This is a genomic window from Delftia sp. 60, assembly GCF_002754395.1.
Classification (GTDB): Bacteria; Pseudomonadota; Gammaproteobacteria; order Burkholderiales; family Burkholderiaceae_C; genus Comamonas; species Comamonas acidovorans.
In genome coordinates this window covers 5,429,426-5,654,245 of record NZ_PEFD01000001.1, presented here as the reverse complement: position 1 = coordinate 5,654,245, position 224,820 = coordinate 5,429,426, and the positions used below count along the sequence as shown (strand labels likewise).

The 224,820-nt window shown below is 66.0% G+C and carries 202 protein-coding genes, 4 tRNA genes and 9 pseudogenes (2 of these 215 only partly in view); 126 read left to right on the top strand and 89 right to left on the bottom strand.

The annotated features are described in order from the left end of the window. Together CLV01_RS25475 and CLV01_RS25470 are read right to left on the bottom strand one after the other, a co-directional pair. Positions 1 to 323, bottom strand: partial view of a sensor histidine kinase gene (locus CLV01_RS25475; RefSeq protein ID WP_099732933.1) — the 5' end (the start) only. It extends 1,747 nt beyond the left edge of the window; the window shows 323 of its 2,070 coding nt (coding positions 1-323); its start codon is at positions 321 to 323; the stop codon falls past the left edge of the window. Beyond that, positions 311 to 2,337 (bottom strand): annotated as a pseudogene (locus CLV01_RS25470) (ATP-binding protein). Before CLV01_RS25470 ends, CLV01_RS25475 begins: the two are co-directional and overlap by 13 nt. Positions 2,338 to 2,457: 120 nt before the next feature. Here CLV01_RS25470 and CLV01_RS25465 point away from each other — a divergent pair. The 3 genes from CLV01_RS25465 (at position 2,458) to CLV01_RS25455 (ending at position 6,143) form a co-directional block, all read left to right on the top strand. Further along, positions 2,458 to 3,159 (top strand): response regulator transcription factor, encoded by a 702-nt coding sequence (locus CLV01_RS25465; RefSeq protein WP_013800907.1) that lies wholly within the window; start codon positions 2,458 to 2,460, stop codon positions 3,157 to 3,159. A gap of 171 nt (positions 3,160 to 3,330) precedes the next feature. Continuing rightward, positions 3,331 to 5,073: an IPTL-CTERM sorting domain-containing protein gene (locus CLV01_RS25460; protein ID WP_099732935.1), complete on the top strand. Its 1,743-nt coding sequence runs from the start codon at positions 3,331 to 3,333 to the stop codon at positions 5,071 to 5,073. 122 nt (positions 5,074 to 5,195) lie between these two features. Continuing rightward, entirely contained in the window at positions 5,196 to 6,143 is a 948-nt protein-coding gene (locus CLV01_RS25455) for a bestrophin family protein (RefSeq protein WP_012207174.1), read from the top strand. 89 nt (positions 6,144 to 6,232) lie between these two features. On the opposite strand, the gene CLV01_RS25450 is transcribed toward CLV01_RS25455, so the two are convergent. From CLV01_RS25450 to CLV01_RS25440, 3 genes are all read right to left on the bottom strand, one after another. Continuing rightward, positions 6,233 to 7,348, bottom strand: coding sequence for an acyl-CoA dehydrogenase family protein (locus tag CLV01_RS25450; protein WP_071956683.1), 1,116 nt, complete (start codon positions 7,346 to 7,348; stop codon positions 6,233 to 6,235). 69 nt (positions 7,349 to 7,417) lie between these two features. Continuing rightward, positions 7,418 to 8,599 carry an acyl-CoA dehydrogenase family protein gene (locus tag CLV01_RS25445; RefSeq protein WP_012207172.1) on the bottom strand — a complete coding sequence of 394 codons (1,182 nt, stop codon included), beginning with the start codon at positions 8,597 to 8,599 and terminating at the stop codon, positions 7,418 to 7,420. A gap of 153 nt (positions 8,600 to 8,752) precedes the next feature. After that, positions 8,753 to 9,433: a YceH family protein gene (locus CLV01_RS25440; RefSeq protein ID WP_099732936.1), complete on the bottom strand. Its 681-nt coding sequence runs from the start codon at positions 9,431 to 9,433 to the stop codon at positions 8,753 to 8,755. Positions 9,434 to 9,531: 98 nt separating this feature from the next. Here CLV01_RS25440 and purN point away from each other — a divergent pair, with 98 nt between their 5' ends. Next, positions 9,532 to 10,110 (top strand): phosphoribosylglycinamide formyltransferase, encoded by a 579-nt coding sequence (gene purN, locus CLV01_RS25435; protein ID WP_012207170.1) that lies wholly within the window; start codon positions 9,532 to 9,534, stop codon positions 10,108 to 10,110. 7 nt (positions 10,111 to 10,117) lie between these two features. On the opposite strand, the gene CLV01_RS25430 is transcribed toward purN, so the two are convergent. Then, positions 10,118 to 10,390, bottom strand: coding sequence for a DUF1653 domain-containing protein (locus tag CLV01_RS25430; protein ID WP_012207169.1), 273 nt, complete (start codon positions 10,388 to 10,390; stop codon positions 10,118 to 10,120). A 92-nt stretch (positions 10,391 to 10,482) separates the two neighbouring features. On the opposite strand from CLV01_RS25430, the pseudogene CLV01_RS25425 reads away from it, so the two are divergent. Beyond that, positions 10,483 to 11,810: pseudogene (locus CLV01_RS25425) on the top strand (RsmB/NOP family class I SAM-dependent RNA methyltransferase). Positions 11,811 to 11,925: 115 nt separating this feature from the next. Further along, positions 11,926 to 13,149: a DesA family fatty acid desaturase gene (locus CLV01_RS25420; protein ID WP_043825050.1), complete on the top strand. Its 1,224-nt coding sequence runs from the start codon at positions 11,926 to 11,928 to the stop codon at positions 13,147 to 13,149. Here the strand turns inward: CLV01_RS25420 and CLV01_RS25415 are convergent. Beyond that, positions 13,124 to 13,492 carry a hypothetical protein gene (locus CLV01_RS25415; RefSeq protein ID WP_099732937.1) on the bottom strand — a complete coding sequence of 123 codons (369 nt, stop codon included), beginning with the start codon at positions 13,490 to 13,492 and terminating at the stop codon, positions 13,124 to 13,126. The genes CLV01_RS25420 and CLV01_RS25415 overlap by 26 nt on opposite strands. A gap of 212 nt (positions 13,493 to 13,704) precedes the next feature. Between CLV01_RS25415 and CLV01_RS25410 the strand changes: the two genes are divergently transcribed. Further along, positions 13,705 to 15,189 (top strand): aminotransferase-like domain-containing protein, encoded by a 1,485-nt coding sequence (locus tag CLV01_RS25410; RefSeq protein ID WP_099732938.1) that lies wholly within the window; start codon positions 13,705 to 13,707, stop codon positions 15,187 to 15,189. Between the two features lie 130 nt (positions 15,190 to 15,319). On the opposite strand, the gene rpmG is transcribed toward CLV01_RS25410, so the two are convergent. The 3 genes from rpmG to trxB form a co-directional block, all read right to left on the bottom strand. Further along, positions 15,320 to 15,490 (bottom strand): 50S ribosomal protein L33, encoded by a 171-nt coding sequence (rpmG, locus tag CLV01_RS25405; protein ID WP_012207164.1) that lies wholly within the window; start codon positions 15,488 to 15,490, stop codon positions 15,320 to 15,322. A 20-nt stretch (positions 15,491 to 15,510) separates the two neighbouring features. After that, on the bottom strand, positions 15,511 to 15,744 hold the full coding sequence (gene rpmB, locus CLV01_RS25400; RefSeq protein ID WP_012207163.1) for a 50S ribosomal protein L28: 234 nt from the start codon (positions 15,742 to 15,744) through the stop codon (positions 15,511 to 15,513). A 267-nt stretch (positions 15,745 to 16,011) separates the two neighbouring features. Further along, positions 16,012 to 16,965, bottom strand: a complete 954-nt coding sequence (trxB, locus tag CLV01_RS25395) for a thioredoxin-disulfide reductase (protein ID WP_034396780.1) — start codon at positions 16,963 to 16,965, stop codon at positions 16,012 to 16,014. 261 nt (positions 16,966 to 17,226) lie between these two features. Here trxB and CLV01_RS25390 point away from each other — a divergent pair, with 261 nt between their 5' ends. The 3 genes from CLV01_RS25390 (at position 17,227) to CLV01_RS25380 (ending at position 21,951) form a co-directional block, all read left to right on the top strand. Continuing rightward, on the top strand, positions 17,227 to 19,590 hold the full coding sequence (locus CLV01_RS25390) for a DNA translocase FtsK (protein ID WP_099732939.1): 2,364 nt from the start codon (positions 17,227 to 17,229) through the stop codon (positions 19,588 to 19,590). Between the two features lie 30 nt (positions 19,591 to 19,620). After that, on the top strand, positions 19,621 to 20,256 hold the full coding sequence (lolA, locus tag CLV01_RS25385; RefSeq protein WP_043825056.1) for an outer membrane lipoprotein chaperone LolA: 636 nt from the start codon (positions 19,621 to 19,623) through the stop codon (positions 20,254 to 20,256). Positions 20,257 to 20,424: 168 nt separating this feature from the next. Then, a complete protein-coding gene (locus CLV01_RS25380) occupies positions 20,425 to 21,951 on the top strand; it encodes a methyl-accepting chemotaxis protein (protein ID WP_099732940.1) in 1,527 nt (508 codons plus the stop codon). Here CLV01_RS25380 and brnQ read toward each other — a convergent pair. Further along, positions 21,938 to 23,251, bottom strand: a complete 1,314-nt coding sequence (brnQ, locus tag CLV01_RS25375; RefSeq protein ID WP_013800919.1) for a branched-chain amino acid transport system II carrier protein — start codon at positions 23,249 to 23,251, stop codon at positions 21,938 to 21,940. The genes CLV01_RS25380 and brnQ overlap by 14 nt on opposite strands. A 442-nt stretch (positions 23,252 to 23,693) precedes the next feature. On the opposite strand from brnQ, the gene CLV01_RS25365 reads away from it, so the two are divergent. Next, entirely contained in the window at positions 23,694 to 24,998 is a 1,305-nt protein-coding gene (locus CLV01_RS25365) for a replication-associated recombination protein A (protein ID WP_012207157.1), read from the top strand. A gap of 32 nt (positions 24,999 to 25,030) precedes the next feature. Here CLV01_RS25365 and CLV01_RS25360 read toward each other — a convergent pair whose 3' ends face one another. Then, positions 25,031 to 25,480 carry a winged helix-turn-helix transcriptional regulator gene (locus tag CLV01_RS25360; RefSeq protein ID WP_099732941.1) on the bottom strand — a complete coding sequence of 150 codons (450 nt, stop codon included), beginning with the start codon at positions 25,478 to 25,480 and terminating at the stop codon, positions 25,031 to 25,033. A gap of 90 nt (positions 25,481 to 25,570) precedes the next feature. On the opposite strand from CLV01_RS25360, the gene CLV01_RS25355 reads away from it, so the two are divergent. Together CLV01_RS25355 and CLV01_RS25350 are read left to right on the top strand one after the other, a co-directional pair. After that, complete coding sequence (locus tag CLV01_RS25355; protein WP_034396773.1) at positions 25,571 to 26,299, top strand: SDR family oxidoreductase; 729 nt, start codon at positions 25,571 to 25,573, stop codon at positions 26,297 to 26,299. An 80-nt stretch (positions 26,300 to 26,379) separates the two neighbouring features. After that, on the top strand, positions 26,380 to 26,985 hold the full coding sequence (locus tag CLV01_RS25350) for a 2-hydroxychromene-2-carboxylate isomerase (RefSeq protein WP_099732942.1): 606 nt from the start codon (positions 26,380 to 26,382) through the stop codon (positions 26,983 to 26,985). 8 nt (positions 26,986 to 26,993) lie between these two features. Here the strand turns inward: CLV01_RS25350 and CLV01_RS25345 are convergent, their stop codons facing one another. After that, a complete protein-coding gene (locus CLV01_RS25345; RefSeq protein ID WP_013800923.1) occupies positions 26,994 to 27,341 on the bottom strand; it encodes a GFA family protein in 348 nt (115 codons plus the stop codon). Between the two features lie 304 nt (positions 27,342 to 27,645). On the opposite strand from CLV01_RS25345, the gene CLV01_RS25340 reads away from it, so the two are divergent. The 7 genes and pseudogenes from CLV01_RS25340 to CLV01_RS25310 all read left to right on the top strand — a co-directional run bounded on the left by CLV01_RS25340 (position 27,646) and on the right by CLV01_RS25310 (position 33,664). Then, positions 27,646 to 28,575 (top strand): branched-chain amino acid ABC transporter permease, encoded by a 930-nt coding sequence (locus tag CLV01_RS25340; RefSeq protein WP_012207152.1) that lies wholly within the window; start codon positions 27,646 to 27,648, stop codon positions 28,573 to 28,575. Positions 28,576 to 28,585: 10 nt separating this feature from the next. After that, a complete protein-coding gene (locus tag CLV01_RS25335; RefSeq protein WP_013800924.1) occupies positions 28,586 to 29,665 on the top strand; it encodes an ABC transporter permease subunit in 1,080 nt (359 codons plus the stop codon). Positions 29,666 to 29,682: 17 nt separating this feature from the next. Further along, positions 29,683 to 30,477 carry an ABC transporter ATP-binding protein gene (locus CLV01_RS25330; RefSeq protein WP_012207150.1) on the top strand — a complete coding sequence of 265 codons (795 nt, stop codon included), beginning with the start codon at positions 29,683 to 29,685 and terminating at the stop codon, positions 30,475 to 30,477. A 3-nt stretch (positions 30,478 to 30,480) separates the two neighbouring features. Next, entirely contained in the window at positions 30,481 to 31,227 is a 747-nt protein-coding gene (locus CLV01_RS25325; protein ID WP_012207149.1) for an ABC transporter ATP-binding protein, read from the top strand. 252 nt (positions 31,228 to 31,479) lie between these two features. Next, positions 31,480 to 31,841 (top strand): annotated as a pseudogene (locus tag CLV01_RS25320) (DMT family protein). Between the two features lie 142 nt (positions 31,842 to 31,983). Beyond that, positions 31,984 to 32,631 carry a DUF47 domain-containing protein gene (locus CLV01_RS25315; protein ID WP_013800926.1) on the top strand — a complete coding sequence of 216 codons (648 nt, stop codon included), beginning with the start codon at positions 31,984 to 31,986 and terminating at the stop codon, positions 32,629 to 32,631. Positions 32,632 to 32,653: 22 nt separating this feature from the next. Continuing rightward, positions 32,654 to 33,664 carry an inorganic phosphate transporter gene (locus tag CLV01_RS25310; protein ID WP_012207146.1) on the top strand — a complete coding sequence of 337 codons (1,011 nt, stop codon included), beginning with the start codon at positions 32,654 to 32,656 and terminating at the stop codon, positions 33,662 to 33,664. 89 nt (positions 33,665 to 33,753) lie between these two features. Here CLV01_RS25310 and CLV01_RS25305 read toward each other — a convergent pair whose 3' ends face one another. Together CLV01_RS25305 and CLV01_RS25300 are read right to left on the bottom strand one after the other, a co-directional pair. Then, the gene (locus tag CLV01_RS25305; RefSeq protein WP_099732943.1) at positions 33,754 to 34,260 is read right to left on the bottom strand and encodes a TM2 domain-containing protein; all 507 of its coding nucleotides are present in this window, start codon (positions 34,258 to 34,260) and stop codon (positions 33,754 to 33,756) included. A gap of 7 nt (positions 34,261 to 34,267) precedes the next feature. After that, positions 34,268 to 34,792 (bottom strand): GNAT family N-acetyltransferase, encoded by a 525-nt coding sequence (locus tag CLV01_RS25300; RefSeq protein WP_013800927.1) that lies wholly within the window; start codon positions 34,790 to 34,792, stop codon positions 34,268 to 34,270. Between the two features lie 146 nt (positions 34,793 to 34,938). Between CLV01_RS25300 and rpsP the strand changes: the two genes are divergently transcribed. The 6 genes and pseudogenes from rpsP to CLV01_RS25270 all read left to right on the top strand — a co-directional run bounded on the left by rpsP (position 34,939) and on the right by CLV01_RS25270 (position 39,042). Further along, positions 34,939 to 35,193 (top strand): 30S ribosomal protein S16, encoded by a 255-nt coding sequence (gene rpsP, locus CLV01_RS25295; RefSeq protein ID WP_012207143.1) that lies wholly within the window; start codon positions 34,939 to 34,941, stop codon positions 35,191 to 35,193. A 132-nt stretch (positions 35,194 to 35,325) separates the two neighbouring features. Then, a pseudogene (gene rimM, locus CLV01_RS25290) lies at positions 35,326 to 35,894 on the top strand (ribosome maturation factor RimM). A gap of 12 nt (positions 35,895 to 35,906) precedes the next feature. Beyond that, entirely contained in the window at positions 35,907 to 36,677 is a 771-nt protein-coding gene (gene trmD / locus CLV01_RS25285) for a tRNA (guanosine(37)-N1)-methyltransferase TrmD (protein ID WP_063328174.1), read from the top strand. A 110-nt stretch (positions 36,678 to 36,787) separates the two neighbouring features. Continuing rightward, positions 36,788 to 37,168 (top strand): 50S ribosomal protein L19, encoded by a 381-nt coding sequence (gene rplS / locus CLV01_RS25280; protein ID WP_013800930.1) that lies wholly within the window; start codon positions 36,788 to 36,790, stop codon positions 37,166 to 37,168. A gap of 87 nt (positions 37,169 to 37,255) precedes the next feature. Further along, complete coding sequence (locus tag CLV01_RS25275) at positions 37,256 to 37,984, top strand: CoA pyrophosphatase (RefSeq protein WP_043825071.1); 729 nt, start codon at positions 37,256 to 37,258, stop codon at positions 37,982 to 37,984. 68 nt (positions 37,985 to 38,052) lie between these two features. Then, entirely contained in the window at positions 38,053 to 39,042 is a 990-nt protein-coding gene (locus CLV01_RS25270) for a CobD/CbiB family protein (RefSeq protein WP_034398910.1), read from the top strand. Between the two features lie 88 nt (positions 39,043 to 39,130). Here CLV01_RS25270 and rsgA read toward each other — a convergent pair whose 3' ends face one another. From rsgA to CLV01_RS25255, 3 genes are read right to left on the bottom strand one after another with little or no spacing between them, the layout of a single operon-like run. Next, positions 39,131 to 40,099, bottom strand: coding sequence for a ribosome small subunit-dependent GTPase A (gene rsgA, locus CLV01_RS25265; RefSeq protein WP_013800931.1), 969 nt, complete (start codon positions 40,097 to 40,099; stop codon positions 39,131 to 39,133). Positions 40,100 to 40,117: 18 nt separating this feature from the next. Next, on the bottom strand, positions 40,118 to 40,450 hold the full coding sequence (locus CLV01_RS25260) for a 4a-hydroxytetrahydrobiopterin dehydratase (RefSeq protein ID WP_034396758.1): 333 nt from the start codon (positions 40,448 to 40,450) through the stop codon (positions 40,118 to 40,120). 16 nt (positions 40,451 to 40,466) lie between these two features. Beyond that, positions 40,467 to 41,768, bottom strand: coding sequence for a M48 family metallopeptidase (locus tag CLV01_RS25255; protein WP_043782752.1), 1,302 nt, complete (start codon positions 41,766 to 41,768; stop codon positions 40,467 to 40,469). 30 nt (positions 41,769 to 41,798) lie between these two features. Here CLV01_RS25255 and orn point away from each other — a divergent pair, with 30 nt between their 5' ends. From orn to CLV01_RS25240, 3 genes are all read left to right on the top strand, one after another. Beyond that, the gene (orn, locus tag CLV01_RS25250) at positions 41,799 to 42,413 is read left to right on the top strand and encodes an oligoribonuclease (protein ID WP_043825074.1); all 615 of its coding nucleotides are present in this window, start codon (positions 41,799 to 41,801) and stop codon (positions 42,411 to 42,413) included. Between the two features lie 324 nt (positions 42,414 to 42,737). After that, the gene (locus CLV01_RS25245) at positions 42,738 to 44,798 is read left to right on the top strand and encodes a DEAD/DEAH box helicase (protein ID WP_099732944.1); all 2,061 of its coding nucleotides are present in this window, start codon (positions 42,738 to 42,740) and stop codon (positions 44,796 to 44,798) included. Positions 44,799 to 44,949: 151 nt separating this feature from the next. Further along, positions 44,950 to 46,419: a sensor domain-containing diguanylate cyclase gene (locus tag CLV01_RS25240; protein WP_330873353.1), complete on the top strand. Its 1,470-nt coding sequence runs from the start codon at positions 44,950 to 44,952 to the stop codon at positions 46,417 to 46,419. A gap of 22 nt (positions 46,420 to 46,441) precedes the next feature. On the opposite strand, the pseudogene CLV01_RS25235 reads toward CLV01_RS25240, so the two are convergent. Further along, positions 46,442 to 47,673 (bottom strand): annotated as a pseudogene (locus tag CLV01_RS25235) (multidrug effflux MFS transporter). Between the two features lie 126 nt (positions 47,674 to 47,799). Here CLV01_RS25235 and CLV01_RS29340 point away from each other — a divergent pair. Both CLV01_RS29340 and CLV01_RS25230 read left to right on the top strand, forming a co-directional pair. Further along, positions 47,800 to 47,943 carry a hypothetical protein gene (locus tag CLV01_RS29340; protein WP_218968199.1) on the top strand — a complete coding sequence of 48 codons (144 nt, stop codon included), beginning with the start codon at positions 47,800 to 47,802 and terminating at the stop codon, positions 47,941 to 47,943. Further along, the gene (locus CLV01_RS25230; RefSeq protein ID WP_043825080.1) at positions 47,940 to 48,938 is read left to right on the top strand and encodes a TRAP transporter substrate-binding protein; all 999 of its coding nucleotides are present in this window, start codon (positions 47,940 to 47,942) and stop codon (positions 48,936 to 48,938) included. Before CLV01_RS29340 ends, CLV01_RS25230 begins: the two co-directional genes overlap by 4 nt. 36 nt (positions 48,939 to 48,974) lie before the next feature. Here the strand turns inward: CLV01_RS25230 and CLV01_RS25225 are convergent. The 4 genes from CLV01_RS25225 to CLV01_RS25210 form a co-directional block, all read right to left on the bottom strand. Beyond that, positions 48,975 to 49,050, bottom strand: a tRNA-Lys gene (locus CLV01_RS25225). 46 nt (positions 49,051 to 49,096) lie between these two features. Further along, positions 49,097 to 49,172 (bottom strand) — tRNA-Lys (locus tag CLV01_RS25220). Positions 49,173 to 49,227: 55 nt separating this feature from the next. After that, positions 49,228 to 49,303, bottom strand: a tRNA-Lys gene (locus tag CLV01_RS25215). Positions 49,304 to 49,488: 185 nt separating this feature from the next. Continuing rightward, positions 49,489 to 50,466, bottom strand: a complete 978-nt coding sequence (locus CLV01_RS25210; protein ID WP_013800939.1) for a GMP reductase — start codon at positions 50,464 to 50,466, stop codon at positions 49,489 to 49,491. Positions 50,467 to 50,829: 363 nt separating this feature from the next. Between CLV01_RS25210 and CLV01_RS25205 the strand changes: the two genes are divergently transcribed. Continuing rightward, complete coding sequence (locus tag CLV01_RS25205) at positions 50,830 to 53,298, top strand: UvrD-helicase domain-containing protein (RefSeq protein ID WP_099732946.1); 2,469 nt, start codon at positions 50,830 to 50,832, stop codon at positions 53,296 to 53,298. A gap of 24 nt (positions 53,299 to 53,322) precedes the next feature. Here the strand turns inward: CLV01_RS25205 and CLV01_RS25200 are convergent, their stop codons facing one another. The 5 genes from CLV01_RS25200 to CLV01_RS25180 form a co-directional block, all read right to left on the bottom strand. Then, positions 53,323 to 53,955, bottom strand: coding sequence for a hypothetical protein (locus tag CLV01_RS25200; RefSeq protein WP_013800941.1), 633 nt, complete (start codon positions 53,953 to 53,955; stop codon positions 53,323 to 53,325). Positions 53,956 to 54,230: 275 nt separating this feature from the next. Continuing rightward, complete coding sequence (locus tag CLV01_RS25195; protein WP_099732947.1) at positions 54,231 to 56,183, bottom strand: PhoX family protein; 1,953 nt, start codon at positions 56,181 to 56,183, stop codon at positions 54,231 to 54,233. Positions 56,184 to 56,489: 306 nt separating this feature from the next. Continuing rightward, positions 56,490 to 57,323, bottom strand: a complete 834-nt coding sequence (locus CLV01_RS25190; protein ID WP_012207126.1) for a BPSS1780 family membrane protein — start codon at positions 57,321 to 57,323, stop codon at positions 56,490 to 56,492. A 146-nt stretch (positions 57,324 to 57,469) separates the two neighbouring features. Then, positions 57,470 to 58,426 (bottom strand): homoserine kinase, encoded by a 957-nt coding sequence (locus CLV01_RS25185; RefSeq protein ID WP_065345615.1) that lies wholly within the window; start codon positions 58,424 to 58,426, stop codon positions 57,470 to 57,472. Between the two features lie 125 nt (positions 58,427 to 58,551). Next, a complete protein-coding gene (locus tag CLV01_RS25180) occupies positions 58,552 to 58,923 on the bottom strand; it encodes a hypothetical protein (RefSeq protein ID WP_043825094.1) in 372 nt (123 codons plus the stop codon). A 72-nt stretch (positions 58,924 to 58,995) separates the two neighbouring features. Between CLV01_RS25180 and polA the strand changes: the two genes are divergently transcribed. The 3 genes from polA (at position 58,996) to CLV01_RS25165 (ending at position 63,973) form a co-directional block, all read left to right on the top strand. Beyond that, a complete protein-coding gene (gene polA, locus CLV01_RS25175; RefSeq protein ID WP_099732948.1) occupies positions 58,996 to 61,839 on the top strand; it encodes a DNA polymerase I in 2,844 nt (947 codons plus the stop codon). Between the two features lie 57 nt (positions 61,840 to 61,896). Next, complete coding sequence (locus tag CLV01_RS25170) at positions 61,897 to 62,793, top strand: dienelactone hydrolase family protein (protein ID WP_099732949.1); 897 nt, start codon at positions 61,897 to 61,899, stop codon at positions 62,791 to 62,793. 346 nt (positions 62,794 to 63,139) lie between these two features. Further along, entirely contained in the window at positions 63,140 to 63,973 is an 834-nt protein-coding gene (locus tag CLV01_RS25165) for a ZIP family metal transporter (protein ID WP_099732950.1), read from the top strand. Positions 63,974 to 64,001: 28 nt separating this feature from the next. Here CLV01_RS25165 and CLV01_RS25160 read toward each other — a convergent pair whose 3' ends face one another. Together CLV01_RS25160 and CLV01_RS25155 are read right to left on the bottom strand one after the other, a co-directional pair. Further along, complete coding sequence (locus CLV01_RS25160; protein WP_099732951.1) at positions 64,002 to 64,664, bottom strand: response regulator; 663 nt, start codon at positions 64,662 to 64,664, stop codon at positions 64,002 to 64,004. Next, positions 64,661 to 66,073 carry a cache domain-containing protein gene (locus tag CLV01_RS25155; RefSeq protein ID WP_012207119.1) on the bottom strand — a complete coding sequence of 471 codons (1,413 nt, stop codon included), beginning with the start codon at positions 66,071 to 66,073 and terminating at the stop codon, positions 64,661 to 64,663. The genes CLV01_RS25160 and CLV01_RS25155 overlap by 4 nt, the downstream gene beginning before the upstream one ends. A 647-nt stretch (positions 66,074 to 66,720) precedes the next feature. Here CLV01_RS25155 and CLV01_RS25150 point away from each other — a divergent pair. Both CLV01_RS25150 and CLV01_RS25145 read left to right on the top strand, forming a co-directional pair. Next, positions 66,721 to 67,191, top strand: coding sequence for a Rid family detoxifying hydrolase (locus CLV01_RS25150; protein WP_012207118.1), 471 nt, complete (start codon positions 66,721 to 66,723; stop codon positions 67,189 to 67,191). A 27-nt stretch (positions 67,192 to 67,218) separates the two neighbouring features. Then, positions 67,219 to 68,703 carry an aminotransferase class V-fold PLP-dependent enzyme gene (locus tag CLV01_RS25145; protein ID WP_088163943.1) on the top strand — a complete coding sequence of 495 codons (1,485 nt, stop codon included), beginning with the start codon at positions 67,219 to 67,221 and terminating at the stop codon, positions 68,701 to 68,703. Between the two features lie 158 nt (positions 68,704 to 68,861). Here the strand turns inward: CLV01_RS25145 and CLV01_RS25140 are convergent, their stop codons facing one another. After that, on the bottom strand, positions 68,862 to 69,623 hold the full coding sequence (locus CLV01_RS25140) for a LytR/AlgR family response regulator transcription factor (protein WP_034398907.1): 762 nt from the start codon (positions 69,621 to 69,623) through the stop codon (positions 68,862 to 68,864). Beyond that, a complete protein-coding gene (locus CLV01_RS25135) occupies positions 69,604 to 70,659 on the bottom strand; it encodes a sensor histidine kinase (RefSeq protein WP_099735330.1) in 1,056 nt (351 codons plus the stop codon). Before CLV01_RS25135 ends, CLV01_RS25140 begins: the two co-directional genes overlap by 20 nt. A 246-nt stretch (positions 70,660 to 70,905) precedes the next feature. Here CLV01_RS25135 and argH point away from each other — a divergent pair, with 246 nt between their 5' ends. From argH to CLV01_RS25120, 3 genes are read left to right on the top strand one after another with little or no spacing between them, the layout of a single operon-like run. Then, positions 70,906 to 72,387: an argininosuccinate lyase gene (gene argH / locus CLV01_RS25130; RefSeq protein WP_012207114.1), complete on the top strand. Its 1,482-nt coding sequence runs from the start codon at positions 70,906 to 70,908 to the stop codon at positions 72,385 to 72,387. A 25-nt stretch (positions 72,388 to 72,412) separates the two neighbouring features. Next, positions 72,413 to 73,411 (top strand): Bug family tripartite tricarboxylate transporter substrate binding protein, encoded by a 999-nt coding sequence (locus CLV01_RS25125; protein WP_099732953.1) that lies wholly within the window; start codon positions 72,413 to 72,415, stop codon positions 73,409 to 73,411. A gap of 21 nt (positions 73,412 to 73,432) precedes the next feature. Then, complete coding sequence (locus CLV01_RS25120; protein ID WP_099732954.1) at positions 73,433 to 74,923, top strand: rhomboid family intramembrane serine protease; 1,491 nt, start codon at positions 73,433 to 73,435, stop codon at positions 74,921 to 74,923. Here the strand turns inward: CLV01_RS25120 and CLV01_RS25115 are convergent, their stop codons facing one another. Next, positions 74,924 to 76,249 (bottom strand): tetratricopeptide repeat protein, encoded by a 1,326-nt coding sequence (locus CLV01_RS25115; protein ID WP_099732955.1) that lies wholly within the window; start codon positions 76,247 to 76,249, stop codon positions 74,924 to 74,926. It lies immediately after the preceding gene. A gap of 420 nt (positions 76,250 to 76,669) precedes the next feature. Between CLV01_RS25115 and CLV01_RS25110 the strand changes: the two are divergent. The 14 genes and pseudogenes from CLV01_RS25110 (at position 76,670) to pbpC (ending at position 97,158) form a co-directional block, all read left to right on the top strand. Next, positions 76,670 to 82,731 (top strand): annotated as a pseudogene (locus tag CLV01_RS25110) (alpha-2-macroglobulin family protein). A gap of 88 nt (positions 82,732 to 82,819) precedes the next feature. Next, positions 82,820 to 83,347 (top strand): DUF2867 domain-containing protein, encoded by a 528-nt coding sequence (locus CLV01_RS25105; protein ID WP_013800955.1) that lies wholly within the window; start codon positions 82,820 to 82,822, stop codon positions 83,345 to 83,347. A gap of 39 nt (positions 83,348 to 83,386) precedes the next feature. Continuing rightward, positions 83,387 to 83,683 (top strand): hypothetical protein, encoded by a 297-nt coding sequence (locus CLV01_RS25100; RefSeq protein WP_099735056.1) that lies wholly within the window; start codon positions 83,387 to 83,389, stop codon positions 83,681 to 83,683. 186 nt (positions 83,684 to 83,869) lie between these two features. Continuing rightward, positions 83,870 to 85,966 (top strand): BCCT family transporter, encoded by a 2,097-nt coding sequence (locus CLV01_RS25095; protein WP_099732957.1) that lies wholly within the window; start codon positions 83,870 to 83,872, stop codon positions 85,964 to 85,966. Positions 85,967 to 86,061: 95 nt separating this feature from the next. Beyond that, the gene (locus tag CLV01_RS25090; protein ID WP_099735057.1) at positions 86,062 to 87,006 is read left to right on the top strand and encodes a helix-turn-helix domain-containing protein; all 945 of its coding nucleotides are present in this window, start codon (positions 86,062 to 86,064) and stop codon (positions 87,004 to 87,006) included. A gap of 131 nt (positions 87,007 to 87,137) precedes the next feature. Then, positions 87,138 to 88,538 carry an amidase gene (locus CLV01_RS25085; RefSeq protein ID WP_099732958.1) on the top strand — a complete coding sequence of 467 codons (1,401 nt, stop codon included), beginning with the start codon at positions 87,138 to 87,140 and terminating at the stop codon, positions 88,536 to 88,538. A gap of 85 nt (positions 88,539 to 88,623) precedes the next feature. Next, entirely contained in the window at positions 88,624 to 89,691 is a 1,068-nt protein-coding gene (locus CLV01_RS25080) for an ABC transporter ATP-binding protein (RefSeq protein ID WP_065345628.1), read from the top strand. Between the two features lie 91 nt (positions 89,692 to 89,782). Then, positions 89,783 to 91,078 (top strand): ABC transporter substrate-binding protein, encoded by a 1,296-nt coding sequence (locus tag CLV01_RS25075; protein ID WP_099732959.1) that lies wholly within the window; start codon positions 89,783 to 89,785, stop codon positions 91,076 to 91,078. Between the two features lie 21 nt (positions 91,079 to 91,099). Next, complete coding sequence (locus CLV01_RS25070; RefSeq protein WP_099732960.1) at positions 91,100 to 91,996, top strand: carbohydrate ABC transporter permease; 897 nt, start codon at positions 91,100 to 91,102, stop codon at positions 91,994 to 91,996. Continuing rightward, positions 91,993 to 92,841, top strand: coding sequence for a carbohydrate ABC transporter permease (locus CLV01_RS25065; RefSeq protein ID WP_012207102.1), 849 nt, complete (start codon positions 91,993 to 91,995; stop codon positions 92,839 to 92,841). Before CLV01_RS25070 ends, CLV01_RS25065 begins: the two co-directional genes overlap by 4 nt. Before the next feature lie 48 nt (positions 92,842 to 92,889). Beyond that, positions 92,890 to 93,279 carry a VOC family protein gene (locus CLV01_RS25060; protein WP_012207101.1) on the top strand — a complete coding sequence of 130 codons (390 nt, stop codon included), beginning with the start codon at positions 92,890 to 92,892 and terminating at the stop codon, positions 93,277 to 93,279. Next, positions 93,276 to 94,145: an endonuclease/exonuclease/phosphatase family protein gene (locus tag CLV01_RS25055; protein WP_099732961.1), complete on the top strand. Its 870-nt coding sequence runs from the start codon at positions 93,276 to 93,278 to the stop codon at positions 94,143 to 94,145. The genes CLV01_RS25060 and CLV01_RS25055 overlap by 4 nt, the downstream gene beginning before the upstream one ends. 94 nt (positions 94,146 to 94,239) lie before the next feature. Beyond that, on the top strand, positions 94,240 to 94,800 hold the full coding sequence (locus CLV01_RS25050) for an HdeD family acid-resistance protein (RefSeq protein ID WP_012207099.1): 561 nt from the start codon (positions 94,240 to 94,242) through the stop codon (positions 94,798 to 94,800). A 33-nt stretch (positions 94,801 to 94,833) separates the two neighbouring features. After that, a complete protein-coding gene (gene pbpC, locus CLV01_RS25045) occupies positions 94,834 to 97,158 on the top strand; it encodes a penicillin-binding protein 1C (protein ID WP_099732962.1) in 2,325 nt (774 codons plus the stop codon). A 17-nt stretch (positions 97,159 to 97,175) separates the two neighbouring features. Here pbpC and CLV01_RS25040 read toward each other — a convergent pair whose 3' ends face one another. After that, entirely contained in the window at positions 97,176 to 97,859 is a 684-nt protein-coding gene (locus CLV01_RS25040) for a TetR/AcrR family transcriptional regulator (RefSeq protein WP_099732963.1), read from the bottom strand. A 128-nt stretch (positions 97,860 to 97,987) separates the two neighbouring features. Here CLV01_RS25040 and CLV01_RS25035 point away from each other — a divergent pair, with 128 nt between their 5' ends. Together CLV01_RS25035 and CLV01_RS25030 are read left to right on the top strand one after the other, a co-directional pair. Beyond that, positions 97,988 to 98,932: a tripartite tricarboxylate transporter substrate binding protein gene (locus CLV01_RS25035; protein WP_012207096.1), complete on the top strand. Its 945-nt coding sequence runs from the start codon at positions 97,988 to 97,990 to the stop codon at positions 98,930 to 98,932. Between the two features lie 25 nt (positions 98,933 to 98,957). Further along, a complete protein-coding gene (locus CLV01_RS25030) occupies positions 98,958 to 99,509 on the top strand; it encodes a cupin domain-containing protein (RefSeq protein WP_099732964.1) in 552 nt (183 codons plus the stop codon). 1 nt (position 99,510) lies between these two features. On the opposite strand, the gene CLV01_RS25025 is transcribed toward CLV01_RS25030, so the two are convergent. Continuing rightward, positions 99,511 to 100,512, bottom strand: coding sequence for a bifunctional helix-turn-helix transcriptional regulator/GNAT family N-acetyltransferase (locus tag CLV01_RS25025; protein WP_099732965.1), 1,002 nt, complete (start codon positions 100,510 to 100,512; stop codon positions 99,511 to 99,513). A gap of 155 nt (positions 100,513 to 100,667) precedes the next feature. Then, on the bottom strand, positions 100,668 to 102,326 hold the full coding sequence (locus CLV01_RS25020) for an L-lactate permease (protein ID WP_013800968.1): 1,659 nt from the start codon (positions 102,324 to 102,326) through the stop codon (positions 100,668 to 100,670). A 219-nt stretch (positions 102,327 to 102,545) separates the two neighbouring features. On the opposite strand from CLV01_RS25020, the gene CLV01_RS25015 reads away from it, so the two are divergent. Continuing rightward, positions 102,546 to 103,721 (top strand): alpha-hydroxy acid oxidase, encoded by a 1,176-nt coding sequence (locus CLV01_RS25015; RefSeq protein ID WP_013800969.1) that lies wholly within the window; start codon positions 102,546 to 102,548, stop codon positions 103,719 to 103,721. A gap of 63 nt (positions 103,722 to 103,784) precedes the next feature. On the opposite strand, the gene CLV01_RS25010 is transcribed toward CLV01_RS25015, so the two are convergent. Continuing rightward, entirely contained in the window at positions 103,785 to 105,485 is a 1,701-nt protein-coding gene (locus tag CLV01_RS25010; RefSeq protein WP_063328147.1) for a 2-isopropylmalate synthase, read from the bottom strand. 297 nt (positions 105,486 to 105,782) lie between these two features. Here CLV01_RS25010 and CLV01_RS25005 point away from each other — a divergent pair, with 297 nt between their 5' ends. Continuing rightward, positions 105,783 to 106,652 carry an AraC family transcriptional regulator gene (locus CLV01_RS25005; protein WP_099735058.1) on the top strand — a complete coding sequence of 290 codons (870 nt, stop codon included), beginning with the start codon at positions 105,783 to 105,785 and terminating at the stop codon, positions 106,650 to 106,652. Positions 106,653 to 106,667: 15 nt separating this feature from the next. Here the strand turns inward: CLV01_RS25005 and CLV01_RS25000 are convergent, their stop codons facing one another. After that, on the bottom strand, positions 106,668 to 107,216 hold the full coding sequence (locus CLV01_RS25000) for a DUF3455 domain-containing protein (RefSeq protein ID WP_099732966.1): 549 nt from the start codon (positions 107,214 to 107,216) through the stop codon (positions 106,668 to 106,670). 312 nt (positions 107,217 to 107,528) lie between these two features. Between CLV01_RS25000 and CLV01_RS24995 the strand changes: the two genes are divergently transcribed. The 5 genes from CLV01_RS24995 to CLV01_RS24975 all read left to right on the top strand — a co-directional run bounded on the left by CLV01_RS24995 (position 107,529) and on the right by CLV01_RS24975 (position 113,265). After that, positions 107,529 to 108,113 carry an RNA polymerase sigma factor gene (locus CLV01_RS24995; RefSeq protein ID WP_013800973.1) on the top strand — a complete coding sequence of 195 codons (585 nt, stop codon included), beginning with the start codon at positions 107,529 to 107,531 and terminating at the stop codon, positions 108,111 to 108,113. A 37-nt stretch (positions 108,114 to 108,150) separates the two neighbouring features. Further along, positions 108,151 to 108,978, top strand: a complete 828-nt coding sequence (locus CLV01_RS24990; protein ID WP_043821459.1) for an anti-sigma factor — start codon at positions 108,151 to 108,153, stop codon at positions 108,976 to 108,978. Between the two features lie 232 nt (positions 108,979 to 109,210). After that, entirely contained in the window at positions 109,211 to 110,149 is a 939-nt protein-coding gene (locus CLV01_RS24985) for a DMT family transporter (RefSeq protein WP_099732967.1), read from the top strand. 42 nt (positions 110,150 to 110,191) lie between these two features. Beyond that, positions 110,192 to 111,514, top strand: a complete 1,323-nt coding sequence (dinB, locus tag CLV01_RS24980; protein ID WP_099732968.1) for a DNA polymerase IV — start codon at positions 110,192 to 110,194, stop codon at positions 111,512 to 111,514. A 191-nt stretch (positions 111,515 to 111,705) separates the two neighbouring features. Further along, positions 111,706 to 113,265 (top strand): methyl-accepting chemotaxis protein, encoded by a 1,560-nt coding sequence (locus CLV01_RS24975; RefSeq protein ID WP_013800977.1) that lies wholly within the window; start codon positions 111,706 to 111,708, stop codon positions 113,263 to 113,265. A gap of 23 nt (positions 113,266 to 113,288) precedes the next feature. Here CLV01_RS24975 and queF read toward each other — a convergent pair whose 3' ends face one another. From queF to CLV01_RS24955, 4 genes are all read right to left on the bottom strand, one after another. Next, a complete protein-coding gene (queF, locus tag CLV01_RS24970) occupies positions 113,289 to 114,137 on the bottom strand; it encodes an NADPH-dependent 7-cyano-7-deazaguanine reductase QueF (RefSeq protein ID WP_071956640.1) in 849 nt (282 codons plus the stop codon). A gap of 156 nt (positions 114,138 to 114,293) precedes the next feature. Next, a complete protein-coding gene (locus tag CLV01_RS24965) occupies positions 114,294 to 115,178 on the bottom strand; it encodes a 2OG-Fe(II) oxygenase (protein WP_012207082.1) in 885 nt (294 codons plus the stop codon). A 78-nt stretch (positions 115,179 to 115,256) separates the two neighbouring features. Beyond that, positions 115,257 to 116,042, bottom strand: coding sequence for a peroxide stress protein YaaA (gene yaaA, locus CLV01_RS24960; RefSeq protein WP_099732969.1), 786 nt, complete (start codon positions 116,040 to 116,042; stop codon positions 115,257 to 115,259). A gap of 118 nt (positions 116,043 to 116,160) precedes the next feature. Next, a complete protein-coding gene (locus tag CLV01_RS24955) occupies positions 116,161 to 119,286 on the bottom strand; it encodes an Rne/Rng family ribonuclease (protein WP_099732970.1) in 3,126 nt (1,041 codons plus the stop codon). A 535-nt stretch (positions 119,287 to 119,821) separates the two neighbouring features. Here CLV01_RS24955 and CLV01_RS24945 point away from each other — a divergent pair. From CLV01_RS24945 to CLV01_RS24930, 4 genes are read left to right on the top strand one after another with little or no spacing between them, the layout of a single operon-like run. Further along, positions 119,822 to 120,883: an RluA family pseudouridine synthase gene (locus CLV01_RS24945; RefSeq protein ID WP_034396692.1), complete on the top strand. Its 1,062-nt coding sequence runs from the start codon at positions 119,822 to 119,824 to the stop codon at positions 120,881 to 120,883. A 24-nt stretch (positions 120,884 to 120,907) separates the two neighbouring features. Beyond that, positions 120,908 to 121,594, top strand: a complete 687-nt coding sequence (locus tag CLV01_RS24940) for an HAD family hydrolase (RefSeq protein ID WP_012207078.1) — start codon at positions 120,908 to 120,910, stop codon at positions 121,592 to 121,594. A gap of 49 nt (positions 121,595 to 121,643) precedes the next feature. Next, the gene (locus CLV01_RS24935; protein WP_013800985.1) at positions 121,644 to 122,012 is read left to right on the top strand and encodes a Rieske (2Fe-2S) protein; all 369 of its coding nucleotides are present in this window, start codon (positions 121,644 to 121,646) and stop codon (positions 122,010 to 122,012) included. A gap of 1 nt (position 122,013) precedes the next feature. Beyond that, on the top strand, positions 122,014 to 123,060 hold the full coding sequence (locus CLV01_RS24930; protein WP_012207076.1) for a S49 family peptidase: 1,047 nt from the start codon (positions 122,014 to 122,016) through the stop codon (positions 123,058 to 123,060). A gap of 85 nt (positions 123,061 to 123,145) precedes the next feature. On the opposite strand, the gene CLV01_RS24925 is transcribed toward CLV01_RS24930, so the two are convergent. Together CLV01_RS24925 and CLV01_RS24920 are read right to left on the bottom strand one after the other, a co-directional pair. After that, the gene (locus CLV01_RS24925) at positions 123,146 to 123,937 is read right to left on the bottom strand and encodes an SAM-dependent methyltransferase (protein WP_013800987.1); all 792 of its coding nucleotides are present in this window, start codon (positions 123,935 to 123,937) and stop codon (positions 123,146 to 123,148) included. After that, positions 123,934 to 124,554, bottom strand: coding sequence for a Maf family nucleotide pyrophosphatase (locus tag CLV01_RS24920; protein ID WP_099732971.1), 621 nt, complete (start codon positions 124,552 to 124,554; stop codon positions 123,934 to 123,936). Before CLV01_RS24920 ends, CLV01_RS24925 begins: the two co-directional genes overlap by 4 nt. Positions 124,555 to 124,579: 25 nt before the next feature. Between CLV01_RS24920 and CLV01_RS24915 the strand changes: the two genes are divergently transcribed. The 25 genes and pseudogenes from CLV01_RS24915 (at position 124,580) to purT (ending at position 147,248) form a co-directional block, all read left to right on the top strand. After that, complete coding sequence (locus CLV01_RS24915; protein WP_034396686.1) at positions 124,580 to 125,137, top strand: YceD family protein; 558 nt, start codon at positions 124,580 to 124,582, stop codon at positions 125,135 to 125,137. Positions 125,138 to 125,274: 137 nt separating this feature from the next. Continuing rightward, entirely contained in the window at positions 125,275 to 125,457 is a 183-nt protein-coding gene (gene rpmF / locus CLV01_RS24910; RefSeq protein WP_012207072.1) for a 50S ribosomal protein L32, read from the top strand. Positions 125,458 to 125,570: 113 nt separating this feature from the next. After that, positions 125,571 to 126,611: a phosphate acyltransferase PlsX gene (gene plsX / locus CLV01_RS24905; RefSeq protein ID WP_099732972.1), complete on the top strand. Its 1,041-nt coding sequence runs from the start codon at positions 125,571 to 125,573 to the stop codon at positions 126,609 to 126,611. A 5-nt stretch (positions 126,612 to 126,616) separates the two neighbouring features. Next, positions 126,617 to 127,594: a beta-ketoacyl-ACP synthase III gene (locus CLV01_RS24900; RefSeq protein ID WP_012207070.1), complete on the top strand. Its 978-nt coding sequence runs from the start codon at positions 126,617 to 126,619 to the stop codon at positions 127,592 to 127,594. A 56-nt stretch (positions 127,595 to 127,650) separates the two neighbouring features. After that, a complete protein-coding gene (gene fabD, locus CLV01_RS24895) occupies positions 127,651 to 128,595 on the top strand; it encodes an ACP S-malonyltransferase (protein WP_099735059.1) in 945 nt (314 codons plus the stop codon). After that, positions 128,592 to 129,338, top strand: coding sequence for a 3-oxoacyl-ACP reductase FabG (fabG, locus tag CLV01_RS24890; RefSeq protein WP_013800993.1), 747 nt, complete (start codon positions 128,592 to 128,594; stop codon positions 129,336 to 129,338). Before fabD ends, fabG begins: the two co-directional genes overlap by 4 nt. A gap of 149 nt (positions 129,339 to 129,487) precedes the next feature. Further along, complete coding sequence (gene acpP / locus CLV01_RS24885; RefSeq protein WP_003058049.1) at positions 129,488 to 129,727, top strand: acyl carrier protein; 240 nt, start codon at positions 129,488 to 129,490, stop codon at positions 129,725 to 129,727. Positions 129,728 to 129,766: 39 nt separating this feature from the next. Then, positions 129,767 to 131,010 (top strand): annotated as a pseudogene (gene fabF, locus CLV01_RS24880) (beta-ketoacyl-ACP synthase II). Between the two features lie 85 nt (positions 131,011 to 131,095). Then, positions 131,096 to 131,617, top strand: coding sequence for a hypothetical protein (locus tag CLV01_RS28985; protein WP_143290002.1), 522 nt, complete (start codon positions 131,096 to 131,098; stop codon positions 131,615 to 131,617). 38 nt (positions 131,618 to 131,655) lie between these two features. Then, complete coding sequence (gene rpoE / locus CLV01_RS24875) at positions 131,656 to 132,285, top strand: RNA polymerase sigma factor RpoE (RefSeq protein WP_043783676.1); 630 nt, start codon at positions 131,656 to 131,658, stop codon at positions 132,283 to 132,285. Positions 132,286 to 132,362: 77 nt separating this feature from the next. Then, a complete protein-coding gene (locus CLV01_RS24870) occupies positions 132,363 to 133,079 on the top strand; it encodes a sigma-E factor negative regulatory protein (protein WP_013800997.1) in 717 nt (238 codons plus the stop codon). Between the two features lie 304 nt (positions 133,080 to 133,383). Next, positions 133,384 to 134,856: a DegQ family serine endoprotease gene (locus tag CLV01_RS24865; protein ID WP_063328587.1), complete on the top strand. Its 1,473-nt coding sequence runs from the start codon at positions 133,384 to 133,386 to the stop codon at positions 134,854 to 134,856. A 428-nt stretch (positions 134,857 to 135,284) separates the two neighbouring features. After that, positions 135,285 to 137,093, top strand: a complete 1,809-nt coding sequence (gene lepA / locus CLV01_RS24860; protein ID WP_012207063.1) for a translation elongation factor 4 — start codon at positions 135,285 to 135,287, stop codon at positions 137,091 to 137,093. Beyond that, a complete protein-coding gene (gene lepB, locus CLV01_RS24855) occupies positions 137,093 to 138,070 on the top strand; it encodes a signal peptidase I (RefSeq protein ID WP_012207062.1) in 978 nt (325 codons plus the stop codon). Before lepA ends, lepB begins: the two co-directional genes overlap by 1 nt. 80 nt (positions 138,071 to 138,150) lie before the next feature. Next, the gene (locus CLV01_RS24850; protein WP_012207061.1) at positions 138,151 to 138,513 is read left to right on the top strand and encodes a DUF4845 domain-containing protein; all 363 of its coding nucleotides are present in this window, start codon (positions 138,151 to 138,153) and stop codon (positions 138,511 to 138,513) included. Further along, the gene (gene rnc / locus CLV01_RS24845; RefSeq protein ID WP_012207060.1) at positions 138,514 to 139,197 is read left to right on the top strand and encodes a ribonuclease III; all 684 of its coding nucleotides are present in this window, start codon (positions 138,514 to 138,516) and stop codon (positions 139,195 to 139,197) included. After that, positions 139,194 to 140,228: a GTPase Era gene (gene era, locus CLV01_RS24840; protein ID WP_012207059.1), complete on the top strand. Its 1,035-nt coding sequence runs from the start codon at positions 139,194 to 139,196 to the stop codon at positions 140,226 to 140,228. The genes rnc and era overlap by 4 nt, the downstream gene beginning before the upstream one ends. Before the next feature lie 27 nt (positions 140,229 to 140,255). Further along, positions 140,256 to 141,026, top strand: coding sequence for a DNA repair protein RecO (gene recO / locus CLV01_RS24835; RefSeq protein ID WP_012207058.1), 771 nt, complete (start codon positions 140,256 to 140,258; stop codon positions 141,024 to 141,026). Further along, positions 141,023 to 141,796: a pyridoxine 5'-phosphate synthase gene (locus CLV01_RS24830; protein WP_043821481.1), complete on the top strand. Its 774-nt coding sequence runs from the start codon at positions 141,023 to 141,025 to the stop codon at positions 141,794 to 141,796. The genes recO and CLV01_RS24830 overlap by 4 nt, the downstream gene beginning before the upstream one ends. 20 nt (positions 141,797 to 141,816) lie before the next feature. Then, positions 141,817 to 142,212, top strand: coding sequence for a holo-ACP synthase (gene acpS / locus CLV01_RS24825; RefSeq protein WP_013801000.1), 396 nt, complete (start codon positions 141,817 to 141,819; stop codon positions 142,210 to 142,212). Positions 142,213 to 142,271: 59 nt separating this feature from the next. Continuing rightward, positions 142,272 to 143,363, top strand: a complete 1,092-nt coding sequence (gene nagZ / locus CLV01_RS24820) for a beta-N-acetylhexosaminidase (protein ID WP_099732973.1) — start codon at positions 142,272 to 142,274, stop codon at positions 143,361 to 143,363. Positions 143,364 to 143,474: 111 nt separating this feature from the next. Then, positions 143,475 to 144,572: a 6-phosphofructokinase gene (locus CLV01_RS24815; RefSeq protein ID WP_063328133.1), complete on the top strand. Its 1,098-nt coding sequence runs from the start codon at positions 143,475 to 143,477 to the stop codon at positions 144,570 to 144,572. Positions 144,573 to 144,579: 7 nt separating this feature from the next. Then, positions 144,580 to 145,239, top strand: coding sequence for a DUF1294 domain-containing protein (locus tag CLV01_RS24810; RefSeq protein WP_099735060.1), 660 nt, complete (start codon positions 144,580 to 144,582; stop codon positions 145,237 to 145,239). Between the two features lie 18 nt (positions 145,240 to 145,257). After that, positions 145,258 to 145,920 (top strand): HD domain-containing protein, encoded by a 663-nt coding sequence (locus CLV01_RS24805; RefSeq protein ID WP_099732974.1) that lies wholly within the window; start codon positions 145,258 to 145,260, stop codon positions 145,918 to 145,920. A gap of 110 nt (positions 145,921 to 146,030) precedes the next feature. After that, a complete protein-coding gene (gene purT, locus CLV01_RS24800; protein WP_063328131.1) occupies positions 146,031 to 147,248 on the top strand; it encodes a formate-dependent phosphoribosylglycinamide formyltransferase in 1,218 nt (405 codons plus the stop codon). A gap of 67 nt (positions 147,249 to 147,315) precedes the next feature. On the opposite strand, the gene CLV01_RS24795 is transcribed toward purT, so the two are convergent. The 5 genes from CLV01_RS24795 to CLV01_RS24775 all read right to left on the bottom strand — a co-directional run bounded on the left by CLV01_RS24795 (position 147,316) and on the right by CLV01_RS24775 (position 152,874). Then, positions 147,316 to 147,984: a mechanosensitive ion channel family protein gene (locus CLV01_RS24795; protein ID WP_170962006.1), complete on the bottom strand. Its 669-nt coding sequence runs from the start codon at positions 147,982 to 147,984 to the stop codon at positions 147,316 to 147,318. Positions 147,985 to 148,092: 108 nt separating this feature from the next. Next, positions 148,093 to 149,175, bottom strand: a complete 1,083-nt coding sequence (locus CLV01_RS24790; protein ID WP_012207049.1) for a GGDEF domain-containing response regulator — start codon at positions 149,173 to 149,175, stop codon at positions 148,093 to 148,095. 110 nt (positions 149,176 to 149,285) lie between these two features. Continuing rightward, the gene (locus CLV01_RS24785) at positions 149,286 to 150,302 is read right to left on the bottom strand and encodes a hypothetical protein (protein ID WP_099732975.1); all 1,017 of its coding nucleotides are present in this window, start codon (positions 150,300 to 150,302) and stop codon (positions 149,286 to 149,288) included. 92 nt (positions 150,303 to 150,394) lie between these two features. Then, positions 150,395 to 151,954 carry a lysine--tRNA ligase gene (lysS, locus tag CLV01_RS24780; protein WP_099732976.1) on the bottom strand — a complete coding sequence of 520 codons (1,560 nt, stop codon included), beginning with the start codon at positions 151,952 to 151,954 and terminating at the stop codon, positions 150,395 to 150,397. A gap of 245 nt (positions 151,955 to 152,199) precedes the next feature. Further along, the gene (locus CLV01_RS24775; RefSeq protein WP_099732977.1) at positions 152,200 to 152,874 is read right to left on the bottom strand and encodes an LON peptidase substrate-binding domain-containing protein; all 675 of its coding nucleotides are present in this window, start codon (positions 152,872 to 152,874) and stop codon (positions 152,200 to 152,202) included. Positions 152,875 to 152,964: 90 nt separating this feature from the next. Here CLV01_RS24775 and CLV01_RS24770 point away from each other — a divergent pair, with 90 nt between their 5' ends. Continuing rightward, positions 152,965 to 153,522 carry a YggT family protein gene (locus tag CLV01_RS24770; RefSeq protein WP_013801011.1) on the top strand — a complete coding sequence of 186 codons (558 nt, stop codon included), beginning with the start codon at positions 152,965 to 152,967 and terminating at the stop codon, positions 153,520 to 153,522. Positions 153,523 to 153,608: 86 nt separating this feature from the next. On the opposite strand, the gene accD is transcribed toward CLV01_RS24770, so the two are convergent. From accD to CLV01_RS24710, 13 genes and pseudogenes are all read right to left on the bottom strand, one after another. Beyond that, positions 153,609 to 154,484: an acetyl-CoA carboxylase, carboxyltransferase subunit beta gene (accD, locus tag CLV01_RS24765; protein ID WP_013801012.1), complete on the bottom strand. Its 876-nt coding sequence runs from the start codon at positions 154,482 to 154,484 to the stop codon at positions 153,609 to 153,611. Positions 154,485 to 154,549: 65 nt separating this feature from the next. Beyond that, the gene (gene trpA, locus CLV01_RS24760) at positions 154,550 to 155,359 is read right to left on the bottom strand and encodes a tryptophan synthase subunit alpha (protein WP_013801013.1); all 810 of its coding nucleotides are present in this window, start codon (positions 155,357 to 155,359) and stop codon (positions 154,550 to 154,552) included. Continuing rightward, on the bottom strand, positions 155,356 to 156,612 hold the full coding sequence (gene trpB, locus CLV01_RS24755; protein WP_012207042.1) for a tryptophan synthase subunit beta: 1,257 nt from the start codon (positions 156,610 to 156,612) through the stop codon (positions 155,356 to 155,358). The genes trpA and trpB overlap by 4 nt, the downstream gene beginning before the upstream one ends. After that, positions 156,590 to 157,311, bottom strand: a pseudogene (locus CLV01_RS24750) (phosphoribosylanthranilate isomerase). Before CLV01_RS24750 ends, trpB begins: the two are co-directional and overlap by 23 nt. Positions 157,312 to 157,343: 32 nt before the next feature. Then, positions 157,344 to 158,192: a tRNA pseudouridine(38-40) synthase TruA gene (gene truA, locus CLV01_RS24745; protein ID WP_034396664.1), complete on the bottom strand. Its 849-nt coding sequence runs from the start codon at positions 158,190 to 158,192 to the stop codon at positions 157,344 to 157,346. A gap of 112 nt (positions 158,193 to 158,304) precedes the next feature. Further along, the gene (locus CLV01_RS24740; RefSeq protein WP_180288451.1) at positions 158,305 to 161,205 is read right to left on the bottom strand and encodes a FimV/HubP family polar landmark protein; all 2,901 of its coding nucleotides are present in this window, start codon (positions 161,203 to 161,205) and stop codon (positions 158,305 to 158,307) included. A gap of 366 nt (positions 161,206 to 161,571) precedes the next feature. After that, positions 161,572 to 162,684, bottom strand: a complete 1,113-nt coding sequence (asd, locus tag CLV01_RS24735; RefSeq protein WP_012207038.1) for an aspartate-semialdehyde dehydrogenase — start codon at positions 162,682 to 162,684, stop codon at positions 161,572 to 161,574. A 99-nt stretch (positions 162,685 to 162,783) separates the two neighbouring features. Then, entirely contained in the window at positions 162,784 to 162,996 is a 213-nt protein-coding gene (locus CLV01_RS28980; RefSeq protein WP_143290003.1) for a hypothetical protein, read from the bottom strand. A gap of 76 nt (positions 162,997 to 163,072) precedes the next feature. Next, a complete protein-coding gene (gene leuB / locus CLV01_RS24730; RefSeq protein ID WP_012207037.1) occupies positions 163,073 to 164,143 on the bottom strand; it encodes a 3-isopropylmalate dehydrogenase in 1,071 nt (356 codons plus the stop codon). Between the two features lie 96 nt (positions 164,144 to 164,239). Further along, positions 164,240 to 164,893, bottom strand: coding sequence for a 3-isopropylmalate dehydratase small subunit (gene leuD / locus CLV01_RS24725; RefSeq protein WP_012207036.1), 654 nt, complete (start codon positions 164,891 to 164,893; stop codon positions 164,240 to 164,242). A gap of 20 nt (positions 164,894 to 164,913) precedes the next feature. After that, positions 164,914 to 165,039 carry an entericidin A/B family lipoprotein gene (locus tag CLV01_RS24720; protein ID WP_012207035.1) on the bottom strand — a complete coding sequence of 42 codons (126 nt, stop codon included), beginning with the start codon at positions 165,037 to 165,039 and terminating at the stop codon, positions 164,914 to 164,916. A 31-nt stretch (positions 165,040 to 165,070) separates the two neighbouring features. Further along, entirely contained in the window at positions 165,071 to 166,492 is a 1,422-nt protein-coding gene (gene leuC / locus CLV01_RS24715; protein ID WP_034396655.1) for a 3-isopropylmalate dehydratase large subunit, read from the bottom strand. Positions 166,493 to 166,555: 63 nt separating this feature from the next. Next, positions 166,556 to 167,500 carry a LysR substrate-binding domain-containing protein gene (locus CLV01_RS24710; protein ID WP_012207033.1) on the bottom strand — a complete coding sequence of 315 codons (945 nt, stop codon included), beginning with the start codon at positions 167,498 to 167,500 and terminating at the stop codon, positions 166,556 to 166,558. Between the two features lie 241 nt (positions 167,501 to 167,741). On the opposite strand from CLV01_RS24710, the gene CLV01_RS24705 reads away from it, so the two are divergent. Further along, positions 167,742 to 169,004, top strand: a complete 1,263-nt coding sequence (locus tag CLV01_RS24705; protein WP_180288450.1) for a tetratricopeptide repeat protein — start codon at positions 167,742 to 167,744, stop codon at positions 169,002 to 169,004. A gap of 69 nt (positions 169,005 to 169,073) precedes the next feature. Here CLV01_RS24705 and dnaJ read toward each other — a convergent pair whose 3' ends face one another. The 3 genes from dnaJ to grpE all read right to left on the bottom strand — a co-directional run bounded on the left by dnaJ (position 169,074) and on the right by grpE (position 172,926). Next, positions 169,074 to 170,216, bottom strand: coding sequence for a molecular chaperone DnaJ (gene dnaJ, locus CLV01_RS24700; RefSeq protein WP_013801020.1), 1,143 nt, complete (start codon positions 170,214 to 170,216; stop codon positions 169,074 to 169,076). Between the two features lie 100 nt (positions 170,217 to 170,316). After that, positions 170,317 to 172,302, bottom strand: coding sequence for a molecular chaperone DnaK (gene dnaK, locus CLV01_RS24695; RefSeq protein WP_257221599.1), 1,986 nt, complete (start codon positions 172,300 to 172,302; stop codon positions 170,317 to 170,319). A 78-nt stretch (positions 172,303 to 172,380) separates the two neighbouring features. Continuing rightward, on the bottom strand, positions 172,381 to 172,926 hold the full coding sequence (gene grpE, locus CLV01_RS24690; protein WP_013801022.1) for a nucleotide exchange factor GrpE: 546 nt from the start codon (positions 172,924 to 172,926) through the stop codon (positions 172,381 to 172,383). Positions 172,927 to 173,233: 307 nt separating this feature from the next. On the opposite strand from grpE, the gene rpsF reads away from it, so the two are divergent. The 5 genes from rpsF to dnaB all read left to right on the top strand — a co-directional run bounded on the left by rpsF (position 173,234) and on the right by dnaB (position 176,243). Continuing rightward, positions 173,234 to 173,596 (top strand): 30S ribosomal protein S6, encoded by a 363-nt coding sequence (gene rpsF / locus CLV01_RS24685; protein WP_012207028.1) that lies wholly within the window; start codon positions 173,234 to 173,236, stop codon positions 173,594 to 173,596. A gap of 26 nt (positions 173,597 to 173,622) precedes the next feature. Further along, positions 173,623 to 173,913 (top strand): primosomal replication protein N, encoded by a 291-nt coding sequence (gene priB, locus CLV01_RS24680; RefSeq protein ID WP_012207027.1) that lies wholly within the window; start codon positions 173,623 to 173,625, stop codon positions 173,911 to 173,913. 18 nt (positions 173,914 to 173,931) lie between these two features. Next, complete coding sequence (gene rpsR / locus CLV01_RS24675; RefSeq protein ID WP_012207026.1) at positions 173,932 to 174,213, top strand: 30S ribosomal protein S18; 282 nt, start codon at positions 173,932 to 173,934, stop codon at positions 174,211 to 174,213. Positions 174,214 to 174,224: 11 nt separating this feature from the next. Next, on the top strand, positions 174,225 to 174,677 hold the full coding sequence (gene rplI / locus CLV01_RS24670; RefSeq protein ID WP_013801023.1) for a 50S ribosomal protein L9: 453 nt from the start codon (positions 174,225 to 174,227) through the stop codon (positions 174,675 to 174,677). A 132-nt stretch (positions 174,678 to 174,809) separates the two neighbouring features. Beyond that, positions 174,810 to 176,243 carry a replicative DNA helicase gene (gene dnaB / locus CLV01_RS24665; protein ID WP_012207024.1) on the top strand — a complete coding sequence of 478 codons (1,434 nt, stop codon included), beginning with the start codon at positions 174,810 to 174,812 and terminating at the stop codon, positions 176,241 to 176,243. Between the two features lie 73 nt (positions 176,244 to 176,316). Here dnaB and CLV01_RS24660 read toward each other — a convergent pair whose 3' ends face one another. From CLV01_RS24660 to CLV01_RS24645, 4 genes are all read right to left on the bottom strand, one after another. After that, a complete protein-coding gene (locus CLV01_RS24660; protein WP_099732980.1) occupies positions 176,317 to 176,715 on the bottom strand; it encodes a hypothetical protein in 399 nt (132 codons plus the stop codon). Between the two features lie 3 nt (positions 176,716 to 176,718). Next, on the bottom strand, positions 176,719 to 178,530 hold the full coding sequence (locus CLV01_RS24655; RefSeq protein ID WP_099732981.1) for a PhoH family protein: 1,812 nt from the start codon (positions 178,528 to 178,530) through the stop codon (positions 176,719 to 176,721). Between the two features lie 176 nt (positions 178,531 to 178,706). Then, on the bottom strand, positions 178,707 to 179,192 hold the full coding sequence (locus tag CLV01_RS24650; protein ID WP_013801026.1) for a peroxiredoxin: 486 nt from the start codon (positions 179,190 to 179,192) through the stop codon (positions 178,707 to 178,709). Positions 179,193 to 179,330: 138 nt separating this feature from the next. Continuing rightward, positions 179,331 to 179,699, bottom strand: coding sequence for an Mth938-like domain-containing protein (locus CLV01_RS24645; RefSeq protein ID WP_012207020.1), 369 nt, complete (start codon positions 179,697 to 179,699; stop codon positions 179,331 to 179,333). A 170-nt stretch (positions 179,700 to 179,869) separates the two neighbouring features. Here CLV01_RS24645 and CLV01_RS24640 point away from each other — a divergent pair, with 170 nt between their 5' ends. The 7 genes from CLV01_RS24640 to CLV01_RS24610 all read left to right on the top strand — a co-directional run bounded on the left by CLV01_RS24640 (position 179,870) and on the right by CLV01_RS24610 (position 186,608). Continuing rightward, positions 179,870 to 181,105 carry a pyridoxal phosphate-dependent aminotransferase gene (locus CLV01_RS24640; protein WP_012207019.1) on the top strand — a complete coding sequence of 412 codons (1,236 nt, stop codon included), beginning with the start codon at positions 179,870 to 179,872 and terminating at the stop codon, positions 181,103 to 181,105. A 108-nt stretch (positions 181,106 to 181,213) separates the two neighbouring features. Next, on the top strand, positions 181,214 to 182,563 hold the full coding sequence (locus CLV01_RS24635; RefSeq protein ID WP_012207018.1) for a homoserine dehydrogenase: 1,350 nt from the start codon (positions 181,214 to 181,216) through the stop codon (positions 182,561 to 182,563). 140 nt (positions 182,564 to 182,703) lie between these two features. Continuing rightward, positions 182,704 to 184,131: a threonine synthase gene (gene thrC / locus CLV01_RS24630; RefSeq protein ID WP_071956625.1), complete on the top strand. Its 1,428-nt coding sequence runs from the start codon at positions 182,704 to 182,706 to the stop codon at positions 184,129 to 184,131. A 46-nt stretch (positions 184,132 to 184,177) separates the two neighbouring features. Then, positions 184,178 to 184,738 (top strand): molybdopterin-guanine dinucleotide biosynthesis protein B, encoded by a 561-nt coding sequence (mobB, locus tag CLV01_RS24625; RefSeq protein WP_034396637.1) that lies wholly within the window; start codon positions 184,178 to 184,180, stop codon positions 184,736 to 184,738. 9 nt (positions 184,739 to 184,747) lie between these two features. Next, positions 184,748 to 185,983, top strand: a complete 1,236-nt coding sequence (locus CLV01_RS24620; RefSeq protein WP_099732982.1) for a molybdopterin molybdotransferase MoeA — start codon at positions 184,748 to 184,750, stop codon at positions 185,981 to 185,983. Then, positions 185,980 to 186,249, top strand: coding sequence for a molybdopterin converting factor subunit 1 (moaD, locus tag CLV01_RS24615; protein WP_099732983.1), 270 nt, complete (start codon positions 185,980 to 185,982; stop codon positions 186,247 to 186,249). Before CLV01_RS24620 ends, moaD begins: the two co-directional genes overlap by 4 nt. A 5-nt stretch (positions 186,250 to 186,254) precedes the next feature. Further along, positions 186,255 to 186,608, top strand: coding sequence for a recombinase family protein (locus tag CLV01_RS24610; protein WP_016447744.1), 354 nt, complete (start codon positions 186,255 to 186,257; stop codon positions 186,606 to 186,608). Here CLV01_RS24610 and dapA read toward each other — a convergent pair. The 3 genes from dapA to CLV01_RS24595 form a co-directional block, all read right to left on the bottom strand. Beyond that, entirely contained in the window at positions 186,554 to 187,489 is a 936-nt protein-coding gene (gene dapA, locus CLV01_RS24605; protein ID WP_099732984.1) for a 4-hydroxy-tetrahydrodipicolinate synthase, read from the bottom strand. The genes CLV01_RS24610 and dapA overlap by 55 nt on opposite strands. Before the next feature lie 284 nt (positions 187,490 to 187,773). Continuing rightward, positions 187,774 to 188,118, bottom strand: coding sequence for a hypothetical protein (locus CLV01_RS24600; protein ID WP_099732985.1), 345 nt, complete (start codon positions 188,116 to 188,118; stop codon positions 187,774 to 187,776). 8 nt (positions 188,119 to 188,126) lie between these two features. Continuing rightward, positions 188,127 to 188,381: a hypothetical protein gene (locus CLV01_RS24595; RefSeq protein WP_012207010.1), complete on the bottom strand. Its 255-nt coding sequence runs from the start codon at positions 188,379 to 188,381 to the stop codon at positions 188,127 to 188,129. Positions 188,382 to 188,487: 106 nt separating this feature from the next. On the opposite strand from CLV01_RS24595, the gene CLV01_RS24590 reads away from it, so the two are divergent. Next, positions 188,488 to 188,949 (top strand): molybdenum cofactor biosynthesis protein MoaE, encoded by a 462-nt coding sequence (locus tag CLV01_RS24590; RefSeq protein ID WP_034396618.1) that lies wholly within the window; start codon positions 188,488 to 188,490, stop codon positions 188,947 to 188,949. A gap of 12 nt (positions 188,950 to 188,961) precedes the next feature. Here CLV01_RS24590 and CLV01_RS24585 read toward each other — a convergent pair whose 3' ends face one another. After that, the gene (locus CLV01_RS24585) at positions 188,962 to 189,852 is read right to left on the bottom strand and encodes a DMT family transporter (RefSeq protein WP_257221497.1); all 891 of its coding nucleotides are present in this window, start codon (positions 189,850 to 189,852) and stop codon (positions 188,962 to 188,964) included. Positions 189,853 to 189,956: 104 nt separating this feature from the next. On the opposite strand from CLV01_RS24585, the gene CLV01_RS24580 reads away from it, so the two are divergent. The 6 genes from CLV01_RS24580 (at position 189,957) to CLV01_RS24555 (ending at position 197,658) form a co-directional block, all read left to right on the top strand. Beyond that, a complete protein-coding gene (locus CLV01_RS24580) occupies positions 189,957 to 190,865 on the top strand; it encodes an AraC family transcriptional regulator (protein ID WP_013801038.1) in 909 nt (302 codons plus the stop codon). A gap of 133 nt (positions 190,866 to 190,998) precedes the next feature. Then, a complete protein-coding gene (clpB, locus tag CLV01_RS24575; protein WP_099732986.1) occupies positions 190,999 to 193,611 on the top strand; it encodes an ATP-dependent chaperone ClpB in 2,613 nt (870 codons plus the stop codon). A gap of 30 nt (positions 193,612 to 193,641) precedes the next feature. Further along, positions 193,642 to 193,995 (top strand): hypothetical protein, encoded by a 354-nt coding sequence (locus tag CLV01_RS24570; protein WP_099732987.1) that lies wholly within the window; start codon positions 193,642 to 193,644, stop codon positions 193,993 to 193,995. Between the two features lie 130 nt (positions 193,996 to 194,125). Further along, positions 194,126 to 195,622 (top strand): aldehyde dehydrogenase family protein, encoded by a 1,497-nt coding sequence (locus tag CLV01_RS24565; RefSeq protein WP_099732988.1) that lies wholly within the window; start codon positions 194,126 to 194,128, stop codon positions 195,620 to 195,622. Positions 195,623 to 195,879: 257 nt separating this feature from the next. After that, on the top strand, positions 195,880 to 196,401 hold the full coding sequence (locus CLV01_RS24560; protein ID WP_012207003.1) for a GNAT family N-acetyltransferase: 522 nt from the start codon (positions 195,880 to 195,882) through the stop codon (positions 196,399 to 196,401). Between the two features lie 45 nt (positions 196,402 to 196,446). Then, positions 196,447 to 197,658, top strand: coding sequence for a N5-glutamine methyltransferase family protein (locus tag CLV01_RS24555; protein WP_099732989.1), 1,212 nt, complete (start codon positions 196,447 to 196,449; stop codon positions 197,656 to 197,658). Positions 197,659 to 197,686: 28 nt separating this feature from the next. Here CLV01_RS24555 and CLV01_RS24550 read toward each other — a convergent pair whose 3' ends face one another. Next, a complete protein-coding gene (locus CLV01_RS24550) occupies positions 197,687 to 198,229 on the bottom strand; it encodes a hypothetical protein (RefSeq protein WP_099732990.1) in 543 nt (180 codons plus the stop codon). A gap of 226 nt (positions 198,230 to 198,455) precedes the next feature. Between CLV01_RS24550 and CLV01_RS24545 the strand changes: the two genes are divergently transcribed. Beyond that, positions 198,456 to 199,445, top strand: a complete 990-nt coding sequence (locus tag CLV01_RS24545) for a tRNA dihydrouridine synthase (protein WP_099732991.1) — start codon at positions 198,456 to 198,458, stop codon at positions 199,443 to 199,445. 13 nt (positions 199,446 to 199,458) lie between these two features. Here the strand turns inward: CLV01_RS24545 and CLV01_RS24540 are convergent, their stop codons facing one another. The 15 genes from CLV01_RS24540 to CLV01_RS24470 form a co-directional block, all read right to left on the bottom strand. After that, complete coding sequence (locus CLV01_RS24540; protein ID WP_099732992.1) at positions 199,459 to 201,273, bottom strand: phospholipase D family protein; 1,815 nt, start codon at positions 201,271 to 201,273, stop codon at positions 199,459 to 199,461. Positions 201,274 to 201,356: 83 nt separating this feature from the next. Further along, positions 201,357 to 202,466: a bifunctional diaminohydroxyphosphoribosylaminopyrimidine deaminase/5-amino-6-(5-phosphoribosylamino)uracil reductase RibD gene (gene ribD / locus CLV01_RS24535; RefSeq protein WP_099732993.1), complete on the bottom strand. Its 1,110-nt coding sequence runs from the start codon at positions 202,464 to 202,466 to the stop codon at positions 201,357 to 201,359. A 64-nt stretch (positions 202,467 to 202,530) separates the two neighbouring features. After that, positions 202,531 to 202,977 (bottom strand): type IV pilin protein, encoded by a 447-nt coding sequence (locus tag CLV01_RS24530; protein WP_373681077.1) that lies wholly within the window; start codon positions 202,975 to 202,977, stop codon positions 202,531 to 202,533. Continuing rightward, positions 202,974 to 206,540, bottom strand: a complete 3,567-nt coding sequence (locus CLV01_RS24525; RefSeq protein WP_099732994.1) for a pilus assembly protein — start codon at positions 206,538 to 206,540, stop codon at positions 202,974 to 202,976. The genes CLV01_RS24530 and CLV01_RS24525 overlap by 4 nt, the downstream gene beginning before the upstream one ends. 72 nt (positions 206,541 to 206,612) lie before the next feature. After that, positions 206,613 to 207,347: a pilus assembly PilX family protein gene (locus tag CLV01_RS24520; protein ID WP_012206995.1), complete on the bottom strand. Its 735-nt coding sequence runs from the start codon at positions 207,345 to 207,347 to the stop codon at positions 206,613 to 206,615. Between the two features lie 19 nt (positions 207,348 to 207,366). Next, on the bottom strand, positions 207,367 to 208,281 hold the full coding sequence (locus tag CLV01_RS24515) for a PilW family protein (protein ID WP_099735063.1): 915 nt from the start codon (positions 208,279 to 208,281) through the stop codon (positions 207,367 to 207,369). Positions 208,282 to 208,301: 20 nt separating this feature from the next. Then, positions 208,302 to 208,991 (bottom strand): type IV pilus modification protein PilV, encoded by a 690-nt coding sequence (pilV, locus tag CLV01_RS24510; RefSeq protein WP_043782677.1) that lies wholly within the window; start codon positions 208,989 to 208,991, stop codon positions 208,302 to 208,304. Positions 208,992 to 209,011: 20 nt separating this feature from the next. Continuing rightward, positions 209,012 to 209,578: a GspH/FimT family pseudopilin gene (locus CLV01_RS24505; protein ID WP_099732995.1), complete on the bottom strand. Its 567-nt coding sequence runs from the start codon at positions 209,576 to 209,578 to the stop codon at positions 209,012 to 209,014. Between the two features lie 116 nt (positions 209,579 to 209,694). Continuing rightward, on the bottom strand, positions 209,695 to 210,114 hold the full coding sequence (locus CLV01_RS24500) for a type IV pilin protein (protein WP_099735064.1): 420 nt from the start codon (positions 210,112 to 210,114) through the stop codon (positions 209,695 to 209,697). Positions 210,115 to 210,122: 8 nt separating this feature from the next. After that, the gene (locus CLV01_RS24495) at positions 210,123 to 212,471 is read right to left on the bottom strand and encodes a pilus assembly protein (RefSeq protein ID WP_257221496.1); all 2,349 of its coding nucleotides are present in this window, start codon (positions 212,469 to 212,471) and stop codon (positions 210,123 to 210,125) included. Between the two features lie 63 nt (positions 212,472 to 212,534). Continuing rightward, entirely contained in the window at positions 212,535 to 213,299 is a 765-nt protein-coding gene (locus tag CLV01_RS24490; protein ID WP_099732997.1) for a pilus assembly PilX family protein, read from the bottom strand. Beyond that, complete coding sequence (locus CLV01_RS24485) at positions 213,296 to 214,171, bottom strand: PilW family protein (RefSeq protein WP_099732998.1); 876 nt, start codon at positions 214,169 to 214,171, stop codon at positions 213,296 to 213,298. The genes CLV01_RS24490 and CLV01_RS24485 overlap by 4 nt, the downstream gene beginning before the upstream one ends. Further along, the gene (pilV, locus tag CLV01_RS24480; protein WP_099732999.1) at positions 214,168 to 214,788 is read right to left on the bottom strand and encodes a type IV pilus modification protein PilV; all 621 of its coding nucleotides are present in this window, start codon (positions 214,786 to 214,788) and stop codon (positions 214,168 to 214,170) included. The genes CLV01_RS24485 and pilV (CLV01_RS24480) overlap by 4 nt, the downstream gene beginning before the upstream one ends. Continuing rightward, the gene (locus CLV01_RS24475; RefSeq protein WP_099733000.1) at positions 214,779 to 215,342 is read right to left on the bottom strand and encodes a GspH/FimT family pseudopilin; all 564 of its coding nucleotides are present in this window, start codon (positions 215,340 to 215,342) and stop codon (positions 214,779 to 214,781) included. Before CLV01_RS24475 ends, pilV (CLV01_RS24480) begins: the two co-directional genes overlap by 10 nt. Before the next feature lie 248 nt (positions 215,343 to 215,590). Continuing rightward, positions 215,591 to 215,905 carry a hypothetical protein gene (locus tag CLV01_RS24470; protein ID WP_099733001.1) on the bottom strand — a complete coding sequence of 105 codons (315 nt, stop codon included), beginning with the start codon at positions 215,903 to 215,905 and terminating at the stop codon, positions 215,591 to 215,593. A gap of 239 nt (positions 215,906 to 216,144) precedes the next feature. Between CLV01_RS24470 and rpsO the strand changes: the two genes are divergently transcribed. The 12 genes and pseudogenes from rpsO to nuoF all read left to right on the top strand — a co-directional run. Beyond that, positions 216,145 to 216,411, top strand: a complete 267-nt coding sequence (gene rpsO / locus CLV01_RS24465; RefSeq protein ID WP_012206984.1) for a 30S ribosomal protein S15 — start codon at positions 216,145 to 216,147, stop codon at positions 216,409 to 216,411. Positions 216,412 to 216,618: 207 nt separating this feature from the next. Next, entirely contained in the window at positions 216,619 to 218,886 is a 2,268-nt protein-coding gene (pnp, locus tag CLV01_RS24460) for a polyribonucleotide nucleotidyltransferase (protein ID WP_099733002.1), read from the top strand. A 118-nt stretch (positions 218,887 to 219,004) separates the two neighbouring features. Next, positions 219,005 to 220,006 (top strand): NAD(P)H-quinone oxidoreductase, encoded by a 1,002-nt coding sequence (locus tag CLV01_RS24455; RefSeq protein ID WP_012206982.1) that lies wholly within the window; start codon positions 219,005 to 219,007, stop codon positions 220,004 to 220,006. Between the two features lie 2 nt (positions 220,007 to 220,008). After that, positions 220,009 to 220,754, top strand: a pseudogene (gene tpiA, locus CLV01_RS24450) (triose-phosphate isomerase). A gap of 58 nt (positions 220,755 to 220,812) precedes the next feature. Beyond that, positions 220,813 to 221,205 (top strand): preprotein translocase subunit SecG, encoded by a 393-nt coding sequence (secG, locus tag CLV01_RS24445; RefSeq protein ID WP_012206980.1) that lies wholly within the window; start codon positions 220,813 to 220,815, stop codon positions 221,203 to 221,205. 117 nt (positions 221,206 to 221,322) lie between these two features. After that, a tRNA-Leu gene (locus CLV01_RS24440) sits at positions 221,323 to 221,407 on the top strand. A gap of 73 nt (positions 221,408 to 221,480) precedes the next feature. Beyond that, on the top strand, positions 221,481 to 221,840 hold the full coding sequence (locus CLV01_RS24435; protein ID WP_012206979.1) for an NADH-quinone oxidoreductase subunit A: 360 nt from the start codon (positions 221,481 to 221,483) through the stop codon (positions 221,838 to 221,840). Positions 221,841 to 221,863: 23 nt separating this feature from the next. After that, a complete protein-coding gene (locus CLV01_RS24430) occupies positions 221,864 to 222,343 on the top strand; it encodes a NuoB/complex I 20 kDa subunit family protein (RefSeq protein ID WP_012206978.1) in 480 nt (159 codons plus the stop codon). A 10-nt stretch (positions 222,344 to 222,353) separates the two neighbouring features. Then, positions 222,354 to 222,962 carry an NADH-quinone oxidoreductase subunit C gene (locus tag CLV01_RS24425; protein WP_043783660.1) on the top strand — a complete coding sequence of 203 codons (609 nt, stop codon included), beginning with the start codon at positions 222,354 to 222,356 and terminating at the stop codon, positions 222,960 to 222,962. A 32-nt stretch (positions 222,963 to 222,994) separates the two neighbouring features. Then, entirely contained in the window at positions 222,995 to 224,248 is a 1,254-nt protein-coding gene (locus tag CLV01_RS24420; RefSeq protein ID WP_013801061.1) for an NADH-quinone oxidoreductase subunit D, read from the top strand. Then, positions 224,245 to 224,736: an NADH-quinone oxidoreductase subunit NuoE gene (nuoE, locus tag CLV01_RS24415; RefSeq protein ID WP_012206975.1), complete on the top strand. Its 492-nt coding sequence runs from the start codon at positions 224,245 to 224,247 to the stop codon at positions 224,734 to 224,736. The genes CLV01_RS24420 and nuoE overlap by 4 nt, the downstream gene beginning before the upstream one ends. Further along, a protein-coding gene (nuoF, locus tag CLV01_RS24410; RefSeq protein WP_034396578.1) for an NADH-quinone oxidoreductase subunit NuoF crosses the window boundary here: on the top strand, positions 224,733 to 224,820 show its 5' portion. 1,271 nt of this gene lie beyond the right edge of the window; 88 of the gene's 1,359 nt are visible here — the first part of the coding sequence; its start codon is at positions 224,733 to 224,735; the stop codon falls past the right edge of the window. The genes nuoE and nuoF overlap by 4 nt, the downstream gene beginning before the upstream one ends.

Sequence of the window (224,820 nt, the reverse complement as noted above, 5' to 3'; positions counted from 1 at the left end):
TGCTCGGGGTCTGCCTTGCCGGCGGCGATGTGAGGCGCCTGCACCTTGAGCCAATACACATCGCGCGTATAGCCCTTGTTCAGCGGTGTATCGAGCAGGGTGAAGGCCGTATCGGGCAGGGCTGCCACCTGATCGATGGTGAAGTTGCCCTGGGCATCGACGAGCGCCAGCATGGGCAGGTCCGTGCCCAGCTGCAGGCGCTTTGCCGGCAGGGACTGCCAGGCGGGGCTGAGAATGAAGCAGACCACCAGCACCAGCGAAAACACCAGCCAGCCCGGCAGCGCCAGCCGGTTCAGGATACGCAGCAGGTTCAGGATACGCATGGCGAGGCGGGCTGTGTTGCAGCTGCGGCAAGGCCGCTGTCTTCGGGAATGCTGCTGGGCAGCGTCAGCGTGAAGCAGGTGCCGCCGCCCGCAGCTGGCGTGACCTGCACATCGCCGCCATGCATCTGGGCCACGCGCCGGGCCACCCACAACCCCAGGCCGAAGCCTCGGGTCTGGTCCGAACGCTCTCCGCGCTCGTGCAGCTCGAAGATGCGCTGCGCCAACTCGGGCGCCAGGCCAGGGCCCTCGTCGCTGACGGTGAGTTCCAGCCTGCCCTGTGCGTCCAGACGGGCGCATACGGCGATTTCTCCGGCCTGGGCGTATTTCACGGCGTTGTCCACGAGGTTGGACAAGGCGATGCGCACCAGGGTGGGATCGCACTCCCAGGAGGAGGGGACGCCCGCAGTCTCCAGCTTCAGATGGTGGCGGCGCGACCAGTGCACGAGCTGCACGGCATCGTCGATCAGGTCCATCACGGGCACCCGGTCGAGCTGCAGCCGGAATGCAGGCGCGTCCAGTCGGTCGCTGACCAGGCAGTTGTCCACCAGGGCCGTGAGGCGCCTGCAGGCGCGGCGGATCTGGGCTGCGCGTTCCAGCTGGGAATCGAGGTCGGTGGACGGAAAAGTCAGTTGCTCGGTGGCCGCGCTGTCCACCACGGCCAGCGGCGTGCGGAACTCATGGTTGACCATGTTGAAGAACTGGCGCTGCTCCAGCCGCAGCGTGCGCTCGCCATGCAAGGCGGCCTGCAGCGCGTTTTGCGCATGCAGCAGCTCCGCCGTGCGCATGCGCACCCGTCCTTCCAGCGCATGTTCCGACCGGGCCAGCGACTCCACCAGCTGTGCCTGCCTGCCCATGGAGTTCTGGAATTTCTCGACCAGGCTGGCACCCACGGCAATGATGATGAGGATATACAGCAGCAGCGATTCCAGCTGCCAGTACATGCCTGCCTCGATGTCGGAAGACACCAGTCCCGTATAGGCCGCAGCCACGTGGATGCCCATGACCGTGTGCAGCGTGTAGGGAATCAGCACCAGCAGGTTGACGATGCTGGGGCCCTGGCGGAACAGGTTCTGCCAGGCCACCAGCGCACTCAGCAGACTGGCCATCCAGGGCACGCTGACCCCCAGCCAGGCCCATTGCGTGTAGTGCCCCGTCGGTATGCTGAGTACGGCCAGCAGCGGTGCCACGGTCAGCAGCACCAGCATGCGATCGATGCGGCGCCAGGCCGTGCCGCGCGTCAAAGTCTCGCGTGCCTGCCAGGCAAAGGTGGCAGGCAGCAGGAAGACGCCCACGCTCACCCAGACATCCGCATGCGGCGCCCAGGGCTCGGGCAGCCACAGCTGGGCATAGCCGCGCACATTGGCGTTGTGGGCCAGCACCACGAAGGCCAGCAAGGTCATGGCCATCAGGCTGCGCATGCGCAGGGCCAGGGCCGCGCCCGCGATCAGCAGGGTCAGCACCAGGTTCACACCCTGGTGCACGCCCGATGCCCACTCGACGCTGGACAACCAGGCCATCAGCCCCGTGCTGCGCCAGACCGTGGCGTACAGCTGCATGGCGCTGCTGGTCTCGATGCGCAGCACAAAGGGCTGGCCAGCGCGCAGTGGAAACACCAGCTGGCGCACATGGATGCGCTGAGCCATGGGCACGGTGTCACCGCTTTCCCTCGCCTGCCACAGGCCGTGCGCCTGCTGGTAGAGCGTGACCCTGTCCAGATAGGTGGGCGTGATCTCCAGCCACAGCGCATCGTTGTCGGCCAGCCCGCTTGTGGGCGCAAGGGCAGGCGTGGCAACCCTCACCCAGTAAGCATGGCGGGTATAGCCCTCGTTCAGAGGCGTGCGCCGGGTTTCGAAGGCATCATCGGGCAGGGCCGCGACCTGTTCAATGGTCATGCTGCGGCCCGCATCGGCAAGCACCTGCATGGGCAGGTCCTTGCCAAGACGCAGTCCCTTGTCAGGGGAGGCATGGACGCCGGGCTCAGCACGAAAAATGCAAGTAACCCGAGCGAAACCATGATCCATGCAATAAATGTAAATTTTTGTGTGTTTCTCTGAACTGTGAGCATTCGAGAGTGTTCGTGCATGGCGGCGGACGTTCGCCCCAATGAAAATCCGCGCACCAATAGGCAAACATCATGCAGCAGACACTAGAGCCATCGATCGAGTTCACCGTCGCCGTCGTAGAGGACGACGAGGATATTCGTATCAATGTGTGTCGATTTTTAACAAAGTCTGGCTTGCATGCCTGGGGCACGGATTCTGCAGAAGACTTCTACATAAAGCTACTGCGTGAGAAGGCAGATCTGGTCGTCGTCGACCTGGGCCTGCCCGGCGAGGACGGCCTGAGCCTGGTCAAGCGCCTGGCCGAGCAGGAGATTCCCGTCGTGGTGCTCACGGCACGCGGCGATCTGGACAGCCGCATCGCCGGCCTCAATGCCGGCGCCCTGCAGTACTTCGTCAAGCCCACCGACATGAACGAGCTGGTGGCCGGCATCCGCTCCCAGCTGCGCCGCAACACTGGCCAGCCGGCCCGGGCTGCGGCACCGTTTCTGACCTGGCGCCTTGACCCCCTTTCGGCCTGCATGGTCGCGCCCAACCACCAGATCATTGCCCTGACCAGTCGCGAGCTGGAATTGCTCGGCTGCCTGATGGCAACCCCCGGAACCATGGTGGCCAAGCAGACCTTGATCGAGACCATGGGATACGCCGATGTGGATGACGGCTTCCACCGCATCGAATCGCAGCTGACGCGGCTGCGCCGCAAGACCCTGGATATCTCCGGGCTGGCCCTGCCGGTGAGGGCAGTGTTCGGCCGAGGGCTGGTGTTCGTGCCTTAAGCACCCGCCACTTTTCTTTCCCTTTTCCCCACCTTTTGAACGCGGCTTTCAGAGCCCGCGCAGGGGATTCGTTCGCTCTTTTTTTGAGCGCGGGAAAGCTGCGGGGCTGTCGCCAGTGGCGCTACAGAGTTTTTTCAACGGTGCGAAAGCATCAAAAAAGAGAGGAGCGGTATGACAAGACAGACTATCCGTGCCGAGCGGAGTGCTTTCAAACAGAAGGCCGGAACCCAAACAAGGCGCCTGGCACTGGGAGCTGCGCTGCTTGCAAGCACCGTTGCCCAGGCATCGTTCATCAATGGCGATTTCGAGACGGGAAATCTGAATGGCTGGACGGAAGAGGCCTGGACCAACAATGGCACGGCGGCGACCTTGACGTCCAACCCCGTCAAACTGGCTGACCTGCAGCGTGCGGCTCCGGCGGGAAAGCTGCCGTTGAACTCGGTCGTCACAGCGCCCGAGGCGACGGTCAAGGATCGCCTGTGGGTTTCGGGCAGCTCCGATCTGTTGCTGCCCATGCGCGGCAGCAACACGGCCCGCATCAATCTGACCGAGACGCATATCCCTCGCAATGTGTCGCCAGAGCCCTCGTTTACCCAGCAGCCGAAGACAGCCAGTGCCATTTCGCAGGAAGTGACGCTGACGGCCGACGACATCGACAAGGACGGAAAGATCCATATCCGTTTCATCGCTGCACCGGTGCTGGATGATCCAGGCAGCGGTCACACGCCTGCTCAGCGTCCGTACTATGCCATTGCATTGGTCAAGACTTTCGATGCACAAACTGCTTCGGTGGTGGACAAGGAACTTTTCTTTAAATATCACTATGCGGGCCAACCGGGTGTGGCTTGGAAATCGTTCCAGGATGCGAATGGGCACTCGGAGTTGTTCACCGACCCTCAGGCCTATGACGTGGCGCCCGGCAATGAAGTGCTGCGTGTAGGCGATAAGGTTCGACTGGAAGCGATTGCCGCTGGCTGCAGCCAGAGCGGACACTCGGGCCACCTGTACGTGGACAACTTCACCACCGCCCTGCCCAAGGGGGTATGGATCACGGCGTCGGGACCGGTGAGTGCCCCCAAGAACGATGGCACTGAGATCACCTACACGTACAGCTACACCAACAATGCCAGTACGCCGGTGACCAATGTCGAGGTGACGCCGGCCATGCCGCAAGACAGCACGGGCGTTTCCACCAGCTTTGTCTCTTTGGTCGATGCGAAAAACTATTGCACCGCACCTGTGGGTGGCGTGGGCTCCACGGGCCCTGCAAAGTGCAGCATCCCCAGCCTTGCACCAGGTGAGACCCTGACGTTCAAGATGACGGTCAAGGTTCCGCTGGGCACGCCGGGCGACCAGATCAACAACGGCAACTACACCATTGGTGGCGATGGCGTGGCCACACTCATGGGAGCCATGGTGCAGACCAACCTGCTGGACGCTGCGTCCTCCAGCGACATGACCACGAACCCGAGCGGACTGCCGCCCAAGGGCACGGTGGGCGTGCCTTATCCGCCGACAGCTTCGTTCTCCTGCACCAACCAGGGTGCTGCAACTGCGAACAATGCGATCTGCGGCGTGACCGGCCTGCCCCCGGGTGTTACCGTGGGTCAGTGCAAGGTGAATGGTGTGGACTGGGCCCAGGGCGATGCCGTCGCTGCAGGCGAGACGGTGGTCTGCCCGGTCTCCGGCACGCCGACGGCTCCAGGCACTTCCAACGTACAGGTCACGACGGGCGCGGACAACGACCTGACTCCTGCCAACAACCAGGTGGCGGCGTCTCCTGTGGTGATTGCGTCCCCTGCGGGCCCGGCCTCCATCCCCACGCTCTCCGAATGGGGCCTGATCCTGATGTCCGGCCTGATGGGTATCATGGGCTGGGGCATGGCGCGCCGCCGCCGCGCCAACCCGCTGTGACCGGCAGTCGGTCGTGACACAGGGCGCCCTTCGGGGCGCTTTTTTTTCATCTGGGCGCGGCCGCAGCCAATTGACTTGCTCAATGTGTGATCGAATAAGGGTTTGTACCTAGCGATATCCCCATGATCGTCCGTGATCGCCCCGCCGGCCTCAGGCTGTTTCTGATTTTGCGGGGCTCGGTGCTCCAGCGTATCCAGGTCACGCTGCTCGTGAACATCGTGTTCGCCGCCATCATCACTCTGGTGCATGGCAACCTGTTCGACGTGAAGATCACGGTGACGCCCATCCCTTTCACGCTGATCGGCCTGCCGCTGGCCATCTTCCTGGGCTTTCGCAACAACACCGCCTATGACCGCTACTGGGAAGGCCGCAAGCTCTGGGGCGAGATGGTGATCTGCGCGCGCACGCTGGCGCGCCAGTGCCAGAGCCTGATCGTCATCGACGGCGATCCGGACCCGGCCCGGCGCAGCAGCGATGTGCGCGTGCGCATGGTGCACCGGGCGATCGCCTTTGCGCATCTGCTGCGGACGCAGTTGCGCGGGCTGCACGAGGATGTGGCCGCAGGCCGCTGGCTGGTGGACAAGGAATGGCGCCAGCTCCAGGGCCTGCCGCTGGAGCAGCGCTGCGACGCACTGATGATGTCCATGGGCCGCGATCTGGCGCAGTGCGTGCGCCGTGGCGAGATGGACCCCTGCCTGGCCGCGTCCATGGACAAGACCTTCACGCGCATGACGGCGGCAGCCGCCTCGTGCGAGCGCATTCGCAACACGCCCATGCCGTTCTCCTATGCGCTGCTGCTGCACCGCACGGCCTATATGTACTGCTTTCTGCTGCCGTTCGGCCTGGTGGACACGACCGGGTTCATGACGCCCTTTGTCGTGGCCATCGTGGCCTACACCTTCTATGGGCTCGACGCCCTTGGCGATGAACTCGAAGAGCCCTTTGGCCTGGAGAGCAACGACCTGCCGCTGGACACCATCTGCCGCTCCATCGAGATCAGCCTGGGCTGCACGCTGGGCGAGACGGATCTGCCGGCACCGCTCAGGCCGGAGGGCTACCGGCTGACCTGAGGCGGCGGGCAGACATGGGCAAAGGCCCATGAAAAAGCCCCGCAGTTTTCTGCGGGGCCTGGTGTGGTGCGGCGCGGTGAGGTCAGGCCTCAGGCAAACACGCCGGCCGTGTCCTGCATCTTCGCGGAGACGATGCCCAGGTGATGCAGGGTGTCACCGCCCGTCATCTCCATCTGCGTCAGGCGCTTGAAGTAGTGGCTGCCCGCGTACTCGTCGGTCACGCCGATGCCGCCGTGCAGCTGGACCGACTGCTGGCCGACAAAACGCAGCGACTGGCCCAGCTGGACCTTGGCGCGCGCGATGGCCACGTGGCGCTCGGCATCGGCTGCGCTCATCTTGAGGCTGGCGTAATAGCTCATGGAGCGGGCCAGCTCCAGCTGCATCTTCATGTCGGCCACGCGGTGGCGCAGGGCCTGAAAGCTGGCGATCACCGTGTTGAACTGCTTGCGCTGGTTCATGTACTCGGTGGTCAGCTTCAGGGTCTGCTCCATGGCGCCCACGCCTTCGGCGCACAGCGCGGCGTTGGCGGCGTCCTGGCCCAGCGTGAGGGCGGCCAGGCCATCGGCCGTCACCAGCGTGGCGGGGGCCGCCTGGCAGCGCAGTTCGGCCGCGCGGCTGCCGTCCTGGGTGCGGTAGCCCTGGGTGCTGACGCCGCTGGCGCCGCGCTCCACCAGGAAGAGGGCGATCTTGCCGTCCAGCTGGGCCGGCACCAGAAAGGCGTCGGCCGCATCGCCTGCGGGCACCACGCTCTTGGTGGCATCCACCGTGTAGCCGCTGCCGCTTTTGCTGGCCTTGGCGGCACAGACATCGAGGCGGTAGCGGGCCTGGCGCTCCTGGTGTGCCAGCACGACCAGGGCCTCGCCGCTGGCCACGCGCGGCAGCCACTGGCCGGCCACGGAGGCGTCGGCGTGCTTGCCGAGCACGCCGGCGGCCACAAAGGCCTGTGCCAGCGGCTCCATCACCAGGCCGCGGCCCAACTCCTCCATCACCACCATCACGTCGGTGGCGCCCAGGCCCAGGCCGCCGTGCTCCTCGGGCACGGTCAAGGCCGTCAGGCCCAGTTCGGCGAGCTCGCCCCAGACCTCGCGCGAAAAACCGCCCGCCTCGACGATGGAGCGGCGGCGCTCGAAGGTATAGCCCTTGTCCACCCAGCGGCGCACGGCGTCGCGCAGTTGCTGCTGGTCATCCGAAAAATCAAAGTCCATTTTCTGTCTCCCGAAGCTGATCGAAGCGCGTCCGGCGCACTTCCGGGTTCAGCGAAACTCCAGCCAAAATCAGCCCAGCACCGTCTGAGCGACGATGTTTCTTTGCACCTCGTTGGAGCCGCCGTAGATCGTTGTCTTGCGCATGTTGAAGTACGTCGATGCCAGCGGCGCGTTGTCCACCACGCCGCCGGGGAAGTCGCCCTGCCAGCCGGCTTCCATGGCCTCTTCGATGAAGGGCAGGCTGAAGGGGCCGGCGGCCTGCATCATCAACTCGGAGTAGCGCTGCTGGATCTCGCTGCCCTTGATCTTGAGCAGGCCGGCGATGTCCAGCGGGTTCTTGCCCGATTTCTCGGCCGACAGCACGCGCAGCACCAGCATTTCCAGCGCCACCACGTCGACTTCGAGCTTGGCGATCTCGTCGCGGAAACGCTGGTCCTCATAGACGCCTTCGGCCTTGGCGATGCGCTTGAGGCGCTCCAGCTCGCGCTTGGCGCGGTTCACGTCGGCGATGTTGGTGCGCTCGTGGCTCAACAGGTGCTTGGCGTAGGTCCAGCCCTTGTTTTCCTCGCCGATCAGGTTCTCGGCCGGCACCTCGACGTTGTCGAAGAAGACCTCGTTGACCTCGCACTCGCCGTCCAGCAGCTTGATGGGGCGCACGGTCACGCCGGGGCTCTTCATGTCCACCAGCAGGAAGCTGATGCCGGTCTGGGGCTTGCCCTCGTTGCTGGTGCGCACCAGGCAGAAGATCCACTCGCCGTACTGGCCCAGCGTGGTCCAGGTCTTCTGGCCGTTGACGATGTACTTGTCGCCCACGCGCTCGGCACGGGTCTTGAGGCTGGCCAGATCCGATCCCGAGCCCGGCTCCGAGTAGCCCTGGCTCCACCAGACCTCGCCGCTGGCAATGCCGGGCAGAAAGCGCTGCTGCTGCTCGGGCGAGCCGTAGGCCATGATCACGGGCGCCACCATCACGGGGCCGAAGGGAATGATGCGCGGGGCGCAGGCCAGGGCGCATTCCTCCTCGAACAGATGCTTTTGCACGGCCGTCCAGCCGGGCCCGCCGAACTGCTTGGGCCAGCCGTAGCCCAGCCAGCCTTTCTTGCCAAGAATCTTGGCCCAGTTCTGCAGGTCGTCGCGCGTCAGGCGCAGCGAATGGCGCACCTTGTGCGCGATGTCCTGGGGCAGGTTGGCCCGCACCCAGGCGCGGACTTCCTCGCGAAAGGACTGTTCTTCAGGGGTAAATGCCAGGTCCATGGACTGTGTCTCCTTCAATCCCGGCTTTTGTAGCACGCACGTTCTTTTTTGGACTGTCCAGGGCGTGACAACCTATGGCAATCCCTGATGCAGCAAGCCCCGGGCGGCGGGGCCGTCCGGGGCTTGCTGCTGGGGCTGCCTGAGCGCAGGCGATCAGCTGGATTGGCCGGGCTCCTCCAGCCCCAGCTGTGCATAGACATGCGCAAGACGTGCCTGCAATTGCTGTACCTGGGCTTCGAGATCGACCACGCGCTGGGCCAGGGCATCGCCGCGTGCGCCTGCTGCAGCGGGGGGCTGGGCCATGGCGTTCACGTCCACGGGGCCGCACAGCAGATGGGCCCAGCGCTGCTCGCGTGCGCCAGGCGCGCGTGGCAGCAGCACGACCAGCGGGCCGCCTTTTTCCTCGCTGCGTTCGCGCAGCTCTTCCAGGAAGGCTTCGACCGATGAGATGTCGGCGAAGCGGTGCCAGCGCTCGGAGTTGATGCGCAGCTCGCCCGCCGTCTGCGGGCCGCGCAGCATCAGCAGGGACAGCAGCACGGCACTCTGGTCGGGCACCCCCACGCCGCGCGGGAAGTTGTGCTCCCAGCGCGTGGCGCGCGCGCTGCTGATCTGTACGGACATGGTGCGCAGGCGCAGGCTGTCCAGCGCTTCCTGGGCCTCGCCTTCGCTGACTTCCATCACCGGATCACGGTTGCTCTTCTGGTTGCAGCCCGTGACCAGCGCGTTGAGCGTGAGCGGGTAGCTGTCGGGCACGGTGCGCGCCTTCTCCATCAGGGTGGCCAGCACGCGGGCTTCGACAGCGGTCAGGGGGGTGGAGCGGGGATCGAATGGCATGGGTGTCTGGACGGAAGAGGTGACAAGGCCCGGCAGGGCCATGGGCCTTGCCGGGGCTGGCGCAGGCCGCGCGGCCTGCGGTGCGACAATCGCCGCCCATGAAAAATATCGTGATCCTGATCTCGGGCGGCGGCTCGAACATGGCTGCCATTGTGCGTGCTTCGCAGCAACAGGACTGGGCGCGGCGTTACGGCGCCCGCGTGGCCGCCGTGGTCAGCAACAAGGCCGAGGCTTCGGGCCTTGTTTTCGCGCGCGAGCAAGGCATTGCCACCGAGGTGCTGGACCACCGCCCGTTCCCCAGCCGCGAGGCCTTCGATGCCGAGCTGGCCCAGGTGATCGACCGCCACGCGCCTTCGCTGATCGTGCTGGCCGGCTTCATGCGCATCCTCACGCCGGGCTTCGTGGCGCATTACGAGGGGCGCATGATCAACATCCACCCCTCGCTGCTGCCCGCCTTCACGGGTCTGCACACGCACCAGAGGGCCATCGATGCAGGCTGCCGCTTTGCCGGCTGCACCGTGCACCGCGTTACGGCCGAGCTGGATGTGGGCCCCATCCTGGAGCAGGCCGTGGTGCCCGTGCTGCCCGGCGACACGGCCCAGGCGCTGGCCGCGCGCGTGCTGGTGCAGGAGCACCTCATCTACCCGCGCGCCGTGGCGCAGTTGATGCGGGGCTAGGGTCTGCTCAAAGGCCCTCGCTCTGAAAGGCCTGCTGCTCCGGCTCGGGGCAGCGTGCAAAGCGGGGCTGCTCCACGCCGTCGATGACCACGGTTTCATTGAACATGGCGGCAGGCCGCACCCACAGGCCGCGCTCGCCATAGAGCGCGCGATACAGCGTCATGGACTCGCGCGTCTCGCTGTGGCGCACGGTGGCAAGCACTTCGTAGAGGGCGCCCTTGTAGTGGCGGTACAGGCCCGGGGGCGTGGGGATCAGGGGAGGCAGGTCGTCGTCGGTCATGGGGCGCCATGGTAGCTGCGCCAGCCCGGCGTTGCTGCGGGTTCCGACCTGTGGCTCTCTCGGATTTGCAAGGCGGTGGGACAATCGCGCCCATGCATCCCAAACAGCTTCTCGACGCCTGCGCCGAACTGGTCAAGCGCACCCTGACTTTCGAACACCCGGCCGACGCCGTGGTGTCACGCTTTTTCCGTGAAAACCGCAACCTGGGCCCGCGCGAGCGTGCCGCGCTGGCCGAAACCGCCTACACCGTGCTGCGCAAGAAGCTGCTTTTTGAGAGCCTGGCACGTTCTGGCAGCGGCTCGCGCGAGCGCAGGCTGGCCATCCTGGGCTTTGCACATAGCCAGGAAGCCCTGGCCCGCGTGGCCGGCAAGTCCGAGCAGGGCGTCAAGGAGGCGCTCGGCTTTGCGCGCGCAGCGCTGTCCCCCAGGAACTGCAATGGCTGGACGCCTGCGATGCCGTGCGCCCCGATGAGCTGATGGAGCCGCACCGCCACAACCTGCCCGAGTGGCTGGTCGCGCCGCTCAAGCAGCAGCTGGGTGAAGATTTCTGGGCCTTTGCCCAGAGCATGGAACAGGCCGCACCGCTGGATCTGCGCGTCAATGCGCTGAACGCCAAGCGTGCCGATGTGCAAAAGGAACTGGCCGATGCCGGCATCGCCGCCGAAGCCACGCCGTACTCGCCCTGGGGCCTGCGCGTGCAGGGCAAGCCTGCGCTGGCCCGGCTGGACGCGTTCACGCGCGGCGCCATCGAGGTGCAGGATGAAGGCTCCCAGCTGCTGGCGCTGATGCTGGACGCCAAGCGCGGCGAAATGGTGGTCGATTTCTGCGCCGGCGCAGGCGGCAAGACCCTGGCCATTGGCGCTTCGATGCGCAGCACCGGGCGCCTGTACGCCTTCGATGTGTCCGGCCACCGGCTCGAAGCCCTGAAGCCGCGCCTGGCGCGCTCGGGCCTGTCGAATGTGCACCCTGCGGCCATCGCCCATGAGCGCGACGACCGCGTCAAGCGCCTGGCCGGCAAGATCGACCGCGTGCTGGTCGATGCGCCCTGCTCGGGCCTGGGCACGCTGCGCCGCAATCCCGACCTCAAGTGGCGCCAGTCAGCCAAGGCCATCGAGGAGCTCACGCAAAAGCAGGCGGCCATCCTGGCCAGTGCAGCGCGCCTGGTCAAGCCGGGTGGGCGCCTGGTCTATGCCACCTGTTCGGTCCTGCCCCAGGAAAACGAAGCCATCGCCGAGGCCTTTGCAGCGGAGCACTCTGACTTCGTGGCCATGGATGCCGGCGAACTGCTGGCCCAGCTCAAGGTGGAGCAGGGCGATGCGCTGTGCAGCGGCGGCGAGACCGGCACGCAGTACCTGCGCCTGTGGCCGCAGCGCCATGAGACGGATGGCTTTTTTGCCGCCGTTTGGACCCGGAAGCCGTAACTTGCAGACGCAATAAGCTGTAAATCGCAGGAGATTGCCGAATGCCTTTGTAGGCGCATCGCCTAAAATTGAGGCATCGGTGCCACTGGGCGCCGCCTTGCCAAAGGCTTCGGTTATGTCGCTGGATTTCGGATCGGTTTGGAACCTCGCCGTGGATTGGATGGCCCATGGCCTGTGGCAGCTGTCGTGGTGGCAGCTGCTGCTGTACGCCCTGGTTACCACCCACATCACCATTGCGGGCGTCACCATCTTCCTGCACCGCTGCCAGGCCCACCGCTCGCTGGACCTGGGGCCGGTTCCTTCGCACTTCTTCCGTTTCTGGCTGTGGCTGGGCACGGGCATGGTCACCAGGGAGTGGGTGGCCATCCACCGCAAGCATCACGCCAAGTGCGAAACCGAGGACGACCCCCACAGCCCGCAGACACGCGGCCTGGACACCGTGATGCGCCAGGGTGCGGAGCTGTACCGCGAAGAGGCGGCGAACGCCGAGACACTCAGGAAGTTCGGCCACGGCACGCCCGACGACTGGATCGAGCGCCATCTCTACAGCCGGCATTCGATCTGGGGCCCTTCGCTGATGCTGATCATCAACGTGCTGCTGTTTGGCGCCATCGGGCTGACGATCTGGGCCGTGCAGATGGCCTGGATTCCGTTCTGGGCTGCCGGCGTGGTCAACGGCCTGGGCCATTTCTGGGGCTACCGCAACTTCGAGGCCCAGGATGCCAGCACCAACCTCGTGCCCTGGGGCCTGATCATTGGCGGCGAGGAACTGCACAACAACCACCATACCTACCCGACCTCGGCGAAGTTCTCGGTCAAGCGCTATGAGTTCGATGTGGGCTGGGTCTACATCAGCGCCATGCAGAAGCTGGGCTGGGCCAAGGTCAAGAAGACGGCGCCGCGGCTGGTCATGGGCGCCGTCAAGCCCGTGGCCGACGAAAAGACGCTGGAGGCCGTGATCGCCAACCGCTACGAGGTCATGGCCCGCTATGCGCGCGGCGTGCGCGCCGCCGTGCAGATCGAGCTCGATGCGCTCAAGCAGCGCAAGGCCCGGCAGGCCGACCTGTCCCTGCTCAAGACGGCGCGCCGCTGGCTGCACCGCGATGCCGACAAGGTGCCCGCCCAGGCGCAGGGGCAACTGGCCCAGGCGCGCGCAGCCCACCCCGTGCTCGACCAGATGCTGGTCATGCGCGAGGAGCTGCGCCAGCTGTGGCTGAACACCTCGCTGTCGCGCGAGCAACTGACAGCCCATCTGCAGGCCTGGTGCCATCGCGCCGAGGCCAGCGGCATTGCCGCGCTCAAGGAGTTTTCCGTCAAGCTGCGCGCTGCCCACGCCTGAAGCCGCGAAGCCAGCCGGCAACCGACCATGCCCGGGGCCGCATCCCCTCTTCGGAGGCGATGCGGCTTTTTGCTGTGGGGCTCTGCCGCAGTTCCAGGCTTGCCATGGCCTGGGATAAGGAGCGGACCCGTATCTGCAGATCGGCGCCCGCACGCCAGCCCTGGCCCGGCTGCAGCCTGAGGGCCGGCGCGGGCACCCCATCCGCCCAGGCCTGTTGCGGGGCGGTGATTTCCAGCGGGCCGTGGCGGCAGAACAGTTCACTGCCCTCCAGCACATGCAGGTGAAGATCGTGGCCGGGGGAAAGATGGCGCAGTTCGAAAGAGCGGGTGTCGGCGTTGTGCATGGTCTGTGTCCTGTGATTCCAGGCCCTCAAGCGTAGGCAGGCGGCCTTCATCGGCACAGGCACAGCCCGCGGCTTGTTGCATCGCAGCAGTGCAGATGGCGGTGGATCTGTTCTGCTTTGTGGTCGATGGATCTGTATCTGTTGCGTAACAGCGCCTTGCGGCAAGATCGCGGGCAAGTCCTCTCGTCCCCGATTCGTTGTCGACCTGTTCCATGACCCTTGCCAGCGCCTCTCCGACCTTGTACCGCCGCCTGGCGGCCGACTACAGCCTGGCCATGGAACTGGGCACGCTCAAGGCGGGCGAGCGCATGCCTTCCGTGCGCGAGCTGATGCGCCGCCATGAGGTCAGCCTGTCCACGGCGCTGCAGACGCTGCGGCATCTGGAGGACCTGGGCCAGCTCGAAGCCCGCCCGCGCGTGGGCTACTTCGTGCGCGATGCCCGGCCTGCAGGCCTGGCCCCGGCCAGCGAGCCCGACCTGAGCCAGCCGGTGCAACCGCTGCCGCAGCCGCACTTCGCAGGCATCAATGAACACATTTCCCTGATGCTGGAGCGTGGCCGCCAGGCCGACGTGCGCGTGGACCTGGGCGGTGCCACGCCGCCGCCCGAACTGTTCGATCGCGGCTACCTGAACCAGACCGCCGCCCGGCTGCTGCGCGAGCAGCCCGACCTGTTGGTGCTGGGGCGCTCCATGATGGGCAGCCACCCTGATTTCCAGCGCGCCATGGCGCGGCGCGCGCTGGCGGCGGGCATCCATGTGGCACCGGCCGATGTGCTGGCGACCACGGGCAATTCCGAGGCCGTGAGCCTGGCGCTGGCCGCTGTGGCCTCGCCCGGCGACGTGGTGGCCGTGGAGTCGCCGACCTACTACGGCCTGCTGCAGGTGGTGGAGTCCTTGCAGATGCAGGCGCTGGAGATTCCCTGCAGCCCGCGCACCGGCCTGTCCATCGAGGCGCTGGAGCTGGCCCTGCAGACCCAGCCGCGCCTGAAGGCCGTGGTGGTCGTGCCCGAGCTGCAGATGCCGCTGGGTACGCGCATTCCCGATGAGCACAAGGCCAGGCTGGTCGATCTGTGCGGCGCCCACGGCGTGGCATTGATCGAGGACGACTCCTATGGACTGTTCGTGGAAAGCAGCCAGCCCGTGCGCCCCATCAAGGCCTGGGATCGCCTGCCGGGCCATGTCATCTATTGCGAGGCCTTCAACAAGAGCATGGCGCCGGGCCTGCGCCAGGGCTGGATGAACGCTGGCCAGTGGCATGGGCGGGTGCAGATGCTCAAGTTCGCGCGCAGCCGCGGCACCCAGACCCTGGCCCAGTTGCTGGCGGCCGCCTGCGTGGGCTCGCCCGCGCATCTGCGCAATCTGCAGCGCCTCAAGCAGCAGTTGCGGCGCCAGCGTGAAGGCATGGCGCAGCTGGTGGCGCGGTTTTTCCCGCTGGGCACGCGGCTGAGCCTGCCGCCCGGCGGGCTCAGCCTGTGGCTGGAGTTTCCGGCTGGCGTGTCCACGTCCGCGCTGTTCACGCAGGCGCTGGCGCGCGGCATCCGCACGGCGCCGGGCAGCATGTTCTCGAACTCGGGGCGCTACGAGCACTGCATGCGCCTGGGCTGCACCCTGCCTGTGGATGCCGTGATCGAGCAGGCCTGCCGCGAGCTGGGTGCCATGGCCTGTGCGCAGCTGGGTCAGCCGGCGCGCAGTGGGTGACAGGCGAAAAACAGACGAAAAACAGACGAAAAAGGACGCAAAGCGGGCACAAAGCCAACACAAAGCGGACGCAAAAAAACCGCCGGGCTTGCGCCGGGCGGTTTTTTGTCGGTACCGGGAACAGGCTGAATTACTTCAGCTTGATTTCCTTGTACGTGACGTGCTTGCGAGCCTTGGGATCAAACTTCATGATCGCCATCTTCTCGGGCATTGTCTTCTTGTTCTTGGTCGTGGTGTAGAAGTGGCCGGTTCCTGCAGTGGATTCCAGCTTGATCTTTTCGCGTCCGCCTTTAGCAGCCATGGTGTTTCTCCTTGAGGGATTTAGGCTTGGCCACGGGCACGCAGGTCTGCGAGCACGGAGTCGATACCGTTCTTGTCGATCAGGCGCAGAGCAGCGCTGGAAACGCGCAGGCGCACCCAACGGTTTTCGCTCTCAACCCAGAAACGGCGGTATTGCAGGTTGGGCAGGAAACGACGCTTGGTCTTGTTGTTGGCGTGGGAAACGTTGTTTCCCACCATGGGCTTCTTGCCCGTTACTTCACATACGCGTGCCATGAGGACACTCCGATAGTTGTACAGCCGCCGACGCTGATGCCCTGCATTTGCTGCATGGCTTGCCGGCAACCTCACCTCGCCATAAAGGGTGGCGGTAACCCCATGCTGAAAGTGTCCTGGCCAAGCAAGCAAGGCGCGCTTCAAATTCAGCAAAGCCACGGATTATAGCGTCTCCATGAGAAAAGCCCCTGGGCCAGCCAAACACGGCTGCAGCCAGGGGCTTTTGCCGCCCTGCGGGAGAGCAGGGCGGGCAGGGTGGCGTCCTGCTTATTCCTGTTCGAGGAAGCGCTGGGCGTCCAGCGCGGCCATGCAGCCCGTGCCGGCGCTGGTGATGGCCTGGCGGTAGACATGGTCCTGCACGTCGCCGGCCGCGAACACGCCGGGCACGCTGGTCTGCGTGGCAAAGCCCTTGAGGCCGCCCTGGGTGATGATGTAGCCGGTCTCGTCCATCTCCAGGTGGCCCTTGAAGATCTCGGTGTTGGGCGCATGGCCGATGGCAATGAAGCATCCCTGCAGCTGGATGTCCTCGGCATGGCCGTCCTGGGTGCTCTTGATGCGGATGCCGGTCACGCCGGACTGGTCGCCCAGCACCTCTTCGAGCACGAAGTGGGTCTTGAGCTCGATCTTGCCGGCCCGGACCTTGTCCATGAGCTTGTCCACGAGGATGGGCTCGGCCTTGAACTTGTCGCGGCGGTGCACCAGGGTGACCTTGCTGGCGATGTTGGACAGGTACAGGGCTTCCTCGACGGCCGTGTTGCCGCCGCCGACCACGCACACGGGCTGCTCACGGTAGAAGAAACCGTCGCAGGTGGCGCAGCCGGAGACGCCGCGGCCCATGAAGGCCTCTTCGGAGGGCAGGCCCAGGTACTTGGCCGAGGCGCCGGTGGCGATGATCAGGCTGTCGCAGGTATAGGTGCCGGAGTCGCCGGTCAGCGTGAAGGGGCGCTTGGAGAAATCGACGCTGTGGATGTGGTCGAACACCACCTGGGTCTTGAAGCGCTCTGCGTGCTCCAGAAAACGCTGCATCAGCTCGGGGCCCTGCACGCCGTTCACGTCTGCAGGCCAGTTGTCCACCTCGGTCGTCGTCATCAGCTGGCCGCCCTGGGCCATGCCGGTCACCAGCAGCGGGTTGAGGTTGGCGCGCGCGGCATAGATGGCGGCCGTGTAGCCGGCAGGGCCGGAGCCGAGGATCAGGACTTTGGCGTGTTGGGTAGAAGACATGGATGCAGTTCTTGAAAAAGGCGCACGCCGGCAGTCGGCGTGCAGAAAAAAAGATACATCGGGAACAGCTGTGGAGTATCGCTCCGCAGTCAGGTTCCCGTTGCCATATGGATCAATGGCCCGGATTGTCAAAAATGATCGACGTGGCGCCGTCATGCGGCGGTGTCATGCTCTGTTGCAAGTGCTTGCATTACGCTTGCGGGTCGCCCTGGCTGTTTTTGCGGGCAGTCCGAGGGGGCTGGGGTAAGCTCCCGCCTGCGTATGACTTACTCATTGAACGCTCTGAACGCTTCCACATCCGCCAAGGGCAAATCCAGGTCTGCGGCGCGCCCCGGCATGGTGGCGCGCTTCGGCCACGAAATGCTGCTGCTGGCGGGGCTGCTGGCCCTGGTGTTCTGGCTTGCCTCCATGCTCAGCTACTCGCCCCAGGATCCAGCGTGGTCCACCTCCGGGGCGGGACACGCGCGCCTGGTCGCCAACTGGATGGGCCGCGTCGGAGCCTGGCTGGCCGACGCCTGCTATTTCGGTTTCGGCATGTCGGTCTGGTGGCTGGTGCTGGCCTCGCTGCAGACCTGGCTGTCTTCCTTTGCGCGCTGGCTGCGCGGCGGCGTGCCGCGCGACGGTGTGCCACTGCCGCCCCTGTGGCGCCGGCGCCTGCGCTTTTGGGGCGGGCTGCTGCTGCTGCTGGGTGCGAGCTGCGCACTGGAGTGGACGCGCCTGTACCGCTTCGAGAGCGTGCTGCCCGGCCCGGCCGGCGGCGTCTTCGGTTACATGCTGGGGTACCACAGCCTGCAGTGGCTGGGCTTCATGGGCTCGGGCCTGATCGGCATTTGCGTGGCCGTGATCGGCCTGGCCATGGTGTTCCGCTTTTCCTGGGGCCATCTGGCCGAATCCATGGGCGCACGCCTGGACGGCTGGGTGCTCTTTCTTTTTGCGCGCCGTGAAAAGGCCCGGGACGAAGCCGCAGGCCGCCGCGCTGCGCGCGAGCGCGAGGAAGTGGTGCAGGAAGAGCGCACGGAAAGCGCCGTGCAGCACCCGCAGCCCGTGCAGATCATCGAACCCGTGCTCCAGGAGGCTGCGATACCCAGCGTTCGGGTGGTCAAGGAGCGCCAGAAGCCCCTGTTCTCCGAACTGCCCGACAGCAAGCTGCCTCAGGTGGATCTGCTCGATGCGGCGCAGCAGCGCCAGGAAAGCGTCTCGCCCGAAACGCTGGAGATGACCAGCCGGCTGATCGAAAAGCGCCTCAAGGACTTTGGTGTCGATGTGCATGTGGTCGCCGCCATGCCCGGCCCCGTGATCACGCGCTACGAGATCGAGCCGGCCACGGGCGTCAAGGGCTCGCAGATCGTGAACCTGGCCAAGGATCTGGCGCGCTCGCTGTCCCTGGTGTCCATCCGCGTGATCGAGACGATTCCCGGCAAGAATTTCATGGCGCTGGAGCTGCCCAATGCCAAGCGCCAGTCCATCCGCCTGTCCGAGGTGCTGGGCTCGCAGGTCTACCACGACGCCAAGAGCATGCTGACCATGGGCCTGGGCAAGGACATCGTGGGCAATCCGGTTGTGGCCGATCTGGCCAAGATGCCGCACGTGCTGGTGGCCGGCACCACGGGTTCGGGCAAGTCGGTGGGGATCAACGCCATGATCCTGTCGCTGCTGTACAAGGCCGAGGCCCGCGATGTGCGCCTGCTGATGATCGACCCCAAGATGCTGGAAATGTCGGTCTACGAAGGCATTCCTCACCTGCTGTGCCCCGTGGTCACCGACATGAAGCAGGCCGCCAATGGCCTGAACTGGTGCGTGGCCGAGATGGAGCGCCGCTACAAGCTCATGAGCAAGCTGGGCGTGCGCAATCTGGCGGGCTACAACGCCAAGATCGACGAGGCCAAGGCGCGCGAGGAATCCATTCCCAACCCCTTCAGCCTCACGCCCGAGGAGCCCGAGCCGCTGCAGCGCCTGCCGCACATCGTCATCGTCATCGACGAGCTGGCCGACTTGATGATGGTGGTCGGCAAGAAGATCGAGGAGCTGATCGCGCGCCTGGCCCAGAAGGCCCGCGCGGCCGGCATCCACCTGATCCTGGCCACCCAGCGCCCCAGCGTGGACGTGATCACCGGCCTGATCAAGGCCAACATCCCCACGCGCATCGCCTTCCAGGTCAGCAGCAAGATCGACAGCCGCACCGTGCTTGACCAGATGGGCGCCGAATCCCTGCTGGGCATGGGCGACATGCTCTACATGGCCAGCGGCACGGGCCTGCCTGTGCGCGTGCACGGCGCCTTCGTGTCGGACGAGGAAGTGCACCGCGTGGTGGGCTACCTCAAGGAGCAGGGCGAGGCCGACTACATCGAAGGCGTGCTCGAAGGCGGCACGGCCGAGGGCGACAGCGAGTTCGGCTCGGAGTCCGGCGACGGCGGCAACGGCGAGAAGGACCCCATGTATGACCAGGCCGTGGAAGTGGTCCTCAAGGACCGCAAGGCCAGCATCTCGTATGTGCAGCGCAAGCTCAGGATTGGTTACAACCGCTCGGCGCGCCTGCTGGAAGATATGGAAAAGGCGGGCCTCGTCAGCGGTCTCACGGCCAGCGGGCAGCGCGAAGTGCTGGTGCCCGCGCGCGCCGGGGAATGAGCCCGCTTCCCCCGCAATCATGGAGAAAGAATGAAACGTCTGTTGACTGCAGTTGTGATCGCGGCAAGCGCGACGGCCTCGTGGGCCGATGGCCTCAAGAGCCTGGAAGCCTTCATGAAGAATTCCCAGGCCGGCCGTGCCGAATTCACCCAGGCCGTCACGGCCCCGTCCAAGGATGGCCAGCCGCCGCGCACCAAGAACTCCAGCGGCCAGTTCGAATTCCAGCGTCCCGGCAAGTTCAGGTTCGTCTACACCAAGCCGTTCGAGCAGACCATCGTCGCCGACGGCAAGACGCTGTGGCTCTATGACGCCGACCTCAACCAGGTCACGCAGCGCCCCCAGGCCCAGGCCCTGGGCAGCACGCCGGCCGCCATCCTGGCGTCGGCCAACGATCTCAAGGCGTTGAGTGCCGACTTCGATCTGCAATCCGCGCCCGAGCAGGATGGCCTGCAATGGGTCCAGGCCAGCCCCAAGGACAAGAACGGCCAGCTCAAGAGCGTGCGCGTGGGCTTTGCGGCCGATGGCCAGCTTTCGGCGCTGGACATCCTGGACAGCTTTGGCCAGCGTTCGCTGATCCGCTTCAGCCAGCTGCAGACCCAGGCGTCCTTGCCGGCCTCGACTTTCGATTTCAAGGTGCCAGCGGGCGCCGACGTGCTCAAGCAGTAAGCCGCGCTGCCGCGCGGGGCAACCCTTCAGGCCGGTCACAGCTGCAGTGCGCAGTTTGTGAGGTTTTGTAATGGTTTTGCCTAATATCGTCGAGACAATGGCGGCCTGCGGCCAGCGATTGTTTCGACGTCCCTCCGAGGACATGCTGGCCGGCTCTCGCATGCCTTTATGAACCTCAGTCGCAAGTTGCCGCTCGCCATTGCCATGGCGCTGCTATTCACCCTCGCTGCCGGATTCTTCGGACTCTGGTCGGCCCATCGATCCCTAGGCGTCTTTCACGGCGATGTCCAGCGCCACATGGCGGCGGAACGCCTCGCCGCCGAGGTGGAAGGCCACTTCAAAACCCAGGTCCAGGAATGGAAGAACGTGCTGCTGCGCGGCTCGGACAACGCGCTGCGCGAGCAGCACTGGAAGGGCTTTCTGGCCGATGAGCGCGCCGTGCAGGACAAGACCGCGGCCTTGCTGGCCCTGGTGGACGATGCCTCCCTGCGCGAGATCGCCCAGGGCTTTGTGGCGCAGCACCGCAAGATGGCCGAAGGCTACCGCGTGGGGCTGGACAAATTCGAGGCCACGGGCTTCGACCCCTCGGTGGGCGACATGGCCGTGCGCGGCGTGGACCGCGAGCCGGCCGAGCTGCTTTCCCAGCTCAAGGCCGGCATTGCGGCGCAGAGCAAGGCGGTGGCCGACGATGCCTACAGCAGCGGCAAGCACGCCACTGAGCTGAGCCTGGTGCTGATGCTGGTGGCGGCCGTGGCCGGCGTGGCCATTGGTTGGCTCATCACCCGTGCCGTGGTGGCACCGCTGCGCAGCGCGGTCCAGCTGGCCGAGAAGGTGGCCCAGGGCCATCTGACCAATGCCATAGCGAGCGGCGGGCCAGACGAACTGGGTCAGCTGCTGCGGGCGCTGGGCGCCATGCAGGAGCAGCTGCGCAGCATCGTCGTGGAAGTGCGCGGCAATGCGGAGCAGGTGGCATCCGCCAGCTCGCAGATCGCGGCCGGCAACAGCGACCTGGCCCAGCGCACCGAGCAGCAGGCATCGGCCCTGCAGATGACGGCTTCGTCCATGGACCAGCTCGACTCCACCGTGCGCGGCAATGCGGACCACGCGGAGAAGGCCAACGTCCTGGCCTCCACGGCCAGCGACATCGCCACGCGCGGCGGCGATGCCATCTCTGCCGTCGTGGGCACCATGCGCAGCATCCAGGATGCGTCCGAGCGCGTGGTCAGCATCATCGAGGTGATCGACGGCATCGCGTTCCAGACCAATATTCTTGCGCTCAATGCGGCCGTGGAGGCCGCGCGGGCCGGCGAACAGGGCCGGGGCTTTGCCGTGGTCGCCGCCGAGGTCCGCACGCTGGCCCAGCGCAGCTCGGGCGCGGCGCGGGAAATCCGTGACCTGATCCAGGCCAACGCCCAGCGTGTGGCCCTGGGGGCCGAGGAGGTGGACAGCGCGGGTGCGACCATGGCCTCGGTGCAGGAGGTGATTGCCAAGGTCTCGCACATGATCGGCGCCATCAGCCATTCCAGCGGCGAACAGAGCGCGGGCGTGAGCCACGTCAACAGCGCCATCGTCCGCATCGAGGAGGGGACCCAGCAGAACGCCGCGCTGGTGGAGCAGACCAGTTCGGCCGCCGAGAGCCTGCGCAAGCAGGCCCATCAGCTGGTCGAACTCATGGCGCGTTTCAGGACGGCCTGAACGCGGTGGCCGGGGCCGGGCGCAGCCGGTCGTGGAGCGCCGCCAGCACCAGGGTGGCTGCCACGGGCAGGGCCCAGCCCATGCCGTTGCCCGGCAGGCTGTTCAGGAAGGCCGGCAGCCAGTCCTGCCAGCCGGCCGCCTTGGCGGCATCGACAAGACCGAACACCAGCGCCACGGCCAGCACCGGCGCGAACACGCGCTGGGCATTGCGCCACAGGCCTGACAGCAGGCTCAACACCACCAGGGCGATGGCCAGCGGATAAATGCCCACCAGCACGGGGCCGGACAGGGCGATCAGCTGGGCCAGGCCCTGGTTGGACACCAGAATGCACGCCAGCCCAATGGCCACCACCACCGCGCGGTAGGGCAGGCGCAGCATCTCGCTGAAGTAGGCGCCACAGGCGCTGACCAGGCCCACGGCCGTGGTCAGGCAGGCCAGGGAAATCACCACGGCCAGCAGCAGGCTGCCGATGGGGCCGAAGGTGTGATCCACATAGCGCGTGAGGATGAGCACGCCGGTCTGCGCCTGCGGGGCGATGGACTGGCTGGTGGCGCCCAGATGGATCAGCGACAGATACACCAGGCCCAGGCCCACGGCCGCGATCACGCCCGCGATGATGGCGTAGCGCGTCTGCAGCCCGGTGTGGGAGATGCCCCGGTCCCGGATGGCGTTGACGATGACGATGCCGAAGGCCAGGGCGCCCAGCGCGTCCATGGTCTGGTAGCCCTCCAGAAACCCTTCGGTCAGTGGCGCGACCAGGTAGTCGCCGCTGGCGCTGGTGGCGGCACCGGCCGGCAGCAGCACGGCGGCGGCACCCAGCACCACCAGGGCCAGAATCAGTACGGGCGTGATCAGCTTGCCGATGGTGTCGATCAGCTTGCCGGGGAACAGGGACAGGCCCATGACCAGCACAAAGTACACCGCCGAGTAGATGAACAGCGCAGTGCTGCTGTGGCCCACGAAGGGCGCAAAGCCCATCTCGAACGACACGGTGGCCGTGCGCGGCGTGGCAAACAGCGGGCCGAGGATGAGATAGATCAGCAGGCCCAGCACCATGCCGGCCTTGCGGCCCACGGGCGAGGTCAGCGCATCGAGCCCGCCGCCCACGCGCGCCAGCGCCACCACGGTGAGCAACGGCAGGCCCACGCCCGTGAGCAGAAAGCCCGTGGCCGCAGCGGCCGCGTGCTCGCCGGCGCCCTGGCCGACCATGGGCGGAAAGATGATGTTGCCCGCGCCGAGGAACAGCGCAAAGGTCATGAAGCCTAGGGCGATAAGGTCCCGGGTCTTGAGTGTTTGCATGGATGCAGAAATGAAAAGGTCCCGCCTTGCCGCATGGCAGGCAGTTCCGGAAACGGTGGGAGGCGCGGAGCGATGGGGCAGCAATGGTGCAGGCCCGATGGCCGCGCATGCCGCGCGGCCGGCTCCGCAAAGGGCAGCATTTTAGGGCGGTGGCCCGAAGCGGGTGAAAAATGTCAGTGATTGCTCTTGATGAGATGTATGCAAACCATTCATGTCATGTGAGTGACATGCCTGCAGGCGATGGCCAGGATCCTGGCTGGCGATCCATGGCTTCATCCCCCGCAGCCAGGTACAGGCATCAGGGGCTGGCGCACCCGCTGCCGCCATGGCGTGGACAATGGCGTCATGGTTTTGCAACTGCATCTGTTCCCCTCGGCAGCGAATCCGGCACATGGGCTGCCGAACGCCTTCTGCGCGGCGCTGCCTGCGACGGAGCTGGCCCATGGCTGATCTGTTCACCCAGGAGCCCTCCGCACCACTGGCCGAAGCCCTGCGGCCCAAGACCCTGGACGAGGTCGTGGGCCAGTCTCATCTGCTGGGCGAGGGCAAGCCGCTGCGCCTGGCCTTCCAGTCAGGCAAGCCGCATTCCATGATCTTCTGGGGGCCACCCGGCGTGGGCAAGACCACGCTGGCACGGCTCACGGCCACGGCCTTCAAGTGCGAGTTCATTGCGCTGTCTGCGGTGTTCTCCGGGGTCAAGGACATCCGCGCGGCCATGGAGCAGGCGCAGCAGAACCTGGCCATGGGCCGGCACACCATCCTCTTCGTGGACGAGATCCACCGCTTCAACAAGTCCCAGCAGGATGCGCTGCTGCCCTATGCGGAAAGCGGGCTGGTCACCTTCATCGGCGCCACCACGGAAAACCCTTCCTTCGAGGTGAACTCGGCCCTGCTGTCGCGCGCGCAGGTCTATGTGCTGCAGTCCCTGACCGACGATGAACTCAGGCAACTGCTGCTGCGGGCGCAGGAAAAGGCGCTGGGCGGGCTGGAGTTCGACGACCTGGCGCGGGACACCATCGTCGGCTATGCCGATGGCGATGCCCGGCGGTTCCTGAACCTGCTGGAGCAATGCCAGACGGCGGCCGGCGCTGCGGGCGTCACGCGGATCGATGCCGAATTCGTGCAGAACGCGCTGACCTTGAATGCCAGGCGCTTCGACAAGGGCGGCGACAACTTCTACGACCAGATCTCGGCCCTGCACAAGTCCGTGCGCGGCTCCCATCCGGATGCTGCGCTCTACTGGCTCACGCGCATGCTCGATGGCGGCGCCGATGCGCGCTACCTGTCGCGGCGCATCGTGCGCATGGCCTGGGAGGATATCGGCCTGGCCGATCCGCGCGCCATGCAGATCGCCAACGACGCGGCCCTGACCTATGAGCGCCTGGGCAGCCCCGAGGGCGAGCTGGCGCTGGGCCAGGCCGTCATCTACCTGGCCATGGCCGCCAAGAGCAACGCCGGCTACAACGCCTACAACAAGGCCCGGGCCTTCGTGAAGCAGGACAGGAGCCGCGAGGTGCCCGTGCACCTGCGCAACGCGCCCACCAAGCTCATGAAGGAGCTGGGCTATGGCCATGAATACCGCTACGCGCACGATGAGCCCAACGCCTACGCGGCCGGCGAGACCTATCTGCCCGAAGGCATTGCGGAGCCGGGCTGGTACCAGCCCGTGCCGCGGGGCCTGGAGATCAAGATCGGCGAGAAACTGGCTGTGCTGCGCAAGTGGGACGAAGAGGCAGGCGGCGCATAGCCGAAGCCGGTGAGGGCAGGCCGGTGCCGAGGCTAGGCGCCCGGGCCGGGCTCCACCGCCACGTCCCGCGCGTGCAGGGGGGCGTGGCACTCCGAGCAGACGACCAGGGGGTCGAACGTGTGGCCGCACACCGTATGCCGGTGCAGCAAGGGCCGGCCTTCCTCGCCGGACATGTGTACATCACCCCAGTGCACGATGGCCATGACCACGGGATGCAGGTCCAGCCCCTTGGGCGTGAGGCGGTACTCGTGCCGTACCGGCGCCTCCTGGTAGGCCACCTTCTTGAGCACGCCTGCCTCGACCAGCCTGGCCAGCCTGTCCGACAGCATGGGGCGTGAAATGCCCAGGCGCCCCAGGAATTCATCAAAACGGCGTATGCCCAGAAAGCAGTCGCGCAGCACCAGCAGTGTCCAGCGGTCGCCGATGACCGAGACCGTGCGTGCGATGGAGCAGCGCTCCTCTTCCAGTTCGTTCCATTTCATTGGGCAGTTCCCCGCTTGACGGGTTCTGATTTTAAACCTACCGTGCATTGGGTTCAAAAAATGAACTGACCAATCATCCACGGAGATCCCATGACCGACAAGAAAGCCATTCTCGTGATCGGCGCTGGCGACGCCACGGGCGGCGCCATCGCCCGGCGTTTTGCGCGCGAAGGCTATATCGCCTGCGTCACGCGCCGCGACGCGGACAAGCTCCAGCCCCTGGTCGAACAGATCCGCGCCGCCGGTGGCCAGGCCCATGGTTTTGGCAGCGACGCGCGCAAGGAAGAGGAAATGGTGGCCCTGGTGCAGAAGATCGAGGCCGAGATCGCACCCATCGAGGTCGCCGTCTTCAACATCGGCGCCAACGTGCGCTTTGGCATCACCGAAACCACGGCGCGCGTCTACTTCAAGGTCTGGGAGATGGCCTGCTTCGCCGGCTTCCTGATGGGGCGGGAGGCGGCCAGGGTGATGCTGCCGCGCGGCCGGGGCACCATCATCTTCACGGGCGCCACCGCCAGCCTGCGCGGGCGTGAGGGCTTTGCGGCGTTTGCCGGTGCCAAGCACGGCCTGCGTGCGCTGGCCCAGAGCATGGCGCGCGAGCTCTGGCCCAAGGGCATCCATGTGGCCCATCCCGTGATCGACGGCGCCATCGACACGGAGTTCATCCGGACCAACTTTCCCGAGCGCTATGCCCTCAAGCAGCAGGACGGCATCCTCAATCCCGACCACATCGCCGACCTCTACTGGCAACTGCACCAGCAGCCGCGCGACGCCTGGACGCATGAAACCGAAATCCGCCCCTGGATGGAGTCCTGGTAGGCCCTTCAGCCATTTGCGTCCCTTCAGCCGCTTCAGCCCCTTCGCTTCGATGTTCCATCCCATTTGATGCAGGCCGTGCCATGAAACCCAACGTGCAATTCCTCTTCGACTTCGGCAGCCCCAACGCCTATCTCTGCCACCAGGTCATCCCCGCAATCGAGGCGCGCAGCGGCATCCGCTTCGACTATGTGCCGGTCCTGCTGGGCGGCCTGTTCAAGCTGGCCAACAACCGCTCACCGGCCGAGGCGAATGCCGACATTCCCAACAAGCGCGCCTATGAGGCGCTGGAACTGCAGCGTTTCGTGCAAAGGCATGGGCTCACGCGCTTCCGGATGAATCCGCACTTTCCCGTCAACACCCTGCAGATCATGCGCGGGGCCGTGGCGGCGCAGGGCCTGGGCTGCTTCGAGCGTTATGTGGATGCGGTGTTCTCCAGCATGTGGGAGAAGGGCTGCAAGATGGACGATGCCCAGGTGATCGGCACCGAGCTGTCCGGGGCGGGCCTGGACGCCCCAGCCCTGATCGGCGCAAGCCAGACACCCGAAGTCAAGGCCCGGCTGCTGGCAAATACCGAGCAGGCCTTCCACCGTGGCGCTTTCGGATCGCCCACCTTTTTTGTTGGCGACGAGATCTACTTCGGCAAGGACCGCCTGCGCGATGTGGAGGAACAAGCGCTGCGGGCCTGAAGCCAGCCTCAGGCCGATCGCCCGTCGTAGCGCGTGATGCGCAGCGCCTCGGGGTCCACGCCTTCCAGGCAGCGCACGTTGACGGCCGCCATGTGCCGGCCCTGGGGATCGATGGCCTCGCCGAACGGATGGATGCCGCAGGTCGGGCAGAAGCGGTGCTGGATCAGGTGCCTGTTGAAGGTGTAGGTCCGCATCTGTTCATCGGGCGTCTGCAGCTGCAGCTGTTCGCGGGGAACGAACCACATGAGCGCGCCCTTGCGTGCGCAGATGGAGCAGTTGCAGGCCATGGCCTGCGTGAGTTCGCCTTCCACATCGAAAGCGATGCCGCCGCAGTGGCAGCTGCCGTGGTATTTCATCGGGGTTCTCCGTGGCCACCTCGGGCTGGCGGCACTGCCGCTGATGGTAGGAGTTCATGCTGGCTACGGCAAATTGCTGCAGTGCTACATAAGAGCACGTGGCTTGTAAAGCCTCGGGAAACCCCCCTGCAACAAGGCGTTGCAGGCCACCGGGGGTGCCTAGAATCGCCAATCCCCTGCGGTTTCCGGGCCACAAGCCAGGATGCGGCGGGAGAGCTTCCACCACCATGGCATTGCTGGCTCCGTTCGTTTGGATGCGAGGCACGCTGAATGTCTCCATCCTGGACTAAAGGGGAGAGCGCATATGGACATACTGCTTCAGCAGGTCATCAACGGATTGGTCCTGGGCAGCATGTACGCCCTGATCGCCCTGGGCTACACCATGGTGTACGGCATCATCCAGCTCATCAACTTCGCCCATGGCGAGGTGCTCATGGTCGGCGCGCTGACCAGCTGGAGCTGCATAGGCCTGATGCAGGAGGCCATGCCCGGTGCGCCGGGCTGGCTGATCCTGCTGCTGGCGACCGTGATCGCCTGCGTGGTGGCCGCGGCACTGAATTTCGTGATCGAGAAAGTGGCCTACCGCCGCCTGCGCAGCAGCCCGCGCCTGGCGCCGCTGATCACGGCCATCGGCGTCTCGCTGCTGCTGCAGACGCTGGCCATGATCATCTGGAAGCCCAACTACAAGGCCTATCCCACGCTGCTGCCGAGCACGCCCTTCGAGATCGGCACGGCGGTGATCACGCCCACCCAGATCCTGGTGCTGGTGGTCACGGCGATCGCGCTGGCATCGCTGACCTATCTGGTCAACTACACCAAGCTCGGGCGCGCCATGCGGGCCACGGCCGAGAATCCGCGCGTGGCGGCCTTGATGGGCGTCAAGCCTGACGTGGTGATCTCGGCCACCTTCATCATCGGCGCCGTGCTGGCGGCCATCGCGGGCATCATGTACGCCTCCAACTACGGCACGGCCCACCACACCATGGGCTTTCTGCCGGGGCTCAAGGCCTTCACGGCGGCCGTGTTCGGCGGCATCGGCAACCTGGCCGGCGCCGTGGTCGGCGCCATGCTGCTGGGGCTGATCGAGTCCATAGGCTCGGGCTACATCGGCGACCTCACGGGCGGCGTATTGGGCAGCCACTACACCGACATCTTCGCCTTCATCGTGCTCATCATCATCCTGACGCTGCGCCCCTCGGGCCTGCTGGGTGAGCGTGTGGCCGACCGCGCCTGAGGAGACCCGCATGAACAGCAAGAAGACCGTGCAATGGATTCTGGGCGGCCTGGCGCTGATGGTGCTGCCGCTGGTGCTTCAGTACTTCGGCAATGCCTGGGTGCGCATCGCCGACCTGGCCCTGCTCTATGTGCTGCTGGCACTGGGCCTGAACGTGGTGGTGGGCTATGCAGGCCTGCTGGACCTGGGCTACGTGGCGTTCTACGCCGTGGGCGCCTACATGTTCGCGCTGATGGCCTCGCCGCATCTGGCGGAGACCTTCGAGGGCTTTGCCGCCATGTTCCCTGACGGGCTGCATACCTCCATCTGGCTGGTAATACCGCTGGCGGCGCTGCTGGCGGGCATCACGGGAATACTGCTGGGCATCCCGGTGCTCAAGCTGCGCGGGGACTACCTGGCCATCGTCACGCTGGGCTTCGGCGAGATCATCCGCATCTTCATGAACAACCTGGACCAGCCGGTCAACATCACCAACGGCCCCAAGGGCATAGGCCAGATCGACTCGGTGAAGATTCTGGGCCTGGACCTGGCCAAGCGCCAGGAGATCTTCGGCTACGACATCAGCTCGGTCACGCTGTACTACTACCTGTTCCTCTTCCTGGTGCTCGTCAGCATCGTGATCTGCTGGCGCCTGCAGGACTCGCGCATCGGCCGCGCCTGGATGGCCATCCGCGAGGACGAGATCGCCGCCAAGGCCATGGGCATCAACACGCGCAACATGAAGCTGCTGGCCTTCGGCATGGGCGCTTCCTTCGGCGGTGTCTCGGGCGCCATGTTCGCGGCCTTCCAGGGCTTCGTCTCGCCCGAGTCGTTCAGCCTCATGGAGTCCATCATGATCGTGGCCATGGTGGTGCTCGGCGGCCTGGGCCATCTGCCGGGCGTGATCCTGGGGGCGGTGCTGCTGTCGGCCCTGCCCGAGGTGCTGCGCTATGTGGCCGGGCCTCTGCAGCAGATGACCGACGGGCGGCTCGACGCCTCCATCCTGCGCCAGTTGCTGATCGCGCTGGCCATGATCGTCATCATGCTGATGCGTCCGCGCGGCCTGTGGCCGTCGCCCGAGCATGGCAAGAACCTGCCGCACCAGTCCTGAGCATGGAGACAACGCAGATGGCGAACACGGCAGACAACGGCTCCACCTCCCCGGTGCTCAGGGTTTCGGGCATTTCCAAGCGCTTTGGCGGACTGCAGGCCCTGTCCGATGTGGGCATGACCATTGGCCGTGGCCAGGTCTACGGCCTGATCGGTCCCAACGGCGCGGGCAAGACCACCTTCTTCAACGTGATCACGGGCCTGTACACGCCCGACAGCGGCAGCTTCGAGCTGGCCGGCAAGGCCTACGAGCCCTCGGCCGTGCACAAGGTGGCCAAGGCCGGCATTGCGCGCACCTTCCAGAACATCCGGCTGTTTGCCGAGATGACGGCGCTGGAGAACGTGATGGTCGGGCGCCATGTGCGCACGCATTCGGGCCTGATCGGCGCGGTGTTCCGCACGCCCGGCTTCAAGGCCGAGGAAGCCGCGATCCGCGCGCGGGCCCGCGAACTGCTGGACTACGTGGGGATTTCCAAATACGCCGACTTCAAGGCCCGCACGCTGAGCTACGGCGACCAGCGCCGCCTGGAGATCGCGCGGGCGCTGGCCACCGACCCGCAATTGATCGCGCTGGACGAGCCGGCCGCCGGCATGAACGCCACCGAGAAGGTGCAGCTGCGCGAGCTGATCGACCGCATCCGCCGGGACCAGCGCACCATCTTGCTGATCGAGCACGACGTGAAGCTGGTCATGGGCCTGTGCGATCGCGTCACCGTGCTGGACTATGGCAAGCCCATCGCCGAAGGCACGCCGGCCGAGGTGCAGAAGAACGACAAGGTGATCGAAGCCTATCTGGGCACCGGAGGACACTGAACCATGGGTGAGCAAGTGCAAGACAAGGGCGTGTCCGCGCCGGTGCTGTTGAAGGTCCAGGGACTGAAGGTGGCCTATGGCGGCATACAGGCCGTCAAGGGCGTGGACTTCGAGGTCCGCCAGGGCGAACTGGTCTCGCTGATCGGCTCCAACGGTGCGGGCAAGACCACGACCATGAAGGCCGTCACGCGCAGCCTGCAGATGGCGGATGGCGACGTGCACTACCTGGGCCGCAGCATCCGCAACGTGGGCGCCTGGGATCTGGTGGCCCAGGGCCTGGTCATGGTGCCGGAGGGGCGCGGCGTGTTCGCGCGCATGACCATCACCGAGAACCTGCTCATGGGCGCCTACACGCGCAACGACAAGGCCGGCATTGCCGCCGACATCGAGCGCATGTTCGGCATCTTCCCGCGCCTGAAGGAGCGCCGCGACCAGCTGGCCGGCACCATGTCGGGCGGCGAGCAGCAGATGCTGGCCATGGCGCGCGCGCTGATGAGCCAGCCCAAGGTGCTGCTGCTGGACGAGCCCTCCATGGGCCTGTCGCCCATCATGGTGGACAAGATCTTCGAGGTGGTGCGCGATGTGCATGCGCTGGGCGTGACGCTGGTGCTGGTCGAGCAGAACGCCAGCCGTGCGCTGGCGCTGGCCGATCGCGGCTATGTGATGGAGTCCGGCCTGATCACCATGACCGGGCCCGGCCAGACCCTGCTCAGCGATCCGCGCGTGCGGGCCGCCTACCTGGGCGAGTGAACTCCGGGGCAGCCGCCTGCGCACAGGTTGCTGGAATGTCCCGTGCCATCGACGGGATATGGCAAAAATATGACGATTTGATGAAGATTCATCGAATGCCCATCGATGCGGGATGTTGCGTATCTGTGCGATGAAGCAGGTTTTTCAAGAAAATTCGCGCAAAAAAGCAATTTTTGGAAAGCAATCGAAAAACCGGCTTCTGGCGCTGCGGGCGCGATAATTCAGGCCTTCCAGCACCCGGGCGCACCTCACATGAACTGGCTCCAACACATCCCCGTCGGGCTGCAGACCGTGGTCCTGCTGGCCATGAGCAATGTCTTCATGACGTTTGCCTGGTATGGGCACCTGAAGAACCACGCCTCGTCGCCCTGGTACGTGGCAGCCCTTGTCAGCTGGGGCATTGCGCTGTTCGAGTACCTGCTGCAGGTGCCCGCCAACCGCATAGGCCACACGCAGTTCAGCGTGGCGCAGCTCAAGATCATCCAGGAGGTGATCACGCTGTCGGTGTTCGCGCCTTTTGCCGTGCTCTACCTGAACCAGCCCTCAAATGGGACTTCCTCTGGGCCGGCCTGTGCATGGTGGGCGCGGTGTATTTTATTTTTCGCAGCGGCTGACAAGGCGGCGCGCCGGCGCGCAAAAACGCGCTTGGGACTCAAGAGTACACTTCGCCCCGTTCAAGCCGGGAAGCCATGCCAAGCATCCGCAATGTGACGCAGTGAGTCGCCTGGTTCCCACTTTTCCCGGTAAGGAGCATTCATGCTTTTTGGCAAACTATTGCCACGCGAAGGCAATTTCTTCGAGATGTTCAACCAGCATGCCGACCGCATCGTCGATGCCGCGCATGCCTTCTCGCAGCTTGTCGCCAACTACAACGATCCTCATCTTCGCGAGAAGTACAACGAGGACGTGAACAACGCCGAGCGTGCCGCCGACCGCGTGACGCATGACGTCACCAAGGCGCTGCACAAGACCTTCATCACGCCGCTGGACCGCGAGCAGATCCACTCGCTGATCAACACCATGGACGACGTGGCCGACCTGATCCAGGACTCGGCCGAGACCATGGCGCTGTACGACGTGCGCCACATGACGGATGAGATCACGCGCCTGACCGACCTGTGCGTGCGCTGCTGCGAGCGGCTGCGCGATGCGGTCAAGCTGCTGTCGCGCATCTCCGATCCATCGGTGGTGGACGCGGCGATGAAGACCTGCGAGGAAATCGACCGCCTCGAATCGGACGCCGACCGCGTGATGCGCTCGGCCATGAGCAAGCTGTTCCGCGAAGAGCCCGATGTGCGCGAAGTCATCAAGCTCAAGGCCATCTACGAGCTGCTGGAGACGGTGACCGACCGCTGCGAGGACGTGGCCAACCTGATCGAGGGCATCGTCCTCGAGAATTCCTGAGCCCTCGCGGAGTCGTTTCGTTATGGAATCCGTACAAGCGGCCCTGTGGGTCGTGATCCTGCTGGTGGTGCTGGCCTTGCTGTTCGACTTCATGAACGGCTTCCACGATGCTGCCAACTCGATCGCCACCGTGGTCTCCACGGGCGTGCTCAAGCCCACGCAGGCCGTGGCCTTCGCGGCCTTCTTCAACGTGGTGGCGGTCTTTGTCTTTCACCTCAGCGTGGCGGCCACCGTGGGCAAGGGGATCGTCCAGCCCGGCATCGTGGACACGCACGTGGTCTTCGGCGCCCTGGTCGGCGCCATTGCCTGGAACGTGATCACCTGGCACTACGGCATCCCCAGCAGCTCCTCGCATGCGCTGATCGGCGGCATCGTGGGCGCCGTGATCGCCAAGGCCGGCGCGGGCGCACTGATCGCCAGCGGCATCTGGAAGACCGTGGCTTTCATCTTCGTCTCGCCGCTGCTGGGCTACCTGCTGGGCTCGCTGATGATGGTGCTGGTGGCCTGGATCTGCCGCCGCGCCGCTCCCAACCGGGTGGACCGCTGGTTCCGCCGGCTGCAGCTGGTCTCCGCCGGCGCCTACAGCCTGGGCCACGGCGGCAATGATGCGCAAAAGACCATCGGCATCATCTGGCTGCTGCTGATCGCCACCGGCTATGCCAATGCCGGCGACGCGGAGCCGCCGCTGTGGACCATCGTCAGCTGCTACCTGGCCATCGGCCTGGGCACCATGTTCGGCGGATGGCGCATCGTCAAGACCATGGGCCAGAAGATCACCAAGCTCAAGCCCGTGGGAGGCTTCTGCGCAGAAAGCGGCGGCGCGCTGACGCTGTTCTTCGCGACCTTCCTGGGCGTGCCGGTCTCGACCACGCACACCATCACGGGCGCCATCGTCGGCGTGGGCTCCACCCAGCGTGCCAGCGCCGTGCGCTGGGGCGTGGCGGGCAACATCGTCTGGGCTTGGGTGCTGACGATCCCTGCCAGCGCCTTCGTGGCTTCCATTGCCTACTGGATCAGTCTCCAGCTGTACTGAGCTGCGACAACTGCCCCAAAAAGAAAGACCGCCAATGGCGGTCTTTCTTTTTGGGTGGAGGCACGCGCTGGCGCACCACAGCGAAAACTTCACTGCGAAATCTTGCGCGCTTCCTCCACCTGGTGCTCGAAGTAGTGCTGGAAGCTGTAGGCAATGCTGGCCATGAGCACGGCGGCACCCAGCATCAGGGACAGCGCAATGGCAAAGATGGTTGACCAGCCGGTGCGCCCGGCCTGCGCCTGCACGTCAATGCCGGGGTTGTGGCGCCGGTTCCAGGCTTCGGTGTCGGTCAACCCGTAGAGGATGGCGCGCAGCGCGCAGCCGGCGATGGTGAAGCCCAGCAGCGGAATCAGCAGCCAGCTGAGCTGGTCGTCCTGCCCCAGTTGCTGGACGCGCTCGATGCCGTATACGCCCAGCGCCGTGGGCACGGGCAGCAGCCAGCCCAGCCAGTCGCCGAAGCCATGCAGATAGAAGCGGTGCAGCCCCAGCGGCCCGCCGACAAAGGCCAGCCAGGTCGCCAGGGTCTTGCTTTTGGAGCGCGCAGCCCCCTGCTGTGCTTGAGCGGGCTGAGGCAAAGGCGTGCTGGGTCGGTTCATGCGCCCATTATTCGGGCGAACTGCGGTTGCCGTCTCCCAGGGTCTTCTCCATGAGAACGATGTCCAGCCAGCGGCCGAACTTCCATCCCATGGAGCTCAGCGTGCCCGCCGGGGTGAAGCCCGCGGCGCGGTGCACGCCGATGGAGCCGGCATTGGCCGAGTCGCCGATCACCGCCAGCAGCTTGCGCACGCCGGCCGCCTCGCATTCGCGCGACAGCGCATCGAGCAGCAGTCGGCCCACGCCCTGGCCGCGCGCCGCGTCATGCACGTAGATGGAATCCTCGGCGGAGAAGCGATAGGCCGGGCGCGGCTTGAACCAGTTGGCGTAGGCAAAGCCCAGCACCTGGCCCTGTTCGTCCACGGCGACCAGATAGGGCAGGCCCTTGGCCAGCACGTCCGCGCGGCGCGTTGCCATGTCCGATTCGGCAGGGGGATCGGTCTCGAACGTGCCCGTGCCGTGCAGCACGTGGTGGCGGTAAATGGAGGTGATGGCGGCGAGATCGCCGTCCAGGCTTGAGCGAATGGTAGGCATGGAAAGGGAAGTTGGATATAATCGCTGGTTTTACGGCGTGTCGCTGGCCGGGTGGCCATGTCGCGTGTCTCAAACGCCGCAAAACATGTGCAGCCATTCATTGTCTAGTTAATTGTGTGGTGGCTGCGCCCACCCGAAGGAAAATCATGGTCGTCATTCGACTCTCTCGCGGCGGTTCCAAGGCCCGTCCGTTCTACAACATCGTTGCCGCCGACAAGCGCGTGCGTCGCGATGGTTCGTTCATCGAACGCCTGGGCTTCTACAACCCCAACGCCCGTGGCGGCGAAGAGGGTCTGCGCGTTGCTCTGGACCGCGTGAACTACTGGAAGGGCGTTGGCGCGCAGGCTTCCGAGACCGCAGAGCGCCTGATCAAGCAGGCCACCCAGAAGACTGCTGCCTAATTCAGCATCCCTTCTGAAATCGGGTTCCGTTGGCTTGTCTGACGGAGCCCGTTTTTGTTTTCCCCTCCGGATCGCCTTGCACGGATCTGCAACGATCTGCATTGACTGTCCATCTACTGCCTACCGACTGCCATGAGCCACATGCCTGAACTCGAAGCCAGCGTCCTGCCCGCCGATGCCGTGGAGGTCGGGCGCATCGCCGATGCCTGGGGCATCAAGGGCTGGTTCAAGGTGGCCGCCTTCAGCGCCGACCCCGAGGCTCTGTTCACCGCAAAGCAGTGGTATCTGCAGCCCCCGAGAAGGGTGCGCGGCAGTTCACCGGTACGGTGCTGCTGCCGGTCAAGCAGGCGCGCGTCCACTCCGATTCCGTCGTCGCCACATCGCCTGTCGTGAACGACCGCAATACCGCCGAGGCCCTGCGTGGCGCGCGCATCTTCGTGGCGCGCAGCGATTTCCCGCAGCCCGAAGATGGCGAGTATTACTGGGTCGATCTGCTGGGCCTGTCCGTGGTCAACCGCGAGGGCGTGGCCCTGGGCGTCGTCCGCGACCTGCTGTCCACCGGCCCGCAGACCGTGCTGGTGCTGGCCTATGAAGAGGATGGCAAGGAGCGCGAGCGCATGATTCCCTTTGTCGATGCCTATGTGGACAAGGTGGATCTGCCGGGCAAGACCATCGTTGCCGACTGGCAGCCCGACTATTGATCGCCGACCTCCATGCGCTTCGACATCATCACGCTGTTCCCTGAGCTGTTCACGCCGTTTCTTGAAAGCGGCGTCACGCGCCGTGCCTATGCCTCGGGCCAGGTCGGCGTACACCTGTGGAATCCGCGCGACCATGCCCAGGGCAACTACCGGCGCGTGGACGATCGCCCCTTTGGCGGCGGTCCGGGCATGGTGATGATGGCCGAGCCGCTGCAGCGCTGCCTTGAGACGGCGCAGCAGGCGCGCCGCGAGGCCGGCGAGCCCGAGCCGGCTCCCGTGGTGCTGTTCTCGCCGATCGGCACCACGCTGCGCCATGCCGTGGTGGCCGACTGGGCGCAGGGGCAGGGCGCAATCTTGCTGTGCGGCCGCTACGAGGGCCTGGACCAGCGCTTCATCGATACCCATGTCACGCACCAGTTGAGCCTGGGCGACTTCGTGCTGTCTGGCGGCGAGATCGCTGCCATGGCCCTGCTGGATGCCGTCGCGCGGCTGCAGCCCGGCGTGCTCAATGACGAAGGCAGTTTCCAGCAGGACAGCTTCAATCCGGCGCTCGACGGCCTGCTCGATTGCCCGCACTACACCCGCCCCGAAGTCTGGGAAGGGCGGGAAGTGCCGGCGCCACTGTTGTCCGGCCACCACGCGCAGATCGAGCGTTGGCGGCGCGACCAGCGCCTGTCCATCACGGCCAGGCACCGGCCCGAGCTGATAGAGCAGGCGCGCGCCCAGGGCCTGCTCAACGCCAAGGACGAGGGGTTTTTGGCAAAAAACGTCTCCGGGCTATAATCCGCGATTCTTCGATCCTCTATCCGGCCGCTGCTACGAACAAAGCAGCCATGGCGCCAATCCCGGCGCTTGCCAATCCTGGCGCGGACAAGATCGATTGGATGTTGACCATGAATCTGATCCAGATCCTCGAGCAAGAGGAAATCGCCCGTCTGAACAAGACCATCCCCCAGTTCGCCCCCGGTGACACCGTCATCGTGAGCGTGAACGTGGTCGAAGGCAGCCGCAAGCGCGTGCAGGCTTACGAAGGCGTGGTGATCGCCAAGCGCAACCGTGGCCTGAACAGCGGCTTCACCGTTCGCAAGATCTCCAGCGGTGAAGGCGTGGAGCGTACGTTCCAGACCTACTCGCCCCTGATCGCCGGCATCGAAGTCAAGCGTCGCGGTGATGTGCGTCGTGCCAAGCTGTACTACCTGCGCGAGCGCAGCGGCAAGTCGGCCCGCATCAAGGAAAAGCTGCCGTCGCGTGTCAAGGTTTCTGCCGAAGCCTAAGCACCTGCGTCACAGCTGGAAAGCCGCTACAGTCGCCTGTAGCGGCTTTTTTGTTGTCCGGCCGTTTCCCATCACAAGCCTTCATTCGTGTCCTCTCTGCCCGATACCGCCATTCCCGTGCCGACCGGCGGGCCAGTGCCCGCAGCCGTGCCGTCGATCGCCGACCCGCGCATGGCGCAACTGATTGGCAAGGACAGCCACCTGCCTGCCGTGCCCCCCGAGGCCCGCACGCCCGAGGCCCTGCGCCAGCGCTTTGCGCTGCCGCCCCAGTGGGCTCCCGAGGTGGTGCGCGAGAAGCGCTTCAGCGATCGCCAGCCCACCGATGCCGCCGTGCTCGTGCCCATCGTGCTCCGCCCCGAACCCACGGTGCTGCTGACCGAGCGCACGGCCCACCTGTCCACGCATTCGGGGCAGGTGGCATTTCCGGGCGGCAAGCGCGATCCGGAGGATGCCTCTGCCCAGGCCACGGCCCTGCGCGAGGCGCATGAGGAAGTCGGACTGGCCGCCAGCGATGTGCAGGTGCTGGGCACGCTGCCCATCTACATCACGGGCACGGCCTTCCTGATCACGCCGGTGGTGGCCCTGGTCGATCCCCGGGCGCACCTGAATCCCAATCCCTACGAAGTGGCGGATGTGTTCGAGGTGCCGCTGGCCTTTCTGCTCGATCCTGCCAACCATGAGCGCCACTCCATGGTCTGGAACGGCGTGCCGCGTGAATGGTTTGCAATGCCCTACCAGGATGGTGATCGCCAGCGCTACATCTGGGGCGCCACGGCCGGCATGCTGCGAAATCTTTACCGATTCCTGTCGGCCTGATGCCCGGATCGCGGGCCGTGCCACCCCGGGGTCACTGACCTGTCTGCATGCGCCAGTATGATGGCCGGATGAGTTTCTTTGCCATTCTGATCGCCTTGCTGATCGAGCAGGCGCGCCCGTTGACGCCGGCCAATCTCGTGCACACAGGCTACAGGGCCTGGACGGTTTCGGTGCGCCGCAACTTCGATGCCGGCCAGGCGCACCATGGCTGGCTGGCCTGGACCGTGGCGGTGGCATTGCCCTGCGTGCTGGTGACGGGCATCTACCTGCTGCTGCTGTGGGGCGTGGGCTGGCCGCTGGCCATGGTCTGGAATGTGGCCGTGCTCTATGTGACGCTGGGCTTTCGCCAGTTCAGCCACCACTTCACACGCATCCGCGATGCGCTGGATGCAGGCGATGAGTATGCCGCGCGCGAGGCGCTGGCTCACTGGCAGCAGGTCGATGCCAGCGAGGTGCCGCGCAGCGAGGTCGTGCGCCATGTGATCGAGTACTCGGTGCTGGCCGCGCATCGCCATGTGTTTGGCGTTCTGTTCTGGTTCTCTGCGCTGGCAGCGCTGGGGCTGGGCCCGCTCGGCGCCGTGTTCTACCGCATGACCGAGCACCTGTCGCGCTCCTGGTCGCGCAAAGGCCTGGTGGGCGGCACCCAGGTCAGTCCCCAGTTGCAGCACACCTCCCGGCTGGCCTGGACCGTGATCGACTGGTTGCCCGCACGGTTGACGGCGCTGTCCTTTGCCGTGGTCGGCAGCTTCGAGGAAGCCATCGAAGGCTGGCGCTTCCATGCCCAGCGCTTTCCCAACGACAACGATGGCGTGATCCTGGCCGCCACCTCGGGTGCCATCAACGTGCGCCTGGGCGGCGAGGCACTCAAGCGCCGCGAAGGCATCTCGGTGACCCGCGATGACGGCGAGGAGATCGATCTCGATGTGGACAGCGAAGCCACGCCGGGCCGAGAGCCCGAGATCGGCCATCTGCGCAGCGTGGTCGGCCTGGTCTGGCGTTCGGTCGTGGTCTGGCTGCTGCTGCTGGCCCTGCTGTCGCTGGCGCGTTTGCTGGGCTGATCGCTGCGCCGCAGAAGGCGAGCCCTGCCTGTCTTGCCAGGCAGCAGCCCGCCCTTCCTGATGCAGCCGGGTCGTTGTTTTGAGGAGGTCAGTACTTCTGCGCCTGGCTCAATTCATCGAACAGCTCGGCGTAGATGTAGTAGCGGTTGGCGCTGATGTCGTGGTCGGCATCCATTCCGGTTTCCTCATCTTCCACGCGCGGCATGACGGCGCATCCCGGCTCGTGCAGGTGAGTGCAGTTGTAGAACTTGCATTCCTGCGCGTGGGCGCCGATGTCGGGCATGCAGCGGGGCAGGTCCGTGGGCTCTATGTGGCGCAGGCCGAATTCCTGGAAGCCCGGTGAGTCAATCAGCGCCGTGGTGCGCTCTTCGTCCATCCAGTACCAGCTGGTCGTGGTGGTCGTGTGCTTGCCGGAGTTCAGCGCCTGCGAGATCTCGTTGGTGGCCGCGCGTGCGCCGGGCACCAGCAGGTTGATCAAGGTGCTTTTGCCCGAGCCGGACGGGCCCAGGACCAAGGTGGCCTTGCCCTTGAGGTGTTGCATCAGCAGCTGCCGGTCGGCCTCGCCTTCGTTGGCCAGCGACAGCGACAGCACCTCGTAGTGCGGCGTTTCCTGGCCCAGGTACATCTCGCGATAGGGCTTCAGGCGCTCCCAGGCATCGGCGAAGGGCTCGGCCAGGTCACGCTTGTTCAGGGCGATCAGGGGCTTGATGTGGGTGGCTTCGGCGGTGATGAGGGCACGGGCCAGCTGGCTTTCGGAGAACACCGGCTCGGCCGCGATCAGGATCAGCACCTGGTCGATGTTGGCCGCAAAGGACTTGGTGCGTATCTCGTCCTGGCGGTAGAACAGGTTGCGCCGTTCCAGCACCTTCTCTATGGTGCCTTCCTCGCCCTGGCCGGCGGGTGGCAATTGCCAGCGCACGCGGTCGCCGACCACGGTCTGGCTCTTCTTGCCGCGCGGATGGCAGATGTGGCGTGCGCCTTCTTCGGTCTCGACCACGCAGTGGCGGCCATGGCTGGAGACGACCAGGCCTTCTCGCAATGCGGAGCGCTCAGCCATGGGATGCCGGGGTGGGATTCATGGACGCTCCAGCAGCGCATCGATGCGGCGGGCGCATTCGATGTCGGTAGACGAGATGCCGTTCACGTCATGCGTGTTCAGGCGCACACCGCAACGGCCGTAGCTCACGGTCAGGTCGGGGTGGTGGTCCTGCTGGTGGGCGATCAGGGCCAGCGCGTTCACGAAGGCCATGGTCTCGTAGTAATTGGCAAAGGCGTAGCTCTTGGCGATGGCATCGCCATCGAGCTGCCAGCCCGGCAGGGCCGCCAGTGCGGTGCGCAATTCGTCCGGCGTCAGCGCGCGGCGCTGCTGGGTGGACCAGTCCTGTTGTTGCAAGCGTTGTGTGCTCATGGTGGATGTGAAAGGTTCAGGTCGGAGAAGGCATGCGCGCCAGCCGGGCGAGGGCGGGCGGATGCGAGTAGTAAAAGCCCACGTACCAGGGATCGGGCGTGAGCGTTGAAGCATTGTCCTCGTACAGCTTGAGCAGTGCCGAGGCCAGATGGGCGCCGCTGGCCTGTTGCATGGCATAGGCATCGGCTTCGAACTCGTCGCGGCGCGACAGGGCCGAGAACAGCGGGGTGACAAAGAAGCTGAATACCGGCACGGCCAGCAGGAACAGCAGCAGTGCCACGGCCTCGTTGCCGGCGCCTATCCCGCCATGGCCCAGCGCAAGGTCCAGACCCGGGCGCACGCCCAGGCCCAGGTAGAACCACAGCTGCTGCGACAGCCAGCCCAGCAGTGCGAAGCCGGCCAGGCTGGCGGCGAACATCAGCAGCATGCGCTTGAGGATGTGGCGGTGCTTGAAGTGGCCCAGCTCGTGCGCGAGCACGGCCTCCACCTCGTCGGCGTCGAGCTGCTTGAGCAAGGTGTCGAAGAACACCACGCGCTTGGAATGGCCGAAGCCCGTGAAATAGGCATTGGCATGGGCCGAGCGGCGGCTGCCATCCATCACGAACAGGCCTTTGGCCGTGAAGCCGCAGCGCTGCATCAGCGCGCTCACGCGCTCCTTGAGCGTGCCTTCGGCCAGCGGTTCGAACTTGTTGAACAGCGGTGCGATGAAGGTCGGAAAGATCCACATCAGCAGCAGGTTGAACGCCGTCCACACGGCCCAGGCCCACAGCCACCACAGGTCGCCGGCCGAGCCCATGAGCCACAGGATCAGGGCCGCCAGGGGAAGGCCGATGGCCGCGCCCATGGCGGTGGACTTGATGGCATCGGTCAGCCACAGCCGCAGCGTCATCTGGTTGAATCCAAAGCGCTGCTCCAGCACAAAGGTCTGGTAGAGCGACAGCGGCAGCTCCACCAGCCCGGAGATCAGGGCAAAGCCGGCCAGCAGTGCCAGTTGCTGCCACAGGCCGGCGCCCATCAGTTCCAGCAGCCACTGGTTGAGCGCGTCGAGCCCGCCCAGCAGCGTCCATGCGAGCAGCACCACGGCGCCCAGCGTCATCTCGATCAGGGCGATGCGGGCCTTGGCCAGCGTGTAGTCGGCGGCCTTTTGATGGGCCGCGAGGCTGATGCGTTGCGCAAAGGCCTCAGGCACCTCGGCCCGATGGCGGGCCACATGGCGGACCTGGCGCGAGGCCAGCCAGGCGCGCAGCAGCCACTGGGCCAGCACGGCTGCGGCAAACAGCAGGGACAGTGTCGAGGAAAAATCGGGGTTGAAGGCCATGTGGCCGCAGTGTAGGCGACAATTTGGGCCATGTCCGAAGCCTCCGAAGCCGCCAGCGCTTGCATTCCCGTCCCCGCCGAACCCGGCACGTCCATCACCCTGGCCAAATCCGATCTCAACCTCGTCTGGCTCGACTGCGAGATGACCGGGCTGCAGCCCGATACCGATCGCATCATCGAGATCGCCGTGGTCGTCACCAGTCCGGACCTGGCCATTCGCATCGAAGGGCCGGTATTTGCCATCCATCAGGCAGATGCGCTGCTCGATGGCATGGATGCCTGGAACAAGGGTACGCATGGCAGGAGCGGCCTGATCGATCGCGTCAAGGCATCGACCACCAGCGAGGCCGATGCGGAGGCTGCGCTGATCAAGTTCCTCTCGCAGTACGTTCCCAAGGCCAAGGCCCCGCTGTGCGGCAACAGCATCGGGCAGGACAGGCGCTTCATGGAGCGCTACATGCCCAAGCTCAACAACTTCTTCCACTACCGCAATGTCGATGTCAGCACCCTCAAGGAACTGGCCAGGCGCTGGAAGCCCGACGCCTATGCCTCCTTCAAGAAGGCCCAGCGCCACACCGCACTGGCCGATGTGCACGAGTCCATCGATGAGCTGGCGCACTATCGCGCGCGCCTGCTGAACGTCTGAATCTGGCGGCCCCGGCCATTTTTTATGACAGGGGCTTGCGGGAAAACCCGGGGAGTGCGACAATCTACAGCTTGCCCCCATCAACAAGGGGCAATTTGCACATCTCCATCACACAAGGGCCCCTGCGCTGTGTGTCTGCGGTCGGTGTCCATAGACCACCATGAAGGCTTTCATGGATGGCGGGACCACCGGTTTCGGACCAGCCGAAAATGCCCATCCGCCCTTTTGCGAAGGGCCGGTTAAGTCTGACGGTGGATGTTGACCCAACCGTCGAGAAAAGCGTGCCAGATCGCTGACTGCGCGTGCTTTTCGTTAGAGCCATTCATGAACGATATCTCTCAAGAGCAGGGCATCATTGCCGCTGCCGATTCCTCTTTTGCCTCCGCCGCTGAAGCATCTTCCGTGCTGAACGCCGCCGTTGCCAGCGCCGAGCAGGCCGCCGAATCCCTGGCCGCCGCCGAAGTCGTGGAAATCGCCGAAGGCGCCGAGGCTGTTGAAGCAGCCCCCGAACTGCCCAATGCCTTCATCGAGCTGGGCCTGGCTGAAGAACTGGTCCGTGCCGTTGCCGATCTGGGCTACACCCAGCCCACGGCTGTGCAGGCGCAAGCCATTCCCCTGGCCATGGGCAGTGATGACCAGGCCTTCATCGACCTGATGGTGTCCAGCCAGACCGGCTCGGGCAAGACCGCTGCCTTCCTGCTGCCCGTGCTGCACACGCTGATCCAGCAAAAGGCTGACGAAGAAGCCGCCATCCGCGCCGAATATGACCGCCAGTGCGCCGAAGCAACGGCCAGCGGCCAGCCCACGCCCAAGCGCAACAAGCGCAAGGACCCCACGAATCCCCGCAACTTCAAGGCAGCCGTTCCCGGCGCCCTGATCCTGTGCCCCACGCGCGAGCTGGCACAGCAGGTGGCGCATGACGCCATCGAGCTGGTCAAGCACTGCCGTGGCATCCGCATCGCCAACGTGGTGGGCGGCATGCCCTACCAGCTGCAGATCGCCAAGCTGCAGAACGCCAACCTCGTGGTGGCCACTCCCGGCCGTCTGCTGGACCTGCAGCGCTCGATGCAGATCAAGCTCGACCAGGTTCAGTTCCTGGTGGTGGACGAAGCCGACCGCATGCTGGACCTGGGCTTCTCGGACGATCTGGCCGAAGTCAACGACCTGACGGCACAGCGCAAGCAGACCATGATGTTCAGCGCCACCTTCGCGCCCCGCATCCAGCAACTGGCCATGCGCGTGATGCATGACGGCGGCTCCGGCGTGAAGAAGGTCACCATCGACACGCCTCAGGAAAAGCACGCCAGCATCAAGCAAGTGCTGTTCTGGGCCGACAACTCCCAGCACAAGCGCAAGCTGCTGGACCACTGGCTGCGCGACACCACGATCAACCAGGCCATCGTTTTCGCATCGACCCAGGTCGAGTGCGACGGTCTGGCCAATGACCTGCAGCAAGACGGCTTCTCCGCCGTGGCACTGCACGGCGCCCTGAGCCAGGGCCTGCGCAACCGCCGCCTGATGGCGCTGCGCAGCGGTCAGGTGCAGGTGCTGGTGGCTACCGATGTGGCCGCACGCGGCATTGACGTGCCCACCATCACCCACGTCTTCAACTACGGCCTGCCCATGAAGGCAGAGGACTACACCCACCGTATCGGCCGCACGGGCCGTGCCGGTCGCGAAGGTGTGGCCGTCACGTTCGCGGAATTCCGTGACCGTCGTCGCATTTTCGATATCGAGGCTTACAGCCGCCAGCAATTCAAGGCCGAAGTGATTCCTGGCCTGGAACCTGCACAGCGCGCACCCAGCAGCAACGAAGGCCGTGGCGGCCGTCGTGGCGGCGGTGGTTTTGAAAGCCGTGGCGGCGATCGCCGTGGTGCCGGCGGCGGTGGCCGTGGCGGTTTCGGTGGTGATCGTGGCTTTGGCGGCGATCGCGAGCGCAGCTTCGGTGATCGCGGTGGCGATCGTGGCTTCGGCGCACGCCGTGATTCCGAAGGCTATGGCCGCAAGGCTGGCTTCGGTGGCTTTGGCGGTGGCCAGCGCGAAGGCGGCTTCGGCCAGGGCCAGGGCCAAGGTCAGCGCGAAGGCGGCTACAGCCAGGCTCCGCGTGAAGGCGGCTACAGCCAGGCCCCGCGCGAAGGCGGCTTTGGCCGTGGCGGTGAAGGCCGTGGCTTCAGCGGCGACCGTGGTGCTCCGCGTGGCGGCGATCGCCGTGACGGCGCTCCCCGCGAAGGCGGCTTCCGTGGTGCATCCGGCGAGTCTCGCGGCTTTGGCGGTGGCGAATCCCGTGGCGGCTTCGGCGGCGGCGAGCGCCGTCCTGCCTTCGGCAAGAGCGCTCCCAAGCCTTACTCGCCCCAGGGCGGTGATCGCAAGCGCGTCGTGCGCTGATCGATCTCGGCATTGCATGCAGACCGGCCCTTCGGGGCCGGTTTTTTTTCGGCCATCTGCGTCCTCGCGTGGTGCGGCCTGTCCTTGATGGTGCAGAACCTGCTGTCTGGCGGGCTCTGTGACTGCCATAATCGCGGCGCGGAGGTGCCCTGTGGAGTCTTTGATCGCGTCCAGTGTGGATTTTGAACACATGTTCGAACTGGCCCCCGTCTCGCTATGGCTGGAGGACTACAGCGCGCTCAAGCGGCTGCTCGACCAGTGGCGTGCACAGGGCGTGACCGATCTGCAGGCGCATTTCCTGGCCCACCCGCAGGCGCTGCAGCAGTGCAGCGCGGCGCTCAAGGTGGTGCGCGTCAACCAGCGCACGCTGGACCTGTTCGGCGCCAGTGATCAGCAGACCTTTCTTGCCAGCCTGGGCCAGGTGTTCCGCGATGACATGCACGCGGGCCTGGCCTGCGAGCTGGAGGATCTGTGGCAGGGCTCTCTGAGCTTTGCCAACCGCACCGCCAACTACACGCTGGACGGGCGACGGCTCGATGTGCAGATCCGTGGCCGAATCCTGCCCGGTCATGAAGCGCTTTGGGACTGCGTGCTGGTGTCGCTGGAAGACGTGACGGCCGAGATGCGCAGCGCGCGCCAGCTGCACCGCAGCGAACAGTACTCGCGCGACCTGTTCGAGTACTCGCCCGTGTCGCTGTGGGTCGAGGATTTCAGCGCCATCAAGCGCCTGCTCGACGATGTGCGTGCCCAGGGCATCAGCGACTTCGCCACCTTCCTCAAGGTGCACCCGGAATTCGTCTCGCGCTGCATGCAGGAGATTCGCGTCGTGGACGTGAACCGCCAGACGCTGCGCATGTTCGGCGCCACCGACAAGCTGCAACTGCTGAGCCGGCTGGGCCGCATCTTCCGTGACGAGATGATCGACTCCTTTGCCGATCAGTTGCAGGACCTTTGGAGCGGCAAGCTCGTGCAGCACCGCGAAGTGGTGAACTACGCCCTGTCAGGCGACGCTCTGCACATCCACATGCAGCTGGCCGTGCTCGATGGCCATGCAGATGACTGGGGGCTGGTGCTGCTGTCGCTGGTGGACATCACGGCGCGCAAGAAGGCCGAGGCCTACCTCGAATACCTGGGCAAGCACGATGTGCTGACCCAGTTGCGCAATCGCGCCTTCTATATCGAGGAACTCAATCGCCTGGCACGCAAGGGGCCCTGGCCGCTGGCGGTGATTGCCATCGACATGAATGGCCTCAAGGAGGCCAATGACGAGCATGGCCATGCCGCAGGCGACGACATGCTGCGCCGCGTGGGCGAAGTGCTGACCAAGGCCGTGGATGCGCCTGCCTGCGCGGCGCGCATAGGCGGCGACGAATTCATGGTGCTTTTGCCGGCTTCGGACGAGCGCGGCGCCGAGGCGGTCAAGGAGCGCATCCTCTCGCTGCTGGAGCTCAACAACCAGTTCTATCCGGGCCAGGCGGTCAGCCTGTCCATGGGCGTGGCCTGCTGCGATTCGGGCAGCCAGGTCGAGGCCACCGTCTCGCGCGCCGACCAGGCCATGTATGCCGAAAAGGCGCGCTACTACAAGGAAAGAATGCTGGACCGCCGCGCGGGCCGCGCTTAGCGGTCTTGCGCCGCAGTGCCTGTCAGGCCTCCGAGGCGTGCCGCCCGATTTCGGGCCAGCGGTGGTGCAGGTAGATCCAGGACGCCAGCCCTATCAGCATCATGCTGATCGAGCCCAGGGCCAGCAGTACGGTCGAATGCATCACCAGCGGTGCAATCATGCCCGCCACGATGCCATTGGCCGTGGAGCCGACCACGGCCTGCAGCGATGAGGCCAGGCCGCGCCGCTCCGGGTGGATGTCCAGCACCAGCAGCGTGACCACGGGCACCATCATGGCCCAGCCGAAGGCGAACACCCCCACGGGAATCAGCGCCCAGCTCACGTGGGCGGGCCAGATCAGGTTGGCGACCAAGTTGATGATGGACACGACGAACATGATCAGAAAGCCATGGCGGATCTGGTGCTTGGGCGGAATGCGCCCGGCCAGCCGGCCGCTCACCCATGCGCCGCCCATGATTCCCGAGATCGAGATCACGAAGAACCAGAAGAACTGCTGCGGCTGCAGGTGCAGCAGGTCGCCCAGGAAAGCGGGCGCCGACAGCACATACAGAAACATGCCGTTGAACGGCACGCCGCTGGCAAAGGCCAGCAGCACAAAGCGCGGATCGCTGCACAGCTCCTTGTAGCCGTGCATCAGAGGCTTGAAGCGGAAGGGCTGGCGCTGCGCCTGTGGCAGGGATTCCGGCAGGAATCGCCAGTTGATGCCCCACAGCAGCACGCCCACCAGGGTCAGGAACCAGAACACTGCCGCCCAGCCCAGGTGTATGAACAGCCAGCCGCCCATCACAGGGGCCAGGGCTGGCGCGATGCCAAAGAAGATGGTGATCTGCGCCATCACGCGCTGGGCCTGGGCGGGTGGAAACAGGTCGCGCACCACGGCGCGCGACACCACGATGCCCGCACCCGTGGACAGGCCCTGCAACGCGCGAAACAGCACCAGCTGCGTGATGCTCTGCGACAGCGCGCAGCCCGCCGATGCCAGCGTGAATACGGCCAGCCCCACAGCACCACGGGGCGGCGGCCAAAGCTGTCGGCCATTGCGCCGTGGAAAAGGTTCATGAAGGCAAAGCCGAACAGATAGGCCGACAGCGTCTGCTGCATCTGCAGCGGCGTGGCGTTCAGGGCCTGGGCGATGCCGGAGAAGGCGGGGATGTAGGTATCGATCGAGAACGGCCCCAGCATGCCCAGGATGGCAAGCAGGACGGCCAGGGCCCAGCGCGGGCCCTGCCAAAGCGGGGAAACATTTTGTGGCATGCAGGCGAGGCGGTTGTGCGTTGCGGGAGACCGCAGGCGCAGAAAAAGGCCGCGCGCCCTTGCGCCTGCGGCAGGGTGACACTGTAGCGGCTTGGCTGGAATCCGGTGTGACGGATGGCTTGGCGAATGACCTGGGCGATGGAATGTGTCGATAGTTTGTATCTAAATGATGTAAATATCGATAGAATTTATCTTTTGCGCCAGCATGCACAGGTCCGCCGTGGGGTGGATGGCATGGTTCTGGGCGCTTTCGCCAAGGATCTTTCATGACTGTTTCTCGCCGCACGTTGATATCGGGTCTGGCCCCGGCTGCGTTGCAACTGACCGCCGGCGCTGCCTGGTCCAAGGGCCGCCGACTGCAGCTCTCGGCGGCCTATGGCGATGGTATCTTTCACACGCAGAATCTGCGCAACTTCGCGGCGCGCGTGGGTGCCGATACCCAGCAGGCGCTGGAGATCGATGTGGTGTCCAACTCTGCGCTCAAGCCCATGGCGCAGGTGCTTCCTGCGCTCAAGCGCAATGAAATCCAGTTCGGCGAAGTTCTCATGTCGTCCTATGTGGATATCCATCCGCTGCTGGCCATGGACTCGCTGCCTTTCATCGTGCGTGGCTTTGACGAGGCTGCGCACCTGTGGCAACTGACCCGCCCCGTGCTGCAGGAGTTTTTGCTGGCTCAGCAGGGTGTGCGCCTGCTGTTTGCCGTGCCTTGGCCGGCGCAGGGCCTGTTCTGCCGGCGCCCGGTCAACAGCATCGTGGATCTCAGGGGGCTCAGGCTGCGGGTGCAAAGCGATGCGACCAAGCGGCTGGCGGAACTCTGGGGAGCGCAGCCGGTGGTGCTCGCGGCCGGTGATCTTGGCATGGTGCTGGAGCAGGGAGGTATTGACGCCATGGTTTCATCCAGTGCCACCGGCGTCGACAGCCAGGCTTGGAAGACCATGAAGGTGTTTCTGGACATCAAGGCCTGGATTCCCAAGAACATGTTGTGCGTCAGCGAGCTTGCCTGGAAGGGCTTTGCCGAGCCGGAACGCCAGGCCATCAGCCGCGCCGCCGCGCTGGCCGAGAAAGAAGGCTGGGCGCTGGCCCAGCAGGCCGATGAGCTGGGCAAGAAGGTTCTTGTCGACAACAAGATGTCCGTGGCCGCGCCATCGGCGGACCTGCGCCGCATGCTGGATTTGATGGGGGAGCGCTTTGGCCGGGAGTGGGTGGCCAAGGCTGGCAGCAGCAATATGTCTGTGCTGATGGAATACAACAAGAAAAGGCACTGAGCGCTGTCGCGCCGAGTGCCTTGTTCTGGGTATTGGTGGTGGGCCCTGAGTGATTCGAACACTCGACCAACGGATTAAGAGTCCGCTGCTCTACCAGCTGAGCTAAGAGCCCACGTATTTCTGCGTGGATGCCTGATGAGATCAGGCAAAAAAATTCTTGGTGGGCCCTGAGTGATTCGAACACTCGACCAACGGATTAAGAGTCCGCTGCTCTACCAGCTGAGCTAAGAGCCCCCTCGGGTATTCCGAAGGAATCAGCCTGGATGAATCCAGGCTGAAAAGGAATTTTTGGTGGGCCCTGAGTGATTCGAACACTCGACCAACGGATTAAGAGTCCGCTGCTCTACCAGCTGAGCTAAGAGCCCCAAAAACAAGTCTGCGCTGCAAACGAGACCGCAATTATGCGGCATTTTTTGTGCGCTTGCAGGAAGACGCGCCAAATTTTTAGTTCATGGGCATGGTGGCGCTGAGCCGGGCCCGCGTGCCACGCGGTGCGCAGCCGCAAAAAAGGCGGCCGAGGCCGCCTTTGGGGTGCTGGCGCGCAGCGCGCTTACATCAGCAGATGTTCGCCTGCGTTGTCACCGCCCAGGATCACGTAGTTGACCTTGCGGATGTCCATCAGCTTCTTGCCGCCGGAGTAGCTGATCGAGCTTTGCACGTCCTGCTCCATCTCGATCAGGGTGTTGGCCAGAAGACCCTTGACGGGCTCGAGGATGCGCTTGCCCTCCACGTGCTTGTACTCGCCTTTGTTGAAGTCCGAGGCCGAGCCGTAGTACTCCTTGAAGCGTTGGCCGTTTTCCTCGACGGTCTGGCCCGGCGATTCCTCGTGGCCCGCGAACAGCGAGCCGATCATCACCATGGTGGCGCCAAAGCGCACGCTCTTGGCGATGTCGCCGTGGCTGCGGATGCCGCCATCGGCAATGATGGGCTTGGTCGCCACGCGCGCGCACCACTTGAGCGCCGACAGCTGCCAGCCGCCCGTGCCAAAGCCCGTCTTGAGCTTGGTGATGCAGACCTTGCCGGGGCCGATGCCGACCTTGGTGGCGTCAGCGCCCCAGTTCTCCAGGTCGATCACGGCTTCGGGCGTGCCCACGTTGCCGGCGATCACGAAGGACTTGGGCAGCTTTTCCTTGAGGTAGCCGATCATGTTCTTCACGCTGTCGGCATGGCCGTGGGCGATGTCGATGGTGATGTATTCGGGGCACAGGCCTTCGGCGACGAAGCGGTCCACGGTGTCGTAGTCGGGCTTCTTGACGCCCAGCGAAATGGAGGCGAAGCAGCCCTTGCCCTGCATCTCGCGCACGAACTGCACGTTGTCCAGGTCAAAGCGGTGCATCACGTAGAAGTAGCCGTTCTGGGCCAGCCAGGTGCAGATGCTCTCATCCACCACCGTCTTCATGTTGGCCGGCACGGCCGGGATGCGGAAGGACCGACCGCCCAGCTCCACGCTGGCATCACACTCCGAGCGGCTTTCCACGCGGCACTTGCGCGGCAGCAGCAGGATGTTGTCGTAGTCGAAGATTTCCATTTGATTCCAAGCTCCATGAAAGGTCGCGGCAGGAACATCCCTCCGCGATGGGGCGCTTGGCTTGGAGGCCGGTCTTGCGGGCGGCGCGGGCGGGCCGCGTCGCCAGGGCGGCTGTGGCCCGGGCACAAAAAACCGGACCGCAAGAAACTTGGGCCCGGTGATTGATTCTATACGTTGCCGGCGCCGGGCCTGGGCACCCTGTCGATATAGCGGTTATAGGGATGGCGTTATGAACCTGCAAGGGCGCGCTGCGCGGGCCTATTACGGCCAGATTGCGGGCAGATCGCGGGCAGATTTCGGGCCGATTGCGGGAAATGCGGCATCGGTTTCCCTGGGGAGCGAGGTGCTTTCTACAATGCCAGGATGTTCCCGATCGATCTGCTCGACGGCGCCTCCGGTGCCGCGCCCGCCCCCAACTCCCCTTTGCTGACCCACCTCAATGAGGAGCAGCTCGCTGCCGTCACGCTTCCGGCCGGCCACGCGCTGATTCTGGCCGGTGCGGGCTCGGGCAAGACGCGGGTGCTGACCACGCGCATCGCCTGGCTGCTGCAGACGGGCCAGGCCACGCCGGGCTCCATCCTGGCCGTGACCTTCACCAACAAGGCGGCCAAGGAAATGCTGGCCCGCCTGTCGGCCATGCTGCCCTACAACGTGCGCGGCATGTGGATCGGCACCTTCCACGGCCTGTGCAACCGGCTGCTGCGCGCCCACCACCAGGCGGCAAAGCTGTCGTCCACCTTCCAGATCCTGGACACGCAGGACCAGCTGTCGGCCGTCAAGCGCCTGTGCAAGCAGTTCAACGTGGACGACGAGCGCTTTCCGCCCAAGCAGCTGCAGTACTTCATTGCCGGCTGCAAGGAAGAGGGCATGCGCCCCGGCGACGTGGTGGCCAATGACCCGGACACGCGCAAGAAGGTCGAGATCTACCAGCTCTACGAGGAGCAGTGCCAGCGCGAAGGCGTGGTCGATTTTGGCGAGCTGATGCTGCGCTCCTACGAGCTGCTGCGCGACGATGCCGCGCTGCGCGCCCACTACCAGCGGCGCTTTCGCCACATCATGGTGGACGAGTTCCAGGACACCAACAAGCTGCAGTACCAGTGGCTCAAGCAGCTGGCGGGCGACATGGTGGATGGCCGCCTGCAGGCCACGGGCAGCGTGATCGCCGTGGGCGACGACGACCAGAGCATCTACGCCTTTCGCGGTGCGCGCGTGGGCAACATGCAGGACTTCGTGCGCGAGTTCGACGTGCGCCAGCAGATCAAGCTGGAGCAGAACTACCGCTCCTACAGCAACATCCTGGACTGTGCCAACGCGCTCATCAGCCACAACAGCCAGCGCCTGGGCAAGAACCTGCGTACCACCCAGGGCCCGGGCGAGCCCGTGCGCATCTACGAGGCGCCCACGGACATGGCCGAGGCGCAGTGGATGGTCGAGGAAATCCAGCAGCTTGTGAAAAAGGACGGCTGGCAGCGCCAGGAAATCGCCGTGCTCTACCGCAGCAATGCGCAAAGCCGGGTGATCGAATCGCAGCTGTTCAATGCCGCCATTCCCTACCGCGTGTACGGTGGCCTGCGCTTTTTCGAGCGCGCCGAAATCAAGCATGCGCTGGCCTACCTGCGCCTGCTGGAGAACCCGCACGACGACACCAGCTTTCTGCGCGTGGTGAACTTCCCGCCGCGCGGCATTGGCGCGCGCAGCGTGGAGACGCTGCAGGACGCGGCGCGCAGCGCGGGCTGCTCGCTGCACGATGCCGTCTCGGCGGTGCCGGGCGCGCCGGGCACCAAGCTCGCAGGCTTTGTCGCCAAGATCGACGTGCTGCGCGAGCAGACCCAGGGCCGCACGCTGCGCGAGATCATCGAGGCCATCGAGGAAGAAAGCGGCCTGCTCGAGCACTACCGCAACGAAAAGGAAGGCGCCGACCGCATCGAGAACCTGCAGGAACTCGTGAACGCGGCCGAGAGCTTTGTCACCCAGGAAGGCTTTGGCCGCGATGCCGTGGCCCTGCCGCTGGACGAGCACGACGGCGCCAGGGCGCTGACGCAAAGCCCGGCCAGCCAGGGCCTGGACCCTGCGCTGCCGCTGCTGGACACGCCGCTCACGCCGCCGGCCGGCACCGTGGCCGGCATGGTCGATGCCGATACCGGCGAGACACTGTCGCCGCTGGCCGCCTTCCTGACGCACGCGGCGCTGGAGGCTGGCGACAACCAGGCCCAGGCCGGCCAGGACGCCGTGCAACTGATGACCGTGCATGCCTCCAAGGGGCTGGAGTTCGACGCCGTCTTCATCGGCGGCGTGGAAGAGGGCCTGTTCCCGCATGAGAACGCCATGATGGACCGCGGCGGCCTGGAGGAAGAGCGCCGCCTGGCCTATGTGGCCATCACCCGCGCGCGCAAGCGCCTGTACCTGAGCCATTCGCAGACGCGCATGCTGCACGGGCAGACGCGCTACAACGTCAAGAGCCGCTTCTTCGATGAGCTGCCCGATGAGGCGCTCAAGTGGATCACCCCCAAGCAGGGCGGCTTTGGCAGCTACGCGCCCCGCCCCGGTGGCGGCGGTGGTGGCGGCTATGGTTCACGCGATCGCGGCGGCTTCGGCAACAAGGCCGAAGGCTGGCGCAGCGAGGTCTTTGCCAGCCCTCCCGTGCCGCCGCAGAAGGTCGCTCCGGGCCACGGCCTGCGCGTGGGCCTGAACGTGTTCCACAACAAGTTCGGCGAAGGCAAGGTGCTGGCCCTGGAAGGCACGGGCGACGACGCGCGCGCCCAGGTCAGCTTTGGGCGCCACGGCACGAAGTGGCTGGCGCTGTCCATTGCCAAGCTCACGGTCGTGGAGTGAGGCGCGGGCTGCCGCGCCCGGCGTTCAGGGCTTGACTTCGAAGCTCAGCGTCGTGGTGTGGCGCACGTCGGTGTATTTCTTGCCGTCCAGCGTGACCGAGCCGTTGTCCACGCGCGCCGTCACCTCCAGCACGTACAGGCCCGGGAAGTAGGGCTTGAAGCTCACCGTGCCGTCCTGCGATGGCGTGAGCGTGCGGTACCAGCCCTCGCTGGTCTGCACGTTGACCTGGCTGGCCGCGACCTTGCGGCCCTTGAACACCAGCTGGAACGTATCGCCGCCCGCCGTGGTGGGCACCAGCTCCAGGTCGTTCACGGCCTTGGTGTCGTTGCGGCCGAAACGGGCCTGGTAGTAGGTCAGCACGCCATTGGCGCCGGGGCGCGTGGCGGCGATGCGCACATCGCCCTGGCCTGCGTCCGCGGTGAAATGATTGGCGTCGGCCTTCAGGGGAAGGCTCTTGCCGTCGGGCAGGACCTGCTTGGCGTCTTCCAGGGCCGGCAGCTGTTCCAGCGGCTTGCGCAGCTCTCCGGCATAGGCCCGGGCCTGTCCTGCGTCCTGCTGCAGCCAGAGATAGTCGGCATGCGCGGCCGGCACCGCCAGTGCGGCGGCGGCGGCCAGCCATGCGGCGGTGCTGCGAAGGATGCGGGAAGGTTCGGTCATGGAGTCTCTCCTGTGGTGTGGCTCTGCGTGCGCCTGCCGGGCCTTGAGGGGCGTGATCCGGCGGGGCTGAAGATGGTGCGATGGCGGACGAGCGACGCCGCAATGCATCAGAAATTATAGCGATCAGGTGAGAATGACTCTTGTTTTGCACGCTAAGAGTCGGGTTCATGACATCCATGCAATTGCGGCGCAGACATGCAAAAAGGCCATGGAAATCCATGGCCTTTTTGTGGCTGCGCCACGCGCCGCAGGGCGGCGGGGCGCTATGGCGGCGGTCAGGCCGACAGCTTGGGCTGGGCCGCGGTGCCCGTCAGGTAGCCGACGGCGGCGCCGAACTTGCCGCGATAGTTGGCGCTGATCAGCGGGTCCAGCGTGGGCTTGACCACGTTGTGGATGGCGCCCCAGTCACCGGCGTGCTGGAAGTTGCTCATGATGTAGGTCCAGCCGTTGATCTCGTCCACGGCATGCAGGCCCGTGGATTCGCCGCCTGCGGGAATCGACATCAGGCGCGACAGCTGCTTGGTGTCGATGTTGTAGGCCCACAGGAAGTTGTTCACGTGCTGGCCGCTGTCCTCGCCGATGAACAGGGTGCGCATCTTCTCCGAGAACTTGAGGTTGTCGGGGTTGCAGATCTTGTTCGGGTTGCCGGTGTTGCCCAGCGCGTCGGCACTGATGTCCTCGCCGGCCAGCAGGGCCTTGGTGTCCACGGGCATCCACTCGCTGTTGATGGCGGCGCCTGCCGTGTCCTTCTGGCCGCCGCGCAGGTTCAGCGCCATCACGGCGCCGGCCTTGAGCTGCTTGGGGATGGACACGCCGTTGCCGGCCACGTTCAGCGCATCACCGGCCACCATGGACTTTTCGCAGTTCTGCAGGGCCGAGTAGGCCACCTTGTCCTTGGCGTTGACGGTCGTGCCTTCCATCTTGGTGAAGCCCATGCTCGCGCCCTTGAAGGCGGCGTAGCGGTGGGTTTCCAGGAAGGCGGCAGCCTTGTCCATGCCGGGGTTGATCTTGATCCACTCGACCTTGCCGTTGGCCGTGATCTTGGTGTAGCTGGCGTCGCCCGGATCGGTCTTGGCCACGGTCATGATGTCCGTGGGCTTGAGCGTGTTGGCCAGTTGCTCGATCTCGGCGCTGGTGGCCGAGCCCAGCTTGATCCAGGTCAGCGCGGCGGCGCTGCCCGATGCGGGGTCGATGGAGAAGCCCGCGCCCACCTTGGCCACGTACAGCGAACCCGAGGACAGGTCCTTTTCCTTGTCGGCCACGAAGACGAAGTAGCCGCTGTTGGTAGCGTCGTCGCCCATCAGCGCCGTGCGCTGGTCGGGCATGACCTGGACCAGCTCGTGCGAGATGCGGCCCATGCAGAAATGCTTCTTGATGCTGGCCGTGCCGTCCGCGTTGACCGTCACTTCGGGCATGTGGCCGTAGTGGTAGGGGTTGGCCTTGTTCTGGTCGCCATACAGGTTCTGGCTGAAGGCCAGCAGCTGGGCATTGCCGGTGGCGAAGGCGTCGGGCTCGTACTCTTCGCTGGACAGATGGGTGCCCCAGGGCGACAGGCTGGCGCCGCAGGTGATCCACAGGCCGTGCACCTTGGAGGTGTCCACGTTGTGGTACTTGACCAGGCTGAGCTTGCCCGTGGTCTGGTCTTGGTCCAGCGTCAGCACGGCGATGGGCGAAGGCAGCTTGCCGTACATGTCGGTCTTGCCGTCCTGCGCCCAGGTGGTGTATTCGAACTGCACCACGGCGAACACGGGCTTGCCCTTGACGCCGTCCACCTTGGCATTGGGCACGGTCAGCAGCGAGGTGCCGTCGGGCGAATCGGAGAAGAAGTGGCGCTCGCTGCCGGCCACGGTGCGGTCGATGATCTTGTTATTGTTGATGTCGTAGTAGCCGCCGGCCAGGATCTTGCCGCCCTTGCCGTCGGACACTTCATCGCCGGTGACGAAGAACGGCTGGTAGCCCAGGTCGAAGCTCTGCTCGCTGTTGTCGCTGAACTGCACCTTGAGCTGAGAGGCCACGGTCATCCTGGCCATGGCCTGGGGGTTGGCCAGCGTGGGCGCTGCCATGGAGGTGAAGCTGGCTGCCACATAGTTCTTCGCGGGGCCGTCGTCGCCGCCGCCGCAGGCGGTCAGCAGGCCGGTGGCGGACACGGCGGAGCCGAGCGGCAGCAGGGGGGCGCCGGTCAGGAATTGCAGCGCCTTGCGGCGGGAGAGCATCGTGGATTGGGACATGGGGCTTCCGTTATGGGTTTGTCAGCGTCAACCCATCGGGGGCGGGATGGGCCGGGATGCCGCCGCGCACTCGCTGGCTTGACATCCGCACGGCATGCTAGGCAGCCGGTGTGACACAGCGATGGCATCCGCATGACGAAACCGTGACAGCGTCATATGACAGCCGCCAGGCGAGGGGGACCAGGCGATGCGGCCCGTCAAAAAAACAAAGAAGAGGCGCGAAGAGGGAGCCGAAGAAGGGCCCGAAGAAAGGTCCAAAGAAAAAGCCCCTTGAAAGGGGCTTTGTGGGGTGCAGTGGCGAAGCGCTCAGCCGGACAGTCCGGGCGGCGCAGGCGGCTCGGTGCCGATGGCGTCGCTGCCATCGCTTTCATCCGGCGCCGCAAAGCAGTCACGGAAGGTGAAGACGATGGAGGTGAAGAACATGGCGGCCAGCAGCATGGCCGTGCCGATCATCAGGCCGTTGGCAATGCTGCCCAGCACCTGGGCCAGCACGGCCGAGATCAGGGCCATCACGATGCCGGCCACGATGAACACGCCCATCCAGCTCAGGCCGAAGACCACCAGCGCGCCGATGTTGCGCACACAGGCCACCAGGCTGAAGAACACGGCCTTGACCGGGGGCACGTTGTGCCAGTGCACCAGCCCCGGCGCGTGCCAGAACAGCAGGGACAGCGGCAGGTACAGGCCCATGCTCAGCCACATGGCGGCCTGGAAGTCGGGCGACTCGGCGATCTCGCGCGTCAGCGGCTCGCCGCCCAGGTAGACGTTGGCAAACTGGCCGTCGTCCACCAGCATGGACAGGCCCATGATCAGCAGGAAGCCTGCCGCATACATGGCGCCCAGCGTGAGCATGGAGTTCAGGCGCTGGCGCCCGGTACGAAAGGCCACCAGCAGCAGGGCCGGCGTGGGCGCACGCCCGTGCGATGCCTCGGCCGCCGCCACCATCATGGCCAGCGAGGTGGCAGGCAGCAGGCCCAGCGCGATCACGGGGCCGATCAGCGGCAGCACCGTGACCAGCGACATGGCCGCCATCGACAGAAAGAACAGCGCCGCCAGTGCCAGCGGCTGCTGGCGGAAGGTGCGGATGCCCTGCTGCACCCATTGCAGGCCGGTACGGGCGGGAACGATGAGAAGTTTCATGGGGTGAGGAAGTCGGGGCGCCTGGATGGGGCATGGCCTCTGGCATGGGCCGCGCCGCTGGCGCCCGAACGGGGACTGTACCCGAGGACGCGCGGCCCGTGGACCGCAAAGCCCTCTGTCGGCCGCGCTGTGGCGGTCTTCGGACGTCAGTCCAGCGCCACCGGGTGGGCCAGGCGCTGGCGCAGCACGCGCTCGAAATGGGTGGGGTCGTGGGGGACGAGCATGGAGGCCTCGCGCGGCAGGTGGAAATCCCACAGGCGGGAAATCCAAAAGCGCAGCGCGCCCGCGCGCAGCATGGGGTTGAACAGCTCGCGCTCGGCGGCGGTCAGGGGGCGTACCGATTGATAGGCATCAATCATGGCCTTGGCCTTGGTGGCGTCATGGGCGCCGGTGGCGTGTTCGATGCACCAGTCGTTGAGGCACACGGCCAGGTCGAACAGCCAGCTGTCCACGCCCGCGAAGTAGAAGTCGAAGAAGCCGGTCAGGCGCTCGCCCTCGAACATCACGTTGTCGCGGAACAGGTCGGCGTGCACGGGGCCGCGCGGCAGCGCCGCATACGCGGGCGAGGCGGCCACATGGTTCTGGAAGGCCAGCTCGGATCGCAGCAGGTCGGCCGTGGGTGCGTCTATGTGCGGGATGACCGTGGGCACGGTCTCGTTCCACCAGGGCAGGCTGCGCAGATTGGGCTGCTGGCGATCGTAGTCGCGTCCGGCCAGGTGCATGCGCGCCAGCATCTCGCCCACGGCGGCGCAGTGCGCGGGCTGGGGCGCCAGCTCGCTCTTGCCGGGCAGGCGGTTGACGATGGAGGCCGGCTTGCCGCACACGCTCAGCAGGATGTCGCCGCTGCGGGTCTCGGCCTGCGGGTCGGGCACGGGAATGCCGGCCTGCGCCAGGTGCTTCATCAGGTACAGGTAGAAGGGCAGTTGCTCGGCCGTCAGGCGCTCGAACAGCGTCAGCACCCACTCGCCCTGTTCGGTGGTGAGAAAGTAGTTGGTGTTCTCTATGCCGCCCTGGATGCCGCGCAGCTCCTTGAAGGAACCCAGGGACATGCGGCGCAGCAGCTCGCGCGCGTCTTTGTCGGAGACTTCGGTGAAAACGGCCATGTTGCATTGCCGGCCTTCAGGGCGCGGCGGAAATCGTTGTCGTCAGATATGGAAAGAGGGCAGCGCCGTCAGGTGCTGCCCCCTGGGATGCCGCCGGGCCGGGGGCCCGGACAGTCCGGTGAGGATCAGAACTTCTTGAGGTTCCAGACGCGCGTGCCGTTGGTGCCGTCGCCATCGCCGCGGTTGCGCGAGGAACGGGCGCCGTCGTTGGACTGCACTTCATACGAAGGCATGTCGCCGACCTTGGGCTGCACGGTGATGCTGCGGGTCTGGCCGCCCACGCGCAGCTCGTCAACGCGGCTGCCGCCATCTTCCACATGGATGTGTTCCACGCGCTGGTTGGTTCGGTCGCGGCCCTCGGGCTTGGCCGTGTCCGGCGCGGTCTGCTCGGTCGCCGTCGCAGGAGCGGTGGAGGCAGCCGGGGCAGGCGTGGGGTTCTGGGCCAGCACGGAGCTGGCGGCCAGGGTCAGGAAGATGAAAAGTGGAGCGGCGCGCATAGGCTCCATTGTAGAACTTGCAGCGGGCGCTGTCCCGCCCTGTCACCCTGCCGGCGCGTGCACAATCGGCGCATGAGCAATTCCAAGACCCTGGTGCTGATCGACGGCTCCAGCTACCTCTACCGCGCCTACCACGCCATGCCGGACCTGCGCGCCGAGCCCGGCAACCCGGAAAGCCCTGCCACGGGCGCCATCCGCGGCATGATCAACATGCTCCAGGCGATCAGGAAGGAAGTGGCGGCCGACTACGCCGTCTGCGTGTTCGATACCAGCGGACCCACCTTCCGCGACACGCTCTACCCCGAATACAAGGCGCACCGCTCGCCCATGCCCGACGATCTGCGCTCGCAGATCGAGCCCATCCATGAAGTGGTCCGCCTGCTGGGCTGGCCCGTGCTGGCCATCCAGGGCGTGGAGGCCGACGACGTGATCGGCACCCTGGCCAAGACGGCCGCCGCCCAGGGAGTGAACGTGGTGATCTCCAGTGGCGACAAGGACCTGTCCCAGCTGGTGGACTCCCACATCATGGTGATGGACACCATGAGCGGCAAGCGCCGCGACGTGGCGGGCGTGACGGCCGAGTTCGGCGTGCCGCCCACGCAGATGATCGACTACCAGGCCCTGGTCGGCGATGCCGTGGACAACGTGCCCGGCGTGTCCAAGGTGGGCCCCAAGACAGCCGTCAAGTGGCTGGCCGAGCACGGCTCGCTCGACGGCCTGATTGCTGCGGCCGACGACATCAAGGGCGTGGCCGGCCAGAACCTGCGCGATGCCATCGCCTCGGGCCAGCTGGCGCTGAGCCGCCAGTTGGTCACCATGAAGACCGACTGCGACCTGAGCGCCGAAGTGCCCACCCTGCCGGTGCTCGACGCGCTGGCGCCGCGCGAGCCCGATACCGCGCCGCTGCGCGACTTCTATGAGCGCTACGGCTTCAAGGGCCTGGCGCGCATGCTCGGCGGTGCCGCGCCCGAGCCCGATGCGCTGGAAGCCGTCAAGGCCGGCCGCAAGCCAGCGGCCAAGCCGCGTGCCGACCAGTCCACGGGCGACATGTTTGCCCAGGAGCAGGCCGAATCCGACGACGCCACCACCGAGGCCGAGGCCGTCCAGCAGCGCCCGCTGGACTATGACGTGGTGCTGACCTGGGAAGCGTTCGACCAGTGGCTGGCCAAGATCAACGCCGCCGAACTCACGGCCCTGGATACCGAAACCACCTCGCTGGACGAGATGCGTGCCGAGATCGTGGGCATCTCGCTGAGCGTGGAGCCCGGCGCCGCTGCCTACATCCCCCTGCGCCATGCCGGCCCCGACGCGCCCGAGCAACTGCCTGCCGACGAAGTGCTGCAGCGCCTCAAGCCCTGGCTGGAGGATGCCGCCCGGCCCAAGCTGGGCCAGCACGTCAAGTACGACCGCCATGTCTTCGCCAATGCCGGCATCGAGGTGCACGGCTATGTGCACGACACCATGCTGCAAAGCTATGTGCTGGAAGTGCACCGCCCGCACGGCCTGGCCAGCCTGGCGCTGCGCCACACCAACCGCACGGGCATCAGCTATGAAGACCTGTGCGGCAAGGGCGCCCACCAGATCCCGTTCGCCCAGGTGCCCGTGGACAAGGCTGCCGCCTATGCCTGCGAGGATGCCGACCAGACCCTGGACGTGCACCGCGTGCTGTGGCCGCAGCTGCAGGCCAACGACGGCCTGCGCGGCGTCTACGAGCTGGAGATCGCCACCAGCGAGGCCCTGTTCCGCATAGAGCGCAACGGCGTGCTCATCGATGCCGCCACGCTGGCCAAGCAGAGCAACGACCTGGGCCAGCGCATCGTGCAGCTGGAGCAGGAGGCCTACGACATCGCGGGCCAGCCCTTCAACCTGGCCAGCCCCAAGCAGCTGGGCGAAATCTTTTTCGACAAGCTGGGCATGCCCGTGGTCAAGAAGACGGCCACCGGCGCACGCAGCACCGACGAAGAGGTGCTGGAGAAGCTGGCCGAGGACTATCCGCTGCCCGCCAAGCTGCTGGAGCACCGCAGCCTGTCCAAGCTCAAGGGCACCTATACCGACAAGCTGGCCCAGCTGGCGCTGCCGCGCACGGGCCGCGTGCACACGCACTACGCCCAGGCCGTGGCCGTGACGGGGCGCCTGTCCAGCAACGACCCCAACCTGCAGAACATCCCCATCCGCACGCCCGAAGGCCGGCGCGTGCGCGAGGCCTTCATTGCCGCTCCCGGCCATGTCATCGCCAGCGCCGACTACTCGCAGATCGAGCTGCGCATCATGGCCCACCTTTCGGGCGACGAGTCCCTGCTGCGCGCCTTCCACGAAGGCCGCGACGTGCACCGTGCCACGGCATCGGAAGTCTTCAACGTGGAGCTGGAGCAGGTCAGCAGCGAGCAGCGCCGCTATGCCAAGGTCATCAACTTCGGGCTGATCTACGGCATGAGCAGCTTTGGCCTGGCCAAGAACCTGGGCATAGAGACCAAGGCCGCGGCCGCCTACATCGACCGCTATTTCCAGCGCTATCCGGGCGTCAAGCGCTACATGGACGAGACGGTGGAATTCGCGCGCGACCACGGCTACGTGGAAACCGTCTTCGGCCGCCGCCTGTACCTGGTGGACATCAACGGCGGCAGCGGCCCGCGCAAGAAGGCGGCCGAACGCCAGGCCATCAACGCGCCCATGCAGGGCACGGCGGCCGACCTGATCAAGAAGGCCATGGTGGCGGTGCAGGCCGAGCTCGATGCCAGGCAGTCCGAGGTCCGCGTCATCATGCAGGTGCACGATGAACTGGTGTTCGAGCTGCCCGAAGGCGAGTCGGACTGGGTACGCACCGAGATCCCGCGCCTGATGGCCGGCGTGGCCGACCTGAAGGTGCCGCTGCTCGCCGAGGTGGGCCTGGGACCCAACTGGGACAAGGCGCATTGAGCTTCACGCAGGCATCGTAGACTTGGCCGGTTCTCAACCACCACCAAGGAGAGATGCATGCGTGATGATCAGCAGCAAGACCTGAAGGCCCTGGTTCCGGGGCGCAGCAGCGAAGAGGGGCCCACGCGGCGCCTGGCATTGCAGACCGCCCTGGGCCTGGGCTATGCCGCAGCGGCCACGCCGCTCATGGCGCAGACCGCCATCTCCACGCCGGCCGACGGCCTGACGGCCGGCGAGGTGCATTTCACCGTGAACGGCTTCAAGGTGCCCGCCTACCGCGCCGCGCCCGCGGGCAAGAAGAATGTGCCCGTGGTGCTGGTGATCTCCGAGATCTTCGGCGTGCACGAATACATTGCCGACACCTGCCGCCGGCTGGCGCGTGCCGGCTACCTGGCCATTGCCCCCGATCTGTATGCACGCCAGGGCGATCCCAAGACCTATACCGACATCGCCAAGCTCATGAGCGAGCTGGTCTCCAAGGTGCCCGACGAGCAGGTTATGGCCGACCTGGACGGCGCCGTGCAATGGGCCGGCACCCAGAGCGGCGATACGGCGCGCGTGGCCATCACGGGCTTTTGCTGGGGCGGGCGCATCACCTGGCTGTATGCGGCCCATGGCCCGGTCAAGGCCGGCGTGGCCTGGTACGGCCGGCTGGAAGGCGCCAAGACCGCGCTGCAGCCACGCCATCCGCTGGAGCTGGTCTCCAGCCTCAAGGCGCCGGTGCTGGGCCTGTATGGCGGGCAGGACACGGGCATTCCGCTGGAATCCGTGGAGCGCATGCGCGAGGCGCTCAAGCAGGGCTCGGCAGCGGCCAAGGCCTCGGAGTTCGTGATCTACCCGGAGGCGCCGCACGCCTTCCATGCCGACTACCGGCCCAGCTACCGCGAGCAGGCTGCGCGCGACGGCTGGCAAAAAATGCTGGCCTGGTTCAATAAGCATGGGGTGACCCCCTGAGCGGCTGCGCCGCTTCCCCCGTTGCACGGCGCCCTCTCTCGCTTCGCGGGAGGGGGGCGTCCGGGCAACCGGCGACACCCTCGGTGCGGGGCGGCGCGGCCGGCGTAGGCCCTTCCTCGGTGTCCCTGGTGTGAGGACGCGCCAGTTTTTAAGGTATTGCTGACTAGCTTTCAACTTTATTCGCGTAGGGGGGCTTGACAGCTTCTGTAGGCTGAAACCGAGGGCACCCGACACCGTGGCCTGCTTCCTTCATGGGATCGCAGGCCACGGCTGCGATGGGTCCTGTCTTTCTGCGAGAATTCGCGGGTTTCGCCTGCAAGGGCATACGGTTGAAGCACAAATCGCTATGACATTGGTAGCAATCATTCTGGCCACCCTGGCCGCCGGTATTGGCAGCGTCTGGGTGGCCGCGTTGTTGATGGGGCTGGGAGGCAATCGCTCGCCGGGCATGATGCCGCAGCGGCTGTTGAGCCTGGCGGCGGGCGCGCTGCTGGCCACGGCCTTCATGCACCTCTTGCCCGAGGCCTTCGAGAGCGAGGCCGGGGCGCATGACCTGTTCGTGACGCTGCTGGTGGGCCTGGTGTTCTTTTTCCTGCTGTCCAAGGCCGAGCTGTGGCACCACGGGCATGAGCACGGCGCGCCGCCGGCCCATGAGCACGATCACCACGAACATCACGATCACCAGGGCCACACCCATGACCATTCCCATGATCACCATCACGGCCACCGCCACGGCGGCTGGGCCGTGCTGACCGGCGACAGCGTGCACTGCTTCGGCGATGGCGTGCTGATCGCCTCCGCCTTCATGGCCGACATGCGCCTGGGGCTGATCGCGGCGGTATCGGTGCTGGCCCACGAGGTGCCGCACCACATGGGCGACATCGTGGTGCTGCGCCAGTCCAGCTCCAACCGGCGCGTGGCGCTGATCAAGGTGTCCATGGCCGGGGCCGTGACCACGCTGGGCGGCATTGGCGGCTATTTCCTGGTGGGACAGCTGCAGGAACTGCTGCCGTACTTCCTGGCCGTGGCCTCCAGCAGCTTCATCTACGTGGCGCTGGCCGACCTGATTCCCCAGCTGCAAAAGCGCCTGAGCGCCCGCGAGACCGTGGCCCAGGTGGGCTGGCTGATGCTGGGCATCGTGCTGGTCACCGTGGTCAGCCGCGCGGCGCACGCGCACTGAGGCTGATGTTGAGGCTGAGGCGCGGGTCCTAGCCTGCGCGGGCCTCCTGGGGTGCCGGCCCCAGCAGGTCGGCGTAATCCACCGCGTACTTGATGAAGGCCGCATGGCCGTCGATGCGCAGCTTGCGGCGCAGGTGCAGGCGGTGGGTTTCCACGGTGCGCACCGAGGTGCCCATGAGCGCCGCAATCTCCTTGTTGGAGCGGCCCTCCGAGATCCACTGCAGCACGCTGGCCTCGCGCGGCGTGAGGGCGCGCCGGGGCCCGGACGCGCTGCCGTCTTCCTCGGTCACGGGCTGCAGGCCGGGGCTGAAATACAGGCCGCCGGCGTAGACCCGGTCTATGGCCTCGATGAGCTGCTGTGCAGGCGCGTCCTTGAGCACATAGCCGCGTGCGCCCAGCGCCACGGCGCGGCGCACGTACTCGGGATCCTCATGCATGGACAGCACCAGCACGCGCACCAGCGGGAACTGATCGCGGAACAGCGCGGCCAGGTCGATGCCGCTGGCGCCCGGCATGCGGATGTCGGTGACCACCAGGTCGGGCGACAGCTCGCGGGCCAGCGGCAGGGCCTGGTCCACGCTGGCGGCCTCGCCCACCACACGGATATGGTCCGTGGCCTGCAGGCGCATGGACACGCCGTCGCGCACGAGAGGGTGGTCGTCCACCAGGAGGATGCGGATCATGGGGTTCATGCAGCGGCCCGTGGGAGTTCGAATTCCGGTGAGGGAGACAGCGGCATGCCGCCATCGCGGTAGAGCACGGCGACCAGCCGGGTGCCCCGGCGCCCCGAACTGATGGACAGGTGGCCGCCCAGGCCTTCGATGCGCTCGCGCATGTTGCGCAGGCCGATGCCGCCCTGGCGGTCGCGCTGCACGCGGCGCATGTCGAAGCCCTGCCCGTCGTCGCTGACCTGCAGCACCACGCGGCGGCGCTGAAAGTGCAGGCTGACATCGATGCGCGTGGCCTGGGCATGGTTTTGCGCATTCGTCACGGCCTCCTGGGCCACGCGGAACAGGGCCGTGGCATGGCTGGGCGGCAGAAAGCGCGTCTCGCCGCGGCAGCCGAATTGCATGCGCAGGCCGTCCTCGGCCTGCATCTGCTGGCTCATCAGCGCCAGGGCCGGGGCCAGGCCCAGGTCGTCCAGCAGGGCGGGGCGCAGGCCGTGGGAGACGCGCCGTATCTCCACCAGCGCGTGGTTGAGCTGCTCCAGGCCCTGGTCCACCATGCGCTGGGCCGTGGCCGGGTCCTGCGCGGCCAGCCGCCTGAGCTGGGCCTGGGCCGTCTCCAGCAGGAACTTGGAGGAGACCAGCACCTGCACCACGCCGTCATGCAGGTCGCGCGCCACGCGCGTGCGTTCCTCTTCCTGCGAATGCACCACGCGCTGGGCCAGCCGCTGCAGCTTGTTGCTGGACACGCGGTGATCGCTGAGATTGAAGACCAGCCCCGCCACGCCGATGAGCACGATGCACAGCGCCGCAATGCCGAAGATGCGCCAGCGCGTGGCCGCGATGTTGGCCTGGGCGCTTTCGTCGATCTGGCGCAGCGCCTGCTCCACATCGTCCAGGTACAGGCCCGTGCCCAGCGACCAGCCCCATTCGGGCACCGTGGCCACGTAGGCGAGCTTGGCCTCGGTACGCAGCGATGACGGTTTTTGCCACTGGTAGCGCACCAGGCCGCCGCCGCTGCGCGCGGCGTCCAGGATGATCCTGGCGGGCCCTGCGCCGCCGGGGCTGTTGGGATCGCACAGGTCCACGCCCGACAGGCCCATCTGGCGCGCATCCAGCAGCACGTTGCCGTGTTCGTCGTAGACAAAGAAGTAGCCGTCCTCGCCGAACTGCATGCGCGACAGCATCTCCAGCGCCTGGCGCCGCTGCACGGATTGCTCCTCGCCGCTGGACTTGATGCGCGTCAGCGCCGTGGTCGCCAGCTGGACGTAGTGGCGCAGCTCCGTCTCCTTGCTGTGCAGGTAGGCGGTCTCGACCAGTTCCCGTTCCTGGTGGGCCAGCTCCAGGGTCTGGTGCTGCACGGTCGCCGCGACCAGGCCCAGGGCGAGTGCGATGGCGGCAATCGACAGAAGTGCAAGTTTCAGCGGAAGTTGCATGGAAGCCTGTGTGGGGTGCACCGACGATCTTTTCCGCCCAGTGGCCGGGCCTTGTCAACAGGGCTTGCGCGCATGCCGCCAGCGCCAGGGCGGCGGCCTTTGAATGGCAGGTGCTGTATTTTCCAATGGCCTGCGCGCCCCGTATATCCACACGGATTCACGCGCGCGTGAAAAGGCGTTTGAATATCCCAAGGGAAACACCATGGAAAATATTTTTTGGGCGCGAAACAATATCCCATGGATACTGGAAATCCGAGATGCATTTTCTTGGTGCGTACTCCCCTTTTTGGGGTTTTGGATAATCGTTTTGCCGTATTGTGGTGCGCCGTCCCTCTGATGCCTGATGTGCTGCTTGCTGTTGAGCAGATTCCGTGCCAAACCATTGTTTTGAAAGAATGTTGAAGGGCTGCGTAGCACTGCGTGGGTCCGTGTGCGTAGTGGTGCGTAGGGGAAAATTCATTATCGAATGCCCCAGATCCCTGCCTAGAATTTCTCCGTGAAATCACGAATTCGAATCATTTTGTATCGATGATTCAGGTCACCTCTGAGGACTGGGTTAATGGTGACAAAGTGTTTCCATAACGCCAATGCAGTAATGCGTGGCACGGCAGTGGCAGCTTGTATTTTTGTTTGAGAAGGGCAATACCATGGATATTCGAACGAACCTGGGGCGCATGGCGCTGGCATGCGGGGTGGCGGTGACGGCGGCGGCGCTGGTGGGTTGCGCTGCGCCCAACAAGCGCGAGGTGCTGTCCACCACGCAGATCTACCCGGCCATCGGCCCGTACTCGCAGATGGTGGCGCATGGCAACACCATCTACTTCTCGGGCGTGCTGCCGCTGAACGCACAGGGCACGGCCATCCAGGGCGCCACCATCGAAGAGCAGACGCGCGCCGTGCTCGACCACATCGGCGCCAAGCTCAAGTCCCAGGGACTGGGCTATGAGGATGTGCTGTCCACCTCGGTCTTCATGAAGGACCTCAACGAGTTCGCCGCCATGAACAAGGTCTATGGCGAGTACTTCAAGACCGGCGCCCCCGCTCGGGCCACGGTGGAGGTGGCGCGCCTGCCGCGCGATGTGAAGATCGAAATCTCGGCCATCGTCGGCCGCCGCTGACCGCTTGCGCAACGACAGGAGGACCGCATGAACGCACGACACCCCCAGATCGCGGCCGAGCAGGCCACATCCCTCACCGCCACTGCGGCCGCCGGCGAATCCGGCTATCCCGCGCGCTGGACTTCCAAGCGCCGCGACTTCCTGCGCATGCTGGGCTACGGCACCGGCGCCGCCACGCTGGGCCCGCTGCTGGCCGCCTGCGGCAGCGGCAACGCCCAGACCTCGGCCGCCGCGCTGCGCGAGCAGCTCATGCGCGACGAAGCCTTCTGGACCGACGTGCAGAGCATGTTCATCCTCAAGCCCGAGAAGACCTACATGAACATCGGCACGGCCGGCTCTATGCCCAAGCTGGTGCTCGACGTGTTCGATACCGAAAACCGCAAGAAGGCCGCCGACTCTGGCAACGGCTACAGCAACCTGCTGGACCTGCGCAAGCAGGTGGCGCCGGGCTTTGGCGTGGATGCCGACGAACTGGCCTTCTCGGCCAACACTTCCTCAGGCATGTGCCATGCCATCCTGGGCATCGACTGGCAGCGTGGCGACGTGGTGGTCACCACCAACCACGAGCACGGCGGCGGCGACACGCCGCTGAAGATCGCGCAGGACCGCTACGGCATCGAGGTCTCGCGCATTGCGCTGCCCGTGGGCAACAACCAGACGGCGGCCACCTACGTGAACCTGTTCGACGAGCGCATCCGCGCGCTCAAGGCCCAGGGCAAGCGCGTGCGCGCCATGATGTGGTCCTCGCCCACCTACAAGACCGGCACCATGCTGCCCATTGCCGACCTGATGGGCGTGGTCAAGGCGCATGGCCTGATCAGCATCGTGGACGGCGCCCACCTGCCGGGCATGATGGCCTACAACTATGCGGAGCTGGGCATGGACTTCATGTCCGGCGCGGGCCACAAGTGGCAGTGCGGTCCGGGCTCGACGGGCATCCTCATCATCCGCAACAAGATGCGCGCCTCCAACCCGCTGCCCCTGCCCAAGTGGTACCCGGTGCACACCAGCGCCTACCCGGCGCTGGAGCGCACGACCACGGCCAAGGAGACCTACGACATCGCCGCCTCGGTCACCTCCTGCGGCAGCGTGCACACGCCCATGTTCATGGCGCTGGCCCAGGCCTGCGCGCAGTGGGACAGCATCGGCCGCAAGAAGATCGAGACCTATGACCTGACGCTGTCGTCCTACCTCAAGGAAAAGATCGTCGAGCGCTGGGGCGTGGACTCGCTGTACTCGCCCAAGGACGATCCCAAGCTGCTGTCGGCGCTGACCTGCTTCAACCCGTTCCAGAACAAGGACGACGTGATGAACGGGACCAAGTCATCGACCTTCGTGGCGCGCATGCTCAGCGACTATCCGCAGGGCTTCGTGATCCGCAACTCCAACTTCCCCGTGATCGGCGCGGCGGCAGACCACTACGGCGTGCGCGTGTCCACGCACCTGTGGCATGACGCGCGGGACGTCGATCTGCTGGTGGATGCGATGTGGGATCTGTCTAGAAAAATGTAGCCCCCTGAGGCGCTGCGCGCCTTCCCCCGAGGGGGACGACACCCTCGCTGCGGGGCGGCCCTTGCTCGGTGTCCCTCGCGTTGGGCCATGCTTGTGTTGCGGGCGTGCTTTCTGACGCGGGGGGGCTGTCTTGGGCCGGGCTCCTTGAGCCCTGCGTCTCAGCCGGGCTGTCCTTCGTCGCGGATGGCGGCGCGGACCTGGGGGAGCTGGCGGCGGGAGACCATGAGCAGTTCTGGGATGCCGTGCAGGCGCAGGGCCCAGCCTTCGCCTTCGGTGGGGTCGTCGTGGCGTTCCAGGGCGCGCAGGGCGCTGCGGGCCACCAGCGCGTTGCGGTGCACGCGCAGCAGGTGGTCGGCGTGGCGGGCTTCCAGGTCGGCCAGGGCGCCGTCGAGGATGTAGCTGCGGCCCACGGTGCGCACGGTCACGTACTTCTGTTCGGCCTTGAGGTAGAGCACTTCGGACAGGGGCAGGCGTACGGTGGTGCCTCGGTCCTGTATCAGCAGCACGGGGCCGCTGTCGCGCTCGGCCGTCTGGTGCACCGCCGTGCGTGCGGCCTTGGCCAGGGCCTGCTGCAGGCGCTCGCGGCGCACGGGCTTGGTCAGGTAGTCGGCGGCGTCCAGGTCGAAGGCCTCGACCGCATGGCCGGCATGGGCGGTGACGAAGACCACGGCAGGCGGCAGCGGCAGGCGGCGCAGTGCGTGCGCCAGGGCCAGTCCGTCCTGGCCCGGCATGTGGATGTCCAGCAGCGCCAGTTCCACGGCGCGCGGGCCCGGCGCCTGCAGCACGGCCATGGCCTGGCGCGCGTCTGCCGCTTCACTGACCTGGTGCGGGCCGGTGCCCGTGCAGGCTTCCACATCGGCCAGCAGGGTGCGCAGTCGCGCGCGGGCCAGGGCTTCGTCGTCAACGATCAGGATGTGCATGGTGCTTCTTCTTCGATAGAGCCTTCGTGGGTTGGCCGGCAGGCGCAGCCAGCGGCAGGCTGATGCGCACCACGAAATGGCCCTTGAGCGTGCGCGCCGTGAGGTGGGCCTGCAGGTCGTGCAGCAGCGACAGCCGGGCGCGCACATTGGCCAGCGCAATGCCGTTGCCGCGCGTGCCAGCTGCGCTGGCGGAATCGATCTCGGTGGGCAGGGTGTTGGTGATGCGCACCTCCACCAGATCGCCACGGCGCTCGGTGCGCACCTGCAGCTTGCCGCCGCGTGCGCTGGGCTCCACGCCATGGCGTATGGCGTTTTCCACCAGCGGCTGCAGCAGCAGCGGCGGCAGCAGGGCGCCGTGGGCGGCAGGGTCCAGTTGCCAGCGCACCTGCAGCCGTTCGCCGAAGCGCACCTGCTCGATGGCCAGGTAGCGCTGGGCCAGCTCGATCTCCTCGGCCAGCGTGGTCGTGCTGTGCGGCTCGGCCAGCGCGTAGCGGAACAGGTCGCTGAGGTCTTCCAGCAGGGCCTCGGCCTTGGCGGGCTCGGCACGCACCAGGGCGATGGCGCTGTTGAGCGTGTTGAACAGGAAATGCGGACGTATGCGCGACTGCAGCTCGGCCAGCCGCGCCTGCGTGTCGGCGGGGGTGTGGCCGCGTGCGCGCAGCACCAGGGCGGCCACCAGCAGGGCCGCCAGCAGTCCGCCGGACATGGCGCTGGCCAGCCAGGGGGCGCTGGTGCCGCCGGCCAGTTGCAGCATGGCGCAGGCATACAGCCCGGCCGCCATGCCCAGCAGCACGCCGGCTGCGTACTGCCCGGTGGACGGCAGGCGCTGCAGCGGATGCTTGAGCAGGCAGGCCGCCACCAGCCAGACCAGGGTGCCGGGCAGGCTGGCGCCGGTCAGCAGGGCCATGTTCTCCAGCCACTGCAGCAGCGAGTCGGCGCCGAACATCGCGGCCGTGGCCGCCACGGCCTGCACGAAGAGCACGGCGCGCAGTACCACGCCGACGTTGCAGGCGTCGAAGACCAGCGCCGCAGGCAGGGGCGGCGGGGCGGTGGTGGGGTCGGCTGGGTCGGCAAGGGCGGCAGGTAGTGTTTCGGCGGGTGGGGTTCGCGCCGCATGCCCGGATTATGGTCATGCCGGGCGGGCCTGCACAGCGGTCACACCGCCCCTGCAGGCCCCTGCACGGGCGTGGCGCCGCCCAGGTCGATAGAATCTTCGCTTCCTGCCCGCGCGGGGGCGTGCCGCCCGCCGCCTGCACCGCCTAATCGAAGATCGCGTCCTCACATGTCTGCCAATCAACCAACGTCCGCCTCGCACAACCAGCTCGACACCAAGGCCCAGGCCTGGTCCGCTCTCTTTGAAGAGCCGATGAGCGATCTGGTCAAGCGCTATACCTCCAGCGTGTTCTTCGACAAGCGCCTGTGGCAGGCCGACATCACGGGCAGCCTGGCGCATGCCGAGATGCTGGCGGCCCAGGGCATCATCGCCGCCGCCGACCACGAGTCCATCCGCAAGGGCATGGCTCAGATCACGCAGGAAATCGAGTCCGGCCAGTTCGAGTGGAAGCTCGACCTGGAAGACGTGCACCTGAACATCGAGGCCCGCCTGACCCAGCTGGTCGGCGACGCCGGCAAGCGCCTGCACACGGGCCGCAGCCGCAATGACCAGGTGGCCACCGACGTGCGCCTGTGGCTGCGCGGCGAGATCGACCTCATCGAAGGCCTGCTCGGCGAGCTGCAGCTGTCCCTGGTCGAAGTGGCCGAGAAGAACGTGGACGTGATCCTGCCCGGCTTCACCCACCTGCAGGTGGCCCAGCCCGTGAGCTTTGCCCACCACCTGCTGGCCTATGTGGAAATGTTCAAGCGCGACGCCGAGCGCATGCTGGACCTGCGCCGCCGCGTCAACGTGCTGCCGCTGGGCAGCGCCGCCCTGGCCGGCACCACCTACCCGCTGGATCGCGAGCGCGTGGCCCGCACCCTGGGCATGGAAGGCGTCTGCCAGAACTCGCTGGACGGCGTCAGCGACCGCGACTTCGCCATCGAATTCACCTCGGCCGCCAGCCTGTGCATGGTGCACGTGAGCCGCCTGTCCGAAGAGCTGATCATCTGGATGAGCCAGAACTTCGGCTTCATCCGCATCGCCGACCGCTTCACCACGGGCTCGTCGATCATGCCGCAGAAGAAGAACCCCGACGTGCCCGAGCTGGCACGCGGCAAGACCGGCCGCGTGGTCGGCCACCTGATGGGCCTGATCACCCTGATGAAGGGCCAGCCCCTGGCCTACAACAAGGACAACCAGGAAGACAAGGAGCCGCTGTTCGACACGGTGGACACCCTGAAGGACACGCTGCGCATCTTCGCCGAGATGATCGGCGGCCAGGCCGACCCGGCCACGGGCGGCAAGAAGGGCGGCATCACCGTCAACGCCGAAGCCATGCGCGCCGCCGCGCTCAAGGGCTACGCCACGGCCACCGACCTGGCCGACTACCTGGTCAAGAAGGGCCTGCCCTTCCGCGATGCGCACGAGACCGTGGCCCATGCCGTCAAGCTGGCCTCGCAAAAGGGCGTGGACCTGACCGAGCTGCCGCTGGCCGAACTGCAGGCCTTCAACCCCGGCATCGAGGCCGACGTCTTCGAGGCGCTCAGCCTGGAAGGCTCGCTCAATGCGCGCAACACCCTGGGCGGCACGGCGCCGGCCCAGGTGCGCAAGCAGCTCGCAGGCCACCAGGCGCGCTTGAATGCACGCCTGAACGCACGCCTGGGCTGATCCCCCCGTTCGCCGGAGCCGCGCCATGACATCCTCCCGCCGCCAACTGCTGACCGGGGCGCTGCGCGCCGCCGGCGCAGTGACTGCCGTTGCCGCCTCGTCGGCCCTGGCTCCGCTGGCCTGGGCACAGCCCGGGCAAGCCATACGCATCCTGGTGGGCTTTCCGCCGGGCGGCGGCACGGATGCCATCGCGCGCCTGCTGGCCGACCGGCTCAAGGACGTGCTGGGCACCACGGTGCTGGTGGACAACCGCCCCGGCGCGGGCGGGCAGATCGCGGCGCAGCAGCTCAAGGCGGCTGCGGCCGATGGCCACACGCTGTTCCTCACGCACGACCACACCATCTCCATCCTGCCCCAGGTGGTGAAGAAGCCGGGTTTCGACCCTGGCCATGACTTCGTTCCCGTGGCCGGCTTTGCCACCTTCGTGAACGCGCTGGCGGTCTCCGCCAACACGCCGGCGCGCAACCTTGCCGAGTATGTGGAGTGGGTGCGCCAGGGCGCAAAGCGCGGCAGCATCGGCATTCCCGCGCCCGCGTCCACGCCGGAATTCCTGGTCAGGCTGCTGGGCGAGCACTACAGGCTGGACCTGGTGGCCGCGCCCTACCGGGGCAGCGCGCCCATGCTGGCCGACATGCTGGGCAACCAGATTCCGGCCGGCATCGCCTCGGTGCAGGACTTCATGGAAAACCACAAGGCCGGCAAGCTGCGCGTGATCGGCGTGCTGGGTACGCGCCGCCAGGCCACCATGCCCGAAGTGCCCACGCTGGCCGAGCAGGGCGTCAAGGGCTTCGAGGACACGCCCTACTACGGCATCTACGCGCCGCGCGGCACGCCCCAGGCCTTCATCGACCGCTTCTCCGCCGCCGTGGCCACCGTGCTCAAGCAGCCCGATGTGCACGAGCAGCTCACCGCCCTGGGCCTGACCGTGGGCCACATGCCGCCCGCACAGCTGGCCGAGCGCGAGCAGGCCTATACCCAGGTCTGGAAACGCATCATCCAGACCAGCGGCTTCCAGCCGCAGTAAGCGCGCGTCCAGCGGTCCCGCATGTTCTACGCGATTCCGCTGGAGGACCGGCCCCGCTGGAGCAATCCGCCGTGGATGACGCTGCTGATCATCCTCGTGAACGTGCTGGTGTTCTTCGGGCCGCAGCGCTCCGAGGAGCGTGCCCAGCAGGCGGCGGCGCAGTTCTATGCCGCCAGCGCGCTGCCGGGCATCGAGTTGCCGCGCTTCGTGGACTGGCTGCAGCGCACGGATTCGCCGATGGCAAAGCAGGCAAAGGCGCTGCAGAAGAGGGGCCTGGTCGAGCCGCTGTTGCAGCGCATGGAGCGGGAGCCGAAATTCCTGGTGCTGCTGCGCAGCGGGCAGATCGTGCCCGCAAGCGATCCCCTGCACGAGCGTTGGCAGACCGACCGCAGCCGCTACGAGGCGTTGCAGCCGGAACCTTTCACCACGCGCTGGGCCAAAAACTATGCGCTGGACGCGCCGATGCGCCCGGTGACCTGGATCACCGCAGCGTTCCTGCATGTCGACACCAGCCACCTGGTGGGCAATATGCTGTTTCTCTTCATGTTCGGCTTCTCGGTCGAGTTGATGCTGGGGCGCGGCACCTATCTGTTGTTTTATCTGCTGGGCGCCGTGGGTGGCTCGGTGCTCTCGGGCTGGGCCTATGCAGGCACAGGCAGTTACGGCTTGGGCGCCTCGGGCGCCGTGGCCGCCCTGATGGGCATGTACGCCGTCATGTACCGGCTGCGGCGTGTCCGTTTCTTCTATCAGCTGTTTTTTTATTTCAACTACGTCACTGCGCCCGCCTTGATCCTGCTGCCAGCCTGGATCGCCAATGAAGTGCTGCAGCATTTTTTCAGTGGCCAGAGCGCAGGCTACATGGCCCATCTGGGCGGCCTGCTCACAGGCGCGACCCTGATGGCCCTGTATCTGCGCCGCAAGCCACGGGCGGCGGTGGCGGGCCGCCACTCGGCGCCGGACGATGGCTTCGACGCACATGTCGCCAACGCGCGACGCCTGGGGCAGGCGCTGGACATGGAGGGCGCCCTGCGCGCCTGGCGCGCCGCAGCCCAGCTGCGGCCTGCCGACACCGAGGTGCTGCGGGCCTGGTTTGCCGCGGCCCGCTATGCGCCTGCCAGCGAGGACTTCCACCGGGCGGCCCGGCGCATCTTCAGGCTGCCGGCCCGTGATGCCGCCACCCTGGCCTGGCAGCACGACAGCTACCGCATCTATCTGGACCTGGCCCGCCCAGGCGCCAGGATCGCGCCCGAGGACATGGCCAGGCTGGTGCGCCGCTTCACGCGTGCCCGTGCGTTCGACGATGCCGAGAAGCTGTGCCACGCGCTGCTGCAGGCAGCACCCGGCCAGCCGGGCCTGGGCGAGACGCTGTGCCTGCTGGTCAACGGCCTGCTGCAGCAGGGGCTGGCACAGCGCGCCCGCGCCTGGCTGCCACAACTGCAGCGCTGGGCGCCCGATGAGGCCGTGACCCGGCTGTTGCTCGACGGGCAGGCCCGGGCCCAGGCCACGGCGTGATCAGTGCGGGGCCGGGCGCGGGTCCGGTCCCTGTTCCGGTTCCGGGTCACGCAGCAGCCACCGCACCTCCTGCGTGGCCTCGCTGTCGGGATGGCGCGCCTGCAGCGTGGCCAGGATGCCCTGGGCCATGTCCCGGCGCCCGAAGCCCTGCAGCATCAGGCGCGCCGCCAGTTCATAGGCATGGGGCACGGCGGCATGGCCCTTGAAGCGTTTGTCGAAGCCCGAGATCAGGGTCAGCGTCGCCTGTGCATCGCCCGTGCGCCAGGTGCTGCGCGCCAGGGCCAGTGTCTGGTCGGCATCGTCCAGCGCAAAGCTCGCTTCCTTGGCGCGGCAGGCCTGGAACACCTTGAGCGCCTCGGCGGTCTGGCCCTGGCGCAGCAGCAGGGCGATGAAGCGCCGGCCGTGGTCCAGCAGCGTGGCCGTCTTGTCCGACAGCAGCAGCAAGCGGTGGTAGCGGCGCTGGGCATGCGTGTCGTCGGGGTGGGTGCGCTGGTCCTCGTAGGCCAGGCCCAGCGCGGCGGCCAGGTCGCCAGCGGCCACGTGCTCGGCCACGTCCTCGTCCAGCTGCTGGCGGGCGATCTGTTCGGGCGTGCGCGCAGGCGCCCCGTCGGGCCCGCTGTCTGCCTGGGGCACGGCGTCGATGCCCAGAGCCTCATGGTGCTGGTACATCACATAGCCCAGCAGGCTGGCCATGACCCAGCCGAAATAGATCATGGCGAAGTTGAACAGCGGCAGCAGGATCAGCCCGCTGAACAGCGGCAGCAGCAGCGACATGGCGATCTGCGCACCGCTGCTCAACAGGAACAGAAAAAAGCACAGCAGCGCATAGGGCTTGCCGATGATGCGCACCGTGTCCAGGATCAGCAGCGGATTGAGTGCGGAGAAAAAGCCCGTCGTCTGCACCAGCACGATGATGCTGGCCGGCAGCAAAAAGGACAGCAGCAGCAGGGCCAGCTGCGCCATGCCCAGGCTCACCCGCGCACACCAGCCGACGATGATGCCGTGCACCACCAAAATGGCGAACAGCTTCCAGGGCAGATGGGTCCAGTCCGGGTCCAGGTGGCGAGGATAGTCCGCAGCGCGCGATATGCCCTGCGAACCCAGCGCTGCCACCTTGAAACCATAGCGGCTGGCGGCCAGCAGGATACCGATCTGCACCAGCCCGATGGCCAGGGGTGCGGGCAGGAAGAACAGCGCCTTGAACAGCAGGCTGCCCAGCGACAGCAGCAGCGCATAGCCCAGCGGCTGTGACTGGAACGGAAAGGCGAAGAACTGGTTGATCCGGTGCCAGAACGGCTGAGGCACGGCAACGTGGTTCGGCTTCATGGACGGACTCTCTCCCTGTGTTGTATCCGCGCAGTATAGGCAGCACGCTGTATGTAGTCTGACGGAACCTGTGGTGGGAGGTGAGCCCTGTGATCGCACGGATATGACGCGTTGATGCGCCGATGTCTTACAGACGGATACACCGCAGACCCGGTTCCGGGCACCCGCAGCAGTGCCTGCAGCGGATGCGGCCCGGTATCATCCCGCGCAGTGGTTTTCAGCCGCAGCGGATGCGGCCCTGCATTCGGTGCATGCGGGCGACAGGCCTGCGCCTTGTTCCAGCCCTTGCCGCCGAGCCCTGCCTGCAGCGCAGGGTTTTTCATTTGCAGCGTGTCATGCGGACAGCTCGCATCGCAGTGCTGAAAGCCTGCTCATTCCAAGAAAACAGCGGGCCATCTGAGCCCGACAGAAGGGATTGCCATGGGGGTGCTTCGCACGAAAGCGATCAGTGGGTTGCAGGGGGCTCCGGCGCACAGCCGGCCCTGGAGCCGGTGGGGGTTGGGGCTGCTGATGGGATCGGCGGCGCTGACGGCGCAGGCCGTGGGCGTGCGCCAGTTCAGCCCGCAGGGAGAGGTGGCCAAGGTCGAGCAGGTGGTGGTGCAGTTCGATGGCACGGCCGTGCGCTTTGGCGACCCCAAGGCGGCCGCGCCGGTCACGCTCAGCTGCAGCGATGCGGCGGCTACCCAGGGCACGGGCCGCTGGAACAGCGACCGGGAATGGGTGTTCGACTTCAAGCAGGCCCTGCCGCCCGGCGTGCGCTGCACGGCCCAGCTGGTGGCCGGCTACAAGTCGCCTGCGGGCACGGCCGTGACGGGCGCTGCCAGCTACCAGTTCCAGACCGGCGGCCCTGCCGTGCTGGACATGGCGCCCGACACCTATGAACAGATCGACGAGGAGCAGTACTTCGCGCTGCGCCTGTCGGGCCCGGCCACCTTGCAAAGCCTGCAGCAGCACATGTGGTGCACGGCCGAAGGCGTGGGCGAGCGCATTCCCGTGCGCCTGATCGACGGCAAGGAGCGCGACGAGCTGCTCAAGCACCGCGGCTGGGACAAGGCCGCCGCCAAGAACCCGCTGCAGTACGCCACGCTGGCCTGCAACCGCCGGCTGACGGCGGGCACGACCATGAAGCTGGTTTTTGGCGCAGGCATCGCCACGCCCAATGGCGTGGCCAGCCGCCAGGACAAGCGCTTCGAGTACCGCGTGCGCGAGCCCTTCGCGGCCGAGTTCAGCTGCGAGCGCGAGAACGCCCAGGCCGCCTGCCTGCCGATCCGCCCCATGCGCCTGAACTTCAATGCCCCCGTGCCGCGCAAGCTGGCCGAGGGCATTCGCCTGAGCAGCGGCGCCTCCAAGGTGGCGCCCGTGATCGACGGCGAATACGGCGAAAAGCTCAGCGAGGATTCGCTGGTGCAGAACCTGAGCTTCCCGGCCACCATGCAGGCCCAGGCGCGCTATACGGTGGAGCTGCCTCCGCAGTTCAAGGACGCGGCAGGCCGCAGCCTGAGCAATGCCGACATGTTCCCGCTGCAGGTGGCCACGGGCGCGCTGCCGCCGCTGGCCAAGTTCGCGGCCTCGCCCTTCGGCATCGTCGAGCGCTATGCCGAAGGCCCGGACGGCCCGGCCCTGCTGCCCGTGACGCTGCGCAATGTGGAGTCCGAGCTGGCCACCAAGTCCCTGGATGCCAGCCGCGTGAGCACCAAGCAGCCCGGCAGCGATGCCGAGATCATCGCCTGGATGCGCCGTGTGGCCGACTACGAGTCCTCCGACATGGACCGCAAGCGCGCCTCGCGCGACATCAAGGGCCCGCTGCCGCCCGTGATCGACAACGAAAACCGCGACTATGTGCAAACGCGCATGCTGTCGCTGCTGGCCGGCCAGGGCGACGTCAAGACGCTGGAGCTGCCCAAGCCCGTCAAGGGCGATCCGCGCCCCTTCGAGGTGGTGGGCATTCCGCTCACGCCGGGCTTTCACGTGGTCGAGATCGCCTCGCCGCTGTTGGGCCAGTCGCTGCTCGATGAGCGCTACGGCTCGGCGCGCAGCATGTATGTGCGCACCTCGGCCCTGGTGACCAACCTGTCCGTGCACTTCAAGCTCGGCCGCGAGAACGCGGCCGCCTGGGTGACCACGCTGGACAAGGGCCAGGCCGTGGCCAATGCCAAGATCCAGGTCTCTGACTGCAATGGCAAGGTGCTGACCTCGGCCACCACCGACGCCAGCGGCGTGGCGCGCCTGGAAGGCCTGTCGCCCGAGCCGCCCCAGTGCACGGGCGGTGTCGGCTACCGCTCGCCGGCCTACTTCGTCAGCGCACGCGCCCAGGGCAAGGACGGCCAGCAGGAGCTGGCCTTCACCTGGAGCGACTGGCAGCGCGGCATCGAGTCCTGGCGCTTCAACGTGCCCACCAGCCGCAGCGCCCAGCGCGACGAGGTGGCCCACACCATCTTCGACCGCACGCTGCTGCGCGCCGGCGAGACCGTGTCCATGAAGCACCTGATGCGCACCCAGACCGGCATCGGCCAGGGGCAGGGCGGCTTTGCGCTGCCCGAGCAGCGGCCCACGCAACTGGTCATCACCCATGAAGGCAGCGGCCAGCAGTACACGCAGCCGCTGCAGTGGCGTTCCACGGGCACGGGCGGCCTGAGTGCGGAAAACAGCTTCTCCGTGCCCAAGGGTGCCAAGCTCGGTTCGTATTCCGTGGAGCTGCGCGGCGATGGCAACGGCTCGCGCGGGCGCAACAACCGCTTCGGCACGGGCAGCTTCCGTGTCGAGGAATTCCGCCTGCCCGTGCTCGAAGGCCGTGTGGGCCCCGAAGGCAAGCAGACCCTGGTCGGCGTCTCCAGCCTGCCGGTGCAGGTGCAGGTGAACTACGTCTCCGGCGGCCCGGCCGCCAACCTGCCGGTGCGCGTGTCCGCCCTGGTGCGTTCCACCTGGATGGACCGCAGCGACTGGCAGGGCTTCAGCTTCTCGGCACCGCGCAGCGCCCAGGACACGGGCCAGAGCGATGACGAGGAGGCCACGGCCTCCCAGGACAGCAAGGTGGTGGCCGACAAGCTGCCCGTGACGCTGGACCGTGAAGGACTGGGCAAGCTCAAGATCGAGAACCTGCCCAAGCTGCGCGAGCCGCGCGAGCTGCTGATCGAGGCCACCTATGCCGATCCCAACGGCGAGGTGCAGACCCTGCGCAGCACGCAGATGCTGTGGCCCGCGGCCATCGTGGCCGGCGTGCGTGCCGAAAGCTGGATCACCACGGGCCGCAAGCTCCAGTTCCAGGCGCTGGCCCTGGGCGTGGACGGCAAGCCCCAGGCCGGCGTGCCGGTCAAGGTCGAGGCCATCTCCCGCGTCACCACCAGCAGCCGCAAGCGCCTGGTGGGGGCTTTTACAGCTACGACAACCAGACCACGCTCAAGTCCATGGGCACGGTATGCACGGGCAACAGCGATGCCCAGGGCATGGTGCAGTGCGAAGCCCAGCTGTCGCAGCCCGGCGAGGTGGAGCTGATCGTCACCGCCTCCGACAAGGATGGCCGGCCCGCCCAGGCCGCCTCCAGCGTCTGGGTCACGCGCCAGGGCGAACTGTGGTTCGGCGGCGAGGACCATGACCGCATGGACGTGCTGCCCGAAAAGCGCAGCTACGAGCCCGGCGAGACAGCGCGCTTCCAGGTGCGCATGCCCTTCCGCTATGCGACGGCCCTGGTCGCCGTGGAGCGCGAAGGCATCGTCAGCACCCAGGTCATGCAGCTCAATGGCCAGAACCCCACCGTGGAGCTGAAGGTCCAGCCCGACTGGGGCCCCAACGTCTACGTGAGCGTGCTGGCCCTGCGCGGGCGACTGCGCGAGGTGCCCTGGTACAGCTTCTTCACCTGGGGCTTCAAGGCGCCGCGCGAGTGGTGGAACGCCTTCTGGCACGAGGGCAAGGAGTACATCGCGCCCACGGCCCTGGTCGACCTGTCCAAGCCCGCCTACCGCCTGGGCATGGCCGAGATCCGCGTGGGCACCAAGGCCCACCGCATCGACGTCAAGGTCACGGCCGACCAGGCCAGCTACCAGGTGCGCGGCACCGCCAAGGTCACCATCAGCGCCACGCTGCCCGACGGCAAGCCCGCCGCTGGCGCCGAGGTGGCGCTGGCGGTCGTGGACCAGGCCCTGCTGGAGCTCATGCCCAACACCAGCTGGCAGCTGGCCGACGCCATGCTGCGCCGCCGCGAGTGGGGCGTGCAGACCTCGACCGCGCAGATGGAGGTGATCGGCAGGCGCCACTACGGCCGCAAGGCCGTGGCCGCTGGCGGCGGCGGTGGCCGCAGCCAGACGCGCGAGCTGTTCGAGACGCTGCTGCTGTGGAATCCGAGCGTGGTGCTCGATGCCCAGGGCAAGGCCCAGGTCAGCGTGCCGCTCAACGACTCGCTGACCACCTTCCAGGTGGTGGCGGTGGCCGACCATGGCGTGTCGATGTTCGGCACGGGCCAGGCGCCCATCCGCACGGCCCAGGACCTGCAGATCATCAGCGGCCTGCCGCCGCTGGTGCGCGAGGAGGACCAGTTCCGTGCCATGGTCACGCTGCGCAACACCTCGGCCAAGGCCATGAAGGTGCAGGTCACGCCGCGTGCCACGCTGCTGGAGCTGGCAGCGCAGACCGTGGAGATTCCCGCAGGCGAGGCGCGCGAGGTGGCCTGGAACGTCACGGCGCCGGCCCAGCTGGGCCAGACCCGCGCCGAGGCGCTGATCTGGGAGATCGAGGCCCGCGACACCGCAGGCGGCGACAAGCCGGCCAGCGACAGGCTGAAGGTCAGCCAGCGCATCATCCCGGCCGTGCCGCTCACGGTGCAGCAGGGCACGCTGATGCAGGTCGATGGCAGCATCAACCTGCCCGTGCAGCTGCCGGCCGATGCACTGTCCGGCCGCGGCGGCCTGCGCATGTCGCTGGCGCCCAAGCTGGCCGAAGGCCTGCCGGGCGTGCGCGACTGGTGGGCGCGCTATCCCTACAGCTGCCTGGAGCAGGTCACCAGCAAGGCCGTGGGCATGAGCGACGCCACGCTGTGGCAGTCCACGATGGGCCAACTGCCCAGCTACCTGGACGGCGACGGCCTGGCCAGCTACTTCCCGCTGGCAGGCGACGGGTCGGGCCGTGCGGCCCGCGGCAGCGATACGCTGACGGCCCACCTGCTCAACCTCTCGGCACTGGCGCAGGGCGTGGACAAGCGCTTCGTGCTGCCGGCTGCCGAGCGCGAGCGCATGGAAAACGGCCTGATCGCCTTCGTCGAAGGCCGCATCCAGCGCAGCTTCTGGAGCCCGCGCAAGGATCTGGACATGCGCAAGCTGGCCGCCATCCAGGCGCTGGCGCTGACGGGCCGCGCCAATCCGCGCATGCTCGACAGCATCACCATCGCGCCCAATGACTGGCCCACGCATGCCGTTATCGACTGGGTGGCCCTGCTCAAGCACATGCGCGAGCTGCCCCAGCGCGAACAGCAGCTGGCCCAGGCCCAGCAGATCCTGCGCGCCCGCCTGAGCTACCAGGGCACGCGCGTGGCCTTCAGCAACGAGCAAGACGACCAGTGGTGGTGGCTGATGCAGGGCCCCGAGGTCAACCTGGCCCGCCTGATGCTGGTCAACATGGACGACCCGACGTGGAAGGAAGAGCTGCCGCGCCTGGCCAATGGCTTCATCTCGCGCCAGAGCAACGGCGCCTGGGGCACGACCACGGCCAACCTGTGGGGCGCGCTGGCACTGCAGCGCTTCTCGCAGCAGTTCGAGGCCACGCCCGTGACGGGCGCCACCCAGGCGGCTTTGGGCGCGTCCCAGGCCCGCGTGGAGTGGAGCCAGGTCACGCGCATGCGCGCCAGCGACACCGAGGGCGCGGCGCACCAGGCGTCCAGCTTCGGCGCGACCACGGTGGTCGGCGGCCTGCGCAACAACACCATGTTCCTGCCCTGGAGCGCGGTGGGTGATGCCCGCAAGGGCCAGCTGACGGTGACCCAGCAGGGCACCGGCAAGCCCTGGCTCACGCTGCAGTCGGTGGCGGCCGTGCAGCTGAAGGCGCCGTTCAGCGCCGGCTACACCGTCACGCGCACGGTCAAGCCCGTGGAGCAATCCGACAAGAGCCTGCCCGCAGGCCAGTACTCTCGCGGCGACGTGCTGCGCGTCACGCTGGAGGTGCAGGCCCGCACCGACATGACCTGGGTGGCCATCACCGACCCCGTGCCCACGGGCGCCACCATCCTGGGCGGCGGTCTGGGGCGCGACTCGGAGATCGCCTCGGGCGGCGAGCGCGCGGAAGGCGCGGGCTGGCTGGCTTATGAAGAGCGCAGCTTCGAGGCCTACCGCGCCTACTACCAGTACCTGCCCAAGGGCAATACGCGTGTGGAGTACACCGTGCGGCTGAACAATGCCGGCGACTTCGCGCTGCCGCCCACGCGGGTGGAGGCGCTGTATGCGCCCGAGATGTTCGGCGAGGTTCCCAACGCCCGCATCAAGGTGAGCGACAAGCGCTGATGCAGCGTTGATGGCGCCCTGACAAGGGGGCGGCCCTGCGGCCTATGATGGCTGCAGGACCGCCCCCTTTTTCATCACCCTCCGCTCCATGGCACAAGTCATCCTCTCTCCGGTTCCCGCAGGCAGCGCCCTGCAGGACCGCCTCAAGACCGCCTATTTCCACGACAGCTACCAGCTGCAATTGCCGGACGACGGCAGCAGTCCCATGGCGCTGTACCTGCGCTGCGTGGGCCGCACGCCGGGCTGGATCGACTTTCTGATGCGCCTGCGCAACCGCGTGGTGGCGCCCTTCGGCATCAAGGACCTGGGCACGCTCAGCGGCGTCGATGCGCAGCGCCAGCCATCGAGCTACCGCGTGGGCGACCGCGCCGGCATCTTCCGTGTCCATGCCCTGAGCGACAGCGAAGTGGTCCTGGGCGACAGCGACCGGCACCTGGACGTGCAGGTCTCCCTCATGCGGCTGCCCAGCCCCGAGGGCGCGCCGTCCGGCACCTTCACCGCCGCCATGTCCACCGTGGTCCATGTGCACAATGCCTTGGGCCGTATCTACATGCTGGGCGTGGCGCCGGCCCACCGCGTCATCGCCCCGGCCGTGGTGGCCAAGCTGGCCGGCTGAAAGCTGCGGATGGAGCCGTCGGCTGTCCAGGCCATCAAAATGGCCGTCGTGGGTGCCTCGGGGCTGTCCAAGGACGCCTTGCATATCTACGTGGGCCTGGCGGTGGCGCTGGCCGCCTGCGCCGTGCTGCGCAGACCCCTGGGCAGCTGGACGCCCCTCCTGGCGGCCCTGGCGGTGGCCATGACGGGCGAGCTGCTGGACATGCGCGACGATATCGCGAGCCTGGGGTATTGGCGCTGGGGCGCCAGCCTGCACGACATTGCCAATACCGTGTTCTGGCCCGCCGTACTGGCTGCGCTGGCGCGCTGGAGCAGCGTGCTGGGGCGTCGGCCCTGAAGTCAGCAAATCGGAAGCCTTTGGCGTTGGCGTCCGACGCCTGCTTCCACGCCGCCCTTGCATACTTGCGGCCTTTGCCCGGCGGACATCCCCCGAGCAGGGAACGCGGCCCGCCCCACAAGGGCAGGGCCGCCACCATTGCGAATCGGTTCCCGGGCACACCATTGATCACAAGAGAGAGGGTATATGCCAGACACGACCACCGATCCCCGACCGGCGCCACCCGCGCCACCGGCGGCTGCGCCACCGGATGCACCGCAGGCGGCCACGCCATCGCCAGCCGAGCCTGCACCGCGCATCACCTTCTCAGGCCCCGTCGTCATTCCTTCCCTGCTGGTGCTGGGCCTGCTGCTGCTGTACTGCGGCCTCATGCCCGACAGCGCCGACCGGCTGTTCTCCAGCGCCCAGGCCTGGGTGGTGGGGCACATGGACTGGTTCTATGCCGTCTCGGTCACGCTGTTCCTGGTCTTTCTGATCTTCGTCGCGTCCAGCCGTTTCGGTGATATCCGCCTGGGTCCCGATGATGCGGAGCCCGAGTTCAGCTTCATCTCCTGGACCGCCATGCTGTTCGCCGCCGGCATGGGCATCGGCCTGATGTACTTTGGCGTGGGCGAGCCGCTGCAGCATTTCCTCAAGCCGCCCACGGCCGTGCCTTCCACGCCGGCCGCCGCGCGCGAGGCGCTGCAGTCCACCTTCTTCCACTGGGGCTTCCATGCCTGGGCCGTCTACGGGACCATGGGCCTGGTGCTGGCCTATTTCGGCTTTCGCTACAACCTGCCGCTGACCATGCGCTCGGGCCTGTACCCGCTGCTGGGCAAGCGCATCAACGGCCCCATCGGCCACAGCGTGGATGCCTTCGCGCTGGTGGGCACCATCGCGGGTATCGCCACCACGCTGGGCTATGGCGCGCTGCAGCTGGCCGCCGGCCTGCACACGCTGACGGGATGGGACACCTCCACGGCGCTGTTCCGCATCTCGGTCATCGTCATCGTGGTCGGCCTGGCCGGGCTGTCGGCCGTCTCGGGCCTGGACAAGGGCGTGCGCCGCCTGAGCGAGTTCAATCTCGTGCTGGCCTTCATCCTGCTGGCCTTCGTCATTGTGGCGGGGCCCACGGTCTTCCTCTTCGAGGCGCTGAGCGAGAACATCGGCAACTACCTGTCTGGCCTGGTGCAGCTGTCGTTCCGCACCTTCGCCTACGAGCCGCCCAGCCAGGAAGGCTGGTTCGGCGGCTGGACCATCCTCTACTGGGCCTGGTGGATCTCCTGGTCGCCCTTCGTGGGCATGTTCATCGCGCGCATCTCGCGCGGGCGCACCATCCGCCAGTTCGTGACCGGCGTGCTGCTGGTGCCCACGGCCTTCAACCTGCTGTGGATGACGGCCTTCGGCAACAGCGCCATCTGGATAGACACCCACGTGGCCATGGGCGCGTTGGGGCAGACGGCCTCGAACGTGGATGCGCTGCTGTTCCGCTTCTTCGAGTACCTGCCCTGGTTCAAGCCCGTGGCCTGGCTCACCATCGTGCTGATCGCGGTGTTCTTCGTCACCTCGGCGGACTCCGGGGCCTTCGTGGTGGACAACATCGCCTCGCGCGGCCATGCGCGTTCGCCGGTCTGGCAGCGGCTGTTCTGGGCTGCCGTGCTGGGCGTGACGGCCATGGTGCTGATGCTGGCCGGCGGCCTCAAGGCGCTGCAGGCCATGACCCTGGTGGCGGCCCTGCCGGTGGCCGTCATCATGCTGGCGCTGTGCTACGGGCTGTGGCGCGGCCTGCTGGCCGACCGCGCGCACTTCTCGCCCGACCTGGCCCCGGCCACCAGCTTCTGGAGCGGCCAGCACTGGCGCAAGCGCCTGGAGCAGATCGTGCACCAGCCCTCGCGCGCCGATGTGCGCAGGTTCCTGGCCGGCGTGGTGCTGCCCGCCATGAACGAGGTGGCCGCCGAGATGCAAAGGCGCGGCGTGCAGGCCGTGGTCACCGAGGACCTGGATGGCGAGGGCGCCGTGCGCCTGACCGTGCCCGATCCCTCGCTGCGCGACTTCGTCTACGGCGTGCGCGCCACGCGCCGCACGGTGCCTACCTTCCTGGTGAGCGAGGCGGCCAGCGAGCAGGAGCGGCGCCATGTCTACGAGCCCATCACCTTCTTCGAGGACGGCCGCCTGGGCCACGACATCCAGTACCTGCGCAGCGAGGAAGTCATCGCCGACATCCTGCGTCACTACGAGCGCTACCTGTCGCTGAGCGCCGACCAGCGCACGCATCTGCTGAACCGAGCTCCGGGCCACAGCTGAGCCGTGCTGCGCAGCGCCGCCGTCGCGGCACCCCGGGCCTTTGGGTAAACACCGGGGTGCCAGCCGGCGGCCGCCTGCGGATACTGGGCGCTGCCATGCAGCTCGAATACTCTACCCATTCGCAGGAGCCACGCCATCGTTTCGACTACTGGCACGAGGTGGTCTGCCGCCACTGCATCCCGGCCGACAGCCACCGCGCGCAGGGGGATGGTGCCGGTCCCGGCGGCTTCGGGGCCACGCTGTCCGTGCGGTCCCTGGGACTGCTGGAGATCAGTGCCATGTCGGCGCCCAGCCACCGCTGGGTGCGCAACGCAGCCCACCTGCGCCTGCATGCGCGCGACGAGCTGTGGCTGGGCTATCTGCTCCAGGGCCAGGCCGAGGTGCGCCAGGGCGGGCAAGTGGCCCGGCTGAGTGCGGGCAATCTGGTGCTTTATGACGCTGCGCAGCCTTTCGAATTCTCGGTGGCGCCCCGCGATATCCTGCTGATGCGCATTCCGCGCAGCGAATTGTTGAATCGCTTTGCCCGTGCACCCTTGCACGCGGGCCGGGCGCTGCATGGCCATGCCCCGGCCGTGGCGCCGCTGCGGGCCATGCTCGGCGAGGCCATGGCCATGCCGCCTGCGCCGCACGGTGATGCCTTGGCGCAGCGCTTCGGCATGGCGCTGCTCGATGTGCTGGCCCTGGCGCTGGAGATGCAGGAAATGGCCGTGCAGCCCCGCGCGGAACGGGACCTGCACGGCCGCATCCAGGCGTTTATCCAGGACAACCTGGGCTCGCCCGAGCTGTCGCTGCAATGGCTGGCGCAGCAGCACAACGTCTCGCCGCGTACCGTGACGCGGGCCTTTGCGCGGCGCAACCAGACGCCCATGGGCCTGGTATGGCAGCTGCGGTTGCAGGCCAGCCGCCAGGCCCTGATGCAGGGGCGCTGCTCCAGCGTGACCGAGGCGGCCTTCGCGCATGGGTTCTCCGATGCGGCGCACTTCAGCCGAGCCTTTCGCAAGGCGTTCGGCTGCACGCCCCGCAGCCTGCTGGCCGCCTGAGCAAGGTCGCTGACCCTCCCGAACAAGCGTGGGTGCCGCCGGCTCCCTAGCATGGGCCTGCCGTGCGTCCCGTGCGGCTTTTCCAGTGCAACAACGGTGGCGCCCCGGAGCCGGGCGCCGGGAGACATGCCATGAACGACAGCGAACTGCACCATCTCGAACTGCTGGAGGTGGGGCGCGAGATCCAGTCCCGCCGCATTTCGTCGGAAGAGGTGACCCGCCACATGCTGGCGCGCATCGAGGCCGTGGATGCGCGGCTGCACAGCTACGTGACGGTGATGGCGCAGCAGGCGCTGGAGGACGCCCGCCGCGCCGACGCCGAGATCGCGCAGGGCCGCCGCCGCGGTGCGCTGCACGGCGTGCCGCTGGCGCTCAAGGACCTGCTGTGGACCCGGGGCGTCCCCACCACGCATGGAATGACGCTGCACCGCGACCATCGCCCCACGGAAGATGCCACCGTGGTGCGCAGGCTGCGCGAGGCCGGCGCCGTCATCCTGGGCAAGCTGCAGCAGACCGAAGGCGCCTTCGCCGACCACCATCCCGAGATCACTGCCCCCGTCAACCCCTGGGGCGCCCAGCTATGGCCCGGCGCCTCGTCCAGCGGCTCGGGCGTGGCCACGGCGGCGGGGCTGTGCTTCGGATCGCTGGGCACGGACACCGGGGGCTCCATCCGCTTTCCATCGGCCGCCAACGGCATCACGGGGCTCAAGCCCACCTGGGGCAGGGTGAGCCGCCACGGCGCCTTCGAACTGGCCGCGTCCCTGGACCACATAGGCCCGATGGCGCGCAGTGCTGCCGATGCCGCAGCCATGCTCGCGGCCATCGCCGGGGCGGACCCGCTGGACCCTACGGCCAGCCAGTGCAGCGTGCCCGACTATCTGGCCATGATGACGCGCGGATTCTCCGGCCTGCGCCTGGGCATGGACTGGCAATGGGCACTGGACGGCGTGGATGCCCCCTCCCGCCAGGCGGTGGAGCAGGCCCTGGCGGTGGCGCAGCGCCTGGGGGCCAGCGTGCAGGAAGTCCGCTTTCCCGATGCCACCCAGGCGGTGGAGGACTGGCCGGCGCTGTGCGCGGTAGAGACCGCCGTGGCGCACGGCGCCACTTTCCCTGCACGGCGCGAGGCCTATGGCCCCGGGCTCGCCGGGCTGATCGACCTGGGGCTGGGCCTGTCCGCCACCGACTACCAGCGGCTGCTGCTGCGCCGCGCGGACTTCACGGGCCGGGTGCGCGCACTCTTCGCTCAGGTGGACCTGCTGCTGGTTCCCGCCACGGCCTTTGCGGCCCCCACGCTGCAACGCATGGCGCATTTCGGCTCCGATGCCGAGCTGTTCTCGGGCATGCTGCGCTACACCTGCCCGTTCGACCTCACGGGCAGCCCCACGATCACGCTGCCCGGCGGACGCACTCCTGAGGGCGCGCCCGTGGCCTTCCAGTTCGTGGCCCCCGACTTCCGCGAAGACCTGCTGGTGCGCGCGGGCTGGGCGTTCCAGCAGGCCACGGACTGGCACAGACGGCACCCTGCTGCCTGAGCTGCCTGAGCTGCCTGAGCTGCATGGGGCCGCCAGTCCGATGGCGCGACACGGGCCTGTCACACAGCCTTCCTAGACTGGCGTGATGTCCTTGATCGAGATGGAAGGTGTCGCCAAGTCCTGGGGCGGCACCACGGCACTGCAGGCGCTGGATCTGCGGATTGAACCCGGATCCTTTTGCGTGCTGCTCGGTCCCTCGGGCTGCGGCAAGTCCACCACGCTGCGCATCATCGCGGGCCTGGAAAGCGCCACCTCGGGCCGTGTGCGCATCGATGGGCAGGACGTGACACACCTGCCGCCCGCACGGCGCGGCATTGCCATGGTGTTCCAGAACTACGCGCTGTTCCCGCACCTGACGGTGGCGCAGAACATCGGCTTCGGCCTGTCCGTGCGCAAGGTCCCGGCGGCCGAGGCGCGCCGGCGCATCGACGAGGCCGCCGCGCTGCTGGGCCTGGACGCGCTGCTGGCACGCCGGCCCGGCCAGCTGTCGGGCGGCCAGCAGCAGCGCGTGGCGCTGGGCCGCGCCCTGGTGGCCCGCGCCCGGGTCTGCCTGATGGATGAGCCGCTGTCCAACCTCGACGCCCAGCTGCGCCAGGAAATGCGCACCGAGCTGCGCGAGCTGCAGCGGCGCCTGGGCCTGACCGTGGTCTATGTCACCCACGACCAGGCCGAGGCCATGGGCATGGCCGACCAGGTGGTGCTGCTCAGCCAGGGGCGCGTGGAGCAGTGCGCCGCGCCCCAGGAGATCTACAGCCGGCCCGCCACCACCTTTGCGGCGCGCTTCATCGGCACGCCGGCCATGAACATCGCGCGCCTCGACGGCCTGCACATCGCGGGCAGCCATGCCAGCGCCGCGCCCGCCGGCCTGCAGCAGCCGGGCCAGGCGCGCTGGCTGGGCGTCAGGCCCGAGGACATGCGCCTGTCGCTCCATGGCGATGTCGGCAGCGGCCCCGTGGTGGCCGCCGACATCGAAAGCCTCGAATACCTGGGCGCCGACCTGGTGCTGCGCTGCCGCGTGGGCAGCGAGCAACTGATGGTGCGCACCGCTGGCAGCCAGCTCGGCGGCCTGCAGCCGGGCCAGCTCGTGGGCCTGCGCTGGGCGCGCGAGGCCACGCATTTCTTTGACGAAAAGGGGCGGCGCTGCACGGCCTGATGCCGTGGCACCGCTCCTATCTTCCTCCGCAGTTCCACCGTTTCAGCCGTTCCGGCTTTCGCATCCGAAGCACCTTCCAGGAGAGTCCGCCATGCAACGCCATGCCTTCCTCAAAACCCTCGCAGCCGCTGCCGCCCTGGCCGCCACGGGCCTGCTGAACACCGCCAGCGCGCAGACGCCGCTGGAGGTGCCGTTCTACTACCCCGTGGCCGTGGGCGGCCCCATCACCAAGGTGATCGACGGCTATGCGGCCGAGTTCAACAAGGCCCATCCGCAGTACCGGATCACGCCCGTCTATGCGGGCACCTACCAGGAGACCATCGTCAAGGCGCTGACGGCCCACAAGTCGGGCAAGCCGCCGGCCAGCTCGGTGCTGCTGTCCACCGACATGTTCACGCTGATCGACGAGGACGCCATCGCCCCCATCGACGACTTCGTGAAGACCGATGCCGACCGGGCCTGGCTCAAGGGCTTCTACCCGGCCTTCATGGCCAACAGCCAGGCGGGCGGCAAGACCTGGGGCGTGCCCTTCCAGCGTTCCACCGTGGTCATGTACTACAACAAGGAAGCCTTCAAGGAAGCCGGCCTGGACCCGAGCAAGGCGCCGCAGAACTGGAAGGAACTCAAGGAAGCCGCCCACAGGCTGACGAAGAAGGACGCCGGCGGCAAGGTCTTGCAGTACGGCATACAGATCCCGTCCACGGGCTTTGCCTACTGGATGCTGCAGACCCTGACCACGCCCAATGACGTGCTGCTGGCCAACGAGGCCGGCACCCAGGTCACGCTGGACAGCCCCAAGGTAGTGGAGGCGCTGGACTTCTGGGTGGGCCTGGTCAAGGAGGGCGTGCACCCGGCCGGCGTGGTGGAGTGGGGCACGACGCCCAAGGACTTCATGGAAAAGAAGGCGGCCATCATCGTCACCACCACGGGCAACCTGACCAATATCCGTGCCAATGCCAAATTCGACTTCGGCGTGGGCCAGATCGCAGGCAATGTGCGCAAGGGCTCGCCCACGGGCGGCGGCAACTTCTACCTGTTCAAGAAGGCGCCCCGGGAACAGCAGGAGGCGGCCTTCCAGTTCATGAAGTGGGTCACCCAGCCCCCGCTGGCCGCGCAGTGGAGCATGGACAGCGGCTACGTGGCCGTCTCGCCCGCCGCCTATGACACGCCCGCGCTCAAGAAGTACGGCCAGGACTTCCCGCAGGCCCTGGTGGCGCGCGACCAGCTGCCGGTATCGGTGGCCGAGTTCTCCACGCATGAGAACCAGCGCGTGACCAAGGTGCTCAACGACGCCGTGCAGGCCGCCCTCAACGGCAGCAAGACCTCGGCCCAGGCCCTGCAGGATGCGCAAAAGGAAGCAGACCGCATCCTGCGCCGCTACAAGTGATGGTGCAGTGCCGCTGACCGCATGAGCTCCGCTCCCGCCTCCCTTGTCCGCGGCCGCCAGGCCGTCCATGCCTGGCTGATGCTGCTGCCGGCGCTGGTGCTGCTGGTGGCCTTCACGCACTGGCCGGCCGTGGCCACGCTGATCGACAGCCTGCATGCCACGCCGCGCGGCGGCCAGCCAGGGCCATGGGTGGGGCTGGAGAACTACGCCGTGATGGTGGACGACCCGGTGTTCTGGCAGGCCGTGCGCAACAACCTGTGGTTTGCGGCGGCCACGATTCCGCTGTCCATGGCGCTGGCGCTGGCCATGGCGCTGTGGGTCAACGAGAGGCTGGCCGGCCGCGCCTTCGTGCGCATGGCGTATTTCACGCCCACGGTGCTGCCCATGATTGCCGTGGCCAATATCTGGCTGTTCTTCTACACGCCGCAGTACGGGCTGCTGGAGCAGCTGCGCGGCGCACTGGGCCTTCCCGCGCACAACTGGCTGGGCGACCCGTCCACGGCGCTGGCCTGCGTGACCGTGGTGGCGGTGTGGAAGGAGGCGGGCTTTTTCATGATCTTCTACCTGGCCGCGCTGCAGACCCTCAACCCCAGCCTCAAGGAGGCGGCGGCCATCGAGGGGGCCTCCCGCTGGTACTTCCTGCTCCGCGTGCAGTGGCCGCTGCTGATGCCGACCACGCTGTTCGTGCTGGTCAACGCGGTGATCAATGCCTTTCGCCTGGTGGACCATCTCTTCATCCTCACGCGCGGCGGGCCGGACAACGCCTCCACGCTGCTGCTCTATCACCTGTACGAGGTGGGCTTCAAGTTCTGGGACACGGGCTATGCGGCGGCCCTGACCGTGGTGCTGGTCGCCGTGCTGGCGGCCGTGGCGCTGCTGCAGTTCTTCGTGCTCGACAAGAAGGTGCACTACCAATGAGCGCCGCACCCATTGCCCCGCGCCATGCGCCGCCCGCGCTGTATGGCGCCACCTGGCTGGACACGCTGGCCGCCTGGCTGCTGGCCCTGCTGTGGATACTGCCGCTGGCCTATGCGTTCTGGACGGCCTTCCATCCGCCCGAATACTCGGCACGCTTCGACCTGGCCGCGCCCTGGACGCTGGAGAACTTTCGCCGTGCCTGGCAGGCCGCGCCCTTTGCGCGCTATTTCCTGAACACGGCCGTGCTGGTGGTCATGATTTTGGCGGCCCAGCTGGTGCTGGGCACGCTGGCGGCCTATGCCTTTGCACGCTACCGCTTTCGTGGCCAGGGCCTGGCCTTTGCCCTGGTGCTGGTGCAACTGATGATCATGCCGGACATCCTGCTGGTGGCGAACTACCAGACCCTGTCGCGCCTGGGCGCCGTCGATACGCTGCTGGGCATCGGCCTGCCGTACTTCGCATCGGCTTTTGCGATCTTTTTGCTGCGCCAGACCTTCCTAGGCATTCCCCGGGAGCTGGACGAGGCCGCGCGGGTGGAGGGTGCCAGCACCCTGCAGATCCTGTGGCGCGTCTACGTGCCGCTGGCGCGGCCCGTGTACCTGGCGTTTGCGCTGGTGTCGGTGAGCTTTCACTGGAACAACTTCCTGTGGCCGCTGATCATCACCAACAGCGTGCAGGCGCGCCCGCTCACGGTGGGGCTGCAGGTGTTCTCCAGCGTGGAGTCTGGCGTGGAATGGGCCACCATCACGGCCGCCACGCTGATGAGCTCGGGCCCGCTGCTGGTGGCCTTCGTGCTGTTCCAGCGCCAGTTCGTGCAGAGCTTCATGCGTGCGGGGATCAAGTGAGGGCGGTGCTAAAGTTCCTTGTCCCAGCCTTTCACCCCGAGGTCCACCATGTCCGGTCCCGCATCCGCAGGTCTGTTCATCTACGCCAAGCAGCCTGACCGGCTGGCGCTGTTCTACATGGAGGTGCTGGCCATGCGCATGCTGCACCACACCAGCGAGCTCATGGTGCTGCAGTCGCCGGACCTGCAACTGGTGCTGCACGCCATTCCCGAGGCGATTGCGCGGCACATCACCATCACCGAGCCCCCCCAGCCGCGCGAGAACGTGGCCCTCAAATTCTTTGCCACCGTGACCAGCTTCGCGGCCGTTCGTCCCCTGGTCATCGCCCATGGCGGCCAGCTGTGGGAGCAGTCCTGGCAGGGGCCGGGCTTTCGCGTCTGCAACGCCATGGACCCCGAAGGCAACCTGTTCCAGCTGCGCGAGCCGCTGCCCGCATGATGCAGATCCTCACCTGGAACACCCAATGGTGCCTGGGCCTGGACGGCCGCATGGACCCGCAGCGCATCGTGGCGCATGCGCTGTCCATGGCCGATATCGACGTGCTGTGCCTGCAGGAAATCGCCATCCACTATCCCGGCCTGCAGGGTGCGCCCGGCGACCAGGTGGCGCAGATCCGCCAGGCCCTGCCCGAAGGCTGGAAGGTCTTCTTCGGCGCCGCCGTGGACGAGTTCACGGCCGTGGGCCGGCAGCGCTTTGGCAACCTGGTGGCCACGCGCCTGCCGGTGCTGCAGCTGGCCCACCACCGCCTGCCGTATCCGCACGATGGCGGCGTGCGCAGCATGCCGCGCTGCTGCACGGCGGCCACGGTGATGGATGCCGCGCTGGGCCCCGTGCGGGTGATGAGCACCCACCTCGAATATTTCTCGCGCCGCCAGCGCATGGCGCAGGCGCTGGCGCTGCGTTCCCTGCAGATAGAGGCCCTGGGCCAGGCCGAGGCGCCGCCCCAGCCCGCCAGCGACGGCTCGCCCCAGCAGACCAAGCCGCACACGCCGCATGCCGTGCTCTGCGGCGATTTCAACTTCGAGCCGCATGAGGACGAATACGCCGGCCTGTCCGCCCCCTGGGCGGCCGGCGAGCAGGGAGCCCTGAGCGCCGGCCAGTGGCACAACAGCTGGAGCGTGCTGCACCCGGACCAGCCCCAGCCGCCCACCTTCCGGTTGTTCGACCGCCAGTGGGGTCCCGAGCCCGGCGCCTGCGATTTCGCCTGGGTCAGCGACAGCCTGCGCGGCCATGTGCGTGGCTGGGCCGTGGACAGCGACACAAGGCTCTCCGACCACCAGCCCGTGCTGCTGCAACTGGATTGATCCAGGTCAGGGTCCGCCGCCAAGCCGGCCTTCGCCTACAGACAGTGTGGCGGGCCTGCTCCAAGGTCATGGGGACTGTTTTGAAGGAGCATCCATGAGCCCCAATCCGCTGTCCACGATTCTTCACCGCACCTGGTGGGTGCTGCTGCTGCGCGGCCTGGTCGCCATCGCCTTCGGCGTGCTGACCTGGGCGCAGCCTGCGGTATCGCTGGCGGCGCTGGTGCTGACCTTCGGCGCCTTCACCTTCGTCGATGGCCTGCTGGGCGTGTATTCGGCCATCCAGGGGCGCGACCAGATGCGCCATTGGTGGGTGCTGCTGCTGTGGGGCCTGGCCGGCGTGGTGGTGGGCGTGCTCACCGTGGTCGCGCCCGGCGTCACGGCGCTGGTGATGACGCTGTACATCGGCGCCTGGGCCCTGGTCACGGGCCTGCTGCAGATCGTGGCGGCCGTGCGGCTGCGCAAGGAGATCACGGGCGAGTGGCTGCTGATCCTGGGCGGCGTGCTGTCCGTGCTGTTCGGCGCCTTCGTGCTGGCCCAGCCGGGCGCGGGCATGATGGCCATGCTCTGGGTGCTGGCTACGTATGCGGTGGTCTTCGGCGTGCTCATGGTGCTGCTGTCCTTCAAGCTCAAGAAGGGCATACGCCATTCTTCCTGAGCCGCTGGTGCAAAGGCGGACAATGCCGGCTCCATGATCGAATCCCGGCGACCTTCTCCCTTCATGCGTCTTCCCCGCGCGGCCCTGGCGGCCGCGCTGCTGTTCGCGGCGGCCGGTGCCGCCCAGGCGCTGCCCAGCTTTTCCGAGGTCCGCGAAGGCCACCGTTCCTCCGAGACCGAACTGCTCTCGCGCGAGGGCGAGGTGCTGCAGCGCCAGCGCACCGACGCCAGCGTGCGCCGTGGCGACTGGGTGGCCCTGGCCGACATCTCGCCCGCGCTGCGCACGGCCCTGGTGCTCAGCGAGGACAAGCGCTTCTACGAGCACAGCGGCGTGGACTGGGCGGCCGTGTCCTCCGCCGCCTGGGGCAACCTCTGGAACCAGCGCACGCGCGGCGCCAGCACCATCACCATGCAGCTGGCGGGCCTGCTGGATGGCGACTGGCGCCAGGGCCCGGGCGGGCGCAGCGTGGTGCAGAAACTGGGCCAGACCGTGTCGGCCCAGGTGCTGGACCGGCGCTGGCGCAAGGACCAGATCCTGGAGGCCTACCTGAACCTGGTGCCCTTCCGGGGCGAGATCGTGGGCATCGATGCGCTGTCGCGCACTCTGTTCGGCAAGGCCGCGCACGGGCTGGACGCGCGCGAGGCCGCCATTGCCGCCGCCCTGGTGCGTGCCCCCAACGCCTCGCCCGAGCGCGTGGGCCGGCGCGCCTGCGGCGTGCTGCAGTCGCTGGCGCCCGAGGATGCGGCGGCGCGCGACTGCACGGCCATGGAACTGCTCACCGCCAGCGTGCTGCTGCGCCGGCAATGGGCGGCCAGCGAAGGCCAGGCCCCGCATCTGGCGCGCCGACTGCTGGCCGAGCCGCAGTCCAGGGGCCAGGCGCGGGTGCGATCCACGCTGAGCGCGCCCGTGCAGCGCTTTGCCGTGCAAAGCCTGCAGCAGCAACTGCGCGAGCTGCAGGGCCGCAACGTGGAGGACGGCGCCATCGTCGTGCTGGACAACGCCACGGGCGAGGTGCTGGCCTGGGTGGGCTCGTCGGGCGAATTGAGCCAGGCGGCCGAGGTGGACGGCGTCACGGCCATGCGCCAGCCCGGCTCCACGCTCAAGCCCTTTCTCTATGCCCAGGCCATTGCCGAGCGGCGGCTGACGGCGGCTTCGCTGATCGAGGATTCATCGGCCCACATTCCCACGCAGAACGGGCTCTACATTCCGCAGAACTACGACCGGCGCTTCAAGGGCTGGGTCTCGGCGCGCACGGCGCTGGCGTCGTCGCTCAACGTGCCGGCCGTGCGCACCCTGGTCATGGTCACGCCCGATGCCTTCTTCTCGCAACTGCAGCGCCTGGGCCTGCCGCTGCGCGAAAGCGGCGGCTACCACGGCTTCAGCCTGGCGCTGGGCAGCGCCGAGGTGCCGCTGCTGCAGCTCACCAACGCCTACCGCGCCCTGGCCAACGGCGGGCAACTGACGCCCGTGCGCTGGGCGGCGCAGCCCACGGGCGCGGGGTCCGCAGCGCAAAAGTCGGCTGCGCCCGTGCAGGCCATCGACGCACGCGCGGCCTTCATCGTGGGCGACATCCTGTCCGATCCCATGGCGCGCGCGCCCACCTTCGGCACGGACAGCGTGCTGGCCACGCGCTTCTGGTCGGCCGTCAAGACCGGCACCAGCAAGGACATGCGCGACAACTGGGCCGTGGGCTGGTCGCAGCGCTACACCGTGGGCGTGTGGGTGGGCAATGCGCGCGGCGAGGCCATGCACTCGGTCAGCGGCACCAGCGGCGCGGCACCTGTCTGGGCGGCCGTGATGGGCTTCCTGCATGCCCGCACACCCAGCCGCGCGCCCAAGGCGCCGGCGGGCGTGCTGCAACAGGCGGTGCGCTTCGGCCCCGATGCCTCGGGCCTGCCGCTGGAGAGCGCGCGCAGCGAGTGGTTCGTGGCGGGCACGCAGCAGAGCCTGTTCGCCATGGCAGGCAGCGGCCTGCCTGCCGCATCCGCATCGACACGCGGGACTTCGGCAGCCTCGCCCGTGCGCATTGCGCGCCCGGCCAACGGCACCATCCTCGCGCTGGACCCCGACATTCCGCCAGACCGCCAGCGCGTGCAGCTGTCGGCCCGGCCCTCGGGCACGGCCGCCACGGAGGAATGGCAGGACGCCAGCCTGCGCTGGCGCATGGTCAGCGCCGCCCCGCCCGGCGCGGCCGAGCCTGCGCCCAAGGAGATCGGCCGGGGTGCTGCCGCCGCATGGATGCCCTGGCCCGGCCGCCACCGGCTGGAACTGGTCGATGCCAAGGGGCAGGTGCTGGACAGCGTGCAGGTGGAGGTGCGCGGCGCCGGCGTGGTGGCTTCGCGCGCGGGCGGGCGCTGATCAGGCGCCGGTCGTGATCACTGCGCCGCGCGGGGGCCCGCCGCGCGGATGCCCGCCGCACGGAAGCCCGCCGCAGTGAAGGCCACCAGCTCGTCGATCACATGCTCCACGGGGTCGGCGCGGTGGCCGCCGCCCAGCATGCGGCTGACTCGGCCGTTGTCGGAGCGGATGTACATCATGGCGCCGTACATGCATTCCAGGCGCCACTGGAAATCGTGCTGCGACAGCTGCGGCAGAGCCTGGCGCAGCAGGGCCGCAAAGCGTTTGGCAGCCTCGTCGTAGGCGGCAAACACCACCTCCCTGACTGCCTGGTCGGGATCGACCGAGCACAGGGCCGTGACGCGGTTGAAGTCGGCCTCGCCCTCGCTGTGGGCGGCGCGCAGCGCAGGGGCGATGAAGGCCCGAAGAATGTCCTCCACGGCGGGCTGCGGCGACTGCTGCTCCAGCCTTTGCAGCAGCGCATGGCGCTGTCCGTTGACGGCCATCACGCGCTGCTCGAACAAGGCCTTGAGCAGGCCCAGCTTGTTGCGGAAGTGGTAGTGGATGGCGCCCGTGTCCACCTCGGCCAGCGCCATGACGGCGCGCAGCGACGTGCCCGCGTAGCCATGCCGCGCAAACAGCTGCTCGGCGGCTTGCAGAAGGCGTTCGCGGGCCTGGGCGCGGGGTTCCTCGGCCGCGGTGTCATCGGTGCTGGACGTCATGGCTGCGGATCATAGACAGCGCCAGGCCCTTGCCGCACCAAACCATGGCATGGTGGTGACATGGATTGATTCAGTCGACTGACTGAATTAACATGCGCAGCCATCACACAACGACAAGGAGACACAGCATGACCACCCGCAAGTGGCTCGGCGCCCTGATGGCGCTGGGCTGCACCCTGGCCACCGCGCAGGAGCCGTTCCCGTCGCGGCCGCTGACCCTCATCAACCCCTGGGCGGCGGGCAGCTCCACCGATGTGATGGCGCGGACGTTGGCAGAGGAATTCCGCAAGCAGCTGGGCCAGAGCGTGGTCGTGGTCTCGCGCGACGGGGGCTCGGGCGTGATCGGCATGAATGTGCTGGCCCAGGCGCCGGCCGACGGGCTGACGCTGGCCTTCACGCCCATGACCCCCATCACCGTGCAGCCCCACTACGTCAAGGGCCTGAAGCTGGGGCCCGACAGCGTGCAGCCGCTGTGCGGCGTGACGGAGAACATCCTGGGCGTCAGCGTGCGCGCAGACAGCCCTTTCAAGACGATAGGCGAGCTGGTGGCGGCGGCGAAGAAGGGCTCGCTGAGCTACGGATCGCCGGGACCGAACTCGGCGCCCTTCCTGGCCATGGACCAGCTGGAGCGCGACCAGGGCCTCAAGCTTGTGCATGTGCCCTACAAGGGCGATGCCGGCTCGATACAGGAATTACTGGCCGGGCGGCTGGACTTCGTCAGCAGCATCGCGGCCTCGGCTGCACCCCAGATACGCGCGGGCAAGCTGCGCCTGCTGGCCGTGGCCTCGGAGCGCCGCCACCCGGCCTTCCCCGAGGTCCCCACCTTCAAGGAACTGGGCATGGCGGTGCAGGAGGAATCGTTTGCGGGCCTGTTCGTGCCGCGTGGCGTGCCCGAGGCGGTGCTGGGCCGGCTGGATGCCGCCTGCGCCGCCGCAGCGCGGTCCGATGCCGTCAGGCAGGTGGCCCAGCGCGGCGACCAGGTGGTCTTCCACCAGGACCGCCGCCAGTGGGACCGGCGCATTCACGACGAATTCCGCAAACAGGGCGCAGCGGCCGAACGCCATGCGCAGTGACCTCCTTTTCGCCATCTCTCCATCCATGACCGATTCCAGCCTGCCCCCCATCCGCCGCGTGATCACGGCCAACGACGCACAGGGCCGCTCCTTCATTGCAAAGGACGGCGCCTCGCCCGCCGTGCGCCTGGTCGAGGAACGCCCCGGCTACCGCATCACCAACCTGTGGCGCACCGATGCCTCACCCGCGCAGATCAATGCGCCCGACACCATTGCCATCCACCAGGGCGTGGCACCGCCGCCCTATGGCACGGTGCTGCGCATCCTGGACATTCCGCCCGAACCTGCCGATCCGCAGGAGCTGGCGCGCGCCCTGCATGCCACCTTTACACGCATGTACGGCGACGCCCACCGCAACGTGCAGCCCGGCGAGCATCCGGGCATGCACCGCACGGATACCGTGGACTACGCGCTGATGCTGGAGGGCGAGCTGGTCGCCATCCTGGACCGCCAGGAAACCGTGCTGCGCGCCGGTGACGTGCTCATACAGCGCGGCACCAACCATGCCTGGGCCAACCGCTCGGGCCGGCCTGCGCGCATTGCCTTCGTGCTGGTGGCGGGCGAGCAGGGCTCCTGACTCAGGGGGCCTGGCCTGCCCATACCGCCGCGGCAGGGCGTGGCCGCACGAAGCGCTGCTCGATCACTGGCTCGCCCCATTGCTGGCCCGGCCATTCCTCGGCCAGGGTGAAGCCTGACGATTCGTAGAGCCGGCGTGCTGCATCCAGGCCCCGGAAGGTCCACAGCTGGGTGGCCTCGAAGGCCTGCTGGTCGCAGAACGCCAGGGCCTGCTGCAGCAGCTGGCGCCCCGTGCCGGCGCCGCGCAGGCCGTCTTCCAGGATGAACCAGCGCAGATGCGCCTGGCGGTCCTCGGGGTGCTTGCCCAGGTCCTCTCCATCGATGGCCACGGAGCCCACGATGCGGTCGCCGTCCAGCGCCGTCCACAGCTGGTTGCACGGCTTGTCCAGCCGGCCTGCGAACTCGGCCAGGCCGCTGGCCACGCGGCTTTCGAAGAAGACGCCAAAGCCTGCGTGGCGCGCATAAAAGCGCGCATGCATGTCCACGATGCGGCCCAGGCAGCCGGGCCGGTATCCGGGCAGGACCTGTATCTGCGTGGGCACGGGCTGGGGCAGGGGCTCCTCCTGCCGGTGCGCCTGCAGCGCCCGGGCGTACAGTGCCAGCCCTTGGGCGACGGCCTGCTGCTGCGGCGCCTGCATGCGGTCCAGCGCCGCCGTCACCTGCTGGCGCCCGAAGGCCTCGATGGCGGCCAGCGTGCGCCGGCCCTTGGCGGTCAGGCCCAGCTGCTTGACGCGGCCATCCTCGCCATCGGCGGCTTCCTTCAGCTCGCCCGCCTCCACCAGCTTGCGCACCATGCGGCTGACGCTGGATTTCTCCAGCCCCAGGACCAGGGCCAGCTGCGAGGCGGCCATGCGCCCCTGCGCGCCGATCTCCAGGATGGCATGCACGGCCGAGGGCGGATAGTCCGTGGCCGCCAGCGTGGCCTGCATGAAGCCCAGCTCGCGCACCATCAGGCGCGAGGCGGCGCGGATGCCATCCACCAGGGAAAGATCGTGCTGCGGCATGGGTGCTCCTTGGGGCCGTGCAGGGTTTGAATATGGTTGCATGGTACAACCATAAATGCCGCTGCGCATCTGTTGATGCAGCGATGCGTACCCCAGGCGTAAAAAAGCCGCCCGGCGCATGCGGGCGGCTGGGGCCTGGCGCAGATGCGCAAGGCTCAATTGACCATCAGGCGGAACGGCCAGACATAGGCCTGCAGTGTCACGAAGATGCCCATCAGGCAGGCCAGGGCGACGGAGTGGAAGAACACGTAGCGCAGGATGTCGCCCTCATGGTTGAACCAGCGCGTGGCCGTGGAGGCGACGACGATGGACTGCGCATCGATCATCTTGCCCATCACGCCCCCCGAGCTGTTGGCCGCGCCCATGAGGTTGGGCGACAGGCCCAGCTGCTCTGCCGCCACCTTCTGCATGCCACCGAACAGCACGTTCGATGCCGTGTCCGAACCCGTCAGCGCCACGCCCAGCCAGCCCATCAGGGTGCCGAAGAAGGGGTAGAACACGCCCGTATTGGCGAAGGCCAGGCCCAGCGTGGTGTCCGTGCCCGAGTAGCGCGTCAGCGTGCCCAGGGCCAGCATCAGCACGATGGTGATGAGCGAATAGCGCACCAGCCAGATGGTGCGCACGAACTGGCTGACCAGCTGCACGGGGTTGTACTTCATGACCAGGCCGCCCACGATGGCCGACAGCAGGATGCCCGTGCCCGTGGCCGACAGCAGGTTCAGCGTGTAGATGGCGCCTTCCTTGGTGGGCTGGCGCACGACGGGCGGCACCTTCTCGATCAGGTTGTGCAGGCCTTCCATGGGAAAGGCCGGGGCGAACAGGCCGTTGAGCGCGGCCTTGACCGAGGGCAGGCCCCAGATGAAGACGAAGACCGTGAGGATGGCCCAGGGCGTCCAGGCGCGGATCACGTCGGCGCGCGGGTGCTGGGTCACGGCGCGGGGCGCCTGGGCCTCGCCGCCGCTGTTCTCATGGCCCTTGAGCGAGGTCGAGCGCCAGATGGTCCTGGGCTGCCACATGCGCAGGAAGCCGACCGTGCAGACCATGGAGACGATGGCCGCGATGATGTCCACCAGCTCGGGGCCGATGAAGTTGGACACCAGGTACTGCGGAATGGCGAAGGACACGCCGGTCACCAAAATGATGGGCCAGATCTCCATCATGGCCTTGCGCCCGGCAAAGGCCCAGATCAGCCAGAACGGCACCAGCACCGAGAAGAACGGCAGCTGGCGGCCGACCATGGCCGTGACTTCCATCAGGTCGTAGCCGTGCACCTTGGCCAGCGTGATCACCGGCGTGCCCAGCGCGCCGAAGGCCACGGGCGCGGTATTGGCGATCAGCGACAGGCCCGAGGCGGCCAGCGGCGAAAAGCCCAGGCCGATGAGGATGGCCGCCGTCACGGCCACGGGCGTGCCGAAGCCGGCCGCACCCTCGAAGAAGGCGCCGAAGGCGAAGGCGATCAGCAGCAGCTGGATGCGCCTGTCCTCGGTGATGCCGGCAATGGAGTCCTGCAGGATCTTGAAGCTGCCGTTCTTCTCGGTCAGCTGGTGCAGGAAGATGATGTTCAGAACGATCCAGCCGATGGGCAGCAGCCCCGTGAAGCCGCCGAACAGTGCCGCGCGCCCGGCCATGCCTGCCGGCATGTTGTAGACGAAGACCGCGATCACCAGCGCCGCAATCAGCCCGGCGCCGGCCGCCAGGTGGGCCTTCATGTGCAAAAAGCCCAATCCCACCAGCATGACCACGACCGGGATGGCCGCGAGCAGTGTGGACAGCCACATGTTGGAAAGAGGGTCGTAGACCTGCTGCCAAACCATAGGAGCGTCTCCTGAAGAGTTTTTAGGATGTTGTGCGGGGCGGATCGTCGCTCTCATGGCTGGTTGGCACACTAGCGTTAGCCCTCGGTTGGGCTGCGAGAGAGAAAATTTCAATCGGCGCACAAATCACTTCAAACCCGAACGGGTGACTGGAACGTGCCCTGCGCACTACCATGCTCGGCAGTCCCGCGGCATGCGGGTTCCAGAAAGCCAGAAAACGTGTCCACCGACCTTTCCAAAATCACCTGCATCGAAGACCTGCGCATCGTGGCCCAGCGCCGCGTGCCGCGCATGTTCTATGACTACGCCGACTCGGGCTCCTACACCCAGGGCACCTACCGCGCCAACGAGGACGACTTCCAGAAGATCAAGCTGCGCCAGCGCGTGGCCGTGAACATGGAGGGGCGCAGCACGCGCACCACCATGATCGGCCAGCAGGTGGCCATGCCCGTGGCCATTGCGCCCACGGGCCTGACCGGCATGCAGCACGCCGATGGCGAGATCCTGGGCGCGCGCGCGGCCCAGGCCTTCGGCATTCCGTTCACGCTGTCCACCATGAGCATCTGCTCCATCGAGGACATTGCCGAGCACACGGCCCGCCATCCGTTCTGGTTCCAGCTCTATGTGATGCGCGACCGCCGGTTCATGGAGCGCCTGATCGAGCGCGCCCGTGCCGCCAACTGCTCGGCCCTGGTGCTGACGCTGGACCTGCAGATCCTGGGCCAGCGCCACAAGGACATCAAGAACGGCCTGTCCACGCCCCCGAAGCCCACGCTGCGCAACCTGGCCAACCTGGCGACCAAGCCGCACTGGTGCCTGGGCATGCTGGGCACCAAGCGCCGCACCTTCGGCAACATCGTCGGCCATGTGGATGGCGTGGCCGACATGAGTTCGCTGTCGTCGTGGACCGCCAGCCAGTTCGACCCCAGCCTGAACTGGGGCGATGTGGAGCGCATCAAGAAGCTCTGGGGCGGCAAGCTCATCCTCAAGGGCGTCATGGACGCCGAGGACGCGCGACTGGCGGCCGACAGCGGCGCCGATGCGCTCATCGTCAGCAACCACGGCGGCCGCCAGCTCGACGGCGCACCCTCGTCCATCGAGGCGCTGCCCGGCATTGCCGAGGCGGCGGGCAAGGACATCGAGGTCTGGATGGACGGCGGCATCCGCAGCGGCCAGGACGTGCTCAAGGCGCGTGCGCTGGGCGCCCAGGGCACCATGATCGGCCGCAGCTTCCTCTACGGCCTGGGCGCCTACGGCCAGGACGGCGTGACGCGTGCACTGCAGATCATCCAGAAGGAGCTGGAGACCACGATGGCCTTCTGCGGCCATACGCAGATCGATACCGTGGACCGCAGCATCCTGCTGCCCGGAACCTATCCGGGCGCCGTGCGCTGAACCGGCAAAAGCCGCACGAAAAAAGGACCGCCTCGGCGGTCCTTTTTCCTTTCAGGCTGCGCCTCAGGCTTGGGCAGGTACGCGCCGGCTTTCCGGCTGCGCCGCCACCAGCCGGCCCGCCGCATGCAGCACCGCCAGGATGGACGCGGTAACGATGTTGGCATGGCGCCCCGCACCGAAGCGCGTGCCCGCCACGCCGGGCAGCGCGGCCTCGACGATGGCCAGCGCCATGGCCCCGGCGCCCTGGCCCAGGCTGCGCTCCTCGTAGTGGTCAATGCGCAGCGCCACGCCCAGGTGCTGGCCGAGGGCGGCGGCCACGGCATCGATGGGGCCGCTGCCTTCGCCATACAGCTGCAGCCGAAGGCCGTCTGGCCGCACCACTTCCAGCGCAATGCCCTGGCCCTGGGCGCTGTCGAACAGGTGGTGGCTGCGGTAGTGCCAGGGAAGCTGCAGGGGGGCGAGGTAGGTCGCCTCGAACAGCTTCCACAGGTCGTCGCTGGCCAGCTCGGCCTCGCAGGCGTCCGCCTGTTTTTGCACCACGGCGCTGAACTCCACCTGCATGCGGCGCGGCATGGTCACGCCATGGTCGCGCTGCAGCAAAAAGGCAATGCCGCCCTTGCCCGACTGGCTGTTGACGCGAACGATGCTGTCGTAGGTGCGGCCCAGGTCCTGCGGGTCGATGGGCAGGTAGGGAACGCGCCAGGGCGCATCGGGCCGCTGCGCTGCAAAGCCCTTGGCGATGGCATCCTGGTGCGAGCCCGAGAACGCCGTGAACACCAGGTCGCCCACATAGGGGTGGCGCGGATGGATGGGCAGGGCCGTGCATTCTTCCGCAATGCGCGCCACGGCGGCGATGTCCGAGAAGTCCAGTCCCGGCGCGATGCCCTGCGTGTAGAGGTTGAGCGCCAGCGTCACCACATCGAGGTTGCCGCTGCGCTCGCCATTGCCGAACAGGCAGCCTTCCACGCGCTGGGCGCCGGCCAGCAGCGCCTGCTCGGCGCAGGCCACGCCCGTGCCCCGGTCGTTGTGCGGGTGCACGGACAGCACGATGTGCTCGCGCCGTTCCAGGCGGCGGTGCATCCACTCGATCTGGTCGGCGAAGACATTGGCCGTGCTCACCTCCACCGTGGTCGGCAGGTTGATGATCATGGGCCGCGCGGGGCCTGCATCCCAGGCGCGGATGGCTGCGTTGCACACGGCCAGCGACACGTCGAGCTCGGCCATGCAGAAGGTCTCGGGCGAGTACTGCAGCACCCATTCGGTCTCGGGGTGGGCATCGGTCAGTTCGCGCAGCAGGGCGATGTGGTGCTCCACCATGGCGATGATCTCGGGCACCTGCATGCCGAAGACGATCTCGCGCCAGGCCGGGGCAATGGCGTTGTAGAAGTGCACGATGGCGCGCCGCGCTCCGGCCACGCTGTCCACCGTGGCGCGGATCAGGTCCTCGCGCAGCTGGGTGATGACCATGGGCGTCACGTCGCCGGGGATCAGCCCGTTGTCGATCAGGTGGCGCACGATGCCGTAGTCGGTCTGCGAGGCCGAGGGAAAGCCCACCTCGATCTCCTTGAAGCCTATGCGCACCAGTTCGTGGAACAGGCGCAGCTTGCGCTCGCGGTTCATGGGCTCGAACAGGGCCTGGTTGCCGTCGCGCAGGTCGGTGGACAGCCACACGGGCGCCTGGCTCAGCTGGCGTGAGGGCCATTGGCGCTCGGGCAGGTCGACGGCGGGGAAGGGAAGGTATCTGGACGCGGGATTCTTCAGCATGCGGGCCTCGCAGGAAACGCTGGGGTTTGCAGCCACCGGATCGGCCGGCGGCCCCGCTCTCCTGGCTTCCCGGTGGGGGGGAAGCTGCGCCAGGCCGGGATCAGGGAGAGTCGGTGCGAAATGCGGCGCCTGCGCAGGCGCCCGGACCCCGGCCATGGGCCAGGGATAGTAGGGAGGGCGAGGGCAGGCAGTGCATGGTGCGATGGCGGTGAATCACAGGGAACGGATGCCAGTTTGCGGGCAGGGTGCTTGTCTGTCTTTATAGAATTTCTCATTTTCTATATGGATCTGGACAATATGCGCACGACCCATGCCCCGGCTTCGGCAGCCGCCGTTCCCTGCAGCCATACCGGGCTGCCCGAGCTGCAGGCCGCCGCACCGCTGCCGGTCACGGGCGTGGCCGCCGACTATCCGGCGGGGCTGGAGGTGGAGGAACACTCCCACGAATGCTGCCAGTTGCTCTACGCCGTGCAGGGGGTGCTGGAGGTGCGCGCAGGCAGCGGGCGCTGGGTGGTGCCGCCCACGCGCGGCGTCTGGCTGCGCTCGGGCGTGCCCCACGGCCTGCGCATGCGCGGCGCGGTACAGGTGCGCAGCCTGTTCGTCGATGCGCAGGCCGCTGCAGACCTGCCGGGTACGGACTGCGTGATCGAGGTCTCTCCCCTGCTGCGCGAGCTCATCAGCGAGGTGGCGCGCTGGCCTGCATCGATACCGCCGGGGCGGCGTGAATCCATGGTGGTCGAGCTATTGCTGCAGGAACTGCGCCAGCCGCCCGTGGTGCCGTTTCACCTGCCCTGGCCGCAGGATGCGCGCATGGCTGCTGTCTGCCATGCGCTGGCCGAAGGAGAGGGGGCGGATGGCTTTGCCACCGCAGCCGCCACAGCCGCGACAGGCGCCGTAACTGCCACAGCCGGTGATTGGGCCGCACGGCTGGCCATGGGCGAGAAGACCTTCCACCGCCATTTTCTGCAGGCCACGGGAATGAGTTTTGGCCGCTGGCGTCAGCGCGCACGGCTGCTGTCATCCATGCAGGCGCTGCTGGCCGGAAGGCCCATCGTGCAGGTGGCGCTGGAGGCCGGCTATGAGAGCCACAGCGCCTATTCGCTGGCCTTCAGGCGCCAGTTCGGCATGCCGCCCTCGGCCTTCGGGGCCAGGGGCGACAGGCCGTAGGAGGGCCGGGCCGCGTCAGGCGGCCTTCCAGATGATGTAGTCGGCCTGGTACTGCACGACCTGCTTCTGGCCCAGCGTGGAGCTGTTGCAGGCCATGGCAGGGGCCACGCCGCCGCGCGTGGCCACGCGCTGGATATAGGTCACGCCCTGCATGGCGCCCATGCCGGTGGCGGGCTCGGCCTTGACCAGTTGCATGGGGATGTTGCCCGCGCTGGACGGCGCCACGGCGACCTGGGTGGCCGTGACCTTGGAGCCGTCCTGGTGCGCCCAGGTGGCGGGCGGGCCGAAGTAGCGGCCGATGACGCGGCCCTGGCGGTCCGTCAAACGCGCATCAGGGCCGACAAAGGCCCATTCCTGCTCCATCGCCTGGTCCTTCTTGGCGCGGCATTCATAGGTGATCTGGCCTATGCCCACCGTCTCCATGGCAACCTTGTGGCCTGCGGGCACCTGCACGGCGGCCGGCAGGTCGGTCTGGGAATAGCTCTTGCCCATGTCCATGGAGGAGCAGGCGCCAAGGGTCAGTACGGCCATGGTGGCCAGGCCGAGGGGGAGGATGTAGCTCATGAAGGTCTCCAGGTCGATGGATTGAGGGGTGTCGCCTTGAACCGCTGTCCGGGGCGCGACACAGGGAATACGCAGCAAGGCAGCGGCTGGATTCACCTGAATGGAAAAAAATTTATCCGCATCCGGTTCGCAATGCGCTGCGTATTGCTCACGGAGAGCCGGTGCAAGCCGGGAGACCCATGCCAGACCTTCTGCAAACCCCCGGCTGAGCACCGATATGCCCCTTGAATCCGATCGAAAGACAGAACAAGCCCCCGGGCGGCCACGCAACAGTGCGGGCCACGGGGCCGCCCGCTCGCCCACAATGCGTGCATGGGCACCACACCAACCGACCAAGAGCTGATGGACCTTCTGGACCGCATCGCAGCGCAGGACGAGCCCGCGCTCCGCAGCCTGTACGAGGCCACCTCGTCCCGGCTGTACGGGCTGGCGTTGCGCATCCTGCGGCACAAGGACTGGGCCGAAGACGTGCTGCAGGACAGCTACCTGCACATCTGGCGCAGCGCTTCGGGCTACCGGGGCACGCTCAGCCCGCCGCTGGCCTGGATGGGCCTGGTGGTGCGCAGCCGGGCCCTGGACTTTCTGCGCCGGCGCCGCGCCGAACGCCTGCACCTGAACGAAGAGTTCGACGAGGCGCAACTGGCGGCCCATGGCGGTGGGAACGATGAAAGCCAGGGCCCGCTGCAACTGGCCGAGGCCAGCGAACAGGCCGTGGCGCTGTACCAGTGCCTGGAGCGGCTGGAAGGCCGCCAGCGCGAGGTGGTCAGCCTGGCCTATCTGCGCGACCTCAGCCATGGCGAGCTGGCGGGCCAGCTGCAACTGCCGCTGGGCACGGTCAAGACCTGGATACGGCGCGGCCTGGAGCAGCTGCGCCGCTGCCTGTCACGCCATGCGTGAAGCAGTTGACATGCTCTGAGCGGCCAAAGGATTTGCCATGAATATTTCCCGACACCCCGAACTGCTGGACCGGCTGGCCGCCGCTTACGCCCTGGGCACGCTGCGGGGCGCGGCACGCCGCCGCTTCGAGCAACTGGCCCGTGACCAGGCCCCGGTGCGCGCCGCCGCCCTGCTGTGGCAGGGCCGCTGGTCGGCCCTGTCCGAAATGCAGGCGCCCGTACGCCCTGACGATGCGGTCTGGGTCCGCATCGACAACCTGCTGCAGGCCGAAAAGGCCCGCGCCGCCCAGGCGCACCGGCGGCGCGCCGACGATGCGCCTGGCATGGCCCGGCGCACGGAATCCGCCGTGGGCCGCGCCCTGGCCTGGTGGCGCGGCGCCGCCGTGCTGGGCGCCTGCGCCACCGTGGCGGCCGTGGCCGTGGGGCTGTGGTCGCACCAGGACCTGCGCCAAAGCGGCGAGCGCCAGCTGGCCGTGCTGAACAACCAGTTGCAGGCCACCCAGGCTGCGCTGCAGGCCGCGCCCCAGATCCAGTACGTGGCCGTGCTGGCCGACGACAAGGCCGATGCCTCCATGCTCGTGACCTTCGACCCCGGCAAGAACACCCTGGTGCTGCAGCGCGTGGGCGACTTCCATGAGGCCTCCGACAAATCACTGCAGCTGTGGGCCCTGCCGCCCCAGGGCGGCCCGCAATCGCTGGGCGTGCTGGGACGCGACAAGCTGGTCAAGCTGACCGCTGCGGCCGCCGAGGTCCAGGGCGTACCTGCCCTGGCCATCAGCCTGGAGCCCAAGGGCGGCGTGCCCAGCCAGACCGGGCCCACGGGGCCGGTGCTGTTCAAGGGCGCTTTGATCCGGCGCGACCTGTAGCGCGCAGCGCAGGCCCGCTCGCCATTGGCGACGGCCGTGCTGCTGCACAACGCAGCCTGCTTGCCCTGGCCAGAGCAGGGCGCGCGTGCAGTGCTGGCTGGCCGGCCTCTGTTTCGCTGCCGGGCGCGGCAGCCTTCTCCAAGCGCGTGCGCCTGGTGCCAAACCGGCGGCTATGCTGGCCGGCACTCAGTCGCCCGCGCCTTGCCGGCGGTGCCTTCCCTTTTTTGCCGACATGCTTTCTTCCCTCCAAGACCTGACCTGGCTGTGGGTGCCCGTGGTGCTGTTCGCCGCAGCCGCCCAGACCGTGCGCAACACGGCGCAGCGCTCGCTGACCGCCGAGCTCGGCACCCTGCCGGCCACCCTGGTGCGCTTTCTGTACGGCCTGCCGTTTGCAGGCGTCTACCTGCTGGCGCTGTACCTGGGAGGCGATGGCGCCTGGTCGCTGCCCCGGTTCTCATGGGCCTACCTGGGCTGGATCGCGCTGGGGGCCTTCTTCCAGGTCGCGGCCACGGCGGCGCTGCTGCTGGCCATGAAGGAGCGCAACTTCGCCGTGGCCGTCACCCTGTCCAAGACCGAGGTGCTGCAGGTGGCCCTGTTCGCCGGCATCTTCCTGCATGAGTTGCCCACCGCCGTGGCGCTGGCGGCCATGGCGCTGGCCACCTTCGGCGTGCTCATCCTGTCGCTGCCGCCGCGCGGCCAGATGCTGTCGCTGTCGGCCTGGGCCAGCCGCTCGGCACTCTACGGCCTGGCCTGCGGTGCCTGCTTTGCCATTGCCACCGTGGGCTATCGGGGCGGCGCCGTGGAACTGGCGCGCCTGGGCGAGATATCTCCCTGGCTGTCGGGCGCCTGGGGCGTGCTGATCGCCCAGCTCATGCAGACCCTGGGCCTGGGCGCCTGGATTGCGCGCACCCACGCGCAGGGCCTGCGCCCCATCTTCCGTGCCTGGCGCGTCTCGCTGCTGGCCGGTGGCATGGGCGCGGCCGCCTCGCTGGCCTGGTTCACCGCCTACGCCATGCAGGGCGCGGCACCCGTGCGCACGCTGGGCATGGTCGAGGTGGTGTTCAGCTACATCGTCTCGCGCCGCGTGCTCAGCGAAAGCCTGAGCCGCCAGGAAATGATCGGCATGGCTCTGATGGTGCTCGGACTGGTGCTGATCTGCCTGCAGGGATGAACGGTCCAGGGCCTGTGTGAACAGGCCCTGCAGGCTGTATGAATGCACAGTTGCCGCAATAATGGCGGCGTGCCTGAAACGACACCCACGACACCCACGACACCCGCAAGCCCTGCCGATGCTGCGCCCCCGCGCCGCATCGCCCACCTGGACATGGACGCCTTCTATGCCTCGGTGGAGCTGCTGCGCTATCCGCAGCTCAAGGGACTGCCCGTGGTCATCGGCGGCGGACGCCGCGCGCACGACGAGGCGCTGGATGCGCGCTACGCCGGCCGGCTGCACGAGATTCCGGTGGACGAGTTCTCTCGCCTCAAGGACTACGTGGGCCGGGGCGTGATCACCACGGCCACCTACCCGGCGCGCCAGTTCGGCGTGGGCTCGGCCATGGGCATGATGAAGGCCGCGCGCCTGTGCCCCCAGGCCATCCTGCTGCCCGTGGACTTTGCCGAGGTGCGGCGCTTCTCGCGCATGTTCAAGGAAATCATCGTCTCCATCGCCCCGCTGATGGAGGACCGCGGCGTGGACGAGGTCTACATCGACTTCACCGATGTGCCCGGTGGCCAGCGCGAAGGCGGGCGCGTGCTGGCGCGGCTGATCCAGAAAACCATCACCGATGCCACGGGCCTGACCTGCTCCATCGGCGTGGCGCCCAACAAGCTGCTGGCCAAGATGGCCAGCGAATTCAACAAGCCCAACGGCATCTCCATCGTCCAGCCCGACGATCTGCAGGCCGTGATCTGGCCGCTGGCCTGCCGCAAGATCAACGGCATAGGCCCCAAGGCCGACGCCAAGCTGCAATCGCTGGGCATACAGACCATTGGCGAGCTGGCCAAGCAAAGCCTGCCCCAGCTCGTGCAGTGGTTCGGCCGCGCCTACGGCAACTGGCTGCATGGCGTGTCCTGGGGGCGCGATGAGCGGCCCGTGGTCACGCACAGCGAGCCCGTCTCCATGAGCCGCGAAACCACCTTCGAGCGCGACCTGCACGCCGTGCGCGACCGGGCCGAACTGAGCGCCATCTTCACCGACCTGTGCGAACGCCTGGCCCAGGACCTGCAGCGCAAGGGCTACATGGGCCGCACCGTCGGCATCAAGCTGCGCTACGACGACTTCAAGACCGCCACGCGCGACCACACGCTGGAGCTGCCCATGGCCGATGCCGCCACCCTGCGCCGCGCCGCAGGCCAATGCCTCAAGCGCGTGCCCCTGGCCAAGCGGCTGCGCCTGCTGGGCGTGCGCGTGGGCAACCTCGTTCGCACGGCCGACTGGAACGCCACCGCCCACGACCCGCTGGCGCGCGAGCAACTGCTCAGGGGACCGGCACAGCCCGCGCCGGACAGCGATCCCTTTACACCTCAACTGTTCTGAATCATCACCACAAATCTGGCGCACACGCTGTAAAACCATGCACCAGTTCCGAGCATGAGACTGCGGTTGCCGTGCTGTGAGATGATTTGGAAATGTGAATTTGTGTTTCCGTTTGATGGATTCCGGTGGCTTCTGAGCGTTTTGCCATGCCATTTCACAAGAACAAGAGACATCCCAAAGGAGTGGTACCCATGCGCGTGAATTTGCCCGTCAGCCAGCTCAACTACGACTTTCCGGGCGATGAGCTGCTGGTATCCGTCACCAACACCAAGGGCGAGATCACCCATTGCAACCCGGCTTTCGTGCGGGTCAGCGGCTATTCCTACGAGGAACTGATCGAGCAGCCGCACAACCTGATCCGCCACCCGGACATGCCGGCCGCCGCCTTCAAGGACATGTGGCGCACCATCGCCCACGGCTACCCGTGGACTGCCCTGGTCAAGAACCGGCGCAAGAACGGCGACCACTACTGGGTGCGCGCCAACGTCACGCCCATCATGGAAGGCGGCCGGCCGCGCGGCTACCTGTCGGTGCGCACCAAGCCCCGGCCGGACGAGATCGAGGCCGCCGAAGCCCTCTATGCCCGCATGCGCGCCGAAGCCGATGCCGGCCAGGAAACCCTGCGACTGCGCGGCGGTGAACTGCGCCGCCTGGGCCTGGCAGGCCTATGGGACCGCCGCAGCGACCTGGGCCTGACAGCCCGCATGGCGCTGATGCTGGGCGGCGTGGGCCTGGCCGCCATGCTGCCCGACCTGCTGGGCTGGCAGGGCGCCGCAGCCTGGGGCACGCGCCTGGCCGCCTTGCTGGCGGGGGGCAGCTTTGTGCTGTGGCGCTTCCAGCAGCGCTGCGTGGCGGGCCTGGAGCAGGCCAGCGGCTTTGCCGCCGACATTGCCAGCTGCCAGCTGGGCACCAACATGCAGCACGACTACAGCGGCCCCATGGGCGCCCTGATGCAGCGGCTGCAGCAGATCCAGATCAACCTGCGCGCCGTGGTCGGCGACGTACGCACGGAAATGCGCGGCTTTGCCACCACCGCCCATGAGATCGCCCAGGGCAGCTTCGACCTCGCGCAGCGCACAGAATCCCAGGCCACCAGCCTGCAGCAGACGGCGGCCTCGATGGAAGAGATATCGGGCACCGTGGCGCAGACCGCCGACACGGCCCAGCTCATGGCCCATGAAAGCGACCAGAGCCGCCAGGTCGCCGGCAAGAGCGGCGCCGCCATCCAGGAAGTGGGCTCTGCCATGGAGCACATCCGCGGCTCCTCGCGCCGTATGGGCGAGATCATCGGCGTCATCGAAAGCATTGCCTTCCAGACCAACCTGCTGGCCCTGAATGCCGCCGTCGAAGCGGCACGCGCAGGCGAGCAGGGCCGCGGCTTTGCCGTCGTGGCCGGCGAAGTGCGCGCCCTGGCCCAGCGCAGCGCCTCCGCCGCCAAGGAAATCAGCGGCCTCATCAACCGCACCGTGGACGGCATCAACGACGGCAACGCCCGCATGGACGCCGCAGGCCGCACCATCGACGGCATGGTCGACGCCGTGGGCCGCGTCAGCGACCTGGTCCACCAGATCAGCATCGCCACGCGCGAACAATCCGTAGGCATCGCCCAGGTCAACGACGCCGTGGCCCAGCTCGACTCCGTCACCCAGCAAAACGCCGCCTTGGTCGAGCAATCGGCCGGCGCGGCGGGCTCGCTGCGCGCCAGCGCCCAGTCGCTGGAGCGGTCGCTGGAGGTGTTTACGTTGCGGTGAGGGGTAGGGGCCGGCCGCCTCTTTTACTGCCGTGCAGAGCGCACGTTGGCCGGCAAGGCGCCAGGATGGCTGGTGCGGAATGGGTTGATGTCCAGGCCGCCACGGCGCGTGTAGCGCGCGTAGACCGAGAGCTTGAGGGGGCGGCAGCGGGTCCAGATGTCCATGAAGATGCGTTCCACGCATTGCTCATGGAATTCGTTGTGGTTGCGGAAGCTCACCAGGTATTGCAGCAGGCCTTCCTGGTCGATCTGCGCGCCGCTGTAGCGGATCTGCACGCTGCCCCAGTCGGGTTGGCCCGTGACCAGGCAGTTGCTCTTGAGAAGGTGGCTGACCAGGGTTTCGGTGACGGGGCCTTCTTCATGGTTGGCGCGCAGCAGCTCGGGGGCGGGCTGGTATTGCGTGCACTCCACATCAAGGCGGTCCAGCAGCAGGCCGTCGAGCTCCTGCACCATTTCCTGGTCGAAGCGGTCCAGGCCGATGATCTTCACGCCGATGCTTCCCTTTTGCTCGCTGCCGCGCCACAGCGCTTCGGCCAGGTCGGTGCGCAGGCGTGCCTGGACTTCGGCCGCGTCGGCCAGGCGGGTGTTGTTGAAGCTGTTGAGGTAGAGCTTGAACGACTTGCTCTCGATGAGATTGGGGGTCTCGCAGGGAATCGTGAAATGCACGAGCGCCACCTGCGGCTTGCCGCGCAGGTTGAGCCAGGACAGCTCGAACGCCGTCCACAGGTCGGCGCCGAAGAAAGGCATCTGGCTGCCCTGAATGCCGATTTCTTCGCGCTTGGGCGCGCGGGGCAGGGGGAACAGCAGCGAGGGGGCGTACTGGTCGATGTAGGCAGAGCTTTTGCCCAGCTGGGATTGTTCGGGAGTGTTCATGGAAAAAGGGCCGGCCGTGCCGGCGCTGGTCAGGCCTGGACGGTCCGCGCGGAGCGCGTGGACCCAGGCTTTGAAGCTAACTGAATTTCCATGCCCGCAGGCATGGGCGGCCATATAAGGTCAATAAGGGTGGGTGCGCCCGGGTTCGCTGGCTCTTCAGTGGAATTCGCGCTCGCGCAGCCATTTGGTGGCGATCCATTTCTCGCCTGCCAGCACGGGCGCGCCGCCGTGCAGGGTACGCGTGGAGGGGTCGGGGCGCTCATAGCTGAAGAAGACGGCGTTGCCCCGGCGCGGAACCACTTGCAGTGGCACTTCGGGAAAGATGGTGGCGCCGCCGCGCTCGGGCTCGTTCAGGTAGATGACCAGGGTGCCCACGCGCTGGCCGCCGCGCTTGAGGATGGTGGGCGTGCCGGGTTCGCCGGGCGCGAAGTAGTCGTGGTGGGGCTTGTATTCGGCGCCCGGGCCGTAGTGCAGCACCTGCAGACCCTCGCCATGGTCCAGCGGCCAGCGCAACAGGCGGGCGATGCGTTCTTCCAGCTGGCTGACGATGCCGGTTTCCCCACGCTGGAAGAACATGCCGTTGCTGGTTCGGTCGTCATTGATCTCTTCGCCGCCGCTTTGCGTGGCCACGGTGAGCGATCGCGCCATGCGCGGACGCGCGGCGGCGATGATGGCGTCGCATTCCTCATGCGAGAGCAGGTTGCCGAAGACCACGATGCGCGGGTTGCGCATGCTGACCAGCACCTGGACCTGGCGGTCGCCGACATCGATGCTGCTGGGGTCCTGGGCAAGGTCCGGTTCGGGCAGGCTCGAGGCCGAGACGACGACGGCCGGTGGCGACACCTCGCCCTGTTCGGGCAGGTCCAGCGCCCGCCTTGCCAGTTCTTCGCTCCAGCCCACGTCGCGCATGGAGCGCAGCAGGGCCGCAGGCCCTATGCCGGATGCGCGCTGGTCGCGCACCCATTGCATGAGTTCGGGCGTGAGACCCACGGGCAGGTCCTGCGCGGCGGTCTGGGAATCTGGTGAGGATTTGAGGCTCATGGCGTGCAGTGCGGCCCTTGCCGCAGTGAATGGACTCCAAAGGCATCGAGGCCGGGGCCGGCCGGTGGCCGGCGAGGCTCAGTCAGCGGTCTTGCGACGGAACATCAGGCGCGCAGGCGTCGAGGAAGCTGGCGCCAGCGCGTAACCCTCCAGATCGAAGGCTTCGAGTTCAGCCGCGCTGCGAGCGCGTCGTTGTATGGCAAATCGTGCCATCAGCCCGCGCGCACGTTTGGCATGGAAGCTGATGATCTTGTAGGCGCCGTTCTTGTAATCCTCGAATGCGCATTCCACCACCGGGGGCTTGAGGTGCTTCAAGTCTACCGATTTGAAGTATTCCTGCGAAGCCAGGTTGACGATGACGCGCTCGCCCGCCGGCTGCCGGGCCGCGCGCTGGTTCAGGTGCTCGGCAATGCGGCTGCCCCAGAACTGGTAGAGATTGCTGCCATGCGCGGTTTCCAGCCGCGTGCCCATTTCCAGGCGGTAGGGCTGCATGCGGTCCAGCGGGCGCAGCACGCCGTACAGGCCGCTGAGGATGGCCAGGTGCTGCTGGGCCCAGTCCAGGTCCTCGGCATCCAGGCTGCGTGCCTGCAGGCCCTCGTAGACATCGCCGTTGAAGGCCAGCAGCGCCTGCCGGGCGTTGGTGGCCGTGAAGCGCGGGCTGAAGGCCTCGTAGCGCGCCACGTTGAGCGCGGCCAGCTTGTCGCTGATGCCCATCAGTTCCGACAGTTGCTGGGGCGACTGGCGGCGCAGCACTTCGATCAGCTCCAGCGGCTGTTCGGAGAAGACGGGCAGCGTGTGCGGCAGTTTCGGGGGCAGTGGCGTGTCGTAGTCCAGCGATTTGGCGGGGGAGAGCAGCAACAGCATGGCGGGACGGAAGCTCCTGGAAAGAGGTGGACGGAAGGCGTGGGGAGACGGATGAGGTGAGGGCGGAGGCGGAAACAAACAGGGGCCGCGAGGGCCCCTGTGTTGTCACTGTCTGTGGTCAGACCTGGGCCGCGCCCTGTGGCTGCGGCTGCTGCTCGAACGGCAGCTGCAGCTCGCTGAGGTCCTTGCGTGTTTCCACGAGGATCAGCGGGCCGTCATCCAGAGCGACCACGGGCGGGCGCTCGCGCACGACGCGCTCGGGCTGCGGTTCGGCGGCGATGGCCGCCTGGGCTGCTGCCACCTTGTCGGCATCGGAGCCCACCCATTGCAGGCCCGAAGCGGCGGCCAGCGCCTGCAGCTCGGACATGGGCAACTGGTAGGCCTGGACCTTGGGCAGGCCGCGTTCGGCGTTTGCTTCAACGGCCTTGGCTGCTGCGGGCGCGACTGCCACTGCGGCAGGAGCGGCCACGGGTGCAGGTGCTGCCACGGGTGCCACCACGGGGGCGGGTGCGACCGGCGCGGGGGTCACCGCAGCCACGGGCACGGGAGCGGCAATCTGCTGCTCGGGCACGGGGGCCGCGACGGGTTGCTGCACCGCTTGGGCTGCTGCGGCTGCTGCGGGCTGCGCAGGCACTTGCGCTTCGGCCATGGCTTCAGGAGCCTGGGCTTCGGCGGCAGGGCTGGCTGCGTTGAAGTAGCTGCGGCGGGCAGGCTGGTCCTGCTCGGGAGCGGCGGCTTCGAAGGATTGGACGGCTTCGCCCTCCGCTTCGCGCGGTGCGCGCTCTGCACGGTCACCGCGATCGCCACGCTCGCGGCGGTCACGGCCATAGCGGTCGCGCGAACGGCGCTGGCGCGGCTGCTCTTCGCCGGAGGCGGGGGCAGCGTTGTCCAGGGACGGGTCCTGTTGCTGGGCCTGGTTGTCCAGGTTCTCTTCGGTCTCGGGAGCGACTTCGAACTGGCGGGGCTGGCGCTCGCTGCGTTCGGCGCGTTCACCACGTTCACCGCGCTCGCGGCGGCCTTCACCGCGCTCCTGGCGCTCGCCACGCGGGGCGCGCTCGGGACGCTGCTCGATGGTGCTGCCATCTGCAGCGACAGCGGCCACGCCGTTCACGGCTTCCAGCGGCTGGCGGCTTTCACCGTCACGGCTGCGTTCACCGCGGCCACGGCGTTCGCCGCGGTCGGCGCGCTCACCGCGCTCGCCACGATCCGGGCGCTCTCCACGCTCCGGGCGTTCACCGCGTTCAGTGCGCTCGCCACGCTCGGCATTGCGGCGGTTGCGGTCACCGTTGCCGGCCTGGCGTTCGGCATTGGGGGCGCCAGCGCGCTCGCCATTGCGCTCCGAGCGCTCGCCACGCTCACCATTGCGTTCGTTGCGGCGGCCACGGTTGTCGTTGCGGCCATCACGGCGTGCTTCGCGAGCGGGGGCTTCGGCGGCCGGAGCGGGTGCTGCGACCGGCGCAGGTGCCGCGCTAAAGCCGAACAGGCTCTTGAGCCAGGCAAAGAAGCCTTGCTCGCGGACCACGACGGGGGCGACGGCCGGTGCGGGCGCTGCAGCGGTTGCCGCAGGCTTGGCATCGCGCTGCTGGCCGTTGGCCGGGCGGTTGCGGCTGCCTTCGGGACGGGGCTCGGCGATGGGGGCCGGCATGTCGGGCAGCACGCCCTTGATCATGGGCGTCTGCTTGTTGGTGGGCTCCTGCGAGCGGCGCGTCACCGTGGTTTCCGCGTCCAGCTCCTCGGCCAGCTTGTAGCTGGCTTCCATGCTTTCCAGGCGCACGTCGTCGTGCTTGAGGCGCTCGAGCTTGTAGTGCGGCGTGTCCATGGACTTGTTGGGAACCATGATCACGTTGACGCGCTGCTTGAGTTCGATCTTGGTGATCTCGCCGCGCTTTTCGTTGAGCAGGAAGCTGGCCACTTCCACGGGCACCTGGCAGTGCACGGCGGCCGTGTTGTCCTTCATGGACTCTTCCTGGATGATGCGCAGGATCTGCAGCGCCGAGCTTTCCGTGTCACGCACGTGGCCGGAGCCACCGCAGCGCGGGCAGTTGATGTGCGCGCCTTCGGACAGGGCGGGCTTGAGGCGCTGGCGGCTCATCTCCATGAGGCCGAACTTGCTGATGGTTCCGAACTGCACGCGGGCACGGTCCTGGCGCAGCGCGTCGCGCAGGCGGTTCTCGACCTCGCGGCGGTTCTTGCTCTCCTCCATGTCGATGAAGTCAATGACGATCAGGCCGCCCAGGTCACGCAGGCGCATCTGGCGCGCGACTTCGTCGGCGGCTTCCAGGTTGGTGCGTGTGGCGGTTTCCTCGATGTCGCCGCCCTTGATGGCGCGGGCCGAGTTCACGTCGATGGAGACCAGCGCTTCGGTGTGGTCGATGACGATGGCGCCGCCCGAGGGCAGGGTCACGGTGCGTGCGTAGGCCGATTCGATCTGGTGCTCGATCTGGAAGCGGCTGAACAGCGGAGCGTCGTCACGGTAGCGTTTGACGCGGGCGGCATGCTCGGGCATGACGTGCTGCATGAACTGCTGCGCCTGCTCGTAGATGTCGTCGGTGTCGATGAGGATGTCGCCGATGTCGCCGTTGAAGTAGTCGCGGATGGCGCGGATCACCAGGCTCGATTCCTGGTAGATCAGGAAGGCGCCCTTGGCCGACTTGGCGGCGCCATCGATGGCGTTCCACAGCTTGAGCAGGTAGTTCAGGTCCCACTGCAGCTCGGGCGCGGTGCGGCCGATGCCGGCGGTGCGCGCAATGATGGACATGCCCTTGGGGTACTCAAGCTGGTCCATCGCCTCCTTGAGTTCGGCACGGTCCTCGCCCTCGATGCGGCGCGAAACGCCACCGCCGCGCGGGTTGTTGGGCATCAGCACCACGTAGCGGCCGGCCAGCGAGATGAAGGTGGTCAGGGCCGCGCCCTTGTTGCCGCGCTCTTCCTTCTCGACCTGGACGATCAGTTCCTGGCCTTCGCGGATGACTTCGTTGATGCGGGCCTGGCTGGGGGAGACGCCTTCGGCGAAATACTGCTTGGAGATTTCCTTGAAGGGCAGGAAGCCGTGGCGGTCCTCGCCGTAATCGACGAAGCAGGCCTCGAGGCTGGGCTCCACGCGCGTGACCACGGCCTTGTAGATGTTGCCCTTGCGCTGCTCGCGCCCTTCGATTTCGATTTCGTAGTCGAGCAGCTTCTGGCCATCGACGATGGCAAGGCGACGTTCTTCCGACTGCGTGGCGTTGATGAGCATCCGTTTCATGATGCGTTTCCTTTATTCGTTTTCTCTGGGGCGCGCCGGAGTGCAGCCTCTGCTGCCAGACCGTCACGCCTTTGACTCGTAATCAAAGACAGGCTCGCGAGGGAGCCGAGATGCCGGACTGACGCGTCGAAACGAAAGGAATCGCCGGATGCCCTGATGCTTGAGACCTGGCTCAAGTCAGCAATGGGGGCAAGGGCGGGGGGACGAGAGCGATGAGAGAGGCACGCCGTCCAGCTTCAAGCGAAGCTGCTGCACGTGCGGGGCAGGCGGGAGGCTTGGGGGCGGCAATGATCCTGGGCGCAGGCGTTTTCCTGCTCCACAGCGTGACCATCCATGCCCAAAAGATCCACATGCTCGCTTTTGATCCGCTGGCAGCGGTGGACGCCGGGTCCGACCCCTTCTGCCAGCTTGAGATTCCGTATCAGTGTTTCAATTCGTCAGCCACAACCGATGCAACGACGAACTTCGCAGGCCATCTTTTCCTGCTGTTTCGCGTGCATGACACCGGATGGCATCGACCTGCCTGTGCGGGGAAATGGTTGTTTGGACTAAACTCCATGAGAATCAACCACTTATAAATAGTTCGGCACAGGTGAAACACATTATAGAGGGCAAACCGGCAGACGACCGTTCCCTGAACGCAGCCACTGCCGCAGTGCGGCTGATTGAAGTCGATGACGATTCGGCCGGACAGCGGTTGGACAACTTTCTCATACGCCATCTCAAGGGCGTTCCCAAGACCCATGTCTATCGCATCATCCGCAGTGGAGAAGTGCGCATCAACAAAGGGCGCGTCAGTGCGGAAACCCGCGTTTCTACCGGCGATATCGTCCGCATACCGCCCGTGCGCATTTCCGAAAAAGTCGCCGAAAAGGCCGAGCGGCCAGCGCCAGCGAGGGATTTCCCCAGTCTGCTGGAAGACGAGCACCTGATCGCCATCGACAAGCCCGCCGGTGTGGCCGTGCATGGCGGCTCGGGTGTGAGTTTTGGTGTCATCGAGCAACTGCGCCAGGCGCGGCCGCAAAGCCGTTTTCTGGAGCTGGTGCATCGGCTCGACCGCGAGACATCCGGCATCTTGCTGGTGGCCAAGAAGCGCTCGGCGCTGACGCATCTGCAGGACCAGTTCCGCGAACGCGAGACCGGCAAGACCTATCTGGCCCTGGTCCAGGGCACCTGGCCGGCCAACCACAAGGTGATTGATCTGCCGCTGCACAAATACCTGCAGGCCGACGGCGAACGCCGCGTGCGGGTGACCACGGCCGATGATCCTGACGGCATGCGCTCCGTCACGCTGGTGCGCGTTCGCAGCACGCTGGCGCCCCAGCCCCTGCTGGGACTGCCGGCCATGAGCCTGCTGGAGGTGACCATCAAGACCGGGCGCACGCACCAGATCCGCGTGCACCTGTCCAGCCAGGGGCACCCGATTGCGGGCGATGACAAATATGGCGACTTCGACCTGAACCGACGCCTGCAGAAACAGGGACTCAAACGCATGTTCCTGCACGCTTGGCGGCTACAGTTCACCCACCCGGCCAGTGGCGAGCGGGTGGAGCTGCGCGCCGAGCTTCCCGAAGAACTGGCCCGTTTCGCCGGCTGACGCTGGCTCTGACTCCTTGTAGATATGACAAATCCTGGTTCTTCCGAGATGCACCGTGCGCGCCGCTTCGATCTCATTGCCTTCGACTGGGATGGGACGCTGTCGGATTCCACCGCGGTGATCGTCAAGTGCATTCAGGCGGCCGTGGCCGATGTGGGGGGCACGCCTCCCAGCGATGAGGCGGCGTCCTATGTGATCGGCATGGCGCTGATGCCCGCATTGGCGCGTGCAGCGCCCGATGTGCCGCCCGAAAAATACCCCGAGCTGGGCAACCGCTATCGCCACCATTTCATCAAGCACCAGGACGACATCAGCCTGTTCGCCGGCGTGCTGCCCATGCTGGCGGCGCTGCGCGAGCGAGGGCACCTGCTGGCCGTGGCCACGGGCAAGAGCCGCCGTGGTCTGAACGATGCGCTGCAGGACCCGCAGCTGCGCGGCATGTTCGACAGCTCGCGCACGGCGGACGAGACCGCCGGCAAGCCGAATCCGCTGATGCTGCAGGAGCTGATGGCCGAGTTTGGTGCGGATCCTTCGCGGGTGCTGATGATCGGCGACACCACGCACGACCTGGAACTGGCCCGCAATGCAGGCTGTGCCAGCGTGGGCGTGGGCTATGGCGCGCATCCCACCGACGGCTTTGGCGTGCTGAAGCCGTTGCATGTGGCGCAGAGTGTTGCGGATTTGCATCAGTGGCTGTTGGCCCATGGCTGAGTCGTCATGCCCGCGTCAGCGCGTGGATTCATGCTCGTGAGGTGTGCCGTTGACCGTTGAACGCATCGTTCTGTGCGCCAGCGATGCCCTGCAGGAAGGGGCGAATGCCGTGCCTTTCGACGTGGTCTACGCGGGTCATGCCTGCCGCGCATTCGCCATCCGCTTCGAGGGCCAGGTGCATGCCTATCTGAATCGCTGCACCCATGTGGCCATGGAGATGGACTACCAGCCGGACCGCTTTTTCGATGACACCGGACGCTGGCTGCTGTGCGCCACCCATGGAGCGGCCTACGCGCCCGACAGCGGCGCCTGCGCTGGCGGGCCCTGCCGTGGCGGCCTTGTGAAAATCTCCCTGAGCGAAAGCGCGGGGGTGGTGCACTGGCATACTGCCGATAACCTGAAACCCGTCGAGTTCTGACATGACTTCCCCCATACCTCCGGAAAATCCTGGCTCCGCATCGCACCCATCCCCGGGGGCGGACCTGTGGGCCCGGGCCACGCCCGCCACGGCGGCTGCCGATGCGCGCACGGCGGCATCGAGCGGCTGGGAGCGGGAGGTGCTGGAAAAGCTGGTCTTCGCCACCATCAACGAGCAGCGTGCCTCGCGCCGCTGGCGCCTGTTTGGCCGCCTGCTGTGGACGGCGCTCATCCTCGTGGTGCTGTGGGTGCTGTTTGCCAAGGACACGGCGACCACGACCAGTTCCTCCCCGCACACGGCCGTGGTCGAGGTTAAGGGCGAGATCGCCGCAGGTGCCGACGCCAGCGCGGAATTCGTGGTGGCCGCCATGCGCAGTGCCTTCGAGGATTCGGGCTCGCGCGCCGTGGTGCTGCTGATCAACTCGCCGGGCGGCAGCCCTGTGCAGGCCGGCATCATCAATGACGAAATCGTGCGGCTCAAGGGCAAGTACGACAAGCCCCTGTATGCCGTGGTGGAAGAGACCTGCGCTTCGGCCGCCTACTACATTGCCGCCGCCGCCGATGAGATCTTTGTGGACAAGGCCAGCATCGTGGGCAGCATCGGCGTGCTCATGGATGGCTTTGGCTTCACCGGCGCCATGGAAAAGCTCGGCGTGGAACGCCGCCTGCTGACGGCTGGCGAGAACAAGGGTTTCCTGGACCCGTTCAGCCCCATGTCCGAAGGACAGCGCGAACATGCCCACAAGATGCTGGGCCAGATCCACTCGCAGTTCATCAACGTGGTCAAGGCTGGCCGAGGTGATCGCCTGCATGAGACGCCCGAGACTTTCAGCGGCCTGTTCTGGACCGGCCAGCAGGCGGTGGAGATGGGCCTGGCCGACAAGCTGGGCAGTCTTGACTATGTGGCCCGTGAAGTGGTCAAGGCGGAAGAGGTGGTGGATTACACGCGCCGCGACAACGTGGCCGAGCGCCTGGCCAAGCGTTTCGGCGCGGCTTTTGGCGGCGGTGCGGTGCAGGCACTGCGTTCCAGCCTCCCGGCTCTGCGCTGATTCTTGCGGGATTTCCCGCTCGGTCTGCCAAGACGAAAAAGCCCGCCTTCCAGTCGAAGGCGGGCTTTTTCGCTGGTGGGCGGCTTCAGCGGCCGATGGAGAACACCACCGGCGTGCGGTTGTCCGGCGCTTCCTTGTGCTGGCGCCATTCGCGCACCAGCCGGCTTTCGATGCGGGCGCTCTCCAGTGTCAGTCCGCAGGCCAACGCCAAACGGGTATGGGGTTGCAGCGTTTGCAGCAGGGCTTGCCAAAGCGCGGCGTTGCGGTAGGGCGTCTCGATGAACTGCTGGGTCTGGCCTTGGCGCAATGCCAGTGCTTCAAGCTCCTTGATGCGCTGTACCCGTCCGCCGGCATCCTGGGGCAGGTAGCCCACAAAGGCATAGTTCTGTCCGTTGAGCCCGCTGGCGGCCAGCGCCAGCAGCAGCGATACGGGTCCGATCAGCGGCACGACACGTATGCCCAAATCGTGCGCGGCGCGCACGATGGAGCTGCCGGGGTCGGCCACGGCGGGCATTCCGGCCTCGCTGACCAGTCCCATGTCGTGTCCGGCCAGCAAGGGGGCGAGCAGTGGCTTGGCGTCAAAGACGGCGGCACCCTTGTCGCCATGGTCCCCCTTCTTGTGGGCCTCGCGCGGCAGCTCGGTGATCTGCTGGGTCTGCAAGGGCTGGGCCAGTGCATGCAGCGCGTCGATGCGCTTGAGATAGGCGCGTGTGCTCTTGGCGTTTTCGCAGATCCAGTGGGTCAGCCGTGCAGCGGTGCGCAGTGTCCCATCGGGCAGGACCTGCGTCAGCGGCGTTTGCTCATCGCAGCCGAAGTCCAGCGGAGCGGGCACCAGGTAGAGCGTTCCTGTCAGGGGCTTGGTGATGGCATCGCTCATGGCAGCACGGCTCCTGCGGCGCGCAGCAACTGGCATGTGCGGATCAGCGGAAGGCCGATCAGTGCCGTGGGGTCGTCGCTGACGATGGCGTCGAGCAGGGCAATGCCCAGGCCCTCACTCTTGGCGCTGCCTGCGCAGTCATAAGGCTGCTCGGCGCGCAGGTAGCGCTCGATTTCCGCATCGTTGAGATCGCGAAAGCGCACCTGAACCGTCACCACGTCGGTCTCGGAAAAGCCGGTTTCCTGGCAGACCACGCTCACGGCAGTGTGGAAATTCATCTGGCGCCCGCTCATCTGGCGCAACTGTTCGGTGGCGCGTTCATGGTTGCCGGGCTTGGACAGCGGCAGGCCATCGAGCTCGGGCACCTGGTCGGAGCCTATGATAACGGCGCCGGGGTGCAGCGCAGCCACGGCCTGGGCCTTGGCCAGGGCCAGGCGTAGGGAAAGGGCGTGCGGTGTCTCTCCGGCCAGAGGTGTTTCATCGACTTCCGGGGAGACGGTCTGGAATGGCAGCCGCAGCCGCTCCAGGAGTTCGCGGCGGTAGCGTGAGGTGGAGCCAAGGATCAGGGGACGCGCCAGGCCGGGAGCCTGGGCTAAGGCGGGGTGGGGAGCTTGCATGCCCGGATTCTCTTACACTGCCCGCATGAGCAAGGAATTTTCTGCGGCCCGCCTCGATGTTCGCGCTTTCGCGCAATCGCAGGGCCATCTTCAGGACCAGACAACACTGTCAGTCTTCCCGCGTCTGGCCCAGGATGCGCAGCCGGATGCCGGTGACACGCATGGCCAGGTGCACTGGCAGGCGGACGGCGAGCTGGTCGAGCAGACCGGCGGCCCCGGTCAGGTGTGGCTGCATCTGCAGGCCGATGCCGTCGTGCCCATGGTGTGCCAGCGCTGCCTGGCCCTGGCGCCCATCACCCTGCAGGTTGATCGGTCTTTTCGCTTTGTTGCGGATGAAGCCACAGCAGAGTCCGAGGACGATGAAAGCGATGAGGACCTGCTGGTGCTCAGCCGCGAGTTCAATCTGCTCGAACTCATAGAGGACGAGTTGCTCATGGAGCTGCCCGTGGTGCCGCGTCACGATGTCTGCCCCGAGTCTGTGAGCTTGCAGTCCAGCGACGCGGACTTCGAGCAGGCCATCGAGGACAAGCCCAATCCGTTCGCCGTCCTTCGCGGCCTGGATGTGGGCAAATCCGCAGACTGATCGAGATGCCCGGAAAAAAGGTCGAGGCCGGGAAAAGCGATTGCGCTATAATCAAGGGCTTCGCGCGAAACCCCCTCGTGTCTTTAATGGGCTGATCGCGTTTTTTACCAACCCTTTTCAGATACACAGGAGCCATCATGGCTGTTCAGCAGAACAAGAAGTCCCCCTCCAAGCGCGGTATGCACCGTTCGCACAATGCACTGAATGTGCCTGGCATCGCCGTGGAACCCACCACGGGTGAAACCCACCTGCGTCACCACATCAGCCCCAACGGCGTGTACCGCGGCCGTCAAGTGCTGAAGAACAAGTCTGAAGCCTGACCTTCGACCGTTCCCGCAGAGCCCGCGGCTACAGTTTTCGTAGCGCGGGCTTTTGTTTTTTCTGATGGCCGTTCCTATCTTTCCAGGCCTTGCAACAGGCTTGCCAGTCGCTCATGATCACTTTGGCCGTTGACTGCATGGGGGGTGATCACGGCCCCCGCGTCACGCTCGCGGCGTGCCGCCAGTTCCTCGATTCCCATTCCGACGCCCGGCTGCTGCTGGTCGGCCAGCCCGATGCGCTGGCTGGCTTTGCGCATGAGCGCGCCAGCGTGGTGCCGGCCTCGGAAGTCGTCGGCATGGATGACCCGATCGAGGTGGCGCTGCGCAGGAAGAAGGATTCCTCGATGCGCGTCGCCATCCAGCAGGTCAAGGATGGCCGGGCTGCTGCTGCCGTGTCGGCTGGGAATACGGGTGCGCTGATGGCCATCTCGCGCTACCTGCTCAAGACGCTGGATGGCATCGATCGTCCCGCCATCGCTCCCCAGTTGCCCAACGCCAAGGGTGGTGCCACCACGGTGCTGGACCTGGGTGCCAACGTGGATTGCTCGGCCGAGCATCTGCTGCAGTTCGCCGTCATGGGCTCGGCCCTGGTGTCTGCGCTGAACAACGAAGAGGCGCCTTCCGTGGGCCTGCTCAATATCGGCGAAGAGCAGATCAAGGGCAGTGAAGTCATCAAGCGTGCGGGCGAACTGTTGCGCGCGGCCGGCAAGGCCGGTCACCTGAACTTCTACGGAAACGTCGAAGGCAACGATATCTTCAAGGGCACGACCCAGGTCGTGGTCTGTGACGGCTTTGTGGGCAACGTCGCCCTCAAGTCTTCCGAGGGGGTGGCGTCCATGATCTCCAATGCCCTCAAGCAGGAGTTCAAGCGCAACATCTTCACCAAAATGGCTGCAATCGTTGCCTATCCGGTGCTAACTGCGCTGATGAATCGTGTGGACCATCGGCGTCACAACGGTGCGGCGCTGCTGGGCCTTCGTGGGCTGGTGTTCAAAAGCCATGGGTCAGCCGATGCCTTGGCTTTCGAGCACGCGCTGAACCGCGCGTATGATGCGGCCCGCAACAACCTGCTCGACCGTGTCCGTACCCGCATCTCCGCAGCCCTGCCTCTTTTGCTGGCTGCGCAGTCGGAATCGGGACCGTCGGCGCCCTAATACAGATGAGACGCTACGCACGCATCACCGGCACGGGCAGCTACCTGCCACCCCGCCGACTCACCAATCACGATCTGGCTGCCGAACTGGCCCAGCGTGGCATAGAGACCTCGGACGAGTGGATCGTCGAGCGCACCGGCATCCATGCCCGTCACTTTGCCGCGCCCGACGTGGCCAGCAGCGATCTGGCCCTGGAGGCGTCGAAGAAGGCGCTGGAGGCCGCTGGCTGCCAGCCACAGGACATCGACCTGATCATCGTCGCCACCTCGACGCCCGACATGGTCTTCCCGTCCACTGCCTGCATCCTGCAGAACAAGCTTGGTGCCAATGGCTGCGCGGCCTTTGACGTGCAGGCTGTGTGCAGCGGCTTTGTCTACGCTCTCACGGTGGCCGATGCCATGATCCAGTCCGGCGCCGCAAGCCGCGCGCTGGTGGTGGGTTCCGAAGTCTTCAGCCGCATCCTTGATTTCAACGACCGCACGACCTGCGTGCTGTTCGGCGATGGCGCCGGCGCGGTGGTGCTGGAGGCGTCCGAGCAGCCTGGGATCCTGGCGTCCGACCTGCATGCCGATGGCAAGCATGTTGGCATCCTCTGCGTGCCGGGCAATGTGTCCGGCGGACAGGTGCTCGGCGATCCGCTGCTGAAGATGGATGGACAGGCCGTGTTCAAGCTGGCGGTCGGCGTGCTGGAAAAGGCCGCCCGCGCGACGCTGGACAAGGCCGGGCTCACCGATGCCGACATCGACTGGCTGATCCCTCACCAGGCCAACATCCGCATCATGCAAAGCACGGCGCGCAAGCTCAAGCTGTCCATGGACAAGGTGGTGGTGACCGTGGACCAGCATGGCAATACCTCGGCCGCCTCGATCCCGCTGGCGCTGGACCACGGCGTACGCAATGGCCAGGTCAAGCCTGGGCAGACCGTGCTGCTGGAAGGCGTGGGCGGTGGCTTCACCTGGGGTGCGGTGCTTCTCAAGATGTGATGCGGGATGCCTGCCTGTCGGCAGGCTCCCATGGCGCGGCTTTTATTTTTGAAAATATGAAGAAGTTTGCATTCGTCTTTCCTGGCCAGGGCTCGCAATCGGTGGGCATGCTCGACGGATGGGGTGACCATCCTGTCGTGGCGCAGACGCTGGCCGAAGCGTCCGAGGCGCTGGGTGAAAACATCGGCCAGCTGATCCAGCAAGGACCGAAGGAAGCCCTGGCGCTCACCACCAACACCCAGCCCGTGATGCTGGTGGCCGGTGTGGCCGCCTGGCGCGTGTGGCAGGCCGAAGGCGGCGCGCTGCCCGATGTCGTGGCAGGCCATTCGCTGGGCGAGTATTCCGCCCTGGTCGCCTCGGGCGTGCTGACGCTGGTCCAGGCTGCCCCGCTGGTGCGCCTGCGTGCTGCAGCCATGCAGGAGGCCGTGCCCGTGGGCACGGGCGCCATGGCGGCCATCCTGGGCCTGGACGCCGACAAGGTGCGCGCTGGCTGCGCCGAGGTCACGGCTTCCCTGGGTGGCGTTGAAGTCGTCGAAGCCGTCAATTTCAACGATCCTTCGCAGACCGTGATCGCCGGCAGCAAGGCTGCTGTCGAAAAGGCCTGCGAAGCCCTCAAGGCCGCAGGCGCCAAGCGTGCCCTGCCGTTGCCCGTGTCGGCGCCGTTCCATTCCAGCCTGATGAAGCCTGCGGCCGAAAAGCTCAAGGCGGCGCTGGCTGCCACGGCGCTGGCTGCGCCGCAGATTCCCGTGCTCAACAACATCGACGTGGCGGTCGAGCAAGACGCCGACGCCATCCGCGATGCGCTGTATCGCCAGGCCTTTGGCCCGGTGCGCTGGGTGGAATGCGTTCAGGCCATGAAGGCGCGCGGCATCGTGCATCTCGTCGAGTGCGGTCCCGGCAAGGTGCTCATGGGCCTGACCAAGCGGATTGACGCGGACCTGACGGCCGCTGCCCTCTATGATCCGGCCACGCTGGCCGACGTGAAAGAATCCCTCGCATGACTGACAACCAGAACAAGCCCCAGGTTGCCCTGGTGACGGGCGCCTCGCGTGGCATTGGTGCTGCCATTGCCCAGGAGCTGGCAGCGCGCGGCTACCGCGTGATCGGCACGGCCACCACCGACGGTGGCGCGGAAAAGATCGGACAGGCCCTGTCGGCCCATGAGGGCTGCCGCGGCGTGAACCTCAATGTCACGGATGGGGCGGCCGTCGATGCCTTGATCGACAGCATCGTCAAGAATGACGGCGGCCTGCATGTGCTGGTCAACAACGCCGGCATCACACGCGACACCCTGGCCATGCGCATGAAGGACGACGACTGGGATGCGGTGATCGACACCAATCTCAAGGCCGTTTTCCGAGTCAGCCGTACGGCCATTCGGCCCATGATGAAGCAGCGTTTTGGCCGCATCATCAACATCACCAGCGTCGTTGGCGCCTCCGGCAACCCCGGTCAGGCCAACTATGCAGCCGCCAAGGCCGGCGTTGCCGGCATGACGCGCGCGCTGGCCCGTGAACTGGGCAGCCGCGGCATCACGGTCAACTGCGTGGCGCCTGGTTTCATTGCCACCGACATGACGGCGGAGCTGCCCGAAGAGCAGAAGAACGCCCTCAAATCGCAGATCGCCATGGGCGATCTGGGTCAACCCAGCGACATCGCCCATGCCGTGGCCTACCTCGCATCTGCGGGTGCGGGATACGTCACCGGCCAGGAATTGCACGTCAACGGCGGCATGTACATGTAAGTGCTGCGGCGGCTTCGGGCAGACCCCTGCCAGAAGCCGGCGTTGCTTGCAACAGAAGAGGCCGTTTCCTCGCGACGGCCGGCTGAAGAGGGCCTGAGGCCCGAAGCAGCTAGAATCGCGGGTTCATTCACAACCCCCAGAGGGAAACCATGAGCGATATCGAAGCACGTGTCAAAAAAATCATTGCCGAACAACTCGGCGTTGAAGAGTCTCAAGTCACCAACGAAAAGGCCTTCGTGGCTGATCTGGGTGCTGACTCCCTGGACACGGTGGAGCTGGTGATGGCCCTGGAAGATGAATTCGGCATCGAGATCCCCGACGAAGACGCGGAAAAGATCACGACGGTGCAAAACGCCATCGACTACGCCAACACCCACCAGAAGGCCTGATAGGGCCCTGACCCGAGCGATCAGCAGAAGGTTTTACGCATGAGCCGTCGTCGCGTTGTCGTGACCGGCCTGGGTTGCATCTCCCCGTGGGTAACACGGTGGGCGACGCCTGGGCCAATCTTTTGGCCGGCCAGTCCGGCATTGACCTCATCACCAAGTTCGATGCCTCGAACTTTGCCTGCAAGATTGCGGGTGAGGTCAAGGGATTCGATGTGGAGTCGTACATGAGCGCCAAGGATGCGCGCTCCATGGACACCTTCATCCATTACGGCATCGCTGCTGCGGCGCAAGCCGTGCAGGACTCAGGTCTGCCCACGGGCGAGGCCTTGTCGGATGATCTGGCCACGCGCATCGGCTGTGTGATCGGTTCGGGCATCGGCGGCTTGCCGCTGATCGAGAACACCCACGCGGAACTGGCTGCGCGCGGACCGCGCCGCATCACGCCGTTCTTCGTGCCTGCCTCCATCATCAACATGGTGGCTGGCCATGTGTCCATGCGCTTCGGCTTCAAGGGGCCGAATCTTGCCGTGGTGACTGCCTGTACGACCGGGCTGCACTGCATAGGCGAGGCAGGACGCATGATCGAATACGGCGATGCCGATGTGGTGGTGGCTGGTGGCACGGAAGCCACGGTCTCCCCCCTGGGCGTCGGCGGCTTTGCCGCCATGCGCGCCCTGTCCACGCGCAATGATGATCCCAAGGCCGCTTCGCGCCCCTGGGACAAGGACCGCGACGGCTTCGTGCTGGGCGAAGGCGCGGGCGTGCTGGTGCTGGAAGAGTACGAGCATGCCAAGGCCCGCGGTGCCAAGATCTACGCCGAACTGTGCGGCTACGGCATGAGTGCCGACGCCGGCCACATGACGGCACCCAACATGGACGGTCCGCGCCGCGCCATGCTGGCAGCTTTGCGAAATGCCGGCATCAATGCCGACCAGATCGACTATCTGAACGCGCACGGCACTTCCACGCCGCTGGGCGACCTCAACGAGACCAACGCCATCAAGGCGGCTCTGGGCGATCACGCCAAGAAAATCGTTGTCAGTTCGACCAAGTCCATGACAGGTCACCTGCTGGGCGGTGCTGGTGGCATCGAGAGCGTCTTCACCGTGCTGGCACTGCACGAGCAAAAGATTCCTCCGACCATCAACCTGGACAACCAGGACCCGGAGTGCGATCTCGACTACTGCGCCAATACGGCACGGGACGCGAAGATCGAGGTGGCAGTGAAGAACAACTTCGGCTTCGGAGGCACCAACGGAACGCTGGTGTTCAAGCGGATCTGAGGCCTGCGCAACGCACATGAAAAGCCCGCCCCGCAAGGGAGCGGGCTTTTTTATTTCGCGCATGTGCCAGGTGAAAGCAGGGTAAATGTCGGTCATGCTGCGGTTTTGCGACACTGCAGGCATGCCGTCTCGCCATGCGCCGCCCGCAGTTCGCCATCCGCTGAAGCCATCGCGCACCGTGGCAGTGTGTCTTTGTGCGCTTTGGCTGCTGGCCGCCATGCTTTTGCTGGCATGGGCCTTGAATCTCCAGTCAGGGTGGTGGCCTGCAGCCGTGGCCGTTGCGGTTTGCCTGGTTGCTGCTGCAGGCATGTGGCATGGATGGCACAGCCTGGGTAAAGGTTTCATCGCCTGGGATGGCGTGCAGTGGTCGATCGGCGAGGCGGATCCAGGCCAGGCTGCGCAGCCGGTGCTGCTGCAGGTACGAGCCGATGGTGGATCGTGGTTGTGGGTGCAGGTCCTTCCCCTGGTTTCCATGGTGCCGGCGGGGCCCTTGCGTTGGCGCAGCTCCCGCTGGCTTCTCCTGTTGTGCAGGCAGAGTCCGGAAACCTGGGGTGATTTGCGGCGTGCTGTATATTCCCCGGCCAGACCTACAGAACGGGCGCAATGACTGCGCCAGGGCCGCCGCGGCCCGTCTTCACCGATTTCATGACGCCTCCCGAATTCCCGCCTTCTTCTGCCGATAGCGACCTGGCTCTGGTCGAGCGCACCAACGCAGGAGACATGCGGGCCTTCGAGCTACTGGTCATCAAGTACCAGCGCCGCATCGAGCGCCTCATCGGCCGCATGGTGCGCGACGTGGACCTGGTGCCGGACATTGCGCAGGAAACCTTCATCCGCGCCTATCGGGCCCTGCACCAGTTTAGGGGTGATGCCCAGTTCTATACCTGGCTGTACCGCATTGCCGTGAATACTGCCAAGAAGGCGCTGCTGGACATGAAGCGCTCGCCGCTGATCACCGAAAGCGCGTTACACAACGGGGATGACGATGATGAAACTTCCCGGGTCAGCCAGGAACTAACCACCGAAGAAACGCCCGAAACGATCCTGGCAGCCCAGGAAATTGCTCAGGCAGTCAACGCCGCCATGGAGGCTTTGCCCGAGGATCTCCGACAGGCTGTCACGTTGCGGGAAATCGAAGGCCTGAGCTACGAGGAAATCTCGAACGCCATGGGTTGCCCCATCGGCACCGTGCGCTCACGGATTTTTCGCGCACGGGAAGCGATTTCAGCCAGGGTCAAGCCTTTGCTGGAGCGCCAGTCGGGCAAGCGTTGGTAGGCGTGACGGGGTTGTGGCCGCCGGGTGGTGCATTTTTTGGGTACAGGGTCTCAAAGCAGACAAGCAGGTGATTGATCATGAATGACGATCTGACGAAGCGCGAACAATTGTCGGCATTGGCTGATGGTGAACTCTCTGCCGCAGAGTTGCAGGCCGTGCTGGCCTATGCGGAAAGCGATGCAGGCCAGCAGGAGTGGCGCATGTACCACCTCGTGGGCGATGTGCTGCGGTCCCCGGAATTGGCGCATCACAGCCGGCACGATGTGCTCTCCGGAATCCGCGCCCAACTGGCCAACGAGCCTCGCCGTCCGCTGGTTTCCGTGGCCACTGAAGAGCTGGCGCAAATTGCGCATCCGGCGCAGGACCGGGCTGTGATCAATGGAGCGCCGCTGCGCGATGCGGCCAATGCCTCGGTATTCCGCTGGAAGATGGCGGCGGGCTTTGCCTCCGTGGCGGCCGTGGCTGCCATTGGCTGGAGCGTGATGCTGGGCGCGCCTGCCGGTCCCGGCGCGGCGCCGGGCCGCGCCCTGGCGGCCCTTGAGACGGGCGCTCCTTCGGCGCCGGTTGCGGTGGCTGGCAATGCCCAGGACTTCCCGCTTGGCGATACGGCCCAGTCTTCCTCGGTCGTGGCGGTGGCTGGACCCTACGGGCAGAGCGTGATGCTGCGTGATCCGCGTCTGGATGCGCTGCTGGCCTCCCATCCGCAATACAGTGGGCCGGCCACGTTGCAGATGCCTGCCAGCTTCTTGCGCAACGCCAACTTCGCCTCGGCACCGCGCGCCAACCAGCGCTGAATCTCACAGGAGAGCATTGCTCTCCTGCCTTCTTTTGCACCCGCGTCCAGCCTTTCGGCATTGAAATGGACGCGGGTGCAGTCATTTGTGCTCCATGCACGGCGGCTCGTGCCCCATGCATGCTGCCGATTCGGGAACTAACCGCGTCTTTCAGGCTTCTGAGCCATCGTCTGGCCGATGCTCGCCAGGACTGCGCCAGAATGTGACGTTCGTCCGAAAGCAAGTCGGCTGCCATGTGTCCGAACAAACCGCCCGGGCGCGATGGCGTCGGGGCAACGTAATGATTGAGATGGAAAGGATGACCATGACCACTGTTCGATGGAAGACGCTGCAGTCCTGCACACTGGCAGGCGTTCTGGCGCTGGCTGCAGGCAGCGCAGGAATGCTGGTGCCGGTGAGTGCCGCCCATGCGCAAAGTGGCGCCGTGGTGCGGGGGCTGCCGGACTTCACCGATCTGGTCGAGCAGGTCGGCCCTTCCGTGGTCAACATCCGCACGCTGGAGAAGGTGTCGGCCAACTCTGCCGAGGCGCTGGGCATGGACGAGGACATGCTCGAATTCTTCCGCCGCTTCGGCCTGCCCGTGCCCAATGTGCCGCGCCAGCGCCCACAGCCGCGTTCACAGCCTGACGAGGAGCAGCCGCGCGGCGTGGGCTCCGGCTTCATCCTGACGGCCGATGGCTTTGTGATGACCAATGCCCACGTGGTCGAAGGAGCTGACGAAGTCATCGTCACGCTGACCGACAAGCGTGAGTTCAAGGCCAAGATCGTGGGCAGCGACAAGCGCACCGACGTTGCCGTGGTCAAGATCGACGCCACAGGGCTGCCGGCCGTGAAGATCGGCGATGTGAACCGCCTCAAGGTCGGCGAGTGGGTGATGGCCATCGGCTCGCCCTTCGGCCTCGACAACTCCGTCACGGCGGGCATTGTCAGTGCCAAGCAGCGCGATACGGGCGACTATCTGCCGTTCATCCAGACCGATGTGGCCATCAACCCCGGCAACTCGGGCGGCCCGTTGCTGAATATGCGCGGCGAGGTCGTGGGCATCAACAGCCAGATCTATTCGCGCTCCGGCGGCTTCATGGGTATCAGCTTCGCGATTCCGATCGATGAGGCCGTGCGTGTCAGCGACCAGCTGCGCGCCACCGGCAAGGTCACGCGGGGCCGCATTGGCGTGCAGATCGGTCCGGTCACCAAGGACATTGCCGAATCCATTGGCCTGGGCAAGGCGCAGGGCGCACTGGTCTCGGCCGTCGAGCCGGATTCGCCCGCTGCCAAGGCGGGCGTCGAGGCTGGTGACGTGATCATCAAGTTCGACGGCAAGGCCATCGACAAGGTGGCCGACCTGCCGCGCCTGGTGGGCAATACCAAGCCCGGCACACGCAGCACCATCACCGTGTTCCGTCGCGGCGCAGCCAAGGATCTGACCATGGTGATCGCCGAGGTCGAGCCCGACGGCGCGGCTCCGCAGGCCAAGGCCACCGGCAAGGGCAGCACCCTGGTTTCCCAGCCGCTGGGCCTGACGCTGGCCGAGCTCACGGATGCCCAGAAGAAGGAGCTGGGCATCAAGGGCGGCGTGCGCGTGACGGCGGCCGTCGAGGCTGCGGCACGTGCGGGCCTGCGCGAAGGCGATGTGATCCTGCAGCTGGCCAATGTCGAGATCACGGGGCTCAAGAGCTTTGAGGCCACGCTGGCCAAGGTGGACAAGAGCAAGCCGGTGAACCTGCTGGTGCGCCGTGGGGAATGGGCTCAGTACGTGCTGATCCGTCCGACGCGCTGAGGCCGCAGGGGAGGGCGGTTTTCCGGATCCTGGGGAATACCCTCGGAATCCTGACCCGGAGCCGCCCATGCCCCTTGGGGCATTGGGTAAAATGCCCCACCAAAGCGTGACGGCTCAAGGCGTCAGAAACCTGTTTTCAAAGGGGATTGTTGCGGTGCAAAAGCACCGCACTATCCGGTGATCGACGGGCGAGAAATGGCTCGGCGGTTCTGTTGATAAACTGTTGATAAATAATTGTGACAGATCAAGCCCGGACCTTTGCAGGCCTTGTCAGGGCTTGGTTTTCAGCCCGTTTTGCCTACAATAAAGTCCCAACTATCGCAGTTGCCAGAGATTGTTGGTTCGGGGCGCGTCGTTCATGGACGCGCCCTTTTTTCTTGCGCGCCGGCCCTGTCGTTTTCCACTTTCACTAGCAGTCCTTCCCGTTGATGAACCACATCAGAAATTTTTCCATCATTGCGCACATCGACCATGGCAAGTCGACGCTGGCTGACCGCCTCATCCAGCGTTGCGGAGGCTTGGCTGACCGTGACATGGAAGCCCAGGTGCTGGACTCGATGGATATCGAGAAAGAGCGCGGCATCACTATCAAGGCGCAGACCGCAGCCCTGCAGTACAAGGCCAAGGATGGCCAGGTCTACAACCTCAACCTCATCGACACGCCCGGCCACGTGGACTTCTCGTATGAAGTCTCGCGTTCGCTGTCCGCCTGCGAGGGAGCGCTGCTGGTGGTGGATGCCTCGCAGGGCGTCGAGGCGCAGACCGTGGCCAACTGCTACACCGCGCTGGAACTCGGCGTGGAAGTGACGGCTGTTCTCAACAAGATGGATCTGCCCCAGGCCGATCCCGAAAATGCCAGGGCCGAGATCGAGGATGTCATCGGCATCGATGCCAGCGACGCCATTCCCTGCTCGGCCAAGACCGGCATGGGCATCGAGGAGATCCTGGAGGCGGTGGTCGCCAAGGTGCCGCCGCCAAAGGGCGATCCCAATGGCCAGCTGCGCGCCATGATCATCGATAGCTGGTTCGACACCTATGTCGGCGTCGTGATGCTGGTGCGCGTGGTCGATGGTGAACTCAAGCGTGGCGAGCGCTTCAAGATGATGGCCTCGGGCGCTGCCTATGAAGCCAACAACCTGGGCGTGTTCACCCCGGCCGACGTGCCGCGCGACGTGCTGCGCGCCGGCGAGGTGGGCTACATCATTGCCGGCATCAAGGAGCTCAAGGCAGCCAAGGTGGGCGACACCATCACGCTGGAAAAGAAGCTTCCCAACAATCTGGGTCCTGCCACCGAGGCCCTGCCCGGCTTCAAGGAAATCAAGCCCCAGGTGTTCGCGGGTCTGTACCCCACCGAAGCCAGCGAGTACGACCAGCTGCGCGATGCGCTGGAGAAGCTGCAGCTCAACGATTCGTCCCTGCAGTTCGAGCCTGAAGTCTCGCAGGCGCTGGGCTTCGGCTTTCGCTGCGGCTTCCTGGGCCTGCTGCACATGGAAATCGTGCAGGAGCGCCTGGAGCGCGAATTCGACCAGGACCTGATCACCACCGCGCCCAGCGTGGTCTACGAAGTGGTCAAGGGCGATGGCGAGGTCATCCAGGTCGAGAACCCGTCCAAGATGCCCGATGCCGGCCGTATCGAGGAGGTGCGCGAGCCCATCGTCACCGTCCACCTGTACATGCCCCAGGACTATGTGGGCCCGGTGATGACGCTGGCCAACCAGAAGCGCGGCGTGCAGATCAACATGCAATACCACGGCCGCCAGGTGATGCTCACCTATGAGATGCCTCTGGGCGAAATCGTGCTGGACTTCTTCGACAAGCTCAAGTCGGTCTCGCGCGGCTACGCCTCCATGGACTATGAGTTCAAGGAGTACCGCGCCTCCGACGTGGTGAAGGTGGACATCCTGCTCAATGGCGAGAAGGTCGATGCGCTGTCCATCATCGTGCACCGCTCCCAGGCCACGTACCGCGGCCGGGCCGTGGTGGCCAAGATGCGCGAGATCATCAGCCGCCAGATGTTCGATGTGGCCATCCAGGCCGCCATCGGCGCCAACATCATTGCGCGGGAAACCGTCAAGGCCATGCGCAAGAACGTGCTGGCCAAGTGCTACGGCGGCGACATCACCCGCAAGCGCAAGCTGCTGGAAAAGCAAAAGGCCGGCAAGAAGCGCATGAAGCAGATCGGATCGGTGGAAGTGCCCCAGGAGGCCTTCCTGGCCATCCTGCAAGTGGAGGATTGATGCAAGCCATGCAATGGATTACGGCCGTCGTACTCGCGGCCTTCGTGGGCTATATCGGCGCCTGGTACACAGGCTTCATCGAGGGCAACTTCGCGTTGCTGCTGTTCCTGGCCACCGTGGTCACGGGCCTGTACTGGGTGGCCGAGCGGCTGTACTTCCTGCCGCGCCGCCGCCGCGCTGCCGTGGCCATCGAGGAGGCTGCCGTGGCACGCCGCGCAGAACTCGACCGCATGGGCATCGCCAAGACCGACATCGAGGTGTCTGAAGAGGCCAAGGGCCGCATCCTCATGCAGCCCTGGTGGCTGGACTGGACGGCAGGCCTGTTCCCGGTGATCGCGATCGTCTTCGTGCTGCGCTCGTTCCTGTTCGAGCCGTTCAAGATCCCGTCTGGCTCCATGATCCCCACGCTGCTCGTGGGCGACCTGATCCTGGTGAACAAGTTCACCTATGGCGTGCGCCTGCCGGTGATCAACACCAAGATCACGCAGGGAACGCCGCTGCAGCGTGGCGATGTGGTGGTGTTCCGCTACCCGCCCCAGCCCAGTCTGGACTACATCAAGCGGGTGGTGGGCCTGCCGGGCGACGAGATCGCCTACCTGAACAAGCGGCTGACGATCAATGGCAAGGAAGTCCCGGTCAATGCACTGCCCGACTTCTTCGACAAGGATGCGATGCGCTACTTCAAGCAGTACGAGGAGTCGCTGGGCGACAAGCCGCACCGCATGATCGTGAACCAGGACGTGCCGGCCTTCATCCAGGGCGCCAGCGGCTTCGAGTTCCGCGAGAACTGCCGTTACAGCGTCGAAGGCATCACCTGCAAGGTGCCGGAGGGCCAGTACTTCATGATGGGCGACAACCGCGACAACTCGCTGGATTCCCGCTACTGGGGCTTTGTGCCCGACAAGAACATCGTGGGCCGGGCTTTCTTTGTCTGGATGAACTTCGGGGATTTCAAGCGCATCGGCAGCTTCCATTGATCACATCACATCACATGCATGCCTGAGGACCGCAGTGGCCCGGGCATGCGCGAGGGATTCACATCGGAGGAGGAAAAAGCATGTTGACATCGAACAACCGGCGTTCGCGCCAGCGCGGCCTGTCCTTTCTGGGACTGGTGTTTGTGATTGCCCTGGGCGTGGGCGTGGTGGCCGTGGGCGCACAATCCGTGCCTGTCTTCCTGGAATACCAGGCCATCGTCAAGGCTGCCAACAAGGCGGCCCGCGAGGGCAATTCCGTGGCCGAGGTGAAAGCCAGCTTCGAGCGTTCCGCTGCCATCGATGACTTCACCTCCGTCAAGGGTGGCGATCTCGAAGTGACCAAGATCAATGACCGTGTGGTGGTGGGGTTCGAATATTCGCGCGAGATCCATCTCGTGGGCCCCGCCTACCTGACTTATCGTTTTAAGAAGCAGACCCAATAGGTGCCTCCCTTACTGAATGCGCTGCAGCTGAGGCTGCAGCATCAATTTGCCGAGCCTGCATTGCTGCAGCGTGCCGTCACGCACCGCAGCTTCTCGGCAGACAACAACGAGCGCCTGGAATTCCTCGGTGACTCGGTGCTGAACCTTGCCATTTCCAGCCTGCTCTACCAGCGGCTCAGTTCCATGCCCGAGGGCGATCTGTCCCGCGTGCGCGCCAACCTGGTCAAGGAAGGCACGCTGCACCAGATCGCGCTGAGGCTGCAGTTGCCCGATCTGCTGCGCCTGGGCGAGGGTGAATCCAAGTCGGGCGGCAAGCAACGCCCCTCCATCCTGGCCGATGCGGTCGAGGCCCTGATCGGCGCGGTCTATCTGGATGCCGGCTACGCGGCGGGCGAGAAGGTGGTACACCATCTTTTCGAGGGCGTGGACATCAACCCCCACATGCGCGCAGCCGAAAAGGATGCGAAGACGGCCCTGCAGGAATGGCTGCAGGGACGGCGCATGAAGCTGCCGCAGTACGAGGTGGTCGCCACCACGGGAGCCGCCCACCGCCAGACCTTTGAAGTGGCCTGCGCGATTGCCGAGCTGCAATTGCAGGCCCGGGGAACGGGTGCCTCGCGCAGAGCCGCAGAGCAGACGGCTGCCACAGCCATGCTGGAACTATTGAAAGCAAGACACGCATGAACCAAGACAAACCTCCGGCGCCGGCACAGACCGCCGCCGAACTCGATGCCCTGCTGGCTGCGGCCAAGCCCGGCGCCGGCGCAGCACGCACGGCATCCGCCCCTGATGAAGCCCAGGCGCCCGAGGTGCCGACAGGCCCGCAGCGCTGCGGCCTGATCGCCATCGTCGGCAAGCCCAATGTGGGCAAGTCCACGCTGATGAATGCGCTGGTGGGCCAGAAGATCAGCATCACCTCGCGCAAGGCGCAGACCACGCGCCACCGCATCACGGGCATTCGCTCGCGCGCCGCGACGCAGTTCATCTTCGTCGATACACCGGGTTTCCAGACCAAGCACAGCACGGCGCTGAACAAGTCGCTCAACAAGACCGTGATGGGCGCCATCGGCGACGTGGACCTGATCCTGTTCGTCGTGGAAGCCGGCCAGTTCACGCTGGCCGATGCCAAGGTGCTGTCGCTGTTCAAGCCCGGCATTCCCACGCTGCTGATCGCCAACAAGCTCGATACCGTGGGCCGCCGTGCCGAGATCGCCCCCTGGCTCAAGAGCATGCAGGAGCGCCATCCGTTTGCCGAGTTCGTGCCCATGTCGGCCAAGAGCAAGGGCGACATCGAGCGCCTGTTCGGCATCTGCGAGAAGTACCTGCCCGAGCAGGACTGGATGTATGCGCCCGACGAGCTGACCGACCGCAGCGAGAAGTTCCTCGCCTCGGAAACCGTCCGCGAGAAGCTGTTCCGCTTCACGGGCGACGAGCTGCCCTACACCTCCACGGTGGTCATCGACAAGTTCGAGGAAGAGGCCAGCAAGCAGCACAAGCGCTTCATCCGCGTGGCGGCGACCATCGTGGTCGAGCGCGACGGACACAAGGCCATGATCATCGGAGAGAAGGGCGAGCGCCTCAAGCGCATCAGCACCGAGGCGCGCCAGGAGCTGGAAAAGCTCATGGATGCCAAGGTCTTCCTCGAAGTCTGGGTCAAGGTGCGCTCGGGCTGGGCCGACGACGAGGCCCGCGTGCGCTCCTTCGGCTACGAGTGAGAAACCTCCCCGCAAGGCCCTCTGTCCATGGCTAGCGCCAAGCGTGTCTCGGATGAGCCGGCCTATGTGCTGCACAGCTATGACTGGAGCGAGTCCAGCCTGATCCTCGAGGTCTTCACGCGGCACCGGGGCCGCGTGGCGCTGGCGGCCAAGGGCGTCAAGCGCCCGACCTCGAACTTTCGCCCCGTGCTGCTGCCGCTGCAGCCGCTGAGCCTGAGCTACAGCCTGGGCGGCGAGGGCAATGCCGAGATCCACACCCTCAAGGGCGCCGAGTGGGTGGGCGGCCATGTCATGCCCCAGGGCGACGCCCTGATGTCGGGCCTGTACCTCAACGAGCTGCTGATGCGCCTGCTGGCGCGAGACGATCCCTATGCGGCGCTGTTCGACATCTATGCCGGCGTGGTGCGCGTGCTGGCGGGCCAGCATGGCGATGCCATCGAGCCCGTGCTGCGCACCTTCGAGCTGCTGCTGCTGCGCGAACTGGGCCATCTGCCCGCCTTGAATGAGGAAAGCGCCACGCTGGCGCCGCTGGCCGAAGGCCGCCGCTATGCGCTGGTTGCCGAAGGCGGCCTGCGCCCGGCGCTGCAGGGCGAGCGCGCCGTGCTGGGCGCTGCGCAATGGCAGGCCATTGAAAGCGCGCTGCAGGCCCGGCAGGCCTTCAACGCCACGCTGCATGTGGTGGCCCAACCCGAGCAGGCGCTGGCCCTCAAGCCCCAACTGAGGGCCCTGCTGCAATACCATTGCGGCAGTCCCATGCTGCGCACCCGCCAGCTGATGATGGATCTGCAATCGCTATGAATCTTTCCCACGCTTCGCAGCGCACGGCGCTGTCGGTCAATGTCAACAAGGTTGCGCTGCTGCGCAACACGCGCCACCTGGGCATTCCCAGCGTGACGCGCGCCGCGCGCATCTGCCTGGAGGCCGGTGCCCAGGGCATCACCATCCATCCGCGTCCCGACCAGCGCCATATCCGCAGCGAGGATGTCTATGAACTGCAGGCGCTGATGACACAGTGGCCGCAGGCGGAGTTCAACATCGAGGGCAACCCGACGCAGAACCTCATGGACTTCATCCGCGACACACGCCCGCACCAGGCCACCTTTGTGCCCGACAGCGAGGACCAGTTCACCAGCGACCATGGCTGGAACTTCCCGCAGGACGCCGAGCGCCTGAAGCCGCTGATTGCCGAATGCCGCCAACTCGGCGTGCGCGTCAGCCTGTTCATGGACCCCGTGCCCGCCCAGATGGCCGCTGCGCGCGCCGTGGGCGCCGACCGGGTCGAGCTGTATACCGAACCCTACGCAGCTGCCTGGGGCACGGCAGACCAGGAAGCGCAGCTGCAGGCCTATGCGGCGGCGGCCCAGGCGGCTTTGGATGCCGGGCTGGGCATCAATGCCGGCCATGACCTCAGCCGTGACAACCTGGCCGCCTTCGTGGCGCGCGTGCCGGGCCTGCTCGAAGTCTCCATCGGCCATGCGCTGATCGCCGACGCGCTGGAGCTGGGCTACGCCGAAACCGTGCGCGCCTACCAGCAGTGCATAGACCAGGGCATGGCGGCGCGCGCCTGAAGCTTTCGCGGAGCGAATCCATGATCTACGGCATCGGTACCGACATCTGCGACGTGCGCCGCATCCGCGCCAGCCTGGAGCGCCATGGCGACCGTTTCGCCGAGAAGGTGCTGGCCGAGGGCGAGCTGGCCACCTGGCGTGCCCGCCGCGCGCGCTGGCCTGAGCGCGGCATCCGCTTCGTGGCCACGCGCTTTTCCGCCAAGGAGGCCTTTTCCAAAGCCATAGGCATGGGCATGGTCATGCCCATGACCTGGCGCAGCTGCGAGGTCGTCAAGCTGCCCAGTGGCCAGCCTGCCATCGTGCTGCACGGCGCGCTCAAGGAATGGTTCGAGGCGCGCAACCTGCAGGTGCACCTGTCCGTGACCGACGAGAGCGACTACGCGGCCAGCTTCTGCGTGGTCGAGCGCCGCGCCTGATACCCGGCCAGCGTGACGCTGGCTTTTTTGACTCCACAGGATTCATAGGAACTCCCGGCATGACCGAGCACGCACCCCTCATCATCGACATCGCCGGCAAGGCACTCACCGATGTGGACCGCCAGCGCCTGGCACATCCGCTGGTCGGCGGCATCATCCTCTTTGCCCGCAACTGGGAAAGCCGCGAGCAGCTGGTGCAGCTGTGCGCCGATATCAAGGCGGTCAAGCCCGATTTGCTGATCTGCGTGGACCATGAGGGCGGGCGCGTGCAGCGTTTTCGCGCTGACGGCTTCACGCACCTGCCGCCCATGCGCGCCTTCGGCCAGATGTGGATGGACGACGGCCAGGGCAGCAAGCACCGCGAAGGCAGCGGCGCCCTGGCCGCCATGAATGCCGCCACGGCGGCCGGCTACGTGCTGGGCACCGAGCTGCGCGCCTGCGGCGTGGATTTCAGCTTCACCCCGGTGCTGGACCTTGACTACGGTGCCAGCAGCGTCATCGGCGACCGCAGCTTCCACCGCGACCCGCGCGTGGTGGCCGCGCTGGCCCGCAGCCTCATGCACGGCCTGCTGCAGGCCGGCATGGGCAACTGCGGCAAGCACTTTCCCGGCCACGGCTTCGTCAAGGCTGATTCGCATGTGGACATTCCGGTCGATGGCCGCAGCCTCACCGCCATCCTGAGCGAGGACGCCGCGCCCTATCCCTGGTTGTCCAGCGTGCTCACGGCCGTGATGCCGGCCCATGTGATCTACCCCAAGGTCGACAAGCGCCCGGCCGGTTTTTCTGCCAAGTGGCTCAAGGACATCCTGCGCAGCCGCCTGCGCTATGACGGCGCCATCTTCAGCGACGACCTGAGCATGGAGGGCGCGCGCCGCATCGACGGCCAGCTCATCGGCTATACCGACGCGGCCCTGGCCGCGCTGGAGGCGGGCTGCGACATGGTGCTGCTGTGCAACCAGAGCCTGGGCCTGGGCGAGCATGTGGACGAGCTGCTGGCCGGCATGGAGGCCGCGCAGCGCAGCGGCCGCTGGCAGCCCGATGCCGACAGCGAATCGCGCCGCGTGGCCCTGCTGCCGGAGACCGTGCCCCAGCCCTGGGACGACCTCATGCGCCAGCCTGCCTATCTGCAGGCGCTGGACCTGCTGCCTTGATGGATTGAAGGACGCCGCCGCTGGCCGCTCCGAGGGCCAAGGCGGGCTTTGCAAAGGCATGTGCGTGTTGTAAAGGGCGCGTCGGCCGGTGTTTCACAGGAGAGTTTTCCCATGCGCGTTGGCGTGCTGACCGGAGGTGGCGACTGCCCCGGCCTGAATGCGGTGATCCGTGCGGTCACCAAGTCCCTGATCAACCACGGCCAGTGCGAGGTGCTGGGCATTGCCGACGGCTTCGAGGGCCTGATGCTCGACCCGCCCGGCGTCAAGCCCCTGGGCTGGGACGAGGTCTCGGGCATCCTGCATGTGGGCGGCACCATCCTGGGCACCAGCAACAGCGCCAACCCCCTGCGCGATGCGGCCACGCTGGAGCATGTGGGCCGCAATGTCCGGGCGCTGGGCCTGGACGTGGTGGTGGCCATCGGCGGTGACGGCACCATGAGCCTGGCGCATGGCCTGGCCGAACAGGTGGGACTGACCTGCGTGGGCGTGCCCAAGACCATCGACAACGACATTGCCAATTGCGAGCGCAGCTTTGGCTTCGACACCGCCGTGGCCACGGCCACCGAGGCGCTGCGCCGCATCGAGAGCACGGCCAACAGCCACCACCGCGTGATGATCGTCGAGACCATGGGGCGCCATGCCGGATGGCTGGCGCTGGAGGCCGGCATTGCCGGTGCGGCCGACGTCATCCTGCTGCCCGAGATCGATTACGACCTGCAGGCCATCGTCGACTTCTGCCGGGGCCGCGAGCAGCGCCAGCGCTATACCATCATCTGCATCGGCGAGGGCGCCAAGGAAAGCGGCGCCAGCCTCACGGTGCGCGAGCGCATCGAGCAAAGCCCCGACCCGGTCCGCCTGGGCGGTGTCGGCCATGTGCTGCGCGAGCGCCTGCAGCCCCACCTCAGGAGCGAGGTGCGCACCACGGTCCTCGGCCATGTACAGCGCGGCGGCGACCCCACGCCCTTTGACCGCGTGCTGGCCACGCAGTACGGCCACCATGCGGCGCAACTGGTGCTGTCGGGGCGCTTCGGCCGCATGGTCACCCTGCAGGGCGGCGAGATCGGCAGCGTGGAAATCTCCCGCGTGGCCAACACCCAGCGCACCGTGCCCCTGGACCACGGCCTGCTCACCATGGCGCGCGACATAGGCATTTGCCTGGGCGAGCCATGCAAGCAGGATGCGCGGCCGGCCGCAGCCGGCAGCCACTGAGCCCGCCATGCGGCAGCAGGGACGTCTCACCGGCTGGAAGGACGAGCAGGGCTTCGGCTTCATCGAACCCGATGGAGGCGGCGCGCAGGTCTTTGTCCATATCAAGTCCTTCACCGATCGCCGCCGCAGGCCCGAGGGCGGAGAGCGTGTCAGCTACGTGCCCAGCCGCAATGCCCAAAGAAAATGGCGCGCGCAGGATGTGGCCTTCATTGACGAACCAAGGACCGGCCGCCCGCAGCCTGCGCGGCGAAGCCGTGCCGGCACGCCTTCGCGGCCTCTGCCGCCTGTGCGAGGCCCGGTGGCGGTAGGCCTGGCCGCTGCCTTCTTCTGCGTGCTGCTGGCTGTTGCCTGGAGCGGCCGCATGCCCTGGACACTGGTCGGCCTGTATGCGGCGGCAAGCTTTGTGACCTTCATGGTCTATGGATTCGACAAGTCCGCCGCCAGGAACGACCGCTGGCGCACCAGCGAAAGCCGTCTGCACCTGCTGGCACTGCTGTGCGGCTGGCCCGGCGCATTGCTGGCGCAAGGCCTGCTGCGGCATAAGTCCAGCAAGGCCTCGTTCCAGTTGGTGTTCTGGATCACGGTGGTGCTCAACTGCGGCCTGCTGGCCTGGCTGCTGTCATCGGCAGGTGCGCCGCTGCGGGCGCTGGCGCCCGGCATCTTCTGAAAATTGAAGGAACTGGCGATGACCCATGCTGGACCACGGCCCCAAATGTCCTCCGCAAACGATGCATCGCTGCAGACCTGGCAGGCGTCTTGGGAGAGCGCCTGGTCCGCACTGGGTGCCAGCGCTCCGCCGCCTGTGCTGGCCGAGCTGCTGCAAAGCTACAGCGAGCCCCAGCGCCACTACCACACGCTGCAGCATCTGGGCGAGGCCATGGGCCTGCTGCAACCGGCGCTGGGCCTGGCCGAGCACCCCGGCGAGGTGGCACTGGCGCTGTGGTTCCATGACGCTGTCTACCAAACACAAGCCAAGGACAACGAGGCGCGCAGCGCCGACTGGGCCGCCGCCGTGCTGCGTGAGCAGGGTCTGCCTGCCGATGTGGCCGGGCGCGTGCACGGCCTGATCATGGCGACCTGCCACGCTGCACAGCCGTCCGGAATCGACGCCCAACTGCTGGTGGATGCCGACCTGGGCATTCTCGCGGCCGACCCCCTGCGGTTTGCCGAGTACGAAGTGCAGGTACGGGCCGAATACGAATGGGTGCCCTTGCCGCTGTACCGCGCCAAGCGGCGCGAGGTGCTGCTGGGCTTCATGCAGCGCGAGGCCATCTACTGCACCGACTGGTTCCGGCAACGGCTGGAGGCGCGGGCGCGGCGCAACCTCGCGCAGGCGCTGGGTTTGTAGGCGGCGCCTGCGTCGGCGTCCTATGATCGGGGGCTGCTGCGGGCCGTGCAGGCCTGCCTCCCTCTCTTTCTTATCTTGCCCAGGCTCCGCCTGGCTCACAGGACGCGCAGATGACCACCCTTGGAACCCCTTACTCCCCCCATGCCACCAAAGTCATGCTGCTGGGCAGCGGCGAACTCGGCAAGGAAGTACTGATCGCGCTGCAGCGCCTGGGCGTGGAGACGATCGCCGTGGACCGCTACGAGAACGCGCCCGGCCAGCAGGTGGCCCACCACGCGCGCACCATCACCATGAGCGATCCGGCCCAGCTCAAGGCCTTGATCGAGGCCGAGAAGCCCGACCTGGTCGTGCCCGAGATCGAGGCCATTGCCACGTCCATGCTCGAAGAGCTGGAAGCAGCCGGTGTGGTCACCGTGATCCCCACGGCTCGCGCCGCGCGCCTGACCATGGACCGGGAAGGCATCCGCCGCCTGGCCGCCGAGACGCTGGGCCTGGCCACCAGCCCTTATCGCTTCTGTGATTCGCAGCAGGAGCTGCAGGCCGCCATCGACGGCACGGATGGCCAGCCCGCCATCGGCTTCCCTTGCGTGGTCAAGCCCGTGATGAGCAGCTCGGGCAAGGGCCAGAGCAAGCTGGACGGCCCGGACGACGTGGCCAAGGCCTGGGACTACGCCATGGCCGGCGGCCGCGTGAGCCATGGCCGCGTGATCGTTGAGGGCTTCATCGACTTCGACTACGAAATCACCCAGCTCACGGTGCGCGCCAAGGGGCCGGACGGCCAGGTGCAGACGCATTTCTGCGATCCGATCGGCCACATCCAGCAGTCCGGCGACTATGTGGAAAGCTGGCAGCCCCATCCCATGCACCCGGCGGCGCTGCAGAAGTCGCGCGACATCGCCAAGGCGGTGACCGATGACCTGGGCGGCCTGGGCCTGTTTGGCGTGGAGCTGTTCGTCAAGGGCGAGCAGGTCTGGTTCAGCGAAGTCTCGCCGCGCCCGCACGACACGGGGCTGGTGACGCTGGCCACGCAGTGGCAAAGCGAGTTCGAGCTGCATGCGCGCGCCATTCTGGGCCTGCCCGTGGATGCCTCGCTGCGCAACCCCGGCGCCAGCGCCGTGATCTACGGCGGGCAGGATGCCGAAGGCCTGGTGTTCGACGGCGTGGACGAGGCCCTGGCCGTGCCGGGCACGGACCTGCGCCTGTTCGGCAAGCCCGAGAGCTTCGTCAAGCGCCGCATGGGCGTGGCCCTGGCGCGCGCCCAGGATGTGGAGCAGGCGCGCACCAACGCCAAGCTGGCCGCCAGCAAGGTCAAGCCGCGCAAGCCCTGAAGCGCTGCTGAACGACAAAGCCGCCGTCCCTGCACCGGGCGGCGGCTTTTTTCGTGGGAAGGTGAGCTTAGTTGGTCGTGTGCATGGGAGGCTGCGAGGGCTGGGCATCATGCGGCGTGGTCAGCCGGATGGCGCGCTCCTCCTCGCCATGGCTGGCATGCTCGCCGTCCGCGCCCAGGCCTCCCTTCCAGCGCCGGACCACGCGCTGGAAGATCAGCGAGTTGGGGATCTGCAGCAGGTTGGGTGAGCCATCGGGCGCATGGGCATCCTGCAAGGTGGTGTAGAGCATGTTGATGTCGATCACGCGGCCCTTGGCACCGGGCTTTTCAGCCGTGTCCAGCACCTCGATGTAGTCACCCAGGCGAAAGGGCCCGACGATGACGATGAGCAGGGCGCAGAACAGGTTGGACAGCACGCTCCAGGCCGCGAAGAAGGCCACGGCGCCCACGGTGGCAAAGCCGGTGAAGGCCGTCCACAGCACGGTGGCCGAGACGCCCAGGCGCTCCAGTACCAGGGGCACGGTGGCGGCAATCAGAATCCAGCGGAACACGCCGCGCAGCGGCACCAGCAGCTCCGGCGGCAGGCCGTAGTGCCGGCCTGCGCGTGCGATCAGCCGGCGAACCAGGCGATTGAGCAGCCAGGCCGCACCGATGATCAGCAGGATCTGGGCACCGGGGATGATGAACTCCAGCCAATCCTGCATCCAGGTGGGCAGGTGCGCTTGAAAACGACGCATAACTTCAAACATTCAGGAAACAGGAATCCGCTTTCGGGACCCGGATGCGCAGCTCGCGCGCGCCCGGCGTTGAGCTGCGATCGTAAGCGCAGGCGCAAGGCCCGGCAGTCAGGTGCGGCGCTGCTCCACCGTGTCCATCTGCATCTCGAAGCTGAAGAAGCGGTCGCGTCCCTGCGCCTTGGCCGCGTACAGAGCCTGGTCGGCGCGCATGAGCATGGCTTCGGCGCTGGTGTATTCGTCGGGAATGCAGGTGGTGATGCCGCCCGACAGCGTGAGACCCGATTCATGGGGCGAATCGGGGTGGCGTATGCGCAGCACGCGCAGCATCTGGCCCACGGCGCGCGCAAACGTCATGGCGCCCGAGCGTGGCGTGCGCGGCAGGATGAGCGCGAATTCCTCACCGCCATAGCGCGCCGCCACGTCACGGGGGCGTACGCAGACCTCGCGCAGCAGGCGTCCGATCTGTTTCAGGCATTCATCGCCATGCACGTGGCCATAGGTGTCGTTGTAGCGCTTGAAATGGTCCAGGTCGCAGAGCATCAGCGTCAGCGGCTGGCCTTCGCGCCGGGCCGAGGCGATCTCTGCATGCAGGATGCGGTCGAAGCCTCGGCGGTTGACCAGGCCCGTGAGCTGGTCGAGCTCGACCATTTCATTGAGCTTCTGGTTGGCCTCGTGAAGCTCGGCCGACAGCGATACCAGGCGCCGGCGCATGTCCAGCAGGCGGCGCATGGCGCGCAGCTTGGCCACGAGCACGATGGGCTTGACGGGCTTGACCAGGTAGTCGTCGCCTCCGGCCTCGATGCCGCGCCACACATCCAGGTCATTGTCCAGGCCGGACAGGAAGATGACGGGCGTCCACTCGCCGGGCTCGGCCTCGCGCAGCTGGCGGGCAACCCAGTAGCCATCCTCGCCGGGCAGGCGGATGTCCAGCAGCACCAGGTCGGGGCGCTGCTCGCGGAACAGGACCAGGGCGCTGGGGCCATCGGCAGCCTCCAGCACGCGGGTCACGCCTGCGTGCAGCAGCTCGCTGACCAGGCTGGTACGCACCGAGGCCTGGTCTTCCACGACCAGCACGCAAAAGGGCGCGGACTCGTCCGTCGGCTTGGCGAAGCGTGCTCCGCTGGGCTCGATGGCGGGGGAGTCGGCGCTGTCGGTGGGCAGGGGAGGTGGGGCGGGGGGCATGGCCTTCATGGTTGCGAAACCAGGAATGGATCAAGGGGCCGCGCAGTGCGCGGCGTGGGGATGGCGCCAGTGTAAGTCGGGTGTCGCGTCCGTGTGCGATTGTGTGCACGGGGCTTTTGCTAGGCCAGCGGCAGATCCGTGCGGGCGCGGCTGGCCTCGTCATGCCACTGCACAAAGGCGTCGGCAGCCGGGCAGATGCGCGGGTTGCCCAGTTGCTGCAGCAGCCTGCAGGCCGCAAAGCCCTGGGCTTTGCTGTCATAGGCAAGTGCCCACTGGCGGCGCTCCTCTTGCCGGTCTTCGGAAACGGGCCAGCTGCGCAGCGAGGTGGATAGGCCGGTCAGGCCCATGCGCCAGGGCTTGCCGGAGACACGTGCGCGAAAGCATTGCTGGCGCTCGCACAGCAGGGCATAGAGCGGGTCCACCTGCAGGGCGTCGAACAACTGCCCGACGGCCGGATCGTCCGATGCGAAATCGGCATGCGTGACGATGACGCGCAGGCCCTTGGGTGTTTCGTAGACGCGCAGTCCCCAGTCGGGGTGGCTTTTGTGGAAGGTTAGGACGCGCTCCATGGCGCGCGCGGCCGGCGAGTCCGTGGCCGCACGCTGGCGCGCCTGGCGTGCTTCCCACCAGCGCTGCACGCGCCGCATGGCCAGGAACAGCAGCAGCACGACCAGTGCCGTGGCCACCATCCGCGAATTGTTCTTGTGCGGTGCCAGCCGGGCCAGCCAGATGGCGACCGAAGCCAACAACAGCAGGGTCACGACGGGAAAGCGCACGGCGCTGGGCGGCTCGGGCAGGTCGATATCGGCGATGGCCACGCGCTCGGTGTTCAGGCAGTGGGCGCCGTAGCTGTTGCGCGTCATGACCGTGCCGTCGCGGCGCTGCAGGACTTCTTCGCGGATGGGGGTGGTGAAGCCGTCGAGCGCGTACTCGTTCTTCCATTCCATGCGGGGCTCGCCCTTTGGAAGCGCCGCATTGCGGGCGGCTTCCAGGGCCTGGCCAGCACGCTCCTGTGCGTGGGCCTGGGCGGCTTCCTGGCTGGTGTCGGACCATCCCCAGCGCTGGACGGTGATGCCGTGGGTGGGGCGGCTTTCATGCCGCAGGCGCGCCTGCGCCCAGTAGGTGGGGATGTGCATGGCGAGCCAGTATAGGGAAAAGCCGCCTGGCTCCCAAGGGAACGCAGGCGGCTTCAGTTGGCAACGCGCGCAGGCGCTGGATGCCGTGGGTTTTACTGTTCGCGGCGCAGGGCAGGGAACAGGATCACGTCGCGGATGCTGGCGCTGTCGGTCAGCAGCATCATCAGGCGGTCGATGCCGATGCCGCAGCCGCCCGTGGGGGGCATGCCGTACTCGAGGGCACGCACGAAGTCGTGGTCGAAGTACATGGCTTCGTCGTCGCCACCGTCCTTGGCCTGGACCTGGGCATTGAAGCGCGCGGCCTGGTCCTCGGCGTCGTTGAGCTCGGAGAAACCGTTGCCGAATTCGCGGCCCGTGATGTACAGCTCGAAGCGCTCGGTGACCTCGGGGCGCTCGTCATTGGCGCGCGCCAGCGGCGAGATCTCGGTGGGGTGCTCCATGATGAAGGTGGGCTGCCAGAGCTTTTCTTCCACCACTTCCTCGAAGTACAGCACCTGCAGGCTGGCCAGGGTGCGTGCGGACAGGCGGTCCTTTTCTTCCGTCATGCCCAGCTTGCGCAGCGCATTGGTCAGCCATTCGCGGTCGGCCACCTTGTCACCGGCCTCGGTGAACTTGACGATGGCCTCGGGAATGGTCAGGCGCTGGAAGGGCTGGGACAGGTCCACGGGCTTGCCGCCGTAGGTCAGCTGCAGCGTGCCCACCGCCTTTTGCGCGGCGTCGCGCACCAGGGCCTCGGTGTAGTCCATCAGGTCGCGGTAGTTCCAGTAGGCCGCGTAGAACTCCATCATGGTGAACTCGGGGTTGTGGCGAACCGAGATGCCTTCGTTGCGGAAGTTGCGGTTGATCTCGAACACGCGCTCGAAGCCGCCGACCACCAGGCGCTTGAGGTACAGCTCGGGCGCGATGCGCAGGTACATCTCCTGGTCCAGCGCGTTGTGGTGGGTGACGAAGGGCTTGGCGTTGGCGCCGCCGGGAATGGGGTGCAGCATGGGCGTTTCCACTTCCAGGAAGCCGTGCTCCACCATGAATTCGCGGATGCCCGAGACGGCCTTGCTGCGTGCGATGAAGCGGCGGCGGGCCTGCTCGTCCATCATCAGGTCCACGTAGCGCTGGCGCACCTTCTGCTCCAGGTCGGCCATGCCGTGGAACTTGTCGGGCATGGGGCGCAGGCTCTTGGTGAGCAGGCGCAGCGTCTGCACCTTGACCGACAGCTCGCCGGTCTTGGTCTTCATCAGCGTGCCCTCGGCGCCCAGGATGTCGCCCAGGTCCCAGCGCTTGAAGGCCGCATAGACCTCCTCGCCCACGGTGTCGCGCGTGATGTACAGCTGGATGCGACCGTGCGTGGGGCCCAGCGATCCGTCCTGGATGGTGGCAAAGCTGGCCTTGCCCATGACGCGCTTGAGCATCATGCGGCCGCCCAGGCTGACCTGAACGGCTTCGGCGTCCAACTGCTCGGCGCTCTTTTCGGCATGGGCCTGCTGCAGCGCCTCGGCGCGGTCGGCGGGCTTGAAGTCGTTGGGGAAGGCCACGCCGCCCTGTTCACGGACCTGTTCGCGCAGGGCCTTGAGTTTTTCGCGGCGCTCGGCGATGAGTTGGTTTTCGTCCTGGGGAGCGGTCTGGTCCGCTGCGGATGGGGTGTTGTGTTCGGTCATGACAATGAGCGCCAGCGCAAAACGCCGAGGGGCCGGAAAAAAGCCGGGGGAAAAAAGCGGGAAAAGCCGAAAAAAGCCAAGCGCAAAGGGCTGGAGGGTGTCGCGTCGGCAGCAAATGCCACCGGCAAGCCCCGCAGCTGGCGGGCTGAATCCGCGATTTTAAGTTTTTTGGCGCGCTTTCGGTGCGCGGTGCTGCCAATGTGCCGGACGCTGCTGCGGTATGACGCTGCAGTCCTGCCAAATCGTCAGTGCCCGGCGGACGGGGAGCCGGGTGCCGGGCCCTGGGCATGGCCTATGCCGCTGCGCTCCAGCACATCGGCCACGAGCTCCAGCCGCACCAGCGGGCTGTCCAGCGCCATCAGTTGCTGTTTGATGGAGACCGGCATGGGCAGCAGCTCGGTCCAGCGGTTGGCCACCCAGCCGCAGTCGCCCATCTGTTCGGCGCTGGGCAATCGGGCATGGTCGGCGTCTGTGGAGCGCGCGTGCAACTGCATCAGCACCTGGGCCAGGGCCTGGGCGGTGGCGAGCAGGTGGCCGGGGATGGGCACGGCGGCATCGGCAGGCAGCATCTGCACATCGGCCACCCACAGGCCGTGGGGCAGCTGGCGGTGCTCCTGCATGCGAAAACGCTGCGTGCCTTCGCACTGCAGGTGCAGCAGGCCGGGCTGGGGCTGCTGCAACTGGACGATGCGGGCCAGCGTGCCCACGGCGTGCAATTGCTCGGCGGCAGCGCCAGCCTTGCGCACTTCGCTGCCGGCCTGCAGCGCCACCACGCCGAAGGGAGCGCCCGTGCGCTCGCACTTGCGGATCATGTCCAGGTAGCGGACTTCAAAGACGCGAAGGCTCAGCAGGCCTTTGGGAAAGAGGACGCTGCCCAGGGGGAACAGCGGCAGGGAGTGCAGTGCGGTAGGGGCGGTCATGTGATGGGCGGGATGCGGCAGCTATCATCCCATGCTGTGCCAAGGCCGGATGGCCGTGGTCCGATCTTCCTCCCGCAGTCCTACAACGCCATGCTTTTTCAGATCGTTTCCTTTTTGCTCGACGTGGTCGTTGGCCTGTTGACCGGCGTCTGCCTGCTGCGCATGTACATGCAGGCCCAGCGCGTGCCCTTCGGCAACCCCGTGGGGCAGCTGGTGTTTGCGCTGTCCGACTGGATCGTGATGCCGCTGCGCCGCATCATCAAGCCGGCCGGGCGCTGGGACATGTCCAGCCTGATCGCCGCCTTCCTGCTGCAGATGCTGCAGTTCGTGCTGCTGTGGCTGTTGATGGGTGGGCAGTCCACCGTGGTTGCCCTGCCCTGGCTGGCGCTGTGCGGCCTGGCGCGCGTGGCGCTGTCGGGCATGGTGGGCGTGCTGCTGATCTATGCCATCTTGTCGTGGGTGCAGCCGCAGTCGCCGATGTATGGCGTGCTGCAGCGCCTGTCCGAGCCCATGCTGCGGCCCATCCGCCGTGTTGTTCCGCTGATCGGCGGTATCGATCTGTCGGCACTGGTGGCTCTGGTGCTGCTGCAGATCGCGCTGATGGTGCTGGGATATATCCAGGGATCGGGCCTGATGCTGCTGGCCTGATTTCCCCGGTTTCCCTGGTTTCCTGGACGTGAAAAAGCCGCCGCAGGCATCAACCTGCGGCGGCTTTTTTGTGTCTGCGCGAGGCTTTACTGGACCGCGTCGGCCGGCAGGCGCTGCAGCATGGCAAGCGATGCGGCAATGCGGTCGCGCAGCTCGCGGCGGTCCACGATCATGTCCACGGCGCCCTTGTCCTGCAGGAACTCGGCGCGCTGGAAGCCTTCGGGCAGCTTCACGCGCACGGTGGTTTCGATCACGCGCGGGCCGGCGAAGCCGACCAGGGTCTTGGGCTCGGCAATGACGATATCGCCGACGAAGGCGAAGCTGGCGGAGACGCCACCGAAGGTGGGGTCGGTCAGCACCGAGATGTAGGGCAGGCCCTTCTTGGCCAGGCGCGTGAGCGCTGCATTGGCCTTGGCCATCTGCATCAGGCTCAGCAGGCCTTCCTGCATGCGCGCACCGCCCGTGGCGGTGAAGCAGATGAAGGGGACCTTCTGCTCGATGGCGGTCTCGACACCGCGCACGAAGCGCTCGCCGACCACGGAGCCCATGGAGCCGCCCATGAACTCGAACTCGAAGCAGGCTGCGACCACGTTGACGCTCTTGATGGCGCCGCCCATGACGACCAGGGCATCGGTCTCGCCGGTGTTCTCCAGCGCTTCCTTGAGGCGCTCGGGGTACTTGCGGCTGTCCTTGAACTTCAGGGCATCGACGGGGATGACTTCCTGGCCGATTTCATAACGGCCTTCGGCATCCAGGAAATGGTTCAGGCGGGCGCGGGCGCCGATGCGGTGATGGTGGCTGCAGCTGGGGCAGACGTTCTGGTTTTTCTCCAGATCGGCCTTGTAGAGCACGGTCTCGCAGCTCGGGCACTTGATCCACAGACCCTCGGGGATCTGCTGGTGGCGATCCGTGGGGTTGGTTTGCTGGATTTTGGCAGGCAGGAGTTTTTCAAGCCAGGACATGGTGTTTCCTTTTCAGGCGCAGGGCATGCGGCACCGGGCCGCATGCAAGGGCTGCATTATGCGACCTACGCGTCGAGTGCCTTGCGCACGCCGCGCAGGAAGTCGATGGTCAGGGGGACGATCTTTTCGTGGGGCTGGCCGTCCAGCATCTCGATGATGCGGCTGCCGATGACCACGGCATCGGCCACCCGGCCAATGGCCTGGGCCGTGGCCGCGTCGCGGATGCCGAAGCCCACGCCCACGGGAATGCTCACATGCTCGCGGATGCGCGGCAGCATGGCTTCCACGGCCGCCGTGTCGAGCGTGCCCGCTCCGGTCACGCCCTTGAGCGAGACGTAGTAGACATAGCCGCTGGCCACGCGCGCCACCTGCTGCATGCGCTCGGTGGTGGAGGTGGGCGCCAGCAGGAAGATGAGGTCCATGTCGCGCGCACGCAGTTGCGCGGCGAATGCCTCGCACTCCTCGGGCGGGTAGTCCACGATGAGCAGGCCATCGACGCCGGCCTCGGCTGCATCGTCCACGAAGCGGTCATTGCCGTGGATCTGGTCGTAGCGCTCCACCGGGTTGGCGTAGCCCATCAGCACCACGGGCGTGGTCTGGTTCTTCTGGCGGAACTCGCGCACATAGGCCAGCACCTGCACCAGGCCCACGCCATTGGCGATGGCGCGGTCGCCTGCCTTCTGGATGGTGGGGCCGTCGGCCATGGGGTCCGAGAAGGGCACGCCCAGCTCGATCACGTCGGCGCCGGCCTCCACCATGCCGTGCATCAGCGACGGCGTGATGGCCGCGAACGGGAAGCCTGCGGTGATGTACGGGATCAGGGCCTTGCGGCCTTCTTCCTGGAGTTTGGCGAAAGTCGTGGTGATGCGGCTCATTGAGCTGCTCCTCCCTTGACCGTGAGCCCACGCATGGAGGGACGGTCGTAGTAATCGGCGCCCGAGAGGTCGGCCACGGTGCCGATGTCCTTGTCGCCGCGACCGGACAGGTTCACGAGGATGGACTGGTCGGCGCGCATGGTCTTGGCCAGTTGCATGGCATAGGCCACGGCATGGCTGGACTCCAGGGCGGGAATGATGCCTTCGGTGCGGCACAGGTAGTGGAAGGCGTCCAGCGCCTCCTGGTCGGTGATGCCCACGTACTGGGCCCGGCCCAGTTCCTGCAGCCAGGCGTGCTCGGGGCCGACGCCGGGGTAGTCGAGGCCGGCGCTGATGCTGTGCGTCTCGGTGATCTGGCCGTTCTCGTCCTGCAGGATGAAGGTGCGGTTGCCGTGCAGCACGCCGCTGCTGCCGCGCTGCAGCGAGGCCGAGTGCTTGCCGCTGTCCAGGCCTTCGCCGGCAGCCTCCACGCCGATCAGGCGCGTGTTCTCGAACGGGATGTAGGGGTGGAAGATGCCCATGGCATTGCTGCCGCCGCCCACGCAGGCGACCACGGCATCAGGCTGGCGGTCGGCGCCCAGGAATTCGGGCATCTGCGTCAGGCATTCCTCGCCGATGACCTTCTGGAAGTCGCGCACCATCGCCGGGTAGGGATGGGGGCCGGCCACGGTGCCGATGATGTAGAAGGTGTTGTCCACGTTGGCCACCCAGTCGCGCATGGCCTCGTTGAGCGCGTCCTTGAGCGTGCGGCTGCCCGACTCCACCGGCACCACGGTGGCACCCAGCAGGCGCATGCGGTAGACGTTGGGGCTTTGGCGCTTCACGTCCTCGGCACCCATGTAGACGATGCATTCGAGGCCGTAGCGCGCGCAGATGGTGGCCGTGGCCACGCCGTGCTGGCCGGCGCCGGTCTCGGCAATGATGCGGGGCTTGCCCATGCGCCGGGCGAGCATGGCCTGGCCGATCACGTTGTTGATCTTGTGCGCGCCCGTGTGGTTGAGGTCTTCACGCTTGAGGTAGATCTGCGCGCCGCCCATCTCGCGCGACATGCGTGCCGCGTGGTAGACGGGCGAGGGGCGGCCGACGAAGTGGGCCAGCTCGGACTGGAATTCGGCAACGAATTCCGGGTCGTTCTGGTACTTGGCGTAGGCGTCGCGCAGCTCGGTCAGAGCGTGTGTCAGGGTTTCGCTGGCAAAGCTGCCGCCGAAGCGGCCGAAGTGGCCGGATGCGTCAGGGTACTGGTATTCGAACATGGCTTGTCTGCAAAAGTTGGTCATCGGCCGCGCGCACGGCGGCGATGAATCGGTGTATCTTGCCGGCGTCCTTGATGCCCCTGAGGGGCTTGCCGTCGGGACCATCGGCCTCGACGCCGGAACTGACATCAACGGCCAGCGAGAGTCCTCGCGGGCGCACTTGCAAGATGCCATCGGTCACGTTTGCAGGCGTGAGTCCACCAGACAAAACGAGGTGAGAGGCGACGTTTGGTGGAAGGAGTGACCAATTGAATGCTTTTCCGCCACCACCATAGCCGTCGACATGGGCGTCGAGCAGTATGGCCTGGGCTTTCGAGTAACGCTGGGCATATTCTACGAGGTCGAAGCGCGCGGCGTCGGGACCAAGGGGAATGCGTGCGGCGCGCAGGAAGGCGCGGGTGCCACCCGATGTGGCGGCAAGGCAGTCCTCGGGGACTCGTCGCCGTGGAACTGCACGCAGGCGCCCGGGATGGCGGCGCAGGCAGCCATCACGTTGGCGGCGCTTTCATTGACGAACAGCAGCACCGGGGTCACGAAGGGCGGCAGGCGCCGCGCCAGTTCTGCAGCGCGCTGCACCGTCACGGCGCGCGGACTGGGGGCGTAGAGCACAAAACCCACGGCATCGGTGCCCGCAGCCACGGCGGCGTCCACGTCCTGTTCGCGGGTGAGTCCGCAGATCTTGATTCGAGTGCGCTGCATGGAGGCTGAAGAATGGGGGAGGGCTTGTCCGTTCAAGGGAGCCAATCATAGGCCGGGCTGCGCGAAGGAAGGCCCCATGAAGGATCGTATACGGGGCCCAGAAAGTACAGGCCGTCGGGCGAGAAGGTGGGCGCGGCGGCATCGCGGGAACGGGCGTCCAGTACCTGCTGCATCCACTGCGGCGCATACGCGCCCTGGCCGATGGCGATCAGGCAGCCCATGATGTTGCGCACCATATGGTGGAGGAAGGCGCTGCCTTCGAACTCGAAGCGCCAGTAGCAGCATTCCATGGCCGCATCGCCGGGCCGCATGGAGCTGGCTGCGGCCATCTGGGCGCCATCGCCTGCCATGCGGCGGGTGATGGACAGGCGGTGCAGCGTCTTGACGGGGGACTTGGCCTGGCAGCCCGATGCGCGGAACGAGCTGAAGTCGTGCTCGCCCAGCAGGTGCCGGGCGGCGGCCTGCATGGCATCACCATCGAGCGCATGGAACACCCAGCCCACGCGCCCGGCCTCCACGCTGGGGCGCACGGGCGATTGCAGCAGCACATAGGCATAGCGCCTTGCCGTGGCACAGGCGCGCGAATGGAAGGCATCGGGCACGGGCTGGGCCCATTGCACGGCAATGTCCGGCGGCAGGAAGGTGTTGGTGCCACGGACCCAGGAGAACGGGGCCCTGTCCAGTGGCGTGTCGAAGTGGACGACCTGCATGAGGCCGTGCACGCCGGCATCGGTGCGGCCCGCGCAGAGGGTGTGCACCTCCTGAGCGGCAAAGCGGCCCAGGGCCGCTTCGAGATGGTCTTGAATGGTGTTGCCAGACAGCTGGCTTTGCCAGCCGCTGTAGCGCTGGCCGTTGTAGGCGACGCCGAGGGCTACGCGCATTGCGAGGCCTCCGGCATGGGTTGGGTGTGCATCAAGTTGTCAGTTTCCATGGCGGCTTGCGCCACCCTGTCACGCGAAACCGGTGCGGCGCCTGGGCAGGCGCCGCCGGGCTTCAATCTATCTCGGCCAGCAGGCGCTGGGCCTTGGCCTTGAGATCGCCGTGGGCCTCGGCGATCACTTCCTCGATCAGTGTACGGGCTCCGTCACTGTCGCCGATGGCGTTGAATTCCTGGGCCAGTGCGAGCTTGGTGGCCAGCGGGTCTTCAGGGGCCGAGGGCGGGGTTGCCACGGCAGGGGTGTCGTTGCCCAGGTCCAGGGACAGGCTGCCCAGGTCGAATTCCAGCGACTCGGCCGGTTCAGGCTTGGCCTTGGCCGCCGTCTCCAGCACGCCGCCTGCCTGGGGCGTTGCCGGCGTTGGGGCGGGTGCCTCCGTGCTCAGGCCTTCCAGGTTGAACTCCATGGCGTCCAGCGACAGCAGCTCGGTCTTGGCATGGCTGTCGTCCGTGGTGGAGCTGGTCAGGGGCGAGGGCTCGGTGGCCGGGAAGCTGTCGGCCGCCTGCGTGCCGGGCATGTCCAGCGACAGCATCTCGGTCGGCTGCATGCCGTCCATGGCGTTGCTGTGGTTCAGGGCGTCCGTCAGCGAGGCGTGGGCCGTGGGCTGGAAGCCGGGCATGTCCAGCGATGCAACGGGTGGCTCGACGTGGGGCTCGATGCGAGGTGTGTCGTCCTTTGCGGAGGGCGTGACTTCCAGCGGCGCGCGCAGCGTGGGTTCCAGCGCTGCGAAGTCCTGTTCGCTGGGCATGGGGGCCGGCGCGGGCAGGGGGCTGGCGTGCTGCGCGGGCAGGCTGGCATCGGCCAGGCCGCCGGGCAGGTCCATGTTGAGGTCCATGTCCAGGTCCATGGGCAGGGTGGCAGGGCCTTCGCGGTGCGCATCCATGTCCAGGGGGCGGCTGGCCAGCGAGGCAGCAGCCAGTCCGGCAGCAGCCACTGCGGCGCCACCGGCAACGGCGGCACCAGACAGGGGCGCGGCGCCTGCAGGCTGGTAGAGGGCATTTTCCGGGTCCAGGATGCGGCCCTGGTCGGCCAGGCGCTGCCAGTCCACGCCCTTGCCCTGGGTCAGGCCATGCAGGGTCTGCGCGACGGCCTCGAAGGCCTTGCGGTCATGGCGCTTGGCGTAGATGTCGGCCAGCTTCTGGTGCAGAGCGGTGCGGTTGGGGTCGGTGCGCAGCGCTTCCTTGAGGATTTCCTCTGCCTGCAGGTCGCGGCCATAGGCCAGGTAGACGTCGGCCTCGGCCACGGGGTCCACATCGCCCGCATCAAGCTGGCTGGGCGAGTAATGCATGGAGGTGCCGGACAGCTGGCTCGATGTGCCGGTGTCCACGCGTTGGCCGCCGCTGGCGCCAAAGAAGGAGTCGGCTGCCAGCTGGCTGTCGCCAAAGGCGCTTTCGCTGGAGGCGGCAGCGGCGCGGCGGCGCTGCATGACGCGGTAGCCGCCATAGCCCAGCAGCAGGGCCAGCAGGGCAGCACCGGCCAGCGGGATGGTGGGGTCTTCCAGCAGCGTATCGATGAAGCTGGGCTCGGCGATCGGCGCGACGGGGGCGGGTGCCGGCTTGGGCTTCGGCGGCTCGGCTGCAGCAGGCGTGGCGGGCGCGGCTTCTGCTGCGGCCGTTGCTGTGGCAGCCGTCGCTGCGGCGTCTGGGGCTGCAGTGGCGGCCGGAGCTGTCGTAGCGGCTGCATCGGCGGGGGCTGCTGTGGCCGGGGCCTGGGGCGCTGCAGCTTCAGGCGCTGCAGGCACGGTCGGTGCGCCGGGCACGGCCACGCCAGCTGCCGTGCTGCCAGCGGCAGCCGCCGGTGCTGCTGCACCACCTTCGGCCGGCTTGGTGGCGGCGGCGATCTGGCTCAGTTCGGACATGTTGCGCTGCAACTCGGCCGTGCGCGATGCCTGGTCATCCGACTGCTTTTGCTTGGCCAGGCGCTCGTCGGCCTCCACGCCCTTGACGGCGCCCTTGGACAGGGTGAGCTTGTCGGGTGCTGCGGTGGACGGCTTGCGGTCTTCGACCTGGGCCTGGACGCTGCCCGATGCTTCGCGGTTGGCGGAGGCCACGGGCGCGGCCGGCGCGGCGCTGGCCAGCTGGCGGCGGAACTGGTTGAAATCGCGGGACTGGGCGGCAACGATCTGGCGCGCTTCGCGCGGCGAGGTGGCCTGGGCCGTGGCTTCGTCCGGCACGGTGAGCACGGCGCCGGAGCGCATGCGGTTCACATTGCCGTTGATGAAGACCTTTGGATTGGTGCGCAGCATGGCCACCAGCATCTGGTCCAGCGAAACGCCGGCTGGCAGGTGGGCGGCGGCGATGCGGCCTGCCGTGTCCCCAGCCTTGATGCGGACTTCGGAGGCCTCGGACGACGCGGGAGCCGCTGCGGCGCGCTCGCGGGCTGCCGGGGCGGCACGGCGCGCGGCTGCTGGCGCGGGGCGGCTTTCCTCGGTGTTGCCTGCAGCGGCTTGCGATGCAGCTTGCGAGGGGGTGGGGGCTGCGCGGCGCGGCGCTGCGGCGGGCTCGGGTGCCGAGGCCTGGGCCGCAGCCGTCACGGCAGGCGGGAGCTTTTGCAGGGTGGGCGGATCCAGCAGCAGGGTGTAGTTGCGCTGCAGGTTGCCCGAAGCCCAGCTGGCGTCGATCACCAGATCGACAAAGGGTTCGTTGACGGGCTGTGTGCTTGTGAGGCGCAGCACGGCCGAGCCATCCGCGCGGCGCTGCACGCTGACGCGCACCTGGCTGGCGGTGGCGTTGTACTCCATGCCCTGGGTGCGGAAGACGCCGGGAGAGGCCACGCCCACGCGCAGGCCTTCGGCTTCAGCGGCGGTGATCTGGGGGATTTCGACTTCGGCACGCAGGGGCTCGCCCAGGGCCGATTGCACGTTCACCCGGCCCAGAGCCAGTGCCCAGGCCTCGGAGGCGGGCAGTGCGACCGAGACGACGGCCGCAGTGGCCAGCACAGAGAGTTTCCAACGATGCATAAAGCGTCAAACCTGTGTGGATGCAATTGGGCAGGCACTATTGTTATTGTGGGAATGCCCGCGCTTGCACATGTAATTGAAATTTACCCGGGATAGATGGCACGCCATCTACCAAGGTGCTTGGGTCGCATTGTCGGCCACGCTATAGGATCGCAAGCGTCTGGTTGCCGGCGAACGCCAATAGTTGTTGTCGAACGGCAACGAGAAGAAACACAATGTATCTTTGGTGATTGTAGGCAACCACCTACAGCCAATGGACAAGAGACCTGGGCATTGTGCCCAATTGCCCAGGGCTTAAAGCCGAAAAAAGCGCCATGTCCCGGCCTGGGACATGGCGCTTTTTGTGTTGGCTCAAGCCGGCGATGCTCAGGCGGCGAGCAGGATGCGCAGCATGCGGCGCAGCGGCTCGGCGGCGCCCCACAGCAGCTGGTCACCGATCACGAAGGCCGACAGGTACTCGGGGCCCATGTTCAGCTTGCGCACGCGGCCCACGCCGACTTCCAGGCCGCCGGTGATGGCGGCAGGGGTCAGTTCCTTGACGGTGATGGCACGGTCGTTGGGAACCCACTTCACCCAGGGGTTGCCGGACTTGATGATGGCTTCCAGCTCTTGCAGGGGCAGGTCCTTCTTGAGCTTGAGGGTCAGCGCCAGGCTGTGGCAACGCATGGCGCCGATGCGCACGCACAGGCCATCGACAGGGATGGTCTGCTCGGTGCCCAGGATCTTGTTGACCTCGGCCTGGCCCTTCCACTCTTCCTTGGACTGGCCGTTGTCCAGCTGCGCATCGATCCAGGGGATCAGGCCACCGGCCAGCGGCGCGCCGAAGAATTCGGTGGGCACGTCGGTGCGGATGGTCTGGGCCACCTTGCGGTCGATGTCCAGGATGGCGGATGCGGGCGTGGCCAGTTCGTCGGCCACGGCAGCGTGCACCACGCCCATGCCCTTGAGCAGTTCGCGCATGTGGTTGGCGCCGCCACCGGAGGCTGCCTGGTAGGTCATGGAGCTGACCCATTCCACGAGACCGGCCTTGAACAGGCCGCCCAGGCCCATCAGCAAGATGGAGTTGGTGCAGTTGCCGCCAATCCAGTTCTTGCCGCCCGCGGCGAGCTTGGACTGGATCAGGCCTTCATTGACGGGGTCGAGCACGATGACGGCATCGCCTTCCATGCGCAGCGACGACGCGGCATCGATCCAGTGGCCGTTCCAGCCCGAGGCGCGCAGCTGGGGGAAGACTTCCTTGGTGTAGTCGCCGCCCTGGCAGGTGATGATGATGTCGCACTTGGACAGCTCGGCAATGTCGTTGGCATTGCGCAGCTCGGTGTGGGTCTTCGCCATGGCCGGGGCCTTGCCGCCGGCGTTGGAAGTGGAGAAGAACACGGGCTCGATCAGGTCGAAGTCGCCCTCTGCCTGCATGCGGTCCATCAGCACGGAGCCGACCATGCCGCGCCAGCCGACGAGGCCTACCAATTGCTTGCTCATTTTTGAAACGCCCTTTCAGTGTGAAAACAGTGCTTGATCAAGACTGTTGTCGCCCGGCTCGTCTAGGCCAGGTGAGGGCGCACGACGAACCGGGCTGGGTCAGCCTTTGATTGTCGTAATGGTTGTGGAGGTGATTGCGCGCGCAGCCACACCAGCCATGGCGGCGGGTGCAATGTTCAGCAGGAGGAACGGGCGGGCGGCAAACATAAGAGACGTCATTCTATCGAATACGCCAGGAAAGAGAATGTCTGTTTTGATGAATATCTTCGTCGAATCGGCGAAAACCGAACGTCTATTTTGACGTTTTGCCATGTTGTGGCAAAGCAGGGCAGTGCCTGCCCGCCACAGGGACAGCCGCAAGCCGGGAGGCTGGCGGCCGTCATGGACTTCAGGCCAGTGCGGCCACCACGGCATCGCCCATCTCGCGGGTGGAGACCTTGGTCGTGCCTTCGCTGTAGATGTCGGCCGTGCGCAGGCCCTGGGCCAGCACCTTTTGCACGGCGGCTTCGATGCGCTGGGCGGCGGCTTCCTGGTTCAGCGAGAAGCGCAGCATCATCGCGGCCGACAGGATGGTGGCCAGCGGATTGGCAATGCCCTTGCCGGCGATGTCGGGGGCCGAGCCGTGGCTGGGCTCGTACAGGCCCTGGCCCCTGGAGTTGAGCGATGCCGAGGGCAGCATGCCGATGGAGCCGGTCAGCATGGAGGCTTCGTCGGACAGGATGTCGCCGAACATGTTGCCCGTGACCACCACGTCAAAGCGCTTGGGTTCCTTGACCAGCTGCATGGCGGCGTTGTCCACGTACATGTGGTCCAGTTGCACATCGGGGTACTGCTGGCCCACTTCGGTGACCACGTCCTTCCAGAACTGGAAGGTTTCCAGCACGTTGGCCTTGTCCACGCTGGTCACGCGCTTGCTGCGCTTTTGCGCGGCCTGGAAGGCGACATGGGCGATGCGCTCGATCTCGGGCTTGGAGTAGCGCATGGTGTCGAAGGCTTCCTCGGCACCGGGGAAGTGGCCGTCGGTGGCCACGCGGCGGCCGCGCGGCTGGCCGAAGTAGATGTCGCCGGTCAGCTCACGGATGATGAGGATGTCCAGGCCCGCGACCAGCTCGGGCTTGAGGCTGGAGGCGTGGGTCAGTTCCGCATAGCAGATGGCCGGGCGGAAGTTGGCGAACAGGCCCATGTGCTTGCGCAGGCCCAGGATGGCCTGCTCGGGGCGCAGCGGGCGGTCCAGCGTGTCGTACTTCCAGTCGCCCACGGCGCCGAACAGCACGGCGTCGGACTCCATGGCCAGCTTCAGCGTGGATTCGGGCAACGGGTGGCCGGCAGCTTCGTAGGCAGCGCCGCCCACGGGGGCCGTCTGCATGTCGAAGTCCAGGCCCAGGGCGCCCAGCACCTTCACGGCTTCCGCAACGATTTCGGGGCCGATGCCATCACCGGGCAAGACTGCGATTTTCATGGTGTTCCTTTTGAGAGACTGTTCGGATGGTGGAAGGCCGCCGGCGACTGGTTCAGCAACGCCTGCGGCCCATTGATGCGCGCAAGTGGAGGTCGATCAGCGCTGCACCAGCGTGTGTGCCAGCCAGGGCTTGGTGGCCAGGCGCTCGGCCTCGTAGGCGCGGATCTTGTCGGCGTGGCGCAGCGTCAGGCCGATATCGTCAAAGCCGTTGAGCAGGCAGAACTTGCGAAAGGCGATGACATCGAAAGGGATCTCCTCGCCCTGCGGACGCACGATCACCTGGCGATCCAGATCGATGGTCAGCTCGTAGCCGGGGAAGGCCGCGATCTCGTTGAACAGCATGTCGATCGTGGCTTCGGGCAGCACGATGGGCAGCAGGCCGTTCTTGAAGCAGTTGTTGAAGAAGATGTCGGCAAAGCTGGGTGCCAGGATGGCGCGAAAGCCGTACTGGTCCAGGGCCCAGGGCGCGTGCTCGCGGCTGGAGCCGCAGCCGAAGTTCTTGCGTGCGACCAGGATGGAGGCGCCCGCATAGCGCGGCTGATTGAGCACGAAGTCGGGGTTGGGCTTGCGCGAGGCCGGGTCCTGGCCGGGCTCGCCATGGTCCAGGTAGCGCCATTCGTCGAACAGGTTCACGCCGAAGCCGGTCTTCTTGATCGACTTGAGGAACTGCTTGGGAATGATGGCGTCGGTATCGACGTTTTCGCGGTCCATGGGGGCGACAAGGCCCTTGTGCACGGTGAATTGTTGCATGGCTGTATCGGATTCAGGGTTCAGCGGGCGGCGCGTTCGATGGCGCTGCCCGCGCTTTGCACGTCCTGGCCAATGCCCTTGACGGTATTGCAGGCGGCCAGGGTGAAGGCCAGGCCGATCAGGAGGATCGAGAAGGAGGGCTTCATGGTGTGCAGGCGGGGCAGTTGCGGGATCGGATCAGGAGAACCTGCGGATGTCCACGAAGTGGCCGTGGATGGCGGCGGCTGCAGCCATGGCGGGGCTCACCAGGTGGGTGCGTCCGCCCGCGCCCTGGCGGCCTTCGAAGTTGCGGTTGCTGGTGGAGGCGCAGCGCTCGCCGGGCTCCAGGCGGTCGGCATTCATGGCCAGGCACATGGAGCAGCCGGGCTCGCGCCATTCAAAGCCTGCCGCCTTGAAGATCTGGTCCAGGCCTTCGCGCTCGGCCTGTTCCTTGACCAGTCCGGAGCCGGGCACGACCATGGCCAGCTTGATGTTGCGCGCCACCTTCTGGCCCAGCTTCTTGACCACGGCGGCGGCCTCGCGCATGTCTTCGATGCGGCTGTTGGTGCACGAGCCGATGAAGACCTTGTCCACGAAGATGTCGTCGATCGCCTTGCCGGGCTCCAGGGCCATGTAGGTCAGCGCGCGTTCGATGGCGCCGCGCTTGCTGGCATCCTTTTCCTTGTCGGGGTCCGGCACGCGGGCATCCACGCCCAGCACCATCTCGGGCGAGGTGCCCCAGGTGACCTGCGGCACGATCTCGCTGGCCTGCAGCTCGACCACGCGGTCGAACTTCGCATCGGCATCGGAGTGCAGCGTCTTCCAGTAGGAGACGGCGGCATCCCATTCGGCGCCGGTGGGGGCCAGCGGGCGGCCCTTGACGTACTGGATGGTCTTGTCGTCCACGGCCACCAGGCCTGCGCGCGCGCCGCCTTCGATGGCCATGTTGCAGACCGTCATGCGGCCTTCCATGCTCAGGTCGCGGATGGCTTCGCCCGCGAACTCGATGGTGTAGCCCGTGCCGCCGGCCGTGCCGATCTTGCCGATGATGGCCAGCACGATGTCCTTGGCCGTGATGCCGGGGGCCGCCTTGCCGCTGACGTTGATCAGCATGTTCTTGGCCTTCTTGGCCAGCAGGGTCTGGGTGGCCATCACGTGCTCGACCTCGGACGTGCCGATGCCGTGGGCCAGTGCGCCGAAGGCGCCGTGCGTGGACGTGTGGCTGTCGCCGCAGACCACGGTCATGCCGGGCAGGGTGGCGCCCTGCTCGGGGCCCATGACGTGGACGATGCCCTGACCCTTGTCCATGAAGGGGAAGAAGGCCGCAGAGCCGAACTCGCCGATGTTGGTGTTCAGCGTGGTGATCTGTTCCTTGCTGATGGGGTCGGCAATGCCGTCATAGCCGCGCTCCCAGCCGTCGGTGGGGGTGTTGTGGTCGGCCGTGGCGACCACGGAGCTGATGCGCCACAGCTTGCGGCCGGCCATGCGCAGTCCTTCGAAGGCCTGGGGGCTGGTGACTTCGTGCACCAGGTGGCGGTCGATGTAGAGGACGGCGGTGCCGTCATCCTCGGTGTGGATGACGTGCTCGTCGAAGATCTTGTCGTAGAGGGTGCGTCCCATGGCGTTCTCGAATGGTTGGTGTCGTGGGGAAATTTTTGGGGGCATCCAGCGGCCAAGTGGCCTTCAGGATGCGCTGGCCGGCGGGCTCAGGTGCTCGACCAGCAGGCGGGCCGTGACGGGTAGCGCGTCGAAGTCACGCGCCACGATGCTCAGCTCGCGCCGAGCCCAGTCGTCGCTGAGCTCCAGTGCGCGCAGATGGCCCACGCCGTGCATGAGCTCGAAGGCGCGGTCGGGGATCAGTCCCACGCCCAGGCCGTTGTCGATCATGCGGCACATGGCATCCAGGCTGGTGACCTGGATGCGCTGGTGCAGCGCATGCCCCGCCTGTGCGGCGGCCGCACGCATGGCCAGGCTGATGGAGGAGCCGGCCTGCAGGCTGACGATGTCCCATTCGAGCACATCAGCAAAGGCCACGCTGTCGCTGTGCGCCAGCGCGTGCTGCTCGGGCACCACGACGACCAGACGATCCTCGCGGTAGGGGCGGTGCTGCAGTACGGGAGTGGCCTGGCCATTGCCCAGCGGCATGTACGCCATGGAGCAGATGCCGATGTCGGCCGTGCCTTCCTGTACGGCAGCCAGTACGGCGGGGCTGAGCTGCTCCTGCAGGTCGATCTTGACCTGGCCGTGCTTGCGCGCGAACACGCCCAGGTCTTCCGGCAGGAACTGCACGATGGCAGACATGTTGGCGTGGATGCGCACATGGCCGCGCACGCCATCGGCGTACTCGGACAGCTCGCCCTGCATGCGCTCCAGGCCGTACAGCACGTTGCGGGCATGGTGCAGCAGGCTTTCGCCGGCCGGCGTCAAGGTCACGCCACGGCTGTGTCGGTACAGCAGGGCTGTGTCCACCGTGGCCTCGAGATCGGACAGGCGCTTGCTCACCGCCGAGGCTGCAATGAACTCACGCTCGGCCGCGCGGCCGATGCTGCCAAGTTCGCAGACAGCCACGAACAGCTGCAGGGAGGTAAGGTCTATGCGCCGTGCAAAACTGCGCTCTGAATTCTTCATGTGGTGGGGTTCAGGCTTCTCATTAGGAGAAGTTGGATGGATTTTCTCGCACAAGTCATCGATCTGTCATCTTCAAGCGCGATGTCTTTGGTGATGTCGTGCGATTTCATGGAGATGGGGGTCATGTCCCCTGGCGATGGCTGCGGTCGGCTTTTCCTGACGGAACGCCGGTTGCATACTGAAAGAATTTGTCAATCTTTGCGCCAGTCGCCTGCATGGATTGCTGCAAAAATAAGAGCATATGAACGATCGATATCCGACGGGCCTGCGAGCCCTGCCTGCAGGCCTGTCATTGCTGCTGGCCGCAGCCCTGTCCTGCATGGCCGTCCCGGCGTCTGCCAAGCCGCAGCCCCCAGCGAAGAACACGGCCAAGAGCGGTGCGAAGGCACCGACCAAGCCTGCAGCCAGACCTGCAGCCAAAGCGGCAGCCAGGCCAGCGGGCAAGGCCGCCGTCAAGACCGGGGGCAAGTCGGCGCCCTCTCCAACCCGCAATGCGCCGGCCAAGGCCGCCGCCGCTGGCGTGGCGGCAGGAGCCGTTGCGGCCGGAACTGCCGCAGCCGCAATGGGTCATGCCCCCAAGGGCGAGCCCGGTCTGAGTGCGGCCGAGGTCGCAGCGCTGCACCAGCATGCCGAGCAGGGCGAGGCCAGCGCCCAGTACGCGCTGGGTTCGCTGTACAAGCGCGGCCAGGGCGTTGCCCTGAGTGCCGAGACGGCGGCCCAGTGGTATGAGAAGTCTGCGCAGCATGGCTATGCGCCAGCCCAGTCCGACCTGGGGTTGATGTATGCGAATGGCCGTGGTGTGGCGCGTGACGATGCCCAGGCCGTGCAGTGGTATCGCAAGGCTGCCGAGCAGGGCGATGCCGTGGCCCAGAACAACCTGGGTCTGATGCTGGCCGAGGGGCGCGGAGCCGCCAAGGACCCCGCGCAGGCCGTGCAGTGGTTCCAGCGCTCGGCCGAGCAAGGTGAAGCGGCCGGTCAGTACAGTCTGGGCGTGATGTATGCCACGGGCCGGGGCGTGGCCGAGGACGTGGCGCAGGCGCTGCGCTGGTTTGTGGCGGCGGCAGGCCAGGGCCATGCCGATGCGCAATTCAATGCCGGCATGCTCTATGCCGAGGGTGGCGTGGTCGATCGCGACATGGCGCAGGCCGCCCACTGGCTGGAGAAGGCGGCCGAGCAGGGCAATGCCGCAGCCCAGTCCAACCTGGGCGTGCTGTATGCCAATGGCCAGGGCGTGCCCGCCAGCGACGAGAAGGCCGCGCGCTGGCTGGAGCGTGCCGCCCAGCAGGGCGACGCGCTGGCGCAGTCCAATCTCGCCAGCCTTTATGCGTCGGGCAAGGGCGTGGAGCGCAGCCCGTCCCAGGCCTATTTCTGGATGCTGCTGGCGGCGGGCAGGGACAGCTCGCTGGCCGCCAAGCGTGACAGCATGGCCCAGCCGCTGAGCGCGGCCGAGCGTGCACGCACCGAGCGCCAGGCGGCGGCCTGGAAGGCCAAACCCGCTCCCTGAGACCTGTTGAGCAGGCACCAATGAAAAACGCCTCGGAAGAGGCGTTTTTGTTGGGGGCTCAGTGCTGCATCAGCTGAAGAAGCTCTTGAGCCTGTCGGTCCAGCTCTCGCCGCTGGGCGAATGCTTGGCGCCGCCCTTCTTGAGCGATTCCTCCAGCTCGCGCAGCAGCTTGCGCTGGTACTCGGTCAGCTTGACGGGCGTCTCGACCACGATGTGGCAGTACAGGTCGCCGGGATAGCTGGAGCGCACGCCCTTGATGCCCTTGCCGCGCAGGCGGAACTGCTTGCCGGCCTGGGTGCCTTCGGGGATGTCGATGGCCGCCTTGCCCGACAGGGTGGGGACCTCGATCTCGCCGCCGAGCGCCGCCGTGATGAAGCTCACGGGCACGTTGCAGTGCAGGTCGTCGCCGTCGCGCTCGAAGATGTCGTGGTCCTTGATGCGGATCTCGATGTAGAGATCGCCCGCCGGTCCGCCATTCGTGCCGGGTTCGCCATTGCCGGAGGAGCGGATGCGCATGCCGTCGTCGATGCCGGCTGGAATCTTCACTTCCAGTGTCTTCTGGCGCTTGACCTTGCCCTGGCCGCCGCAGCTGGTGCAGGGCTCGGGAATGATCTTGCCCGTGCCCCGGCAGTGCGGGCAGGTCTGCTGCACGCTGAAGAAGCCCTGGCGCATCTGCACGCTGCCCATGCCGTTGCAGGTGGTGCAGGTCTTGGCGCTGGTGCCGGGCTTGGCGCCGCTGCCGTGGCAGGTGTCGCAGCCATCCCAGCTGGGGATGCGGATCTGCGCATCCTTGCCGTGGGCGGCTTCCTCCAGCGTGATCTCCATGGCGTAGCTGAGATCGTTGCCGCGGTAGACCTGGCGGCCGCCACCGGCGCCGCCGCGTCTGCCGCCACCTTGGTTGAACATGTCGCCAAAGATGTCGCCAAAGGCTTCGGCAAAGCCACCAAAGCCTTCGGCGCCGCCGCCCATGCCGCGGTTGGGGTCCACGCCTGCATGGCCGTACTGGTCGTAGGCCGCGCGCTTGTTGCTGTCGGAGAGCATCTCGTAGGCCTCCTTGGCCTCCTTGAATTTCTCTTCCGCCCCGCTTGCAGCATCCCCCTGGTTGCGGTCAGGGTGGTACTTCATCGCCAGCTTGCGATAAGCCTTCTTGATGTCGTCGTCCGAGGCGTTCTTGGCAACGCCGAGGACCTCGTAAAAATCGCGTTTGGACATGGTGTTTGCTAGCCAGTCAGTGAGAACAGGAACGCCGCGTCAGCCCCTTGGCAGGGCCGAGCGCGGCGGCAAGCGGTCGTCAAGGGACCACGCGCTGGGTTCAGTCCTTCTTGACTTCCTTGACTTCGGCGTCAACGACGTTGTCGTCAGCGGCTGCTGCACCGGCCGAGGCGCCTGCTGCACCGGCCGCTGCGGCGGCTGCTGCTGCCTCGGGGCCGCCGGCTGTCTGCGCATCGGCGTACATCTTCTCGCCGAGCTTCTGGCTGGCCGTCATCAGCGCCGTGGTCTTGGCGTCGATGGCGTCCTTGTCCTCGCCCTTCAGGGCCTCTTCCAGGTCCTTGACGGCGCTCTCGATGGCGGTCTTCTCGCCAGCGTCGAGCTTGTCGCCATGCTCGCCCAGGCTCTTCTTGACGCTGTGCACGGCAGCTTCGCCCTGGTTGCGGGCCTGGACCAGTTCCAGCTTCTTCTTGTCGTCGGCTGCGTTCAGCTCGGCGTCCTTCACCATCTTCTGGATCTCGTCCTCGGACAGGCCCGAGTTCGCCTTGATGGTGATCTTGTTTTCCTTGCCCGATGCCTTGTCCTTGGCGGACACGTTCAGGATGCCGTTGGCGTCGATGTCAAAGGCCACTTCGATCTGGGGCACGCCACGCGCTGCGGGCGGAATGCCTTCGAGGTTGAACTCGCCCAGCATCTTGTTGCCCGAAGCCATCTCGCGCTCGCCCTGGAACACCTTGATGGTCACGGCCGGCTGGTTGTCGTCGGCCGTCGAGAAGGTCTGTGCGAACTTCGTTGGGATGGTGGTGTTCTTCGTGATCATCTTGGTCATCACGCCACCCAGCGTCTCGATGCCCAGCGACAGCGGCGTCACGTCCAGCAGCAGCACGTCCTTGCGGTCACCCGACAGAACCTGGCCCTGTACGGCGGCGCCCACGGCCACGGCTTCGTCGGGGTTCACGTCCTTGCGGGGTTCCTTGCCGAAGAATTCCTTGACCTTCTCCTGCACCTTGGGCATGCGGGACATGCCGCCGACCAGGATCACGTCATCGATGTCGGACACGGACACGCCTGCGTCCTTGATGGCCGTGCGGCAGGGCGCAATGGTGCGCTCGATCAGATCTTCGACCAGGCTTTCCAGCTTGGAGCGGGTCAGCTTGATGTTCAGGTGCTTGGGACCCGAGGCATCGGCCGTGATGTAGGGCAGGTTGATGTCGGTCTGGGCCGAGTTCGACAGCTCGATCTTGGCCTTCTCGGCGGCTTCCTTCAGGCGCTGCAGGGCCAGCACGTCCTTGGCCAGATCAACGCCCTGGTCCTTCTTGAACTCGGTGATGATGTAGTCGATGATGCGCTGGTCGAAGTCTTCGCCGCCCAGGAAGGTGTCGCCGTTGGTGGACAGCACTTCGAACTGCTTTTCGCCGTCCACATCGGCGATTTCGATGATGGACACGTCAAACGTGCCGCCGCCCAGGTCATACACCGCGATCTTGCGGTCGCCCTTGTCGATCTTGTCCAGGCCGAAGGCCAGGGCCGCCGCCGTGGGCTCGTTGATGATGCGCTTGACTTCCAGGCCGGCGATGCGGCCGGCATCCTTGGTGGCCTGGCGCTGGGCGTCGTTGAAGTACGCAGGCACGGTGATCACGGCCTCGGTCACGGGCTCGCCCAGGTAGTCCTCGGCGGTCTTCTTCATCTTGCGCAGCACTTCGGCGGAAATCTGCGGCGGGGCCAGCTTCTGGCCGCGCACTTCCACCCAGGCGTCGCCGTTGTCGGCACGCGAGATGGTGTAGGGCATCAGGTCGATGTCCTTTTGCACTTCCTTCTCGTCGAACTTGCGGCCGATCAGGCGCTTGGCGGCGTAGATGGTGTTGCGGGGGTTGGTGACGGCCTGGCGCTTGGCCGAGGCGCCGACGAGGATCTCGCCGTCTTCCTGGTAGGCAATGATCGAAGGCGTGGTGCGTGCACCTTCGCTGTTCTCGATCACGCGCGTGGTGTTGCCGTCCATGATGGCCACGCAGCTGTTGGTGGTGCCCAGGTCAATACCGATGATTTTTCCCATTTTGAATTCTCTCCGCGTTCTGTGAAATGTTTGAATGACTGCTAACTTGTGGCCGGCAGGCGCTGCTTCAAGGGGCTTTGCCTCTTTTTTGTCAGCGATGCCGTGAGCGCACGCTTACTGGGGCTGGGCCACGGTCACGAGGGCCGGGCGCAGGATACGGTCGGCAATCAGGTAGCCCTTTTGCAGCACCGACACCACGGTGTTGGCTTCCTGCTGGGCAGGCACCATGCTGATGGCCTGGTGCAGGTTGGGGTCGAATTTCTCGCCGGCTGCCGGGTTGATGGTCACGACCTTGTTGCGCTCCAGGGCCGAGGTCAGCTGGCGCAGCGTGGCGTCGGCGCCTTCGCGCAGCTGCTCTGGCGTGGCCTGCTGGATGGCCAGTGCGGCATCCAGGCTGTCGCAGACGGGCAGCAGGCTTTCGGCAAAGCTCTCGATGCTGAACTTGCGGGCCTTGGACACTTCGTCTTCCGCGCGGCGGCGCACATTCTCTGCCTCGGCCTTGGCGCGCAGGAACTGGTCGGCCAGCTCGGCGCTCTTGGCCTTGAGTTCGGCCAGCTCGGCCTGCAGGCGCTGCAGCTCGTCGGCGGCGTTGGCCGCCATGGCGGCTTCGATTTCTTCCGGGGCTGCGTCTTGAAAGGGGTTGGAGTTTTGTTCGGACATGGATGGAGACTTCAGCTACAAAACAAAAAGATCGCCGCGCTGGAGGCCAGGCTTGGCGATTGCACGATCTTGAATCGAGATGCGAGCGGATCGGTGTATTTTCAAGGGCTTTGTGCCTGTGCATGCGCACTGCAGGTGCACACGGTGGGGGCAAAAGCCGGGCGAAGGGGCAAAAGCCCCACACGAATCCGGGGTCTCGGGCAGTGCGGAGTGTACAGATGGAAGAGGGCTGCGCTAGAATCCAATGCTTTGCCTTGCCGCACCGCTACAAGACGCAGTGGGCGGCGTTTTCCCAAAAGGAGTCGATATGCGTCATTACGAAATCGTTTTGTTGATCCACCCGGATCAGAGCGAGCAGGTTCCCGCCATGCTGGAACGCTACAAGGGCATGATCACCGCTGGCGGTGGCAAGGTCCATCGCGAAGAAGACTGGGGCCGTCGCCAACTGGCTTACATGATCAACAAGCTCGCCAAGGCCCACTATCTGTGCCTGAACATCGAAGCCGACCAGGCTGTGATGGCTGAGCTGGAGCATGCCTTCAAGTTCAACGATGCCGTGCTGCGTCACCTGACGGTTCAGAAGAAGAAGGCCGACACTGCGCCTTCCTCGATGATGAAGACCGTCGAGCGTGAAGAAGCCCGCAAGGCCAGCCAGACCGAACAGGCCTGAGCCCAGCCCTTTCAGAGCCTGAAGGAGTGGAGAACCACGTTGCACTGACGGCCGCCATCGCAGAGCTTCAAGCACTGCGCTACACGCCGGCAGGGCTGCCCGCCCTTGAACTGCGACTCGAACACGCGTCGCGGCAAAAAGAAGCAGGAAGCGAACGCAGCGTGACGGCATCTGTCAAGGCGGTGGCCTTTGGCGCGCTGGCTGAAAAGCTGGCCCGCCAGGCGCTCGGCAGCCAGTGGAAGTTCCAAGGCTTCCTGGCAACGCCCCGCAACGGCAAATTGCTGGTTTTCCACATCCAGGACATTCAACAAAACTAATTTTCAAGAGGTCCAGAAATGGCCACGTTCAAGAAATTCAACAAGGACAAGCGCCCCAAGCGCAACACGCAGTCGCTGCTGTTCAAGCGCAAGCGCTTCTGCCGCTTCACCGTCGCCGGCGTCGAAGAAATCGACTACAAGGATGTGGACACCCTGCGTGACTTCATCGGTGAAAACGGCAAGATCGTGCCCGCTCGCCTGACCGGCACGCGCGCCATCTACCAGCGTCAGCTGAACACGGCCATCAAGCGCGCCCGCTTCCTGGCTCTGGTTCCTTACTCTGACCAGCACAAGATCTAAGGAATACAACCATGCAAGTCATTCTGCTCGACAAGGTTGTGAACCTCGGTGGCCTCGGCGACATCGTCAAGGTCAAAGACGGCTACGCCCGCAACTTCCTGATCCCCACGGGCGCTGCCCGTCGTGCCACGGCTTCCGCCAAGGCCGAGTTCGAAGCCAAGCGCGTCGAACTGGAAAAGCAAGCGGCTGAAAAGCTGGCTGCTGCTCAGCAACTGGGCGAAAAGCTCAACGGCGCAAACGTCAAGCTGACCCAGAAGGCTGGCGTTGACGGCCGCCTGTTCGGCTCGGTGACCAACGCCGACATCGCCGAAGAACTGACCAAGGCCGGCTTTGCCGTTGCCAAGTCGCAAGTTCGCCTGGTCAACGGTCCCATCAAGACCGTGGGCGACGCCACCGTGGTCGTGGCACTGCACACCGACGTCAGCGTCGAAGTGACGGTGTCGGTCTACGGCGACCACTCCTGATCCGGGGCTTGTCCCGTATCACCAAAAAGCCGCCTTAGGGCGGCTTTTTGCTTTGCCGTGCCAGGGTGATGACGCCGGGTGGCGCGGCCTTTTGCCAGCCGCTACGATGGCGGGCTCATCTCCAGGAATTCCATGTCGTCCGTAATGCCCCCGCTCGATCTCGATGATGCGTTCGCACCGCTGCCTGCTGGCGACCAGCAGGTGGCCCAGTTGCGCGTGCCGCCGCATTCGATGGAGTCCGAGTCCAGCGTTCTAGGGGGGCTGCTGCTGGACAACAACGCCTGGGAGCGTGTTGGTGATCTGCTGGTGGATGGTGATTTCTACCGCCATGAGCACAAGCTGATCTACGAGGCCATCGGCAAGCTGATCAACGGCAGCAAGCCGGCCGACGTGATCACGGTCTACGAGCATTTGCAGAGCATGGGCAAGGCCGAGGAAATCGGCGGCCTGCTGTACCTGAACCAGCTGGCGCAGTACGTGCCCAGCGCCACCAACATCCGGCGCTATGCGGAGATCGTGCGGGAGCGCTCCATCCTGCGCAAACTGGTGACTGCCAGCGACGACATCGCCACCAATGCCTTCAATCCGCAGGGCAAGACGGTCGATCGCATCCTGGACGAGGCCGAGCAGAAGATCCTGGCCATCGGCGAGGAGGGTGCGCGCAACAAGCAGGGCTTCCAGTCGCTCGACACGCTCGTGGTGGACCTGCTCGACCGTGTCCAGGAGATGGCCGACAACCCCATGGACGTGACCGGCGTGCCCACGGGTTTCGTCGATCTGGACCGCATGACCAGCGGCCTGCAGGCCGGTGACCTGGTGGTGCTGGCTGCCCGTCCCTCGATGGGCAAGACTTCGTTTGCGGTGAATATCGCCGAGCATGTGGCGCTCAACGAGGGCCTGCCGGTCGCCATTTTCTCCATGGAAATGGGCGCGGCCCAGCTGGCGGTTCGTATCGTCGGCTCCATCGGCCGCGTCAACCAGGGCAATCTGCGCACGGGCAAGCTCAACGACGACGAGTGGCCGCGCCTGACGGAAGCCATCGAGCGGCTGCGCACGGTGTCCCTGCACATCGACGAGACACCGGGCCTGTCCCCCACGGAACTGCGCGCCAATGCGCGGCGCCTGGCGCGCACCTGCGGCAAGCTGGGCCTGATCGTGGTGGACTATTTGCAGCTGATGAGCGGCTCGGGCTCGGCTGCCAGTTCCGACAACCGTGCGACCGAGCTGGGCGAGATTTCGCGGGGCCTGAAAATGCTGGCCAAGGAACTGCAGTGCCCGGTGATTGCCCTGTCCCAGCTCAACCGCTCGGTGGAGCAGCGCACCGACAAGCGTCCCATGATGTCCGACCTGCGCGAGTCGGGCGCCATTGAGCAGGATGCCGACATCATCATGTTCATCTACCGTGATGACTACTACAACAAGGACAGCAAGGAGCCGAACATTGCGGAAGTCATCATCGGCAAGCAGCGTAACGGTCCCACGGGAACGGTGAAGGTGTTCTTCCAGAAGAACCAGACGCGCTTCGAGAACCTGGCTGTGGGCTACGGTGGCGGCGACGAGTACTGACCGGGATACCCCGGCTTTGTGCCCGCAATGAAAAACGGCCCCGAGGGGCCGTTTGCTTTGGGTGGTTGGCGATCTACATGCGCCAGACCTGGATCAGCAGGCCCGCCACGCAGACGCCAAGGATGGCGCATGCCCAGGCCAGCCGCTGGGCGCCCGTGCGCAGCGCGCCCACGGTGGCCACGATCTGGGCGTTCTGCTCGGCCAGCTTTTCGATCAACTCCAGCGACTGGCGCTGGGATTGTTCCAGTTGCACGATGCGTGCGTCCTGGGTCTGGATCAGCTGCAGCGCCTGTTCGCCAGCCGAGCGCGGCGGTGCCAGTGGCTCGACGGCCGCAGGCTGCTGTGCATCGAGCTCCTGCGCAGCGTCCTTCTTGCGCAGCAGGTTCTTGGCGGCCTTGACGACCTGGGGCGTGGCCTCGATGACATCGCCCCAGGGCACCAGCTTCAATGCGGTGATCCAGCTGATCGCCATGGCTTAGAGCACCTCGCTGGCGAAGTCTGCCAGGCGCGAACGCTCGCCGCGCGCCAGCGTGATGTGGCCGCTGTGCGGCCAGCCCTTGAAGCGGTCCACGGCGTAGGTCAGGCCCGAGGAGCCTTCGGTCAGGTAGGGTGTGTCGATCTGCGCCAGATTGCCCATGCAGATGATCTTGGTGCCGGGGCCGGCGCGCGTGATCAGGGTCTTCATCTGCTTGGGCGTTAGGTTCTGGGCCTCGTCGATGATGACGTACTTGTTCAGGAAGGTGCGGCCGCGCATGAAGTTCATGCTCTTGATCTTGATGCGGCTGCGGATCAGCTCATTGGTGGCCGCGCGGCCCCATTCGCCGGCATTGCCGCCATCGCCCTTGGCCAGGAATTCGAGGTTGTCGTCGAGGGCGCCCATCCAGGGGCCCATCTTCTCTTCCTCGGTGCCGGGCAGGAAGCCGATGTCCTCACCCACGCTCACCGTGGCGCGCGTCATGATGATCTCGGTGTAGCGGCGGTCGTCCAGCACCTGGGACAGGCCGGCGGCCAGGGCCAGCAGGGTCTTGCCGGTGCCGGCCGTGCCGGTCAGCGTGACCAGGTCGATGTCCGGGTTCATCAGCAGGTTCATCGCGAAGTTCTGCTCGCGGTTGCGCGCCGTGACGCCCCAGACGGCGTACTTGGGATTGCCGAAGTCCTTGAGCGTCTTGAGCACGGCCGTCTTGTCGCGGATCTCGGTCACGCGCATGAACAGGCTGGGCTCGCCCGGAGCCTCGTGGTAGACGAACTGGTTGATCATCAGCTGGTCGACGATGGCGCCGCTGATGCGGTAGTAGGTGATGGCGCCTTCCTGCCAGCTCTCGACGTTCTTGCCCGCCTTGGCCCAGAAGTCCTGGGGCAGGGCCAGGGCACCTGCGTACAGCAGGTCGCCGTCGTCCAGTACCTTGTCGTTCTGGTAGTCCTCGGCCGCCAGGCCCAGCGCGCGTGCCTTGACGCGCATGTTGATGTCCTTGGACACCAGCACGACTTCGCGCTCGCTGAACTTCTTGCGCAGCGCGGCGACCACGCCCAGGATCTGGTTGTCCGCCTTGCCCTGGGGCAGGCTGTCGGGCAGCGAGGTTTCCAGCGGTTCCGTCTGGAAATACAGCATGCCCGTGGCGCTGCGCTGGCCCGTGGCATTCAGCGGCAGGCCCTTGTCCAGCGTTTCGGAGGGCTGGGAGGCGACCAGCGAATCCAGCGTGCGGCTGACCTGGCGGCCGTTGCGCGCCACTTCGGTCATGCCCTTCTTGTGGCCGTCGAGTTCTTCCAGCACCACCATGGGCAGGAAGATGTCGTGTTCCTCGAAGCGGAACAGGCTGGTCGGGTCGTGCAGCAGCACGTTGGTGTCGAGCACGAACAGCGTCTTCGGTCCTGTGCGCGTGCGGCGTGGGCGAACCGGCGCTGCCAGCAATGCTGCCGGCTTGGCTTCTGTGGAGGACCTTTTGGCCGAGCGGGCGCTGGACGGCGCTGCCGTTGCGTTGGAATTGTCGGTTGCGCGGCGCTGCCGATTGGCAGGGGCTGCAGTCGCGGGCGCAGGAGCCGGTGCCGGTGATGCGGGCTTGGTGTTGCGGCCGCGCGCCGGTGCGGGCTTTGCGGCTGTGGCGGTGTTGTTGGAGGCGGCGGCCGGGGCCGGCTTGCGCTTGCGTGGCGCGGCGGCAGCTACGGCCTCGGCTGCATCGGGAAGATCGTCAGCGGGCAGGGGGTCTGCGTGCTGGGCACCGCGCACGGGAAGAAAGGCTTCGGGGGAGAGCTTGGCGGCACGGCGGCCGGGTGCGGGGGGCAGGGGCATAGTGGACGAACCGTTCCTCAACAGGGATCAAAAAGCACAAAGCCGCCTGGAAACCGAGGCGGCTTTGGTGGGGTGACAGGGAAAAGCGTCTTTGCTAAGAGGCATCGTCCCATTATGCATAGGCTGATGGCCTGAATATGTCGGCCGGCGCTTTGTCGCCTGTCAGATTGTCGCTATCAGGCGGCCTGCTTCAGTGCCTTCAGGGTCTTGACAGCCTTGAGCACCTCGTCAACGTGGCCGGGGACCTTCAGGCCGCGCCATTCCTGCACCAGCAGGCCATCGGTGCCCACCAAGAAGGTGGAGCGCTCGATGCCCTTCACCTTCTTGCCGTACATGATCTTGTTCTTGACCACGCCGAACATGTGGCACATCTTCTCTTCCGTGTCGGCGATGAGCTCGAACGGCAGTTCCAGCTTTTCCTTGAAGTCGTCGTGCGACTTCATGTTGTCGCGCGAGACGCCAAACACGGTGGCACCAGCTTTCACGAAATCCTTGTACTTGTCGCGGAACTGCATGGCTTCAGTGGTGCAGCCAGGCGTATTGTCCTTTGGGTAGAAATACAGGATCAGAATCTGGCCCGTGTGGGAGGTGTTGGTCACCTTGATCCCGCCGGTAGCGTTGGCTTCAAATTCGGGAAGGGGTTTGTTGACAACGATCGCCATGCGCTTATATCTCTCGGGTGTAGTCGTTGAAATGCCGAGGGCCGTGTTTGTGTTTTTGCTTTTATCGGAAATGCCCCCAACCGCAACCTGCAATTTTACCCTGAAAACGGGATTTCACCCAATCAGGGGGGCAGGAGTCTACTCCAAGAGTAGGGCCGCGACGACGTTACGGCCTTCGCTGGCAAGGATGTTGTAGGTGCGACACGCGGCCTGCGTGTCCATGCTTTCCAGGCCTATGCGCCGGGCCATGAGGGGGCGCAGCCAGGCCGCCGGCGGGAAGCGGTTGCGCTGGCCGCTGCCCAGGATGATGACCTCGGCATCCAGTTGGGACAGCGCCTCGAAATGCTCGGGCGTCAGGTCCTCGAAGCGGACGCAGTCCCAGGCCTGGCGCAGGCCCTTGGCGCCTACCAGCAGGCTGTGCTCGAATTTTTCCCTGTCCACGGCGACCCAGCCGGGGCCATAGCCCGTGATGCTCTGTGCTTCGGATTTGTCGGCGTGGAATTTCATGGATGAGGGTGGCGCGGTCTGCGCGATGGGGGTGGCCGCCACATGGCCGGGGCCAGGGCGATGCTGCATTGCGGAACTGTGGTCAAATTATAGGTTTCACCAGGGTGCATGGGGCACTTTGGCGTGCATGAAGGCCGCAAGCCCGCGCCGGCCACTTTCATATTCTCAGCATGAAAACCGTTCTCAAATCCGCAAAACTAGCCAACGTCTGTTATGACATCCGCGGGCCCATCATGGACGCGGCGAAGAAGATGGAAGAGGACGGGCAGAAGATCATCAAGCTCAATATCGGCAACCTGGCCGTGTTCGGCTTCGATGCCCCCGAGGAAGTGCAGCAGGACATGATCCGCAACCTGCCCAATTCGGCAGGCTACTCGGACAGCAAGGGCATCTTCGCAGCGCGCAAGGCCGTGATGCACGAGACCCAGCGCCAGGGCATCCTGGGCGTGACGCTGGACGATATCTACCTGGGCAATGGTGCATCCGAGCTGATCAGCCTGGCCACGAACGCGCTGCTGGACGACGGCGACGAGATGCTGCTGCCGGCGCCCGACTATCCGCTGTGGACCGCCGTCACCAGCCTGTCGGGCGGCACGCCCGTGCACTATATGTGTGACGAGTCCAACGGCTGGATGCCCGATCTGGAAGATATCCGCGCCAAGATCACGCCGCGCACCAAGGGCATCGTCGTCATCAATCCCAACAACCCCACGGGCGCCCTGTACAGCAAGCAGCTGCTGCAAAGCATCGTGGCGCTGGCCCGCGAGCATGGCCTGGTGATCTTTGCCGACGAGGTCTATGACAAGGTGCTGTACGACGACGTGGTGCACACGCCGCTCGCCAGCCTGTCCACCGATGTGCTGACGCTGACCTTCAACTCGCTGTCCAAGGCCTATCGCAGCTGCGGCTACCGCGCCGGCTGGATGGTGGTCTCGGGCGACAAGAAGGCGGCCCGGGACTATATCGAGGGCCTGAACATGCTCTCCAACATGCGCCTGTGCGCCAATGTGCCCGGCCAATGGGCCGTGCAGACGGCGCTGGGCGGCCACCAGAGCATTGACGAGCTGGTGCAGGAGGGCGGCCGGCTGCGCGTTCAGCGCGATCTGGCCCACAAGCTGATCACCGAAATCCCCGGCGTGAGCTGCGTCAAGCCGCAAGCCGCGCTGTACATGTTCCCGCGCCTGGACCCCGAGATCTACCCGATCAAGGATGACCAGGCGTTCTTCCTGGAAGTGCTGCAAGAGACCAAGGTCATGCTGGTGCAGGGAACGGGCTTCAACTGGCCGCACCCCGACCATTTCCGCATCGTCTTCCTGCCGCACGACACCGACCTGCGCGAGGCCATCCGCCGTCTCGCAGTGTTCCTCGAGAAATACCGCAAGCGCCACGGCACGGACCGCGGCTGAGCTGTGCGGGCCGGTGGAGGAGAGGGCCTTCCGCCGGCCATTGCTTTTTACCGGCTGCCGGCGCGCACCCTCTGGGCGCCGCAGCGTTTTTTGACTGGCAAGTAGTTTATGAAACCGATCCAAGTAGGCCTTCTGGGCATTGGCACCGTGGGCAGCGGCACCTTCAACGTGCTGCAGCGCAATCAGGAAGAGATCCGCCGCCGTGCGGGCCGCGGTATTGAGATTGCCATGGTGGCCGACCTGGATACGGAACGCGCCCGCTCCGTCGTGGGCGACACGGCCAAGGTGGTCGGCGATGCGCGCGAGATCATCGCCAACCCCGAGATCGACGTGGTGATCGAGCTGATCGGAGGCTACGGCATTGCCAAGGCCCTGGTGCTGGAAGCCATTGCCGCCGGCAAGCATGTGGTCACGGCCAACAAGGCCCTGCTGGCCGTGCATGGCAGCGAAATCTTCAAGGCCGCCGCCGAGAAGGGCGTGATGGTGGCCTACGAAGCGGCCGTGGCCGGTGGCATCCCCATCATCAAGGCGCTGCGCGAAGGCCTGACGGCCAACCAGATCCAGTGGGTGGCCGGCATCATCAACGGCACGACCAACTTCATCCTGTCCGAAATGCGCGACAAGGGCCTGGACTTCGACGTGGTGCTCAAGGAAGCCCAGCGCCTGGGATATGCCGAAGCCGATCCGACCTTCGACATCGAAGGCGTGGACGCCGCCCACAAGGTCACGCTGATGAGCGCCATCGCCTTCGGCATTCCCGTGCAGTTCGACAAGGCGCATGTGGAAGGCATCACCAAGCTGTCTGCGGCCGACATCAAGTACGCCGAGCAACTGGGCTACCGCATCAAGCTGCTGGGCATCACCAAGCGCACGGACAAGGGCATCGAGCTGCGCGTGCACCCCAGCCTGGTGCCGACCAAGCGCCTGATCGCGAACGTGGAAGGCGCGATGAACGCCGTCGTCGTCCATGGCGATGCCGTGGGCACGACGCTGTACTACGGCAAGGGCGCGGGCTCCGAGCCCACGGCCAGCGCCGTGATCGCCGACCTGGTGGACATCGCCCGCCTGCACACGGCCGATCCCGAGCACCGCGTGCCCCCGCTGGCCTTCCAGTCGAACACGCTGGTCGCCGCAGGTGGCGAGCTGCCCGTGCTGCCCATGAGCGAGGTGGTCACCAGCTACTACCTGCGCATCCGCGTGGCCGACGAAGCCGGTGTGCTGGCCAAGATCACCAGCATCCTCGCGGGCATGGGCATCAGCATCGACGCCCTGCTGCAGCGAGAGGCCGGCGAAGTGAGCGGCGACAGCGAAGGCAGCCAGGGCGTGCCGCAGACCGACCTGATCATCCTGACCCATGCCACGCGCGAAGGCGATATGGACACGGCCCTGGCCCAGATCCAGCAACTGCCCACGGTGCTGGCCCCTATCAACCGCATCCGCAAGGAAGAGTTGAACTAAGACACCCCCTGAGCGGCTGCGCCGCTTCCCCCTCTCTCGCACGCGGGAGGGGGACGACGCCCTCGCTGCGGGGCGGCCCTTGCTCGGCATCCCTGGCATCGGCCGCGCCCCGTCTCACAGAATACTGACGAGGAAGCGACATGCTTTATCTTTCCACGCGCGGCCACGCGGACCGCAAGCGCTTTTGCGACATCCTGCTCGAGGGCCTGGCGCCCGATGGCGGGCTGTACCTGCCCGAGCACTATCCGCAGATCGATGCCGCCCGCCTGGGCGAGCTGCGCAGCATCTACAAGGAGCAGGGCTACGCAGCGCTGGCCTTCGAGATCCTGAGCCTGTACATCGACGACATCCCGGCCGAGGATCTGCGCGCCCTGTGCGCCAAGACCTATACGCAGCAGGTGTTCGGCACGGCCGAGATCACGCCGCTGCGCCAGCTGGAAGACGGCCTGTGGCTCGAAGCCCTGTCCAACGGCCCCACGCTGGCCTTCAAGGACATGGCCATGCAGCTGCTGGGCAACCTGTTCGAGTACGAACTGGGCCGCCGTGGCGAGGAACTGAACATCCTGGGCGCCACCAGCGGCGACACCGGCAGCGCGGCCGAGTACGCCATGCGCGGCAAAAAGGGTGTGCGCGTGTTCATGACCAGCCCGCGTGGCCGCATGAGCCCCTTCCAGCAGGCCCAGATGTTCAGCCTGCAGGATGCCAACATCCACAACATCGCCATCGAGGGCGTGTTCGACGACTGCCAGGACATCGTCAAGGCCGTCTCCAACGACCACGCCTTCAAGGCGAAGTACAAGATCGGCACGGTCAACTCGATCAACTGGGCCCGCCTGCTGGCCCAGGTCGTCTACTACTTCGCCGGCTACCTGCAGGCCACGCAGAGCAATGACCAGAAGGTCAGCTTCACGGTGCCCAGCGGCAACTTCGGCAACATCTGCGCCGGCCACGTGGCGCGCCAGATGGGCCTGCCGATCGCACGCCTGGTGGTGGCGACCAACGAGAACGACGTGCTCGACGAGTTCTTCCGCACGGGCGCCTACGTGGTGCGCGGCAGCGAACATACCTACGAGACATCGAGCCCCTCGATGGACATCTCCAAGGCCAGCAACTTCGAACGCTTCGTGTTCGACCTGCTGGGCCGTGATGGCCAGGCCACGCGCGAATTGTTCGCCGAGGGCGTGGCACGCCAGGGCCGCTTCGACCTGGGCGGCAACCCGCTGTTCCAGGAAGCTGCTGCCCGCTACGGCTTCGTCAGCGGAAAGAGCACGCATGCCGACCGCCTGGCCACCATCCGCGATACCTTCGAGCGCTTCGGCACCATGATCGATACGCATACGGCCGACGGCGTCAAGGTGGCGCGCGAGCAGCTGCAGTCCGGCGTGCCCATGATCGTGCTGGAGACGGCACTGCCCATCAAGTTCGCCGCCACCATCGAGGAGGCCCTGGGCCGCCTGCCCGATCGCCCGGCCAAGTTCGAAGGCATCGAGGACCTGCCCAAGCGCGTGACCGACTTGCCGGCCGACGCCGAGCAGGTCAAGGCCTATATCGCCCGGCATTGCGACTGATGCGGCAGCCGGGCTGTCCAAAGGTCCGCAGCAGGAGGGCATGGCGATGAAGGTCATCGGCTTCGCCGGCTACTCGGGCTCGGGCAAGACCAGCCTGGTGGAGCCCCTGATCACGCTGATGCGTGCGCAGGGGCTCAGCGTTTCGGTGGTCAAGCATGCCCACCACCATTTCGATGTCGATCACGAGGGCAAGGACAGCTGGCGCCACCGCAAGGCGGGCGCCTATGAAGTGGTGCTGGCCTCGGATCGCCGTCTGGCGCTGATGCGCGAATTCCCCCGTCCCACGGAGCTGTCGGTGCATGACATGCTGGCCGAACTCGATCCGCGCGTGGATTGGGTGCTGGTCGAAGGCTTCAAGCACGCCGACCTGCCCAAGATAGAGATCTGGCGCGATCAGCCCGAGCGCGCCAGCGCCGGCAAGACCCAGGCGCCCCTGTATCCGCACGACCCCCATGTGCTGGCCATTGCCACTGACGCACCGCAGCGCCTGCCAGAGCCGCCGCGCCAGCCCGTGCTCGATCTCAATGCGCCAGGGCAGATACTGCAATGGCTGCTGGAGCATGCGCAGCAACTGCGCTACCGTGCCCCAGGCCTCCCTCGAAATTAGGAAAACACCATGCGAGCCCCGCTCAAGCCCCTTGACGAAGCGCTGGCCGAATTGCTGGCCCAGGCACTGCCGCTGGCCGGCGATGACACCGTGGACAGCTTCGATGCCGATGGCCGTGTGCTGCTGGCCGATGCCGTCTCTCCGCTGCAAGTGCCGCCCCAGGACAACAGCGCCATGGACGGCTACGCCGTGCGCAGCGCCGAATGCACCCAGGGCAATGCCGAGCTGCCCGTCTCGCAGCGCATCCCCGCAGGCGCCATGGGCCAGCCGCTGGCCGTGGGCACGGTGGCGCGCATCTTCACGGGCGCTCCGGTGCCCGAAGGTGCCGATGCCATCGTCATGCAGGAAGACTGCGAAGTCCTGGAAGACGGTCGCGTGCGCATCAAGGCGCGGCCCGAGGCCGGGCAATGGATACGCCGCTCTGGCGAAGACATCCGGCGCGGCGCCACCGTCATCGCGGCCGGAACGCGACTGTCGCCGGCCGAGCTGGGCCTGGCGGCCAGCATCGGCCTGGCCTCTTTGCGCGTGGCACGCAAGCCGCGCGTGGCCCTGTTCTCCACAGGCGACGAGCTGGTCATGCCGGGCACCGTGGCGCCCGAGCAGATGCCGCCAGGCAGCATCTACAACAGCAACCGATTCTTCCTTCGCGCCCTGCTGCAGCGCATGGGCTGCGAGGTCACCGACTTCGGCATCGTCCCCGACCGGCGCGAAGCCACTGTGGATGCTTTGCGCGAAGCGGCCCGCGCGCATGACCTGATCCTGACCAGCGGCGGGGTGTCTGTCGGCGAAGAAGACCATGTCAAGCCCGCCGTGCAGGCGCTGGGCCAGCTCGACCTCTGGCAGATCGCCGTCAAGCCCGGCAAGCCCTTCGCCTATGGCCGCGTGAACCGCGAGGGCGAAGGTTTTGCCCACTTCATCGGCCTGCCCGGCAATCCGGTCTCCAGCTTCGTCACCTTCCTTTTGCTGGTGCGCCCCTTCGTGCTGCGCCTGCAGGGCGTGCAGCAGGCGCTGCCGCGCTCGGTCGAGGTGCGCGCCGACTTCCATTGGCCGCGCGGGGACAAGCGCCGCGAATTCCTGCGCGTGCGCTACAACGACAGCGGTGGGCTGGAGCTGTTCCGCAACCAGAGTTCGGGCGTGCTGACCTCGGCGGCCTGGGGCGATGGCGTGGTGGACAACCCGCCGGGCCAGGCCATTGCGCCGGGCGACCGAGTGCGCTTCATCGCCTTTTCGGAGCTGCTGTCATGAGCCAGGCCGTCGCCATCACCATCACCGTGCGCTATTTCGCCTCCATCCGCGAAGCCCTGGGCACGGGCAGCGAAACCCTGTCCACCGAGGCCGCCACCGTGGGCGCGCTGCGTGAGGAACTGATTGCGCGTGGCGGTGCAGCCGCCGAAGCGCTGGCCCCTGGCAAGGCCGTGCGCATGGCGCTGAACCAGGTCCTGTGCGATGCCGATGCCGCCATTCGCCAGGGGGACGAGGTGGCTTTCTTTCCTCCCGTGACCGGAGGTTGATCCAAATGACCACCGACAAGCCCGTGGACCAGGCCATCAGCGCGCGCACGCGCAAGGCCCTGTCCGAAGCCAAGGCGCGCGGCGTGCAACTGGGCCGCGCAGGCGCAGACAACCTGCGCGCCACCGTGGAAAAGCGCAAATCCACGGCCGATGCCTTCGCCCAGCAGCATGAGGCGCTGTTCGCCGAACTGCAGGCGCGCGGCCTGACGCACCGCGCCATGGCCGCCGAACTCAATGCGCGCGGCATTGCCGCGGCCCGGGGCGGCGAGTGGACGCACGGTCAGGTGCAACGCATCCTGAACCGCTATGCCGACCTGCGCTCGGCAACACCGTCTGCAGACGGCAGCAGCGGCAGCTGAATCCCGGCCAGCCGTTGCGCCAGCGCGGCCGATGCAGCCTGCATGGGCGCCCGCAGCGTTGCCCGCATTCGGCCCTGCTGCGCCAGCAAGGCCTTGATGGGTGCGGGATTGGGCTCGGCAAAGCAGGCGGCGATGTGCGGCTGCAGCGGCTGCCACAGCGCACGGGCAGCGGGCAGGTCGCCACGCTCCAGGCATTGCATCAACGCGACGAAGTGCCGTGTATGCGCGTGCGCGCTGGCAGCAATCGCTCCCGCACCGCCCAGGGCCAGCGTGGAAAAGATCTGCGCGTCTTCGCCGGCCAGCACCTGCAGTTGCCCATCGGCGATCAGCGCCTGGGTCTTGGCGGCATCGCCCCCGCAATCCTTGATGGCCACGATGCGCTCATGTGCGGCCAGCGCACGCAGCGTGGCCAGCTCCAGCACCACGCCGGTGCGGTAGGGAATGTCATAGACGATGACCGGATGGGCGCTGCGCTCGGCAATCGCCGTGAACCACTGCAGCAGGCCTGCCTGCGACGGGCGTATGTAATGCGGCGCGGGCACCAGAATGCCGGCCAGCGGCAGGGCGTTCAGTGCCTGAACGCGGGCCAGCGCATGCCCCAGGTGGCAGTCCGAAACGCCCATGACCACGGGCATGCCCTGGGCCGCTGAGAGGATGGTGGACAGGGCGGCATCGTGCTCCGCTTCGCTCAGCGCGGCGGCCTCGGCGGTCGAGCCGCAGGCCACGTAGCCGGCGATGCCGGTGGCGTTGTAGTGCTGCACCAGGGCGCGCAGCGCCCCGTGGTCCACCGCCGCCTCATCTCCAGGAAGAAAGGGCGTGACCAGCGGAAGCCACAGCCCCTGGAATCGGGCTTGCGGCGAGGTGGTGGAAGGCAAAGACATGGAAGATCCCTTCGGGTGATTCAAACAATGAACGACCGGACGCAGCCACCGGCCAGACCGAGGGCGGAAAGGCAGGCGCCTGAAGGGATACGGGAAGGGGAGATGGAGGCTGCCGGGCCGGTTCCGTCGCTCATCTGGACGGAACCTCAGCTCCGGTCAGACGAGCTGGGGTTTGCAGGCTTTGCCCAGGCACAGGCGCACGGCATCACCGTGGCATGTGGGGAAGGCAAAGATTGCAGGCATGGCGCGCAGTGTAGCGCGCCTGAGCGCCTGGGTGGTGGCCTTCAGGTTGCGCCGTCGGCGCCGGGAGGGGGTGATGCATCGGGCAGCAGCGGTGCCTGCCACTCCAGCAGCTCGGCCAGGCGCTGCACGATCCAGCGCGCCTCGCCAGGGCTGACGATGGAGCCCTCGGCCGCCAGGCCCGCGTGCATGCCCAGCAGCACGCCCTGCTCCGAGGAATTGCCGGAGTGATAGAGCGTCTGCGCCTGCTCGACCAGGTGGCTGGCCAGGTCCTCGCACAGTTCATAGCGCCCGACCACGTCTGCAATCGATGCCTTGAGCCGGCCGTGCCGGTCGGCATACAGGGCGGCAAAGCTCGGCGGTGGCTGTATCTGGCTGGTCTCGTCCATGGCGCGCCTCAATCGGGTTCGAACAGGCGCTCGAAGCGTGCAAGGTCCTCGGCCAGCTCGCAGCTCACGAGCTGGCCCATCTTGCCGTCGGCCAGGCGGTGGGCTGCGAACAGCGTGGCCTTGCCGCGAAAGTTGTAGTCGGGCAGATGGATGATGGTGTAGGGATGGGACACGAACAGCTGGTGCTCGTAGACCACACGCTGCTCGTTGCGCGGCGACGGGTAGAGCGTGTATTCGGGGGTGGTGATCGTGAGTGTGGCCATGCATGGCCCGCTGCAGCAAAAGGCCGGCGGCGGGGGAGGGCAATGCTACCGCGTTCGCCAGTCCCTGGTGCGCCCTGGTGCGCCCCCGCCCTGCGACAATGCGGGCATGCAAGCAGCCCGTGTATCCATCCAGACCGAGGATTTCGACGTATCGGCCGAACTCGCCGCCCTGCGCGGCGGCGACGCGCGCGTGGGCGCGGTCTGCAGCTTCATCGGCACGGTGCGTGACCGCAACGAGGGCGCCGCCGTGGCCAGCATGGAGCTGGAGCACTACCCGGGCATGACCGAGAAATCGATCGAGGCCATCATCGACGAGGCGGTCCAGCGCTTCGGCATCCATGGCGCGCGCGTCATCCACCGCATCGGTCCGCTGCAGCCCCTGGACCAGATCGTGCTCGTGGCCGTCACCGCCTCGCACCGGGGCATGGCCTTCCAGGCCTGCGAATACATCATGGACTACCTCAAGTCGCTGGCGCCTTTCTGGAAAAAGGAACAGACGCCCGAGGGCGCGCGCTGGGTGGATGCGCGCGTCAGCGACGAAGAGGCGCTGGCGCGCTGGCGCCAGTGAGGCGGCGAGCCTTCAGGCCTTGAGCGCAGCACCCCGCAACCATTGTGGCGGGCGGAACACCAGCAGGTTTCCGAGCATCACCAGCAGCAGCCCGCCCACGGCCAGCGGCGTCCAGACATAGCCCTCGAACAGGGCCGAGATGCTGAGCGCAACAATGGGGAACAGCACCGTCGCATAGGCCGCCTTCTCCGGGCCCAGCCGACCCACCAGGGTCAGGTAGGCCGTGAACGCAATCACCGAACCTGGAATGGCCAGGTACAGCCAGGAGCCCACATAGGTCCAGCTGGCATCGAAGCGCCAGGGCAGGCCCGCCACCAGCGCATAGCCGGTCAGCAGCAGCGTGCCGGCCAGCATGCCCCAGGCATTGGTCTGTGCGGGCCGCCAGCCCATGGACTGCAGCGAGGCAGACAGCATGTTCCCGCAGGAAAAGCACAGCGTGCCCAGCACCGCCCAGCCCAGGCCAGGCAGGCTGGCATGCCGGCCTGCGCGCAGCTCGGGCCAGAACAGCGCCACCAGGCCTGCAAGGCCGAAGAGGCTGCCGGCCAGCACATGGGGCGCCAGCCGGCGGCCGTGGATGATGCGTGCCAGCAGCGCGTTCCAGAGATTGGCGCTGGAGAACACCACGGCGGCCAGGCCGCTGGCCAGCGTCTCGCTGGCATGCATGAAGCACACGAAGTTGAAGCTGAACAGGCACAGGCCCTGCGCCAGCACGCGCGGCAGCGCCGGGCCGCGGGGCACGCGCAGCTGCCGCGACCAGGCCAGCCAGGCGAACATCAGCACGGCGGCCAGAGCAAAGCGGTAGGCAATGGACAGCTCCACGGGCACGGCGCCCAGCTGCAGCTTCAGGGCGATCCAGGTCGAACCCCAGATCAGCACGACCAGGGCATAGAGGGTGGCAGTCATGGCCGGTGATGATGGCGCCGCAGGCTGGGCGGGCATGGCAGATTCCTGCGGTTTGATGGCCTGGCGCCATGCGTCGGTATGGCTGCGGGACCACAATCGCTGCCATGACGCCCACGCCGCTGCCCGAGCTGCCCTCCAGCCACCTGTGCCAGGTGCTGTCACGCTCCAAGGCCCGACTGCAGCGGCGCGTGCGCCTGAGCGAAGGGGTGGAGCTGGCCGTCTGGGCCAATGTGGACGACGAGGTGCGCTACTGCCAGCCCGGTCACCACACGCTATCGGTCTACCTGGCCGGGGGCGAGGGCTCGCAGCTCAAGGCGCGGCCCGAGGCCATGGGGGCGCCGGGGCGCATCTGCATCTTCACGCCAGAGGACGAATCGCACTGGCTGGTGCGCTCGCCCGTGCAGTTCCTGCACCTGTATGTGTCCGACCTGGCCTGGGCGGGGCGCGTGGTCCGCATGCTGGATGCCGAGCCCCGCTCGCGCACCTTGCGTGCGCAGATCTACGGGGATGATCAGGCCTTCCACGCCGGTGCCCGTGCGCTGATGCAGCTGGACTGGCAGGACCCGCAGCAGCAACTGGCGGCCGATGCCATTGGTCAGCAGCTGGTGGATCGGCTGGTGCTGCAGTCCGCCACGCCGCGCCAGCTGCAGGCGCTGCAGCGGCCGCTGGGCGGGCTCTCTGCGGCCATGCGGCGCAGGGTGCTGGCCCATGTCGAGGCGCATCTGCATGACTCCAAGGCCGTGTCGCTACCGGCACTGGCGAGACAGGCCTGCCTCTCGGAATTCCATTTCGCACGCATGTTCCGCCAGAGCATGGGCTGCACGGTGCACGAATGGGTGCTGCAGCAGCGACTGGCCCGGGCACGGCGTGCCCTGTCTGCGCGCAACGTGCCGCCGCTGGCCGAGCTGGCGCTGGATTGCGGCTTTTCCAGCGCCAGCCACTTGGTGCGCAGCTTCCGGGCGCATTTGGGCGTTACGCCTACGCAGTTCTCGATCTTTCAGCGCAATGCTTGAGAAGGATGGCCGGTCTCGCCGGCCTTGATCTGGCGCAAGCGTCTGTCCTTGCGGGCCGGGCATGGCTTGAAATTTGCCCTGCCGGTATCAGATAAATCGCAATGACCCTGTTTCAGGAGCGAAAAGAAACACCATGCGAATCGACAAATTGACAACCAAGTTCCAGGAAGCCCTGGCCGACGCGCAAACGCTGGCCCTGGGCGGTGACCAATCCAATATCGAACCCCTGCACCTGCTCGTGGCGCTGCTGCGCCAGGACGATGGTCCGCGCTCGCTCTTGCAGCGCGCCGGCGCCAACGTGGGCCAGCTGCAGGCCGCGGCCGAGAAGGCCCTGGCTGATCTGCCGCGCGTGCAGCACCAGGACCAGGTGCAGGTCGGCTCCGAGCTGGGCCGGCTGCTGCAGGCGACCGAGAAGGAAGCCCTCAAGCGCGGCGACCAGTTCATTGCCAGCGAGCTGTTCCTGCTGGCGCTGACCGACAGCAGCGGCTCTTCCACGCGCGCAGGCCAACTGCTCAAGGAAAGCGGCGTGACGCGCTCCAGCCTGGAGTCGGCCATCAACGCCGTGCGCGGCGGCCAGACCATGGACAGCGCCGAAGGCGAAGGCCAGCGCGAGGCCCTCAAGAAATACACCATGGACCTGACCGAGCGCGCGCGCATCGGCAAGCTCGATCCGGTGATCGGCCGCGACGACGAAATCCGCCGCTCCATCCAGGTGCTGCAGCGCCGCAGCAAGAACAATCCCGTGCTCATCGGCGAGCCCGGCGTGGGCAAGACCGCCATTGTCGAGGGGCTGGCCCAGCGCATCGTGGCCGGCGAGGTGCCCGAAAGCCTCAAGAACAAGCGCGTGCTGTCGCTGGACATGGCGGGCCTGCTGGCCGGCGCCAAATACCGTGGCGACTTCGAGGAACGCCTGAAGTCCGTGCTCAAGGAAGTGGCGCAGGAAGAGGGCCGCATCATCCTGTTCATCGACGAGATCCACACCATGGTCGGTGCCGGCAAGGCCGATGGCGCCATGGACGCGGGCAACATGCTCAAGCCGGCCCTGGCGCGCGGCGAGCTGCACTGCATCGGCGCGACCACGCTCGATGAATACCGCAAGTACATCGAAAAGGATGCGGCGCTGGAGCGGCGCTTCCAGAAGGTGCTGGTCGAGGAGCCTTCCGTGGAGGACACCATCGCCATCCTGCGTGGACTGCAGGTGCGCTACGAGGCCCACCACGGCGTGGACATCACCGACCCGGCCATCGTGGCTGCGGCCGAGCTGAGCCACCGCTACATCACCGACCGCTTCCTGCCCGACAAGGCCATCGACCTGATCGACGAGGCGGCGGCCAAGATCAAGATCGAGATCGACTCCAAGCCCGAGGTCATGGACAAGCTCGAGCGCCGCATGATCCAGCTCAAGATCGAGCGCGAGGCCATGAAGAAGGAAAAGGACGAGGCCTCGCAAAAGCGCCTGCAGCTGATCGAGGAAGAACTCGGCAGCCTGGAGCGCGAGTACGCCGACCTGGAAGAGGTCTGGAAGAGCGAGAAGGCCAGCGCCCAGGGCTCCGAGCAGATCCGCAAGGAGATCGACCAGATCCGCATCCAGATCGAGGAGCTCAAGCGCAAGGGCGACTTCAACAAGGTGGCCGAGCTGCAATACGGCAAGCTGCCCTCGCTGGAAAAGCAGCTCAACGAAGCCCAGGCCAACGAGCAGGGGCAGGGCGGCGCGCCCGCCCACAGGCTGCTGCGCACCCATGTCGGCGCCGAGGAAATTGCCGAAGTGGTCAGCCGTGCCACGGGCATTCCCGTGGCCAAGATGATGCAGGTCGAGAAGGACAAGCTGCTGCGTATGGAAGACCGGCTGCATGACCGCGTCGTCGGCCAGGACGAGGCCATCTCGGCCGTGGCCAATGCCATTCGCCGCTCGCGCTCGGGCCTGTCCGATCCCAACCGGCCCACGGGCTCCTTCCTGTTCCTGGGCCCCACGGGCGTGGGCAAGACCGAGCTGTGCAAGGCGCTGGCCGGCTTCCTTTTCGACAGCGAAGACCATCTGGTGCGCATCGACATGAGCGAGTTCATGGAAAAGCATTCCGTGGCCCGCCTGATTGGCGCGCCGCCGGGCTACGTGGGCTACGAGGAAGGCGGTTACCTGACCGAGGCCGTGCGCCGCAAGCCCTACAGCGTGTTGCTGCTCGATGAGGTGGAAAAGGCCCACCCCGACGTGTTCAACGTGCTGCTGCAGGTGCTGGACGATGGTCGCCTGACCGATGGCCAGGGCCGCACCGTGGACTTCAAGAACACGGTCATCGTGATGACGAGCAACATAGGCTCTTTGCTGATCCAGGCCATGGTCGGCGAGGATTACGATGATGTGAAAGATGCGGTCTGGGGGGAACTCAAGAACCATTTCCGACCCGAATTCCTCAACCGCATCGACGAAACCGTGGTCTTCCACGCGCTCGACGCGAAGAATATCGAGTCGATCGCAAGGATTCAGCTCAAGCTGCTGGAGCGTCGTTTGGAGAAAATGGACCTTGCGCTGCAGGTGTCCGACCAGGCACTGGCCGAACTGGCCAAGGTGGGCTTCGATCCCGTTTTCGGGGCCCGGCCGCTCAAGCGCGCGATACAGCAGCGGATCGAGAATCCGCTGTCGAAACTGCTGCTCGAAGGGCGTTTCCCGCCCAAGAGCACGATTGCGGTACATGTGGACCCGGTACAGGAGCCGGGCGTATTCCGGTTCGATGCGGCAGACCCCGCCTGACGCATCGGGCCAGCCAAGAAAGGCTTTGCTTTGAACGATTTTGTCGCCACCCTGACCCGCTGGGCCGTTCGCATCCTGCTGATGCTTGTGGGCCTGGTCTTCTTTGTCAGCTTGCTGACCGCCGCGGCGCTGCTGGCCCTGGTCTGGGCCGTGAGAGCGCTGTGGGCCAGGCTCACCGGCCAGCCGGTGATGCCCTGGGCCATGCGCATGAGCCCGCGGGCGGGCTGGCAGACCGTGTACCGCTCCGGCTCCGAGTGGATGGCACAGCGTCCGCAGCGCGCCTATGGCGCTGCCGAGGGCGGTGGTCGCCGCGTCGGTGCCGGCGTACTTCCGGGTGCGGGCGAGGTGACCGACGTTCAGCCCCGTGAAGTGCGCAAGCCCTGAAGCGTCTTGCTGCAGCCTTTACGCGGCCTGCGCATCTTCGTGCCCAGGCCGCGCGTGGCGGCCCGTATAGTCTGAAACCCTCGGGAGCCCGTGCAAGGCTCCCTTTTTTTTCCTGCCGCTGCATGCCAACATGTGCCGCGACGCATCCTTGGAATGCGGCGCATGCAAGTGTCTTCTTACCATTGAGCCTATGACCCAGCTGGATCTCCACCGCGTCTTCGACCTTCAGTACCAGGCCAGCCGGGCGCAGGTGGACGTGCCCCTGCTGGTACGCCGCGAACGCCTGCTGCGCATGCAAAAGCTGCTGGACGAGCACGGCCCCGTGCTGGCTGCCGCCGTGCAGGCCGACTTCGGCATGCGCTCGCCACGGCTGACCGAGATGGTGGAATTGTTCGTGCTGCGCAACCTGCTCAAGCACACGCTGCGCCATCTGGCGCGCTGGTCGGGGCGCCAGCGGGTGCGAACGCCGCTGATGCTCATGCCCGGCCGGGGATGGATAGAGCGCCAGCCGCTGGGCGTGGTGGGGGTGATTTCCCCGTGGAACTATCCGGTGCAGCTGGCGCTGGGGCCGGCCATCACGGCCCTGGCGGCGGGCAACCGCGTGATGCTCAAGCCCAGCGAACTCACGCCGCACACCTCGGCCCAGCTGGCAGCGCTGGTGGGGCAGTTTTTCGCGCCCGAGGAATTCGCCGTCATCGAAGGCGATGTGAGCATTGCCACGCAGTTCTCGGGCCTGCACTTCGACCATCTGCTGTTCACCGGCTCGACTGCCGTGGGCCGTCGCGTGGCGCAGGCGGCGGCGGCGCACCTGACGCCGACGACGCTGGAGCTCGGTGGCAAGTCGCCCTGCATCATCTCCACCGACTGCGACCTGAAGGAGGCCGCGCTCAAGATCGCGCATGGCAAGCTCGTCAACGCGGGCCAGACCTGCATCGCCCCCGACTACGTGCTGCTGCCGCGCGGGCAGGAGGCGGAGTTTGCCGAGGCCTTCCGCGCCGCGGCGCGGCGGCTGTTCCCGCGCTTTGCCGGCAATCCCGACTATGCGGCCATCCTCACCAAGCGCCACCTGGCGCGCCTGCGGCAGATGCTGCGCCAGGCCCAGGGCATGGGGGCGCATGTCGAGTGGATGGAGGATGGCGGAGCCGGCCAGGAGAGCGCCGACATGGCCTGGGGCGATGCCGTGGAGCGCCAGATGGCGCCGGCCCTGGTCTTCAATGCCACCAGCCAGATGCAGCTCATGCAGGAGGAGATCTTCGGCCCCATCCTGCCCGTGATCAGCTACGACAGGCTGGATGACGTGGTCTCGGCCATCAATGCAGGGCCCAGGCCGCTGGCGCTGTACTGGTTCGGCCGCGATGAGAAAGTGCGTGATGCCGTGCTGTCACGCACCATCAGCGGCGGGGTGACGGTCAACGACACCCTGCTGCACTTCGCCCACGAGAACCTGCCCTTCGGCGGCGTGGGCGACAGCGGCTGGGGTGCCTACCATTCGGAGCAGGGCTTTGCACGGCTGAGCCATCAGAAGGCGGTGTTCGTGCAGTCGCGCTGGTCGGGGGCTTCGATGCTGTATCCGCCCTATGGCGCAAGGTTCGACCGCATCATGGAGTTGATGCGCCGCTGGCTGTGAGCGAGGGGGCGATTTCTCGCCGTTGCCGGGCTTGCCTGCATCGTGAGAAATTGTCAACTGATTCCCTGCCAAGCCTTGTGTCGCGTGCGCCAGCTGCTCTTTTTTGGAGAGCACATAGCACATCCCCATGCCGAGGGCAAGAAAACGAGCACAGCCGTACTTGCGTGCATGGCTAAGAGCCGCAACGCACGCAAAAAGCGCGATTCCTGTGAAAATCACGCCCTTCTATTTTCACCTGTTTTCGTTTCGGTTTTTCCATGTCTAGTATCCAGGTTCGTCCAGCCACTCTCCGCGATGCAAAAGCGATTGCCCAGATCCATACTGCTTCCGCCATGGAGGCTTATCGCGGTCTGGTTCCCGATGACCAGCTCAAGAGCATGTCGTCGGTAGAAAAACGCCAGGCCTATTGGCGCGAAGCCATCGAATTTTGCGAACCCCAGGTTCAGGTCGCCATCGACGGCGACAAGATCGTCGGCTTCGTCGGTTTCGACCGCTCGCGCGATGAAAAGTCGCGCCAGACCACCGGTGAAATTTGGGCCATCTATGCCGCTCCCACGCACTGGAATCAGGGTGTGGGCGTGGCCCTGTGGGACGCCGCACGCGACGGCCTGCTCGAAGAAGGCTGCACCAATGTCACCTCGTGGGTGCCGCTGCGCAATGAACGCGCGCTGCGCTTTCATGAGCTCGCCGGCTTCAAGCGCGAAATGTCCACCGCCAAGACGGCCCAGGTTGGCGCTCTCAAGATCGAGGAAGTGCGGCTCAAGCGCGCACTGAACTGATCGATTCGCCAAACCATCCACCCATCACTCACGGAGCAGCAGGCCTTGTCCTCTTCCCAGAACTGGTCCCTGCTGCAGTGGCAGGAGCACGAGGCCACCCAGGTTGCCCTGTGGCGCGCGGACAGCACCATGACCGCACCGCGCCGCATCGTCATTGCTGACGACAGCCTGGCCGCCGACAGCGCCTACCGCCTGGCCTGCGAAGGCCAGGCCATGCTGTGGCGCGGCGATTTCCAGAATGCCCGGCAGTTGCTGTCGGCCCTGGGCCGCCGCCTCGACAAGCCCGCACGTGAGACTTCCGCCAAGGCGCGCCAGCGCCGCGCCGGCAAGGAAGACGCCAAGCCGGTCTTTCCCCACGCCTTCCACCTGCACCGCCAGGCACTGGCGCAGCGTGCGCGCATCCTGTCCAGTGTGATGATCGAGCTCGATACCCGCTGGCACTGTGCCCTGCGCCGCGCACCGGACTGGAGCGAAGCCTGTCGCGAAGCCTGGGGCGAAATTCCCGCCGACCAGGGCGCTCAAAGCGTGATCGTTCCCCTGCGTGAACTGCTGGGTGCCCTGGGCGCACATGAGTGGCGCAAGAAGGGCGTGGCCCTGGCCGTGCCGGGCATGCCGGAGTTCAGCATTCACCCGCACTACGGCGTGTTCTCCCCGGTGCGCGGCGAATACCTGGATCTGGTGGCGCAGGCTCCCCTGCCGGCCGCAGCCCAGCAGGCTGATGCCGCCGTCTGGGATATCGGCACGGGCACGGGCGTGCTTTCCGCTCTCTTGCTGCACCGTGGCGTGCGGCAGGTGGTGGCCACCGACCTGAGCGACCGGGCACTGGCCTGCGCGCAGGACAACCTGCAGCGGCTGGGTCTGGCGCAGCGCGTGAGCCTGCGCAAGGCGGACCTGTTCCCTGAAGGCCGGGCCGCCTTGGTGGTCTGCAATCCGCCGTGGCTGCCGGGCAAGGCCAGCTCCTTGCTGGAGCAGGCCGTCTATGACGAAGGCAGCCGCATGCTGCGCGGTTTTGTCGAGGGCCTTGCTGCACATCTGCTGCCAGGCGGCCAAGGCTGGCTGATCCTGTCGGATCTGGCCGAGCACCTGCAGTTGCGCTCGCGCGAGGAACTGCTGGGCTGGATCGATGCCGCAGGCCTGCAGGTCCTGGGCCGCGAGGACATCCGCCCGCGCCATGGAAAGGCTGCGGACTCCACCGATCCGCTGCACGCGGCACGCGCCGCCGAGCTCACCTCGCTGTGGCGCCTGGCGCCGCGCTGATCGCGCGCGCGTCCACCCTTCGTTTCGTCTAGACGCCCTGTGCCGTCGCTGCCTCCTGGGGCAGCAGATGCCGCAGGCGCTCGCGCAAGGCATCGGCGCGCTCGTCGCCCGCATGTTCCTGCACGGTCTGCAGCAGCTGCAGGGCGGCCGCCTGCAGTGCCTCAAGATCGCGTGCCTCGCGCAGCAGATGGCGCAGCACCTGGGCCTTGTCCTCATGGCGGTTGGCGAACATACGCTCGCACATATCGAACAGGTACATGCGTGTGCCGGCAAGATTCAGCGTGGCGGCGGGGCCGGGCGGGCTGGATTCCTTCGCAGCGGCCGGTGCCATGGAGGGGGCCTGAGCATGAGCCGGGGGTGATGATTCGGCGGCTTGGCCAGCCAGGCGCTGCAGGTGGCCGCTGGCGATCAGTTGCTCGATCAGTTCGCCGGCCTGTGCGCCCAGCACCTGCTGCAACTGCTCCTCGGTGCGGCCATCGGCCATCAGCAGCACCGAGCGCTCGCGCAGCGGCAGGCTGCGGCGGCCGGGCTGCAGCTCTTCAAGGGCCTTGGCGGTTTTTTGCAGCAGCATGGTGGGGGCAGGGAGTCCGACAAGCCCCGATTGCACGTTACATGAATGACCGTGGCGTGAAGAAGTCATGACAACTGGCCCGCCCCGATGTTCTGCGGCAAGCGCACAATCGCCTGCCATCGCATGGGCGGGCGCTGATTTGCAGGGGCTGGCGGACGATGCCGGTCACGGAAATATTGTTTGATCTGTAACAGGAAGACGGGGCGCAGGCCTCGCGACATAGGTGATGAGACTGTTGCTGGCGCCCATGGAGGGCTTGCTTGATTTCGTGCTGCGCGATGTGCTCACGCGCGTGGGCGGCGCAGACCGCTGTGTCTCGGAGTTCATCCGCGTCACGGGGACCGTGCTGCCCGACAAGGTGTTCCTGCGCACCATGCCGGAGCTCAACAACGGCAGCCGGACGCTGGCAGGTGTCCCTGTGCGTGCGCAGCTGCTGGGCTCGGACCCGGACAGCATGGCGGCCAATGCGGCCAATCTGGCGCGCCTGGGTCCGGAAGGCATCGATCTGAACTTCGGCTGCCCCGCCAAGGTGGTCAACCGCCATGGCGGTGGTGCTGCGCTGCTGCAGGACCCGGAGCAGATCACGCGCGTGGTGGGGGCCGTGCGTGCAGCCGTGCCGGCGGCCATGCCTGTGTCGGCCAAGATGCGCCTGGGTTTCAACGACACGACCCTGATGACCGAATGCGCTCAGGCCATGCAGGCCGGTGGCGCCTGCGAAATCGTCGTCCACGCCCGCACCAAGCTCGACGGCTACCGGCCGCCGGCCTACTGGGACATGATCCCGCGCATCCGCGAGTCCGTGACCGTGCCCGTGGTGGCCAATGGCGAGATCTGGACGGTGGAGGATGCGCTGCGCTGCCGCGAGCAATCGGGCTGCGGCGATCTGATGCTGGGCCGGGGGATCGTCGCCGACCCAGGCCTGGCGCTGGCCATTCGCTCTGCCGTGGAAGGCGGGCACGCACCGGCGGAACAGCTTGCAGCGCAGGTGTCCTGGAGCGATCTGGTGCCGCAAGTCCAGCGTTTCTGGGACATGGTCTGCGAGGATCTGGAGCCGCGCCAGCGCGCAGGCCGCCTCAAGCAATGGCTGAACCTGCTGCGCCGCCGCTTTCCCGAAGCCGAGCAGGCCTACCAGGAAGTGCGCACGCAGACTGACCAGCGCGAGATCACGCTGTGGGTGCAAGCGCTGGCGCGGCGCCAGGAGTGGGCCGGGCTTTAGCGCGATCGGCCGATCACAGCAGATGGTCGGGCGCCAGCGGGCCAATGAGCTTGAGCATCAGGCGCAGGCCCCAGCTGGCATCGGGCTCGCTGTGCTCGTTACCGCGCTCGCTGTCTTCCGAGGCCCGCCACACCAGCTCGCCATCCTTGTCGAGCTCGACGCGCCAGCTGCCATCCTGCAGGCCCTCGTCAATGCTTTGCGTGGCCAGGCGGCCGAACTCGCGGCTGGCGATGAGCAGGGCAATCTCGGTGTTCTGCAACTGGGAGCGCAGATCCAGGTTCATCGAGCCGACTGCCACCAGATGCCCGTCCACCACCAGCAGCTTGGAGTGAAGCATCGCACGTGAGGCGCCTGTCGAGCCGGAAGGACCGCCACCGCCCGTGCTACCCGAGCCGAATGCAGAGCGGACGCTGGCCGCCGTGCTGCGCATCTCGTAGAGTTCAACGCCCATCTCCAGCAGTGCCTTGCGGTGGCGCGCATAGCCGGCATGGGCCAATGGTGCATCGTTGGAGGCCAGCGAATTGGTCAGAATCCGCACGCGCACTCCGCGTTGCCGTGCGCCACGAAACGCCTCCATCATGTCCGGGCCCGGCACGAAATAGGGCGAGACCACCAGCAGATCACGCCGGGTCTTGCGCACCAGGGCCAGCAGACCATCGACCACCGAATCGGCCTCCAGCACCGGACGCGTCGCCTGGCGCAGGGCGCCAGCCGGCTGGCCCATGGGCAGCGTGCCGGCAGGCCTGGCCTGCGGGCCGTTCGGCGCGGGGCTGGCCTGTGCGGACGCATCCGTGCCAGCGCTTGTGATGGAGCCTGGGCCGTCATCCCTGTCCAACGGAATCTTGGCGGGCTCATCTACCAGCACGGCGGCCGATGCCCAGGTCCAGCGAGCCTTTCGCAGATCCATGGGCTGCTGGTCCCAGATGATCCGGCGCTGCTCGGCCGTCTGGTCATCTGCCTTTGCCTCCTTCGGGGGAACGGCAGGCGTGGGGTCCTCCTCCTGCGCCTGGTCATCATCGCCCGCAAAGCGCTCGCGTAACTGTTTGAGTTCCTTGAGGCTGATCAGCGACTGGACGGGATAGGCGCGCTGGTTGTTCCAATAGCTGTCGAAGCTGCGTGACAGGTCGTTGACCACCGGCCCCGCCGCCAGCACGTCGAGGTCCACGAAATTGCTGGCGCTGTCCGCATCGAAATACGCATCGCCCAGATTGCGTCCCCCAATCACACCCATGGCGTTGTCGGCGATGAACAGCTTGTTGTGCATGCGCTGCTGGGCCCGCTGGAAATCCGTCAGCAGCGTATAGGCCCGGCCCAGCGCCGAGCTGCGCGCGCCCGCCAGGGGGTTGAACATGCGCATCTCGATACCCGGCACAAAGGCCAGGCGCATGACCTGCGCATTCGCGCCCGTGCTGTGGAAATCGTCCAGCAGCACGCGCACGCGCACGCCACGCCGTGCTGCCTCGACCACGCCGCGCAGCAGGCGCTGCGTGCTCTCGTCGGCATGGATGGCGTAGTACTGCAGGTCGAGCGTCTGCTGCGCTCCCTCGACCAGTGCCAGCCGGGCGCCATAGGCGGCCTGGGCGCCGGACAGGAGGGTAAAGGCGGAGGTTTGAGGCTTGACGCTGGCAGGCCGCAATTGCTGAACCAAAGACCCCAATGGCGTGCTTTGCGGGGCTTCCAACGCTGCAGTGACGGGGCGATCGACCTGGGAGGGCAAGCTGCTTGCGCAGCCGCAGACCACGGCGGACACCAGCAGGACAAGCGTGGTCCGCAGGCCTCGAAACAGGCTGGTGGGTGGAAGGGGCTGTAAGTTGCGAGCGCCGGACATGATTCGGAGATTTGGCCCAAGGATCGGTCAATCGGGTGTCGGACGGCTGCGCCAGCCGGTGGTCCAGGAAGCCGCTGTTCGCGTCAGAAGCTGGCGCGGGCCACAACGCGGGCCACAACGCGCAGATCTGGCCCGATGCGGTGCACATCATGCAGTGCCAATGCAAGGGCCTCGGACAGCGCGTCCAGCGGCCCGAAACTGGCGATGCCCATGCCACCCGTGCCCAGCAGCTTGGGGGCCAGGTATAGCAGCAGCTCATCGACCAGCCCCTCGCGTACCAGCGAGCCATTGAGCTTGAAGCCGGCTTCCACATGCAGCTCGTTCGTGCCGCGCGCCGCCAGGTCACGCAGCATGGCGCACAGGTCCACCTTGCCGTGCGCGTTGGGCATGGGAATGACGGTCGCGCCCAGGTCCTGCAGTGCACTGGTTTTCGATGCATCCCGGCTGCTGGTGTAGATCAGGCAGCCGGCCGGGGTCTGGAGTACCTGGGCGGTGAGCGGCATGTCCAGCCGGCTGTCCACAACAGCGATGCGCGGCTGGCGCGGCGTAGCCACATCCCGCACGTTCAGGCGCGGGTCATCTTCCAGCACCGTGCCTATGCCCGTCAGTATGGTGCATGCCCTCGCACGCCAGGCATGGCCATCGGCGCGTGCCTCGGGGGATGTGATCCATTGGCTGGTGCCGTTGTGCAACGCGGTCGCCCCATCAAGGGAACTGGCCGCCTTCATGCGCACCCACGGTATGCCGCGCAGCATGCGGCTGAAGAAGCCGATGTTCAGCTCCCGGGACTCGTCTGCACCCGGCCCCACCACCACATCCACGCCTGCCGCCCGCAGGCGCGCGAAGCCTTGGCCGGCGACCTGGGGATTGGGGTCCGTCAGTGCGCCTACCACCTTGGCAACGCCAGCGGCGATCAGGGCATCGCAGCAGGGACCCGTACGGCCCTGGTGCGAGCAAGGCTCCAGCGTCACATAGGCGGTGGCTCCGCGCACATCCTCGCCTCGGGCCACGGCATCGCGCAGTGCCATCACTTCGGCATGTGGGCCGCCAGCCTGCTGAGTGAACCCTTGGCCGACGACTCTGCCATCAGGTGCCACCAGCACGCAGCCCACGCGAGGATTGGGGGAGGAAAGAAAAAGCGCCTGGGCGGCGAGCCCAAGCGCTTGGTGCATGTGTGGCACGGTGTTTGTCATGGTGCCAGGATGGTAGCAAGCCTGGGCTCGGTCAGCGCTTGGCGGATTGGCATTTACCCGGTGCTCACTTGCCCCAGCAGTCAGTAACGATGGTGCCTGTCGTGGCTCCGTTGGCCCCACGCAATCCGCTTTGCGTCAAGGTGTAGTTGCCGCACTTGTCGCCTGTCTGGGCGCCCTTGGGGGTTGCCGTCAACGTGAAAGTTCTTCCATCGGTAGAGTTCAGTGAGATGTCGTATCGATTGGAAGGCACCGTGGCAAGCGCGCTGGGAAATGCTGCGGTCAGGGGGTAGATCCCCGTGGCCGTGGAAGCCCTTTCAAGCCATTGCGCCGCCTGCAGAAGGCCTGCCCTGGCCTCCGCGCGGTGCCCGCGACGTATGTACTCGGAGTAGCTCGGTATGGCAATGGCTCCAAGAATTCCGACAACCGCCACGACGATCATCAATTCGATGAGAGTGAAACCCTGATTTTTTCTTTTCATGATGATCGTGTTAGTAGAACGAGGCATGGTCATTTGACTTGGCGCCAGCTGGGGCGCAAGGACTCTTCTGGCATTGGAGCCAGAGGTTCTTTGTTGTTCTTGGCGTCGATATCCAGAATATTCTTTTTCTGTGTGATCAGGTTGTGCGATCCCTTGCTGACCCGGACTCGCGATACACCTGAATCATCGCTGTTGTATTTTCCATCCTTGTTCATGTCCACCAACTGTACCGTGGGGCGAAGGCCATCCATGATATTGATCATGGTGCGGTATTGACGCTCTTCATCTACGGACGTGGATTCGCAGCTTTCCACGCTGACATCCACATTCGATCCCTTGGCGGGTACTTGGGAATACATGACCAGAATATTGCTGCCATCGTAGAACTCCATGGGCTTGAGGAGCCGCTCTCCGATGGCAGGCATATCCATATACCAGCCATTGAAGTCGCCCCATGTGGTAACGCCCAGCTTGTCAACAGAATCGACGGTGGCGAAATCACCATTGCCGAGTTCGGTGATGGTCTGCTTGGCCAGCTTGGCGGCTGTCACCCCGACGCCCCATGCCTTTGGCGTGGGTATGCAATCTCCTCCCCGGCTGCAGGAAGCATCGCCTGGGTGGACTTCGATCAGCGTCCTGGTGTCGTCTGTGAACCGGTAGCGGGTTTCGTCAAGCACAGAATACAGGGTTTGTACCTGGACATTGTTGGGATCATCCTTCGTGACGTTACGCCCCGTTCCGAACGCTACCATCATTCCTCCTACGCGAACGATTTTTACGTCCTTGCCTGAACCCTTCATGGTGCGATCATTGGCCTGCACAGTTGGTGCAACCGTGATGGGCTGAACATTCGTGCGCAGAGAGGAATTCAGTGCGGTCGGTCCTCTTGCCGTGAAAAGAGGCTGACCACCCAGCGCCACCTGCCACTTGCTTGGGCGAGCGCTCGTGATATCGAACTTCCAGAGATTGCCGAGGTTGTCTCCTGCATAGGCCACGTCTGGGCGGCCATCTCCATTGATGTCGACCAAGCGGGGGGCGGAAAGCCCATTGTCTGCAGCCAATCCCGTTCCGGGGACATCGGCCGTGACCGGGATGCGCAGCAGTTCCTGGTTACCGTCCAGGTACTGGATCAACAGCACCGGCCGCTGGTTGGCGCTGTTGTATCCGTTGCCCATCACCACGGCCCAGCGCCCATCGTTCATGGTGGTGATCTGCGTGGTGCGCATGGGGTCATTCTCATCCAGCACGGGGCGTGCGGTGATATGCCCGATGTCCCTGTCTTCCGCCACTTCCTGGGTGCATGCCGCAAGCTCGGCCGCACTGATGCCTGTCAAGGGGCATGTCGGCGTTTCCGACGCATCCCGGGTCCGGTCCAGCTTGACGAGCGCCTGGGCATTCGCCTCGGAAAATCCGGGTGTTCCTCCACTGAGATTTGCGCTGTCCGGATTGGTCACGTCCAGCACAAAATAGCCTTTGCCGCCGGCTCCCAGAGTACCTACCAGCAAGGTTCGCCAGAAGGAGTTCGATCCGGAGCTCAAATAGACATCCCCGGTCATCGGGGAACCATCGACAAAATATCGATGGCTGGTGTTGAAGGTGGGGTCGGCGAGAGACTTCAACGAGGGAATGACGCCTCTGGGGACATAGGCAATCTTCTCGCTGCCATCCACGGCAGAGAATCCATGCAGCATGCCATCGTTGCCTCCGACATAGATCACGGCCGGACGGGAGCTTCCGCTCACGAAGCTCAGATAGCCCGGAAGGGCATAGTTGCTGGACGGCGTTCCGGTAAACCAGACGACAGAGTTGATGATGTCGCCCTGGCGGCTTTTGCGCTCGCGAAAAGGGCTGCTCGTCGTGTAGCCGCTGGTTTCAGAGCCCTCGTAGCGCCGATCACCACGGACATAGTTGAGAATATTCTCGCCTTTGGTCCCCGTCTTGGCGGTGACATCGTTGGAGTTCAGGCCGAGTGATGCCTTTTGCGCACTGCTGAGAAGGGAATCATCGGTGGCCCACTTGAATGGCACGCCACCCCTATATCTGTTGGAGTCCCATTTGTTGCTCCATGTGAGAATGAGGCGGGTATTGATGTCTGAGATGGCATCGAGCTTGTCGGCCGTATTCTTCCCTCCCCAGCTGGCGGTCGAGACGGTCGTGCCGTCTTTCTGCACGGTTTCCGCCGTGACGAAGCCTTTCCAGTAATTCTGCGGCTCATAGGCACCGGTGAACTTGCCGACGTCGTTTCGCGACGCATTGGAGCCGCTGGTGGCCGTGGATGTCAGGTCGGGGTCCGTCTGAGTGTTGATCTGGCCGAAGATTTCCCGGAAGGCCTTTTCCAGGTCTTCGCCTTTCTCCACCGCATAGAAGCGGCCGCGGCCGTTCAGGGCAGCGTGCCAGAGGTCCAGTGCATTGCGCGACTCTGTGCTGGCTGTCAGATTGGGCCAGGTGGTGCTCCCCTTGGCCAGATCCGGAAAGCTGCCGTCATAGCCGAATGGCACCATCTGCGTCGGACGTGTAATGGAGGAATAGCTCCAATCGAACGCCATTTTGCTGAAGCCAATGGTGTAGGTGACCATGTGCGGCCAGGTGGCCGGGTTGTAGCGGGGGTTCCAGTAGCGATCCAGCGTGACGGAGCTGCCGCTGTCGTTGGTGAATGTTTCCACGGACGGAGCCTTGCGGTAGTCCGCGGTCGGCTGCATGGTGCCCGTCAATCCCGTGGTCTGCATCGGGGTGGCCCAGCTATAGAAGGCCCAGTCGGCAAGGGTGGTGCCCGTGGATGTGTCGCGGTAAAGGGCGGACTTTTTCTGGTCGGCCGCGCCACTGCCGCCGTACACCATGTTGTCGCTGAGCGTCAGGTTGGTGGCATTGTCCCGTCGAGTGCTATCGGGGACACCCGTGGCGGTTCCGTTCCAGCGTCCATCGGTCATCATGATGTGGTAATTGCGGCGGCAGGCAAGATAGGGCGCTCCCGTATTGCCTGGATCGCTGGCCCACGGGCTGTTCTTGCTGAGTCCGCGTCGCATGTAGCTGTCGGCCTGGCTGAACATCAGATGCGATGGAGTGCCACCGCCAGGATTCAGGTTGCTGATGAAGGAGATGAAGTTCGCACGATGCGTGCTTTGCAGCGGGCGCATGGAGTTCGTATTCATCTGGACGGCGCCTCGGCTGTCGGCACTGTCCACATTGTCGGCATTGGACGAGTTGCCGTTGTTCCACATGCCTTGCCATGCCAGCCGGATTTTCTTGTCGGGCAGCAGCGTCGTATCACGGAAGATGCCGCCGGATCCGTTTTTTCCGACGAGTGCATACTTGAGGACGTTGACACGGCGGCTAGTCATCGGCCAGGTGCCATCCGAATTGGGCTCGGTCTGGCTGCTGGCGCCGCTGGCACTTTCCGTGTCAAGCCGAAAGTTCATGCTCCCTGAATCATCGATGGAAATGATGACGTTGGGAGCCACATACGGCTCCTTGGTGCCGGGGGGCGACTGTGCCAGGTCCAGGGCCCAAGCGCCTTGCGGAAGCAGGGCTGCCGCAGCGGCACAGGACAGCAGGGTGCGGGAGAACAGCTGATGAGGGATAGGGGGCTTGCGTTTCATGTCTGCGCCTCTTGATGTTTGTGCCGAGTGGTCGGATTCGCTTGCGGGTGCGGTGACTGGGCCGTGGGCCACCTAGTTCTTGCGCTTTTGCTGTGCATAGGTCTGCTGCAGAACCACCATGGTGTTGGGCTTGCGGCCATAGGCCAGGGCCGTGATGCGGTACACCACGTAGGGCTTCAGGTTGAGCGACAGCAGGTTGGTCGGGGTGTCTGCGATAAGTCCCATGTTCTTGGTGTTCAGGTAGGGCAGCACCTCGATCCAGTACCAGCCGCCGCGATCGGCCGCGCTGGTGTCGGCCAGGATGGGATTGGCGGGCTTGCTGGTGGAGCCCAGCGAGGCGCCTGTGTACTGGCCATATCGGGCCCCCACTCCTGCCGTGGTCAGCTGCGCCAGTGTGAGTCCCAGCCTTTCGTCGCTGTTATTCCAGAAGTCCTGTTTGTCGCCGCGCTTGCCGCAAAGGCCCTGTGAACAACCGGTACCCAAAGAGGACAATAGAGGGGCGATCTCCTGGGTTTCCAGCGGAATCTTGGCCGTGGTGCTGGTGCGGCACACATTGTCCTGACCCGTGCAGACAGTGCCGTCGGCCTTTTCGCCGCGAATGTCGAGTTCCGCATCCTGCAGCAGCGCCTGAGCGGCCTCATAGGCGCGCTGGTAGTCGGCATCATTTCCGACGACAAGCTCGTTGAACAGCGATGTGCGTGACGCCCAGAGCGCCAGCAGCATGGACAGCATGACGAAAATGATGACGACGAACAGCGCGACACCCCGCTGCTGCCGAGAGGCATGGTTGGCAGTCTTGCGATGCATTGCTGGCTTTCTCGTGAATTCAGAGCACGGAGCCGATCAGGCCCTGGCTGCGCAGTTGGAAGACATTGCGATAGGCAATGTGCATGCGCCGGTTGCGCTGGCCGGTGAGCGTGGTCATGTTGACGGATGTGCCATTACAGCCGACATAGCTGCTGCCCGCCGGCAGATCGATGGGCTCATTGCCATAGAGGACCAGGCAGACTTCCACGCCCCGTACCTTGCTCCACTCCACTGTCGTCCAGGCATCGACGTTGGCCGATGGAACATACTGGATGCCCGGCGAGCCAGGCTTGGTGTTGTCCTGGATGAGATAGCGGACCTGGAAATCGGCCACGTTCTGTACCAAGGTCTGCGCGGCCGCGCCATTGCCACTGCATTGCAACTGGCTGCCGCTCAGCTGAAAGACGTTGTCTATGCGCTGGTCTGCACTGCTGTTGGCTGGCCCGCCCACGCAGTTGCGCGCCTGGGACTGCTCTGCGGCATCTGTGTAGACAAGTTCCTTGTAGCGGCGATAGCCGACGGTCAGGGTGGTGGGCGTGGCCGTTCCACTGACCGTATTGAGCGACGGGTCAAACTCCAGGCCGGAGTCGCTTTTAGCCGTTGTCTCGAACGCCACGGGTGTCGAGGTCACCAGGGCAGCCGCGGGCTTCTGGCTTCTGGGATCGAGGTTCAGGTACAGAGAGCCCGCCTGGCGCAGCTGAAGGCCGATGACGCGCATGGCATAGGCCGCTTGCTGCTGGATGCCGCTGGCGTCGCTGACCGTGCCGGACACGCCACGGGACACCATGAGCGCGGCCGTGGCCACGGCGACGACCAGCAGGCCGATGGCCACGCCCACCATCAGCTCAAGCAGGGTGAAGCCTTTCTGAGCCAGGGGACGGGCAAAGGCATGCCGGCGAGGCCGTATCGGCAGGTGCGGCAGGTTTGGTTTCATGATGCGGGGCGCTGCCATGATCAGAATCCTGGGCAGAAGTATTGGGGAATCGCTTCACCGCTGCCGAAGTAGGGCGCGCAACGTGCAGCCAGCGGAAGGTATTGGAGATGGCAGGTGTAGCCATCGGGGCAGGAGGTTGCTGTCGTGCCGCCTCCGCCTGAACTCAGCGTGCCATCGGCAGCCCGGACTTGCGTGGCATCGATGTTGTCCCTGTAGGCCTTTTGATTGGCCTGACTGCTGTCGGACAGGTCACGCTCGTTCTCGCGCCAGGCGACCATCACGCCGATCTGCCGGCGGTTGGCGCCGACTTCTTCACCCGGAGCAAGAAAGATGCTGGCCTGGCCCAGGGGCAGTGTGTTCTTGACCGTCTGCTTCCATACACCCAGGTCGTAGGCTGCCAAAAGCGTGCGGTTGCACGAGGCCGCCTGGCAATCGCCAGGGGCGGGCGTGGTGTTGAAATCGGCGACATAGGCATCGGCATCCCTCAGCACGCTGGGGTTGACCTTCATGCGCTCGCCCAGATCCTCGATCAGGCGGATGGCTTGTGCGCGCCGGACCGTGGTCTGGGTATCCGTCAGCGTACGCATCTGCGTGCCCAGAATGCCCAGGATGCCCAGCGCCGCCACGACGATGGCGACCAGGGATTCGATCATCGTGAGGCCTCGTTGGTTGCGGCGCTCTGCCGGCTTGCTGCGTTGGAGTCTGTGCATGTTGCTTTCTCTAGAACGGTTCAGGAGCAGGATTCGCTGCCCTTCATCTGCACGATCCTTCCGCCCGTGCCTGTGCAAAGACGGACGGCGCTTCGGTCGCTGGCGATCTTGCCTTCGGGAACGAGCAGGAGATCCATGGCCGCTGCCGCGGTACCACCTCCATGCGACAGCATGCCCCAGCGGTCCACGGCAATGGAGCCCGTGCTGTCGGCGAGGGTGATCTGGACGCGGGTCGGGGGCGCGGTCTGCTGCAGCACCGTGTTGCCGCTGGCCACTTGCCAGCCACACCCCCACTGGGTGTTTCCGGTGGCATTGGCGCAGCCATTGCCATTTGCGGCCTTGGCGATAGTGACGTTGCCGCCGCGCTTGAGGGCCTCGGAGCGGGCAAAATAAATCGTTGCCTGGAGATCCTCGGCAACCTGTCGCACCCGCCAGCGCTCCATCAATGGGGTGAAGCTGGGCGCTGCAAGGGCGGTGAGTATGGCCAGGATGGCGACCACCACCATCAGCTCAAGGGTGGTGAACCCTTTGCGGCGTCGGGCGGGTGCCTTGGCGTGTGTCAGCCGTTGTAGGTGCAATGCGTGCATGCGCAGATGCTAGGCATTGCACTCGCGGGCAGGTGAGCGAACCGGATGAATGGATGCGGCCGCTGGATGGATGGCGGGCCAGGGTTGTCGCAGGGGATTGTGGCTGGCCTGCGGCGCTACCGCGACCAGCATTCCGCCGCGCTGGTGCCGCTTGCGAGGTTCAGTGTCTCCCGCACACCCGTATGTGTCAGCGCGAAATCTCCACAGCGGTCCCCTATCTGTGAGCCTCGGCGCGTGGCGATCAGGGTATAGGCCTCGGTGGTGTTTCCTGAATCCAGGCTGATGGTGTAGCGCTTGCTGGAGTCGCGGGCCCAGGTCAGATCGACGGGGAGCTTGGTGGGGTAGACCCCGTTGGCCGTGGCTGCGCGCTCCAGCCATTGCTGGGCCTGCAGCAGGCCGGCGCGGGCATCGGCGCGGTGGACTCCGCGGATGTATTCGTTGTAGCTGGGCACGGCGACGGTGCCGAGGATGACTATGACGGCCACGACGATCATGAGTTCTATGAGTGTGAAGCCCGGGGGAGGAGGGCGGCGCATCGTGCGGCTCATTTCATTTGGCGCCAGCTGGGGCGCAGGGATTGCTCGGGCATGCGGGCGAGGACGTTGCGGCGGCCATCGGTGTCGTAGCCAATGACGTGATGGCCTTTGTTGAGCAATGTCTGGGATCCCCCGGAGATGGTTGCGCGCGAGGCTTCCTGATCCGCCGTGTCGTAGACGCCGTCGCCGTTGCTGTCCATCAATGGAACACTGGGCCGCTTGCCATCCATGATGTTCATGAGCGTCAGAAATTGGCTTTCCTCGCTCACATTGCAGGCGTCAGCGGGACGGCTTATGGCTTCACCAGGACGCCTGGAGGATCTGGCGGGTATCTGGCTATAGATCGCGAGGAGGTTGCTGCCGTCGTAGAAACTCATCGGCTTGAGCAGGCGCTCGCCTGACAGGGGAAGGTCCATGTACCAGCCTTTGTGCCGCGTCCAGTCGAGGTCGGTGGTGGAGTCCACTCGCCAGGTGCCACGGCCTACGATCCCTTGCGTCTGAGGGTTCACCGAGCGTTTGGCCAGCTCATCGATGCCGGGTACAGGGGCTGGACGCTGCCCTGCAGGCAGCTTGCACTCAGAGTCCGAGTCACCCGTGCAAGGCTGTACCCGGCCGTCCGCGAGCAGCTTGTAGCGGGTGTTGTCGAGGATGGAATAGATGCTCTGCACCGCCGTGTTGCCAGTGTCCTGCTGGGTGATGTTGCGTCCTGTGCCGAATGCCACCAGCATGCCGCCCACAGTCACGCGTTCATCGCTTCCTTTGGGTTCTGTGGTGACGCTGTACCGGTCATTGGTGCGTACGGACGCAGGGGCGGTAATGGGCTGGCGCAGCGCGCGAGAGGCCGTTGGCGAGCTGCCACCCATGGCGGTGTACAGCGGCCGGCCGTCGAAGGCCACGCTCCAAGCGGAGGAAGCATCGCTGGCGATGATGAATTTCCACAGATTGCCCTGGAGGTCGCCCGCATAGACCACATCGGGCCGGCCATCGCCATTGATGTCCACGAGGCGTGGTGCGGAGAGCCCATTGCTGGTGGTCTCCGGTGTGGTGCCGGTGGGGATGTCACCTGTGGCCACGATGCGCAGCAGCTCCTGGTTGCCATCGAGGTACTGGATCAGCAGCACGGGTCGCTGGTTGATGCTGTGGTAGCCGTTGCCCGTCACCAGAGCCCAGCGGTTGTTGTTCAACTGCGTGATCTGGATGCTGCGTTGCGGGTTGGCATCGTCCCGCACGGGGGCTTCAAGGATATGGCCCAGGTCCTTGTCTTCCTGGCAAGTGGTGCGCTGCCAGAGGTCGGCGGAGATGGCGCAGTCACCGGGATCTCTATTGCGGGTCTGGGTGCGGTCCAGCAGGACCAGCGTGCCGGCGCCGTGTTCGTTGAAAGCCTCTGGGTGCGTGATGTCCAGCACAAAGTAGCCTTTGGCACCGGCGCCCGGCATGCCTGCCAGCACGGTGCGCCACTGCGGGGATGCATGGCTGCCTGAGTTGATGTCGCCGCTCATGGCAGAGCCATCCACGAAGTAGCGATGCCGGGTGTCGTATTCGAGGTCGGAAAGGCGTGCCAGCCTCGAAATCACCCCACGGGGAATGTAGGCGATCTTCTCGCTGCCGTCAGTGGCAGAAAAGCCGTGCAGCATGCCGTCGTTGCCGCCCACGTAAATCATGGGCTGGCGCTTCTGCTGGGCGAGCGCATAGGCCGCGTAGCCCGGCAAAGGCGAGTTGTCCACGGGGCGGCCGGTATGCCAGATCTGGGAGTTGACGATATCGCCCTGGCGCGAGCCGCGTTGGCGAAAAGGGTGGGCCGGGTCAGGGCGCGGCGGTTGTCCCGCAGCTTCCATGCGGCGGTCGCCACGTATGAAGTTGAACCTGTGCTTGCCCAGTTTGTCTGCCCTGCCTTCGGCATCGACGCCGAAAGACGCCTTCTGGGGGCGGTCCAACTCATGCCATTGGAAAGGCACGCCCCTTTGCAGTCTGTCACTCCAGGTCAGGATCAGGCGCTCATTGAGTACCTGTTGATCACTGAGTGCATCCAGGTGGTCAGCCGTGCTTTTGCCTTGCCAGCCGGCTGCTGCGGTGATGCTCCCGTCGGCTTGGACCGTTTCTGCGTTGATCCAGCCGCTCCAGGCGGCTTTGGCACTGTAGCGGGCCGTGAATATGTCCACGCCTGCCTGTGCAATCACGCTGCCGTTGGAAGTGGCGGAGCTGCTGCGGCCCTTGGCATTGGCTGGCTGGCCTGTCAGGCAGTCTTCAATGGGCGTGGCAAATTCGTTGTCTTCTCTCTGTGCCAGGGAAACTGGCGTGCCTGCCTCAGAGAAACGTTGGGCCTGGCTGCTTTGCGCGGCCAGGAGTGCGGCGATCACGGCTGGCAGCAGGAGGGGGCGGAGCCCAGGATGGATGAGATAAGGCATGTCAGGCGTTCTGAATCAGTCGCGGCGCTTCTGGCGGACATAGGTCTGTTGCAGCACCACCTGGGTGCCGCTCTTGCGGCCGTGAGCGATGGCCGTGATGCGATAGATCACCTGGGGCTGCATGTAGAGGGCCAGACGTGGAGAGTCGTTGGCGATGAGACCTGAGTTCCCTGCGCTGGCGTCATAGGGCAGGATCTCTATCCAGTACCAACCCCCCTTTCCTGTCTCACGGTTTGCCAGGATGGGATTGCTCTTGCCTTCAGAAATGGCGCCCGTGAACTGGCCGTAGCGTGCGGCTACATCGGTGGCGGTCATCTGGCTCAGCGTGATCCCTTTGGTCTCGTCCACGTTGTTCCAGAAGTCCTGAGGCCCTGTGCGCTTGGTGCACAGGGCGTCTCGGCAGCTTGTGGGGGTGGCTCGGTTCAGGTTGGCCAGCAGCAGACCTACCTGCTGGGTTTCCTGGGGAAACTGGATGATGGTTGCAGCGTTGCGGCAGACGGATGGACGGCTGCTGTTGGCGATGCAGGCGGTGCCGTTGGCCTGTTCGCCTCGAATGTCCAGTTCGGCATCCTGCAGCAATGCCTGTGCAGCTTCGAGGGCGCGTTGGTAGTCGGCATCGTTGCCCACGAACATCTCGTTGAACAGGGCGCTGCGCGATGCCCAAAGTGCCAGCAGCATGGAAAGCATGACCAGGGTGATCACGATGAACAGTGCGACGCCTTTCTGACGCTGCGCGGCACAGGTGTGGGCATGCCGCATGCCTGCTGCTTTGGCGGTCATCCAGCCATCCCCTGGCTGCGCAACTGATACACGCTGCGAAAGACCATGTGCAGGCGCCGGGTCCTGGGCGCCGGCAGCGTGGTCATGTCGATGGATTTGGCTGTGCCGTCACTGCTTGCGCAATCGGTGTAGCGGCTGTCGGCGGGCATGTTGATGACTTCGATCCCGAAAAGCACCAGACAGACCTCGGCGGCAACGACGCGTGACCAGTCCTGGCCCACGGCGGCTGCGTTGACGTACTGCAGGCGTGCATCACCTTTCGGCGACTGGATCAGATAGCGCACCTGGAAGTTGGCGACGTTCTGGGCCAGTGGCTGGGCTCCCGCAGAGGGTGCTCCGGTGCAGCGCAGGGTGTTTTTGCGGGCGTCCAGCGCAAAGCGGCTCAGGATCAGGTTGTGGCTGTTGGCCTGGCCCAGGCAATTGCGCTGCAGTGAAGTTTCGATGGCCGAGCCGTGCAGCGGTTGCGTGTAGTTGCTGTAGCCCACGGTGAGCTTGTATTGAGCGCGGCCTGGCGCATCAAGGCCCAGGATGGTGTCGTGCGCAGGGTCGAAATCTTGTGCGCTCGCCTCGAATGCAACGGGGTCCGCCACGTCAACGGTGTCTGTTCCCTTTTTTGCAGACGAGAGAAGCAGCCGAAGAGACCCCGCCTGCCGGATCTGCCGGCCCATGACGCGGAAGATGTGGGATGCCTGCTGCTGCAGCTGGCTGGCATCGCTGACGGTGCCGGAGACGGCGCGTGATGCCATGAGTGCGCCCAGGGCCACGCCGATGATCAACAGTCCCAGGAGAAGGCCCACCAGCAGTTCGACCAGGCTCAGGCCGCGTTGATCAGGCTGCATAAGCGTTGCGGCGGCGATGCGGGTGTGCTTCATGGGCTTGCGCAGAAGAACTGGACTGCGTTGTTGGCAAGATATGGCGCGCAACGAGCGCTGAGCGCTATGTATTGCAGGTGGCAGGTTCTGCCGGTGGGGCAGGCCATGGCTTCGTCGCCGTGTGTGCCATCGCTATGGAGTCCGATGGGTTTTTTGTAGCCGGCTTTGCTGGATTTCTCGTTTTCACGCCAGCTGATCACGATGCCCAGGTGGCGTCCGTTGCTGGTGTCGTCTGCTGCAGGGAAGACCTTGGCGGCTCCGCCTGGCAGCAGTTGGTGCACGGAAGCCTTCCACAGCGCGAGGTTGTAGCTGGCCAGCGTTTCCGGGTCGCATGGTGTGGCGCTGCAGTCGGCGGTGGATTCAGGGGTGTGATCCCAATCGGATTCGTAGTTGCCCATCTGCCCAAGGGAGTTGGGATTGGCGTGGGTGCGCTCGCTGAAGTCTTCGATCAACCGGATGGCCTGAGCGCGGCGCACGCCGCTTTGGGTGTCGGCCAGGGTGCGCATCTGCAGGCTCAGGATTCCCAGAACACCCAAGGCCGTGACGACGGTGGCAACCAGGGTTTCGATCAGGGTGAAGCCTTTGGCGTGCCGAGCTTGGGTGCTTGTCAGGCGCATGGAATGCCCTCCCGGCCGACCACCCGGATACGTCCGCCGGACGAAACGCAGATGCCTTTCGCTGCAGCAGAGACGAGGCCGGCGGAAGATGGGGCGACGGCGAAGCCCATGGCTGTGAATCCACCCATTTGCCCCCACCGGTCCACACTGATGATGGCGGCGGATCTGGAGCGGATGACAAGGGTGCGAGCGGGAGTGTCGAAGCGCTGCAGTTCTTCCCGGGGATCCCAGCGCTTGTTGCCATTGCGGTCAACGAACACCACCCAGCCACAGCCCCAGTCCGCGTGACGTGCAGCCAGAGTGCATCCGTTGGTGCCTTGGGGTAGTTTCTGGATGAAGACGCCGCCCCCGCGCCGGACGGCTTCGGAGCGCGCGTATTGCAGCGTCGACTGCAGACCCTCCAAGGTCTGGCGAACGCGCCATCGCTCGATGATGAGGTGGAAGCTGGGTGCTGCCAGCGTGGTCAGCACGGCGAGGATGGCGCCGACCACCATCAGCTCGATGGCCGTGAAGCCTTTTGCGCCCGGGTGGGCCTGAGGCCAGGTCGATGACATGTCTTGAATCCCTCCCCGTCGATCTGCTTGCGAAGCGCTGGTTGTTTTTGCGCGCTGCTCAATCTATTGGGGTTCTCCGTACATGTCTTTCAGACAAATCTGTTTCTGTCCTCAACAATTAGGAGTCGTGCTGTTGGTGCAGGGTCATTCGGCATGACGATGCGTCAAAAAATCCAATGGTGACAAGGTATTGCCGGCTTTGCCGCTATCGGACTCGGGGGTAGGACTGTTTTTTGTTGGGGGAGCGCTCAGCGCTGCTGTCTGCCGGGTGGCGGCCGGGTATATCCGGCGCATGCCCCGGCGTTGTGCCTGCCCTGGCATTCGCGGTACAGCCGCTTGTCGCGTTGCTCGGGCGATTCCTCGGAGCTGCTGCGCTGGGTTGGAACACGGACCCGCTGTCCGCCTTTTTTGCGCTTGGCGCCTTGCGCGGCTGAGGTGTCGGAGCGGTGGGGGCTCGCCTGGGTCGGCAGGACCAGGCATAGGGCCGCGACCATGCTCAGCAGGGCGCATTGCTGCCGATGTGCGCGCCAGGTTGCAGCAGTGAATGAAAAACGCGTTGCCATGGTGTTGCCCTCCCGTGATCTATGAATGTCTGCAGGTTTCGTGGCATTCTGGGCGGGCTGTCGGCCGGCGCGGTGTGGGGCCACAAAGCATGTGTGGAAGCTGGACAGGGCGCGCTTGTTATAATCCCAGGGTTTTGCATGGTGCAAGACGCACGTCGGGGCCTTTCCAGTCCCGGCGCAAGTAACCAAGGCTGCCTCCCTGCTTTTGTCTGTGAGGGGCCAATTTCAAAGGAAAAAAAATGATCGCATCTTCCGTGAAGGCTGAAGTCGTCAAGTCCAACGCACGCTCTGCCAACGATACTGGCAGCCCAGAAGTGCAAGTGGCCCTGCTGACCGCACGCATCAACGAGCTGACCCCTCACTTCAAGCAACACGCCAAGGACCACCACGGTCGTCGCGGCCTGCTGCGCATGGTGAGCCGTCGTCGCAAGCTGCTGGACTACCTCAAGTCCAAGGACGCTGATCGCTACACCGCACTGATCGCCAAGCTGGGCCTGCGCAAGTAAGCACGGTGGGAGATCAAAACGCCTGAGTTAGCCTGTCTAGCTCAGGCGTTTTTTACTTCGGAGAATGCAAGACAGAGCGAAGCTGTGTCATTCCAATGCTGCTGATTTGATAGCAGTGAATCCAGCACTGGAATGGCATCGTGTTCTGAATTGCTCTCCATCATGGCCCGGTGAGTGCATCGGTCCACCCATTCCAAAGGAGCAACAATGTCCATCTTCAACAAAGTCACCAAGACCTTCCAGTGGGGCCAGCACACGGTCACCATGGAAACCGGCGAGATCGCCCGCCAGGCTTCCGGCGCCGTGCTGGTCAACATCGATGACACCGTGGTGCTGGCCACCGTGGTGGCGTCCAAGCAGGCCAAGTCCGGCCAGGACTTCTTCCCGCTGACCGTCGATTACATCGAGAAGACCTACGCCGCAGGCAAGATCCCCGGCAGCTTCTTCAAGCGCGAAGCCAAGCCCAGCGAACTCGAAACCCTGACCAGCCGCCTGATCGACCGCCCGATCCGCCCGCTGTTCCCCGAAGGTTTCTACAACGACGTGCACGTGGTCATCCACACCGTGTCGCTGAACCCCGAAGTCGATGCCGACATCGCCGCCCTGATCGCCACCTCGGCTGCCCTGTCCGTGTCGGGCATTCCCTTCAATGGCCCCATCGGTGCCGCCCGCGTGGGCTACATCAATGGCGAGTACGTGCTCAACCCCGGTCAGACCCAGCGCAAGGATTCGCAGATGGATCTGGTCGTGGCCGGCACCGAAGCCGCCGTGCTGATGGTGGAGTCCGAGGCGCAGCAACTGCCTGAAGACGTGATGCTGGGCGCCGTGGTCTTTGGCCACGAGCAAGGCCGCATCGCCATCGAAGCCATCCATGAACTGGTGCGCGAAGCCGGCAAGCCCGTCTGGGACTGGGTCGCTCCCGCCAAGGATGAAGAGCTGATCGCCAAGGTGGCGGCACTGGGCGACGAAGCCCTGCGCACGGCCTACCAGATCCGCAACAAGCAAAGCCGCACGCAAGCCTGCCGCGAAGCCTACGCCGCCGTGAAGGCCGGCCTGACGGCCCAGGGCGTGGAGTTCGACGGCGTCAAGGTCGAAGGCATGCTGTTCGACATCGAGGCACGCATCGTTCGCAGCCAGATCCTGGCCGGCGAGCCGCGCATCGACGGCCGTGACACGCGCACCGTGCGCCCCATCGAAATCCGCAACTCCGTGCTGCCCCGCACGCACGGCTCGGCCCTGTTCACGCGCGGCGAGACGCAGGCCCTGGTCGTGTCCACGCTGGGCACCGAGCGTGACGCGCAGCGCATCGACGCGCTGGCTGGCGAGTTCGAGGACCGCTTCCTGTTCCACTACAACATGCCTCCCTTTGCCACCGGCGAAGTGGGCCGCATGGGCTCGACCAAGCGCCGCGAAATCGGCCACGGCCGTCTGGCAAAGCGCGCCCTGGCGGCCTGCCTGCCCAGCAAGGAAGAATTCCCCTACACCATCCGCGTGGTGTCGGAAATCACCGAGTCCAACGGTTCCTCGTCCATGGCTTCGGTCTGCGGCGGCTGCCTGTCGATGATGGATGCAGGCGTTCCGATGAAGGCCCACGTGGCCGGCATCGCCATGGGCTTGATCAAGGAAGACAACCGCTTCGCCGTGCTGACCGATATCCTGGGTGATGAAGATCATCTGGGCGACATGGACTTCAAGGTGGCTGGCACCACCAGCGGCATCACTGCGCTGCAGATGGACATCAAGATCCAGGGCATCACCAAGGAAATCATGCAGGTCGCCCTGGCCCAGGCCAAGGAAGCGCGCATGCACATCCTGGGCAAGATGCAGGAAGCCATGGGCGAAGCCAAGGCCGAGATCTCGTCCTTCGCTCCCAAGCTGTACACGATGAAGATCAACCCCGAGAAGATCCGTGACGTGATCGGCAAGGGCGGTTCCACCATCCGTGCACTGACCGAAGAGACCGGCACTCAGATCGACATCGGCGAAGACGGCACCATCACCATCGCCTCCAGCGATGCCGCCAAGGCCGACGAAGCCAAGCGCCGCATCGAAGAGATCACGGCCGAAGTCGAAATCGGCAAGATCTACGAAGGCCCGGTCACCAAGATCCTGGACTTCGGCGCTCTCGTGAACCTGCTGCCCGGCAAGGACGGTCTGCTGCACATCAGCCAGATTGCCCACGAGCGCGTGGAGCGCGTCGCCGACTACCTGCAGGAAGGCCAGATCATCAAGGTCAAGGTCATGGAGACCGACGAAAAGGGTCGTGTCAAGCTGTCGCTGAAGGCGTTGACCGAGCGTCCTGCCGGCATGGAGCGCAGCGAGCGCCCCGCGCCTGCCGAGCGTGAGTTCCGCCAGCCGCGTGAGCCCCGCCAGCAGCGCGAGTTCCGCGAGCCGCGTGAACCCCGCGAGCCCCGTGACGGCGGCCGTCCGGCTGCCGAGGGCGAGCAGCAACAGCAACAGCAGCAGCAGCAGTAATGCCCGGCAAGGCCATTCCCCAAAAGGGGGTGGCCTTGCAGGTGCGTGTGGTGACTGGCAAAAAGCGCTGACCTGTTCAGCGCTTGTGGCATTTTGACAGGGATTGCGAGGTCGAAAGATGGAAAAGCAAATCATGCGTGCCGTGGAACTCACGGACTTTGGCGCTCCCGAGGTATTGCGCCTGGGCGAGCGTCCGCTGCCCGTTGCGGGTGCGCAGGAGTTGCTGATCCAGGTGTCGGCGAGTGGTGTCAATCGCCCTGATGTGTTGCAGCGCAAGGGGCACTATGCTCCGCCGCCTGGCGCCTCCGATCTGCCCGGACTGGAAGTGGCTGGGGTGATCGTGTCGGGCGACGACGAAGCCATGCGGCTGGCAGGCCTGCGCGTGGGAGACCGCGTGTGCGCGCTGCTGGCCGGCGGTGGCTATGCGGAGTACTGCGTTGCGCCCGTGGCCCAGTGCCTGCCCATCCCGGCAGGGCTCAGCGAGGTGGAGGCTTCGGCATTGCCCGAGACCTTCTTCACCGTCTGGAGCAATGTGTTCGACCGCGGTGCCTTGCAGGCAGGTGAAACCCTGCTGGTGCAGGGCGGCAGCAGCGGCATCGGCGTGACGGCCATCCAGCTGGCCAAGGCGCGCGGCGCCACGGTCATCGTGACCGCTGGCTCCGATGCCAAGTGCGCCGACTGCCTCAAGCTGGGTGCCGACCATGCCATCAACTACCGTACCCAGGACTTTGCCGCGGAGGTGCAGCGCATCACCGAAGGCAGGGGCGTGGACGTGATCCTGGACATGGTGGCGGGTGGCTATGTGGCACGCGAAGTGCAAAGCCTGGCAGAGGATGGCCGCCTGGTCATCATTGCGGTGCAGGGTGGCATCAAGGCAGAGTTCGACGCGGGCCTGGTCCTGCGTCGCCGTCTGCTGGTGACGGGCTCCACACTGCGTCCGCGGCCTGTGGCTTTCAAGGCAGCCATCGCCCAGGCCCTGCGCCGCGAGGTCTGGCCGCTCATCGAGGCAGGCGGCATTCGTCCTGTGATCCATAGCACCTTTGCTGCCGCTGATGCCGACAAGGCGCACGCGCTGATGGAGTCGAGTCAGCACACCGGCAAAATCGTTTTGACGTGGTAACCATGAAGAAGAAACTCATCGTCGGCAACTGGAAGATGAATGGCAGCCTGGCTGCCAATGCCGGTTTGCTCAAGGCCCTCAAGGAGGGTCTGCCCGAGGGGGCAATGCGGGCGTGGCTGTGGCCGTGCCTGCCGTCTATCTGGCCCAGACCCAGGCTGAGCTTGAAGGCTCGGCCATCGGCGTGGCCGCGCAGGACGTGTCGCAGCATGAATCGGGTGCCTATACGGGCGAGCTGTCGGCCGCAATGCTTAGGGATTTTGGCGTGCGCTATACGCTGGTGGGGCACTCGGAGCGTCGCCAGTACCATGGCGAAACCGATGCCGTGGTGGCGCTGAAGGCGCAGGCTGCGCTGGCCAAGGGCGTTACGCCCATCGTCTGTGTGGGTGAAACGCTGGCGGAGCGCGAGGCGGGGCAGACCGAAGAAGTGGTCAAGCGCCAGCTGGCGGCCGTGATCCACCAGGTGGGCCAGTGCATCAATGAGCTGGTCGTGGCCTATGAGCCTGTCTGGGCCATTGGCACAGGAAGGACCGCCACGCCGGAGCAGGCCCAGCAGGTGCATGCCGTGCTGCGCGCCCAGCTGGCGGCTGCCAGCCAGCAGGCCGATCGCATCGCCTTGCTGTACGGCGGCAGCATGAATGCCTCCAATGCAGCCCAGCTGCTGGCCCAGGCCGACATTGATGGTGGCCTGGTGGGCGGAGCCTCGCTCAAGGCGGCCGATTTCTTGACCATCATCGCTGCGGCCCAGTAAGCCGGGGCGGTTTTTCCATTCGCTTTTTTAGCTCTCGCGTTACTAGCAGGTACAACCAATGAATGCATTCGCAAGCGTGATCCTCGCCGTTCAGATGCTGTCGGCTCTCGGCATGATCGGCCTGATCCTGATTCAACACGGCAAGGGTGCCGACATGGGCGCCTCGTTCGGCAGCGGCAGCTCCGGCAGCCTGTTCGGTGCCTCCGGCAGCGCCAACTTCCTGTCGCGCTCCACGGCAGGCCTGGCCACGGTGTTCTTCGTGGCCACACTGGCGCTGGCCTATCTGAGCAATGCGCGTCCGGTCAGCTCGGGCAGCGTGCTGGAAGGTGCCGCACCCATCACGGCTCCGGCTCCTGCGGCCTCTGGCGCTGCTGGCGAAGTGCCCGCTCCTGCTGCAGGTCAGGCGCCTGCTGCCGGTGCTGAAGGCGCTGCCCAGATCCCTACGAAATAATTTCGAACAAAGTCCTCGGTCCTCCGGGTCCGAGGGTTTTTCAGAGTAGAATCTAGAGATTGTTCGGTAGGCGGAATCTTTGCAACGGAGATAAAGAGCCAGCCGAAATCAAGACTTGCCGTCGTGGTGAAATTGGTAGACACGCTATCTTGAGGGGGTAGTGGCGAAAGCTGTGCGAGTTCGAGTCTCGCCGACGGCACCAAGATATAACTAAGAGCCTGCCCTGCTGATCAGGCTGATCGGTGCGGGCATGCCTTTCAAGGTAGCCGCACACGATGAACATCGACCAGTATCTTCCCGTTCTTTTGTTCATTCTCGTCGGCATGGGTGTCGGCGTGGTCCCCCTGGTACTGGGGTATGTGCTGGGTCCGAACCGACCCGATGCCGCCAAGAACTCCCCCTATGAATGTGGCTTCGAGGCCTTCGAAGACGCGCGCATGAAGTTCGATGTGCGCTACTACCTCGTCGCCATCCTGTTCATCCTGTTTGATTTGGAAATCGCCTTTCTGCTGCCCTGGGCCGTTGCGCTTCGGGACGTGGGTGGGGCTGGTTTCGCCGCTGTCCTGATTTTCCTGACCGTTCTCGTCGTGGGCTTTGTCTACGAATGGAAGAAGGGTGCGTTGGACTGGGACTGAAGCGGGTTCACTAAGGAAACACGATGATCGAAGGCGTGATGAAAGAAGGCTTCATCACCACGAGTTACGACTCTGTGGTGAATTGGGCCAAGACGGGCTCGCTGTGGCCCATGACATTTGGTCTGGCCTGCTGCGCGGTGGAGATGATGCACGCTGCGGCGGCGCGTTACGACATCGGTCGCTTTGGCTCGGAAGTCTTCCGTGCCAGCCCGCGGCAGTCGGACCTGATGATTGTGGCCGGCACCCTGTGCAACAAGATGGCGCCCGCCATGCGCAAGGTCTATGACCAGATGTCCGAGCCCCGCTGGGTCATCTCCATGGGCTCGTGCGCCAACGGCGGCGGCTACTACCACTACAGCTATTCCGTGGTGCGCGGCTGTGACCGCATCGTGCCGGTCGATGTCTATGTGCCTGGCTGCCCCCCCACGGCGGAAGCCCTGATCTACGGCATCATCCAGCTGCAGCAGAAGATCCGCCGCACCCATACCATCGCTCGCGTCTAAGGGCTAGATGATGACTGCTATTGCGATTCACCCCGAAGTGCTTCGGGATGTGGTGGCTGCTGCCTTGGGCGACAAGGCGCGCAGCGTGACCGTGGCCCTGGGCGAGGTGACGGTCGAAGTGTCCGCGGCCCAGTATCTGGAGGCCATGCAGGTTCTGCACACCGCCCCGGATTGCCGGTTCGAGGTCCTGGTGGACCTGTGCGGCGTGGACTACTCCACCTATGCAGAAGTCGGGCGTGAAGGCCCGCGCTTTGCCGTGGTATCCCACCTGCTGTCGATCAGCCTGAACCAGCGCCTGCGCGTTCGTGTTTTTTGCACCGACGACGATTTCCCGGTGGTGGCTTCCGTCACTTCCGTCTGGGCGGGTGCGAACTGGTTCGAGCGCGAGGCGTTCGACCTGTTCGGCATCGTCTTCGACGGCCATGACGACCTGCGCCGCATCCTGACCGACTACGGCTTCATCGGCCATCCCTTCCGCAAGGACTTCCCGCTGTCGGGCCATGTGGAAATGCGCTATGACCCCGAGCAACAGCGCGTGGTGTACCAGCCGGTCACCATCGAGCCCCGCGAGATCACGCCGCGGATCATCCGCGAAGATAACTACGGGGGCCTGCACTGAAGGCGCTCCAGGCGCCTTTTTGATGGACGACCATGGCTGAAATCAAGAACTATTCCCTGAACTTTGGTCCGCAGCACCCGGCAGCGCACGGCGTGCTGCGCCTGGTGCTGGAGCTCGACGGTGAAGTGGTGCAGCGCGCAGACCCGCACATCGGTCTGCTGCACCGTGCGACAGAAAAACTGGCAGAGAGCAAGACCTATATCCAGTCGCTGCCCTATATGGACCGGCTGGACTACGTGTCCATGATGTGCAACGAGCACGCCTACTGCCTGGCCATCGAGAAGCTGCTGGGCATCGAGGTGCCCATCCGCGCCCAGTACATCCGCGTGATGTATTCGGAGATCACCCGCATCATGAATCACCTGATGTGGCTGGGCTCCAGCGGCAACGATGCGGGCAGCTCCACGACGCTGATCTACACCTTCCGTGAGCGCGAAGACCTCATGGACATGTACGAGGCGGTTTCGGGCGCGCGCATGCACGCGGCCTACTTCCGTCCGGGCGGCGTCTACCGCGACCTGCCCGACACCATGCCGCAGTACAAGGCCAGCAAGGTGCGCAATGCGCGCTCGGTCGAGATCATGAACCGCAACCGCCACGGCTCGTTGCTGGACTTCATCGACGACTTCACGCAGCGCTTCCCCAAGTGCGCGGACGAGTACGAGACCCTGCTGACCGACAACCGCATCTGGAAGCAGCGCAACGTGGACATCGGCGTGGTGACGGCCGAGCGTGCCATGAACCTGGGCCTGACCGGCCCCATGCTGCGTGCCTCCGGCGTGGCCTGGGACATGCGCAAGTCGCAGCCCTACGAGGTCTATGACCGCATGGACTTCGACGTGCCCGTGGGCAAGACCGGCGACTGCTACGACCGCTACCTGGTGCGCGTGGCCGAAATGCGCCAGTCCAACCGCATCATCAAGCAGTGCGTGGACTGGCTGCGTGCCAACCCGGGCCCGGTGATCGTGGACAACCACAAGATTGCCCCGCCGCCGCGCGAAGGCATGAAGTCCAACATGGAAGAGCTGATCCACCACTTCAAGCTCTTCACCGAAGGTTTCCGCGTACCCGAAGGCGAGGCTTACGCGGCCATCGAACACCCCAAGGGGGAGTTCGGCATCTACATCGTGAGCGATGGGGCCAACAAGCCCTACCGCCTGAAGATCCGTCCGCCGGGATTCGCCAATCTGTCCGCCATGGACGAAATGTGCCGAGGCCACATGCTGGCCGACGCCGTGATGGTGCTGAGTACCCTGGACATCGTGTTTGGAGACGTTGACCGATGATTACCGAAGCGACCAAGGAGCGCTTTGCGCGCGAGGTGGCCAAGTACCCGGCCGACCAGAAGCAGTCTGCCGTGATGGCCTGCCTGTCCATCGTGCAGCAGGAGCAGGGCTGGGTCAGCGCCGAGAGCGAGGCCGTGATTGCCGAGTTCCTGGGCATGGCCGAGATCGCGGTGCATGAAGTCACCACGTTCTACAACATGTACAACCAGCGCCCCACGGGCACGTACAAGCTGAACGTCTGCACCAACCTGCCTTGCCAGCTGCGCGACGGCTACAAGGCGCTGCACCACCTGGAGTCCCGCCTGGGCATCAAGATGGGCGAGACCACGCCTGACGGCATGTTCACGCTGCAGCAGTCCGAGTGCCTGGGCGCCTGCGCGGATTCGCCGGTGATGCTGGTGAACGACCGCTGCATGTGCAGCTTCATGAGCAACGAAAAGCTCGACGAATTGATCGACGGCCTGCGCGCCGCGGAGGGCAAGGCATGAACGCCGCCGCACAATCGGTCCTGGCCAAGTTTGCCTCTTCGGGCAGCGAGACCTGCTTTCACGACCGCCACATCAATCCGCAGA

Coding starts and splice junctions, on each gene's coding strand:
- CLV01_RS25365 (WP_012207157.1), top strand. CDS start 23,694: ATGGCTGATCTGTTCACCCAGGAGCCCTCCGCACCACTGGCCGAAGCC.
- CLV01_RS24740 (WP_180288451.1), bottom strand. CDS start 161,205: ATGCATCGTTGGAAACTCTCTGTGCTGGCCACTGCGGCCGTCGTCTCG.
- CLV01_RS25245 (WP_099732944.1), top strand. CDS start 42,738: ATGAACGATATCTCTCAAGAGCAGGGCATCATTGCCGCTGCCGATTCC.
- trxB (WP_034396780.1), bottom strand. CDS start 16,965: ATGTCTTCTACCCAACACGCCAAAGTCCTGATCCTCGGCTCCGGCCCT.
- CLV01_RS24955 (WP_099732970.1), bottom strand. CDS start 119,286: ATGAAACGGATGCTCATCAACGCCACGCAGTCGGAAGAACGTCGCCTT.
- pnp (WP_099733002.1), top strand. CDS start 216,619: ATGTCCATCTTCAACAAAGTCACCAAGACCTTCCAGTGGGGCCAGCAC.
- trpA (WP_013801013.1), bottom strand. CDS start 155,359: ATGAGCCGCATCACCACGACTTTCGCCAAACTCCAGGAAGAAGGCCGC.
- CLV01_RS25455 (WP_012207174.1), top strand. CDS start 5,196: ATGATCGTCCGTGATCGCCCCGCCGGCCTCAGGCTGTTTCTGATTTTG.
- lolA (WP_043825056.1), top strand. CDS start 19,621: ATGAAACGTCTGTTGACTGCAGTTGTGATCGCGGCAAGCGCGACGGCC.
- CLV01_RS25430 (WP_012207169.1), bottom strand. CDS start 10,390: ATGACCGACGACGACCTGCCTCCCCTGATCCCCACGCCCCCGGGCCTG.
- CLV01_RS25360 (WP_099732941.1), bottom strand. CDS start 25,480: ATGAAATGGAACGAACTGGAAGAGGAGCGCTGCTCCATCGCACGCACG.
- CLV01_RS25140 (WP_034398907.1), bottom strand. CDS start 69,623: ATGCACATCCTGATCGTTGACGACGAAGCCCTGGCCCGCGCGCGACTG.
- CLV01_RS24770 (WP_013801011.1), top strand. CDS start 152,965: ATGCTTTTTCAGATCGTTTCCTTTTTGCTCGACGTGGTCGTTGGCCTG.
- CLV01_RS25420 (WP_043825050.1), top strand. CDS start 11,926: ATGTCGCTGGATTTCGGATCGGTTTGGAACCTCGCCGTGGATTGGATG.
- CLV01_RS25390 (WP_099732939.1), top strand. CDS start 17,227: ATGACTTACTCATTGAACGCTCTGAACGCTTCCACATCCGCCAAGGGC.
- CLV01_RS25035 (WP_012207096.1), top strand. CDS start 97,988: ATGACCACCCGCAAGTGGCTCGGCGCCCTGATGGCGCTGGGCTGCACC.
- CLV01_RS25380 (WP_099732940.1), top strand. CDS start 20,425: ATGAACCTCAGTCGCAAGTTGCCGCTCGCCATTGCCATGGCGCTGCTA.
- CLV01_RS25310 (WP_012207146.1), top strand. CDS start 32,654: ATGGAATCCGTACAAGCGGCCCTGTGGGTCGTGATCCTGCTGGTGGTG.
- CLV01_RS25115 (WP_099732955.1), bottom strand. CDS start 76,249: ATGAAGCCGAACCACGTTGCCGTGCCTCAGCCGTTCTGGCACCGGATC.
- CLV01_RS25445 (WP_012207172.1), bottom strand. CDS start 8,599: ATGGACCTGGCATTTACCCCTGAAGAACAGTCCTTTCGCGAGGAAGTC.
- CLV01_RS24920 (WP_099732971.1), bottom strand. CDS start 124,554: ATGCAAGCTCCCCACCCCGCCTTAGCCCAGGCTCCCGGCCTGGCGCGT.
- yaaA (WP_099732969.1), bottom strand. CDS start 116,042: ATGCTGTTGCTGCTCTCCCCCGCCAAATCGCTGGACTACGACACGCCA.
- CLV01_RS25195 (WP_099732947.1), bottom strand. CDS start 56,183: ATGTCCCAATCCACGATGCTCTCCCGCCGCAAGGCGCTGCAATTCCTG.
- accD (WP_013801012.1), bottom strand. CDS start 154,484: ATGTCCTGGCTTGAAAAACTCCTGCCTGCCAAAATCCAGCAAACCAAC.
- secG (WP_012206980.1), top strand. CDS start 220,813: ATGAATGCATTCGCAAGCGTGATCCTCGCCGTTCAGATGCTGTCGGCT.
- CLV01_RS25315 (WP_013800926.1), top strand. CDS start 31,984: ATGCTTTTTGGCAAACTATTGCCACGCGAAGGCAATTTCTTCGAGATG.
- CLV01_RS24620 (WP_099732982.1), top strand. CDS start 184,748: ATGCGAGCCCCGCTCAAGCCCCTTGACGAAGCGCTGGCCGAATTGCTG.
- queF (WP_071956640.1), bottom strand. CDS start 114,137: ATGAACACTCCCGAACAATCCCAGCTGGGCAAAAGCTCTGCCTACATC.
- CLV01_RS25010 (WP_063328147.1), bottom strand. CDS start 105,485: ATGCTGAAGAATCCCGCGTCCAGATACCTTCCCTTCCCCGCCGTCGAC.
- leuC (WP_034396655.1), bottom strand. CDS start 166,492: ATGGGACGCACCCTCTACGACAAGATCTTCGACGAGCACGTCATCCAC.
- CLV01_RS25080 (WP_065345628.1), top strand. CDS start 88,624: ATGTCCTTGATCGAGATGGAAGGTGTCGCCAAGTCCTGGGGCGGCACC.
- CLV01_RS25085 (WP_099732958.1), top strand. CDS start 87,138: ATGAACGACAGCGAACTGCACCATCTCGAACTGCTGGAGGTGGGGCGC.
- CLV01_RS24915 (WP_034396686.1), top strand. CDS start 124,580: ATGAGCAAGGAATTTTCTGCGGCCCGCCTCGATGTTCGCGCTTTCGCG.
- orn (WP_043825074.1), top strand. CDS start 41,799: ATGTCCGAAGCCTCCGAAGCCGCCAGCGCTTGCATTCCCGTCCCCGCC.
- trmD (WP_063328174.1), top strand. CDS start 35,907: ATGCGCTTCGACATCATCACGCTGTTCCCTGAGCTGTTCACGCCGTTT.
- CLV01_RS24815 (WP_063328133.1), top strand. CDS start 143,475: ATGCGCGTTGGCGTGCTGACCGGAGGTGGCGACTGCCCCGGCCTGAAT.
- CLV01_RS24520 (WP_012206995.1), bottom strand. CDS start 207,347: ATGCATCGCAAGACTGCCAACCATGCCTCTCGGCAGCAGCGGGGTGTC.
- CLV01_RS25065 (WP_012207102.1), top strand. CDS start 91,993: ATGAGCGCCGCACCCATTGCCCCGCGCCATGCGCCGCCCGCGCTGTAT.
- CLV01_RS24600 (WP_099732985.1), bottom strand. CDS start 188,118: ATGGACGAGACCAGCCAGATACAGCCACCGCCGAGCTTTGCCGCCCTG.
- rpsO (WP_012206984.1), top strand. CDS start 216,145: ATGATCGCATCTTCCGTGAAGGCTGAAGTCGTCAAGTCCAACGCACGC.
- dnaJ (WP_013801020.1), bottom strand. CDS start 170,216: ATGTCCAAACGCGATTTTTACGAGGTCCTCGGCGTTGCCAAGAACGCC.
- CLV01_RS24720 (WP_012207035.1), bottom strand. CDS start 165,039: ATGAAGCCCTCCTTCTCGATCCTCCTGATCGGCCTGGCCTTCACCCTG.
- CLV01_RS24595 (WP_012207010.1), bottom strand. CDS start 188,381: ATGGCCACACTCACGATCACCACCCCCGAATACACGCTCTACCCGTCG.
- CLV01_RS24455 (WP_012206982.1), top strand. CDS start 219,005: ATGGAAAAGCAAATCATGCGTGCCGTGGAACTCACGGACTTTGGCGCT.
- CLV01_RS25205 (WP_099732946.1), top strand. CDS start 50,830: ATGTTCCCGATCGATCTGCTCGACGGCGCCTCCGGTGCCGCGCCCGCC.
- CLV01_RS25030 (WP_099732964.1), top strand. CDS start 98,958: ATGACCGATTCCAGCCTGCCCCCCATCCGCCGCGTGATCACGGCCAAC.
- CLV01_RS28985 (WP_143290002.1), top strand. CDS start 131,096: ATGTCGGTCATGCTGCGGTTTTGCGACACTGCAGGCATGCCGTCTCGC.
- purT (WP_063328131.1), top strand. CDS start 146,031: ATGACCACCCTTGGAACCCCTTACTCCCCCCATGCCACCAAAGTCATG.
- CLV01_RS24430 (WP_012206978.1), top strand. CDS start 221,864: ATGATCGAAGGCGTGATGAAAGAAGGCTTCATCACCACGAGTTACGAC.
- truA (WP_034396664.1), bottom strand. CDS start 158,192: ATGCGCGTAGCCCTCGGCGTCGCCTACAACGGCCAGCGCTACAGCGGC.
- CLV01_RS24985 (WP_099732967.1), top strand. CDS start 109,211: ATGCTTTCTTCCCTCCAAGACCTGACCTGGCTGTGGGTGCCCGTGGTG.
- CLV01_RS25200 (WP_013800941.1), bottom strand. CDS start 53,955: ATGACCGAACCTTCCCGCATCCTTCGCAGCACCGCCGCATGGCTGGCC.
- CLV01_RS24705 (WP_180288450.1), top strand. CDS start 167,742: ATGAACGATCGATATCCGACGGGCCTGCGAGCCCTGCCTGCAGGCCTG.
- thrC (WP_071956625.1), top strand. CDS start 182,704: ATGCTTTATCTTTCCACGCGCGGCCACGCGGACCGCAAGCGCTTTTGC.
- rpsP (WP_012207143.1), top strand. CDS start 34,939: ATGGTCGTCATTCGACTCTCTCGCGGCGGTTCCAAGGCCCGTCCGTTC.
- CLV01_RS25355 (WP_034396773.1), top strand. CDS start 25,571: ATGACCGACAAGAAAGCCATTCTCGTGATCGGCGCTGGCGACGCCACG.
- CLV01_RS25330 (WP_012207150.1), top strand. CDS start 29,683: ATGGCGAACACGGCAGACAACGGCTCCACCTCCCCGGTGCTCAGGGTT.
- CLV01_RS25120 (WP_099732954.1), top strand. CDS start 73,433: ATGTTCTACGCGATTCCGCTGGAGGACCGGCCCCGCTGGAGCAATCCG.
- CLV01_RS24850 (WP_012207061.1), top strand. CDS start 138,151: ATGTTGACATCGAACAACCGGCGTTCGCGCCAGCGCGGCCTGTCCTTT.
- CLV01_RS25040 (WP_099732963.1), bottom strand. CDS start 97,859: ATGACGTCCAGCACCGATGACACCGCGGCCGAGGAACCCCGCGCCCAG.
- CLV01_RS24785 (WP_099732975.1), bottom strand. CDS start 150,302: ATGCACATCCCCACCTACTGGGCGCAGGCGCGCCTGCGGCATGAAAGC.
- CLV01_RS25075 (WP_099732959.1), top strand. CDS start 89,783: ATGCAACGCCATGCCTTCCTCAAAACCCTCGCAGCCGCTGCCGCCCTG.
- CLV01_RS24420 (WP_013801061.1), top strand. CDS start 222,995: ATGGCTGAAATCAAGAACTATTCCCTGAACTTTGGTCCGCAGCACCCG.
- CLV01_RS25335 (WP_013800924.1), top strand. CDS start 28,586: ATGAACAGCAAGAAGACCGTGCAATGGATTCTGGGCGGCCTGGCGCTG.
- CLV01_RS24610 (WP_016447744.1), top strand. CDS start 186,255: ATGACCACCGACAAGCCCGTGGACCAGGCCATCAGCGCGCGCACGCGC.
- CLV01_RS25465 (WP_013800907.1), top strand. CDS start 2,458: ATGCAGCAGACACTAGAGCCATCGATCGAGTTCACCGTCGCCGTCGTA.
- leuD (WP_012207036.1), bottom strand. CDS start 164,893: ATGCAACAATTCACCGTGCACAAGGGCCTTGTCGCCCCCATGGACCGC.
- rpoE (WP_043783676.1), top strand. CDS start 131,656: ATGACGCCTCCCGAATTCCCGCCTTCTTCTGCCGATAGCGACCTGGCT.
- CLV01_RS25300 (WP_013800927.1), bottom strand. CDS start 34,792: ATGCCTACCATTCGCTCAAGCCTGGACGGCGATCTCGCCGCCATCACC.
- CLV01_RS24830 (WP_043821481.1), top strand. CDS start 141,023: ATGAATCTTTCCCACGCTTCGCAGCGCACGGCGCTGTCGGTCAATGTC.
- CLV01_RS24530 (WP_373681077.1), bottom strand. CDS start 202,977: ATGACCATGCCTCGTTCTACTAACACGATCATCATGAAAAGAAAAAAT.
- CLV01_RS25350 (WP_099732942.1), top strand. CDS start 26,380: ATGAAACCCAACGTGCAATTCCTCTTCGACTTCGGCAGCCCCAACGCC.
- pilV (WP_043782677.1), bottom strand. CDS start 208,991: ATGCACAGACTCCAACGCAGCAAGCCGGCAGAGCGCCGCAACCAACGA.
- CLV01_RS24560 (WP_012207003.1), top strand. CDS start 195,880: ATGTCTAGTATCCAGGTTCGTCCAGCCACTCTCCGCGATGCAAAAGCG.
- CLV01_RS24965 (WP_012207082.1), bottom strand. CDS start 115,178: ATGAGCCTCAAATCCTCACCAGATTCCCAGACCGCCGCGCAGGACCTG.
- brnQ (WP_013800919.1), bottom strand. CDS start 23,251: ATGCAAACACTCAAGACCCGGGACCTTATCGCCCTAGGCTTCATGACC.
- CLV01_RS24790 (WP_012207049.1), bottom strand. CDS start 149,175: ATGAAGGCCATGCCCCCCGCCCCACCTCCCCTGCCCACCGACAGCGCC.
- CLV01_RS24635 (WP_012207018.1), top strand. CDS start 181,214: ATGAAACCGATCCAAGTAGGCCTTCTGGGCATTGGCACCGTGGGCAGC.
- CLV01_RS24940 (WP_012207078.1), top strand. CDS start 120,908: ATGACAAATCCTGGTTCTTCCGAGATGCACCGTGCGCGCCGCTTCGAT.
- CLV01_RS25340 (WP_012207152.1), top strand. CDS start 27,646: ATGGACATACTGCTTCAGCAGGTCATCAACGGATTGGTCCTGGGCAGC.
- nuoE (WP_012206975.1), top strand. CDS start 224,245: ATGATTACCGAAGCGACCAAGGAGCGCTTTGCGCGCGAGGTGGCCAAG.
- ribD (WP_099732993.1), bottom strand. CDS start 202,466: ATGACAAACACCGTGCCACACATGCACCAAGCGCTTGGGCTCGCCGCC.
- pbpC (WP_099732962.1), top strand. CDS start 94,834: ATGATCGAATCCCGGCGACCTTCTCCCTTCATGCGTCTTCCCCGCGCG.
- CLV01_RS24870 (WP_013800997.1), top strand. CDS start 132,363: ATGAATGACGATCTGACGAAGCGCGAACAATTGTCGGCATTGGCTGAT.
- CLV01_RS25460 (WP_099732935.1), top strand. CDS start 3,331: ATGACAAGACAGACTATCCGTGCCGAGCGGAGTGCTTTCAAACAGAAG.
- dapA (WP_099732984.1), bottom strand. CDS start 187,489: ATGTCTTTGCCTTCCACCACCTCGCCGCAAGCCCGATTCCAGGGGCTG.
- CLV01_RS24900 (WP_012207070.1), top strand. CDS start 126,617: ATGAGACGCTACGCACGCATCACCGGCACGGGCAGCTACCTGCCACCC.
- CLV01_RS25260 (WP_034396758.1), bottom strand. CDS start 40,450: ATGAGCACACAACGCTTGCAACAACAGGACTGGTCCACCCAGCAGCGC.
- CLV01_RS25055 (WP_099732961.1), top strand. CDS start 93,276: ATGATGCAGATCCTCACCTGGAACACCCAATGGTGCCTGGGCCTGGAC.
- CLV01_RS24425 (WP_043783660.1), top strand. CDS start 222,354: ATGACTGCTATTGCGATTCACCCCGAAGTGCTTCGGGATGTGGTGGCT.
- rpsF (WP_012207028.1), top strand. CDS start 173,234: ATGCGTCATTACGAAATCGTTTTGTTGATCCACCCGGATCAGAGCGAG.
- CLV01_RS25230 (WP_043825080.1), top strand. CDS start 47,940: ATGACTGTTTCTCGCCGCACGTTGATATCGGGTCTGGCCCCGGCTGCG.
- CLV01_RS25070 (WP_099732960.1), top strand. CDS start 91,100: ATGAGCTCCGCTCCCGCCTCCCTTGTCCGCGGCCGCCAGGCCGTCCAT.
- CLV01_RS25450 (WP_071956683.1), bottom strand. CDS start 7,348: ATGGACTTTGATTTTTCGGATGACCAGCAGCAACTGCGCGACGCCGTG.
- CLV01_RS24640 (WP_012207019.1), top strand. CDS start 179,870: ATGAAAACCGTTCTCAAATCCGCAAAACTAGCCAACGTCTGTTATGAC.
- era (WP_012207059.1), top strand. CDS start 139,194: ATGAACCAAGACAAACCTCCGGCGCCGGCACAGACCGCCGCCGAACTC.
- CLV01_RS25210 (WP_013800939.1), bottom strand. CDS start 50,466: ATGGAAATCTTCGACTACGACAACATCCTGCTGCTGCCGCGCAAGTGC.
- CLV01_RS24485 (WP_099732998.1), bottom strand. CDS start 214,171: ATGAAGCACACCCGCATCGCCGCCGCAACGCTTATGCAGCCTGATCAA.
- CLV01_RS24500 (WP_099735064.1), bottom strand. CDS start 210,114: ATGCGCCGCCCTCCTCCCCCGGGCTTCACACTCATAGAACTCATGATC.
- CLV01_RS24925 (WP_013800987.1), bottom strand. CDS start 123,937: ATGAGCGATGCCATCACCAAGCCCCTGACAGGAACGCTCTACCTGGTG.
- CLV01_RS25000 (WP_099732966.1), bottom strand. CDS start 107,216: ATGAGCTACATCCTCCCCCTCGGCCTGGCCACCATGGCCGTACTGACC.
- CLV01_RS25255 (WP_043782752.1), bottom strand. CDS start 41,768: ATGGCCTTCAACCCCGATTTTTCCTCGACACTGTCCCTGCTGTTTGCC.
- trpB (WP_012207042.1), bottom strand. CDS start 156,612: ATGTTCGAATACCAGTACCCTGACGCATCCGGCCACTTCGGCCGCTTC.
- CLV01_RS25020 (WP_013800968.1), bottom strand. CDS start 102,326: ATGGTTTGGCAGCAGGTCTACGACCCTCTTTCCAACATGTGGCTGTCC.
- rplS (WP_013800930.1), top strand. CDS start 36,788: ATGAATCTGATCCAGATCCTCGAGCAAGAGGAAATCGCCCGTCTGAAC.
- pilV (WP_099732999.1), bottom strand. CDS start 214,788: ATGCGCCTGACAAGCACCCAAGCTCGGCACGCCAAAGGCTTCACCCTG.
- CLV01_RS24490 (WP_099732997.1), bottom strand. CDS start 213,299: ATGACCGCCAAAGCAGCAGGCATGCGGCATGCCCACACCTGTGCCGCG.
- acpP (WP_003058049.1), top strand. CDS start 129,488: ATGAGCGATATCGAAGCACGTGTCAAAAAAATCATTGCCGAACAACTC.
- CLV01_RS24540 (WP_099732992.1), bottom strand. CDS start 201,273: ATGTCCGGCGCTCGCAACTTACAGCCCCTTCCACCCACCAGCCTGTTT.
- clpB (WP_099732986.1), top strand. CDS start 190,999: ATGCGAATCGACAAATTGACAACCAAGTTCCAGGAAGCCCTGGCCGAC.
- CLV01_RS25100 (WP_099735056.1), top strand. CDS start 83,387: ATGGCCGTCGTGGGTGCCTCGGGGCTGTCCAAGGACGCCTTGCATATC.
- CLV01_RS25095 (WP_099732957.1), top strand. CDS start 83,870: ATGCCAGACACGACCACCGATCCCCGACCGGCGCCACCCGCGCCACCG.
- CLV01_RS25150 (WP_012207118.1), top strand. CDS start 66,721: ATGGATATTCGAACGAACCTGGGGCGCATGGCGCTGGCATGCGGGGTG.
- CLV01_RS24655 (WP_099732981.1), bottom strand. CDS start 178,530: ATGCCCCTGCCCCCCGCACCCGGCCGCCGTGCCGCCAAGCTCTCCCCC.
- CLV01_RS25160 (WP_099732951.1), bottom strand. CDS start 64,664: ATGAACCCCATGATCCGCATCCTCCTGGTGGACGACCACCCTCTCGTG.
- CLV01_RS24810 (WP_099735060.1), top strand. CDS start 144,580: ATGCGGCAGCAGGGACGTCTCACCGGCTGGAAGGACGAGCAGGGCTTC.
- CLV01_RS24995 (WP_013800973.1), top strand. CDS start 107,529: ATGGGCACCACACCAACCGACCAAGAGCTGATGGACCTTCTGGACCGC.
- rpmB (WP_012207163.1), bottom strand. CDS start 15,744: ATGGCACGCGTATGTGAAGTAACGGGCAAGAAGCCCATGGTGGGAAAC.
- CLV01_RS24930 (WP_012207076.1), top strand. CDS start 122,014: ATGACTTCCCCCATACCTCCGGAAAATCCTGGCTCCGCATCGCACCCA.
- CLV01_RS24550 (WP_099732990.1), bottom strand. CDS start 198,229: ATGCTGCTGCAAAAAACCGCCAAGGCCCTTGAAGAGCTGCAGCCCGGC.
- CLV01_RS25180 (WP_043825094.1), bottom strand. CDS start 58,923: ATGCGCGCCGCTCCACTTTTCATCTTCCTGACCCTGGCCGCCAGCTCC.
- CLV01_RS25305 (WP_099732943.1), bottom strand. CDS start 34,260: ATGAACCGACCCAGCACGCCTTTGCCTCAGCCCGCTCAAGCACAGCAG.
- plsX (WP_099732972.1), top strand. CDS start 125,571: ATGATCACTTTGGCCGTTGACTGCATGGGGGGTGATCACGGCCCCCGC.
- CLV01_RS25345 (WP_013800923.1), bottom strand. CDS start 27,341: ATGAAATACCACGGCAGCTGCCACTGCGGCGGCATCGCTTTCGATGTG.
- argH (WP_012207114.1), top strand. CDS start 70,906: ATGTCTGCCAATCAACCAACGTCCGCCTCGCACAACCAGCTCGACACC.
- CLV01_RS24650 (WP_013801026.1), bottom strand. CDS start 179,192: ATGGCGATCGTTGTCAACAAACCCCTTCCCGAATTTGAAGCCAACGCT.
- CLV01_RS25105 (WP_013800955.1), top strand. CDS start 82,820: ATGGCACAAGTCATCCTCTCTCCGGTTCCCGCAGGCAGCGCCCTGCAG.
- CLV01_RS25050 (WP_012207099.1), top strand. CDS start 94,240: ATGAGCCCCAATCCGCTGTCCACGATTCTTCACCGCACCTGGTGGGTG.
- CLV01_RS25090 (WP_099735057.1), top strand. CDS start 86,062: ATGCAGCTCGAATACTCTACCCATTCGCAGGAGCCACGCCATCGTTTC.
- asd (WP_012207038.1), bottom strand. CDS start 162,684: ATGAGCAAGCAATTGGTAGGCCTCGTCGGCTGGCGCGGCATGGTCGGC.
- rpsR (WP_012207026.1), top strand. CDS start 173,932: ATGGCCACGTTCAAGAAATTCAACAAGGACAAGCGCCCCAAGCGCAAC.
- CLV01_RS24515 (WP_099735063.1), bottom strand. CDS start 208,281: ATGAAACCAAACCTGCCGCACCTGCCGATACGGCCTCGCCGGCATGCC.
- mobB (WP_034396637.1), top strand. CDS start 184,178: ATGAAGGTCATCGGCTTCGCCGGCTACTCGGGCTCGGGCAAGACCAGC.
- rsgA (WP_013800931.1), bottom strand. CDS start 40,099: ATGGCTGAGCGCTCCGCATTGCGAGAAGGCCTGGTCGTCTCCAGCCAT.
- CLV01_RS25185 (WP_065345615.1), bottom strand. CDS start 58,426: ATGGCCGTTTTCACCGAAGTCTCCGACAAAGACGCGCGCGAGCTGCTG.
- CLV01_RS24505 (WP_099732995.1), bottom strand. CDS start 209,578: ATGCACGCATTGCACCTACAACGGCTGACACACGCCAAGGCACCCGCC.
- CLV01_RS24710 (WP_012207033.1), bottom strand. CDS start 167,500: ATGAAGAATTCAGAGCGCAGTTTTGCACGGCGCATAGACCTTACCTCC.
- CLV01_RS24945 (WP_034396692.1), top strand. CDS start 119,822: ATGGTTGTTTGGACTAAACTCCATGAGAATCAACCACTTATAAATAGT.
- fabG (WP_013800993.1), top strand. CDS start 128,592: ATGACTGACAACCAGAACAAGCCCCAGGTTGCCCTGGTGACGGGCGCC.
- CLV01_RS24645 (WP_012207020.1), bottom strand. CDS start 179,699: ATGAAATTCCACGCCGACAAATCCGAAGCACAGAGCATCACGGGCTAT.
- CLV01_RS25155 (WP_012207119.1), bottom strand. CDS start 66,073: ATGCAACTTCCGCTGAAACTTGCACTTCTGTCGATTGCCGCCATCGCA.
- purN (WP_012207170.1), top strand. CDS start 9,532: ATGAAAAATATCGTGATCCTGATCTCGGGCGGCGGCTCGAACATGGCT.
- moaD (WP_099732983.1), top strand. CDS start 185,980: ATGAGCCAGGCCGTCGCCATCACCATCACCGTGCGCTATTTCGCCTCC.
- CLV01_RS28980 (WP_143290003.1), bottom strand. CDS start 162,996: ATGGCAAAACGTCAAAATAGACGTTCGGTTTTCGCCGATTCGACGAAG.
- CLV01_RS25025 (WP_099732965.1), bottom strand. CDS start 100,512: ATGCCGCAGCACGATCTTTCCCTGGTGGATGGCATCCGCGCCGCCTCG.
- CLV01_RS25325 (WP_012207149.1), top strand. CDS start 30,481: ATGGGTGAGCAAGTGCAAGACAAGGGCGTGTCCGCGCCGGTGCTGTTG.
- rplI (WP_013801023.1), top strand. CDS start 174,225: ATGCAAGTCATTCTGCTCGACAAGGTTGTGAACCTCGGTGGCCTCGGC.
- lepB (WP_012207062.1), top strand. CDS start 137,093: ATGCAAGCCATGCAATGGATTACGGCCGTCGTACTCGCGGCCTTCGTG.
- lysS (WP_099732976.1), bottom strand. CDS start 151,954: ATGACCGAACACAACACCCCATCCGCAGCGGACCAGACCGCTCCCCAG.
- CLV01_RS25440 (WP_099732936.1), bottom strand. CDS start 9,433: ATGCCATTCGATCCCCGCTCCACCCCCCTGACCGCTGTCGAAGCCCGC.
- CLV01_RS25415 (WP_099732937.1), bottom strand. CDS start 13,492: ATGCACAACGCCGACACCCGCTCTTTCGAACTGCGCCATCTTTCCCCC.
- CLV01_RS25005 (WP_099735058.1), top strand. CDS start 105,783: ATGCGCACGACCCATGCCCCGGCTTCGGCAGCCGCCGTTCCCTGCAGC.
- CLV01_RS24565 (WP_099732988.1), top strand. CDS start 194,126: ATGTGCCGCGACGCATCCTTGGAATGCGGCGCATGCAAGTGTCTTCTT.
- CLV01_RS25125 (WP_099732953.1), top strand. CDS start 72,413: ATGACATCCTCCCGCCGCCAACTGCTGACCGGGGCGCTGCGCGCCGCC.
- CLV01_RS25190 (WP_012207126.1), bottom strand. CDS start 57,323: ATGAAACTTCTCATCGTTCCCGCCCGTACCGGCCTGCAATGGGTGCAG.
- CLV01_RS24795 (WP_170962006.1), bottom strand. CDS start 147,984: ATGCGTCGTTTTCAAGCGCACCTGCCCACCTGGATGCAGGATTGGCTG.
- rpmG (WP_012207164.1), bottom strand. CDS start 15,490: ATGGCTGCTAAAGGCGGACGCGAAAAGATCAAGCTGGAATCCACTGCA.
- CLV01_RS29340 (WP_218968199.1), top strand. CDS start 47,800: ATGACCTGGGCGATGGAATGTGTCGATAGTTTGTATCTAAATGATGTA.
- rpmF (WP_012207072.1), top strand. CDS start 125,275: ATGGCTGTTCAGCAGAACAAGAAGTCCCCCTCCAAGCGCGGTATGCAC.
- CLV01_RS24975 (WP_013800977.1), top strand. CDS start 111,706: ATGCGCGTGAATTTGCCCGTCAGCCAGCTCAACTACGACTTTCCGGGC.
- grpE (WP_013801022.1), bottom strand. CDS start 172,926: ATGTCCGAACAAAACTCCAACCCCTTTCAAGACGCAGCCCCGGAAGAA.
- CLV01_RS25060 (WP_012207101.1), top strand. CDS start 92,890: ATGTCCGGTCCCGCATCCGCAGGTCTGTTCATCTACGCCAAGCAGCCT.
- dinB (WP_099732968.1), top strand. CDS start 110,192: ATGCACAGTTGCCGCAATAATGGCGGCGTGCCTGAAACGACACCCACG.
- CLV01_RS24590 (WP_034396618.1), top strand. CDS start 188,488: ATGCAAGCAGCCCGTGTATCCATCCAGACCGAGGATTTCGACGTATCG.
- CLV01_RS24775 (WP_099732977.1), bottom strand. CDS start 152,874: ATGACCGCCCCTACCGCACTGCACTCCCTGCCGCTGTTCCCCCTGGGC.
- CLV01_RS25165 (WP_099732950.1), top strand. CDS start 63,140: ATGACATTGGTAGCAATCATTCTGGCCACCCTGGCCGCCGGTATTGGC.
- CLV01_RS24475 (WP_099733000.1), bottom strand. CDS start 215,342: ATGTCATCGACCTGGCCTCAGGCCCACCCGGGCGCAAAAGGCTTCACG.
- acpS (WP_013801000.1), top strand. CDS start 141,817: ATGATCTACGGCATCGGTACCGACATCTGCGACGTGCGCCGCATCCGC.
- CLV01_RS25410 (WP_099732938.1), top strand. CDS start 13,705: ATGACCCTTGCCAGCGCCTCTCCGACCTTGTACCGCCGCCTGGCGGCC.
- CLV01_RS25270 (WP_034398910.1), top strand. CDS start 38,053: ATGAGTTTCTTTGCCATTCTGATCGCCTTGCTGATCGAGCAGGCGCGC.
- leuB (WP_012207037.1), bottom strand. CDS start 164,143: ATGAAAATCGCAGTCTTGCCCGGTGATGGCATCGGCCCCGAAATCGTT.
- CLV01_RS24470 (WP_099733001.1), bottom strand. CDS start 215,905: ATGGCAACGCGTTTTTCATTCACTGCTGCAACCTGGCGCGCACATCGG.
- CLV01_RS24865 (WP_063328587.1), top strand. CDS start 133,384: ATGACCACTGTTCGATGGAAGACGCTGCAGTCCTGCACACTGGCAGGC.
- polA (WP_099732948.1), top strand. CDS start 58,996: ATGAGCAATTCCAAGACCCTGGTGCTGATCGACGGCTCCAGCTACCTC.
- CLV01_RS25145 (WP_088163943.1), top strand. CDS start 67,219: ATGAACGCACGACACCCCCAGATCGCGGCCGAGCAGGCCACATCCCTC.
- CLV01_RS24580 (WP_013801038.1), top strand. CDS start 189,957: ATGACGCCCACGCCGCTGCCCGAGCTGCCCTCCAGCCACCTGTGCCAG.
- CLV01_RS25170 (WP_099732949.1), top strand. CDS start 61,897: ATGCGTGATGATCAGCAGCAAGACCTGAAGGCCCTGGTTCCGGGGCGC.
- CLV01_RS24660 (WP_099732980.1), bottom strand. CDS start 176,715: ATGGCGATCAGCTGGATCACCGCATTGAAGCTGGTGCCCTGGGGCGAT.
- CLV01_RS24805 (WP_099732974.1), top strand. CDS start 145,258: ATGACCCATGCTGGACCACGGCCCCAAATGTCCTCCGCAAACGATGCA.
- CLV01_RS24545 (WP_099732991.1), top strand. CDS start 198,456: ATGAGACTGTTGCTGGCGCCCATGGAGGGCTTGCTTGATTTCGTGCTG.
- CLV01_RS24435 (WP_012206979.1), top strand. CDS start 221,481: ATGAACATCGACCAGTATCTTCCCGTTCTTTTGTTCATTCTCGTCGGC.
- fabD (WP_099735059.1), top strand. CDS start 127,651: ATGAAGAAGTTTGCATTCGTCTTTCCTGGCCAGGGCTCGCAATCGGTG.
- dnaB (WP_012207024.1), top strand. CDS start 174,810: ATGTCGTCCGTAATGCCCCCGCTCGATCTCGATGATGCGTTCGCACCG.
- lepA (WP_012207063.1), top strand. CDS start 135,285: ATGAACCACATCAGAAATTTTTCCATCATTGCGCACATCGACCATGGC.
- recO (WP_012207058.1), top strand. CDS start 140,256: ATGGCTAGCGCCAAGCGTGTCTCGGATGAGCCGGCCTATGTGCTGCAC.
- CLV01_RS24525 (WP_099732994.1), bottom strand. CDS start 206,540: ATGAAACGCAAGCCCCCTATCCCTCATCAGCTGTTCTCCCGCACCCTG.
- CLV01_RS24990 (WP_043821459.1), top strand. CDS start 108,151: ATGAATATTTCCCGACACCCCGAACTGCTGGACCGGCTGGCCGCCGCT.
- CLV01_RS24585 (WP_257221497.1), bottom strand. CDS start 189,852: ATGACTGCCACCCTCTATGCCCTGGTCGTGCTGATCTGGGGTTCGACC.
- nagZ (WP_099732973.1), top strand. CDS start 142,272: ATGACCGAGCACGCACCCCTCATCATCGACATCGCCGGCAAGGCACTC.